The sequence below is a fragment of the Pseudomonas sp. KH_050 genome (assembly GCF_057838875.1).
In genome coordinates, this window is sequence record NZ_CM174478.1 from 55,977 (window position 1) to 286,662 (window position 230,686).

Here is a 230,686-nt window from a genome sequence, read left to right on the forward strand (position 1 = left end):
TTTTCCGCCAAGGGGATAAACAGGTCCGGGCTGGTCAAGGTCCCGTCCGGCCGACGCCAACGCAGCAATGCTTCAGCACCGACGCATTGCCGGTTGCGCAGATCGAAAATGGGTTGATACAAGACCTGTAACTCGCCACGACGCAAAGCACCTTGCAACTCGCCGCCCAGTGATTGACGCTGGCGAGCCAACTGCAGGACCAACCATCCGATCAACATCGCCAACAACAGACTTATCGGTAACAGCCAACGCCAGGCCCCGGACATTCCGACCTGCAGGCTGGTGCGCGGAGCAATAAGTACCAGTTGGTACTCCGGGTTGTTGGTTGGCATCTGGTAAATCAGATGATCCTGCGTCACCTGCAACGCCTCGCTATTACCCGGAGGCCAGGGCTCGGCCGGCGGCCAGGGTTGCGCGGAGCCCAGCACCGGGATTGCCCTCGTGCCATGGTCGAGCACTACCAGCAAGCTGCTGCCAGGTGGCAGGTCAACCATGTCGGTCAGATGACCACGGGAAGTCGCGACACGGAAGTTGCCGCGTCCAAGCATCAGCGCCGCCAGGTTTTCATTGGGCTCCATCGAGGTATTGAGCCAATAACTGTAGGTCGGTCCGGTAATGTCCGGGGCACGCGAGGCGGAAAGGCCGCCCTGGCGCGGGCGGTTCGAGCAGGACTGCCTGGCGTCGATGTAGGCTGCTTCATAAACAAAGCGGTAACTGAAGCTGATCTGCTGCAAGGCCGCAATCATTTCACCAGTGCAGCCACGCAGCGGTTGGCTTTCCAACTGATCAAGGCCTTCTCGCAATTGACCGAACAGTTGCTCCAGGCGCTCGAGAAAGCGCTCTCCTTGAGCATTCATCTGTTCACTTTCGCGTTGCTGAACCTGATGCAGCGCCACCCCCAGACTGGCCAAAAGTAGAAATGCAGCGCTCAGCACAGCAGCCAGCATCGCCAGCAACCAGGGGCGATAGAACCACGCGCGTAGGGCCTCTCGAGCGGCTGGCATCATTGAAGATCCGAATGAATACCAATGAGTTATAGCAACTGATTGAGAAATAGCCCGGACCGCCGGGCGGTGTCAATATTTTGTCTGGTTGAGCACCTGGAGGATCGCCGCACTTTGCGCATCCGGCATTCCGTCAAAACGTGCGGGGCGATAGTGCATCTGGAAGGCTGCCAGGACATTACGCGTGTCCTCATCGAGCTCTCCGGTCTGAGGCGTGGCATAACCCAGGCGGGCCAGCTGGCTCTGGAACCAACGGATGTTCGGCAACTGCGCCGCGAACAGTGTTTGCTGGCGAGCCACGGCCTGAGCGTCGGGCCAGATACCCAGTCCTTCGTCGGCCAGGCGCTTCCAGGGAAACAGCGGACCAGGGTCGAGTTTGCGCATGGGTGCGATGTCGCTATGCCCGATGATATGGCGTGGGTTCATGTTGTAACGCTTGCTGATGTCCTTGAGCAGAACGATCAACGACTCGATCTGGCCTTCGGTGTAGGGGTACCAGACACGACCGGTGGGGGTGTCGAGAAAACCCGGGTTGACGATTTCGATGCCGATGGAGCTGGAGTTCAACCAGGTCCGGCCTAACCATTCACTTTCCCCGGCATGCCAGGCCCGGAGGCTTTCATCCATTAGCCTGTAGATGGTCGGCGGCTTATCGCCAATCAGGTAATGACTGCTGACTTCGCCATGGGTCAGCAAAGCCAGCGAATCCTCCTGCGAGGCGGAGGTGTAATGCAGCACCACAAACTGAATGCGGCTATCGTGGTTGACCGAAACATGACTGGTGTCGATCCTCGGACCTTTGGCGCATCCGGCCAATACAAGAAGCGACAAGGCGAGAGCAAAAATTTTCATGAAAGAGCAGTACGCTGAAGACAGTAATGCAACAGTGTAACGTACAGCCTTTCGCAGAACCGGCAAAAGCTGTGTTTTAAACAAAATGGAACAATTGACGATCAGTCCAGTACCACGCTGTTACGGCCCGCACCTTTGGCGCGGTACAGCGCCTGATCGGCTCTTTTAAGCACCAGATCGCTGTGTTCACCGCGTTTGAATGCCGTCATGCCCATGGACACGGTTACTGTCACCCGCTCCCCTTTGAAGTGAAACGGGCACGCCTCGATGGCCGCTCTCAAACTTTCCGCCAGTTTTGCTCCGATCGACAATGGCGTGTCGGGAACCAACAGTACAAACTCCTCGCCGCCAAACCGGGCGATGAAGTCCGAGCCGCGCAGACGTTTGCGCAGGACGCCGGCAATGAGTTTCAACACTTTGTCGCCGGCCAGATGACCGTAGTTATCGTTAATGCGCTTGAAGTGATCGAGGTCGAGTATGGCCAACAGCAGCGGGTTGCCGTGCTGCTCCCATTGAGTGACCTCGTGGTCCAGTCGCTCGCTCCAGGCGGCGCGGTTCGGCAGGCCGGTCAGCGGGTCGATCAGCGCTTTTTGTCGCTGTTCTTCGAGGTGTTCACGATAGCCTTGGGCTTCCTGCTCCATACTGACCACGCGTTCGGCCAGCCCTTGTAGACGCTCGGCAATTTCCTGTTCACGCTGATCACGTTGTTTCTGGTGCTGATCCATAGTGCCGAGCAGGCCTTCCAGATGGTTCTCCAGCACATGCTTGAGCCCATCCAGGTCCGCCGCCTCTTGTACGCTGCTCTGCAGGCCATCGACCTGTTCGCGTATCTGGGTATCCATTTCACGCCCCGCTGAACGGCTGTCGGCGTGGCCGTCGCTGGCCGCTTGCAGGTTGCTCTGGAATGACTCGAGTCGTTCATTGAGCTGCTTGAGGTAAACCTCGAACTCATGTTGGCCGCTGTCGGTGATTGCCAGCATCAAGACTGCAAGATCATCGAGGATCGGCAGCAGTTCGTACCAATTCAAACCGTTTTGCAGGCGATGGCGCATCGCTTCGGCTTGGGGCTTGTGGCGCTCGGGCAGGCTGAGCTCGTCGAGCAGGCCGAGCAGGGTATCTTCGATGTGCCTGGCCACGGAACTGTAGGTCGGCTCCGGTGAGTCAGGCAAGGCGTAGAACGTATCGCCTTGAGGAGCCTCGGGATCAACAGCCACCACCGACTGCGCCATGAGCGACGCGCAAGGCAGGTTATCGGGCAACGCCGGTACTTCGCGCCCCGCCTCGTTGGCGGCAGGCGGCAGTTCATCAGGACTGCTGATCACCTGAACAACGTCAATGCTGGCCGTCGGGGGCTGCGGTGCTGCCGTGGAGTCGACCTGCGGCAGTTCCTGGACCGCTATCGGCACGCCAGTCTCAGGCGCTGGCGAATCCAGCACCGGCGGGACAAAAGCCAACAGCTCGGGTTGTAGCGCGCTGTAGTCCGACTCTGGAGCTGGCGCCGACTCGGCCACTGAAGTCAGCGTTATGCAGGGCTCTGCGGCCAGTGAGGCCACTGCCTGCGCAACGACCACTGCGGGGGGAGTAACAGCACTCGACTGAGAGAGCTCGCGTACAGGTTCGGCCTGCACCTGGGTCCGGACAAAGGGCTCTCGGAGCGCTTCCACGGGGTGGTGGCCATGCGGAGTCATCACGCCATTGCCGGTTTCGGTCAGATTTTCAGCCGCTTCCCTGCCTCCAAACAATCGTTGCAGCAAACCCGGACGACTGGGCTCTGCCGGATTTTCCAGCAGGCTCAGTGCCTGACCTTGCAAGCCGCTGAGTTCTCCGAGCAGCAAGGGGATTTCGCGGGCCTGGCCGACGCGGCTGTCCAGCCGCTTGGCAAAGCTCTTGAGCGGCCGACTCACTTCTCGAGGCAGCGGCAAGGCTTGCAGCTGAGAGACCAGGGCCGTTAGCGCGGACCCGATTTGATCGATGCGGGTTTCCCGGCGCTGCTCGGAGTCGAGCACGGCTTTTTCCAGGCGTGGCAGCAACGCTGCCAGACCTGCATCCATATCGTCGGTGCGAACGACTTCGCGCATTTCTTTCATGCACAGGTCAACGGCCCGGTCGGTGCCCTCTGCTGCCAGCGTGCTGCGGACCAGGCCACGGCGAAGCAAATCGAGACGGGCATCCCAGCGACGCTCGAGCTTTTCCTGTTGTTCGATGCTCTTGAGGTATTTTTCTTTCCAGCGCTGTGCTTCGTCGCTCATTCAAGGGATCCGCGAGGGGGCAGGACTCAAGGCGGGCAATGCATCGGCCGTGAGCGAACCCGGCAGACGAATCTCTACCGCGACCGGCAGGTGATCGGAAATGGGTTGGGCCAGCACCTCGACCCGTTCAAGCGTCAGGCTGGGGCTTAGCAGTATGTGGTCGAGGCAGCGTTGTGGGCGCCAGCTGGGGAACGTTGCCTCAAGCTGTGGCGCCAGCAGGCCGAGATCGCGCAAGGGAGAGCTTTGCAGCAAATCGCTGGCATGGGTGTTCATGTCGCCCATCAGCACCTGGTGCCGGTAGCCATCGATCAAGTCGCGGATATAGGCCAGTTGCAGGGTTCGGGCACGTGCGCCCAGCGCCAGATGCATCATGACCACGACCAGCGCCTCCGGTCCTTCGCCAAATCGCACCAGGATCGCCCCACGGCCTTTCGGACCCGGTAATGGATGATCTTCGATAGCCCAGGGACGCAAACGGCTGAGCACGCCATTGCTGTGCTGGCCCAGGCGACCGAGATTACGGTTGAGCTGTTGATACCAGTAAGGGAAGGCGCCCAGATGGGCCAGGTGTTCGACCTGATTGACGTAACCTGACCGCAGGCTGCCGCCATCGGCTTCCTGCAAGGCGACCAGATCGAAGTCGCCCAGCAGATTGCCGATTTTTTGCAGGTTGTCGGCACGCCCGGTGTGCGGCAGCAGATGCTGCCAGCCACGGGTCAGGTAGTGCCGATAGCGCTCGGTGCTGATGCCGACCTGAATATTGAAGCTGAGCAGGCGCAGGCGACTGTCTGCGGGGAGACCAGCCGATTGCAGATGATGCTCGTTGACCTGCGGTTCATGCAGGCCAACGATGCGTTCAGTACCCCAGCGGCGCATGGCGAGTGCTGCGCTTAGTTGGCAACAGCCTTGGGTGCGGCGCGTTCCTTGGCGATCAATTGATCGGCCACGTTCAACGCACCCTCAGGGCCGCCGGCAGTGCCGAGGTCGAAGCGGTATTTGCCGTTGACGACCATGGTCGGTACCCCCGTGATCTGATAGGCCTGGGCCTTTTTCTTGGCATCTTCGACCTTGCCTTTGACGGCGAAGGAATTGTAGGTGCTCAGGAATTTATCCTTGTCGACGCCTTCGGTTGCCAGGAATTCGGCCATTTCTTCAGGAGTCGCGAGCTTCTTGCCACCGTGGATGGCTTCGAACACGGCCTTGTGAACCTTGTGCTCCACGCCCATGGCTTCGAGGGTGATGAACAGCTGGCCGTGAACGTTCCAGATGCCGCCGAACATGGCCGGAATGCGTACGAAGTTCACATCGGCAGGCAGTTTTTCAACCCAGGGATTGATGGTTGGCTCGAACGCATAGCAATGCGGGCAGCCGTACCAGAACAGCTCCACCACTTCGATCTTGCCGGGTACGGCAATCGGCACGGTGCTGCTCAGCTCGACATAGTGTTTGCCGGCTTCAAGCGGCTCGCCGGCAGCGTGGGCGGTCATGCCGAACAGGCTGGCGCTGACGAGCGCGGCGCTGAGAATCAGATTACGCATGCTTTACTCCTGGACAAATTGGGTCGCCTCGCGTGCCTGAAAATGAGACAGGTCCGGACGGGCTTGAGTTCGCTAGTGTAACGGCAGCCGCCACAAAAAAGGGCAGCCTGAGCCACCCTTTTTATGTTCGCATCGACGGATTAATAGATCGTTAACGTTGCGAAAGATGTAGACCTTGCGCACCGCCGATCGAACAGACCTTAGTGCAGGCCTTGAATGTAGCTGGACACCGCTTCGATGTCTTTATTGCTCAGCTTGGCCGCGATGCTTTGCATGATCTTCGTGTCGCCGTCGTTGGTACGATTGCCTTCACGGAAGTCGGTCAATTGCTTGGCGATGTACTGAGCATGCTGGCCACCCAGGTGTGGGAAGCCTGCAGCCGCGAGACCGGCACCGTCAGGCGAGTGACAGCCGGTGCATGAAGGCATGCCTTGATCCAGCTTGCCACCACGGAACAACTCTTCACCGCGAGCCACAACCTTCGGATCGGCGGCGCCAACGCTGCCCTTCTGACTGGCGAAGTAGGCAGAGAGGTCGGCCAGGTCCTGATCACTCAGGTTGGTCAGCAGGCCCGTCATTTCCAGAACGGTGCGCTTGCCCGACTTGATGTCGAGCAATTGCTTGTTCAGGTAACGCTCACCCTGACCCGCCAGTTTTGGAAAGTTTGGCGCCATGCTGTTGCCATCCGGGCCATGACAGGCACCACATACTGCGGCTTTCGCCTGACCAGCAGTAGCATCGCCTGCAGCATGGGCTATGCCGGAGATCCCCAGGGTCAACAGCAGACTCACGATCAATTTGTTCATCAGCTAATCCAACTACGGCTAAGGGTTAAAGAGTTATGGGCCGGGATCACTCGCTCATCCACTGGATGATTGCTCGGTAATCCTCGGCACTGCAGTCCATGCACAAACCACGCGGCGGCATCGCCTTGAAACCCTGGGTCACGTGTTGCACCAGCGTCTCCATACCTTGCGCCAACCTCGGCGCCCAAGCTTCCTGATCGCCCTTTTTGGGCGCCATGGGCAGTTGGCCGGAATGACAAGCTCCACAAACACGGTTGTACACAGCTTCCGGATCCTGTGTAGCCTGAGCGCTGTAAAGCGGCATCAAGATACCGGCAGCTAGCAGCCATTTCGTCATAAAACGACCTTTTCAGGGTTGAGAGCATGCTGCGTTCTAATGCGCAATCAAGGTCAATCGCTCTCGTGAACTTCATCCTACGCTGGGACAAAGCGCACACAAAATCTGCGGCATTATATACTGGCGTTACTGAAACGGAAACGACACTGCTCGCCGCGTCCATTCTCGGCACCGCCCATATCGGAAATCCCATGCAACTCAAGAACCCCATTCTCGGTCTGTGCCAACAGTCCACCTTCATGCTCAGCGCCGCCAAAGTCGACCAATGTCCGGACGACGAAGGCTTTGAAGTGGCCTTCGCCGGGCGTTCCAATGCCGGCAAGTCCAGCGCCCTGAACACCCTGACTCACGCCAGCCTGGCCCGGACCTCGAAGACTCCGGGTCGCACGCAACTGCTGAACTTCTTCAAGCTAGACGATGATCGTCGTTTGGTCGACCTGCCGGGTTATGGCTACGCCAAAGTGCCGATCCCGCTGAAATTGCACTGGCAGCGCCACCTGGAAGCTTATCTGGGCGGTCGCGAGAGCCTGAAAGGCTTGATTTTGATGATGGACATCCGTCATCCAATGACTGATTTCGACCTGTTGATGCTCGACTGGGCCGTTGCCAGCGGCATGCCGATGCACATTCTGCTGACCAAGGCCGACAAACTGACCTACGGCGCAGCAAAAAACACCCTGCTCAAGGTGCAAGCGGACATTCGTAAAGGCTGGGGCGACGCCATTACCATTCAGCTGTTCTCGGCCCCCAAACGCATGGGCCTGGAAGACGCCTACACTGTATTGGCGGGCTGGATGGAGTTGGCGGATAAAGGCGCGGAAGCGGCCGAGTAAGGAATCGCAGGCAAAAAAAACCCCGGACTTCGTATGGGGAGGAGAAGTTCGGGGTCCAAGTTCCGGACCGCTAGGGCGGGGTCCAGATATCTGCCAACACTTAACACAACATAGGAGCATCGAAGGGCTTCACCACCCATTCAGTAAATCTGAGTGGCGGTTCACGGGTTTAGTTCCGCGGGATTAAGAAAACTATTGGCTATAAGCCTTGGAATTTCCTGAACCAACAGCTCTTTGTTAGCGCTTGCTGCGGCACTATGCCGCAGCAAGCGCCCCTTCAAGACGCCTTAATGAGCCTCGTCCCAGTTGTTTCCAACACCTACCTCGACCAAAAGCGGTACATCGAGCTTTGCTGCGGCACTCATATGGTCACGGATTTCCTCGCGCACCTGGTCGACCAGATCCTCGCGAACCTCAAGCACCAGTTCATCGTGCACTTGCAGGATGACTTTGGCGTCCAGACCGGATGATGTCAGCCAACTGTCCACTGTAATCATGGCTTTTTTGATGATGTCTGCTGCCGTGCCCTGCATCGGTGCGTTGATCGCGGTGCGTTCGGCGCCTTTGCGCAGGGCCGGGTTTTTCGCATTGATCTCGGGCAGGTACAGGCGCCGGCCAAAGATGGTTTCGACGAAACCTTGTTCGGCGGCCTGGGCGCGAGTGCGCTCCATGTACTCGAGCACGCCTGGGTAACGGGCAAAATAGCGGTCGATATAGGCTTGGGACTGCTTGCGGTCAACGCCGATCTGCTTGGCCAGGCCGAACGCGCTCATGCCATAGATCAGGCCGAAGTTGATCGCCTTTGCACTACGCCGCTGATCAGTAGTGACCTCGGTAAGCTCTACGCCGAACACCTCTGCGGCCGTTGCCCTGTGCACGTCCAGGTTGTGGCGGAAGGCATGTAACAATCCTTCGTCCTTGGCCAGGTGGGCCATGATGCGCAGTTCGATCTGCGAATAGTCGGCCGCCAGCAGCTTGTAGCCTTTGGGGGCAACGAACGCCTGGCGAATCCGCCGACCTTCGGCGGTACGGATTGGAATGTTCTGAAGGTTCGGATCACTGGAAGACAACCGCCCGGTCGCCGCCACTGCCTGATGGTAGGAGGTGTGAATGCGCCCGGTGCGTGGGTTGATCTGTTCCGGCAAGCGGTCGGTGTAGGTGCTTTTCAGTTTGCTCAGGGAGCGGTACTGCATCAGCACTTTGGGCAGCGGGAAATCCTGCTCGGCCAGTTCGGCGAGTACCGCTTCGGCGGTGGACGCCTGACCCTTGGCGGTCTTGCTGAGAATCGGCATGCCGAGCTTCTCATACAGAATCACCCCCAATTGCTTGGGCGAGCCGAGATTGAACTCTTCGCCGGCAATGGCAAAGGCTTCGCGCTCGAGGGCGACCAGCTTTTCGCCCAGTTCGACGCTCTGGATACCTAATAGATTGGCATCGACCAACGCGCCCTGGCGTTCGATCCTGGCCAACACCGGCACCAGCGGCATTTCGATTTCGTTCAGCACTTTGCCCAGGCTCGGAATCGCCGAGAGCTTTTCCTGCAAGGCCTGGTGCAAGCGCAAGGTCACGTCGGCATCTTCAGCGGCATAAGGACCGGCCTGTTCCAGAGAGATCTGGTCGAAGGTCAGTTGCTTGGCGCCTTTGCCGGCGATGTCCTGGAAACTGGTGGTGGTGTAATTCAGGTACTTGAGCGCCAGGCTGTCCATGTCGTGACGGGTTGCCGTCGAGTCCAGGACATAGGATTCGAGCATGGTGTCAAAGGCGATGCCTTGCACCGAAATGCCGCAAGCCTGATCGCCGCCGATGGCGCAGTTGGCCAGGATGTTCATGTCGAACTTGGCGTGCTGGCCGACCTTGAGTTTGTCCGGGTCTTCAAGAATGGGTTTCAGCGCCCGCAGAACGGTATCGCGGTCGAGTTGCTCCGGTACTCCCATGTAGGCGTGGGTGAGCGGGATGTAAGCCGCTTCGTTGGCTTGTACCGCGAAAGACAGGCCCACCAGTTGCGCCTGCTGCGCATCGATGCCGGTGGTTTCGGTGTCGAAGGCGATCAGCCTGGCATTGTTGAGCTTCTTCAGCCACAGGTCGAAGTCCGCCTGGGTGAGGATGGTGCTGTACTTGAGTTCGGTATCGACGGCGGCTTCTTCGGCGACCGGAGCGGCGACTTCCTGGCCGGAGCGCTTGGCATCGCGCTGGTTCTCTTCGAACCAGCTCTTGAATTCCAGCAGGGTGTAGAGTTCGGCAAGCTTGTCGTGATCCGGCGAGCCCATTTGCAAGTCATCGAGACCGATATCCAGTGGCACGTCGATCTTGATGGTCGCCAATTGATAGGAGAGGAAGGCCATCTCCTTGTGTTCTTCGAGCTTGGCCGGCAGGGTCTTGGCGCCGCGAATCGGCAGGGTTGGAATGATATCGAGCTGGGCATACAGCTCGATCAAGCCACCGTTCACACCTACCAGCAAGCCGGAAGCAGTCTTGGGTCCGATACCCGGTACGCCCGGAATGTTGTCGGACGAGTCGCCCATGAGGGCCAGATAATCGATGATCTGCTCGGGAGCGACGCCGAATTTCTCTTTCACGCCAGCCACATCCAGCGCGCTACCGGTCATGGTGTTGACCAAGGTAATGTGCCCATCGACCAGTTGCGCCATGTCCTTGTCGCCCGTGGAGATCACCACCGGGCGGTCGGCGGCCGCGCTGCTGCGGGCCAGCGTGCCGATTACATCGTCGGCCTCGACACCCTCGACGCACAGCAACGGGAAACCCAGGGCAATCACGCTCGCGTGCAGCGGTTCGATCTGCACCCGCATATCGTCGGGCATGCTTGGACGGTTGGCCTTGTATTCGGCGAACATCTCATCGCGAAATGTCCCGCCCTTGGCGTCGAAAACCACCGCGAACGGGCTGTCCGGGTACTGCTTGCGCAGACTCTTGAGCATGTTCAATACACCCTTGACCGCACCAGTCGGCAGGCCTTTGGAGGTGGTCAGCGGTGGTAGCGCATGAAAGGCGCGGTACAGGTAAGAAGAACCGTCCACCAGGACGAGGGGGGCTTGGCTCATGCAGGATCAACCTTTTCGGCGGGTCCGGCGCTAGAATAGCGGGACCGTTGACGACAAAGGGACAAGGTTATCATGCGCACACTAAATCGCTTGCTGCTGGCCAGCATGTTTGCAATCACTCCATTGGCAGTGATGGCGGCGGATGATGCGCCATCAGCAGACCCGGACGTCACCATCCGCACCGAAGGCGACAAGACCATTCAGGAGTACCGCCAAAACGGTTTCCTGTATGCCATCAAGATCACCCCGAAGGTCGGTAAACCGTACTTCCTGGTGCGCGCCGATGGCTCCGATGGCAACTTCATCCGCTCGGACCAGCCGGATATGCTGATTCCGTCGTGGAAAATCTTCGAGTGGTAAGTCGTTCCTAACTTTAATCGGCGCTGGCTGAATCGCGGTGCCCGTAATGGCAGTTTTTAACCATGTCTGTGTTCACCCCCCTGGCTCGGCCCGAGCTGGAAACCTTTCTCGCCCCTTATGGGCTCGGCCGCCTGATTGACTTCCAGGGGATTGCCGCTGGTAGCGAAAACACCAACTTCTTCATCAGCCTTGAGCAGGGTGAGTTCGTCCTGACTCTGGTTGAGCGGGGTCCGGTCCAGGAGATGCCGTTCTTCATCGAGTTGCTCGACGTACTGCATGGCGCCAATCTGCCGGTGCCTTATGCGCTGCGCACGACAGACGGAGAAGCCTTGCGCGAACTCGCCGGCAAACCGGCGCTGCTGCAACCGCGGCTCCCCGGCAAGCACATCAAAGAAGCAAACGCCCAACACTGTGTGCAGGTGGGTGAGTTGCTCGGTCATCTGCACCTGGCGACCCTGGGTAAAGTCCTCGAGCGCAAGACCGATCGTGGTCTGGACTGGATGCAGGACGAAGGTGCGCAGTTGATGCCGACGCTGAGTCCGGAACAACGCGGTCTATTGCAGGATGCTCTGGATGAGTTCGAGCGGTGCAAGGAAAAAATCCTCGCGCTGCCACGGGCCAATATCCACGCCGATCTGTTCCGTGATAACGCAATGTTCGAAGGCACGCACCTGACCGGCCTGATCGACTTCTACAACGCCTGTTCCGGACCGATGCTCTACGACGTGGCAATCGCCTTGAATGACTGGTGTTCGGACGAAGCCGGGCTGATCGACGGACCGCGTGCGCGGGCCTTGCTGGGGGCTTATGCAACATTGCGGCCCTTTACCGCGGCCGAAGCCGAGCTGTGGCCGACGATGTTGCGGGTGGCCTGTGTGCGGTTCTGGTTGTCACGACTGATCGCCGCCGAATCCTTTGCCGGGCAAGACGTGCTGATTCATGACCCGATGGAGTTTCAGCAGCGACTGGTGCAACGCCAGACCATCTGCACGCCATTGCCATTCGCGCTGTAACCGCCATTGTGGACAAGCCTCGCGCCAGCGACTGACCTGGTTGGTGCGAAGCTTGCCGATGAATGGATTGGATCAGCGCTGCAAAAACGCCTGATGCAACTCGTTCAGCGATTCGAAGTGGTAAGCCGGTTGCTCGGCGCTCAGCTCTTCCCGGCTGCCGAAGCCATAGCCCACCGCTGCCGCATCCAGCCCGTTGAGTCTGGCGCCGATCAGGTCGTGTTTGCGGTCGCCGATCATCAAGGTATTCCTCGGATCGAGGCCTTCTTCGGCCAGCAGATGGCGGATCAGCTCGACTTTATCGGTGCGGGTACCGTCCAGTTCGCTGCCGTAGATCACTTTGAAGTGCTTGGCGAAATCGAAGTGGCGGGCAATTTCCCGCGCAAACACCCAGGGTTTCGAGGTGGCGATGTATAGCTGCCGCCCTTGCCCACCGAGGGTTTCCAGCAGCGGTGTGACGCCGTCGAACACGCGGTTTTCATACAGCCCGGTCACCTTGAAACGCTCGCGATAGAAATTCACCGCTTCCCAGGCCCTGGTTTCGTCGAAGTCATAGAACTGCATGAAGGCTTGCAGCAATGGCGGGCCGATAAAGTGTTCAAGCCTGGTCAGGTCCGGCTCATCAATCCCCAGTTTGCTCAGCGCGAACTGGATTGAGCGGGTAATACCTTCGCGAGGGTCGGTCAGGGTGCCATCGAGGTCGAACAAAACACTTTGGTAATGCATGGTGATTCCTGAGTAATGGCGCAGCATTCAAGCCTGGTCGTAGCCTTCGGCCAGATGCAGATCCTTGAGCTTCACGTAATTGGCCGCACTATAGGTGAAAAAGGCCTGCTCCTTGTCAGTCAACGCCCGAATCTGTTTGACCGGGCTGCCCACATAGAGAAAACCGCTTTCCAGACGTTTGCCCGGTGGCACCAGACTGCCGGCGCCGATGATGACATCGTCCTCCACCACCGCGCCGTCCATGACAATGCTGCCCATGCCAATCAGGATTCGGCTGCCCACAGTGCAGCCGTGGAGCATCACTTTGTGGGCGATGGTCACGTCATTACCGATCAGCAGCGGGAAGCCGTTGGGGTTGAAGGGACCGGCGTGGGTGATATGCAACACACAGCCATCCTGCACACTGGTGCGCTCGCCGATGCGGATGCGGTGCATGTCGCCGCGGATCACCGTCAGCGGCCAGATCGAGCTGTCAGTGCCGATTTCAACGTCGCCGATGACCACCGCAGAGCTGTCGACAAAGGCCCGCTCGCCCAGTCTTGGGGTGTGGTTCTGGTAGGTGCGAATGGCCAAGCTGGATTCCTTCTGTGACATTTATTAATGGAGCTGATAGCTGCAGTGAGTGTCGATTGTAATTAAGATGCCTCAATGTTTCTTCCAGCCAAGGTGCCAAACCGTGAGCGTGAACAACCCTCTTCTGCAGCCCTACGACTTGCCGCCATTCTCGGCGATCCGTGCCGAGCACGTGCAACCGGCCATCGAACAGATCCTCGCGGACAACCGCGCCGCCATCGCGGAAATCCTCCAGCGTCAGGGCACACAGCCTGACTGGAAGGGTCTGGTGCTGGCCATGGATGAACTGAACGATCGCCTGGGCGCTGCCTGGAGCCCGGTCAGCCACCTGAATGCCGTGTGCAACAGTCCTGAACTGCGTGAGGCTTATGAGGCGTGCCTGCCGGCCTTGAGCGCCTACTCCACCGAGCTGGGCCAGAACCGCGATCTGTTCCAGGCCTTCGAAGCCTTGGCCAATAGCCCGGAATCCGCCGATTTCGAGGTCGCGCAGAAAACCATTCTGGAACACGCCCTGCGTGACTTCCGCCTGTCGGGTATCGATCTGCCCGAGGCGCAACAAAAGCGTTACGCCGAAGTGCAGAGCAAGCTCTCCGAACTGGGTAGCCGCTTCTCCAATCAATTGCTCGATGCCACCCAGGCCTGGACCAAACACGTCACCGACGAAGCGGCCCTGGCCGGTCTGACTGACTCCGCCAAGGCGCAAATGGCGGCGGCGGCCGAGGCCAAAGGCCTGGCTGGCTGGCTGATCAGCCTGGAATTCCCGAGCTATTTTGCCGTGATGACCTACGCCCAGGACCGTGCGCTGCGCGAAGAAGTCTACGCCGCCTACTGCACCCGTGCGTCGGACCAGGGCCCGAACGCCGGTCAGAACGACAACGGCCCGGTGATGGAAGAGATTCTCGACCTGCGTCAGGAGCTGGCTCGACTGTTGGGTTTCGCCAGTTTCTCGGAGCTGAGCCTGGCGACCAAAATGGCTGAGTCCAGCGATCAGGTGCTGAACTTCCTGCGTGATCTGGCCAAACACAGCAAACCGTTCGCCGCGCTCGACCTGGAACAACTCAAGGCCTACGCCGCCGAGCAAGGCTGCCCGGACCTGCAAAGCTGGGACAGCGGTTTTTACGGCGAGAAACTCCGCGAACAGCGTTACAGCGTGGCCCAGGAAGCACTGCGCGCCTACTTCCCGATCGACAAGGTGTTGAGCGGCTTGTTCGCTATCGTTCAGCGTCTGTATGGCATCGAGATTGCCGAGCAGAAAGGCTTCGACACTTGGCATCCGGATGTTCGCCTGTTCGAAATCAAGGAAAACGGCGAGCACGTCGGGCGCTTCTTCTTCGACCTGTATGCTCGCGCCAACAAGCGCGGTGGCGCCTGGATGGACGGCGCTCGCGATCGTCGGCGCACCGCCCAAGGCGTGCTGCAAAGTCCGGTGGCCAACCTGGTGTGCAACTTCACCCCGGCCGACAGCGGCAAACCTGCCTTGCTGACCCACGATGAAGTCACCACCCTGTTCCATGAGTTCGGCCACGGCCTGCATCACCTGCTGACCCGCGTCGAGTATGCCGGCGTGTCCGGTATCAACGGCGTGGCCTGGGATGCAGTGGAGTTGCCGAGCCAGTTCATGGAAAACTGGTGCTGGGAGCCCGAAGGCCTGGCGCTGATTTCCGGTCACTACGAAACCGGTGAACCGCTGCCCCAGGACCTGCTGGAAAAAATGCTCGCGGCGAAGAACTTCCAGTCCGGCCTGATGATGGTTCGTCAATTGGAGTTTTCTCTGTTCGACTTCGAACTGCACGCCACCCACGGTGATGGGCGTAGCGTGGCGCAGGTGCTCGAAGGTATACGTGACGAGGTCTCGGTCATGCGCCCGCCGGCTTACAACCGTTTCCCCAACAGCTTTGCGCACATCTTCGCGGGTGGTTACGCGGCGGGTTACTACAGCTACAAATGGGCTGAAGTGCTGTCGGCGGACGCTTTTTCGAAGTTCGAGGAAGAAGGCGTGCTCAACGCTGACACCGGTCGTGCGTTCCGTGAAGCCATTCTGGCCCGCGGTGGTTCTCAGGAGCCGATGGTGCTGTTCGTCGATTTTCGCGGACGTGCGCCTTCGATTGACGCACTCTTGCGCCATAGCGGCCTGAGTGAGGAGGCAGCAGCATGAGTGACGGGCCTGTGAGCAAAACCAAAAAACGCTTCATCGCCGGGGCAGTCTGCCCGGCGTGCAGTGAGCCGGACAAATTGATGATGTGGAGCGAAGGCGACGTACCGCACCGTGAGTGCGTGGCCTGCGGTTATTCCGACACGCTCAACGAGCAAGGCCTGTCGGTGCCCAAGGAATTGGGTACACGGGTCAATGTCTCGGCGTTGAAAGCGCCGGATGCAAAAGTCCAGGCGGTGCAGTTTTTTCCGAATCCGAAGCTGAAGAAAAAACCTGACGATCAGCACTGAGTTTCGAGCGCGCGAGTTGTCTTTCAAAATCGCCGACTATTCAGCGTCGGCGGTTTTGAACACGCTTTTCACCGAACAGATAGCGAACGGGCTGGTACTACATGCTCCGCTGAGCAGCGCGGTGCGCAGTTTTTCGACGTCGGCCTGCATCATGTAGCAAATACCATCCTTGAAGTGGGTGCTATCCCCGTAGCCGCCTTGGGTCATTTCGTTCAGGGCCTCCTCTTTAGTCCACCCCTGCACCACCACGGGGTACATCGCGGCCATCAGGCCGGTGCGATCCGATCCATGTTTGCAGTGCATCAATACCGGGCCTTTGCTTTCGGCGGTCTGTATCGCGCGTATCGCAGCCAGTACGTCAGCGTCGTCGACATGGTTGGTTCGATAAGGCAGTTGCACCTGGCGGATACCCTGCGTCGATAACCAGCTTGAATCCGGTTCCGGCAAGAAGTTGATCACGGTCCTGACCTTGAGCGTTTTCAGCAAGGGGATGGCGCGTTCATCGGGTAAAGCGCTGCGGTAGAGCGTCGGGGACATCTGGTACAGGTTGTACTGCACTTCGACGGGTTGCGCCCATTCAGCGGGGCGGGTCGGCGAAGCCTCGTCGGCTTGAACCTGGGCCGTCGCAATGAGCGCCATGAAAGAAAGACACAGACCAAGGATGATGCGGATTTTCGACATGCGTGAGGCGCCGTGAATAAGGGCGCTAATAGAGCGGAGTATTAGCCCCCGACCGGTTAAAGACTCAAGAGGTGCAGGTCAAGGAATTGTGAAGTCTGGGGAAACTGATTTACGTAGCGATGATATCTATCTGAAACTGACTGATGTGCTTTGGCAAAATAACGAAACATAATTTATGATTGTCTGGTCGATGTAAATAAATCCCCCGTGCGAAGAAACTTCGCACAGGGTTGATGCGTTTTTTATTTGGACTGAATGTATTATTGAAAATGCATTCAGTACTTATCAAGGGTTGACGATGTTGGAGTAAGCCACGGCCAGCGCGAGAAGCCTGGCCTTATCTTCGTCGTCAATAATACGGTTGCCGTCAACGTCCGGCGGGTTGGCGCGGATGCTGAAGGAGCGGCCTCCATCGCTGGAGACGGCAGTCACGAAGGTAGAGTCGACAAGGGTCTCGGTTTGCCTCTCGTTCACTGCATCCCACGCCAACTCTTTTCGCGCCAGTTGCATTGAAACTTGTGCTTCATTTGGGCTGACAATGCTGGGGACCATCAGTTGCATGAAGATACCGCGCTGATTGAAAAACGACATTACTTGATACCTGTATGTTTATTTAGTGATGTTGCGTTTGAGTAAAACTAACCATAGTTGGTATTGGGGGGCGTGCCGCACCAATATGTATCGTTGTTTTTCTGTGAAAGCTTTCGAGGACTCGGATATATAATTCTTCGAACACTCCTATAATCTGGAACACTCTGACGTGCCGAACGGCACTGGTCGGAATGAAGGCGCTCGGATACTGTATGCACATACAGCTTACGAGGCCCGTTCGATGTCCACTCCCTTGCCCCCTCGCGGACGCGGCACCGCCACCAACCCGCACAACCGCTTCGCACCGAACCGCTCGGTCGCCGAGGATGACGGCTGGTATCAGGAGGTGCCTGAAACCCAGGGCACTGAAGTGCGCATCGAGACGGCGAAAACCATCATCACTCGCAACACTTCGCCGGACCTGCCCTTCGATCGTTCGATCAATCCCTATCGTGGCTGTGAACACGGTTGTATCTACTGCTACGCACGGCCCAGTCATGCCTATTGGGACCTGTCGCCGGGGCTGGATTTCGAGACCAGGCTGATCGCCAAGACCAACGCTGCCGATGTGCTGGAGCAGCAACTGTCGAAACGCGGTTACACATGCGCACCGATCAACCTCGGGTCCAATACCGATCCTTATCAGCCGATCGAGCGCGAGCACAGAATCACTCGCCGAACCCTGGAAGTGCTGCTGCGCTATCGCCACCCCGTGACTATCATCACCAAGGGTTCGCTGATTCTTCGTGACCTGGACCTGTTGACCGAACTGGCGCAGCAAAATCTGGTGGCCGTGATGATCAGCCTGACCACGCTCGATGATGAACTCAAGCGTACTCTGGAGCCGCGGGCCGCGGCGCCAAAGGCCAGATTGCGAGCTATCCGGGTGATGGCTGAAGCTGGCATCCCGGTGGGCGTACTGTGTTCGCCGATGATTCCGATGATCAACGACAGCGAACTGGAAAGCTTGCTCAATGAAGCCCACGCCGCGGGAGCACAAAGCGCGGCCTACATGATGTTGCGCCTGCCACTGGAAGTCGCGCCGCTGTTCGAGGAGTGGCTGGCCGCCCACTACCCGCAGCGTGCAGCCCATGTGCTGAGTCTGATTCGCCAAAGCCGTGGTGGTGAGCTGTACGACAGTCGCTTCGGTGCACGCATGCGGGGTGAAGGGCCGTTTGCCGATTTGCTGGCGCAGCGCTTCGCCAAAGCCATCAAACGGCTTGGGTTGAATCGACGGGAGGGCTTCAATCTGGATTGCGAAGCTTTTTGCCCGCCGGGCGGCCAGATGTCGCTGCTTTAGGGGGAATTAGCCTATCGTTGAATGGTACCAATGAAGGGCCGATTGATACTCTGGTCACTTTTTTAATGACGCGGAACCAGCGTGCTAGAGCGTTTGATTCAGTTTGAGTTAAGTTTCGGCGGTTACCTTGTTCATCGAGTGACCGGTTGGTCGCGGTCGGCGAGCTGAGTGTTTTTCAACCTGCCACTGGCCGCATGCCGGATAAAACCGGAAAATTCCTTTAATCCGTCAAAGAGGATGAACCATGAGTGACAAGGATAAACAGCCGTTGGCTGCGTCGGCTTCAACCCTCCCGGAGGTCGAAAGCGCCGATGCAGCGCTGCAGCATATCGTTGACGGCTTTTTGCATTTCCATCACGAGATCTTTCCGCAACAGGAAGAGCTCTTCAAAAAACTCGCCACGGCTCAACAGCCAAGGGCGATGTTTATCGCCTGTGCCGATTCGCGCATCGTCCCTGAATTGATCACCCAAAGCGCCCCTGGCGATCTGTTCGTGACCCGCAATGTGGGTAACGTGGTGCCGCCTTACGGGCAAATGAACGGAGGTGTCTCCACCGCCATCGAGTACGCCGTGCTGGCGCTGGGCGTGCAGCACATCATCATTTGCGGACATTCCGATTGCGGTGCGATGCGCGCAGTGCTCAATCCACAAAGCCTCGAAAAGATGCCCACGGTCAAAGCATGGCTACGTCATGCGGAAGTGGCCAAGACAATGGTGCAGGACAACTGTGATTGTGCTGACGAAGAAGAAAGCATGCATGTGCTGACCGAAGAAAACGTCATCGCCCAGTTGCAGCATTTGCGTACGCACCCGTCGGTGGCGTCGCGCATGGCTAGCGGTCAGCTGTTTATCCATGGCTGGGTCTACAGCATCGAAACCAGTGAAATCAAAGCCTACGATGCGGACCAGGGCTGCTTCCTGCCGCTGGACGGCAGCCATCCGATTCCCGTTGCGACGCCCAAAGCGCGCTTCTAGATCTTCCTAATTACCCCGGTGTGGTTTGACCGTGGCTGCTGATTCAGCGGTCGGGCTTTGCCACGCCCGAAGAAAGCCTCGGGAGAGTCTTCATGCGTGCTGCGCAATTAAAAGCTGTTCTGCCACGGGAGCTGTTGGCTTCGGTGGTGGTGTTTCTCGTCGCCCTGCCCTTGTGCATGGGTATCGCTATTGCTTCTGGCATGCCGCCGGCCAAAGGCCTGATTACCGGGATTATCGGTGGTCTGGTGGTCGGTTGGCTGGCGGGCTCGCCGCTCCAGGTCAGCGGCCCGGCTGCAGGGTTGGCGGTGTTGGTGTTTGAACTGGTGCGTCAGCATGGAGTGGCCATGCTCGGGCCGATTTTGCTGCTGGCCGGTTTTCTGCAATTGGTCGCCGGACGTCTGCGTCTGGGGTGCTGGTTCAGGGTCACGGCACCGGCGGTGGTCTACGGGATGCTCGCCGGGATCGGCGTGTTGATTGTGTTGTCGCAGATCCATGTGATGCTCGATAGCGCACCCAAACCGTCCGGGATGGATAATCTGACGGGCTTCCCCGCTGCTCTGGCTCAGGCATTACCGACGCTCGGCGGCGGGTTTGGCTGGCAGGCCGGCCTGCTCGGGCTGTCGACGATTTTGGTGATGGGGTTGTGGGACAAGTGGCGGCCGCAGTCACTGCGCTTTGTTCCCGGCGCCCTGCTCGGTGTCGGTCTGGCGACAGTCGCGAGCCTGGTCCTCGCGCTGCAAGTGAAACGCGTTGAAGTGCCGGCCAATCTGGCAGAAGCGATTGATTGGCTACGGCCATCCGACCTGCTCAGTCTGGCCGATCCCAATCTGCTGATTGCCGCGTTTGCAGTGGCCTTTATCGCCAGTGCCGAAACGCTGTTGTCGGCCGCGGCGGTGGATCGCATGCACAACGGACTGCGTTCGGATTTTGATCGGGAACTGTCGGCGCAGGGTGTTGGCAACATGCTCTGCGGTCTGCTGGGGGCGCTGCCAATGACTGGGGTGATCGTGCGCAGCTCGGCGAATGTGCAGGCTGGCGCGACCACACGGCTCTCGGCAATATTCCATGGCGTATGGTTACTGGCTTTTGTTTTGCTGCTGTCGAGTGTGCTGCAAAGCATTCCGGTGGCCAGTCTGGCCGGGGTGTTGGTCTATACCGGGGTAAAACTGGTCGATCTCAAGGCTTTTCGCAAGCTTGGCCGTTATGGCCGGATGCCGATGCTGACCTACGCAGCCACAGCCATGGCGATCGTCTTCACAGACCTGCTGACCGGTGTGCTGATCGGTTTCGGTCTGACCTTGGCGAAACTTGCGTGGAAAGCATCGCGGCTGAAAATCAGCCTGATCGATCTGCCCCCCGAGGGCGAAATGGAGTTGCGCCTGGTGGGTGCGGCGACTTTTCTCAAGGTGCCTGCATTGACTCAGGTGCTGGCGACCATTCCCGCGGGTGTCACAGTGCACGTGCCATTGAGCAACCTGAGTTACATCGACCATTCCTGCCTTGAGCTGCTGGAGGAATGGGGCCGGGCCAACGCGGCCAAAGGCTCGAGGCTGGTGATTGAGGCGCGTGGCTTGAAGCGCCGATTGGAGGGGCGATTGCGCACGACGACAGGCATGGGGTCGGCCGGGATCTGACATCATCCCGAGTTTTTGGGTGACGGCAAGATCGCCAGGATCGCAGCCTGCGGCAGCATACCCTCGGATTATCAGGGGTACGCTAAATCTGTAGGCGCTGCCGCAGGCTGCGATCTTTTCAAGGCCAGATGCCCGCAAAAGGCTTTGGTCAGGCCGGTTTATCGAGCTCCAACCCCACGCCCAGTTGGCGCGACAGGCATGGCCAGCGCTTCCATGCAGCTCCGGTATCCGGGCTGTTGAGTTTGTCGCGGTAAGTCTCGACGGACTCCAGCGCGAAGCTCTCTTCGTTGAGCATTTCGTCTACGGCGTGATGCACCGCCTCATCCAGTTGGTTGGCAAATTCTTCGCCGATCAGCTGGTGGGTGATCAGGTTGGCGACGGTCATATCCAGCGGGATCAATGGCTGACCGAAATGCTTGATGTAGAGATCGTTGACTTCTTCGACCAGACGATGGGCCAGGTAGGCTTCGTCCAGCAGACTATCGAGGCCGGTATGGCCTTCCAGGATCGCCGGCGGCTGGATGAAGAACTGCTCGGCAATTTTCAGGACAGGTTTGATCTGATCTTCGATGCCGGCTTCACGCGCCACTTCGTTGGCCGCGTCGAGCAGATCCGGGACTTGTTCTATATAAGCTGTAACAAAACGAGTCAAAACACCCTTGGCATCGCCATCGGGTAGCTGGATGGCCGGGTGAAGGTGCGGCAGCTGGGTTTCCAGCTGACGCGTCAAATTGCCGGTTTCGGCTTCATCTTGATGGGCACGTTGAATCTGCTCGCGCAATGCGGCGGTGTTCATGAAAACTCCAGGAAACGAGGCAATGAAATAGGAAGACATAAGTTAGCTTGCGTGCAAAAACTGCTTAGACGCATTTGTCATAATTATTTCATGGTTATATGCCTACGTTATATCCATTTGCCACCTTTCGTCAGATATCCCTTTGCCACCATGGTCTCTGGTGCAACACCAACCTGTCTCAGCTGATTTACCCCATCGCGTTGCGAGGTCTCAGTCGCTGTCTATACTCGGGTCTGTATGGAGTTAGCCGATGATGCCCGACTGCACGTGCAGCCGAGGTTTGGCGGTTTGAGTTCGTAGTCTGGGGCAGCCGCTTCCTTGGCCGCTGGTGAAAGCCGGCGGGATAAAAAGAACGATAAGGGGAACCCGCAATGATGCGACATCCACAAGTCTGGGTGGGCCTTGTGTTGTGGTCAATATTCAGCCAGGCGCAAGCTGCCTGGACCGTGAATATGCCACCTGGGGCTACTGAGGTGAGCAACAAAGTATTCGACCTGCACATGACCATTTTCTGGATCTGTGTGGTGATTGGCATCGTGGTTTTCGGTGCCATGTTCTGGTCGATGATTGTCCACCGTCGTTCTACCGGTCAGGTGGCTGCCAAGTTTCATGAAAGTACGACGGTCGAAATCCTGTGGACCATCGTGCCTTTCCTGATTCTGGTGGCGATGGCCATCCCCGCGACCAAGACCCTCATTGAGATCTACGACAGCACGGAATCGGATGTGGATATCCAGGTCACCGGCTATCAGTGGAAGTGGCATTACAAATACCTGGGCCAGGACGTCGAGTTCTTCAGCAATATGGCCACGCCCGCCGAGCAAATCCATAACCAGGCCACCAAGGGTGAGCACTATCTATTGGAAGTCGACCAGCCGCTGGTGCTGCCGGTCGGTGCCAAGGTGCGCTTTCTGGTGACCGCCGCGGATGTGATCCACTCCTGGTGGGTTCCGGCCTTTGCGGTGAAGCGCGATGCGATTCCGGGATTCGTCAACGAAGCCTGGACCCGGGTCGAGAAGCCAGGCCTCTATCGCGGTCAATGCACCGAGCTGTGTGGCAAGGACCACGGCTTCATGCCGATCGTGGTCGAGGTCAAGTCCAGGGCCGATTACGACACCTGGCTGGCTGACCGCAAAGCCGAGGCCGGCAAACTCAAAGAGCTGACCTCCAAAGAGTGGACCCTCGAAGAGCTGGTGGCCCGCGGCGACAAGGTCTACCACACCTCGTGCGTGGCCTGTCACCAGGCTGAGGGCCAGGGCCTGCCGCCGATGTTCCCGGCGCTCAAGGGCTCGAAAATCGCCACTGGACCGAAGGAAGGTCACCTGAGCATTGTCTACCACGGCAAGCCAGGCACTTCCATGGCCGCCTTCGGCAAACAGCTTTCGGAAGTCGATATCGCCGCCGTTGTGACCTACGAGCGTAATGCCTGGGGCAACAACAAGGGCGACATGGTCACGCCCAAAGACGTGCTGGCTCTGAAACAGGCGGAAAGCAAATGACCCGGTCTATTGCGTGTTCCCGCAAGCGATCGGGGCTCATTGCCCTTGACCGCACCGTTCACCCGTTTGCAGGAGACAGGACATGAGTACTTTGACCGATGACCACGCTCAGGTAGCCCATGACCACGCCCATGGCCCGGCCAAAGGCTTGATGCGCTGGGTGCTGACCACCAACCACAAAGACATCGGGACCATGTACCTGTGGTTCAGTTTTGCGATGTTCCTGCTCGGTGGTTCGTTCGCCATGGTGATCCGCGCCGAGTTGTTCCAGCCGGGCCTGCAGATCGTCCAGCCGGAATTTTTCAACCAGATGACCACCATGCACGGGCTGATCATGGTCTTCGGTGCGGTGATGCCGGCGTTCGTCGGCCTTGCCAACTGGATGATCCCGTTGATGGTCGGTGCTCCGGACATGGCCCTGCCACGGATGAACAACTTCAGCTTCTGGTTGTTGCCGGCGGCGTTCCTGCTGTTGATCTCGACCCTGTTTTCACCCGGCGGCGGACCGGATTTCGGCTGGACCTTCTACGCCCCGTTGTCGACCACCTACGCGCCGGAAAGCGTGACCTTTTTCATCTTCGCCATTCATATGATGGGTATCAGTTCGATCATGGGCGCGATCAACGTGATCGCCACCATCCTCAACCTGCGTGCGCCCGGCATGACCTTGATGAAAATGCCGCTGTTTGTCTGGACCTGGCTGATCACCGCATTCCTGTTGATCGCGGTGATGCCGGTGCTGGCCGGTTGCGTGACCATGATGCTGATGGACATCCATTTCGGCACCAGCTTCTTCAGTGCTGCCGGTGGTGGTGATCCGGTGCTGTTCCAGCATGTGTTCTGGTTCTTCGGTCACCCCGAGGTGTACATCATGATCCTGCCGGCCTTCGGTGCCGTCAGCGCGATCATCCCGGCCTTCTCGCGCAAACCGTTGTTTGGCTACACTTCGATGGTCTACGCCACGGCGAGTATTGCCTTCCTGTCGTTCATCGTCTGGGCGCACCACATGTTCGTGGTGGGCATTCCGTTGGTGGGCGAGTTGTTCTTCATGTACGCCACGTTGCTGATCGCGGTGCCGACCGGGGTCAAAGTGTTCAATTGGGCCAGCACCATGTGGCAAGGCTCGTTGAGCTTCGAGACGCCGATGCTGTTCGCGGTGGCCTTCGTGATCCTGTTCACCATCGGTGGCTTCTCCGGGTTGATGCTGGCTATCGCTCCGGCGGACTTCCAGTACCACGACACCTACTTCGTGGTGGCGCACTTCCACTATGTGCTGGTGCCGGGAGCGATCTTCGGGATCTTCGCCTCAGCCTACTACTGGCTGCCGAAGTGGACCGGGCACATGTATGACGAAACCTTGGGCAAGCTGCACTTCTGGCTGTCCTTTATCGGCATGAACATGGCCTTCTTCCCGATGCACTTTGTCGGGCTGGCGGGGATGCCACGGCGTATTCCGGACTACAACCTGCAGTTCGCCGACTTCAATATGGTCTCCTCGATCGGTGCCTTTATGTTCGGCGCCACGCAGATCTTCTTCCTGTTCATCGTCATCAAGTGCATCCGCAGCGGCGAACCCGCACCGGCTAAACCTTGGGATGGCGCTGAAGGTCTGGAGTGGAGCATTCCATCGCCGGCTCCGTATCACACCTTCACCACGCCGCCGGAGGTGAAATGAATCTGCGAGCGGGCTTGCCCGCGAGGTGGACCGCGATAGCGAGCAAACCCGCTCCTGACGGCGGAAATCGCCATGGCTGACTCCGTACCGGTCAAGCGTCTGGTGACCCGCCTGCTGATTCTGGTGGTGGCGATGTTCGCCTTCGGTTTTGCCCTGGTGCCGATCTACGACGTGATGTGCAAGGCGTTCGGCATCAACGGCAAGACCGCCGGGCAGTACGAAGGCACACAGGCGATAGACCAGTCGCGCCAGGTACGCGTGCAGTTTCTCTCCACCAACTCCATCGACATGGTCTGGGATTTCTACTCCAAGTCTGACGAAATCCTGGTGTATCCCGGGGCGGTCAACGAGATGCTGTTCGTGGCCTACAACCCGACCGATCACCCCATGACTGCCCAGGCGATTCCGAGTATTTCTCCGTCCGAGGCGGCGATGTACTTCCATAAGACCGAGTGTTTCTGCTTTACCCAGCAGGTTTTGCAGCCGGGGCAGCGGATCGAGATGCCGGTGCGTTTCATCGTTGACCGCGACATGCCCAAGGATGTGAAACACCTGACGCTGGCTTACACGCTGTTCGATATCACCGCTCGCCATCCACCTGTGGCCACAAACTGATCCAGGTAGCCAGGCGTTGAAGCGTGCCCGATAAGGAGAACAATAAATGGCAACTCACGAGCACTACTACGTTCCCGCCCAGAGCAAATGGCCGATCATTGCCACCTTCGGCATGCTGATCACCATGTATGGTCTGGGCACCTGGTTCAATGACCTCAAGGCCGCACGACCGGAATCTCACGGGCCGCTGATCTTCTTCATCGGCAGCCTGCTGCTGGCCTACATGCTGTTCGGCTGGTTTGGCACAGTAATCAAGGAGAGCCGCTCCGGTTTGTACAGTGCGCAGATGGATCGCTCGTTTCGCTGGGGGATGAGCTGGTTCATCTTCTCCGAAGTGATGTTCTTCATCGCGTTCTTCGGTGCGCTGTTCTACGTGCGGAACATATCCGGACCGGCACTGGGTGGCGAGGGGGCCAAAGGTGTCGCGCACATGCTATGGCCGAACTTCGAGTTCATCTGGCCACTGCTGAACAACCCCGACCCGAAACTCTTTCCGGCACCCAAGGACATCATCAGCCCCTGGGGCTTGCCGTTGCTTAACACGGTGTTGCTGGTCAGCTCCAGCGTGACCGTGACCATCGCCCACCACGCCTTGAAAAAAGGTCATCGCGGCGCGCTGAAAATCTGGCTGGCGCTGACGGTGCTGCTGGGCTGCGGGTTCCTTGGCTTTCAGGCCGAAGAATATATCCACGCCTATCACGAGCTGGGCTTGACCCTGGGCTCGGGTGTCTACGGTGCGACCTTCTTCATGCTCACTGGCTTTCACGGCGCTCACGTGACCATTGGCACCATCATCCTGTTCGTGATGCTGATGCGGGTCATGCGTGGGCATTTCAATGCCGAGCATCAATTCGCTTTCGAAGCCGCCAGTTGGTATTGGCACTTCGTCGATGTGGTGTGGATTGGTTTGTTTGCCTTTGTGTACGTGCTCTGACGTTCCGCTTACCAGGGCGCGTGCGACACCAGCTGGCCGCTGAAGAAACCCCAGGCGATCAAGCCGACGGTGATAGCGGCCAGGCTGACACGAACAGTCAGGGCAATGACCAGTCGGTTCGAACTGCTTTCGTCCTTGACCAGAAAGAACAGGCCGCTGAACAGGCTGATCACCGTGGCTATCAGCATCAGGACGATTGCGGCTTTAAGCATGGAGATACTCCGGGGGGAAAGCGATGCGAGTCAGTATAGCCAGTCGAATTCCTGCATCTGCGGCGACACCATGAAAGGTTTTCGTCCGGGCGTTGTACCGACCCTTGTGGTGCTGGTGCTGCTGCCACTGATGATTTTCCTCGGCTTCTGGCAATTGGACCGAGGCGAACAGAAACGCCTGCTGCTCGAGAACTACGCCGAGCGCCGCACGGCGGAGCCGGTTGCCCTTGCGCAATTGCAGGATGCACAGGCCCCGGCGTTCCGGCGAGTGCGCCTGCATGGGCAGTTCGATGCCGAGCACAGCTTCCTGCTGGATAACCGCACCCGCGATGGCAAAGTCGGGGTCGAGTTGCTGCAAGCGTTTTTCGACCAGCCCAGTGGTCTGTGGTTATTGCTCAATCGCGGCTGGCTGCCGTGGCCGGATCGGCGCACTCCGCCGGTGTTCACCACCCCCGCACAAACAATGGATCTCGATGCCTGGGCCTATGTTGCCCCAGGCGCAACCTTTCAGCTGCATGCCGACCCGGCGGGCGCGAACTGGCCTCGGCTGGTGACCGCAGTGGCCCCGGCCAGTCTCTGGGCCGAGTTGGGGCGAAAGGGTTTTGCCTTTGAGCTGCGCGCAGAAAGTGGCCCTGCCACCTACCAGGCCGATTGGCCGGTCGTGGCCATGGGGCCGGAAAAACATCTCGGTTATGCCGTGCAGTGGTTCGCCATGGCGGTGGCACTGTTCGGCCTTTATCTCTATCTCGGTTGGCACAACGCAAGGGAGAAACACCATGGGAGCGGCCATGAATCCACCCAACATGTCTGAGGCGCGTAAGTCGCCAAGTCGTCGGCGCGGGCGCTGGCAGCTGATTCTGATTCTGCTGATGGTAATCGGCCCGATGATCCTTGCTACCGGCATGTACAAATGGCAGTTCTGGGTGCCGGAAAGCCGCAGCTATCACGGCGAACTGATCGGCAACGGCCAGACTCGCGCCGACCTTGGCGTGCAGGCTGACGAGAGTCGCTGGCAGATTCTGGTCAGCGCCCCGCAGGAGTGTTCCGTGGACTGCCAGCAGTTGGTTTATCTGGCGCGGCAGATCCAGATCGGCCTGGGCCGCGACGCCTCCCGCGCCAGTCATGCACTGGCTGTCGCCCAGCCGCTGAATGCCGAATACGACGCCAGGCTGCAACGCGAATACCCGCAGCTGCAACGCTATTCACTTGATCTGCCGACCTATACTCAAGGTGCCGGGGGCAAGGCCGCCCAAGGCCAGGGTGCGGCGCAACTATGGATCATCGATCCCCACGGCAACCTGGTGTTGCGCTATGACGCCAGGGTCAAGGGCAAGGATCTGCTCAACGACCTGCGCCATCTGCTGAAACTGTCCAACATCGGATAAGGGCATCGTCATGGCCAAGCCTGGATTTCGCCTCGCGTTGTTTGCCACTTTGCTGGCACTGATTGTGGTGTTGCTCGGTGCCTATACCCGGCTGACCCATGCCGGGCTGGGCTGCCCGGACTGGCCGGGCTGCTACGGGTTTATCAGTGTGCCGAAAGGCGAGGCCCAGCTGGCCCATGCCGAGCTGCATTTTCCCGAGGCACCGGTGGAGGCCCATAAGGGCTGGAACGAGATGGTCCACCGCTACTTCGCCGGGGTCCTGGGGTTGCTGATTGTAGTGCTGGCCGCACGGGCCTGGACCCATCGCCATCACCCGGGGCATCCGTTGAAGCTGCCGCTGTTTTTGCTGGCGGTGGTGTGCGCTCAAGCGGCGTTCGGTATGTGGACGGTGACCCTCAAGCTCTGGCCGCAAGTGGTCACCGGGCATTTGCTCGGCGGTTTTGCCACCTTGAGCCTGTTGTTTTTGCTGACGCTGCGCCTGTCCGGGGTGATGCCGGCGCTGACCGTACCGCGACGCCTGCATTATTGGGCGACTGCCGGGTTGTTGCTGGTGATCGGACAAATTGCCCTCGGTGGCTGGGTCAGCTCCAACTATGCGGCGGTGGCCTGTATCGATTTTCCTACCTGTCATGGGCAGTGGCTGCCGGCCGCCGACTTCGCCAATGGCTTTCACCTGACCCAGCACATCGGCCCGAATTACCTCGGCGGCCAGCTGGACAGCGATGCCCGCACCGCGATTCACCTGACCCACCGCATTGGCGCATTGGTGGTCACCCTGGTGCTGCTGGGGCTGGCGTGGCAATTGCGGGCGGTGGGTATGAGCCGCCTTGCCGGTCTGGTGCTGGTGGCACTGGCCGTACAGATCAGCCTGGGAGTGAGCAATGTGCTGTTTCATTTGCCGCTGCCAGTTGCGGTCGCCCATAACGCTGGCGGAGCGGCGTTGCTGCTGACGCTGGTACTGGTCAATTATCACGCGCGAACCAGCCTGGTTCGGGTCAAGCATCAGGTCCCTGTGCGTTGGCGGCTCACCCCGCGCAAACGATCAGGCGGCCCTATAACAATAAAAGGAGAGATGCCATGGCGACTCTGATCGGCGAACGTCACAGTCAGGCAATCTGGCGTGACTATCTGGAGCTGACCAAACCCAAGGTGGTGGTGTTGATGCTGATCACTTCCCTGGTCGGAATGTTTCTCGCTACGCGCGCCGGGGTGCCCTGGACGGTGCTGGTGTTCGGCAATCTGGGGATCGCGATGTGCGCGGGGGGCGCGGCGGCGGTCAATCATGTGGTGGACCGGCGGATCGATGCAGTCATGGCCCGGACCCATAAAAGACCATTGGCCGAAGGACGGGTTTCGCCGACGGCGGCGCTGACCTTTGCTTTTGCGTTGGCGCTGGCTGGCCAGGCGTTGTTGCTGACCTTCACCAATCCACTGACCGCCTGGCTGACCCTGGCCTCGTTGCTCGGCTATGCGGTGATCTACACCGGCTTCCTCAAGCGCGCCACACCGCAAAATATTGTCATCGGCGGGCTGGCCGGCGCCGCTCCACCGTTGCTCGGTTGGGTCGCGGTCACCGGGCATGTCGGTGCCGAGCCGCTGCTGCTGGTACTGATCATCTTCGCCTGGACCCCGCCGCACTTCTGGGCGCTGGCGATTCATCGCAAGGAGGAATATGCCAAGGCGGATATCCCGATGTTGCCGGTGACCCATGGCGAGCACTACACCAAGGTCCACATTCTGCTCTATACCTTCGCCCTGCTGGCAGTCAGCCTGTTGCCCTATGCGATTCATATGAGCGGCCCGCTTTACCTGCTTTGTGCCCTCGGTCTGGGCGCGAGGTTTCTGCAATGGGCCTTCGTGCTGTACCGTGGTACTCGGCCGCATGCGGCGATCAACACCTTCAAGTACTCTATTTACTACTTGTTCCTGCTGTTTATCGCGCTGCTCGTAGACCACTACCTATTGTTGAACCTATGACTCGAACTCAGAAAACCGTCTTTATTCTAGTGGCCCTGGTGGCTTTGATCCTGGGGCTTACTGTCAACAAAGTACTCAATGGCAGGAGCGAGGGTGATCCCACCGCGCTGATCGATGCCGGCGTCATCCTGTTGCCGCAAAGTCGTCAGTTGCCGGACCTGCAGATGATTGATGAGGATGGCCAGGCTGTGACGGTCAACGAGCTGAAAGACAAATGGAGCCTGCTGTTCTTTGGCTATACCTTCTGCCCCGACATTTGTCCGACCACCCTCGCCCAGCTGCGGCAGATCAAGAGCGAGCTGCCCAAGGAGGCGGTCGACAAGCTGCAGATCATCCTGGTCAGCGTCGACCCGGCCCGTGACAATCCCAAGCAGCTCAAGCAGTACCTGGGCTACTTCGATCCGGACTTCAAAGGCCTGACCGGCGCTACGGTAGAGGACGTGCAGAAGCTCGCCAATGCCGTGAGCATTCCGTTCATTCCCGCCGATACCAGCAAACCCAACTACACCGTCGACCACAGCGGCAACCTGGCAGTGATCGGTCCGGACGGCACCCAGCGTGGCTTCATTCGCGCACCGTTGAACAACCAGAAGCTGGTGGTTCAGTTGCCGGTGATGTTGCAGCGTAAGTAACCTTGCAGGCCCCAAAAGATCGCAGCCTGCGGCAGCCCCTACGCCAACCGCGTACACCCATGAATTCATGGGTGTACACAAATTCTGCAATCTTTTGATTTTGGGTTTTGTGGGAGGTAGTGCGAAGGGATTTGAAACGAAACGGGGGTGCAGCGATAGCACCCCTGCTTTACATCAGAACGCTGGCAATACCGCGCCTTTGTATTTTTCCAGAATGAATTGCTTCACTTCCGGGCTGTGCAAGGCGGTTACCAGTTTCTTCATGGCTTCGGAATCCTTGTCGTCCGGACGGGCAACCAGAATGTTCACATAAGGCGAGTCTTTGCCTTCGATGACCAGTGCGTCCTTGGCCGGATCGAGCTTGGCTTCCAGCGCGTAATTGGTGTTGATCAGCGCCAGGTCAACCTGGGTCAGCACGCGCGGGATGGTCGCGGCTTCCAGTTCACGGAACTTCAGGTCTTTGGCGTTCTCGGTAATGTCTTTGACCGTCGAGAGAATGTTGTTCGAATCCTTCAACTTGATCAGCCCGGCCTTATCCAGCAGCAGCAAGGCGCGGCCGCCGTTGGTGGCATCGTTGGGGATCACTACGTTGGAACCGCCAGGCAGTTCTGCAAGCGCTTTGTACTTGCTGGAGTAGGCACCCAGCGGCTCCAGATGCACACCGGTAACGCTCACCAGGTGGGTGCCCTTGGCCTTGTTGAACTCATCCAGGTACGGCTGGTGCTGGAAGAAGTTGGCGTCCAGACGCTTCTCGGCTACCTGTACGTTCGGCTGGATATAGTCGGTGAAGACCTTGACCTTGAGGTCGACGCCTTCTTTGGCCAGAGCCGGTTTAACGAATTCGAGGATTTCCGCGTGCGGCACCGGGCTTGCGGCCACAGTCAGGGTTTGTGCTTGAGCGGAAAACGCTGCAACGGCAGCGAAAGCGACGAGTAGTTTTTTCATCCAGCAAACTCCTTGTTAGGCGCCTGTTCAGGTGCCTGCCAGCCATGGCCGGCGATTACAGTTATTTTCGGGAAAAGTGCACCACCAGCTTATCGCCGACGGTTTGCAGAACTTGTACCAGCACCAGCAGCAACACCACCGTGACCACCATGACGTCGGTCTGGAAACGCTGGTAACCGAAACGAATCGCCAGGTCACCCAGACCACCCGCACCGACCACGCCGGCCATCGCGGTGTAGGACACCAGGGTAATCGCTGTCACCGTGATCGCCGCAAAAATGCCTGGCCGCGCTTCCGGCAGTAAGGCATTGATGATGATCTGTCGCGTCGTCGCGCCCATGGCCTGGGTCGCTTCGATAATGCCGCGATCCACTTCACGCAGCGCAGTTTCCACCAGTCGCGCGAAGAAAGGCGTCGCGCCCACTACCAGCGGCGGAATCGCACCGGCTACACCCAGCGAAGTTCCGGTGATCAGTACGGTAAAGGGGATCATCACGATCAACAGAATGATGAATGGCAACGAACGCAGGATGTTCACCACCAGCGACAGCAGCGCGTAAATGCCTTTGGCCTCGAGCAACTGACGCGGGCTGCAGAGGAACAGCAGAACACCCAGCGGCAGACCGAACAATACGGTGAACAGCAACGAACCACCGAGCATCAGCAGGGTGTCGCCGGTGGCCAGCCAGATTTCGAACCAGTCGATATTGGCGAAGAAACTCAACAGGGACTCCATTAGCGCAGCACCTCCATATGGACGTCCGCCGCGGTGAAGCGGGCGAACGCGGCTTCCATGTCACCGCCGGTGACGGCCAGGGTCAATTGCCCATAAGGGACGTCTTTGATGCGATCGATACGACCGGCAAGGATGCTGTAGTCCACACCTGTTTCGCGGGCGACGGTACCCAGCAATGGCGCGTAGGTCGCTTCACCCTGGAAGGTCAGACGCACTATGCGGCCAGGTACGTGGGCGAAATCATCGCGTTGTTCGCTTTCATCGATCTGCTCGTCTTCTTGCACAAAGCGCTTGGTGGTCGGGTGCTTGGGATGCAGGAACACCTCGGCCACAGAACCTTGCTCGACGATGACACCAGCATCCATCACCGCCACTTGATCGCAGACCCGGCGGATCACATCCATCTCATGGGTGATCAGCACGATGGTCAGGTTCAACTCGCGGTTGATCTCGGCCAGTAATTGCAGGACCGATGCAGTGGTTTGTGGGTCAAGGGCGCTGGTGGCTTCGTCGCAGAGCAGAATTTTCGGCTTGGTCGCCAGCGCGCGGGCGATGCCGACACGCTGCTTCTGACCACCGGACAACTGCGCCGGGTACTTTTTCGCGTGGTCGGCCAGGCCTACCCGTGCGAGCAACTCGGCCACTCGCCGGTCGATCTCGCTGCGGGACAACTCGCCGGCCAGGGTCAGTGGCAGCGCAACGTTGTCGGCAACGGTCTTGGACGCCAGCAAATTGAAGTGCTGGAAGATCATCCCGACCTGCTGACGGAAGCGCCGCAGGCCGTTGGCGTCGAGCGCGGTGACTTCTTCGTCATCGACGAAGATCTTGCCGCCGCTCGGGGCTTCCAGGCGGTTGATCAGGCGCAGCAGGGTACTTTTTCCCGCGCCGGAATGGCCGATCAGGCCGAATACCTGGCCGTCCTCGACACGCAGACTGGTCGGATGCAGGGCAGGAATATCCTTGCCGGCGACCCGGTAGGTTTTATGGACGTTTTGAAACTCGATCACGTAGCGAACCTTGTGGGCGCGTTAGAAAAGGGTCAGCGGTTAGCCGGGCGCGCATTTTAGCCTGTCCGTATAGAGGTTCTTAGCATTTATTTCGTAAACATCCTTTCATTTGGCAATAACGCGATCAAAGGTCATAAAAAAGGAACGGGGCAAATCGGTACCAGTCATTAGTTAAGCAACTCGAAAAACTCCCAGGCACGTGCTTGGAACTTTGCTCATGAATCCCGGGAGCGCCGGGAATCGCAAACAAGGAGTTCTTGTCTGATGAGTACTAAGAAGCCTGCCCCAGCGAAGAGCCAGCTGGCCGGAGCCACTGCAGACGGCAAGAGCCTGACGGTGGATGGCTCCATGGAAGGGCTGCCGTCAGTGGCGTTCGACGCGGTGTTTGTGTTGGGTGGCGCCAAGTCGGTGCAAGCCTTGAGCAGCGATGGCGTAGCGTTGCATTACTTGCTGGAGGCGTACAAACACCTGAAGGCAATTGCCTTGCACGGTGAGGGTGAAGACGGTATCTACACCGACCGCGTACCACCGTGAATTATCGGGCGTATGCAATTCTGTAGGAGCTGCCGCAGGCTGCGATCTTTTGACTTTTATCAAGGCTTGCGCGGACTCAGAACCATCTGCGCCGGAATGTGGCGCAGGATCTGGCGCTGGATCTGCAGATCAAAATCGGAGTCGAGCTTTTTCACCCGTTTGCTCAGCAGCGTAGCCAGCCACGGATAGTCCTGTGTGCGCGGCACTTGAATGCTCACATCGCATTGGTAATTCACCACGTCAGCGGCAATGGCATCAAGTTGCTTGCGCAGCTTGGTGATGTCGGTGAGGTTCAGGGCAACGGTGGTGCTTTCGGCGGTAGGGTCGATCACTTTGGCAACGGGTTTGGGGTCCGCAGCTTTCACGGCAGCTTCGGCTTTATCCAGCTCGGCTTTGCGGGCGTGGGTGATGGCGCTGTTGACGCCGCCGGTCAGCGCCGGGGCTTTGGGCATCAACGCCCGGGCGCGGCTCAGCGCGGTGGCTGCGGCGTTGACGTCGCCTTTTTGCAGGACGATCTGGCTGCGTTGCAAGTAAGCGTCGGCCAACTGCCGTTGATACTGCTCCAGCACCGGGTCATTGGGCGATTGGGCCTGCAAGGTGCTTAGTTGATCTTCGGCGGTGGCCAGTTCGCTGCTGGCGAGGTTTTGCTCCAGTTGCGCGATGGCCGCGGCCCGGCTATCCGGAACTTCGGTGGCCGCGGGCGGCGTGCTTTGGCAGGCGCCCAGCAGCAAGGAAAATGCGACAAGGAGCAGATAACGTGAGGCGAACGGCTTCATTCCTGCGACTCTCTAATTGCGCAAAAAGCGAGCAAGTCTACACCCCTCTCCGGGGCAGGACAAAACTCAGCAGAAACAGTGCGGCAGCAGTGACAACGATGGATGGGCCGGCCGGAGTGTCCTTGAACCAGGACAGCGCCAGCCCGCCACACACTGCGAGCATGCCCAGCAGGCTTGCGCCAAGCGCCATCTGCTCCGGCGACCGAGCGTGACGCTGAGCCGCGGCCGCGGGGATGATCAGCAACGAAGTAATCAGCAGAACACCGACGATTTTCATTGCGACCGCAATCACCACGGCAATCAACAGCATCAAGGTCAGGCGCAACGCCGCCACCGGCAGGCCTTCAACCGTGGCCAATTCTTCATGCACGGTGATTGCCAGCAGCGGCCGCCACAGTGACACCAGCAACAGCAACACCGCCGTGCTGCCGCCGAGGATCCACGCCAGATCACTCGGGCTGATCGCCAGCAGGTCGCCGAACAGATAGGCCATCAGGTCGATCCGCACTTCATGCATGAAGCTTAGTACCACCAGGCCTAAAGACAGGGTGCTCGGTGCGAGAATTCCCAACAAAGTGTCAGAGGCCAGCGGTTGGCGTTGCTGTAAGGTCACCAGCAACACTGCCAGCAGCAGGCAGCCTACGGTGACGGCCACGGTCGGGCTGACATCCAGCAGAAACCCGAGGGCAACCCCGAGCAAGGCCGCGTGGGAAAGGGTGTCGCCAAAGTAGGCCATGCGTCGCCAGACCACGAACGAGCCCAAGGGACCCGCGACCAGTGCCAGGGCCAGGCCTGCCAGCAAAGCGTAAAACAGAAAATCAGCCATGCTTGCAGCTATCTCCATGAACATGGACGTGGGCCGCCGGGGCCTCGCTGACCACCGCACCATGCAGGTCATGGGCGTGATCGTGATGGTGGTGATAGATCGCCAGGCTTTGCGCGTTCTTGCCAAACAGCTCGACGAATGCCGGATCGCCGCTGACCTGCTCGGGATGTCCGGAGCAGCAGACATGGCGATTGAGGCAGACCACTTGATCGGTAGTGCTCATGACCAGATGCAAGTCATGGGAAACCATCAGCACCCCGCAACCGTGACGGTCGCGCAGCCGGGTGATGAGGCTGTACAGCTCAGCCTGGCCAGCGACATCGACGCCTTGCACGGGCTCATCGAGCACCAGCAGTTCCGGTTCGCGCAGCAAGGCGCGGGCCAGCAGCACGCGCTGCATTTCGCCACCGGAGATGCTTTGCACCGGGTTATCGATCACCTGTTCAGCACCGACTTCGTTGAGCGCGGCCAAGGCTCGGGAGCGATCGACGCCCGGCACCAATCGTAAAAAGCGCAGGACGGACAAGGGCAACGTCGGGTCGACGTGCAGCTTCTGCGGCATATAACCGATCCGCAACTTCGGCTTGCGCCAGACGCTGCCGCTGTCCGGCTTGAGCAGGCCGAGCACGGCGCGTACCAAGGTAGTCTTGCCGGCACCATTGGGGCCGATCAAGGTGACGATTTGCCTTGGCTCGACGCTGAGCTGGATATTATCCAGCACGTTCTGCCCGGCAAAGGTTACCGCCACCTTGTCTAGACGGATCAACGCAGTGCTCATCAAGCCCCCTGGCAACCCGAGCAGAGACCGACGATTTCGACGGTTTGCCCTTCGACCACAAAACCGACCTCGCGAGCGCTGGTGACGATCGCATCGCTGATGGTTTTTTGCTCGAGCTCGATAGCAGCGTGGCATTCACGGCAGATCAGGAACTGGCCTTGATGGGCATGTTCCGGATGATTACAGCCGACGAAGGCGTTGAGGGACGAGATGCGATGCACCAGGCCGTTTTCCAGCAGGAAATCCAGCGCCCGGTAAACGGTCGGCGGCGCTGCGCGGCGACCATCCTGCTCGCTGAGTACCGCGAGGATGTCGTAGGCACCCAGGGGCTTGTGGCTTTGCCAGACCAGTTCCAGCACCCGCCGACGCAGTGCGGTCAGGCGCAAGCCTTGACGGGCACAGAGTGCATCGGCTTCTGACAGCGCGCTGTGCACGCAGTGAGAGTGATCATGGGGACGACTGGCCAGCGGTGTTTTAGGCATGAGCGGAGACGATATTTGTGAGAGACGTTATTATGTTACCCGTTCTCGCCTCTCCGAGTGGTCATCGTGTCCCGACTTTTTGCCCTTTTTGTCGCATTTACCGCCAGTTTGTTCGTGATCAGCTCTGCTCAGGCTGAGGTGAAGGTGCTCACCAGCATCAAACCCCTGCAGTTGATCGCCGCTGCGGTGCAGGATGGCGTCGGTGTTCCCGAAGTACTGCTGCCGCCGGGGTCGTCCCCGCATAACTATGCCTTGCGCCCTTCCGATGTGCGGCGCGTACAGTCGGTGGATCTGCTCTACTGGATCGGCCCGGACATGGAAGGTTTCCTGCCGCGGGTGCTCAAGGGGCGCAGCTTGCCATCTGTAGCCATGCAAGACCTGCCGGGCCTGAAATTGCGGCATTTCGGCGAAGATAGCCAACCCCATGTCGAAGAAGCAGAAGAAGCCGACGAGCATGATCACGATCATCGGCCCGGCAGCCTGGACGCCCACCTCTGGCTATCACCGCTCAATGCCCGGGTGATTGCGGCAAAGATGGCCGCGGACCTGAGTGCTGCCGACCCGGCCAACGCCGCTCGCTATCAACTCAACCGCAAAGCCTTCGATGATCGGCTGGATGCCCTGGATACACGCCTTAAAGCCCGATTGGCTGGTATCAAAGACAAACCCTACTTTGTCTTCCACGAGGCGTTTGATTATTTCGAACAAGCCTATGGCCTCAAGCACGCCGGTGTGTTCAGTGTGGCGACCGAAGTGCAGCCTGGCGCTCAGCATGTGGCGGCGATGCGTCAACGCTTGCAGGAAGTCGGCAAGACTTGCGTCTTCAGTGAACCCCCACTGCGTCCACGGTTGGCCGAAACGCTGGTCGCGGGTCTACCGGTGAAGCTGGCGGAACTGGATGCATTGGGCGGTTACACGCCCGCTACTGCCCAAGGGTATGAGCAGTTGCTGGAAAAGCTTGGCAATGATCTGGCGGGATGTCTGGAGCAGTTATAAGGCACGCAGAATGAGTGTCAGGGTTGTTGCCGGGAATCGCGCTGCTCGGCTCAAGCGACTGCATGGCCTGTTCGGCACTGCCGAACGTCTGCTTGTCTTGGTCGTTGAGCAAGCCATTGGCGTTGCTGGCTATTACACAGTCCTACGTAATACCACGATAGCGGTTACTTTACCTCGCTCGGCGCCTTGGTGTTTTGACCTGCGTCGGTGACCTTGAAGCGCAATACGCCGATCACCTGGCCGTCTTCGGTCAGCACCCGAACCTGCCAGCTGCCGACCGGATTGTCCGGGAAAACCTGTTTGTGGGTCCAGGCCCGGTAACCCTCCTTGCGCCCGCCGTGAATATCCAGGGCAATGCGGTCGACCTCTTTACCGTTGAACTTCCAGACGTGATAGATCCGTTCATTCAGCCCACGGGGTGCGTTGATCGCGGTGAAGGCATACAAACCGCTACTGCGGACCTGGCTGGCGCTGACTTCTTCCAGACTGTCGCCGGGGGTTCTGTCCTGCAATTGAGTAGTGATTGCCACCTCGGTCATCCACAGGGTCGCCGGTGGTACCCAGGAGCGCAGCAACCAGCCGGCGCCGCCGACCGCCAGGGTCACGCCCAGCAATGCCACCCCGCTGCGCCAGTTGCGGATCGGAAAGCTCGACGCCAGGCTCGGGAACGACAGCAGCATGGCAATGCCCAGTGCCAGCTTGAAGCTTTGCGCGGTGGTCAGGTGCAGGATGACCGGCAGCGCGGTCAGTAACGCGGCAAACAAGGTCAGCGTATGCAGCGCCAGAAACAGCCAGCGACGTGGCGCCAGCCATTTGTAATACAAGGGATCGATAATCGAAATCAGCGCCGCAGCGCCGAGCATTCCGGTGAAAAACAGTTGCCCACTGTTCCAGGTGGTGGTGATGAAGAAGAACGGCAGGACGAAAAACAGGCTTTCCTGGTGGATCATCTGCGTCGCGTAACGCAGCAACGTTTCGGGAATCTCGCGCTTGAAGATCTTGGTGAAGAGTTTGGTCAGGCTGTGTTCCAGCATCAACCAGATCCAGCTGACCAGCATGATGGCGGTGATCCAGGTCGCCAGGCCTTGCTGGCGATCCACCAGCATGAAGCTGCCGACTCCGGAAATAAAACCACCGAGCGCAATCACCCCTGGATAGCGCTTCATCAGTTCCATGATGCGCTGTATGTAAGATGTCCAGTTAGGCATTCGGCTATTCGCAGTCTTAGTAGGAAAAATCCCCGACACAATACCGGTGGGGTGCCCTTGTGGCGAGGGAGCAAGCTCCCTCGCCACAGGGTTATTGTTTTTTGCGATGAATTCGCCAACCCAGTAAAGCCAGTGTGAACAACCCCAGCAGGCCACCGATCAGCCAACTCAGCTGATCGTAAGTAAGCAGGGGCTTCTCGATCCGCAAGTAGCCGGGCTGGTCGAGCAGCTGACGCATGGCCTGGTTCGCTTGCTTCAGACTGACCGCTTGCAGGCGCTTGGCCGGATCGGCAAAACGGCCATTGTCATAATCGCCGAGGGCGCCCCAGTAGTAATCCGCCAAAGCGCTATTACCTTGCACGGCCCAGGCCTGACGGGCGACGGCGGCCTGTTGCAGGCGGGTAAAGGTGGCGGGATCCAGTCCGTCCTCGAGCAGCCTGGCCTTCATCTCATCGATCACCTGCTCGGCCTGTGGCAGGTCATCACGTTCCAGATCGGCGCTCAGACTGAGGAAACCGACGCCGCCAAACACCTGGCGCTCGCTCCAGGGGCCATAAGACAGCCCGTGGGCGAGGCGCAATTGGCGATACAGCGCCCAGTCCAGATAGTCCTTGAGCAAGTCGAAGGTTTCGTCGTGCTGCTGATCCATGACCGGCTCGGGAAACAGCCAGTGCAGCTTGGCACTGTCACCGAGCCAGCCGTGGATCAGGTTGCGTTTGAGTTCAGCGCTGGTCTTGATTCCCGGCAGCGGCGGATGCTCGCTGGGCTCCACCGGTTCCAGCTGACCATAGGTGCGCTCCAGATACGCGGGCAACAGGCGCTCGAGGTCACCGACAATGATCAGCGTCATGTTGTTGGGTGCGTACCAGCCTTTGCGTACCTGCTCCAGTTGTTCACGGGTCAGGCGGTCGACCTCGGCCCGCTCGGGGCATTTCAGACCGAGCTCCACCGCCAGCTGATTGCTGGCCTTATGGCCCAGGTCCTGACGATCCAGCCAACGCTGCAAGTGGGTGTAGTGACCGCCGTCCTCGCGCTGGACCACTTGCTTGGCGGTATGGATAGCGGTGTCGTCGATCCGGGTGCGGGTCAGCAGCGTGAGCAATAGATCGAGGACTTTGCGCTGGTTCTTCGCCGGCGCTTCGATGACGAACGTAGTGTCGGCGTTGCTGGTGTAGGCATTCCACTCGCCACCCAGTGCCTGCATGCGCTCTTCCAGCCCGCCTTCGCCGCTGGCGTCGGTGCCGCTGAATAGCAGATGTTCGAGCAGATGCGGCAGTTCCTTGTCGGCGCAGCTGAAATCATCCAGACCGACCCCGACCACCAGACGAATCGCCACATGGCCGCGCTCACCGCCGGGTTTGAGCAGCACCTGCAGACCGTTGGGCAGCATGTAGCCTTCAACCTGGAAGCGATCCAGGGCAAACGAAGGGATTGAACCGAGCAACAGCAATGCGAACAGCAGACAACGCATAACGAGCTTCCTGGCGGAGAATTAAAGGTCCATGTCGTCAGCCAGGCCGCGAATGATATTCAGCCGGGATCAATCTTACTGACTTGCGCTGACGCCAGACGTTCAAGGCGAATGGGTGATGTCAGCCATATCGTCCACCACCAATGCTCCGGTGTCGGAGGTCTCCAAGACTACGTAAGCACTGCTGCAGAACAGTGAATTCAAGCGCTTCATATCGGAGATCAACTCCAGATGCAGGGAACTGGTCTCGATACTTTGCACGATCTTGCGTTGCAGGCGGCTGACATGGGCGTGGGCCAGGCGCCGTTCCTGAGCGCGGAAACGGCGTTTTTCTCGCAGCAATTGCCGGGCGCTTTCCTTGTCGGCGCTGAGGAACACCGACAGGCCCAGGCGCAGATTGACGATCAGTTGACTGTGCAAGTCCGCCAGTTCTTCCAGGCCGATGTCAGAGAAGGAGCGGCGCTGAGAGGTTTTCTGCTGCTGAACCTTGCGCAACATGCGTTCGATCAGGTCGCTGGCGAGTTTGAGATTGATCGCCAGCTCGATGGTTTCCGCCCAGCGCCGGCTGTCCTGGTCGCTCAGATCCTCGCGCGGCATCTGCGCCAGATAGAGCTTGATCGCGCTGTAAAGGACCTCGACATCGTCACTCAAGCGTCGCATCTCCTGGGTGACGGCGGTTTGTTTGCCTCGCAGTACATTGAGCATCGCTTCGAGCATAGTGTCGATCAAGTCGCCGATGCGCAGGGTTTCCCGCGCCGCGTTGGCCAGCGCCAGGCTCGGGGTGACCAGTGCGGTCGGGTCCAGATGGCGTGGCCGAGCCAGGCCGTTGGTCTCCGGGCGCTCCGGCAGCAGCCAGGCGCATAGCCGCGCCATTGGTCCGACACTGGGCAGCAGCAACAGGCAACGGACGGTGTTGTAGAGCAGATGAAAACCGATCACCAGGCCTTGCGGACCGTAGTCGAGGGAGTCCATCCAATGCACCAGTGGATCGAGCACCGGGATGATCAGCAACAGGCCAATCAGTTTGTACAGCAGGCTGCCCAGCGCCACTTGCCGGCCGGCGGCGTTCTGCATGCTGGTGCTGAGGAAGGCCAATACACCACTGCCGATGTTTGCCCCGATCACCAGGCCGATGGCCACTGGCAGGCTGATGACCCCGGCGCTGGCCAGCGTCGCGGTGAGCAGGACGGCTGCCAGGCTGGAATAGGAAATCATCGCGAACAGCGCGCCGACCAGGGCGTCGAGCAGTATATCCCCGGTCAGGGAAGCAAATACCACCTTCACGCCTTGCGCCTGGGTGATCGGTGCCGCGGCTTCGACGATTAGCTGCAGTGCGAGGATGATCAGCCCCAGACCGATGCCGACCCGCCCCAATTGCCCGGCGCGGGTCTGTTTGCGCGAGAGAAAGAAAATCACCCCGAGGAAAATCAGCAGCGGCGATAGCCAGGACAGGTCGAGGGTCAGTACCCGGGCCATCAACGCGGTACCGACGTCGGCGCCGAGCATGGTTGCCAGTGCTGGCGTCAGCGCCATCAAGCCCTGGCCAACGAACGAGGTGACCAGCATGGCCGTGGCGTTGCTGCTCTGGACCATGGCGGTCACCAGAATTCCGGCGATAAACGCCAGCGGGCGCTTGGACATGTTCTGGCTAATCAAGTGGCGCAGATTCGAGCCGTAGACCCGCAGGATGCCGGTTCGGACGATGTGCGTGCCCCAAATCAACAAGGCCACGGCAGAGAGCAGATTGAGCAGGGTCAGCATACAGGGCCCCCTGGGATGAATAGCGCCCCATAGGGGCAAACGATGCTCTACGTTATTTACTTAAGCTGTAGTTGGCTAACGGGTCGGGCGCCAGCATCGCATAGCTAAAGCATCGATTGAAACAAAACTGTCATGAAATCAGCTTCTTTCGCGACTGTTTTTTACCAATGCGCAGACGTGAAAAAGGGGCTCGAAAGCCCCTTCTTCTTTAGCGCCGCCCCAGGTTATTGACCCGGGATGTCCTTGCGCAGTTTCACTGGGTCTTGTTGCTTGCGCTTTTTCGCCATCGTGGTGCGCATCTTGATGTTGATCGCTTCCACTGCCAGCGAGAATGCCATGGCGAAGTAGACGTAGCCTTTTGGCAGATGCACTTCGAAGGATTCGGCAATCAATACGGTACCGACCAGCAGCAGGAACGCCAGCGCGAGCATTTTCAGCGACGGGTGCTTGTCGATGAAGTCGCTGATGGTGCCTGCAGCCATCATCATCACCAGGACCGCGACAACGATCGCTGCGACCATGACCGGCACATGGGAAACCATGCCGACCGCGGTGATCACCGAGTCCAGGGAGAAGACGATGTCGATGATTGCGATCTGGATGATGGTGTAAAGGAAATTACCGCCCTTGGCCGTCGGCTCGTCGAGGGTTTCATCTTCGCCTTCGAGCGCGTGATACATCTCTTGCGAGCTTTTCCAGAGCAGGAACAGACCGCCAAAGAACAGGATCAGGTCACGTCCGGAAATACCCTGGCCGGCGACCGTGAACAGATCGGCGGTCAGACGCATGACCCAGGTGATCGACAGCAACAGCAAGATCCGGGTGATCATCGCCAGCGCCAGGCCGAAGATCCGCGTGCGGGCCTGCATATGCTTGGGCATACGGCTGACCAGGATCGAGATCATGATGATGTTGTCGATACCCAGGACGATCTCCAGGGCAGTCAGCGTAAAGAAGGCAACCCAGATTTCCGGGTTGGTCAGCCATTCCATGTGTATTCCTTTGAGCGAGTGTTGAACCGCAGCGGGCCAAACTTTGAAAATCGAAGTTTAGACCCGCCGTGGTGAGACTTGAGCTTATAGAGTGCTGAACAGCGGAAAAATCCCCAACAGCAAAGCGGCGAACATTATGCACAGGCAAACCAGTACTGCCCACTTCAAGGTGAAACGCTGGTGATCGCCGAAGTCGATCCCGGCCAGTGCCACCAGCAAATAGGTCGACGGCACCAGCGGGCTCAGCAAGTGGACGGGCTGACCGACGATCGAGGCACGGGCCATTTCCACCGCAGTGATGCCGTAGTGGCTGGCGGCTTCGGCGAGAACCGGTAACACGCCGTAATAAAAAGCATCGTTGGACATGAAGAAAGTGAACGGCATGCTCACCAGTGCAGTGATCACTGCCAGATACGGGCCGAGAGCATCCGGAATCACCGCCAGCAGGCTTTTCGACATCGCATCGACCATGCCCGTGCCGGACAGAATGCCGGTGAAGATACCGGCGGCGAAGATCAGCCCGACTACCGCCAGTACGCTACCAGCGTGGGCCGCAACCCGGTCCTTCTGCTGTTGCAGACATGGGTAGTTGACAATCATGGCGATACTGAAGGCCACCATGAACAATACGGGCAGTGGCAGCAGGCCTGCGACCAATGTACCCATCAACGCCAGGGTCAGAGCGCCGTTGAACCAGATCAGCTTCGGACGACGGGCATCCGGGAACTGCGACACGCTGATTTCGCTGTGGTCGATTTCGTCGCCTGTCAGGTGCAACTCACCCAGGCGTGCGCGCTCACGTTTGCCATACATATAGGCAATCGCCAGGATCGCTCCCACACCGGCAAGCATGGCCGGGATCATCGGTACAAAAATATCCGACGGGTCGATATGCAGGGCACTGGCTGCACGAGCGGTCGGGCCGCCCCAGGGGGTCATGTTCATCACGCCACCGGCGAGGATGATCAAACCGGCCATGATCCGCGGACTCATGCCGATACGGCTGTAGAGCGGCAACATGGCAGCCACGCAGATCATGTACGTGGTGGCGCCGTCACCGTCCATGGATACAATCAGCGCCAGCACCGCGGTACCGACCGAGATCTTCAGCGGGTCGCCCTTGACCAGTTTGAGGATCTTGCGCACCGCCGGGTCGAACAGCCCCGAGTCGATCATCAGGGCGAAATAGAGAATGGCGAACATCAGCATCACCCCGGTCGGGGCGAGTTTGGTGATGCCCTCGAGCATCATCGGGCCGATTTTCGGCGCGAAACCACCGAACAAGGCAAACAGGATCGGAATGATGATCAAGGCGATCAGCGCGGACAGGCGCTTGGTCATGATCAGGAACATGAACGTGAGGACCATGGCAAAGCCAAGGAAAGTCAGCATAGGAATACTCCAGACGTAGCGCGGCTAGGGAATGGCGAACCGGACAGGTCAGCGCAGAACGGGAAGCACGAGGCGTACGGGGAGAGTCGAGACGGACAGGCGGACAGTAGCAAACATCAGAATCACCATTGTTGTTGTTGATCGGGCCACAAGAGGTCGAAACACTTGCTTTGGCCAACCGGTCTATTGCCGGTAGTGAGGGCGATCCTAATCGCGCAAGCTTTCAGCCAGCTTTCGCTGATGAAACGACTGACGAGTTGCCTGTCGGAGGGATTGTGGATTTACAGTGTGGGAAATGCCGGGTGAGGCTCACATTCAAGGCCCCGCAAACATCCGAGGAGACATCGATATGACCGAACTCCACACCGGCGGCTGTCATTGCGGCAGGCTGCGTTACCAGTTCAGTGGGCCTCTACGCGATATTGCCCACTGTCATTGTTCAATTTGTCGAAGAGTAAGCGGCGGGCTGGTAACGACCTGGATCACCCTGCCCCGCAGCGCCTTCCAGTGGCTGGCCGGCACCCCGGCGCAGTACCATTCGTCGCCAGGCTGCGTGCGGTACTTCTGTCAGAATTGTGGCGCGCAGCTGGCCCTGATCACTCAGCTTAGCCCGCAGAGCATCGATGTCACCGTGGCGACCCTCGACCATCCAGAGCTGGCGCCCGCAGATCGGCATATCTGGACCGACAGCCGGCTGCCGTGGGTGCATCTGGATGAGCATTTGCCCGAGGAGGCGGAGGAAAATTTGTAGCAAGGCCTTGATACGACACGTTCACGTAGCAGCTGGCGAAGCCTGCGTTCGGCCGCGAAGCGGTCGTAAAAACTGCCAACTCAATTCAAGCCTTGAGATTGGGTTGTCTGAAATGCGACTGCTTCGCAGCCGAACGCAGGCTTCGCCAGCTGCTACGGCAACTCTAGCCCACCCGCGGCCTTGTGCAGCGCCCGCAAATGCTCGCCTACCTGCTTGACGTTGGCCTCATTCGCGGCAATCTCGGCCGCACGGCCTGGATCGAGCAACGCGCGGACTTCTTTATCCAAATCGCCCGTGAGGGCTTGCAGCTGTTTCTGCCGCAGGTTGCTTTCTGATTCCAGCCGCTGCCACTCGTTTGCCTGAGGCAAGCCATATCCACTGCTGCCCAGCAGTTCGGCCGGGCGGCTGAGGAAGCCGCTATTGGCCAGGATCTGTTGCAAGGTCTTGTTGGCTTTATCCATGCCACCGTTTTTCAGGTCGCGCGCGCCCAGGTAGCGCTGTTTGACTTCATCCTGAGCCAGCAGTAATTGCCGACGAAAACTGGCCTGTTCCAAGAGCAACAATGCGGCGCTGGTGCGCAGATCGGCCTGGCCGAACCATTGACGACGTTCAGCAGCGTCCAGCGACAACCAGTCTTCGACGCTGGCCTGCTTGATCGGCAGATGTTTCTTCAACACTTCGAACATCGCCTGATAACGGTCGCGGAACGAGTCAAAGCGATAGCCCAGTCGCAACGCCTCGCGCGGGTCGTCCAGCACGCTGGTGTCCGCCAGCCCACGAGCCTTGAGCACTTCCAGCAAACCGTTGGGGATAATGCTGTCCAGGCCGACCAGCTGTGGATTGTTGCTGCCACTGCGCAACAACTTGAGGCTTTCGACGGCGCAGTTGTTGGATATGAAAAAATAGTTGCCGTCGTAGCTCCAGTGCATCTCGGCGGCGTGCTCGACCACATCTTCGATTTCGCCGCGTGACAGGGTGAGCGGCACCGACGCCAGACTGCGCAGCTCGGTCTTGGTGTATTCATCGATCACCTGAGCCAGCGGCAGGACAAACAGTCGCGATGGATAAGCCCCCGTCAGGCCGTCCCAGCTCGACAGCTGCACATCACCGACAAAAGCGCGGTAGGACAACACCAGGTGCTGGTCCAGGTCCAGTCGGCAGTCTGGACCGCGCGGGCGGCCAGGCGCACAGATTACCAGCCGCAGCATGCTATGCCCCCAGCGACTGACCCAGTTCTGGTTGGCTTCGGCCAATAGGTAGTCGACGGCGTACACCCGTTCCGGGTCGACCTGCCCTAGTGGCTGTTTGGCAAAGTCATTGCCGGCGTTGAGGAAGGCGAATGACTTGGCGCAATTGTCCCTGGCAGCGGGTGCCCAGCCGAAATGCTCTTGGTAGTAACGGTACAGCGCGGGACGACGGCAGGCGTAGCTCGGGTCAAGGAGGAAGTACTCCATATTGACCGCGACGAACTCTTTGGGGCTGCTGGTCTCGTAGATATCCGGGCTGCGGGCAATCTGTCGGTTGTGTTGCTCGCGCTCGCCACGGCGGCCGACGTACTGCGGCCACCCGGCCAGGTCCAGCAGGCGCGGGTCGTCACTGAGGGTAAAGCGCCGCGCGGTCTGGCCGCGGCATTGGTCCGGGATACCGATCAGCCCCGAGCTGCTGTTTTGCCGCGTGCAGCGCTGGATCAGCGTGCGTTCGGCGTTTGGCCATAAACGCGAGCGATCGTAGATGTGGGTCAGTTCGTGCAGCACCGTAGCGAGCATTTCCCGGCGCACGGTAACGTGGGGGCGATGGGTTTTTTTCTTCGCCGCAGAGCCATCGGTGAGGCTGGCGAGCAATTTGCGATTGAGGTCGAGCTCGGAGACCAGCGACGCCTGGCCATAGGCGTTACTCGGCATGTTGCTGGTCCAGCCGACATCGATGCGCCGGTCCAGCTGCGCGATGAAGCGTGGTGGTAGCGCTCGCATCGCCTCATCCAGCAATGCCTGGCTGGCCTGTTGCTCGGCAGGGCTCAGCCCCTCGGTCTTGAGCCGTAGTTGCAGGTCAGCCTGGGCCGAGTTGCCCAGCAGCAGTACAACCCCGGCCAGCAGCCAGGCGATGAGCGACCTCACAGTGCGAGGATGGCTTCAGCGAGAACCTGATCACTGGCATCGCGCGCTTCGGGCACATGGCTACGCAGGGTATCGAAGGCCGCTTCCAGCTGTGCGCCGCGGATATCGCCTTCGCTGGCGACAAAACTGGCGGCGTCGTCGTGAGCTTCTCGCACGACTTTCGAGTCGCGAATGGAGGAGGTGGTGTCCGAGGTGAAATCAATCGAGCGCTCAAAGGCACGAATAATGATGTTACTGGTGGCCACCAGGGTTTGCGCCTGGGTCACATCGGCTAACAACAGCAGGCCAAGAGTGGCGACAATCAGCGGGCTACGCATGGTACGACTCCGAAAAGCAGGGATAACTATTGGACGAGAATTGCCTGTGCCAGTTCAAGGTCACTGGCACTAAGTTTTGATTGGGTATGACGCAGGGCATTCAGCGCGGATTCCAGCTGTGCTCCGCGCAGCCGGCCATCAGTCGCGATAAACGCTGCGGCGTCATCCTGGGCGGCCAGTATCAGTTTGTTTTCAAAGGGCGCGGAGATCACCTTGCTGGTGGCGTAACCGCTGACTACCAGGCCTTGTGTGCTGAGGTCGAAGGCCTGCGTCGGACCTGTCCAGCAGCCCATGCATAGGGCAATGATGAGCGTACGGGGCAGAAAACGCATGGGACTCGATAGCTGAAAACGAATGCCAAGGCTAGCGCAATGCCCTGGCTAGAGCCAGCATCGAAGGATTGGGGCACAGCAAGCATGCCCCGCTTTGCGTCTTGGGATCAGATTGCCAGGATTGCTTGTGCCAGCTGTGCGTCGCTTGCATTCAACTGCGGCGCCTGTTGGCGAATGTGGTCCAGGGCGCTTTCCAGTTTCACGCCACGGATGGTGCCTTCGGTGGCGACGAAGCTGGCGGCGTCGTCACGGGCCTCACGGACGATCTTGTCGTCGCGCAGGGATGAGGTCAGATCGGAGGTGACGTCCGAGGTGGCTTTGAGCGCACCGACCACAGCGTCCGTGGTAACGATGAAGCTGGTGGCATGCGCATTGGCGGCCACGACCAGCAGGGCTGCAGCACTGAGCAGACGAAGACGGGACATGGTGTAACTCCTGTGAAATAACAGATAAAAGTGGCACCGAGCAAAGCACCAGGCATCCACTGCGGTTTGCGGTGCCTTGGGATATCAGACGCGCGCTTTGCAGAGTTCGCCACGTTCCAGGTGGATATTAGGCTGCACTGCGGCTGTTCGAATAGCCTGTGACGTCAACTATAAGCAGTTAACGCCAGAATGGCTTGTCCAGCTCGGCTATGCGGTCGGCGCAACTGATGCCCAGATCGGCCAGTTGCTGATCGTTCAACTGCCCCAGTAAACGGCGGGTGCGGGCCCTCTCCCTGCTCCGGGCAATTGCTGCGAACAGGCGACCCAGGGCATGGGTAAGTGTCTGCTGGCGGGCTTTGGGTACAGCTACTTCCAGTAAGTGATTCATGGTGCGGTCCTCGCAGGGAAGCCAAAGTGCTGGCCTTGGAACACCATGTTGTTCGCGAGGAGAATGTGAATACAGATACACCAAAGCTAAATTGTACTGGTTCAATTTAATGAATGTGTGAACTGTACTTGTTGGTAGGTAGTGCTTCTGTACGGCCCGATTTTCAAACCCAGAAACGACAAAACCCATCGCAGTTACCCGCGACGGGTTTTGTTTGTGCAATTCAGGGTGCTGGCGGTGGACCCGGTGGGTCAGAGCCAGCGACGCTAATTTAGCGCCAGAACGGCTTGCTCAACTCTTCGTAACGTTGTGCTTCGCTAATCCCTGCGTCAGCCAGCAGACGCGAATCCAGGCGAGCCAGTTGGTGGCGGCTGGAGATGCGGCGCTGCCACAGCATCAGGTTGGCGAGAACACGAAGAGGCATGGAAGCCTGGGTGTTTACAGCTTTTTCTTCGAAGAACAGGTCGGAACTGAGTGTACGTTCCATGGTTGACATCCTTCCGCTTGTGGCGGGATTAGGTAGTGGTTTAACTGATGCCAATGATCCTCCTCTTGGGCAAGTCTCTGTAGATACAGTTCACCTGTATTGTGAGGGACCAGTTAACTGTTTATAGGTGCTGTACTGGTCAAAATCGAGGCAACTGTACCTATCTGCACGTTAATGGTGCAATTTAAGCCATATGACCCGGAAAGGTAGGAGGTTTCGGTAGGAAAAGACCGGTACAGAAGTACAGTTTTTGATCGAATATGCTGTAGCAACGAGCAGCTGACGAAATTGCATTTGCGTCAGCCGCTAACTGTACCAATTACACCGCGAGCATTTTCCCGGTTTCATCCAGGTTGATGTGCCAGCTCAGTGCTTCACGCAGGAGATGCGGGGTGTGTCCGCCCACGGCGCAAGCCGCTTTGAAGTAGTCATTCAAGGCTTCGCGATAGGCCGGATGCACGCAATTGTCGATGACCACCCTCGCCCGCTCCCGTGGCGCCAGGCCGCGCAAATCCGCAAGGCCGATCTCGGTGACGAGGATGTCGACGTCATGTTCGGTATGGTCAACGTGGCTGACCATAGGGACCACGCTGGAAATAGCCCCACCTTTGGCGATCGACTTGGTAACGAATATCGCCAAGTGTGCGTTACGCGCAAAATCACCCGAACCGCCAATACCGTTCATCATCCGTGTGCCGCAGACGTGAGTCGAGTTGACGTTGCCGTACAGGTCGAACTCCAGCGCGGTGTTGATGCCGATGATGCCCAGGCGGCGAATGACTTCCGGGTGGTTGGAGATCTCCTGCGGACGCAGTACCAGTTGCGGCTTGTAACGGCTCAGGTCGCTGAAGACTTCGGTGTGCTTTTTGGCCGACAGGGTCATGGAACTGCCCGAGGCAAAGCCCAGCTTACCGGCGTCGAACAGGTCGAAGGTAGAGTCCTGCAGCACTTCGGAGTACATGGTCATGTCGTGGAACGGCGAATCGATCAGACCGTGCATCACCGCGTTGGCGATGGTGCCGATACCCGCTTGCAGCGGCATCAGGCTATTGGTCAGGCGGTTCTCGCGCACTTCATTTTTGAAGAACTCCACCAGGTGATTGGCAATGGCCTGGGTTTCCAGGTCTGGCGGCAATATGGTGGACGGCGAGTCGGGCTGGTTGCTGATCACAATGCCGACGATTTTCGCCGGGTCGATCTGCACCGCATGGCTGCCGATGCGACTGTCAGCCTTGAGTACCGGAATCGGCAGGCGGGTCGGCCGATAGCTCGGTATATAGATGTCATGCAGACCTTCGAGCTCCAGCGGTTGGGCCAGGTTGATTTCTATGATCACCTCTTTGGCCAGGATGGCGAAGCTGGCCGAGTTGCCTACCGAGGTGCTCAGTACCAGGTGGCCTTCTTCAGTGATGGCGACGCATTCGATCACCGCCAGGTCTACTGCTTTGATCTGGCGGTTGCGCAGTTGCTCGACGGTGTCGGAGAGGTGCTGGTCGATAAACATCACCGTGCCATCGTTGATGGCCTTGCGCAGGGTGCTGTCGACCTGGAACGGCATGCGCCGCGAGAGTACGCCGGCTTCGGTGAGTTGTTTGTCGAGGTCGTTGCCCAGACTCGCGCCTGTCATCAGGCTGATTTTCAGCGGAGTCACTTTGGCGCGCTCGGCCAGTGCATGGGGCACGGCCTTAGCTTCGCCGGCGCGGGTAAAACCACTCATGCCGACGGTCATGCCGTCCTTGATCAAGGCGGCGGCATCAGCCGCGCTCATGACTTTACTTAACAGCGAAGGCAAGCGAATACGATCAGAGTACATGGACAGTTATCTCAAGCAACGAAAGCAAGATGTGCAGTTTAGTGATTTCAAAAAAATTCCTCCCGCTACCATGGTCGAATGCCGAGCCGTGATTTAGAGCCTTTGGTCGGTTTGCGGGCAATAAAAAACCCCAGCCTACTCGAGGCTGGGGTTTTCGGTATTGCGCTGGAGCAGTGTTTAATCGACGGCCTTGACCATGTCCTCGATGACCTTCTTGGCGTCACCGAAGACCATCATGGTCTTGTCCAGGTAGAACAGTTCGTTGTCCAGGCCGGCATAGCCGCTGGCCATCGAGCGCTTGTTGACGATGATGGTCTTGGCCTTGAACGCTTCCAGGATCGGCATGCCGGCGATCGGCGATTTCGGATCGTTCTTGGCGGCCGGGTTGACCACGTCGTTGGCGCCGAGCACCAGTACTACGTCGGTCTGACCGAATTCGGAATTGATGTCTTCCATCTCGAACACCTGCTCGTAAGGCACTTCGGCCTCGGCCAGCAGAACGTTCATGTGCCCCGGCATCCGCCCGGCAACCGGGTGAATGGCGAATTTTACGGTGACGCCAAGGTGGGTCAGCTTCTCCGCCAGCTCCATCAGCGAGTGCTGGGCACGCGCCACTGCCAGGCCATAGCCGGGCACGATGATCACGGTATCGGCGTTGGTCAGCAGGAACGCGGCGTCGTCGGACGAGCCGGACTTCACCGGGCGCGCTTCCTTGGAACCGGCAGGGCCGGCCACTTCGGCTGTGCCGCCGAAACCACCGAGCAACACGTTGAAGAACGAACGGTTCATCGCCTTGCACATGATGTACGAGAGGATCGCACCCGAGGAGCCCACCAGCGAACCGGCGATGATCAGCATCGAGTTGTTCAGCGAGAAACCGATACCGGCCGCCGCCCAACCCGAGTAGCTGTTAAGCATCGACACCACCACCGGCATGTCCGCGCCGCCGATCGGGATGATGATCAGCACGCCCAGCACGAAAGCCAGGGCCAGCATCAGGGCGAACGCCGTGAGGTCGCCGGTGAACGTGAACACCAGGCCCAGGCCTAGCGTGGCCAAGCCCAACACCAGGTTCAACTTGTGTTGGCCGCTGAACTGTACGGGTGCGCCCTGGAACAGACGGAACTTGTACTTGCCCGACAGCTTGCCGAAGGCAATCACCGAACCGGAGAAGGTGATGGCACCGATCGCCGCACCGAGGAACAGCTCCAGGCGGTTACCGGCTGGAATCGAATCGCCCAGTAGCTTGACGATACCCAGCGATTGCGGCTCGACCACGGCCGCGATTGCGATGAATACCGCGGCCATACCGATCATGCTGTGCATGAAGGCGACCAGTTCCGGCATTTTGGTCATTTCGACGCGCTTGGCCATGATCGAACCGGCTGTGCCGCCGACCAGCAGGCCGACGATCACGTAGCCGATACCGTCGGTTGCCAGCTCGGCCCCGAGTTTGTAGATCAAACCCACGGTGGTGATGATCGCCAGCGCCATGCCGAGCATGCCGTAAAGGTTGCCGCGACGCGACGTGGTCGGGTGCGACAGACCTTTAAGGGCCTGGATGAAGCAAACAGAGGCGATTAGATACAGGGTTGTAACCAGATTCATACTCATGAGTTATGAGCCCCTTGTCCTACTGGCAGTTCTTTAACCTTGGGCGCTTTTTTCTTGAACATCTCAAGCATGCGTCGAGTGACCAGGAAGCCACCGAACACGTTCACCGCGGCCAACGCCACGGCCAGGGTGCCCATGGTCTTGCCCAGTGGAGTGACGGTCAAAGCGGCAGCGAGCATGGCACCGACAATGACAATCGCCGAAATGGCGTTGGTCACTGCCATCAATGGCGTGTGCAGTGCGGGTGTAACGTTCCAGACCACGTGGTAACCGACATAAATCGCCAGCACAAAGATGATCAGGTTGTAGATACCGGGGGAGATAAACTCTTCCATCGTCTTGTCCTTAGGCGTTCTTGCGGATGACTTGGCCGTCGCGGCACATCAGGCACGCGGCGACGATGTCGTCTTCGAGGTTGATCTGGAATTGGCCTTCCGGGGTGAAAACCAGCTTCAGGAAGTCCAGCAGGTTGCGCGCATACAGTGCCGAGGCGTCTGCAGCGACCTGTGACGCCAGGTTGGTGTGGCCGACGATGGTCACGCCGTGAGCGACGATTACTTGATCGGCCACGGTCAGCGGGCAGTTGCCGCCTTGCGCTGCCGCGAGGTCGATCACCACCGAGCCGGGCTTCATTTGCGCGACGGTTTCAGCGCTGAGCAGCACCGGTGCCTTGCGACCCGGAATCAGTGCGGTGGTAATGACGATGTCTGCCTGCTTGGCGCGTTCGTGGACCGCCAGCGCCTGACGCTGCATCCAGCTGGCCGGCATCGGCCGCGCATAACCACCGACACCGACGGCGCATTCGCGCTCTTCATCGGTTTCGTAAGGCACGTCGACGAACTTGGCGCCCAGGGATTCGATCTGCTCCTTCACCGCCGGACGCACGTCCGAGGCCTCGATCACCGCGCCCAGGCGCTTGGCCGTGGCAATGGCCTGCAAACCGGCCACGCCGGCGCCGAGAATCAGCACCCGTGCAGCTTTCACGGTACCCGCAGCGGTCATCAGCATCGGCATGAAGCGCGGATAGTGATGAGCGGCCACCAACACGGCTTTATAGCCGGCAATGTTGGCCTGCGAGGACAGCACGTCCAGGCTCTGCGCGCGGGAGGTGCGCGGTGCGGCTTCGAGGGCAAAGGCAGTGATGCCACACTCAGCCAGCTTGGCAATGGTTTCGTTGCTGAACGGATTGAGCATGCCCACCACTACCGTGCCGCTCTTGATCAGAGCCAGCTCGCTGTCGCTGGGTGCGACAACCTTTAGAATCAGCTCCGCACCGAACGCATCGTTGGCGCTGCCAATGGTCGCACCTACTGCCATATAGGCACTGTCGACAACGCTGGCGTTAATGCCGGCGCCGCTTTGCACAGTGACTTTATGACCCTGGCCGATCAGCTTCTTGATGGTTTCAGGGGTTGCAGCAACCCGCGTTTCACCCGTTTGGGTTTCGAGAGGAACACCAATGTGCACGTCAAATCTCCTGCATGATCTTATTGCTTTTGATCTTTTTAAGAAGGCCAGCGCACTCCGGATGGTGCAGGCTGGGGCGGCCGATCAGCACGACCCCGCACTAAATAAAGGCGGGGCGCGGCATTTTGCAGGCGAACTTTGTGCCCTTACAAGGGGTTATGAGGTGTGACGGAAAATTAACTACAAGTCACCCTGTGACCGAATGTCGCAAGGCAAGGGATCAATCCCTTATAAACCGTGCCTTCCATGGATTTTGGCGAGGATTTGAGAATTTTCACATCGGCGTTGTGAATGAACCGATATTGGCTTGAAATCGCCGCTGGAAGCCGCGATTTCAGGCGCTTATTGGACGATTGTTCCTCTTCTAGATACAGTTTCCTTAAACGCGACATATAGTTATATCTGTAGTGCTTTTAATATTTTGACTACGAGGTCAGCTAATGCCTCTGAGCCCCTACCCATCGAGGCTGTAGCTCTGCGCCTGGTTCACCAGCCAGTCGCGGAATGCCCTCAAAGAGGCTGATTCGACCTTTCGGTCAGGAATCATCAGGTAATACGCCTTGATGCTTGACAGAGCCTGGGGATTGGCAATCACCAGGCGCTTCTCGGCCAATTCCCGCTGAATCAGAAACGGCGGGATTAAAGCGATACCCATATCGTGCATGGCGGCCTGAGCAAGCATGGAGAATAGCTCGTAACGCGGTCCTGTCATGTCTCGAGGGATATTAAGGTTTTGTGAACCGAACCACTGGCGCCAGGCATAAGGCCGGGTGGTTTGTTGCAGCAGTGGCAATTCGGCAATCCGTTCGGCGCTCAGATGACTTCCAGGCCCCATAAGCCGTGGGCTGCAGACCGGCATCGGGTTTTCGCCCATCAACCGGTGGGACTCGGTGCCCGACCAATCGGCATCACCAAAGTAAATCGCGGCATCGAAGTCGGTGTTGGCGAACAGGAATGGTCGGGTGCGGTTGGTCAGGTTGACCGTGACTTCCGGGTGCTGCTGCTGGAAATCCTTGAGGCGCGGCAACAGCCATTGCGTGCCAAAGGTGGGGACTACGGCCAGCTCGATGACGTTGGCGCCCTGCTGGCCCATCACCGACAGCGTATCGCGCTCTACGGCATCCAGTTGGGTGGCGACCCGGCGACTATAAGACAGCCCGGCTTCGGTCAGCTTCACCCCGCGTCGGGAGCGTCGGAACAGTTCGACACTCAAGAACTCCTCCAGGCTGGCGATCTGCCGACAAATGGCACCCTGGGTAAGGGAAAGTTCCTGCGCTGCCTTGGTGAAGCTCTCGTGGCGGGCTGCCGCTTCGAAGCTGATCAGTGCAGTAGTGCTGGGGATCTTCCTGCGCATATACGGCAATCTCACAAAAGAACGGCCAAAAAGCGGTTTTGAGCTATCACGGAGTGAGAAATTAACACAACAGTATGCAAAATCCTCGTTTGCCGTATTCGGTGGGTCGGCCTAGGATCAGTCCACGACATTTCACCTGATTCGTGAGGACACACCCATGGGCGGTAAAGCTAGCTTCAACTGGATCGATCCCCTGCTGCTGGATCAACAGCTCACCCAAGAAGAACGCATGATCCGGGATACTGCCCAGCAATTCGCTCAGCAGAAGCTCGCGCCGCGCGTTCTCGAAGCTTTCCGCCATGAAAAGACCGATCCGGCGATCTTCCGCGAGATGGGTGACGTGGGTCTGTTGGGTGCGACCATTCCTGAACAATACGGTGGCAGTGGCTTGAACTACGTCAGCTACGGTCTGATTGCGCGTGAGGTCGAGCGCGTCGACTCCGGCTATCGTTCGATGATGAGCGTGCAGTCCTCGCTGGTGATGGTGCCGATCAATGAATTCGGTACCGAAGCTCAAAAGCAGAAGTACCTGCCAAAACTGGCCTCGGGTGAATGGATCGGTTGCTTCGGTCTGACCGAGCCTGACCACGGTTCCGACCCGGGCTCGATGATCACTCGTGCGCGCAAAGTGGAAGGCGGCTACAGCCTGACGGGCAGCAAGATGTGGATCACCAACAGTCCGATCGCCGATGTGTTCGTGGTCTGGGGTAAGGACGATGCCGGCGACATTCGCGGTTTCGTGCTGGAAAAAGGCTGGAAAGGTCTGAGCGCTCCGGCGATTCACGGCAAGGTTGGCCTGCGCGCCTCCATCACCGGCGAGATCGTCATGGATAACGTGTTTGTGCCGGAAGAGAACATCTTCCCGGACGTCCGTGGCTTGAAAGGCCCCTTTACCTGCCTTAACTCCGCCCGTTATGGCATCTCCTGGGGTGCGCTGGGTGCTGCCGAGTTCTGCTGGCACACCGCTCGCCAATACACCCTGGACCGTCAGCAGTTTGGCCGCCCATTGGCCGCCACCCAGTTGATCCAGAAAAAACTGGCCGACATGCAGACTGAAATCACCATGGCCCTGCAAGGTTGCTTGCGCCTGGGCCGAATGAAGGACGAAGGCACCGCTGCCGTCGAGATCACCTCCATGATGAAGCGCAACTCGTGCGGCAAGTCCCTGGACATCGCTCGCATGGCCCGTGACATGTTGGGTGGCAATGGTATCTCCGACGAGTTCGGTGTGGCCCGTCATCTGGTCAACCTGGAAGTGGTGAACACCTATGAAGGCACTCACGACGTTCACGCGCTGATCCTTGGTCGTGCGCAGACAGGCATCCAGGCGTTCTATTAATAGGAGAACGACCATGGGCGCGCTTTCGCATCTGCGGGTATTGGATTTATCTCGAGTGCTGGCCGGTCCCTGGGCCGGGCAGATCCTCGCGGATCTCGGGGCCGAGGTCATCAAGGTCGAGCGCCCGGGCAATGGCGATGATACGCGCGCCTGGGGCCCGCCCTTCCTGAAAGACGCCTATGGCGAGAACACCAGCGAGGCGGCCTACTACCTGTCGGCCAATCGCAACAAGCAGTCGGTCACCATCGACTTCACGCGTCCGGAAGGTCAGCGCCTGGTGCGTGAGTTGGCGGCCAAGTCAGACATCCTGATCGAGAACTTCAAGGTGGGTGGTCTGGCGGCTTATGGCCTGGACTATGAGTCGCTCAAGGCGCTCAACCCTGAGCTGATCTATTGCTCGATCACCGGCTTTGGCCAGACCGGGCCGTATGCCAAACGTGCCGGTTATGACTTCATGATTCAGGGCCTGGGCGGTTTGATGAGCCTGACCGGCCGCCCGGAGGGCGATGAAGGTGCCGGGCCGGTGAAAGTTGGCGTTGCATTGACGGATATTCTGACCGGGCTCTACTCGACGGTCGCGATTCTTGCGGCGCTGGCGCATCGGGATCATGACGGCGGTGGCCAGCATATCGATATGGCGTTGCTGGATGTTCAGGTGGCTTGCCTGGGTAATCAGGCGATGAACTACCTCACCACCGGAGTCCCTCCCAAGCGGCTAGGTAATGCTCACCCGAACATCGTGCCGTACCAGGATTTTCCGACGGCCGATGGCAACTTCATTCTTACTGTTGGCAACGACGGGCAGTTCCGCAAGTTTGCTGAGGCGGCAGGGCAGCCACAATGGGCGGATGATCCGCGGTTTGTCACGAACAAGCTGCGGGTGGCCAACCGTGCGGTGCTGATTCCGCTGATTCGTCAGGCAACGGTCTTCAAGACTACTGCAGAGTGGGTGACGTTGCTGGAGCAGGCCGGTGTGCCGTGTGGGCCGATCAATGACCTGGCCCAGGTGTTTGCCGATCCGCAGGTCCAGGCCCGCGGCCTGGCAATCGAGCTGCCCCATGCCCTGGCAGGTCTGGTCCCCCAGGTGGCCAGTCCGATCCGTCTCTCCGAGACGCCGATTGAGTACCGCAATGCCCCTCCTCTATTGGGTGAGCATACCTTGCAGGTATTGCAGCGGGTATTGGGTATGGAGTCGTCAGCTGTCGCTGCTTTGCGAGAAGCTGGGGTGCTGTAAGTGTTCCCTTCTATATAGAGGCATAGAGGCGCTGATTGCGCTTCTATATAGAAGGGGCAAAAACCGGCGCTTTTCAGGCTTTTTCAGGCTTATCGATAGAAAGCCTTAATTAAGGGTTGACGGCAGATCCTGGAAGTCTATAATTCGCCCCACTTCCGGCGCAGTCGAAACGGAAAACTCCTTGGTAAACAAAGAGTTACGCGGTTTTCGGCAGCGAGTTGCTTCAGTTCATCGAAGCCCAGAAGGAGTTGCTAGAGTCGGTTTGTTTGGCCCTGGTAACGGTTCGATCCACTCGGTCGAAAGCGGTGTAAAACAGGTGTTGACAGCAGCGAGTAACGCTGTAGAATTCGCCTCCCGCCAACGAGTGATCGGAAGCGCCAAGTGGTTGAAGTTAAAAAGGAAACTTTGAAAACTTCTGAAAATAACCGCTTGACAGCAGCAGAGGAAAGCGTAGAATGCGCGCCTCGGTTGAGACGAAAGATCTTAACCAACCGCTCTTTAACAACTGAATCAAGCAATTCGTGTGGGTGCTTGTGGAGTCAGACTGATAGTCAACAAGATTATCAGCATCACAAGTTACTCCGCGAGAAATCAAAGATGTAACCAACGATTGCTGAGCCAAGTTTAGGGTTTCTTAAAAACCCAAAGATGTTTGAACTGAAGAGTTTGATCATGGCTCAGATTGAACGCTGGCGGCAGGCCTAACACATGCAAGTCGAGCGGCAGCACGGGTACTTGTACCTGGTGGCGAGCGGCGGACGGGTGAGTAATGCCTAGGAATCTGCCTGGTAGTGGGGGATAACGTTCGGAAACGGACGCTAATACCGCATACGTCCTACGGGAGAAAGCAGGGGACCTTCGGGCCTTGCGCTATCAGATGAGCCTAGGTCGGATTAGCTAGTTGGTGAGGTAATGGCTCACCAAGGCGACGATCCGTAACTGGTCTGAGAGGATGATCAGTCACACTGGAACTGAGACACGGTCCAGACTCCTACGGGAGGCAGCAGTGGGGAATATTGGACAATGGGCGAAAGCCTGATCCAGCCATGCCGCGTGTGTGAAGAAGGTCTTCGGATTGTAAAGCACTTTAAGTTGGGAGGAAGGGCAGTTACCTAATACGTGATTGTCTTGACGTTACCGACAGAATAAGCACCGGCTAACTCTGTGCCAGCAGCCGCGGTAATACAGAGGGTGCAAGCGTTAATCGGAATTACTGGGCGTAAAGCGCGCGTAGGTGGTTTGTTAAGTTGGATGTGAAATCCCCGGGCTCAACCTGGGAACTGCATTCAAAACTGACAAGCTAGAGTATGGTAGAGGGTGGTGGAATTTCCTGTGTAGCGGTGAAATGCGTAGATATAGGAAGGAACACCAGTGGCGAAGGCGACCACCTGGACTGATACTGACACTGAGGTGCGAAAGCGTGGGGAGCAAACAGGATTAGATACCCTGGTAGTCCACGCCGTAAACGATGTCAACTAGCCGTTGGGAGCCTTGAGCTCTTAGTGGCGCAGCTAACGCATTAAGTTGACCGCCTGGGGAGTACGGCCGCAAGGTTAAAACTCAAATGAATTGACGGGGGCCCGCACAAGCGGTGGAGCATGTGGTTTAATTCGAAGCAACGCGAAGAACCTTACCAGGCCTTGACATCCAATGAATCTGCTAGAGATAGCGGAGTGCCTTCGGGAGCATTGAGACAGGTGCTGCATGGCTGTCGTCAGCTCGTGTCGTGAGATGTTGGGTTAAGTCCCGTAACGAGCGCAACCCTTGTCCTTAGTTACCAGCACGTTATGGTGGGCACTCTAAGGAGACTGCCGGTGACAAACCGGAGGAAGGTGGGGATGACGTCAAGTCATCATGGCCCTTACGGCCTGGGCTACACACGTGCTACAATGGTCGGTACAGAGGGTTGCCAAGCCGCGAGGTGGAGCTAATCCCAGAAAACCGATCGTAGTCCGGATCGCAGTCTGCAACTCGACTGCGTGAAGTCGGAATCGCTAGTAATCGCGAATCAGAATGTCGCGGTGAATACGTTCCCGGGCCTTGTACACACCGCCCGTCACACCATGGGAGTGGGTTGCACCAGAAGTAGCTAGTCTAACCTTCGGGAGGACGGTTACCACGGTGTGATTCATGACTGGGGTGAAGTCGTAACAAGGTAGCCGTAGGGGAACCTGCGGCTGGATCACCTCCTTAATCGACGACATCAGCTGCTCCATAAGTTCCCACACGAATTGCTTGATTCATTGAAGAAGACGATAGAAGCAGCTTTAAGCTCCAGGCTGATAGCTCACGCTAACAGTTACAAGCTCGAAATTGGGTCTGTAGCTCAGTTGGTTAGAGCGCACCCCTGATAAGGGTGAGGTCGGCAGTTCGAATCTGCCCAGACCCACCAATTTTGTGTGGGAAACGCCTGTAGAAATACGGGGCCATAGCTCAGCTGGGAGAGCGCCTGCCTTGCACGCAGGAGGTCAACGGTTCGATCCCGTTTGGCTCCACCACTAACTGCTTCTGAATTGTAAAGCTTAGAAATGAGCATTCCATCAAACGATGGTGAATGTTGATTTCTGATCTTTTTGATTAGATCGTTCTTTAAAAATTTGGGTATGTGATAGAAAGATAGACTGAACGTTACTTTCACTGGTAACGGATCAGGCTAAGGTAAAATTTGTGAGTTGCTCTTTATGAGCAAGCATGCGAATTTTCGGCGAATGTCGTCTTCATAGTATAACCAGATTGCTTGGGGTTATATGGTCAAGTGAAGAAGCGCATACGGTGGATGCCTTGGCAGTCAGAGGCGATGAAAGACGTGGTAGCCTGCGAAAAGCTTCGGGGAGTCGGCAAACAGACTGTGATCCGGAGATGTCTGAATGGGGGAACCCACCTAACATAAGTTAGGTATCTTACGCTGAATACATAGGCGTAAGAAGCGAACCAGGGGAACTGAAACATCTAAGTACCCTGAGGAAAAGAAATCAACCGAGATTCCCTTAGTAGTGGCGAGCGAACGGGGACTAGCCCTTAAGTGGCTTTGAGATTAGCGGAACGCTCTGGAAAGTGCGGCCATAGTGGGTGATAGCCCTGTACGCGAAAATCTCTTGGTCATGAAATCGAGTAGGACGGGGCACGAGAAACCTTGTCTGAATATGGGGGGACCATCCTCCAAGGCTAAATACTACTGACTGACCGATAGTGAACTAGTACCGTGAGGGAAAGGCGAAAAGAACCCCGGAGAGGGGAGTGAAATAGATCCTGAAACCGTATGCGTACAAGCAGTGGGAGCCCACTTTGTTGGGTGACTGCGTACCTTTTGTATAATGGGTCAGCGACTTATTTTCAGTGGCGAGCTTAACCGAATAGGGGAGGCGTAGCGAAAGCGAGTCTTAATAGGGCGTCTAGTCGCTGGGAATAGACCCGAAACCGGGCGATCTATCCATGGGCAGGTTGAAGGTTGGGTAACACTAACTGGAGGACCGAACCGACTACCGTTGAAAAGTTAGCGGATGACCTGTGGATCGGAGTGAAAGGCTAATCAAGCTCGGAGATAGCTGGTTCTCCTCGAAAGCTATTTAGGTAGCGCCTCATGTATCACTGTAGGGGGTAGAGCACTGTTTCGGCTAGGGGGTCATCCCGACTTACCAAACCGATGCAAACTCCGAATACCTACAAGTGCCGAGCATGGGAGACACACGGCGGGTGCTAACGTCCGTCGTGAAAAGGGAAACAACCCAGACCGTCAGCTAAGGTCCCAAAGTTATGGTTAAGTGGGAAACGATGTGGGAAGGCTTAGACAGCTAGGAGGTTGGCTTAGAAGCAGCCACCCTTTAAAGAAAGCGTAATAGCTCACTAGTCGAGTCGGCCTGCGCGGAAGATGTAACGGGGCTCAAACCATACACCGAAGCTACGGGTATCACTTAGGTGATGCGGTAGAGGAGCGTTCTGTAAGCCTGTGAAGGTGAGTTGAGAAGCTTGCTGGAGGTATCAGAAGTGCGAATGCTGACATGAGTAACGATAATGGGTGTGAAAAACACCCACGCCGAAAGACCAAGGTTTCCTGCGCAACGTTAATCGACGCAGGGTTAGTCGGTCCCTAAGGCGAGGCTGAAAAGCGTAGTCGATGGAAAACAGGTTAATATTCCTGTACTTCTGGTTATTGCGATGGAGGGACGGAGAAGGCTAGGCCAGCTTGGCGTTGGTTGTCCAAGTTTAAGGTGGTAGGCTGAGATCTTAGGTAAATCCGGGATCTTAAGGCCGAGAGCTGATGACGAGCTAACTTTTAGTTAGCGAAGTGGTTGATGCCATGCTTCCAAGAAAAGCTTCTAAGCTTCAGGTAACCAGGAACCGTACCCCAAACCGACACAGGTGGTTGGGTAGAGAATACCAAGGCGCTTGAGAGAACTCGGGTGAAGGAACTAGGCAAAATGGCACCGTAACTTCGGGAGAAGGTGCGCCGGTGAGGGTGAAGGACTTGCTCCGTAAGCTCATGCCGGTCGAAGATACCAGGCCGCTGCGACTGTTTATTAAAAACACAGCACTCTGCAAACACGAAAGTGGACGTATAGGGTGTGACGCCTGCCCGGTGCCGGAAGGTTAATTGATGGGGTTAGCTAACGCGAAGCTCTTGATCGAAGCCCCGGTAAACGGCGGCCGTAACTATAACGGTCCTAAGGTAGCGAAATTCCTTGTCGGGTAAGTTCCGACCTGCACGAATGGCGTAACGATGGCGGCGCTGTCTCCACCCGAGACTCAGTGAAATTGAAATCGCTGTGAAGATGCAGTGTATCCGCGGCTAGACGGAAAGACCCCGTGAACCTTTACTATAGCTTTGCACTGGACTTTGAATTTGCTTGTGTAGGATAGGTGGGAGGCTTTGAAGCGTGGACGCCAGTCTGCGTGGAGCCAACCTTGAAATACCACCCTGGCAACTTTGAGGTTCTAACTCAGGTCCGTTATCCGGATCGAGGACAGTGTATGGTGGGTAGTTTGACTGGGGCGGTCTCCTCCTAAAGAGTAACGGAGGAGTACGAAGGTGCGCTCAGACCGGTCGGAAATCGGTCGTAGAGTATAAAGGCAAAAGCGCGCTTGACTGCGAGACAGACACGTCGAGCAGGTACGAAAGTAGGTCTTAGTGATCCGGTGGTTCTGTATGGAAGGGCCATCGCTCAACGGATAAAAGGTACTCCGGGGATAACAGGCTGATACCGCCCAAGAGTTCATATCGACGGCGGTGTTTGGCACCTCGATGTCGGCTCATCACATCCTGGGGCTGAAGCCGGTCCCAAGGGTATGGCTGTTCGCCATTTAAAGTGGTACGCGAGCTGGGTTTAGAACGTCGTGAGACAGTTCGGTCCCTATCTGCCGTGGACGTTTGAGATTTGAGAGGGGCTGCTCCTAGTACGAGAGGACCGGAGTGGACGAACCTCTGGTGTTCCGGTTGTCACGCCAGTGGCATTGCCGGGTAGCTATGTTCGGAATAGATAACCGCTGAAAGCATCTAAGCGGGAAACTAGCCTCAAGATGAGATCTCACTGGGACCTTGAGTCCCCTGAAGGGCCGTCGAAGACTACGACGTTGATAGGTTGGGTGTGTAAGCGCTGTGAGGCGTTGAGCTAACCAATACTAATTGCCCGTGAGGCTTGACCATATAACACCCAAGCAATTTGTTGATCCCTGAATTGGAAACAAAAAGGGGCGCCAGATTGCGGTGTGTGAAGACGCAACAGTCGAAAGTTTGCACCACTCACAAAAGCAGCACAAATCTATTACATACCCATTCGCTGGAGCGTGATCTCGCAAGAGAAGACGACCCGGCTACCGAATTTCTTGACGACCATAGAGCATTGGAACCACCTGATCCCATCCCGAACTCAGCAGTGAAACGATGCATCGCCGATGGTAGTGTGGGGTTTCCCCATGTGAGAGTAGGTCATCGTCAAGATTAAATTCCAAAACCCCTATCTGCATCTGCAGGTAGGGGTTTTGTTTTAGTAGAAGTCACCGATTTTTGCTGGCACGTTACTGCGGTAACGGGCCGGTCACAGAATTTCTTGACGACCATAGAGCATTGGAACCACCTGATCCCATCCCGAACTCAGCAGTGAAACGATGCATCGCCGATGGTAGTGTGGGGTTTCCCCATGTGAGAGTAGGTCATCGTCAAGATTGAATTCCGAAACCCCTGTCTGCTTACGCAGACAGGGGTTTTGTTTTTTAGGGCAGTTACAAGCTACAAGCGGTGAGCTGTCTACCACCCGTTCCTTCTCAAACGTCCCTCTAAGCTTTACGTGCCTTGCTACTTCTGCGAGCCAGCAACTTGCGCCACCAGATGTAGATTCCCGTCCCCGACAACACTGCAATCAAAACGCCTAGCAGCGCAATCATGATTTGCCCGGTGAAACCAATGATCCGTCCCCCGTGGATCGGCAGCTGCAGCCTATAGAAGCGCTCCCCCAGCGTGCCTTGCCCGGCTATTTCCTGTCCCAGCAAGCGCCCGTCAGTGCCATGGAAGAACAACCAGGACTTACCCTGAGCCTCGGTATCATGTTGCCCAAAACCCGCGCCAAAAAAGTTGTATTCAAAGCTGTAATACAGCTCGCCGATGGCCAGGTTCAAACCCAGTCGCTGACCTTCTTCCCAAGCCAATTCAAAAGCATCTTGATAACTGAGACGAGTAGTCCCCAGCTGCTCGGCGGGCATGCGCCCACGGGCTTCATAGACGCTCGGTTCAATCGGCGAGAACAATGAAACAGCAGGCTTGAAGACCTGGCTTGGAAGATTCATGGCTACGCTGCTGATGGCGATGGGCAGCAGTAGCAACCAAAGCCACAGCCCGCCAGCGCGATGGATGTCCATGTTCAGCCGGTAAGCATGCCCGCCTTTGATCTTCCAGGCAGTCGCCCACTTGTTCCAGAACGGCTTGCCCCGGGGAAAGGTCAGCCAGAGCGCGATGAAACAATCAATCACCCAGGCGATGGCAACCAGGCCCATCAACAACAAGCCCCAATTGCCGGGGAGGACGAGGTTGTGGTGGAGTTCGAGGATGAACGGGATGAAGTTCTCACGCTGGAAACAACAGGCTCCCCAAAAACGCTGCCCCGTTTGCTCACCGCTGACCGGATCGTAATAGAACACCTGATTGGACTCGGCAAACGGCTTGCCTGTCGCCGGATCGTTGCGTGGTACTGCGGCGAGCATTGCCGTGTGTCCCGCCTCGTTCGGGTACTCCATGTACCAGACCTGCAGTCTCGGATGCTCTGCCTGCAGCTTGTCCACCAATGCGCCAGGCGGGAGTGCCAGGCCTTGGGCACGAGCTTCGTAAAAGCCCGGATTGAGCCACTCATCCAGCTCGTGATTGAACGCCAGGATGCTGCCGGTCAGGCCTGCCATCAGTAGAAACAGCGCGGTAGCCAAACCGATATAGCGATGAAGTAAAACCAGAAATGCACGCATGAAATTTTCCCGTAGAGACGACAAAGCCAGCACCTGGTTTCAGGCGCTGGCTTTGTGGGAATGACCAATGATTAGAACTGGTAGCTCACCGTGGCGGCGACGTTACGTTCTTCACCCATGTAGCAGAAGTCCAGGCTCGCACAGGAGGCGATATAGGATTCGTCGGTCAGGTTGTTGGCATTGAGTCGAACATCAACACCTTTCAAGCCAACCTTGCCCAGGTCATATCCAATCGAGGCGTCGTACAGGGTGTAGGAGGGCACCTTCATGGTGTTTTCCGCATCGGCCCAGCTGTAGCCGACATAGCGCACACCACCGCCAACCCGCAGACCGTCCAGTGCTGCGCTGTCGAACTTGTAGTCGGCCCAGACCGAGGCCATATGCCGCGGTGCCTGAGTCGGTGAATTGCCCTTGTTCTCGATAACGTCGCTGGCGGTGCTCAGGGTGCTGATCATCGACTTCGAGAACTCGATGTCGGTGAAGGTGTAGCTGCCCAGTACCTTCAGGTTATCGGTCAACTGCATGTGCGCTTCCAGCTCCAGGCCCTGGGAGCGAACGGCCCCGATGCCGCGATAGAAGTTTTCCTGAGGCAGTTTGGTTGCCAGATTTTCCTGATCGATACGGAACAGCGACGCGGTAAACAGATTGTCGGTGCCCGGTGGCTGATACTTCAGGCCGACTTCCCATTGGGTGCCATCGGTAGGTGCCAGAGGATTGCCGGCGGCATCCGAATAGGAGTTCGGGTTGAAGGACTCGGAATAGCTGATGTAAGGCGCCACACCGTTATCGAACAGGTACAGCGCGCCGGCGCGTCCGGTCAGCTTGGTGCGGTTATCACTGATTTCAGTGCCCTCGGGCCGGTTGAATTCAGCCAGGCGATTCTCGTCAGAGGTTTCGACCCAATCCTGGCGCAGGCCCAGGGAGAAGCGCCATTTGTCCATTTCAATCAGGTCTTGCAGGTAAACACCGGTCTGTTCAAGACGCCGTAAATAGCTGGTCGGACTGTAGTAACTGATGTCCGAGTTGCCATACACCGGATTGAACGCATCGATCGGCGCCAGCCCACCGCTGGTCCAGTCGACCACCGTCTTGCGCCGTTGATAATCGGCCCCCATCAACACCGTATGCTTGGTTGCACCCGTGAAAAATTCGGCCTGCAACATGTTGTCGACGATGAAGGCATGAAGCTTTTCGTCACCGCCGGTGTAGTAGCGATTGAGTTCATTGCTGGTTGGCGTGGTCCAGCCATAGGCATAGACCTGATCGATCTTCACCTTGGAGTCCAGGTAGCGGAAGTTCTGCCGGGCAGTAAAGACATCGTTGAAGCGATGCTCGAACTGATAGCCCACCGACTGCTGATCACGTTTGAAACTATCCACCCCTGGCTCCCCTTCGAAGAAGTGTTCAGAGATGCGCTGGCCATTGCGCTTGTGCAGCGCGCCGTCGGCCGGCATGCCCCCGTGGTAACCGCCATCGGGATCGTGTTGCAGATAGGCTTGCAGGGTCAGGGAGGTGTCATCGGTGAAGTCGATGCTGACCGTCGGCGCCAGGGCGTAGCGTTTTTCCTCGGTGTGATCGAATTGGGTGTCGGATTGGTCCGCCAGACCGGTCAGGCGCCAGGCAATGCGCTTGTCATCATCTACAGGGCCGCTGAAGTCGAAACCCATGCCGCGTTGTCCCTGGGTGCCTACCGTGGCCTGGATCTGATGGTAGGGCTCATACAGCGGCTTCTTGCTGGTGAGGGCGACCAGGCCACCGGGTGAACTGCGGCCATAGAGCACCGAGGAGGGCCCCTTGAGGATATCGATCCTTTCGAGGAAGTACGGATCGACCTGCATGGTGCTGTAGGTACCGCTGTCGCCCATGGACTTCAAGCCGTCGAGGTAGATGTTGTCCACCGAGCCATCGTTGAAGCCGCGCATCGCCACGTAGTCGTAGCGATGGGTAGCGCCGTAGGGATTGGTCAAGACGCCGGGGGTGTAGCGCATGGCCTGGGATACGGTTTGCGAACCCTGGTCATCCATTTGCTCGCGGGTCACCACCGAGACGCTTTGCGAGGTTTCCAGCAGTGCGGTACTGGTCTTGGTGGCGACCTGGCTGTGGGTGGCGTTGTAGCCCGCCATGCTGCCCAGGGCATTACCCAGTGCAAAGCCCCTGATGTCGGTGGTTGGCAATGCCAGCGCCTCGCTCTCGAGTAACGGCCGCAGCACATAGCTGCTGCCATCCTGGCTGATGGCTTGCAAACCCGAACCGCTGAGCAAATGGCTCAAGGCCTGATCCGCTGAGTATTCGCCCTGCAATCCCGGTGACTGGCGACCCTGGGTTTGTTCAGGTGTCGTCGACAGGGTGATGCCGGCCTGGCGCGCGAACTGATTGAGCACATCGCTCAGCGAACCACTGGCAATGCTGTAGCTGCGGCTCGTGGCGAAGGCTTGGGTATCGGCAGCTTGCGCGAATGAGGGCAGGGCGCTGACGCTCAATGCGGTGGAAAGCAACGCGGCTCGGACGGCTTTGCCGAGCACCGTACACGAGGAAGCGTCCGGGGAGAAAACAAAAGGGCTCTGGCGGGTGGCGCGAACAGTCATTATGGGTTTCCGTGGAGGTCGCTGAAGGCAGATTGAAGTGCTTACAGACCAAGCCGGACTCACAGGGAAAACCCGCCAAAATAAATTGCCGGTGTAAAAGAAATCAGGACAAGCGCTCCAGCGACACCCACCAGCGAGTGCGGTAGCGCAGTTGTATCGGCAGGGTTTGTGGCAGAATGGCGAGCAGTTTGTCGGTGTCTTCCAGGCGGAAAACTCCAGACAGGCGCAAGTCGGCAATCTGCTCCGCGCAGCCCAGATAGCCGTGTCGATAACGTCCCACCTCCTTGAGAAAGTCGGCCAGGCGCATATTGCGCGTGACGATCAAACCCTCCGCCCAGGCCCCCACATCCATATCCAGTGGCGCGGCCAGCCTGGCTTGTGAATGGTCGATCAGATAGCTTTGCCCCGCGTGCACCTGCGCAGACAAGCCCTCGACCAAATGCGGCGAGTGAATGGCGACGCTACCGGTGGTGACGCTCAGCCGGGTGTAGTCGCGGTCCTGTCTGACCACAAAGCGCGCGTCGAGACCTTCGAAAAGCCCATGCCGGCTCTGGACCAACAGAGGGCGGCCATTCGCGGCCTGTCGATCGGTCCCGCAGCTCACCATGATTTCGCCGCGAGTGAGCTTGATCAGCCGCTGCTGCGCGGTGAAGTCCAGATCGGCCGCGCTATCGGTATTGAGCTCCAGGCGCGAGCCATCCGGGAGTTGAAAGCCGCGATGTTCGCCCGTGGCGGTGGCGAAGTCGGCGCTCCATTGTTGCCAGGCCGCCAGATCCTTGCCTACCCACGCAGCCGAGCCCATGAGCAGCGCTGCGGACAGCAGCTTCAAGGCCTGGCGTCGGCCTAAACGTTGTGCGCTGTTTTCCAGAGTATCCAGCGCCACATGCGCTCCCGGCACCGCGCGCAGGTTACTGCTCAGTTCGTGTTGCAGCGACTGCACCCTTTGCCAGGCCAGTTCGTGCTCATGATGCGCCGCGCGCCAGGTCTCGCATTGCTGGCGCAATCTCGGGTTGGCGACGTTATTGCGCAGCCGCAGCAGCCAATGGATGGCTTGTTTGACCACTTGGGGGTGAGGATTGCTCTGGACCCTCAGGTTCATCGAAGCGTTATCCACAGGCATCACGACTCATAACGCAGCAGGTAGCAGTGATAAAGCGCATCGGCGACATAACGCTCGACCGAGCGCAAGGACAGCCCCATATGCTCAGCGATTTGTTTGTGGGTCAGGCCTTCGCATTGCGCCAGCAGGAACGCCTTGCGCACCTTCGGTTTCAGCCCCTCGAGCATTCGCGCGATGCTTTCCAGCAGTTCCAGCACCAGCGCGCGGGATTCGACGCTTGGGGTTTGCGCTTCGGGCAGATGGGCGATGGTTTCCAGGTAGGCGCGCTCGATTTCCTCACGGCGCCAGTGATCGACCACCAGGCCCCGGGCAATCGTGCGCAAAAAGGCCCGCGGGGCTTTCAGCTCGAGTCGTTCGGTTCGTTGTAGCAAACGGACAAAGGTGTCCTGGGCCAGGTCCGCGGCATCGGCGGCATTGCCTAGTCGGCAGCGCAACCAGGTGTTCAGCCAGCCGTGATGATTGCTGTAAAGCGCCTGCACTGCAAAATCAGGAGAGGGCATGAATACGACTGCCTGAGTGGCATAAATGATAATTAGTCTCATTGTCATCAAGGGTCGTAGATTTTGCAACTACCGTTCGATCCGTCAGGCCGCGTTATCGTTCATCGCGAGCAAGCTCGCTCCCACATTTGATCTTCAGTGAGCACAGAATTTGTGTGCGACCGCGATCCAGTGTGGGAGCGAGCTTGCTCGCGATTGCGGTGTGTCTGTCACCGATGAACTGGTGCCCTACACAAACAGCTTGAGCACATTATTCATCGAGTCATCGGCAAAGCCCTGAACGAAGTCCTTGAACCCTGGCATCGCATCGGCACCGCCCTGAGTCGGTTCGGCGATGATGGTCCAGGTTGCCCGGGATTTGCCCGCGTCCAGCGGCTCAACGGTCATGGCGGCCCACAGGTTGGCGACCCCCAGGGTGTTGTAGATCGTCGTCCAGGTCATGCTCATGGCCTGATCGTTCCGTGAGTTGAGTTGCTCGACTACCAGATTGCCGTCCTTGAAGAACTTCTTGCGCAGCGAGGACACGCCTTCGCCGGTCATCTCGATGTGCGACAGGGCGGGGATGAATTGATCGAAACCGGCGAAGTTGCCGACCACCTCCCACACCCGCAGGGCATCGGCTGGAACGTCGACCGAGGCCACAACGTGGCAGCCATGGGGGTTTTTGATCAGGGTATCGGGTTGCAGAGTGGTCATGTTGTGCTCCAGTTTGGTCGGGTTTGATGAATCAAATGAAGTCGATTTCTTTCAGGTAATCGCAGCCCTTGCGCAGCAGCGACGGGGATTTGTGCGGGTAGTGCTCGCCCATCAACCGGACGCCGGCCTGGGCGTTGTCGTGGCCGATCATCGAGATGTCGCCGATGTCTTCCTCGAAGCCGTTGAGGTAGAAGCCCAGCACGCCGAACAGCGCGTTCTCGCTGTCGACCTGGCTCAGCTGCCGTTGCCAGTCAGCGACGCTGACCATGCGGAATTCCCGTCCGGTTTCACGAAAGGACGCCACGTAAGCGTCCCAGCTCAGCGGCTCGGGGTTATGCAGGTTGAACACCGCCTGTTCTGGCTGATAGCGGCTGGCGTGGAAGGCAATGAATCGGGCGAGAAAGTCCACCGGCATCAAGTCGAAGTTCAGGGCGAACGCCGGCACCTGGCCCAGTTGAATCGAGCCCTTGAGCATCAACATCAGGCGGTTCTTATGAGGTTGGCAGACCCCCGTGAGGCTATTGAAACTGATATTGCCCGGCCGATAGAGATTGACCTGAACCCCGCGTTCGCGAGCGCGCTCGAGAATCCGTTCGCCGACCCACTTGGACAGGTTGTAGCCGTTCTTGATGTAGATCGGCGGTGTCAGCGCGGCCGGTTGCTCGAGCACCCGGCCATCGGCGTCGACAGTGCTGGAGGCCGACAGGGTTGAGACGAAGTTGAAGACCTTCTTGCTGCGTCCTTCGCACAGGCGCAGGCATTCGAAAATCGGCTCGACGTTATCCCGAGCCAGCGAGGGGTAATCCATGACGTGATTGACGTTGGCGGCGTTGTGCACCAAGGCGCCGAACTCGCGGTCGAGTCGTTCGTAAACCTCAGGTGCAAGCCCCAGTTCAGGTCGGGTGATATCCGCCGGGTAAACCCGCACCCGACTCAGGTCCAGATGCTCCAGACGGTTCTCGCGTAAGGACTGAACAAAGCGCTCGGCAGCCGATTGCCCGGTACCGTCACGCACCAGGCACGCGACTTCGGTCGCGCCCCAGGCCAGCAATGCCTCGACGATGTGCACGCCGACAAAGCTGTTGGCACCGGTGACGATCACCTTGTGCACATCGCCCATCCGGCTGACCGGCAAGGCTTGTATATCCAGTTCACGCAAGGCGTCGGCCATGGCCGTGTCGCTGAGTACTTCCTCGCTGCTGCTGCCGCTGACCAGTGCCGCCAGCCTGATGATGGTCGGGACTTCGATGAAGCGATTGATCGAGATGCTGCGCCCGAATTGTTCACGTAAACCCAGGAGCAGCCGTGACAGGAGAATCGAGTGGCCGCCGAGATTGAAGAAACTTTCGTCGGTGGAAATATCGCTGGCCGGCAACTCCAGCAACTCGGACCACAGCTTCAGCAACTGCGCTTCATCAGCCGTTTCGGGTAATCGACGCGGGTGGTTTTCAAGGACGCTGACTGGCAGTTCCAGCAGCGCTTTGCGATCCACTTTGCCATTGCTGGCGTAAGGCATGCTCGCCAGTTCGGTCCAGGCGGTTGGTTGCATGTAGTCCGGCAGAAACTGCGCCGCATGCGCTGTCAAAGCTTCGCGGGCGCTGCCTGGCTGATTTTCCTGGGGCTGAGCGAGGAACGCCAGGATTCGTCGGTTGCTGTCGATGACCACCGCAATCTGGCGGAACAACTGACTGTCCCGAAGACAGCGCTCGATCTCCTCGGGTTCGACCCGGAAGCCGCGAATCTTGACCTGGTTGTCGCGCCGGCCGCAGAGCTCAATGCCGTCGGCCGTCCACTTCGCCATATCACCGGTGCGATAGGCGCGCAGGCTTTGGCCGTCGGGCAATGGCAAGTCCAGATAGCGTTCGGTGGTCTGCTGTGGGTTATTCAAATAGCCCAGACAAACCCCGGGCCCGACGATGTACAGCTCGCCAACGGTGTGCTCGGCAACCGGCTGGAAGGCTTCGTCGAGAATCAGTACCTGGCTGTTAGCGATCGGCGCACCCAGGGTACGGTTGCTGTCGCCGGCCTGCAGTCGCCGCGCGGTGATCAATACCGTGGCTTCCGTCGGGCCATAGAGATTGTACAGCTGGCATTGCCGGGCCAGGCGCTCGATCACGTAGGGTTCGCAGACGTCGCCACCGGTCATCACATGCTCGAGCCCCAACGGCTGGTCGAGAGGCAAAATGCTCAGCAGTGCGGGCGGCAAAAAACCATGGCTCAGACGCTGGCGGCGGATCAATGCCACCAGTTGCAGCGGGTCGCGGCGCTCGTCGTCGCTGGGGACGATCAGCTCGGCGCCCTGGATCAGCGTCGGGAAGATATCGATCAGCGATGAGTCAAAGCTCAGGGACGAAAACTGCAACACCCGGCTGTGCTCGGTCAGTTGCACATAGGCGGCGTACCAGGCGCTGAAGTGCGCCAGATTGTGCTGGCTGAGCAACACGCCTTTGGGGTGGCCGGTGGTGCCCGAGGTGTACAGCGCCATGCACGGCGCATCGCTGGCGGGGCGTTGACTCATCAGCGGTAACGAGAGATCCGCGGTGCAGGCGTCGATACGGCTGATGTCCAATCCGGGCATCGCGGTGCTGAGCGGGTGCAGGCCATCGTGAAGCAACAGCCGTGCTCCGGCATTTTCCAGGATGTATTGCTGACGTTGCAGCGGATGGCCCGGTTCAAGTGGCAGATACACCGCACCGCTGCCGAGAATCGCCAGAATACCTGCGTAAAGTGCGCTCGATTTCGGCAGGCAGATACCCACCACCAGTGGCCCGTCGACGGTCCTGTGGGGTTCCAGTAGCGGCAGCAATCGCTGCTGGATCGCCAGGCTTTGGACGTGCAAGTCGCCATAGCTGATGGACGTGTCGGCGATGTTCAGCGCTGGCCGGCTGGCGAATCCCTTGAGGCTCTGTTCGAGCCTTTCGATCATCGGAATGTGCGCCAGTCGCAACAGATCCGGTTGCTGGGTGAGATTGAACCGGTGCGCGTAGGCCAGTCGCTCCAGCAGTAACAGGTTTTCCCGATGCCTTGGGTGGCAAGGTTCGCCGGGGCCCGCCCGCAGGAAGTATTCGGCATCGCGGGAGAAGCGACTGACCATTATGGCAACAGCGTCCACCAACTCGGCAACTACCCGTATACGCAGCATCTGGCCGTTGCCTGAAGGTTCATCAGCCACCGGCAATCGGGCAATCAGCCGCTGCTCGGTGCCCAAGCCGTACTCGCAGAGTACTTCGAGTTGCGGTAAGCCGTATTCGCTTGATGGCCCTGCGCCCAAACGCAAACTTAGCCGTACACAGTCGCCAAAGTCCCGCAGGCGCTGCGCCGAGATCGTGAGGCTGCCGTCGTCGATCAGCAGGTCGGCGCGGCTGACGGGTTGCTCGTTCAGGGCCCGACCGTCCGTCAGGCGGGCAAGTGAGTGGCCATGTTGTTCCAATTCCTGCGCCAGGTCGTTCAAGGCCTGACTCTGGCCGATGAGCAGAATGTCGAGACGTCTCATGGTGTTCTCCTCGGTCAGACCAGGTAGGCGCTCAGGGTGTGCTGGACGCAGGGCGAATCCAGTAACGAACTGCTGCGCAAAAACCGCACGATGTTGGCGACCAGCGGGTGATGGCGATTGATCGGGAAGGCCAGCCCGGATACTTCGCTCTTGAGTGCCAGCCTTGCGGCGTCACTGAGCTGCAAGTGCTCGATCAATTGAAAGTCGAAGGCTTTCTGGATGTCGTTGGTCAGGTAGTGAGCGATGAACACCGGCAGAATCTGCGCGATGCTTTGCCGATCGGTTTCGCTTGCGCCATGCCAGTAGATGCGCACCAGCCTTGCCCAGAAAACCGAGTGTCGGCCCTCGTCCAGCAGGTGGTCGGCCATCAGTCCCTTGATCGATTGCTTGACCGTGTCGTCCTTGGCGAAGGCTGCGACATCGTTGGTCACGGTGTTCTCGGCAATCGCCACGCAAATAAGCTCCACGGCGGCGCGCAGAGGGTCCGGTGCCAGTGCCAGCGCAGCCGGAATTGCCCGGCTCAACTCGATTTCACGGGGCAGCTCGATCGGCGTGATGCCGGTCATGGCGATGGTCTGTTGCATGAAGTCCATGGCCACCAGCGCGTGGTAATCCTCATCCACCACCACGGTCATGGCGTCATAACGACAGGCGAACGGGAAAGGCACCGCGAAGCGATTCTTGGCGATGCTGCGTGCGGTCTTGTCGACTATTTCAGTTTCGAAGATCACCACGTCGTTGATGAATTTGTAGAGCGTCTGCACCAGGGCAAAATCCCGTTGCTCGGGGCACTCGCGCAAAAAACTTTCGCCCAGCACCAGGGGCTGGCGACTCAGGGGATAAATCAGCTTGTCATCGTTCTCGACCATGCGCCGCGGACGGGTGCGGATGGTTGCCCGGCTTTCCCAGGCTTCAGCGAAGGATTGGTAGTCGGCGGCGTTCATGCGCTTACCTCGGCGATCGTTTCAGCCATGCTCAGGCGCAAGCCGTCCCACAATGCGATGCGGCTTTGCACCGCAGCGATGGCGGCGGTGTAAACCTCTTCTTCGCGTTGCGGGTCGCCATCGACCAGTCGTGCGAGGAGTTTTTCCGCAGCCGGGCCGTGGTCTTCGGAGTCGACTTCGATATGCCGTTGCAGGTAGTAGCGAAAGGTCGGTGCCTGTTCGATGCCGATGCCCCAATCGTCGAGGATGCGCTGGAACATCTGCGGAATGACGCTTTCACGACCATGTAGAAATGCCGCGGCGACGCTATGGGCCGGAGCATGCAGTGCCGTGTGCAGGGTGTGCCTGACGAAGTTCGCCGTGGCCGGATCAACCTCCACGCTTTGCAGGGCGGTGTCATAGCTCACGCCTTCGCGTTGCAATGCCACGAAGCGTTCGACCACCGCGGTGCTGGCGCCGACTTCACGCATTGCATCCAGGTACAGCTCGTAGTGGCTGTAATGACCGTGATCGACTCGATTATCCGATTCTTCGCCCAGGACAATTTCATTGATCAGTCGAGCCGCTTGAGGGTCTTGCGGCGCAAGCCATGGCAACTGGACGCAGGTCAATTCCTGTTGCAGGCGTTTGGTTAGCGACATGAAGTCCCAGACGGCGAACACATGGCTTTCCATGAAACGCTGGAGTATCGGCAGCGAGTTTATTTCCGAAAAAATCGGGTGTGCGCTCAGTTCCGATTTTTTAAGTCGAAGCAGTTCTTTGTTTGAATTCATGGTGTGGCCTCTAACTTGTGGGGGTGAGTGGCAGGCGGTTTCATATGTAATTGAACGTCCGATTGGCTTTTTAACGGGCGAACAAGTGCCTCAAGTTGATATTGATAAAATTCTAATGTGGATCAAGGGTTGATAGCCTTGCGCGCCATGGCCTATAGGCCTGGCTGTCATTGCGCTTCAGCTTCCGTTGTCAGTGATTCAACTCCACTCAACATGAACTGGCTGGGCAAGTTCATGTCGGCGGAGAAAAATTAATACACGGGATAAGTGTCGGGCAAGTGTTTTTTATATTATTTATACCGTGTGGTTTTTCAAGCGCGACAAGTTACGATAAAACAATGAAGGCATGTTTTATTGGGGTGAAGTTGTTCCTTCCGGCTTAGATAAGTCAGAATTAAAGTAAATGAGTGAATGCCTCACTCGGAGCAACTTTCTGATGGGCGAGTTGAAGTGGATTGATAGTGTCGGAGGTGGGTCAGGGACATCCCGGTCCTACCTTCCAGTGGCAAGTCTCCTTCTGTGCGTCCAGTGCGCGAGGACTGTGCAGGTGCACGCCGCTCGATCATTTCCAGTTGGCAAACTCAAGAGTGAGCCCAAATGGATGACGCTGCTATCACTGGCGCAGGGTTGAAGGTGCCTTGAATACTGGAAGTGGGAGCTGGTGCTCAGGTTCTGGCGGTTGCAGAGGTCGGAAACGAGGCGCTTCCTGGAGGGGGAAAAGCAGGATTTGCAGGTAGATTACTCGCTGAGCAGTCCGGGGTGACGATTGACGATCAACCGGGCCCCGTGGGAATGCATCGCGCTCCCCACGTTTTTCACTTCGGTGTTTTCTTGCCCAGGGGATCAGTGTCGTTCAAATAGCGGGTAATCACTTCGACCCCACGGTTGAGATGATTCTCGAGGGCCTTTACACACTGTTCGATGTTCCGTTCTTCGGCCATGCGCAGCAGGTGCCGATGGTCGTCCTGGGAGATTTTTCCCAGGCCCATGGCCTCAAGGTTGAAGCGCAGAAAACGTTCTTCCTCGATCAGCCCGCTTTCTACCAGGCTCAACAACCTGCGGTTGGGGGCTTTGCCATACAGGGCCATATGGAACAGGCGGTTGAGCCTGCCCATCTCGGCGTAATCGGTTTCGGTTTCGAGGGCGTCGATGTAGTGGGCGGCCAGGGTTAAATCGGCGGCTTCAAGCAAGGGAATCGATAGGCGCAGGGCTTCGGTTTCCAGCAGGATGCGCAGGGCGTAAGTCTCTACGGCATCGCCCTCGATCAAGGGCGCGACGACGGCACCTTTGTGGGGGATCACGTGTAACAACGACTGCGCTTCGAGTTGTCGCAAGGCCTCACGAACAGGCATGCGGCTCACACCAAAGAGGTCCGCCAGATCTTGCTGGCGAAGGGCGGCCCCGCAAGGCAAGCGACCATCGAGGATCGCCGAGCGCAAGGTTTCTTCAATCACTGAGCGAGCAAGATGAGCGGGTATCGGTCCGCTGACCGGAATACTGCTCAAAGGGTTCGGCTTCTGTGTCACAACGACGCTACCCTGTTTCTGAAATGGATGGGCTTTATTGGATCCAAATGCACACTAGTGACTGCCTGGTCACTTGTCAAACCGCTTAAAAATGTTCCCATAACGGCAGTTTCTTGGCGGCAATGAGCCTGTAAAGATCGCAGCCTGCGGTAATTCCTTCCTCTTAGTTTAGCGCGTCCAATAAGCCGTGATTGCACGGTGCCATTGTCTTTTACCTATCGAACCTTCACCATCAATCGATTTCCCACAACCCCCTCGGACGACTCGCATTGGCGGTACGTTTAGCTCTCCCTCGGATCCTGCGCTGGCTATGTTCAGCGGTGCTTCTGGCCAGCGTCCTGCTGGGTGGCTTGCATGCCGATTGGGATTTTTCGCTGATCAGTCGTCGAGCCCAGGCATTGTACGGGCCTTTGGGTGAAGGGCAGCAGAGAATCGATGCCTGGCAGCGATTGTTGGTCACGCAAAACCAGGTCGGCGAGCTGGAACAGCTCAAACGGGTCAACCTGTTCTTCAACAAACACATGCGCTACGAAGAAGACATCGACCTGTGGCAACAGGTCGATTACTGGGAGACTCCGGTCGAAGCCTTATGGAAGGGCGCAGGTGATTGTGAGGACTACGCGATTGCCAAGTACTTCAGCCTGCGTCGTCTCGGGGTCTCCAGTGACAAACTGCGGATTACCTACGTTAAGGCCTTGCGCTTGAACCGCGCGCACATGGTGCTGACCTACTATTCGAGCCCGGACGCCATGCCGCTGGTCCTCGACAGCCTGATCGACGGGATCAAACCGGCCAGTCAACGAACCGACTTGCTGCCGGTCTACTCCTTCAATGCCGAAGGGTTATGGCTGCCGGGCGCCAAGGGCAACAAAAAAGTCGGTGATACCAAGCGTTTGTCGCGCTGGCAGGATGTACTGAAAAAAATGCAGGCCGAAGGTTTTCCAGTAGAGGCTAATGATGTCCCTGTTTAAACAACTGTTGATCGCTATCTGTCTGTTCCTGGTGGTCGCCTTCAGCGGCAGCTTCATGGTCAGCCTGGAAAGCTCGCGCGCTCAATACGTCAATCAGCTGCGCTCTCATGCGCAAGATGCCGCGACAGCGCTGGCGCTGTCCCTGACGCCGAATATCGACGACCCGGCGATGGTCGAATTGTTGGTCAGTTCGATTTTCGACAGCGGCTATTACGCGAGCATTCGGGTGGTGGACCTGGCGACCGACAAGGCCCTCGTCGAGCGTAGCGGCATTGCGCAGATCAATAGCGTGCCGGACTGGTTCGTCAAATTGATCGGCCTGGACCCCGCCGGTGGTGATGCGCTAGTCAGTCGTGGCTGGGAACAGGCAGCGCGGGTCGAAGTGATCAGCCATCCGATGTTTGCCTTGGCCAAGCTCTGGCAGAGCGCCCTCGGCAGCCTCGGTTGGCTGTTGATCTGTGGCGCGGCGAGCGCGGGGCTGGGGGCGCTGTTGCTGCGTCGGCAGTTGAAGCCGCTGGACTATATGGTCAAGCAATCCCACGCCATCGCCCGCCGCGAATTCCTCAGCCTGCCCGAGCTGCCGCGCACGCCGGAATTGCGGCGGGTAGTACAGGCCATGAACCAGATGGTCGAGAAGCTCAAGGCGCTGTTTCAGGAGCAGGCTGAACGCAGTGAAAAACTACGGGTCGAGTCCTACCAGGACAACCTGACGGGCCTGGCCAATCGGCGCTATTTCGAGATGCAACTCAATGCCCGGGTCACCAACCCGGAGCAGGCCAGTTCCGGTTATCTGTTGCTGTTGAGGGTCAAGGACCTGGCCGGTTTGAATCAGCGACTGGGCGGGCAGCGCACCGACCAGTTGTTGCAAGAGGTCGGTCAGCAACTTCTGCGCGAGTGCGCCAAATACCCGGAAACCCTGAACCTGGTGACGCGGATCCGTGGTGGCGAATTCGCCGTGCTGGCGCCGGGGCTGGTTCACGAGGAAGCGTTGCAACTGGCACAGAACCTGGAGAGCACCTTGCTCAGCCTGCAAGCGACCGGCGCCTCGGATGTGTCGCCGGTGGCCTATATCGGGCTGGCGCCGTTCGCCCATGGCGACTCCCCGCAAGCTTTGCTCGGCCTTGCCGATCAGGCGCTGGCCCAGGCTGAAACCCAGGGCCAGCCAAACTGGACCTGCCTCGATCACAGTGCCGCAGCCAGCTTCGGCGATGACCATCTAGCCTGGCGTACGCTGCTGGACCGTGCGTTGAGCGAGCAACGCTTTGAGCTGTACTTCCAGCCGGTGGTGGCCAGCCAGGACCCGCAGTTGGTGCTGCACTATAAAGCCCTTTCACGCTTGCTCGATGAGCAGGGCCAGACCATTGCCGCCGGGCGTTTCCTGCCGTGGCTGGAGCGCTTTGGCTGGACCGCGCGCCTGGACCGCCTGATGCTGGAGTTAGTCCTTGTGCAGATGGCCGACCATGAAGAGTCGCTGGCGCTGAACCTGTCCGCCGCGACCCTGGCTGACCCGCAGGCATTGAACAGGATTTTCGATCTGCTGCGTCAGCACTCCGATCTCGGGCCAAGGCTGACCCTGGAAATCGGTGAAGAGCAATTGCCGGAGCAAGCAGTGCTGGAGCAGTTGACCCAGCGTTTGCATGAGCTGGGTTTCTCCCTGAGCCTGCAACGTTTTGGTGGGCGATTCAGCATGATCGGCAACCTGGCGCGGCTGGGGCTGGCCTACCTGAAAATCGACGGCAGCTACATTCGTGCGATTGATCAGGAAAGTGATAAACGGCTGTTTATCGAAGCTATCCAGCGCGCCGCCCATAGCATCGACTTGCCGCTGATTGCCGAACGAGTGGAGACCGAAGGCGAGCTGCTGGTGATTCGCGAGATGGGCCTGTACGGCGTGCAAGGCCAGCTGTTCGGCGAGCCTGCGCCTTGGGAGTGAGGGCTTGATTCTTGCGTTGCCGTTGTAGAAGCGAGCTTGGCCGGGCGATCAACTGTGGCGAGGGAGCTTGCTCCCTCGCCACAGGAAAGCGCTGCCACTAGATCAACCCTGTTTCTTCATCATTGATCAAATGGCTCAACCCACCCAGGGCTTCACGGGCCTGGGTCCGGTCCATCAGCTTGGCCTGGGCTGCCGGCGGCAGGTCGGTGACGCGAATCACCCCTTTGCTGGTCAGCACCTGAATCAGGTCGTCGAGTACCCGGATCATGTCCAGGTCACTCTGCTTGAGTTGCTTGAGGCTGGTTTCCACCGCTTCGTTGGCGTACCAGGCCTGGATTTCATGGTGGTCGGCGGGGAGCGTTTCCGTCGCTTCGGCGTAGGCGGCGGCTTCCACGCGAACTAGCTGACCTTGAGCATCGCGTTGCACGTAGAACATTGAGAATCCCTCATGAATGGACCAGCGTCATGCTGTCAGCAGCATAGGCCAACTGGGTGCGAGTATGCGGTGCGCAGAGAAAATCGTCACGAGGCGCTCACCGGCTGCCCCTGATGGGTAGCCGGTGAAGCCGTGGATCAACTGTTGTTGTGATCGACCTTGATGGTCGGATCACCGCCGGAGATCAGCGAGTTGACGCTGACGCCCGTCCAGTTATTGCCTTCCAGCTTGATGGTCACGTCGGCATTGGCGATACCGCCGGCGGCATTGAGCTTGCCTTCGGAACTGACCTGCAGGGTCGACACGCCTTCAGCGGTGGTGATCTTCAGGAAGTTGTCGATAGTGCTGCCGGTCTCGCCCTGCAACAGATCACGCAGGTCGATACGATCGCCATCGCCGGACTTGAAGTCCTTGATCACGTCGTTACCGGTGTCGCCGGCCTTCCAGACGAAGGTGTCGGCGCCCGAATCACCACTCAGAATGTCATTGCCCTTACCGCCGAATAGCATGTCGTTGCCCGCGCCACCCAACAGCGTGTCAATGCCGCTACCGCCGAGCAGGATGTCATTGCCACTGCCACCATCGAGGAGGTCATTGCCACCCTGGCCGAAGATGATGTCATTGCCCGCACCGCCCAGCAGCGTATCGGCACCGTCATGGCTGCCAGACACGTCGAAAGCGTTGTAGTGCTCGGTAATGTACTGGTGCACATTGCTGGTAGTGACCTTGCTGACGTCCACGCCGTTCTGCTGGGCGACGAAGGCCTGCATGGCCTGGTAGCCCTCACTGGCGATACCGTTGAAGCTCACCAGATCACCGAACAGGATGTCGGCACCGTCGCCGCCGTTGACCTTGTCGGCGCCCGGGAGGGTCGCCTCGGTGTGGCCGACAATGGCGTTGGCCAGGTCCGTCGGATTGATGTAGGACTGCGGATTATTATCGGTGTCGTATGGTTTCAGGTCGTCGGGGCTGATGTCATAGTTCAGGCCGATGGCTTCCACCTGAGACAACTTGCTCAGTGCGGTGAAGCTGGCGTTCGATCCGTCGGCCGATTCGATGTAGTTCCACCAGTCCGCGTAACCGCTCCCGCCGAGTTTGGACAACTCGAAGGTGCCATCACCCTGGGCATGAACGACGCCTTGGTATTTATCGTCCCATTTTTTTTCGTCCTTGGTCGACAGCGTCAGTCTGCCATCGGTGTCGATGCTGAGTTTGTGCGTGGGGTCGATTTTCAAGCTGTAGGCCGTTCCCGGCTTGTAATTGCTGGCGAGCAGCACATCGTCGAGCGTCACATCGCCATACAGCGTCGGATTGGTCTCCTCGTCAGTCTGGTAATAGGTCGGTTTACCGTCGGTGATGAAATAGGTCAGGTTCGTGGCATTACTGTTGCCCAGGGCCTCGGCGCTTTTGAAGAAGTTGGCAGTGGCCTTGAACACGTCTTCGTAGTTGGTACCGCCTCCGGACTCCATCGATTTCAGTACCGACTTGAGCTCCTTCAGCGCGTCCGGGTCGTTCAGGTTGACCGAGACCGACCTGTTGACCTGATTGTCGAAGTCCGCAAGGAAGATGTTCACCGTGCCTGCGCCGGCGACACCCAGACTCTGCTTGAGGGTGTTGAACACCGAGGTCAGCGAGTTCTGGGCGGCTATGATCGCGTTGTCTTCCATGCTGCCCGAACTGTCGACCATGAATGCGATGTTGTAGTTCTTGCCCGGTACCACCGTCAGTCCACCGATGTCGGCAACCATAACGTCGTTGTTGCCTGTGCCGACGATAGTGTCATTCGCGGTGGTGCCGGTAACCGGGGTGTAGATTGCCTGGTTAATCGTGACCGGAATCTGCGTCGTACTAGTGGCCGAACCGCCCTGGCTCTCGGTCGAGACCGCCGTAACCGTCAGTGTGTCGGTACCGGTGGAATACGGCGCCGGGGTGTAGCTCAATTTGCTCACATCCCACCCGCTGAGGTCGGCGACCGCATTGCCGGTTGTGCCGGTAAAGGTGTGCGTGCCGTCGGTGAGCGTCGCACCCACCGGGATGCCGCCGATCTGGGTAATGACCTGGGTTTCGGACCCATCGGTGTCCAGCGAGGTTACCTTCAGGTCCAACGCTACACTGCTGTTTTCGGCCACCTGAGTAGTGGTGGCGGACACGATCGGTGCATCCGCGACCGCGGTCACGCTGATGTCCAGTGCGGTGCTTGAACCCGTGTTGGTGGTGTAGGTCACACTCGGAACCTTGCCGCTCCAATTGTCGACCGGGGTGAAGCTGTAGTCACCGTTGGCACCGAGGGTCAACTTGCCGACGTTTACCAGGGTGGCAGTACTACCTGCTGTGTACTCGATACCGCCAACAGTGAACTTGGCCACGCTCAGGACGTTATCCACATCGCGGTCGTTGCTCAGTACGTTACCGGTGGCGGCGATGTCTTCTGCGACGGTTTTGGTGTCAGCCGTCAGCACACTCAGGTCGTTGACCGGGGTGACGCTGATGTTCAGCGTGCTGGAGGAGCCGGTGTTGGTGGTGTAGGTCACCTGTGGAACGTTGCCATTCCAGTCGGCAGCCGGCTTGAAGCTGTAGTCGCCGTTGCTGGAGATGGTCAGAGTCCCGACATCGGTGATGGTCGCGGTCTGGCCCGAGGTGAAGCTGCCATTCACCCCGGTCACGCTGAAGCTGGTGACGCTCAGGGTGTTATCGATATCGTGATCGTTGGTCAGCACGTTGCCGGTCGCGTTGTGGTCTTCGTCGACGGTGATCTTGTCCGCCTGCAGCACGCTTGCATCATCGACGGCAGCGACGTGCACTACCAATGGAAGCGAGGTGCTGGCGCTCGGAACATCACCGTCTTTGGCGGTGGCCGTCACGGTCAGGGTAATGTCGCCATTGAAGTTCGTCGGCGGTGTCAGCTTGAGCGTGGACAGGTTCCAACCGGTGATGTCCACCGACGTCGAACCGTCGACAGCGTTGAAGGTGTGGGTGCCGTCGGTGAGTTTGGAGCCCGCCGGCAAGCCGCCCAGTGTGACGGTGAGTATTTCCGAGCCATCGACGTCGTTGGTGTGGGCCTGGATGGTTGACAGCAGGATCGCGTTGTCTTCAAGGCCCGAGTTGAGCATCTGGGTGACGTTGATGTTGTCCAGCAGGCCACCCAGGCTGTTGCTGTCCCCGGCGCGGAACTCGAGTTTCTGGTTGCCATCGGCAGTGACCGGAACGTCGAAACTGTAGTGCTGCATACCGGTGGTCGTGGTGTTCAGGGTGCCAATGAGTTGGCCACCCCAGTACACATTGATGAGCGAATTATCGACGCCGGCACGCGGTGCATAGTCGAACGACACGTTATAGGTGGTGCCGGCCTTCGCATCGATAGTGGTGTAGAGGTTGCTCGCATCGCCGGTGTTGCGCTCCAATTCGATGACCTGGTTATTGCCGCCGGCACCATAGACGCTGGCCTTGCCGATTTCGACCTTGCCACCGCTGTTGTCCGTGTGCCACACGCCATTGCCGAGCTTGCTGACATCGATATCGCTATGCGAGCCGTTCAGAGCGACTTCCTGGAAGTCGGTCGAGACGACCATGCCGCCGCCGCTCAGTGACAGGCTCGGGGTATCGGTGACTGGCGCGACGACAATGGTGCCGGTCGCCGAAGCCGCGCAAGGCATGCCTTGGTTGTCGGTCGAGCTGTAGGTGAAGCTGGTGGTGCCACTCCAGTCGCCGGTTGGCTTGAAGTAAACCGTTGCGCCGTTGGCGGTTGCGGTGATCACGCTGCTGGCGCTCAACGCGATGGTCCCGGCGGCATCAGCGTAAAACCCGCCATTGGCCGGCAGGCCGGTCAGGGTGAAGTGGCCGACAGTGCCGTCGAGGTCATTGCCGCCAAGTTGCACGGCGATCAGATGATCTTCATCACCGCTGGCCGAGGTGGTATTGACGGTCGGTGCGTCGTTGACCGAATTGAGCGTGAGGGCCAGCGTGCTGATGGAATGGGTGTTAGTGGTATAGCTGATCAGTGGAACGGTGCCATTCCAGTTTGCTGTCGGGGTGAAACTGTAGTCACCGTTTGCGGCGATGGTCACTGTGCCGACGCCGGCGATAGTCGCGACTTGGCCCGCGGTGAAACTGCCGGTGATGCCTTGTACGGTGAAGGTCGCGACACTCAAGGTGTTATCGACATCGCTGTCATTGCCCAGCACATTGCCGGTGGCCGTGACGTCTTCGGCGCTGGTTTGGCTGTCTGCTGCCAGCACGCTGGCGTCATCGACCGGGGTGACGCTGAGGTCGAGGGTGCTGCTGGCGCCGGTGTTGGTGGTGTAGCTGACTGGCGGCACGCTGCCGTTCCAGTTCGCCGCCGGGGTAAAGCTGTAGTCGCCGTTGGCGGCGAGGGTCAGGGTGCCGACGCCGCTGAGGGTCGCGACTTGACCCGCGGTAAAGCTGCCAGTCATACCGGCGACAGTGAAGCTGGCCACGCTCAGGGTGTTGTCGACATCGCTGTCGTTATTCAGCACATTGCCGGTGGCCACGGCGTCTTCGGCGCTGATTTGGGCATCGGCAGTCAGCACGCTGGCGTCGTCGACCGGGGTGACGCTGAGGTCGAGGGTGCTGTTGGCGTCGGTGTTGGTTGTGTAGCTGATCGGCGGCACGCTGCCGTTGTAGTGCGCCGCTGGGGTAAAGCTGTAGTCGCCGTTGGCGGCAATGGTCACGGTGCCGACGCCGACGATGGTTGCGACTTGACCGGCGGTGAAACTGCCGGTCATGCCTTGTACGGTGAAGCTCGCGACACTCAGGGTGTTATCGACATCGCTGTCGTTGCTCAGCACATTGCCGGTGGCCGTGGCGTCTTCGGCAATGGTTTGGGCATCGGCAGTCAGCACGCTGGCGTCGTCGACCGGGGTGACGTTGAGGTCGAGGGTGCTGCTGGCGCCAGTGTTGGTGGTGTAGCTGACCGGCGGCACGGCGCCGTTCCAGTTCGCCACCGGGGTGAAGCTGTAGTCGCCGTTGGCGGCGAGGGTCAGGGTACCGACGCCGCTGAGGGTCGCGACTTGACCCGCGGTGAAGCTGCCAGTCATACCGGCGACAGTGAAGCTGGCCACGCTCAGGGCATTGTCCACATCGCTGTCATTGCCCAGCACGTTGCCGGTCGCCGTGGCGTCTTCGGCGACGGTTTGGCGGTCAGCGGCCAGCACGCTGGCGTCGTCGACCGGGGTGACGCTGAGCTCCAGGGTGCTGCTGGCGCCGGTGTTGGTGGTGTAGCTGACCGGCGGCACGCTGCCGTTCCAGTTCGCCACCGGGGTGAAGCTGTAGTCGCCATTGGCAGCGAGGGTCAGGGTGCCGACGCCGACGAGGGTCGCGACTTGGCCGGCGGTGAAACTGCCGGTCATGCCTTGTACGGTGAAGCTGGCGACACTCAGGGTGTTGTCGACATCGCTGTCGTTGCCCAGCACGTTGCCGGTGGCAACGACGTCTTCGGCGACGGTTTGGCGGTCAGCGGCCAACACGCTGGCGTCGTCGACCGGGGTGACGCTGAGCTCCAGGGTGCTGGTCGAACCGGTGTTGGTGGTGTAGCTGACCGGCGGCACCGCGCCGTTCCAGTTCGCCGCCGGAGTGAAGCTGTAGTCGCCGTTGGCGGCAACGGTCAGGGTGCCGACGCCGCTGAGGGTCGCGACTTGACCCGCGGTAAAGGAACCGGTCATGCCTTGTACGGTGAAGCTGGCGACACTCAGGGTGTTATCGACATCGCTGTCATTGCCCAGCACGTTGCCGGTCGCCGTGGCGTCTTCGGCGACGGTTTGGCGGTCAGCGGCCAGCACGCTGGCGTCGTCGACCGGGGTGACGCTGAGGTCGAGGGTGCTGCTGGCGCCGGTATTGGTGGTGTAGCTGACCGGCGGCACCGCGCCGTTCCAGTTCGCCGCCGGGGTGAAGCTGTAGTCGCCGTTGGCGGCAACGGTCAGGGTGCCGACGCCGCTGATGGTCGCGATTTGGCCGGCGGTGAAACTGACGCCTTGTACGGTGAAGGTCGCCACGCTCAGGGTGTTATCGACATCGCTGTCATTGCCCAGCACGTTGCCGGTGGCGGTAGCGTCTTCGGCGCTGGTTTGGCGGTCAGCGGCCAGCACGCTGGCGTCGTCAACCGGGGTGACGTTGAGCTCCAGGGTGCTGCTGGCGCCGGTGTTGGTGGTGTAGCTGACCGGCGGCACGGCGCCGTTCCAGTTCGCCACCGGGGTGAAGCTGTAGTCGCCGTTGGCGGCAATAGTCAGGGTGCCGACGCCGCTGAGGGTCGCGACTTGACCCGCGGTAAAGGAACCGGTCACACCGGCGACGGTGAAGCTGGCCACGTTCAGGGTGTTGTCGACATCGCTGTCGTTGCCCAGCACATTGCCGGTCGCGGTAGCGTCTTCGGCGTTGGTTTGGGCATCGGCAGTCAGCACGCTGGCGTCGTCAACCGGGGTGACGTTGAGCTCCAGGGTGCTGCTGGCGCCAGTGTTGGTGGTGTAGCTGACGGACGGCACGGCACCGTTCCAGTTCGCCACCGGGGTGAAGCTGTAGTCGCCGTTGGCAGCAATAGTCACGGTGCCGACGCCGCTGAGGGTTGCGACTTGACCTGCGGTAAAGCTGCCAGTCATACCGGCGACAGTGAAGCTGGCCACGCTCAGGGTGTTGTCGACATCGCTGTCGTTGCCCAGCACATTGCCGGTGGCAACGACGTCTTCGGCGACGGTTCGGGCATCGGCAGTCAGCACGCTGGCGTCGTCAACCGGGGTGACGTTGAGCTCCAGGGTGCTGCTGGCGCCGGTGTTGGTGGTGTAGCTGACCGGCGGCACGCTGCCGTTCCAGTTCGCCACCGGGGTGAAGCTGTAGTCGCCGTTGGCGGCGAGGGTCAGGGTGCCGACGTTTTCGATGGTCGCGGTCTGGCCGGCGGCGAAACTGCCGGTCATGCCTTGTACGGTGAAGCTGGCGACACTCAGGGTGTTGTCGACATCGCTGTCATTGCCCAGCACATTGCCGGTCGCGGTAGCGTCTTCGGCGCTGGTTTGAGCATCGGCAGTCAACACGCTGGCGTCGTCGACCGGGGTGACGCTGAGCTCGAGGGTGCTGCTGGCGCCGGTGTTGGTGGTGTAGCTGACGGACGGCACGCTGCCGTTCCAGTTCGCCACCGGGGTAAAGCTGTAGTCGCCGTTGGCGGCAATAGTCAGGGTGCCAACGCCGCTGAGGGTCGCGACTTGGCCCGCAGTAAAGGAACCGGCGACGCCTTGTACGGTGAAGCTCGCCACACTCAGGGTGTTGTCGACATCGCTGTCGTTGCCCAGCACATTGCCGGTCGCGGTAGCGTCTTCGGCGTTGGTTTGGGCATCGGCAGTCAGCACGCTGGCGTCGTCGACCGGGGTGACCTTGAACTCCAGGGTGCTGCTGGCGCCGGTGTTGGTGGTGTAGCTGACCGGCGGCACGGCGCCGCTCCAGTTCGCCACCGGAGTGAAGCTGTAGTCGCCATTGGCGGCGAGGGTCAGCGTACCGACGCCGCTGAGGGTCGCGGTCTGGCCGGCGGTAAAGCTGCCAGTCATACCGGCGACAGTGAAGCTGGCCACGCTCAGGGCATTGTCGACATCGCTGTCATTGCCCAGCACATTGCCGGTCGCTGTAGCATCTTCGGCGCTGGTTTGGGCATCGGCAGTCAGCACGCTGGCGTCGTCGACCGGGGTGACGTTGAGCTCCAGGGTGCTGCTGGCGCCAGTGTTGGTGGTGTAGCTGACGGACGGCACGGCGCCGTTCCAGTTCGCCACCGGGGTGAAGCTGTAGTCGCCGTTGGCACCGATAGTCAACGTGCCGACGTTTTCAATGGTCGCGGTCTGGCCGGCGGTGAAGCTGCCGGTCACACCGGCGACGGTGAAGCTGGCCACGTTCAGGGTGTTGTCGACATCGCTGTCGTTGCCCAGCACATTGCCGGTCGCGGTAGCGTCTTCGGCGACGGTTTGGCGGTCTGCTGCCAACACACTGGCGTCATCGACCGGGGTGACGTTGAGCTCGAGGGTGCTGCTGGCGCCGGTGTTGGTGGTGTAGCTGACCGGCGGCACGCTGCCGTTCCAGTTCGCCACCGGGGTGAAGCTGTAGTCGCCATTGGCGGCGAGGGTCAGCGTGCCGACGTTTTCGATGGTCGCGGTCTGGCCGGCGGCGAAACTGCCGGTCATGCCTTGTACGGTGAAGCTCGCGACACTCAGGGTGTTGTCGACATCGCTGTCGTTGCCCAGCACGTTGCCGGTGGCAACGGCGTCTTCGGCGCTGGTTTGACTGTCTGCTGCCAGCACGCTGGCGTCGTCGACCGGGGTGACCTTGAGCTCGAGGGTGCTGCTGGCGCCGGTGTTGGTGGTGTAGCTGACCGGCGGCACGCTGCCGTTCCAGTTCGCCACCGGGGTGAAGCTGTAGTCGCCATTGGCAGCAATGGTCAGGGTGCCGACGCCGACGATGGTCGCGGTCTGGTCGGCGGTAAAGGAGCCAGTCACACCGGCGACAGTGAAGCTGGCGACACTCAGGGTGTTATCGACATCGCTGTCGTTGCCCAGCACATTGCCGGTGGCCGTGGCGTCTTCGGCGCTGGTTTGACTGTCTGCTGCCAGCACGCTGGCGTCATCGACCGGGGTGACGCTGAGCCCGAGGGTGCTGCTGGCGCCAGTGTTGGTGGTGTAGCTGACTGACGGCACCGCGCCGTTGTAGTGCGCGACCGGGGTAAAGCTGTAGTCGCCGTTGGCAGCAATAGTCAGGGTGCCGACGCCGCTGAGGGTCACGGTCTGGCCGGCGGTGAAACTGCCGGTCACACCGGCGACAGTGAAGCTGGCCACGCTCAGGGTGTTGTCGACATCGCTGTCATTGCCCAGCACATTGCCGGTGGCCGTGGCGTCTTCGGCGCTGGTTTGGGCATCGGCAGTCAGCACGCTGGCGTCGTCGACCGGGGTGACGCTGAGGACCAGGGTGGTGCTGGCGCCGGTGTTGGTGGTGTAGCTGACTGACGGCACCGCGCCGTTGTAGTGCGCCACCGGGGTGAAGCTGTAGTCGCCGTTGGCGGCAATGGTCAGGGTGCCGACGCCGCTGAGGGTCGCGGTCTGGCCGGCGGTGAAACTGCCGGTGACGCCTTGTACGGTGAAGCTGGCCACGTTCAGGGTGTTATCGACATCGCTGTCGTTGCCCAGCACGTTGCCGGTGGCGGTAGCGTCTTCGGCGCTGGTTTGGGCATCGGCAGTCAGCACGCTGGCGTCGTCGACCGGGGTGACGCTGAGCTCGAGGGTGCTGCTGGCGCCGGTGTTGGTGGTGTAGCTGACCGGCGGCACGCTGCCGTTCCAGTTCGCCACCGGGGTGAAGCTGTAGTCGCCATTGGCAGCAATGGTCAGGGTGCCGACGCCGACGATGGTCGCGGTCTGGCCGGCGGTAAAGGAGCCAGTCACACCGGCGACAGTGAAGCTGGCGACACTCAGGGTGTTATCGACATCGCTGTCGTTGCCCAGCACATTGCCGGTGGCCGTGGCGTCTTCGGCGCTGGTTTGACTGTCTGCTGCCAGCACGCTGGCGTCATCGACCGGGGTGACGCTGAGGTCCAGGGTGCTGCTGGCGCCGGTGTTGGTGGTGTAGCTGACCGGCGGCACGCTGCCGTTCCAGTTCGCCGCCGGGGTGAAGCTGTAGTCGCCGTTGGCGGCGAGGGTCAGGGTGCCGACGCCGGCGATAGTCGCGACTTGGCCTGCGGTGAAACTGCCGGTCATGCCTTGTACGGTGAAGCTCGCGACACTCAAGGTGTTATCGACATCGCTGTCATTGCCCAGCACATTGCCGGTGGTCGTGGCGTCTTCGGCGCTGGTTTGGACATCGGCGCTCAGCACGCTGGCGTCATCGACCGGGGTGACGCTGAGCTCGAGGGTGCTGCTGGCGCCGGTGTTGGTGGTGTAGCTGACCGGCGGCACGCTGCCGTTCCAGTTCGCCACCGGGGTGAAGCTGTAGTCGCCGTTGGCACCGATAGTCAGGGTGCCGACGTTTTCAATAGTCGCGGTCTGGCCGGCGGTAAAGCTGCCAGTCATACCGGCGACGGTGAAGCTGGCCACGCTCAGGGCATTATCGACATCGCTGTCGTTGCCCAACACGTTGCCGGTGGCCGCGGCGTCTTCGGCGCTGGTTTGACTGTCTGCTGCCAGCACGCTGGCGTCATCGACCGGGGTGACGCTGAGCTCCAGGGTGCTGCTGGCGCCGGTGTTGGTGGTGTAGCTGACCGGCGGCACGCTGCCGTTCCAGTTCGCCGCCGGGGTGAAGCTGTAGTCGCCGTTGGCGGCGAGGGTCAGGGTGCCGACGCCGGCGATAGTCGCGACTTGGCCTGCGGTGAAACTGCCGGTCATGCCTTGTACGGTGAAGCTCGCGACACTCAAGGTGTTATCGACATCGCTGTCATTGCCCAGCACATTGCCGGTGGTCGTGGCGTCTTCGGCGCTGGTTTGGACATCGGCGCTCAGCACGCTGGCGTCATCGACCGGGGTGACGCTGAGCTCCAGGGTGCTGCTGGCGCCGGTGTTGGTGGTGTAGCTGACTGACGGCACGCTGCCGTTCCAGTTCGCCACCGGCGTAAAGCTGTAGTCGCCGTTGGCGGCAATAGTCAGGGTGCCGACGCCGACGAGGGTCGCGACTTGACCCGCGGTAAAGGAGCCAGTCACACCGGCGACGGTGAAGGAGACCACGCTCAGGGTGTTATCGCCATCGCTATCGTTATTCAGCACATTGCCGGTCGCGACGGAGTCTTCAGCCAGTGCGCCGGCATCAGCGGTCAATACACTCGGAGTGTTGGCGACCGTGGCGCTCTGACTTCCGGTATCGGTCGTGGTGGTTGCGCCAGTGGAGGCAATGCCCGCAGTCGGAAAGCCAATGGTCGGATCGACCCTGCCCGCCGTTGCGTCGAGCACCACGAAACTGTCACCACCGCCTGCGGAACCACCTGCGCTCTCAGCGCTTGGGCCGGCAGCGGTGGCTTCGAGTTCGGTAGTCGGGTCGGCACCCGCGGCGATGGCTTGCTGCAATTCGTCTACCGACGGTGCAGCCTGCGCAGTCGTTTCAGCCAGATTGGTGCTGGAGTCCGGATCGCTGCCGCTCCATTGCGTGTCGCGACCCAGGTCGAGGATGCGGCCGTCAGCCAGTTCAAGGGTAACGGCCCCCGCCAGGCCGGTGTCTACCTGGTCGCCAACGAACAGGCGATCACCTTCAATGAGTACGCGTCGGATGCCTTCTGGGGAAACCACAAACACTTGACCAACAATGCTTTTGACGATGGCAACAACACTGCTCATTGAAGACTCTCCGGGGTACCGTTCAGTAGACTTCCATGGACCTGACGGGCAATCGCCTAATCAGTCTGGAGGTACTTTTATGTTCTATTGACGCTTTTTGTCGTCAAAATATTGGCTATAATTATTCGCTATTAACTTTATGCCAAACTATTGACCTTCTGCTGGCCATCCTAAACAATCGTCCCAGTAATGTCACATTGATATTTATGCGGCGATTCGTCCTAGAGCGCGTGACTGATTGCGCTTTTGGCGTTTCCGACATACGGTCATTCCGGTTGCCATTTTCCGATGCAGCGCCCGGATCTGCTGTGATTTGAGACAAGAAGTCCTAGGAATTTCTAACATGCGTCCGCATTTGTTGAAGGCTTTACCGTTCGTCCTCGCCGCCAGTTTTGTTCAAGCACAAACCCTGCCCGAAGCCATGCAACAAGCACTGGATGTCCATCCGGAAATCCAGGCAGGGGTAAACAGCCGAATTTCCGCGGATTATCAGTTAAAAGCAGCCAAAGGCGGATACCTGCCACGGGTCGATCTGCTCGGTGGTTATGGCCGAGAAGGCACTGATAGCGTCAGTACGCGCACCGGTCCTGGCAGCAACCACTGGGAGACCCTGAACCGCAGCGAGTCGAGCCTGCGCCTGTCGCAAATGGTTTTTGACGGTTTTGCGACGTCCAGCGAAGTGGGTCGTCAACAAGCCACCGTAAACTCCCGCGCCTACTCATTGCTGGGCTCTTCGGAGCGCACCGCGCTGACCGTTGCCCAGGTTTACCTGGATGTGCTGACCCGTCGCGACTTCGTGCAACTGGCCGAAGACAATCAGCGCAATCACGAGCGTATTTTTGACCAGATCAAGCTGCGTACCGAGCGTGGTGTCGGTCGTATGGCTGACCTTGATCAAGCCGAAGCGCGCCTGGCCCAGGCCCGCAACAACCTGATCACCGAACAAACCAACCTGGCCGATGCCGAAACCAACTTCCTCAGTGCCGTTGGCCAGATGCCCGACCAACTGGACCGTCCGGCGGGCTTCATCGCGTTGCTGCCGGCCGACCTGAACGAAGCTCGCCGGCAAATGCTCGAGAACAGCCCGATCCTGCGTTCGGCCGAGTCCGACATCGTCGCTGCCGAGCAATCGTACGAAGCCGCCAAATCGGCGTTCTACCCGCGTTTCGATGCCGAACTGGGGCGCAGTGCCGATAACGATATCGATGGGATGGACGGCCACAACAACGAATGGCAGGCCATGCTGCGCATGCGCTTCAACCTGTTCGCCGGTGGCAGCAACAAGGCCGACCTGGAATCCAGGTCCTATCAGTCCAGCGAGGCGCTGGATATTCGCAACAATGCCCTGCGGGTGTTGAACGAAGAGCTGGGCCTGGCCTGGAACGCCTTGAACAACGCCAACGCTCAAGTGCCGATCGCTCAGCAATACGTAGATCACAGCACCCGCGTGCGTACGGCGTATCAGAAGCAATTCAGCCTCGGCGAGCGCACTCTGCTCGACTTGCTCGACAGTGAAAACGAACTGTTTACTGCATCCCGTCGTTTGGCGGAGATCAAAAACATTCAGTTATTTACTCAATATCGAATCAAGGCGACCATGGGCGGATTGCTCAAGAGCCAGGGAGTGGTCGCACCCATGGCGTCCGTCGTGCAAAACGACGTAAAACCCAAGGTCCAACTGCCCGGGATGAATTGAGCCGACCCGCATAACCGTCCAATCGTCAGTCAAGAGTGCTCAGCGTGGAATCAGAAGTCAGTCGAGTTCATCTCAGTCATGATCCACGCACGCTGCACGACGATCCATTACTGGATGGCCTGCTAGCCCTGTGCACGCTGCACCAGAAACCTGCCAGCGCGGCGATGCTGACCACCGGCCTACCCTTGCCGGCACAGCGGCTGAGTGTCGAACTGCTGCCCCGCGCCGCGGCCCGCGCCGGTCTGCAAGGCCGGGTGCTGCAACGCAAGCTGGAGCAGATTCCGGCGATTGCCATGCCCGCCCTGCTGTTGCTCAAGGATGGCCGCAGTGCCGTCCTGCTCGGCTGGGAAGGCGAGGACCATGCGCGCTTGTTGCTCAGCGAAAGCGACGGCGGTGAAGTGAAGGTCAGCCGCGAACTGTTGGCGGACGACTACATCGGCCAGGTCTTCTTTGCCCAGCCTCAACACAAATTCGATGTGAACCACGGCACGTTGATCCCGCGTGCCCGCTCCTGGTTCCGCGACACCTTGAAGCGCTCTCGCTGGCTGTATGCCGACGCGATTGCCGCGAGTTTCCTGATCAACATCATCGCCATGGCCGCGCCGCTGTTCGTGATGAACGTCTACGACCGCGTCGTCCCGAACCAGGCCGCTGCCACGTTGTGGGTGCTGGCCATCGGCATCACCGGCGCCTACCTGTTCGACCTGATCCTCAAGAGTCTGCGCAGCCTGTGCCTGGATCTGGCCGGGAAAAAGACCGACCTGATCATCTCGGCGACGCTGTTCGAGCGAATCGTCGGCATGGCCATGAAATGCCGCCCGGCGCGGGTCGGCAGCTTTGCCCAGAATATTCATGAGTTCCAGAGCCTGCGGGACTTCCTCGCCTCTCTGACCCTCACCAGCCTGATCGACCTGCCGTTTACCCTGCTGATCTTCATGGTGATCGGCATCATCGGTGGGCATCTGGTGTGGATTCCGGTACTGGCGTTCCCGATTGCCCTGCTGATTGGCTATGCGTTGCAAAAGCCCTTGGTGGCGACCATGGAACGGACCATGGCGCTGGCCGCCGAGCGTCAGTCGAGCCTGATCGAAACCCTCGCCGGGCTCGATGCGGTCAAGGTCAACAACGCCGAAAGCGAGCGTCAGTACCAGTGGGAACAAACCATCGGTACCCTCAGCCGCCTCGAACTGCGGGTGAAAATGCTCTCCGGTCTGGCGATGAATATCACCCTGCTGATCCAGCAACTGGCCGGGGTGATCATGATCGTTTTCGGCGTATACCAGATCATCGACGGCAACCTCAGCATGGGCGGCCTGATCGCCTGTTACATGCTCAGCGGCCGTGCCCTCAGCCCGCTGGCGTCGTTGTCGGGCCTGCTGACCCGCTACCAGCAAGCGCGGGTGACCATGACCTCCGTCGACCAGATGATGGAGCTGGCGCAAGAGCGCAATTTCGAAGAGCGCCCGTTGAGCCGCAAGGTCCTGCAAGGCGCCATCGAGTGCCGTCAACTGAGCTTCACCTACCCGAACCAGCAAAATCCGGCACTGAAGAACATCAACCTGGTGATCAAGCCCGGGGAAAAAATCGGCATCATCGGCCGCAGCGGCTCGGGCAAAAGCTCGTTGGCCAAACTGTTGGTCGGGCTCTATCAGCCGGACGACGGTGCCTTGCTGGTCGATGGCGTCGACATTCGCCAGATCGACGTCAGCGAACTGCGTCACAACATTGGCTACGTGCCCCAGGACATCCAGCTGCTGGCCGGTACCCTGCGCGACAACCTGGTGTCCGGCGCGCGCTACGTAGAAGACGAGCTGGTCCTGCAAGCCGCCGAACTGGCCGGCGTGCATGAGTTCGTCCGGTTGCATCCACAAGGCTACGAACTGCAGGTCGGCGAGCGTGGCCAAAACCTGTCCGGCGGTCAGCGACAGAACGTCGCCCTGGCCCGCGCGCTGTTGCTCAACCCGCCGATCCTGCTGCTCGACGAACCCACCAGCGCCATGGACAACACCGGTGAAGAACGCTTGAAGCAACGCCTGCAAGCCGTGGTAGCCAACAAGACCGTGGTGCTGGTGACGCATCGGGCCTCGTTGCTCTCGCTGGTCGACCGGTTACTGGTGGTCGACCGTGGGCAGATTCTTGCTGATGGACCTAAAGCCGTGGTGATGGAAGCGTTGAAGAAGGGGCAGATCAGTGTTGCTTAAGTCTGGCGCTATCCGCCGTTACTTCAAAGGCTCCGACTCCCTGCAAGGGCAGCCGTTGCCCGAGGTCAACAAAGCCCTGATCGAAGACGCCCCGCGAGTGGTGCGACTGACTATCTGGGCGATCATCGGCTTCTTCGTGTTCCTGTTGTTGTGGGCCAACTTCGCGGTGATCGATGAAGTCACCCGTGGCGACGGCAAGGCAATCCCGTCGTCGAAACTGCAGAAAATCCAGAACCTGGAAGGGGGCATCGTCGCCGAACTGTTTGTCAGGGAAGGGCAGATCGTTGAAGCCGGTGCGCCGCTGATTCGGCTTGATGACACTCGTTTTGTGTCCAACGTCGGCGAAACCGAGGCGGATCGACTGTCCATGCTGTTGCGGGTGGAGCGCCTGAGCGCCGAAGTCGACGACCGCCCGCTCAACATTCCGGCTGATGTGCTCAAGGCCGTACCCGGTCAGGCGGCCAGCGAGCAATCGTTGTACGACAGCCGCCGTCAGCAACTGCTCGATGAGGTCGGTGGCCTGCAGGAGCAGTTGATCCAGCGTCAGCAAGAGCTGCGCGAGTTCACTTCCAAGCAGTCGCAATACCGCAACAGCCTGCAGCTGCTGCGCCAGGAAATCGGCATGTCCGAGCCGCTGGTGGCGCAGGGTGCGGTTTCTCCGGTGGAAGTGCTGCGCCTCAAGCGCGCGGAAGTGGAAACCCGTGGGCAGGTAGAAGCCACCACCCTGGCGATTCCACGTGCCGAATCGGCGATCAAGGAAGTCGCGCGCAAAATCGACGAGACCCGCGGCAGATTCCGCAGTGAAGCCCTGACCCAACTCAATGAGGCCCGCACCGACCTGAGCAAGGCCAGTGCCACTGGCAAGGCCCTCGAAGACCGCGTCAGCCGTACACTGGTGACGTCGCCGGTGCGCGGCATCATCAAGCAACTGCTGGTCAACACCATCGGCGGCGTGATCCAGCCGGGCAGCGACCTGGTAGAAATCGTTCCGCTGGATGACACGCTATTGGTCGAGGCGCGGATTCGTCCGCAAGACATCGCCTTCCTGCACCCGGGGCAAGAAGCCATCGTCAAGTTCACCGCCTACGACTACACCATCTATGGCGGCCTGAAAGCCAAGCTGGAGCAGATCGGTGCCGACACCATCACCGATGAAGACAAGAAGAACACCTACTACGTGATCACTCTGCGCACCGACCGCAGCCATCTGGGCACGGACCAAAAACCGTTGCTGATCATCCCCGGCATGGTCGCGTCGGTGGACATCATCACTGGCAAGAAAAGCATCCTCAGCTATTTGCTAAAACCCATCATCCGCGCCCGGGCCGAGGCGTTGCATGAGCGGTAATTATCCACCTGATGGTCGTTCCCATGCTGGACCGTGTTCTGCCTAAAAGATCGCAGCCTGCGCGGATTTGCGTACGACCTCGAATTTGCGGGTGTACCGGGACCCCGTAGGAGCTGCCGCAGGCTGCGATCTTTTGATCTTTGAATTAAGCCATATCGTTATTCCTTAACGATATTTAAAATTATTTTCTTATACCTATAAAGTCAAACCCCTGCGTACCTGCCGACCAATCGGCGCGCCGCACGACACGAACCAACACGGGACCTCCGTGAGTTTCTGATCGACGCGCGCGCCCTTGAGCGTGCCGTGCGTGGGAGTGATTTATGTCTGCAGCTACCGCTTTCCCAAGCGCCGCGAATATCGCGCCGCAAACGTTCGAAGTCCGCCCGTTCCGCGGCGCCGTGGGTGCCGAAATCATCGGCCTCGACCTGGCGTTGCCGATCAACGACCAGGACTTCTCCCGCATACACCGTGCGCATCTGGATCACCACGTGGTGGTGTTCCGCAACCAGCGCATAACCCCAGAACAGCACATCACCTTCAGCCGGCGCTTCGGCGTGTTGCAGATTCATGTGCTCAAGCAATTTCTGCTGACTGGCCACCCGGAAATCCTCATCGTCTCCAACATCATCGAGAACGGCCAATCCATCGGCCTGGGCGATGCCGGAAAATTCTGGCACTCCGACCTCTCCTACAAGGAGCTGCCGAGCCTGGGCTCGATGCTGCATGCCCAGGAGCTGCCTTGCGAAGGCGGCGACACCCTGTTCGCCGACATGCACAAAGCCTGGGACGGCCTGCCGCAAGCGCTGCGCAAGGCGATCGAAGGCCGCTCGGCCGCGCACTCCTACACCGCGCGCTACAGCGAAAACAAATTTGCAGGCAACTGGCGCCCAACCCTGACCCCGGAGCAACTCGCACAGGTCAACGAGGTGGTGCATCCGATTGTCCGCACCCATCCGGAAAACGGCCGCAAGGCACTGTTCGTCAGCGAAGGATTCACCACCCGCATCGTCGGTTTGCCCGAAGACGAAAGTCAGCAACTGCTGGCTGAGCTTTACGCCCACAGCGTGCTGCCGGAAAACATTTATCGCCACCAATGGCAGCCCCACGACCTGGTGTTCTGGGACAACCGTTCGCTGATCCACCTTGCCGCGGGTTGCCCAAGCCATCTGCGGCGCAAGCTCTATCGCACCACCATTCAGGGCGACGCCCCTTACTGATCGACCACGGCACTTCCTATAACCAGGAGCATCTCCATGTCCAACCCAATCAAATCCGTGGCCGCCAGTATCGGCCTGGGGTTCAGCTTGCTCGCCAGTAGCCTTGTCGCCCCGGGCACAGCTCATGCCGAAGGCGAGATCCGCATCGCCGAGCAGTTCGGCATTGTTTACCTGCTGCTCAATGTGGTGCGCGATCAAAACCTGATCGAAAAACACGGCAAGGAGGAGGGCATCGACATCAAGGTCGACTGGACCCAACTGTCCGGCGGCGCGGCAGTCAACGATGCGCTGCTCTCCGGCTCCATCGATATTGCCGGTGCCGGGGTCGGCCCGCTGCTGACCATCTGGGACCGTACCCATGGCAAGCAAAACGTCAAGGCCGTGGCTTCGCTGGGCAACTTTCCGTACTACCTGGTGAGCAACAATCCGCACGTCAAAACTATCGCCGATTTCACCGAGAAGGACCGCATCGCCGTGCCTGCAGTCGGCGTTTCCGTGCAGTCGCGCTTCCTGCAGTACGCCGCGGCCAAGCAATGGGGCGATAAGGATTTCAACCGCCTGGATAAGTACACCATCGCCGTCCCGCACCCGGACGCCACTGCTGCGTTGATCGCCGGTGGCACCGAGCTGACCGGGCATTTTTCCAACCCGCCGTTCCAGGATCAGGCGCTGAAAAACCCCAAGGTGCATGTGGTGCTCAATACCTACGACTTGCTCGGCCCGAACTCACCAACCGTGCTGTTCGCCACTGAGAAATTCCGCAATGAGAACCCGAAGACCTACAAAGCCTTCATCGAAGCCCTGACCGAAGCGGCCGAGTTTGCCCAGAACGACAAAGGCGCGGCCGCTGACACCTACATCCGCGTCACCAAAGCCAAAATCGACCGAGCCGATTTGCTGAAAATCATCGACAACCCGCAGTTCGAATTCAGCGTCACGCCGAAAAACACCTATCCGTTGGCGGAATTTCTCTACCGGGTCGGCGCGCTCAAAAACAAACCCGAATCATGGAAGGACTACTTCTTCCAGGATGCGAAACCGCTGCAAGGGAGCTGACAGAAATGAACGCGCCTGTGCAAGGCCACACGGCCAGCAAACTGATCACAGCAGCGCCAGCGCTGCTGTCGGTCGACCACGTCAGCCTCGAGTACCGCACCCCGCAGCGCGTCGTTCGGGCAACTCATCAGGTCAGCTTCGAGATTGACCCTGCCGACCGTTTCGTCCTGCTCGGTCCTTCAGGTTGTGGTAAATCGACGCTGCTCAAGGCGGTTGCCGGGTTTATCCAGCCCTGCGAAGGGCAGATCCGTCTGCAAGGGCAAACCGTCAGCGCGCCGGGGCCGGACCGGATCGTAGTGTTCCAGGAGTTCGACCAACTGCCGCCGTGGAAGACCGTCAAACAAAACGTCATGTTCCCGCTGCTCGCCTCAAAAACCCTCAAGCGCCGCGAAGCCGAGGAACGGGCGCTGCATTACCTGGAAAAGGTCGGTCTGGCGGGGTTTGCCGACGCCTATCCGCACACCTTGTCTGGTGGTATGAAAGCTCGCGTGGCGATCGCCCGGGCTTTGGCGATGCAGCCGAAGATCCTGCTGATGGACGAGCCCTTCGCCGCCCTCGATGCCCTGACCCGCCGCAAGATGCAGGAAGAATTGCTGCTGCTCTGGGAAGAGGTGCGCTTCACCTTGCTGTTTGTCACTCACTCCATTGAGGAGGCGCTGGTGGTCGGCAATCGCATTCTGTTGCTGTCGCCGCACCCGGGGCGCGTACGCGCAGAAATCCACAGCCATCAGTACGACTTGCACAGCCTCGGTGGCGCGGAATTTCAACAGTCGGCGCGGCGCATTCATCGGCTGCTGTTTGAAGAAAACCAGGCTCCGCAAGCCGAGCAAGAACTGAACTTCGCCGATATCCGTATCGCTTATTGAGCCATGGGAGGATTGCCCGATGAGCTATTCATCATCTGTACGCCAGGAATACGAAGTTGTATTGGAACCGCTGCTGACCGTCCCGCTGGAACGCGAACTACCCCTCGGGCAACGCCTCTGGCAACAAGGCTGGTTGCGCAAAAGCCTGATCCTGATTTTGCTCGCGGTGCTGTGGGAAGCCGTCGCCCGCTACCAGGACAACGACCTGCTGCTGCCCAGCTTCCTGCAAACCGGCAGCGCGCTGTATGACGGTCTGCTCAGCGGCGAGTTGCTGGGCAAAGTCGGCATTTCACTGGTGGTACTGCTCAAGGGTTACCTGATCGGCATCGTCCTGGCCTTCGCCCTGACCACCCTGGCGGTCTCGACCCAGTTCGGTCGCGACCTGCTGAGCACCCTGACCTCGATGTTCAACCCCTTACCGGCGATTGCCCTGTTGCCGCTGGCGTTGCTGTGGTTCGGCCTGGGGCAGAACAGCCTGATTTTCGTGCTGGTGCATTCGGTGCTCTGGGCCTTGGCCTTGAACACCTACGCCGGCTTTCTCGGCGTCTCGGAAACCCTGCGCATGGCCGGGCGCAACTATGGTCTGAAGGGCATTCGCTTTGTGCTATTCATCCTGATCCCGGCCGCGCTGCCGTCGATCCTCGCGGGCCTGAAAATTGGCTGGGCCTTTGCCTGGCGCACCCTGATCGCCGCCGAACTGGTATTCGGCGCCACCAGCGGCAAGGGCGGGTTGGGCTGGTACATCTTCCAGAACCGTAATGAGTTGTACACCGACAAGGTCTTTGCCGGCCTGGCGGTGGTGATTCTGATTGGGTTGCTGGTGGAGAATCTGGTGTTCGACACACTGGAACGGGTGACGGTGAAGCGTTGGGGGATGCAGCGTTGATTTTGCGGGTGTCATATATCGGCGCTTGCGGCTTGCTCGTTGAGACCATGCATGGCGAACTGCTGACGACTCAAGAACAACTGGTAGAGGCAGCGCGGTGGTGTCGAGCCTGTTTTACGACTGATGAGGCTGGTGATTGTGGATATTTATCAGAGCTCGAAATGTTCTGTTCACCAATAGTCGGGTTTGATCGCCGGTGCTTTACGGGTCGGCACGCGATCCGGGAATTGATGCGTCTGGAGCTCCTCTGGGGTGACGACACGCCGCATCCAATGTGAGAACTCTTTAAGAGAGCCAGGCGCAGGGCGTTTGAATTCGGGTCTATAGGGAAGAATGGTGCCCAAGGTCATCTCGGGGAAATTTTCCCGGATGGCTCTCAGGGCTGGAGTCATGTCGGTATCACCGGAAACCAGTACCAGTTGATCAATACGTTCGGTCTTTACAGAAAAGGCCTGCCTGGCTGCAGTACGGTACATGCTGATCGCGATGTGTACGTCCGTTTCCTTCTCTTCGAGCTTCCATATGTCGACCTTGTCTTGGCGCGAAGCTCTCGTCTTTTTATCAATGAAACGAGGGGCTTTGGCGGGCTCAAGCTGATGCCGGCCATAGTGGACGACAATATTGCTGGCCTTCAGGGCCCGGACATAAGTGTCCTGAGCTTCTTTGGAAACTCTGCCGCGAGTCGCGAGTTCTGGTTTAACAGAGGACGTGAAGTAATCGACAGAGGCCAGTAAGCTTTTTGGGTTCTCGACGTAAACGATATGAGCCAGCAATTTCGATAGATCGAGCCACTTGTATGGGGTACCAGCCAGTAGGCCGTAGAAGAGGTTGTAACCGTCGACAAAGAACGCGGTGCGCACAAATACTACCCTCAGAAACGAAAAAACCGGCCAGAGCCGGTTTTTTCACCCCAACTGCCAGCGAACTTAATCTCTGCGTACGGGGTTGAGTAGTGGAACCGATGCTAAGTGGAGTCGACACAGACGTCAACCGTTGCCTGACAAAGGGAACTACCCGGCTGGCGAACACGCCCGGCACCAGTGATGGATGTTTTTTGCATGTGTTGCGGGGCGGGTCAAGGCAACCCTACTTTGATTCTTTGAGCACTTATTACGGGCGTTGTCGAATTGTCAGAAAGCGTTAGGCGGGAGTGGTTGTAGAGGTTGAAGCTGTCTGGCCTGAAATAGATTAAATTGAGAACCGCGAGCATCCATATATTGCTCAACGCATCGCAGCGGTAACCAGCTATTCCAGCCCCTGATGGCTATTTGCTTGACGCTGATCGCTGCTGTCGTAGACTCCGCGCATCCGTCAGGGAGTTACGGTTATGCGGCGTTATTGTGGATTGGGCTTTGGATTGATCGGTCTGGCGTGCCTGGCACAAGCACAGACACCTGCGTCGGATGATCCGTTGTTGGATAACAGCTCGGCCAATGCGTCCACGTCGACTGCCAGCGAGGCCCGAGGGGTGTTGCGCGCGCGGGATCAGGCGATGCTGGCCAGTGAGCTTTCCGGGCGTATCGTCGAGTTGCCGTTCAGTGAGGGCGAGTCCTTCGACAAGGGCGATACCCTTGCCCGTTTCGATTGCTCGGCTTATCAGGCTCAGCTCAGTGCCGCTCAGGCCGCCAATCGCGGTGCCAATGAAGAGCTGGCGCACAACAAGCAGTTGGCTTCGCTGAATTCGGTCGGGCGTTTTGAAGTGGCGCGAGCCGAAGCCAAACTCGCCGAAACCCAGGCGCAATCCCAGGTTTATCAAGTTCAGGTCAAGCGCTGCAGCGTGGTTGCGCCGTATGCTGGCCAGGTTGTCGAGCGCAAGGTTCAACGCTACGAAAGCGTGGCCGCCGGTTCGCCGCTGCTGGAAATCGTCGACAACCGCACCCTGGAAATTCACTTGCTGGTGCCGTCACGCTGGATGGGCAAGCTCAAGCCCGGGCAAACCTTCAGCTTCGTGCCTGATGAGACCGGCCAGGCACTTAACGCCACGGTCAAGCGTCTTGGCGCAAGAATCGATGAGGGCAGCCAGACGCTGCTACTGGTAGCGACACTGCCCAGCGCCGGTGGTTTGCTGGCAGGCATGAGCGGCACGGCGCGTTTCGCGGAGTTCAAGTGAACGCCCCGGTGACAGGCACGGCCGAACGGGTGTTTGCCCAGTTTCTCGAACTGGAACGCCAGACCCGCGCCGCTCGCACCACCGAACAATTGGCCTACGGCCTGGTCAATGACGGCCAGGCGTTGTTCGGCTTTCGCCATGCGGCGTTGCTGATCGCCGGCAAAGTCCGGGCGGTGACTGGCGTCAGCAGCGTGGAACCGAATGCGCCATTTGTGGCGTTCGTCGAGCAAGCGGTGGGGCAATTGTTCAAGCTCGACCTGCTGAAACAGGCGCGGGTCATACCGGCTGGATCGTTGAATGCGCATATTCAGGCCGACTGGCATAGCCTGTGCGCGGCGCAGGTGTTCTGGTTGCCGCTGCTCGATCACCAGGGGCAGGTGTTCGGTGGCCTGTGGCTGGCCCGCGATACACCGTGGAACCCCTCCGAACACGTCTTGCTGTCGCAACTCGGCGATACCTACAGCCATGCCTGGCTGGCGTTGCAGCCGCGCCAACCCTGGCGTTTGCGCTGGACCCGCAAGCGTCAGGTGGCGTTGCTGGCGGTGGTGTTGCTCGGCTTATTGATTCCGGTACGTCAATCGGTGCTGGCGCCCGCGGAAGTGGTTCCCCTCGGCGGGCGAGTGGTCGCGGCGCCGCTGGATGGGGTGATCGCCGAGTTTCAGGTCAAGCCGAATCAGGCCGTGAAGACCGGCGACCTGCTGCTGCGTTTCGAAAGCACCACCCTCAACGCCCAGGCCGACGTGGCCGGCCGCGCCCTGGGTGTGGCTGAAGCCGAGTTGAAGGCCAATGCTCAACGCGCCTTCGCCGATGCCGAGTCGAGCTCGAAGATTGATCTATTGGCGGCTCGGGTCGAGCAAAAACGCGCCGAACGTGATTACGCCCGCGAGCTGCTCAAACGCAGTGAGGTGCGTGCCGAACGCGACGGTATCGCGGTGTTCGCCGACGCCGAACGCTGGATTGGCAAACCGGTGCAGACGGGCGAACGCTTGATGGAAATCGCCGACCCGACCCAGGCCGAATTGCGCATCGAACTGGCGGTCGGCGATGCGATCGCCCTGGAGCCCAATGCGCAGGTCGCACTGTTTCTCGACAGCGATCCGTTGCAGCGCCATCTGGCGACCCTCGAACGAGCCGCCTACGAGGCGCAACCCACTGCCGGCGGGCAGCTGGCCTATCGGCTGGACGCGCGCTTCGACGAGGCGCCACCGCGCATCGGTCTGCGTGGCACGGCGAAGGTTTTCGGTGAGCGTGCGCCGTTGGCGTTGTATCTGCTGCGCCGACCGTTGGCCGGCTTGCGCCAAAGTGTGGGCCTGTAGATGACATTGCCCAGCCTGCGCGCGGATTTGCAGCTGTCGGTGGCGGCCCCGGCACTGGATGGTTCACCACGCTGGACCCTCGCCGATCCGGTGCGCGGACGCTACTTCAAGCTAGGCACGGCAGCGATGCGCTTGCTGCGGCATTGGTCGTTGGCTGACGCCGAGGAGGTGTTGCACGCGGCCAATCGCGAGCCGGGTTTGCCACTGGGTACTCAGGAACTGGATGAGTTGCTGGGGTTTCTCCGGGCCCATGATTTGATCAGCTCACTCGACCCGCAACAACGTGCCAGCTATGGCCTCAAAGCTACCGCACAACGTCAGGGATTGTGGCAAATGCTCTTGCATCAATACCTGTTTTTCCGGATTCCATTATGGCGTCCGGACGCCTTTCTCAATCGCGTCTGGCCATGGCTGGAGCGCTTTGGCCCTGGCTTGTTGCGCTATGGCTTGCCCGCCACGCTGGGGCTCGGGGTGTTCCTGGTGTCGCGGGACTGGCAGCGTTTTCTGGCGACCTTCCCGCACCTGTTCAGCCTCGGTGGTGCGCTGGCATTTGCTGTCGCGCTGTTCTTCGCCAAGCTGTGCCACGAGTTGGGCCATGCCTTCATGGCCAAGCGAGCGGGGTGTCGGGTGCAGAGCATGGGCGTGGCGTTCATGGTCCTGCTGCCGCTGTTTTATACCGATGTCAGCGACGCATGGCGGGTCAATGATCGCCGCGCCCGCCTGTTGATCGGCGCCGGGGGCGTGTTGGCCGAATTGCTCCTGGCCAGCATTGCTTTGCTGGCATGGTCGTTGTTGCCGGACGGGCCGGCGCGTACGGCGGCCTTCATGTTGGCCAGCGCGACCTGGTTGACCACCCTGGTGGTCAACCTGAACCCCTTTATGCGCTTCGATGGTTACTTTCTGCTCAGCGATCTGTGGGAAGTCGACAACCTTCAGGGCCGGGCCTTTGCGTTGTGTCGCTGGCGCTTGCGTGAAGGGTTGTTCGGTTATGGCGAACCCGCGCCGGAGCCTTGGTCGCCAACGCTGCAGCGGCGGTTGCTGTGGTGGGGATATTGCTCGTGGATATGGCGCGCGGTGTTGTTTTTCGGCATCGCGCTGGCGGTTTATCACTTGTTTTTCAAACTGCTCGGGATCTTCCTGATGCTGGTGGAAGTGCTGTGGTTCATCTTCCTGCCGATCGTGCGCGAATGGCGGGTGTGGTGGGCTCGCCGCGAACAGGCTTATGCCCCGCGGGTGCTGTTCGGCAGCCTGGGTTTGCTGGCGCTGGTGTTGCTGCTGGCACTGCCGTGGCGTAGCGCGGTCGAGTTGCCGGCGATGCTCGAAGCCGGTCGGGTCAGCGCCTTGCATGCACCGGTGGCCGCGCGGGTAAAGCAGGTCAAGGTCACCGATGGTCAGACGGTCGCCCAGGGCGAAGTGCTGATCGAACTGGAATCGCCGGACCTGGATTCGCGCCAGGCCATTGTTCGCCGCGAAATCGAAATCCTCCAGCTGTTGATGCGTCGTCAGGCCGGGCGCAGTGAAACAGCGGCCGATGCCGGCATCATCGAGCAACGATTGGCCGAGACCGTCGCCGAATACCGTGGCCTGGCGGCCCAGCGTCAGCGTTTGCTGTTGCGTGCGCCCCAGGCCGGCAAAGTGCGCGATCTGCTACCGCAACTGAGCGTTGGTCGCTGGTTGTCGCCCACGCAACCCTTGGCCCGGGTGGTCGAGGAGGGCGTGCGGCTGCGCGGCTATCTGGCGGAAGCCGAGCTGTGGCGGGTCCTGCCGGGCGCCAAGGGGCGCTTTATTGCTGATGATCCGATGCATTCGTCGATCAAGGTCGAACTGATGGAAGTGGACACCAACGGTGCCGCGTATGTCGATCAGGAGGCGTTGACCTCTGACCATCACGGCCCGATTGCCGTACGCCGCGATGAAAACAATCGCCCGGAGCCGGTGCAAGCGCAATACGGCGCGCGGCTGAACATTCTCGATGACATGCCGACACCCACCCAGCCGTTGCGCGGCCTGGTGGTGTTGCAAGGGCGTGGCGAGTCGTTGCTGGGTACGGCCTGGCGGCGTCTGGCAGCATTGGGTGTCAGGGAAAGCGGATTCTGAAATGCGCCGAATGCACTGGATTGGTGCGCCTGGCCAGCATGCTCGCGGTCCATGGTTAATCACATTTTCCCTGTGAACTTGCTGCCAATTGATATCAAAACACCACTAGGCCGAATTCGCTCAATAGACTACTCTCTGTCCTACAAAAAGGACTTTCGATTACGGTGAAGGGATTGCACGATTTCCACTTTATCTCTGGGTTGCCGCGCTCAGGGTCTACCTTGCTGTCGGCCATTCTCCTGCAAAACCCGCGTTTTCATGCCGGCATGACTAGCCCGGTGGGCGCGTTGTGTTCCGGCATTCTCGAACAATGCAGTGCTGGCAGCGAGTTTGGCGCGGTGATCGACACCGATCTGCGCCGGCGCCTGCTACGTGGCGTGTTCGATTCCTTCTACGCCGACAAGGCCGATAAGCCGGTCATCTTCGATACCAATCGTCTCTGGTGCTCGCGCCTTCCCGCGCTGCATGACCTGTTCCCCAAGGCCAAAACCATCGCCTGCGTGCGCAACGTCGCCTGGGTCATGGACAGTATCGAGCGCCTGTACCGTGCCAATCCGTTCGAGAACACCAAACTGTTCAACGACGCGGTCGAGCGCAACACCGTCTACAGTCGCTGCGAAACCCTGGCCCAGCGCAACCGGCTTGTAGGGTTTGCCTGGGCGGCGCTCAAGGAAGCCTATTACGGCGAACATGCCGACGCCCTGTTGGTTGTCGATTATGACCTGCTGAGTCAGGCCCCCGAGCGAGTCATGCGCCTGGTGTATGACTTTATCGGCGAGCCCTGGTTCGAGCACGATTTCGACAACCTGGCCTACGACGCGCCGGAGTTCGATCAGGGGTTGGGTCTGTCCGGGTTGCACAAGGTCAAACGCAAAGTCTCGTTGGAGCCCCGGCGCACGATTCTGCCTCCGGATCTGTTCGAGCAATTTGCTCAGCTGTCCTTTTGGCAGGATGGATCAGCCAGCGCTGCCAATGTCATTCGTATGAAAACCGAAACCGCGATCAATTGATCGCGGTTTTTTTCATCTCGTTAACACGTTCGATTGCGGGTGAGCATCATGTGGTGGAGCAAAGGTAATTCGCGGGCAGTACAGCGGGCCTCCGGGAGTGCGAAAGCTCCGGTTTCGCCATTAATCATGTCCCTTGAGCCGCGCATGCTGTTCGACGGCGCGGTGGCGGCCACAGTGGCCGACACCGCCCAGGCCGACAGCCACGCGACTGCCGAAGCCGCCAAAGCACCGGCTACCGAAAGCGCTGCCGGCAGCGACAGCCATCCGCAGAGCGAGGCCGCACCGACGCCTGCGCCCGCCGCGGTACCGGGGCAGAGCGTGGTTTTTGTCGACTCGCGGATCAAGGACGCCAGCAGCCTGCTCACCGACGTGGCGCCCGGCGCTCAAGTGGTTCAACTTGATGCGGCCCAAGACGGCTTGCAGCAAATCGCCGATTACCTCGATCAGCATCAGGGCGTTAGCTCGGTGCAGATCATCGCCCACGGCAATACCGCAGACTTATGGCTGGGCAACAGCTACCTGTCGGCCGACAACGTAGCGGCCCGCAGTGCGGTGCTGGCTGAAATCGGCAAGGACATGAATGCGGGCGGCGATATCCTGATCTTCGGCTGCTACACCGCCGAGGGTGAGCGCGGCTTGAGTTTTGTCGATTCGCTGGCGCAACTGACCGGGCGTGATGTGGCGGCTTCGACCAACCGGACCGGGATTGGCGGCGACTGGGATCTGGAAATCGTCACCGGCAACATCGAAAGCGCCAACGTGCTCTCGACCAAGGCCATGAGCGAGTATCAGTGGGGGTTGGCGTCCTGGACCGCCACCAACAACGCGAACACCGGGGTCGGTTCGTTGCGTGCGGCGATTGCTTCGGCGCAGAACGGCGATACCGTCACCTTCAGTGCCGGCATGACGGTTCAGCTCACTTCCGAACTGCTGATCAACAAGAACATCACCCTCGATGGCGATATAAACAACGACGGCGCGGCGGATGTGATCCTGGACGGGCAATACAGGACCCGGGTCATTGAAATCACGGCGGGCAGCACCGTGACCCTCGATGGCCTGGTGATCACCAGAGGCCTGGTTTCAGGCACTGGTGGCAATGGTGGCTACGGCGCGACCGGCGCCATGGCCGGCGGGATTTTCAACGCCGGGATCCTGACCATGAGCAACGTCACCGTCACGTCTAACGCGGCTTCCGGCGGTGGTGGTGGCGGCGGTGTCACGGGAGCTTTCTATGGCGGTGGCGGCGGTGGCGGTGGCGGCCTTGGCGGTCAGGGCGGCGGCCACGGCGGTTCGGCCGGGCCGGGCACCGGCACCTTGGGCGGTCAGGCGGGCAGCGGTGGCGTCGGTGGTTACGGCGGCGGTTATGACGCCACCCACATGGGCGGTCGCGGCGGTACTACAACCGGTGGCTCGGGCGGCCTCGGCGTTTCCTACTACAGCAACGGCGGTAACGGTGCGACGGCCACCAACGGCACGATCTCCATCGGCGGCGGTGGCGGCGGTGCCGGTTGGGACAAGGTGGGTGGCGCTGGCGGCAAGGCGGTGGGCGGCATCTACAACGCCAGCACGGGCACCCTCACCATCGTCGGTACCTCGACCATTAGCAACAACATCGGTGCCGGTGGTGGTGGCGGCGGTGGTGGTGGTAACGGCAGCAACGCCAGCAGCGGCGGGATTGGCGGCCGGGGTGTCGGCGCGATCTGGAACAAAGGCACATTGCTGATCACCGCGGCCAACTTCGCCGCGCTGAGCGGCAATGCCGCTGCCAGTGGCGCGGGCGGCGTGGCGCTGGGTGGTGGCACGACGGGCACCTCGCCGACCTCGGTGGCGACGATCTACAACGACGGTGGCGTCCTCAACACCGCGTATTCGCCACCTCCCACCGTAACCATCGTGGTCGCCGACAATGCGCTGAAAATCGGTGAAACCTCGCTGGTGACCTTCACGTTTTCCGAGGCAGTGAGTGGTTTCACCAACGCCGACCTGACGATCGCCAACGGCACTCTCACGTCCGTCAGCAGCAGCGACGGCGGCATCACCTGGACCGCGACCTTCACCCCGACGTCGAGCATCAGCGACACCAGCAACGTCATTACCCTGGATAACACTGGAGTCCTGAACGGTCTCGGGACTGCCGGGGTCGGCACCACCAATTCGAACAACTACACCGTCGACACCGTGCGGCCGACCGCGACCATTGTGCTCGCCGATACCGCGCTGAAAGTCGGCGAAACCTCGCTGGTGACCATCACCTTCTCTGAAGCCGTGAGCGGTTTCACCAACGCCGACCTGACCATCGCCAACGGCACGCTGAGCGCGGTGAGCAGCAGCAACGGCGGCATCACCTGGACCGCGACGTTTACGCCCACCGTGAGCATCACCGACGCGACCAATCTGATCACCCTCGACAACACGGGCGTTACTGACCTGGTGGGCAATGCCGGGAGCGGTACCGCCGACTCAAATAACTATGTCATCGATACCGTACGGCCGACCGCGACTATCGTGGTTGCCGACAGCACGCTCAGCGCGGGTGAAACCAGTCTTGTAACCATCACCTTCTCGGAAGCCGTGAGCGGTTTCACCAATGCCGATCTGACCATTGCCAACGGCACGCTCGGTACAGTGAGCAGCAGCGACGGCGGGATCACCTGGACCGCGACCTTCACGCCAACCGGCGGCGTGAATGCCCCGAGCAACCTCATCACTCTGAACAATACCGGGGTTGCGGACCTGTCCGGCAACACGGGAACAGGCACCACCGACTCCGGCAATTATGTCATCAACACCGCGCTACCGACCGCCACCATTGTGGTCGCCGACAATTCGCTGAAGACTGGTGAAACCTCGCTGGTGACCATTACCTTCTCCGAGGCCGTGAGCGGTTTCACCAATGCCGATCTGACCATCGCCAACGGTACACTCAGTGCGGTGAGCAGCAGTGACGGTGGTATCACCTGGACCGCCACGTTCACCCCGACCGCCAGCATTACTGACGCGACCAATCTGATCATATTGGACAATAGCGGCGTGCAGGCTGCCGCCACCGGTAACGTGGGCAGCGGCACCAGCAATTCGAACAACTATGCGATCGACACCGTGCGTCCGACGGCGACCATCGTGATGGCCGACACCGCGCTGAGAATCGGCGAAACCTCGCTGGTGACTATCACCTTCTCGGAAGCCGTGAGCGGTTTGACCAACGCCGACCTGATGATTCCCAACGGCACTCTCACGTCTGTCAGCAGCAGCGATGGCGGCCTCACCTGGACGGCGACCTTTACCCCGTCGTCGAGCATCAGCGACACGACCAACCTGATCACCCTGGATAACACCGGGATCAGCGACCTGTCGGGCAACGCCGGGTCCGGCAGCACCGATTCGAACAACTACGCCATCGACACCGCACGTCCGACCGCGACCATCGTGCTCGCCGACAGCACGCTCAGCGCTGGCGAAACCTCGTTGGTGACCATCACCTTCTCGGAAGCCGTGAGCGGTTTCACCAACGCTGACCTGACCATCGCCAACGGCACGCTGAGCGCGGTGAGCAGCAGCGACGGCGGTCTCACCTGGACCGCGACCTTCACGCCAACTGGCGGCGTGAATGACTCGAGCAACGTTATCACTCTGAACAACACCGGTGTTGCGGACCTGTCCGGCAACACCGGCAGCGGCACCACCAGCTCCGGCAACTACACGATCGATACCGTACGGCCGACGGCGACCATCGTGGTCGCCGACAATGCGCTGAAAGTCGGTGAAACCTCGCTGGTGACTATCACCTTCAGCGAAGCGGTGAGCGGTTTCAGCAATGCTGACCTGACCATTGCCAATGGCAGCCTGAGCGCGGTCAGCAGCAGTGATGGCGGTGTCAGCTGGATCGCCACATTCACGCCGACCAGCAGTATTACCGACACCAGCAACCTCATCACGCTGGACAACACTGACGTGCAAAATGCCTCGGGCAACGCGGGCAGCGGCAGCACCGACTCCAACAATTACGCCATCGACACCGTGCGTCCGACCGCGACCATCGTGGTCGCCGACACCGCGCTGAAAATCGGCGAAACCTCGCTGGTGACCATCACCTTCTCGGAAGCCGTGAGCGGTTTGACCAACGCCGACCTGACGATTGCCAACGGCACGCTGAGTGCGGTCAGCAGCAGCGATGGTGGCGTCACCTGGACGGCGACTTTTACCCCGTCGTCGAGCATCACCGACACGACCAACCTGATCACCCTGAACAACACGGGCATCAGCGATCTGTCGGGCAATACCGGGTCCGGCAGCACCGATTCGAACAACTACGCTATCGACACCGCGCGTCCGACCGCCACTATCGTAGTGGCCGACAGCACGCTCAGTGCTGGCGAAACGTCGTTGGTAACCATCGTTTTCGACGAGGCGGTGAGCGGTTTCACCAATGCTGACCTGACCATCGCCAACGGCACCCTGAGCGCGGTCAGCAGCAGCGATGGTGGCATCACCTGGACCGCGACGTTTACCCCGACCGCCGGCATCGTCGATACCACCAACCTGATCAGCCTGGCCAATAGTGGCGTTACCGATGTGTCCGGCAACACCGGGACGGGTACCACCAACTCCAGTAATTACACGATCGACACGGTGCTACCGACCGCCGCCCTGGTGGTCGCGGACAACGCGCTGAAAATCGGTGAAACCTCACTGGTGTCCATCACCTTCAGCGAAGCGGTGAGCGGTTTCAGCAATGCCGACCTGACCATTGCCAACGGCACATTGAGTGCAGTCAGCAGCAGCGACGGTGGTGTCACCTGGATCGCCACCTTCACCCCGACCAGCGACATCGCGGATACCAGCAACCTGATCACCCTGGATAACAGCGGTGTGCAAAACGCTTCGGGCAACGCGGGCAGCGGCAGCACCGATTCGAACAACTACGCCATCGACACCGCACGTCCGACGGCGACCATCGTGCTCGCCGACAGCACGCTCGCAATCGGTGAATCCTCGCTGGTGACCATCACCTTCTCTGAGGCGGTGAGCGGTTTCAGCAACGCCGACCTGACCATCGCCAACGGCACACTCGGTACAGTCAGCAGCAGCGATGGCGGCCTGACCTGGACCGCGACCTTTACTCCGGCGTCGAGCATCACCGACGCGACCAATCTGATCACCCTGGACAACACGGGTGTCAGCGATGTGTCAGGCAATAGCGGGAGCGGCACCACCGATTCGAACAACTACGCCATCGACACCGTGCGGCCTACGGTGACTATTGTCGTGGCGGATACTGCACTTGAAGTCGGTGAGACCTCGCTGGTGACCATCACCTTCAGCGAAGCGGTGAGCGGTTTCAGCAATGCGGACCTGACGGTTGCCAACGGCACCCTCAGCGCGGTGAGCAGCGGCGACGGTGGCCTCACCTGGACCGCAACCTTTACCCCGACGTCGAGCATTACCGACGCGACCAACCTGGTCACCCTGGACAACACGGGTGTCAGCGATGTGTCCGGCAATAGCGGGAGCGGCAGCACCGATTCGAACAACTACGCCATCGACACCCTTCGTCCGACCGCCACCATCGTGGTCGCTGACGGCACGCTCAGCGCTGGCGAAACCTCGTTGGTCACCATCACCTTCAGCGAGGCGGTGAGCGGGTTCTCCAATGCCGACCTGATCATTGCCAACGGCACACTCAGTGCAGTCAGCAGCAGCGATGGCGGGATCACCTGGTCCGCCACATTCACGCCTTCAACCGGGGTCAACGACACCAGCAACCTGATCAGCCTGAGCAACAGCGGCGTCACCGATCTGGCCGGCAACACCGGCAGCGGCACTACCGACTCGAACAACTACAGCATCGATACCGTGCTGCCGACTGCCACTGTCGTGGTCGCGGACGATGCGCTGAAGATCGGTGAAACTTCGCTGGTGACCATTACGTTTTCGGAAGCGGTGAGCGGTTTCTCCAACGCCGACCTGATGGTTGTCAACGGCACACTCAGCGCGGTCAGCAGCAGCGATGGCGGCCTGACCTGGACCGCCACCGTCACCCCGACCAGCGCCATCACCGACACCAGCAATCTGATTACCCTGGATAACAGCGGTGTGCAAAACGCTTCGGGTAACACGGGCAGCGGCACGACCGATTCGAACAACTACAGCATCGATACCGTGCTGCCGACCGCTACTGTAGTGATCGCGGACGATGCGCTGAAGACCGGTGAAACTTCGCTGGTGACCATCACCTTTTCGGAAGCGGTAAGCGGTTTCTCCAACGCCGACCTGACGATTGCCAACGGCACCCTCAGTGCGGTCAGCAGCGGCGATGGCGGCCTGACCTGGACCGCCACCTTCACCCCGACCTCGAGCATCACCAACACGACCAACCTGATCGCCCTGGACAACACCGGAATCAGCGACCTGGCCGGCAACATCGGCGCCGGCAGCACCGACTCGAACAACTACAGCATCGATACCGTACTACCAACCGCCACTATCGTGGTCGCGGACGATACGTTGAAAATCGGTGAAACCTCGCTGGTGACCATCACCTTCAGTGAAGTGGTGAGTGGTTTCAGCAATGCGGACCTGACGGTTGCCAACGGCACCCTCAGCGCAGTCAGCAGCAGCGATGGCGGCATCACCTGGACGGCGACCTTTACTCCGACGTCGAGCATCACCGATACGACCAACCTGATCACTCTGGACAACTCGGGTGTCAGCGATGTGGCCGGCAATGCCGGGTCCGGCAGCACCGACTCGAACAACTACGCCATCGACACCGCACGTCCGACCGCCACTATCGTGGTCGCTGACAGCACGCTCGCAATCGGTGAAACCTCGCTGGTGACCATCACCTTCAACGAGGCGGTGAGTGATTTCTCAAATGCCGACCTGACGGTTGCAAACGGCACCCTCAGCGCGGTGAGCAGCAGCGACGGCGGTCTGACCTGGACTGCGACCCTCACCCCATCGACCGCGATTTTCGATGCCAGCAACGTGATCACCCTGGACAGTACCGGGGTTTCCGATCTGGGCGGCAACAATGGATCGGGCACTGCCGATTCGGGCAACTACATCGTCGACACCGTGCGTCCGACGGCGACCATTGTGGTGGCCGACACCGCGCTGAAGATCGGTGAAACTTCGCTGGTGACCATCACTTTCAGTGAGGCAGTGAGCGGTTTCAGCAATGCCGACCTGACCATTGCCAATGGCTCCTTGAGCGCAGTCGGCAGCAGCGATGGCGGCCTCACCTGGACCGCCTCTTTCACCCCGGCCGGCGCCATTAACGACAGTAGCAACCTGATCACCCTGGACAACAGCGGCGTGCAAAGTGCCGTGGGCAATACGGGGGGCGGCACCACCGACTCCAACAACTACGCCATCGACACCGTGCGGCCTATGGCGACTATTGTCGTGGCGGATACCACACTTGAAATCGGTGAGACCTCGCTGGTGACCATCACCTTCAGCGAAGCGGTCAGCGGTTTCAGCAATGCGGACCTGACGGTTGCCAACGGTACATTGAGTGCGGTGAGCAGCGGCGACGGTGGCCTCACCTGGACCGCCACCTTTACCCCGACCTCGAGCATTACCGACGCGACCAACCTGGTTACCCTCGACAACACGGGCATCAGCGATGTGTCCGGCAATACCGGCACCGGCGCCACCGATTCGAACAACTACGCCATCGATACTGCGCGCCCGACCGCCACTATCGTGGTTAGCGACAGCATCCTCAGCGCGGGCGAAACCTCCCTGGTGACGGTCACCTTCAGCGAAGCGGTGAGTGGTTTCAGCAACGCCGACCTGACCATTGCCAACGGCACGCTCAGCGTGGTGAGCAGCAGCGACGGCGGTATCACCTGGACGGCCATGTTCACGCCCTCAACCGGGGTCAACGACACCACCAACCTGATCAGCCTGAGCAACAGCGGCGTTACCGATGTGTCCGGCAACACCGGCAGCGGCACCACTGACTCGAACAACTACAGCATCGATACTGTGCTGCCGACCGCCACCATTCTAGTCTCGGACAGCGCGCTGAAAGTCGGTGAAACCTCGCTGGTGACCATTACGTTCTCGGAAGCGGTGAGCGGTTTCACCAACGCCGACCTGACCATCGCCAACGGCACCCTCAGCGCGGTCAGCAGCAGCGATGGCGGCCTGACCTGGACCGCCACCTTCACCCCGACCAGCGCCATCACCGACACCAGCAACCTGGTCACCCTGGACAACAGCGGTGTGCAGAATGCCTCGGGTAACGCTGGCGTCGGCACGACCGATTCGAACAACTACAGCATTGATACTCAGCGGCCAACGGCGACCATCGTGGTCAGCGATTCGGCACTGGGTATCGGTCAGACCACGCTGGTGACCATCACCTTCTCCGAGGCGGTGAGCGGTTTCGACAACAGTGACCTGACCATCGATAACGCCACGCTAAGTGCCGTCAGCAGCAATGATGGTGGAGTCACCTGGACGGCGACCTTGACCCCGGCGGCAAGCATTACCGACACCAGCAGCCTCATTCAACTGAACAATGCGACCGTCACTGACCTGGCCGGCAATACGGGCACCGGCACTACCCACTCCAACAACTATGCTATCGACAGCCAGCGCCCGACCGCCACTATTGTGTTGGCTGATTCGGCACTGAAAGCCGGCGAAACTTCGCTGGTGACCATCACCTTCAGCGAGTCGGTCAGCGGGTTCACGAACGATGATCTGAGCGTCCCAAGCGGCACGCTCAGCGCCGTCAGCAGCAGCGATGGCGGCATTACCTGGACCGCAACGTTCACCCCGGCGACCGAGATCACCGATGTCAGCAACTTCATTACCCTGACCAGCAGCGGCGTCAGTGATCAGGCGGGCAATGCCGGTGTGGGTACCACCCATTCGGGCAACTACACGGTTGAAACAGTGATTCCGACCGCCAGCATCGTGATCGCCAATCCGATGCTGGCAGCGGGCGATACTTCGCAGGTGATCATCACCTTCAGCGAGGCGGTGAACGGTTTCAACAACGCCGACCTGACCATCGCCAATGGCACATTGAGCGCAGTCAGTAGCAGCGATGGCGGCGTCACCTGGACGGCGACCTTCACCCCGAACGTCAATATCAGCGACGCCAGCAATCTCATCACGCTGAATAACGGCGCGGTGAGCGATGCTGCGGGTAACGCCGGTGCGGGGACGACTGACTCCAATAATTACGTTATTGATACCCTGCGTCCGAGCGCAACCATCGTAGTCGCCGACAGCTCCCTCAAGGCGGGCGAGAGCACCGGCGTCACCATCACCTTCTCCGAAGCGGTCAGCGGCTTTACCAACGCCGACCTGAGCGTCGCCAACGGTACGCTGAGCGCCCTGAGCAGCGGCGACGGCGGCGTCACCTGGACGGCGACGCTGACGCCAGCCGGCAATGTCAGCGATACCAGCAATCTGATAACCCTCAACAATGCGGGGGTGAGCGATTTGCTCGGCAACGCCGGGAGTGGCACCACCGATTCGAACAATTACACTGTCGATACCACGCGTCCGACGGCGACCATCGTAGTCGCCAACCCTATTCTGGCGGTGGGCGACTCCTCGACAGTGATCATCACCTTCAGCGAAGCGGTGAGCGGTTTCGACAACAGCGATCTGACCGTGGCCAACGGCAGCTTGAGCGCCGTCAGCAGCAGCGATGGTGGCGTCACTTGGACGGCGACCTTCACGCCGACCCACGGTATTACCGATCCGAGCAATCTGATCACGCTCAACAACACCGCTATCAGTGACCTTGCCGGCAACATCGGGAATGGGAGCAGCGACTCGAACAATTTCTTCATCGACACTCAGCGTCCGACGGCGACTATTGTTCTGGGCGATAGCGCCCTGGGCATCGGCCAGACCACCCGCGTGACCATCACCTTCTCCGAGGCGATCAGCGGCTTTACCAACGCCGATCTGAGCGTCGCCAACGGTACGCTGAGCGCACTGAGCAGCAGCGATGGCGGTAAAACCTGGACGGCGACCCTGACAACAACCGGTAATATCGCCAGCACCGACAACCTGATCACCTTGAACAACGCCGGCGTGATCGACTCGACAGGCAATACCGGCAGTGGCACCACCCCATCCAACAGCTACGCCATCGACACCACGCGTCCCGGCGTCATCAGTATCGTGGTGGCGAACCCGGCGCTGACGGCGAATCAGACCTCGCTGGTGACCATTACTTTCAGCGAAGCCGTCAGCGGCTTCGATCTGGCTGACCTGAGCGCGACCAACGGCAGCTTGTCCAACCTTTCCAGCAGCGATGGCGGTAAAACCTGGACCGCGACCCTGACACCAACGGCCAACATCACCAACACCAGCAATCTGATCAGCCTCAACAACAGCGGTGTGACTGACCTGGCCGGCAACTCGGGCGTCGGCAGCAGCGATTCCAATGCTTACGCGATCAACACCATCACCACCGGCGGCGACCCGCAATTCCGGGTTGATCCTCCTGTGGTGCTTACGCAAGCGCCTGACACCCCCCTGCAACCCATCGTATTCACTCCACCGACAGGCGATCTTGGTGCGCCGCTGGCCTTTACGCCGCTGTTCGAATCGCCCAGCTCGGGCGGTGGCTTGCCGCCGGTGGGCAACATTTTCGTCAATAACGGCGCCTTGGCAGCGAGTTTTATCGCACAGGTATTCAGCAGCAGCGATAGCACAGGCCAAGGTGGCCTCGGCTTCAGTGGAAGCGATAGCGGGGTGTTCAGCAGCAGCACGCTGTCGAGCCTGTTCAGTCAGAATTCGGGCTCGGACAGCCATTCGCTCAATACCTTCGGCAACCCATCAATCACCGGCGGCGATGCCTCTCAAGGCTTGCGCGGGGTGTTCGGCGCGCCGACGCTGGGCCAGCAAATACAGCAAATAAAAGACACCGAGCAACGGCAGATCCTCGATCTGGCCGCGGCTTTGCAACAGGTCGGTCTCAGCGAAATTCAGGCCTGAAAAAATACTTAAAGCAGTGCGGGACCCAGGGGCAAGCCACGGATGAGAAAAAGTCATAAGTTGTTCGGCGTCAGTCTGCTGGCCTTGGTGGTCAGCGGTTGTGCAATCAAAAGTGAACCGATTGAACGCAGTGTCAGTGAGCAACGCGCCAGAAGCGACTTGCTGAATATGTACAAGGATCAGGAACCCCTCAGCGGTCCGTTGACGTTGCATCAGGCCATGGCCCGTGCGGTGAAATACAACCTCGAAGGCCGGTTGAAGATCATGGAAGAGGCCCTGGCCAAGCGCCAACTGGACCTCGCCAGTTTTGACATGCTGCCACGCATGGCCCTGGATGCCGGTTATGCCGGGCGTAGTAACGTCAGCGCCGCCAGCAGCCAGAGCGTGGAGACCGGCACTCAATCCCTCGAGCCGTCGACTTCTCAGGATCGCGATCGGCGCGTGGCGGATTTGACCATGGTCTGGAACGTGCTCGACTTTGGCGTTAGCTACATCAGTGCCAAACAGCAGGGCGATCAACGCCTGATCGTCCAGGAACGGCGGCGCAAAGTGATCAATACCATCGTTCAGGATGTGCGCTCCGCCTATTGGCGTGCGGTGGCCGCCGAACGTCTGCTCAGCCAGATCGACAGCCTGATGGCACGGGTCGACAAGGCTCAGGTCGACAGCCAGAGCATGAGCGAACAGCGCATCGGTGATCCGGTACAGGCCCTGGGTTACCAGCGTTCGCTGATCGAAGCCACGCGTCAGTTGGAGGAGCAGCGGCGGGCACTGTCCCTGGCCAAGACCGAACTGGCGACCCTGATCAACCTGCCAATGGGCACCCCCCTCACTCTGGCAACCCCGGAGGATTACGCCATTCCGGAGTTGAAAGTCGATCTGCAGAGCCTGGAGCAGGAAGCGTTGACCAGCCGCCCCGAGCTGCGTGAGCAGGACTACCAGACGCGCATCAGTGCCGCGGAAACCCGCAAGGCCATGCTGCGCCTGCTGCCGGGGCTGGAGTTCTCCGCTGGCGGGCATTACGACAGCAACTCGTTTCTGGTGGAGCAAGGCTGGGCCGATTACGGGGTGAAGGTCACCTGGAACCTGTTCAACGCGATTTCCGCACCGGCGGCCATCAATGTTGCCAAGGCCGGCGAAGAAGTCGCCACGGCGCGCCGTCAGGCGATGTCGATTGCCGTGCTGGCTCAGCTGTATGTGGCCAACGCCAATTACCGCGAAGCGCTGCGTCAGTTCAAGACCAGTCAACAACTGGCCAGCATCGACGAGCAAATTGTCGGCCAATTGCGCAATCGCCATGAAGCCGCCGGGCTGGGTGAGCTGGACCTGATCCAGGGCGAGCTGAACACCTTGCAGGCTGACCTGCGACGTGACCTGTCTTACGCCGACCTGCGCAACGCCTATGGGCAGATTTTCGCCAGTGCCGGGCTCGATCCGCTGCCGGACGAAGTCCAGTCGACAAAGGTCGGGTCCATCGCCAATGCCCTGGCCAGCCGCGAAGCTGCCTGGGCGGCGGGGGATATCGCGGTACCTGTGGTGGCCCATGCCGAAGGACAATAATCTGCTCGCGCCACACCTGAGCGTTAGCCGCGCTCAGCGGGAAACCCGCAACGGCCATCGCGGCGCGGCGATACTGTTGACCGGTTTGCCCGCTGCGGGTAAATCGACCCTGGCCCAGGCACTACAGGCCGAGTTGTTCGAGCGCGGCCTGCAAAGCGTGGTGCTCGATGGCGACTCACTGCGTGGTGGGCTCAATCGCGATCTGGGATTTGCCGAAAGCGATCGGCAGGAAAACATCCGTCGGGCCAGCGAACTGGCGGCATTGTTGGTGGAAAACGGTCAAATCGTCATCCTCGCCATGATCGCGCCACTGGTCGAGTTACGTGGGCAGTTTGCAAGGCGTCTGGGAGAGGATTATCGCGAAGTCTGGTGCAACGCTTCGCTCAAGGTCTGCGAGCAACGCGACCCAAAGGGCCATTACGCCCGCGCCCGACGTGGCGAGCTGACGAGCTTCACCGGGGTTTCCGCGCCTTACGAGCCACCACAATCCGCGGCGCTGGTGCTCGATACCGGCGGGCAGTCGATCGAGGTCTGTATCCAGCGACTGTTGGCCTGGCTCAGCGAGTGTGCGGTGTTGTCGGCCCGTTGAGCGGGCTTGGGGGAGGGAGCCCCAAAAGATCGCAGCCTGCGCCAGCTTCTACACGATGAGCGGGCCTGCGGCCCGTTCATGTCTTCGGCGACAACTCTGCCATGCCCTTCAACAACTCGATCGGTAACGGAAAGACGATGGTCGAGGTCTTGTCACCGGCAATCGCCCCCAGGGTCTGCATGTAGCGCAGCTGCATCGCGCCCGGCTGGCGGCCAAGCATTTCGGCGGCTTGCATGAGTTTTTCCGAGGCCTGCAGTTCGCCTTCGGCATGGATCACCTTGGCCCGGCGTTCCCGTTCGGCTTCGGCTTGTTTGGCGATGGCGCGAATCATCGATTCGTTGAGGTCGACATGCTTGATCTCGACGTTGGCCACCTTGATTCCCCAGGCGTCGGTCTGGGCATCCAGCACTTGCTGGATATCAGTGTTCAGGCGTTCGCGTTCGGCAAGCAATTCGTCCAGTTCATGTTTGCCCAGCACTGCCCGCAAGGTGGTTTGCGCCAATTGGCTGGTGGCCATGAGGAAGTCCTCGACCTGGATGATTGCCCTTTGCGGGTCGAGCACCCGGAAATACAGCACGGCATTGACCTTCACTGACACGTTATCGCGGGTGATCACGTCTTGCGGTGGCACATCGAGCACCACCGTGCGCAGGTCCACCCGAACCATTTGCTGCACCACCGGAATCAACAGAATCAGTCCAGGACCCTTGACCTGCCAGAAGCGTCCGAGCTGGAACACCACCCCGCGCTCGTATTCACGCAGGATACGAAACGCTGACGCTATCAACGCAATCAAGAGCGCCAGCAGCGCGCCAAAACCCAGTTCCAGACCCATGATCATCCTCCTCGTGGTGTCACCTGTGCCGCAGTCACTTCCAATAGCAGGCCCTTGCGCGCCACTACCTGCACCTGTTGCCCGGGTCGCAGTGGCATCGGGCTCGACACCTGCCAGTTTTCCCCTTGCAGCTGAACCCAGCCGTTGCAAGGGTTGTCGGGTTGCACGGAGATCACTGGCGTGATGCTGCCCACCAGTCCTGCATCACCGCTGACCAGTCGTCGCCGTCGCGCCCTCATCGCCATGCTCCCCAGCGCCACCAACAACAGGGCACTGCCCACGGCCAGGGTGATGATCAAGGGCAGCGGAATGCCATAACCCGGCACATCGGTGTCCATCAGAATCACTGCACCGGCAACAAAAGCCGCAATCCCGCCGAACCCGATCACCCCGAACGTCGGTAAAAACGCCTCGGCGACCATGAAGGAGATGCCCAGCAGAATCAGCGCCACGCCCGCGTAGTTCACCGGCAGCAGTTGCAGGGCATACAGCCCCAGCAGCAGGCAGATCCCGCCCAGCACGCCGCCAGCACCGGTACCCGGGTACATGAACTCGAAGAACAGGCCGTACACGCCAATCATCATCAGGATCAACGCCACGCTGGGATGGGTAATCACCGACAGCAGCTTGGTGCGCCAGTCCGGGTCATGGCTGATCAGCGCCGCGCCGGCGGTCTGTAGTCGCACCTCCTGTCCGGCGACATTCAGGGTCTTGCCGTCGAGCTGCTTGAGCAGGCCGTTCACATCGTCCGCCACGTAATCGACCACCTTGAGTTTCAGCGCTTCCTGAGCCGACAGGCTGACCGCTTCACGCACCGCCTGCTCGGCCCATTCGACGTTGCGCCCACGCAGTTGCGCCAGACCACGGATATACGCGGCGGCGTCGTTGATCTGTTTGTGGGTCAGGGTGTCTTTGGTGGTATCGGGCTCTGGCTCCTTGTCGGAGCGTGGCGCCGCCGGCGGGTTTGGTTGCCCGGGCATACCGATTTGTACGGGGGTCGCCGCGCCCAGGTTGGTGCCCGGCGCCATGGCGGCGACGTGGCTGGCATAGAGGATGTAAGTTCCGGCGCTGGCGGCACGGGCACCGCTGGGGGCGACAAAGCTGGCCACTGGCACGGGACTGGCAAGGATCGCCTTGATGATCGCCCGCATCGACGTGTCCAGCCCGCCCGGGGTATCGATGGTCAGCACCACCAGTTGTGCGTGCTCGTCGGCGGCCTTGCTCATGCCTCGAACGATGTAGTCGGCGCTGGCCGGGCTGATCACATCGTTCACCGTCAGCACCACTACCGGATCCACGGCCCACGCCTGCCCGGTCGGTAACCCGATCAGCAACCACAACAACACTGCCCGCCATCCACCTCTGTACATATGACCCTCCTGGAGAGTCATGGGCCTACCGGCCGTCTGCCATTCGCTGGCCCTGAACTGGAGTTTAGTTGAGCAACGGGCTGAACGAATTCTGATCAGTTGTTTGCTAAACCGATCAGCAGTTTGTGGTGGTCGGTACCCGAGGCACGGCCTAGACTCTTTAAGGGGGAAATATTTGTTAACCCATCGTCCTGCAGCCGTTACGCAGGACACCGAGGTGCATCATGCGTATGGCAAGAACCGTGCATCTGAGCCTGGAGCAGGCCAAGTGCGAATACGACGTCGTGACTCATCCTCACTCGGCGAGCAGCCTGGAAACCGCCCGGGTAGCGGGCATCCCCGCTGAACGCGTGGCGAAATCAGTGATCCTCGACGACCACCACGGGCACTACTTGATGGCCGTCCTGCCAGCCAGCCGGCATCTGGACCTGAGTAAAGTCCGTGGTAGCGGCGAATGGCAAATCACCCGCGAAAGCACGTTGGCCCAGCTGTTCAACGACTGCGAACGCGGCGCCGTGCCCGCTCTGGGAGAATCCTATGGCATGAAGATGGTCATCGATCCGCTGCTGACCCGTCAGGATGACATTTACCTGGAGGCCGGCAACCACAACAACCTCGTGCATCTGAGCATGGACCAGTACCTGAAAATGGTGCCCCATGCAGAAGTTTGCGAGGTGAGTTATTCATGACGATATGCAGTGATTTTTCAGCCTCTTCGCGAGCAAACCCGCTGCACATTTCCATTGTGTGAGCGGGGCTTGCCCGCGATCGCTGAATCACTGACACACCGATCCATCATCCAGGAGTTTCCCATGGAATCACCTACCCACAGCCTCCCATCCCTGTTCAAGCAACTCGGTCTGCCTGATGACCCGGAGAACATCGACAAATTCATCGCCACCCACTCGCCGCTCAAACCCGGGCTGCACCTGGCGGATGCCTTCTTCTGGACCAAGAGCCAGGCGGATTTCTTGCGCGACGAGATTCTCGATGATGCCGATTGGGCCGAGGTGGTGGATCAACTGGATGTGCTGCTGAGGAAGGGGCGGGGGGGGTAAAAAAATTGAGGGGAATAGAATTGAAGGAAGCGGCTAAACATTCCACTGCTTAGCCCGCTCCCTACTTTAAACCACGTCAGCCAACAGGCTCTCGTATGGAATCCTTAAACCGTCATGCAAACGCTTGATCATACGCAAGCTCAGCGGGCGTTTGCGGTTCAAGACTTCAGAAACGCGCCCACTGGGACCGATAAAAGCTTCCAGGTCGCGAGCCGTAAGGCCTTGCTGATCCATGCGAAATTTGATCGCTTCAATGGGATCCGACGGCTGGATGGGGAAATGCTCGTCTTCATACTTCTCGACCAGCAACGCCAATATTTCCAGTTCATCGCCTTCGGGCGAACCGATGGCTGCTCCCCACAGTTGCTCGATACGCGCAAAAGCGAGTGTTAGATCCTCATCATTTCGAATGGGCTTGATGTTCATTACACAGTCTCCGCATTGATCTGATCGTATTGAGCATGGGTGCCGACAAAACGCACAAAGCCCAATTGCCGTTCGTAGTCAATTGCCAGAATCACTCGATACTTATTGCCGGCAATATTGAATACCACTCGTCCACCTTTCAGAACGCTGGCTGTCCTCAGCTCGGCTTTTACTTCCTGGGGTGTGCGATATAACGACTTTTCCATGTGTCGATACCACTCTGAGAGAGGTGTCATAGCATCGGCATAAGCCGGGCTGCTCTCCCAGAAAATCTTCAAAGTCCCTTTTGCAATTATTCGCACGACGCAAGAATCTCCCGTTTTGGGAGATGTTAGGCGCGAATCTTGAGATAAGCAAATGGACGGTGATGATTGATCAGTGGTGGATCAACTGGATGTGCTGCTGAGGAGGGTGTAAAAATTGGATGATTTGTAAGCTGAGTTCGGTCGCAACAGACGGGTGTTAAAACCGATGGCTGTATGAATAGGCCAAAAAACGCTAAGAAAAGTCAGCAGTCCGCCTGTTTGGTTGCAGACCCTGAACCATCCCCCCTATAGTTCGCCCTGTCACCGCATATCGGCGATAGGATTTGGCGATCCTAGTCACGACCCTGCGCTTCAGCGCCTAGAACTCCCTTGATTCCATTTTTTGGTATTGGCGAGATGCTTTATGGCGGCTGTGCGTGGGAGACCTTCGGGTCTGCCGGGTTGGGTTGTGACCGGTTCGCCAACCTGCGTACAGCTGCCACCCTTTTTCGTTTGGCGACGATCATTGGTGGCTCAAAACACTCCCTTTGAGATATGCCCCGTGTCTCGATCCAATTCGTAAACCAGGCGATAGCTCTGATGCGGTATCAGTTCACGAGTACCGGCAACGATTCCGATGGGGCCGATTTCCGGATGTTGAGATAGAAGAGCGAGCGAGTCGCTGAATCGCTTGTCCATTTCTATTGCTGCCTTTGGGTTTACGGCAGAGATGTAGTCCCATATGTCTGCACGATCCTGTGCCGCTTCAGGCGTCCAAATTATCTTCATTCTTGAATGGTTGCTCGAGAGCGTCTGGCAGCGAACTCAGCTTCCATATCCTCGTTGGATAGGCCATTGCCCGCGCGCATTGAGGCGCGAGCACCTTCGACTTTTCGTTGCAAAAAGTCTTCGTATTCGCGCGACGCTCGTTGTGTTTGAACGAACTGGCGCATCATTTCTCGAACAATTTGTGAGGCCGGGCGATGGGATGCTTCGGCTTCGGCCATGAATTGGTCACGCAACTCGGGTTCGAGTTTCATTGTAAAAACGGCTTGTTTTGACATGGATTCGTTCTCCGAGCACTGATGCTGACGAAGTATATACACCTTCATTACCAAATCATTACTGAGCATATGTTACCGCGACTGACGGTCAGAGAATCCCCCGCGAATGGTCTGAAGCGGGCGATGATTTGGAAAGCGGACGAACGCAAGGTTCTGAGCACACGAAACCCTGAGGCCGTTGCTATGCTTTGAACAGTTGGGTGGACGCGCGGCGGTTTGCGTTTGTCCATGAATCAAGGTTCGCGATGGTCATGGGGATTCGAATAATGAAAAACCCTTATGCTCCCGGTTTCTGGTGCGCCATCGTTGCGGTGGTGTTGCTCTCTGCCACCTATTTCTACGGCATCATGCTGGCTCACCAGGTCGACAAGGCGCTGCTTTTCCTCGACAGCGCGGTGGCGCTGATCGCCGCGCTGTCGATGGTGATGTTCGCCTGGGCTTCGTTTCAGGGTCAGAAAATCAAGAAAAAACAGCTCGAACAAGGCAAGACCCTGGTGATGATCTGGGACACCAAGGTCGCGCTACGCCGTGTCGAAACGGTATTTGATCGCTATTTCTGGGGCAGTTACTGGCAGCCGGGGCGCACCTTCCAGGAAGTCATGGGCGAACTCACTGGCACCCCCCTGGAAAAAAGCCTGGAAGCCTTGAAACGCCAGTGCCTGGCCCTCGACAAACAAGTGGCCGACGGTCGGCATTGGTTCAATAACGCCCGTGAACTTTGCGACGTTGCCAGCGCCATGGCCCGGGAACGCTATCAGCTGGATTTCCATGACACGCGCACGGAGTCGCTGGGCGGGACGGTGATCAGCCGGGATTTTGAAGTGCTGGTGTACACCTGGACCGCGCGGCTGAAGAGTTTTGATCATCAACTTGATGAAATGGAAGTGGAGTATTCCTGATCTGCAGCACTTGTGTGGGCTGTGCCGGCACTGTCGAAGAAGACGGCTGAAGGGTCAACGAAGAGGTTGGCCAGATTTCCTCGTTATTAACCCGCAACTCAAATTTCCTCGGGTCATAACCGAATACATAATCAGCGACCTTTCCCCTTCAAAGGTTGGGTTGCACAGTGTCGCAAATGCTAATCTCCCAGCACTTTCAGCGGAGTCGAGCCGCAGCCCTTCAAGGGTTCAGGGAAGACCGCCACACTCAACAACGGATATTGATCGGGTAAAGCATGAATAAATCAGCAGGCGTACTGTTAGCAATTGTTGTCGCGGTAGGTGCAATCAGCGCCGGTGGCGCCTGGTACACCGGCACCAAACTGGAAGGGGTGCTGCAAACTTCGATCGCCGATGCCAATAATGAGCTGCAGGCCGCCCTGGTGGGTTCCAAGGGCAATGCCACCCTGGAGCTGGTCTCGCTGGACCGCCGGTTATTCAGCAGTACCGCGCACTATCGCCTCAAAGGTCAGGGCGACATGTTCAGCGACCGCCCTGAAGGCGTCGAATTGCTGTTCGTCGACCATATCGAACACGGTCCGCTGCCATTCTCGCGTCTGGTTACGCTCAAGTGGTTGCCGGTCCTGGCGACTAGTCACTACGAGCTGGAAAAGACCCCGCTCACCGAAAAATGGTTCGCTGCCACCCAGGGAGCTGCTCCAGTCAAGGGTGTGGTCAACATCGGTTATGACAGCTCCACCGACAGCAAGCTTGAGCTGCTGCCGCTTGAGGTGGCGCTGGATGAAAAATCCAATCTGAAGTTTTCCGGACTGAACCTCGATGTTGACGCCAGTGCCAAAGCGCAGCAGGTCAAAGCCAAGGGCTACATGGACAGTCTCGCTCTGTCGACGGTCGCCGAGGACCAGACGCCAGTACTGATCGAACTCAATGGCCTGACCATGGCCAGCAATCTCAGCAAAAGCAGCTATGGCTATTACCTGGGGCAAAACACGCTCGAGTTGACCAGCACCAAGACCACTTTTGGTGAGAAGCAGGCGGTAGTGACCTTCAAAAACGCCGAGCTGAAGAGCTCCACCCAGGAGTCCGGGACTAATGCAGCGGGGCGTGCCGACTACAAGGTGGGTGAAGTTATCTACAACGGCAAGGCTGTCGGCGCGGCGAATATGGCCTGGAGCATGAAAAACATCGATATTCCGGCCACCCTGTCGCTGGTGCAGGTTTACCAGAACAAGCTTCAGCCCTACGAGGCTGCCGCCGCCGCAGCTGCTGCTGCCGGGGAGCCGGCGCCAGAGTTGATCCTGAGCGAAGCCGAGCAGGCTCAGGTCAAGGCTGATCTGGAAAAGCTGCTGGATGCCAAACCGCAGATCGCCATGGAAAATCTGTCGTTCAAGACCGCTAACGGTGAAAGCCGTATAAGCCTGGTGGTCGATCTGGCCAAACCGCAATCGATGGACCTGCCGCCCGTTGAAGTGGGCAAGCAGCTGATTGCGCTATTGGACTTCAATCTGCTGATGTCCAAGCCGATGATCGCCGATATCGCCAGCGTGCAGGCACAGATTGAAGGTCAGACCGATGCCAAGGTAATTGCCGAACAAGCGACCATGGCCAGTGACATGGTCAGCAGCATGGCGGTGGGGACTCAACTGGCGACACTGGACGGCAACAACATCGTCTCCAAACTGCGTTACGCCAATAATCAGGTGGATTTCAACGGCCAGAAGATGACCGTCGAGCAGTTTGTCGGCTTCGTGATGAACACACTGGGTGGCGCTGGCGCCGTGCAGTAAGCCGATTCCCGGGTTAGCTGAAACAGCTTTAGTCGCAAGTTCCAGCCGAACGCCCAGCCTCCGCATCAGCGGGTCGGCTGGGCGTTTTGTTTTGCGGGCGAATCCACGTCAAGATCCTGCTCTGAAGAAGATCAAAGGCCATGTGCTGCGCAATAGCAGCGTGGTGCGGCGTTACCAGCGCTGAAAATATTCTTCGGGACTTAACCCGAATCGCCAGGGCTGTCCGTCTCAGAGGATGAATGGATCATTTCCTCCCGAGGTCAGCCACATGTCACTTCCTCTGCATTTTCTTCGCCCGGCCGCGCAGGGTTTCGCAACCGGGTTGCTGCTGGCGATTGTCGGCTGTGGTGTGTCATCCAAACCCGACACCGCCACCCCCCAGCCGCCGGCACAAGGTGCGCTGTATAGCGAGGCGCTGATGGCGGATGCGACTCTGGCCAAGCGCAGCCTGGGAGCGATGCCCGCGCCTGCCACGATGTACGCGCCAATAGCGGTCGGTGAAACCTCTGCGCCGGGTTATCGGGATGAGCAACGCGAGCAGTATCAGGCCTTGGCGGAAAACCCGATCCAGAGCGTCGCCCAAGCGCCGGTATCGACCTTCAGTGTCGACGTCGACACCGGCAGCTATGCCAATGTGCGGCGCTTGCTCAATCAGGGCCGCCTGCCGCCGGAAGGCGCGGTGCGCCTGGAGGAAATGGTCAATTACTTTCCCTACGATTACGCCCTGCCCAACGACGGCACGCCCTTTGGCGTGACCAACGAGCTGGCGCCGTCGCCGTGGAATCCACACACCCGCCTGCTACGCATTGGCATCAAGGCTTCGGATCGCGCAGTGGCTGAACTGGCACCGGCGAATCTGGTGTTTCTGGTGGACGTGTCCGGCTCCATGGATCGCCGCGAAGGCTTGCCGCTGGTCAAAAGCACACTGAAGCTATTGGTCGATCAGTTGCGTGAGCAGGATCGAGTGTCGTTGGTGGTCTATGCCGGTGAATCACGGGTAGTCCTGGAGCCGACCTCCGGGGGCGACAAGGCGAAGATCCGCACGGCCATCGAGCAGTTGACTGCAGGTGGCTCGACCGCCGGTGCCTCGGGTATCGAGCTGGCGTATCAGATGGCCCGGCAAGGGTTTATCGCCAAAGGCATCAATCGCATCCTGCTGGCCACCGATGGCGACTTCAACGTTGGCGTCAGCGATTTCGACAGCCTGAAAAAAATGGCTGTGGATAAACGCAAAACCGGCGTCTCCCTGACCACCTTGGGTTTCGGTGTGGACAACTACAATGAACAGCTGATGGAGCAACTGGCCGATGCTGGCGATGGTAACTACGCCTACATCGACAACCTGAGGGAGGCGCGCAAGGTGCTGGTCGATCAGCTCGGCTCGACCCTCGCGGTGGTGGCGAAAAACGTCAAGTTGCAACTGGAGTTCAACCCTGCACAGATCAGTGAATACCGGCTGCTCGGCTACGAAAATCGCGCATTGAAACGCGAAGATTTCAGCAACGACAAGGTCGATGCGGGCGAGATCGGTGCCGGGCATACGATCACCGCGCTGTACGAAATCGTGCCAAAAGACGAAAAAGGCTGGCTGGAACCGCTGCGTTACACCAGTGGGCAAGCCGCTCCGCAAGCAGGAAAATCCGATGAGTTGGCAATGCTACGAGTGCGCTATCAACTACCGGAGGGTGGTGCCAGCCGCTTGATCGAACGGCCGATCGTTCAGGGCGAGCAGCCAGGCAAATTAGCCCAGGCCAGCGACGATCTGCGTTTCGCTGCGGCGGTGGCGGCGTTTTCCCAGCAGCTTAAAGACGGGCGCTACACCGGCTCCTTTGGCTTGAGCGACACCGTGGCACTGGCCCGCGCCGCACGGGGCGATGACCGGTTTGGCTTGCGTGGCGAGTTTGTGCAATTGGTCGAGTTGGCGCAAAGCCTGCAAACCCCGGCAGCGACAGTCAGTCAGCGGCCCAATAACGCCGACGCTAGCCGTGTCGAGTAACGCTATCCTGAGCAGAGCCAAGGAGTCCCTTACTGACATGTCTGCCGCGAATGCGTCATCCACCGACTCCGCCGGCAGCGATGAAACGCTGCTGGCACGCTATCGCACCGGCGATGCGGCGGCGTTTGAGGTTTTGTATGCGCGTCATCGCCAGGGCCTGTACCGTTTCCTCCTGGGCCTGAGCGGCAAGACCGAACTGGCCGAAGAGGTTTACCAGGAAACCTGGCTGAGCCTGATCCGCAGCACCAGCCAACCCCAAGGACGGGCGAACTTTCGCACCTGGCTTTATCAGATCGCCCGCAACCGGCTGATCGACCACTGGCGCAAACAGGGTATCCGAACCCCCCTGCACGACAGCTACGACGAACAGGCACACGGGCTGATCGATGACACTGCCGGGCCGGAGCAGCTGCTGAGCCTGAGCCGCAACAGCCTGCGCCTGGAGGCGGCGCTGCAGGAGTTGCCCGCCGATCAGCGTGAGGTCTTCCTGTTGCGGGTCCACGGCGACCTCGAGTTGCCACAGATCGCGACCCTGACCGAGACGCCGCTGGAAACGGTGAAAAGCCGTTTTCGTTATGCACAGCAAAAACTGCGTCGGCTGCTGGCCGAGGAGGTACTCACATGACTGACGCCCGACTGCCGCCGGATTCAGCGCAAGACGATCTGCTCCAGCATTTTCGCCAACAAGCGACGGGTGAGCCGCCGGCCCGACTGGATTCGCTGATCCTCGCCGCCGCTCGCCACGAAGCCCCTGCGCCGAAGCCCAATCTTTGGCAGCGCTGGCTGCAGGCCTGCCAGAAACCCCGTTGGCAAGTGGCTTTTGCAAGCCTGGTCGGCGTCGCGCTGATGCTGGCGTTGGTGCAGCGTACGCCGGAGCAACAGCCCAAGTATGATGTTGCCCCTGAACCGAAACTGTCCGCGCCGAGCAGCGCCAAACGGCAAGCTGCACCCGCGTCGGCTGAACTCGCCGAATCTATGCCGCAACCCATTCAGAACGCACCTGCTGGTGGCCTGTCAGCCCCCGCCCCAGCGGCTCCAATGGCCAGTTTCGTTATGCCGGCGCAAGTCGAGTCGTTCAGTGCAGAGCCCCAGCCAAAAGCCAGCAAGCCTATGGCGGATGAGGCAAAAGCCAAGGTCAGCAAGCGTGCCGCGGCGCCGGCCAAAACACTCGATGAGGAACTGCGAGAGGTCTTGCGCCTGCGCGGCCTGGGTCAGATAAAAGCCGCGGACGCCCAGCTGGCGGCATTGCACAAGCGTTTCCCGGAGGACGATCTCACGGCTCGACTAAAGAAATTGCAGGCGCAGTGAAGTCAATAGCGGTCATGGGTTGGCGTCGATAATTGAAAGGGCGCACTATCACGCCAATTGCTGATGCGTTGGAGAGTAGCCGTGACGCAACGAATCGACCGCATTGCCCAGCTCAAGAATTGCCCGGTCATGGGTGAGGACATACGCCGGGCAATCACTGAGAGTCGCAAAGATCCACTCCCGACTTCGGAAGAGGATGATGATTTTGAGGAATTGGATGTGACAATTGAGCCAGTCGAAGCGCCTGCGGGTGGCAAGTCCAAAAAAAGATCTTGAGTCAACGCCCATAAAAAAGCCCCAGGCCATAAGACCTGGGGCTTTTTCGTTCGTAGCTGGTGCACCAGGCGGGATTCGAACCCACGACCACTGCCTTCGGAGGGCAGTACTCTATCCAGCTGAGCTACTGGTGCAATGCGGGCGCCATGATACTCATAAGCGTGGCGGGCGTCCATGCTGCTGAATCGACTGATGTTTTGCGGCCTCCAGGGGCGGTTTGCTACGTTGATCAGATAATTTCAGCAAAAGCGCCATTTTTGTTCTTTTTTTCGAACAGCCTATTGTCCTTTACCCCCTTTGATCCTAGGATTCGTTTGAGATTTCAAACGCTCTTGTCTGGGTGCTGAACCGCACGAGTTACTTTATGTGCGTTATTTATGTGCTTCGGCCCGGTGAATGAATTTCCTGACGGCAGCCCTTGAGGCGCCTTTCTACAATTAATAATTTGCTCCGCGCCTGCGCGGTGCTGTTAAGGAAAAGCCCACATGCAGCTCAAAGACACCCAATTGTTCCGCCAGCAAGCCTATATCGATGGCGCTTGGGTCGATGCGGACAATGGTCAGACGATCAAGGTCAACAACCCGGCAACGGGCGAAATTCTGGGCACAGTGCCGAAAATGGGCGCTGCCGAAACCCGTCGTGCTATCGAAGCTGCTGACAAAGCCCTGCCGGCCTGGCGTTCACTGACTGCCAAAGAGCGTGCGAACAAGCTGCGTCGCTGGTTCGAGCTGTTGATTGAAAACCAGGACGACCTCGGTCGCCTGATGACCCTGGAGCAAGGTAAGCCATTGGCCGAAGCCAAGGGCGAAATCGTTTACGCCGCTTCCTTTATCGAGTGGTTCGCCGAAGAAGCCAAGCGCATCTACGGTGACGTGATTCCTGGTCACCAGCCGGACAAGCGCCTGATCGTGCTCAAGCAACCGATTGGTGTGACCGCCGCGATCACCCCGTGGAACTTCCCGGCCGCGATGATCACCCGTAAAGCCGGCCCGGCTCTGGCCGCCGGTTGCACCATGGTGATCAAGCCTGCTTCGCAAACCCCGTTCTCGGCCCTGGCCCTGGTTGAGCTGGCACACCGTGCCGGTATCCCGAAAGGCGTGCTGAGCGTAGTTACCGGCAGCGCCGGCGACATCGGCGGCGAGCTGACCAGCAACCCGATCGTGCGCAAATTGTCCTTCACCGGCTCGACTGAAATCGGTCGTCAGCTGATGGCTGAGTGCGCCAAGGACATCAAGAAAGTTTCCCTGGAGCTGGGCGGCAACGCTCCGTTCATCGTGTTTGACGATGCCGATCTGGATAAGGCTGTCGAAGGCGCGATCATTTCCAAGTACCGCAACAACGGCCAGACCTGCGTCTGCGCCAACCGCCTGTACATTCAGGATTCGGTCTACGACGCGTTCGCCGAAAAACTGAAAGTGGCCGTGGCCAAACTCAAGATCGGTAACGGTCTGGAAGACGGCACCACTACTGGTCCGCTGATCGACGAAAAAGCCGTGGCCAAGGTTCAGGAGCACATTGCCGACGCCCTCAGCAAAGGCGCGACCCTGCTTTCTGGCGGCAAGAGCATGGAAGGCAACTTCTTCGAGCCGACCATTCTGACTAACGTGCCGAACAATGCCGCGGTGGCCAAGGAAGAAACCTTCGGTCCATTGGCTCCACTGTTCCGCTTCAAAGACGAAGCCGACGTGATCGCGATGTCCAACGACACCGAGTTCGGTCTGGCCTCGTACTTCTACGCTCGCGACCTGGGCCGTGTATTCCGTGTGGCTGAAGCCCTGGAATACGGCATGGTCGGCGTCAACACCGGGTTGATCTCCAACGAAGTCGCGCCATTCGGCGGCATCAAGGCCTCGGGCCTGGGCCGTGAAGGCTCCAAGTACGGCATCGAAGATTACCTGGAAATCAAATACCTCTGCCTGGGCATCTAACCCCGGCAAGGCATTGAGCGGAGAGGGGCACGAGAGCGCTGTCCCCTTTCTGCGCGTCAAACGATTTTTCTTTGTGGCCGGGAAAGCTGTGGCAGTCGATCATCGCATGCTGCCATAGTTGCCTCCCGCCACGTATTCCTTGAGCTACGCCGACCGATGAGCGGCGAATGAGGACACTATGAGCAAGACTAACGCATCCCTGATGAAACGCCGTGAAGCCGCTGTACCGCGCGGCGTTGGCCAGATTCACCCGATCTTCGCCGATTCGGCGAAGAACGCCACTGTGACCGACGTTGAAGGTCGCGAGTTCATCGACTTCGCCGGCGGTATCGCCGTGCTGAACACCGGTCACCTGCACCCGAAAGTCATCGCGGCCGTGACTGCGCAACTGAACAAGCTGACCCACACCTGCTTCCAGGTTCTGGCGTACGAGCCTTATGTAGAGCTGTGCGAAAAGATCAACGCCAAGGTTCCGGGCGACTTCGCCAAGAAAACCCTGCTGATCACCACCGGTTCCGAAGCTGTAGAAAACTCCATCAAGATCGCGCGTGCCGCCACTGGCCGTGCCGGCGTGATCGCCTTCACCGGCGCTTACCACGGTCGTACCATGATGACCCTGGGCCTGACCGGTAAAGTCGTGCCTTACTCGGCCGGCATGGGCCTGATGCCAGGCGGCATCTTCCGCGCGCTGTACCCGAACGAACTGCATGGCGTGAGCATCGATGATTCGATCGCCAGCATCGAGCGCATCTTCAAGAACGACGCCGAGCCGCGTGACATCGCTGCAATCATCATCGAGCCGGTTCAGGGCGAAGGTGGTTTCTACGTCGCACCGAAAGAATTCATGAAGCGTCTGCGTGCTCTGTGCGACCAGCACGGCATTCTGTTGATCGCTGACGAAGTGCAAACCGGCGCTGGCCGTACCGGCACTTTCTTCGCCATGGAGCAGATGGGCGTTGCTGCCGACCTGACCACCTTCGCCAAATCCATCGCTGGCGGCTTCCCGGTGGCTGGTGTGTGCGGCAAGGCCGAATACATGGACGCCATCGCTCCAGGCGGCCTGGGCGGCACTTACGCCGGTAGCCCGATCGCTTGCGCAGCTGCGCTGGCGGTGATGGAAGTGTTCGAAGAAGAGCACCTGCTGGACCGCTGCAAAGCAGTCGGCGAGCGTCTAGTCACTGGCTTGAAAGCCATTCAGGCCAAGTACCCGGTAATCGGCGAAGTCCGTGCCCTGGGCGCGATGATCGCCGTCGAGCTGTTCGAAAACGGCGACAGCCACAAGCCGAACCCCGCTGCTGTGGCCAAGGTTGTGGCCAAGGCTCGCGACAAGGGCCTGATCCTGCTGTCGTGCGGTACTTACGGCAACGTGTTGCGCGTACTGGTGCCGCTGACTGCGCCGGACGAGCAACTGGACAAAGGTCTGGCAATCATCGAAGAGTGTTTCTCCGAGCTCTGATTGCTGAGTGTGACCTGATCGACAAAAGAACCCGCTTCGGCGGGTTTTTTTATGGGGTTGTCGGTAGATCCGGGTTTTCCCCTGTATCGGACTGCCGGCATTGATTAAGGTGCACGCATGCCTTATGGAGCGTGCCGATGATTGCGGTTGAGTTACCTGCTGTACCACGAGTGTTGATTGCCGAGGAGGACCCTTGGGCTCGTGACCTGCTCAAGCAGGTGTTATTGAACGTGCGTTGCGACGCACGAGTGGATGTGTGTGCCGATGGCCAGGAAGCATTGCTGTTGTTGGCCGAGAACCCCTATGACCTGGTGATCGCCAATTGGGAACTGCCGGGCGTCGATGGGTTGGGTTTGCTGCGTAGTGTGCGTCAGCGCAAGCGTAATCCGGTGCTGCCGTTTATCCTCATGACCAGCCGCAATGACAGTGCCAGCGTGCGCGAAGTCTTGCCGCTGGCACCCACGGCTTACCTGACCAAACCCCTGAACATGGAAAGCCTGACTCTGCGTTTGCAGGGGCTGCTGTTGGCCGCGGGTCAGTCCGTTTCGTGCGAGGCTCCGGTATTGGCGCCGGGCATGACCTTATCGGTTTTTCTCGAGCGTCGACGGGAAGTCGCCGATGGCGCGCCGTTGCTGGCCGACGTGCAGCTGGCGGTCAAACGCAGCCTCAACGCCTACGGGCTGGATTTGATCCTGCTGGAACAGGAAATCCGCGCTGACCCGCAGATTACCGCAGTGCTGATCGCCGCAGCCAACAGCGCCGCTCATCACCGTGGCGACTCTGTGCAGACCCTGTCCCAGGCCTTGCACCGGCTGGGCACCGTACAAAGCATGAACCTGATTCTTGGCCTGGCCCTCAAGCGCAGCGCCAAATTGAGCGATCCGGCGTTGGGCGATTACGCCGAACGGTATTGGGAGTTGTCACTGCACACCGCGGAATACGGCCGTACGTTGGCGCGCTTGCTGGATCTGGATCAGGAACGCTGCTATTGCGCTGGCATGTTGCATCGCCTTGGGGATCTGGCGTTGCTGCGTTGCCTGCAGGAATGGAAGCAGGCCGGCGGCGAGCTGGATGATCAGCAAGAGATCGGTAACGCGTTGGTCGATTTTGGCGCCGCCTACGGTTCGGCCCTGCGCACGCGCTGGCGCTTGCCACTGGAGTTGCGTGAGCTGATCGCTGCGGTCTACCAGCTCGGTGGTGGGGTTTACTGCCGTGAAGCGTTAGTGATGAATATCGCCGCACAACTGGCCCGTCTGAGGCCTTCAGAAGGCGTTGAGGCAATTGCCAAAAGCAAGGCAGCGCGCCTGCTCAAGATAGGCTTGCCGGAGCTGATGCGGTTGCGCAAAGGCTAGGTTGAGCATCATTCCTGAAATTTACCGCCGCGCATTATCAGGTAAACATCGCCGCCGGTTTTGCGACCGCTTCGCCCGAGCGCGGACCGGGCCGCGGGAGCAAGCTCCCCCGCCACAGTTGATCGCGTATACCTGTCGTGCTCGTTCCAGACCTCACCCCGAAACAATCCGGTTCTTGCCCTGGCGCTTGGCCTCGTACATCGCGGCGTCGGCGCGAGCGAACAGTCTGTCCAGGCTTTGGTCTTCGGCGGTGAGGCTGGTCAAACCCTGGCTCACCGTGATGCCGAAGGACCGTCCTTCGTGGTTGAAGCTCAGGCGCTGAATTTCTCGTTGCAGACGTTCCGCGACTTGCATCGCCATTTCGGGCGCGCAACCAGGGAAGACCGCCGCGAACTCCTCACCTCCGATGCGTCCGAACAGGTCACCGCGACGCAGTGCCGCTCGGCCGCTTTCGGCGATGCGTTGCAACACCAGGTCGCCTTCCGGGTGGCCATAGGTGTCGTTGACGAGCTTGAAGTCGTCGATGTCCAGCAACAGAAAAGACAGCGGTGAGCCTTGCAGACGAGCCTTTTCGAATTCGCGATGGGCGCATTCGAAAAAGTGTCGACGATTACTGCTTTGGGTCAGGACGTCGGTGGTGGCCAGGCGTTGCAGTTCGGTTTCGAGCAGCTTTTTTTCGGTGATGTCTTCGGCAATGCCGACCACGATCAACGGCTGGCCGGGCTCGGCCTGGCGGTTGATGAAGCATTTATCGCTGATCCAGCGAATCTGGCCGTCGGCCGCGATAATGCGGTACTCGCGATCCTCGACGGCGCCTTTGCGAAAAACCTCGGCCAGGCTGCGTTCGGCGTACTCGAGGTCGTCCGGGTAAATGCTGTTGCGCCATTCGTTGTAGTCGGCCAGCAGCAGGCCTGCGGAACGCCCGAAGATGCGCTCATAGGCCGGGCTGACATACAGCACTTTTCGAGCTTCCCAGTCGAAAGCCCAAAGTACCGCGTTGACGCTTACCAGCAAGGAGCTGAACAGTTGCTCACGCTCGGCCAGACGCGCGACTTCGCCTTGGGCATGCATCAAGGCAAGCAGCGTTTGCGCAGCGTCGGGCCACGCTTGAGAGGATGGAATGTGTAGATCTTTATGGACCATCGGCACAGATCTCGAAGGGCGTGCCACTCAAGTTGCGAAAGCGGCCACAGCAAAGCCCGCCTGGATGGCGAATTGCTCTTTGAGATAAGGGATTTGCAGCTAAGTTCCCGTTTTTGTGGCGAGGGTGCTTGCTCCCGCCGGGCGGTCAAGCCGCCCCGAAACGTGCGACTGCGTTTTGTCGTTAAAGCGCGTGCAGATTTTAGGGCCGCTGCGCCCGAGCGAGGACCGGCCCGTGGGCGCAAGCCCCCTCACCACAGGTAAGCCCCTCACCATAGTGTCAGGCGGTAGCGGGGCGCAGCGAGTAGGTTTTCAACTGATGGGCAAAGTCGCGCAGCGATTGAATACCGCTGGCCTCGGCTTCGTGAACCCACTCCTTGATCGCTGCCAGCATGTCATGACCGTTGGTGCTGGTCTTGAGCCAGATCTGCTGCAGAGCGAGGCGTTTTTCGTAAATGACCTTCAACGCCTGACTGTGCTCGAGCATGGTCTGGATACGCAGGTGGTGCTTGTCATCCAGCAGGCTGGTTTCCCGCGAGAGCAGACGCTTGGCCCGATGGAATTGGTGACGAACCGAATGATCGACCTTTTCCAGCTCCTGCTTGACCAGTGGCGCAATGACCAATTTTCGGTACTGGGCCATGATCTGGAAACGGTTGTTGAGGATCGCCATGGCGGTGTCCATGTCCAGGTTGCCCTTGCCTTCGACCCGGTGGGCGATCGGCGCGACTCGCTGAACCTTGGCCAGACGCAGGAAGCTGAAGACCTTGATCCATGCCCAGCCGAGATCGAACTCCCATTTCTTCACCGACAGCTTGGCCGAATTGGGGTAGGTGTGGTGGTTGTTGTGCAGCTCTTCGCCGCCGACCAGGATGCCCCAGGGCACCAGATTGGTCGCTGCATCGCGGCATTCGAAGTTGCGGTAGCCGACGGCATGGCCCAGACCATTGATGACGCCGGCGGCCCAGAACGGAATCCACATCATCTGGATCGCCCAGATGGTGATGCCGATGGTGCCGAACAGCAGCAGGTCGATGACGCCCATGATCCCGACACCCAGCAATGGGTAGCGGGTGTATAGGTTGCGTTCGATCCAGTCGTCCGGGCAGTTCTTGCCGTAGATGCGCAGGGTCTCGGGGTTTTCTGCTTCGGCGCGGTACAACTCGGCGCCTTTGCGCAGGACCGTGGAAAGACCTTTGATCACCGGGCTGTGCGGGTCATCGACGGTTTCGCATTTGGCGTGATGCTTGCGGTGGATAGCGGTCCACTCGCGGGTGTTCTGCGCCGTGGTCAGCCACAGCCAGAAGCGGAAGAAATGTTTCAGGCCGGCATTGAGCTCCAGGGAGCGATGGGCTGAATAACGGTGCAGATAGACTGTGACGCCAACGATGGTCACATGGGTCATCAACAGGGTGACTGCCACCAGTTGCCAGGGCGACAAGTCGAGAAAACCGTTGTACCACATAGGTTGTATGGTCCTCGAAAAAATGAAATACAGCCTGCGCATTATCACTCAGCCCGCAGATAAAACCAGTCGGCCTTTCAGATAAGAGTGGCGGGATGTGTCTTTCCTCTATAATTCCAAGTTTTTCGTAGGGACATTGTTGCCTTATGTCGGTTTCTTATCGCGCTGCGCTGCGTGCGTCGCTGCTTTACCTGCTGTTGTCAGTTTTCTGGCTGCAACTCAGTGGTCATTTATTGAGCAGTTTCTTCGATGAGTCGACTGATCTGGTCCGCTGGCAACTCATCAATGACTATGTCTGGGCCCTGTTCAGTGCCGGTCTGATCTTCATCGCCCGCGCACGATTAATAGGTTTTCTCGGCTTCGGCGCAACATTGCGTCACCAGCGTGAAGACCGCGAGCGTTTGCGTCAGGCAGCCGCGGTGTTCGATTGCACCCGCGAAGGAGTACTGGTCAGCGACCGGCGTGGGTTGATCGTCCATGTGAACCGGGCGTTCATGGAAATTACCGGCTATCAGCGTGAAGAAGTACTCGGTCGTCAGCCGAACATGTTCAAGTCCGGCCATCATCCACCGACGTTCTATGTCGCCATGTTTGAGTCCCTGAAAAGCACCGGAGAGTGGAGCGGTGAAATCTGGAACCGGCGAAAGGGCGGTGAGATTTATCCGCAGTGGCAGACCATTCGGGTCATAGAGGATGACCAGGGTGAGCTCAGCCATTATGTCGCGGTGTTTTCCGACATCAGCGCGATCAAGGATTCGCAGCATGAACTGGCTCACCTGGCGCACCACGACCCGCTGACCGACTTGCCCAACCGCTTGCTCTTCACCGACCGGGCCGAGCAGGCGCTAGCCTCGGCGCAGATCCACAAGCGTGGCTGTGCCTTGCTGCTGATCGATCTGGATCACTTCAAAATCATCAACGACAGCCTCGGCCACAATGTCGGCGATCAGTTGCTCAAGGCGGTGGCCGAGCGTTTGCGAGGGATGTTCGGCCCCGGGGTCACTGTGGCGCGGCTGGGTGGCGACGAATTTGCCGTGCTGGCCGAAAGTTGCCCACAACTGATGCAGGCGGCAGCGCTGGCGCAGCGGATTATCGACGGCTTGAAAGAACCGTTCAGGTTCAGCGGGCACCAACTTTTCATCAATGCCAGCATCGGTATCAGCCTGTTCCCCAGCGATGCGTTGAGTGCCGAACAACTATTGCGCAATGCCGATTCGGCGCTGTTCAAGGCCAAAAGTGCCGGGCGTGAAGGGTATGCCCTGTACACCGAAGAACTCACCGCTCACGCTCAGCACCGGGTAGAAATCGCCAATGAGCTGCGCCGCGCACTCGAACAGCAGGAATTGCGGGTGTACTACCAACCGGTGCACCAATTGCAGACCAGTCGCTTGATCGGCGTCGAGGCCTTGGTGCGCTGGGAGCACCCCGAGCGTGGCATGGTGTCGCCGGCCGAGTTTATTCCGATTGCCGAGCGCACCGGATTGATTGCCGAGATCGATGCCTGGATCCTGCAGCAAGCCTGTCAGCAGATGTGCCAATGGCTGAAGGCGGGAGTGGTGTTGTCGTTCGTCGCGGTGAATGTCTCCAGTCGTCTGTTCGCCCGTCGCGAGCTTTATCAGCAGGTCGCCCAGGTGTTGCACGACACCGGGCTGGATCCGGCCTTTCTGGAGCTGGAAGTCACTGAAAGCGCGGTGATGGAGGATCCCGAAGTGGCGCTGGAGCAAATGCACCGGCTGCGGGAATTGGGCTTGCGCCTGGCCATCGATGATTTCGGTACCGGCTATTCATCGCTGCTGCGGCTCAAACGCTTGCCGGTGCAGAAACTCAAGATCGATCAGGGTTTTGTCGCCGGGTTGCCTTTGGATGACGACGATGCAGCCATCGTGCGGGTGATTATCGCCCTGGCACAAAGCATGGGCATGCAGGTTCACGCCGAAGGCATCGAACAGATCGAGCAGGCGGGTTTCCTGCTTGAGCATGCCTGTGACCTGGGCCAGGGCTACTGGTTTGGGCGGCCAATGCCGGCTCAGGAGCTGGACTGGGCGAGGGCGCCGGCGATTCGGTTGTAGGCGCTGCCGCAGGCTGCGATCTTTTGATCTTGACGCCCCCACTCCTACGTAACTCCCCGTCCCAGCAAATAATTTATTCTGGTTATATAAACATTCTTAAATAGTATTTTTAAGAATATCTGCGCCTATCTACTATTGCTCTCAAGCCGCAAGCAGTGTCGCCACTGCCAGGCACATCTTATTGAGGAGCAACACCATGAGCGCATCTCTACGTAGCGTTGACGGTCAGGACGAAGCAACCATTTTGCGCGAGATCCAGAGCGCATTGCGCGACCTGCGCTTTGGGGCAGTGGAAATCACCGTGCACAACGCTCAAGTGGTACAGATCGAACGCAAAGAGAAATTCCGCTTGCAGAACCCGGGTAACAAACCGAGCTGATTACACAGCCAACGTCAAAAGATCTCAGGCCCTACAGGTGTACTCAAATCCCCCGTAGGAGCTGCCGCAGGCTGCGATCTTTTCCCGAGGCGACCCGATTTCAACCCATAAGAAAAGCCAACACCCCAAGAATTTCAGGAGCTTTCACTATGTCGTCGATTCGCCGTTACGCCCTGGCCGCTCTCGCCAGCGCCATTTTTGCTGGTTCCGCGGTTGCCAAGGATTACGAGTTGCTCAACGTGTCATACGACCCGACCCGTGAGCTGTATCAGGATTTCAACGCTGAGTTCGTCAATTTCTGGAAGAAAGACCACGCTGGCGACAACGTGAAAATCCAGCAATCCCACGGTGGCTCGGGCAAACAGGGCCGGGCGGTGATTGATGGCCTGCGGGCGGATGTAGTGACACTGGCATTGGCCGGTGACATTGACGAAATCGCCAAGCTCGGCAAGTCCCTGCCGGCGGATTGGCAAAAACGCTTGCCTGAGGCCAGTACGCCTTACACCTCGACCATCGTGTTCCTGGTGCGCAAAGGCAATCCCAAAGGCATCAAGGACTGGGGCGATCTGACCAAGAACGGTGTTGAGGTGATCACCCCGAACCCGAAAACCAGCGGCGGCGCGCGCTGGAACTTCCTTGCCGCCTGGGCCTATGGACTGAAAGCCGGCGGTAGCGAAGCCAAGGCTCAGGAATACGTCAAAGAGCTGTTCAAGCACGTTCCAGTACTGGACACCGGTGCTCGCGGTTCGACCATCACCTTCGTCAACAACGGTCAGGGTGACGTGTTGCTGGCCTGGGAAAACGAAGCGTTCCTGGCGCTGAAAGAAGACGGTGGTGCGGACAAGTTCGACATTGTGGTGCCGTCGTTGTCGATCCTCGCCGAGCCGCCAGTGGCAGTGGTGGATAAAAACGCCGAGAAGAAGGGCAATACCGAAATCGCCGAAGCCTACCTCAAGCACCTGTACAGCCCGGCCGGCCAGGAAATCGCCGCGAAGAATTTCTACCGTCCGCGTGACAAGGACGTGGCGGCCAAGTACGCCAAGCAGTTCCCGAAACTGGATCTGGTGACTATCGACAAAGACTTCGGCGGCTGGAAAACTGCCCAACCGAAATTCTTCAATGACGGTGGTGTATTCGACCAGATTTACACCGCGCAATAATGCCGTGAAGCGGATTGCTCAGTAGCTAGCAAAGAGCCCCGGATTGCGATTCGGGGCTTCGCGCGTTCAACCAAGGACTTTTATGTCGCGTCGTATCTCCCCCGTCATACCCGGCTTCGGGCTGACGCTGGGTTACACCTTGGTGTACCTCAGCCTGATTGTGCTCATACCCCTGGCAGCGATGTTCGTGCATGCCGCTCAACTTACCTGGGATCAGTTCTGGGCAATCATCTCCGCACCCCGCGTGCTGGCGGCGTTGAAGCTGAGTTTCGGCACCGCGCTGTATGCCGCGATCATCAATGGCATTATCGGTACGTTGCTGGCTTGGGTGCTGGTGCGCTACACCTTCCCCGGACGCAAGATCATCGACGCGATGATCGACCTGCCGTTCGCGCTGCCCACTGCCGTGGCCGGTATTGCGCTGACGGCCCTGTACGCGCCGAATGGACTGGTCGGGCAGTTCGCTGCTGATCTGGGCTTCAAGATCGCCTACACCCCGCTGGGTATCACTCTGGCGCTGACCTTTGTCACCTTGCCGTTTGTGGTGCGTACAGTGCAGCCAGTGCTCGCCGATATCCCTCGTGAAGTCGAAGAAGCTGCTGCCTGCCTGGGGGCCAAGCCGTTGCAGGTGTTTCGTTACATCCTGGTACCGGCGTTGCTGCCCGCCTGGCTGACCGGCTTCGCCCTGGCCTTCGCCCGTGGTGTTGGCGAGTATGGTTCGGTGATCTTCATCGCCGGCAATATGCCGATGAAGACCGAGATCCTGCCGCTGCTGATCATGGTCAAGCTCGACCAATACGACTACACCGGCGCCACCTCCATCGGCGTGCTGATGCTGGTGGTTTCCTTCGTCCTGTTGCTGCTGATCAACTTGTTGCAGCGGCGCATCGAAACCCCATAAGGAGGCCCGGAATATGTCCAGTTCAACGCTTACCGCCGCTTCCTCGGCCAACGCCGCCCGTCGTGGCAGCGCTGTTTCACGACGCATTCTGATCGGCCTCGGCTGGCTGATCTTTGCCCTCTTCCTGTTGTTGCCGCTGCTTATCGTGGTGTCGCAGGGGCTGAAACTCGGCCTCGGTGCATTTTTCACCGCGATCTTCGAGCCGGATGCGCTATCGGCCCTGAAGTTGACAGTGATCGCGGTGCTGATTTCGGTGCCGCTCAACCTGGTGTTCGGCGTCAGCGCCGCCTGGTGCGTGAGTAAGTACTCGTTCCGCGGCAAGAGCATGCTGGTGACTTTGATCGACTTGCCGTTCTCGGTTTCGCCGGTGATCGCCGGTCTGGTCTATGTGCTGATGTTCGGCGCCCAGGGCTTTTTCGGGCCATGGCTGCAGGACCACGACATCCAGATCGTCTTTGCGCTGCCGGGCATCGTGCTGGCGACTATCTTCGTCACCGTGCCGTTCGTGGCCCGGGAACTGATCCCGCTGATGCAGGAGCAGGGTACCCAGGAAGAAGAAGCCGCGCGGTTGCTCGGTGCCAATGGCTGGCAGATGTTCTGGCATGTCACTGTGCCGAATATCAAGTGGGGTCTGATCTACGGCGTGGTGCTCTGTACCGCGCGGGCAATGGGTGAGTTCGGCGCGGTTTCGGTGGTGTCCGGGCACATCCGCGGGGTGACAAACACCTTGCCGCTGCATGTCGAGATTCTCTACAACGAGTACAACCACGTCGCGGCGTTTGCCGTGGCGAGTCTGTTGCTGATCCTGGCGCTCTTCATCCTGCTGCTCAAGCAGTGGAGCGAGAACCGTATTAACCGCCTGCGCGCCAGTGCGGCGGAGGAATAAATCATGTCGATCGAAGTCCGTAATGTCAGCAAGAACTTCCACGCCTTCAAGGCCCTGGACCGCATCAATCTGGACATCCAGAGCGGTGAACTGGTGGCGCTGCTCGGCCCGTCGGGCTGCGGCAAGACCACTTTGCTGCGGATCATCGCCGGCCTCGAAACTCCGGATGACGGCAGCATTGTGTTCCACGGTGAAGACGTCTCCGGCCACGACGTGCGCGATCGCAACGTCGGATTCGTGTTCCAGCACTATGCGTTGTTCCGCCACATGACCGTGTTCGACAACGTCGCGTTCGGTCTGCGCATGAAACCGAAAAACCAGCGCCCGACGCAAAGCCAGATCGCGGTCAAAGTCCACGAACTGCTGAACATGGTGCAACTGGACTGGCTCTCCGACCGCTACCCGGAACAGCTTTCCGGTGGCCAGCGTCAACGTATTGCCCTGGCCCGTGCCCTGGCAGTGGAACCAAAAGTCCTGCTGCTGGACGAACCCTTCGGCGCGCTGGATGCCAAGGTTCGTAAAGAACTGCGTCGCTGGTTGGCGCGGTTGCACGAAGACATCAACCTGACCTCGGTGTTTGTGACCCACGACCAGGAAGAGGCCATGGAGGTGGCCGACCGTATCGTGGTGATGAACAAGGGCGTGATCGAGCAGATCGGTTCGCCGGGTGAAGTCTACGAAAACCCGGCCAGCGATTTCGTCTATCACTTCCTGGGCGACTCCAACCGTCTGCACTTGGGTGAAGACAAGCATGTGCTGTTTCGCCCGCACGAGGTGTCGCTGTCGCGCCATGAACTGGAAGACCACCACGCGGCTGAAGTGCGCGATATCCGCCCACTGGGCGCGACTACCCGGGTGACGTTGAAAGTCGAAGGGCAGAGTGAGCTGATCGAGGCGGAAGTGGTCAAGGATCACGACAGCCTGATCGGTCTGGCGCGCGGTGAGACGTTGTTCTTCAAGCCAAAGGTCTGGCAGAAAGTGGCGAACATCTAAAAAAGCAAAAGATCGCAGCCTGCGGCAGCTCCTACGGGTGTACCCCTGTAGATACCGTCTTAACCCTCACCGGGCAAGCGCAAGTTTCGGGTCAAATGGTTGGCCCGATTTGATCACTCCAAAGATGATGTGCAGCAGCTTGCGCATCGCTGCACAGATGATCTGCTTGGGGGCCTTGCCGTTGGCTTTCAATCGCTCTTTGAGCGCGATAATCGCTTCGTTATGCTGCATCGCCACCAGACCTGGCATGTAGAGCCCGGTGCGGAGTCGCGCTGATCCGATTTTCGAGATAAAGGTGCGGCCCTTAAGCTGGCCAGACTCTTCCAGCTTTGGATTTAAGCCCGCCGCCGCCACCATTTGTCGAGGATTCGAATACTTTCGCAGGTCGCCCAGCTCGGCAAAAAGCATCTGCGCCGATTTGTCGGCAATGCCATCAATGGTCACCACCAAGTCGCGCATTTGGCGCATGTCCGGGTCGTCATCAATGTGTTTCTTCAGCGCCTTTTTGGTTTCGGCAATCTCTTTCTGGATGTGGTTGATGACGGAATTGATCGAAACCTTGACGCTGTCGTCGGACACGTCCAGACGATTACGTTCCATTTGCAGCATTTCCTGAAGGTCATTCAGGCGACGAACCATGGCCTTCACCTGTCGATACTTCAGTGGCTCCGGCGCCCACAGCGTTAGCTTTTCATGCTTTTCCTTGGCGAAATCGGCGATTAGCTTGGCGTCGGTCTTGTCTGTTTTGACCCGTTGCAAATCACTCCTGGCATGGGCTTTGGTCTGCGCAGGATTGACGACACAGACCCGATAGCCCTTGTTGTACAAGAACTCGGCCAGCGCTTCGTGGTAGATGCCGGTGGCTTCCATCACGATTAAGGCTGAAGGCTCGACGTGCTTCTGCAGCCAGGCGTGGAACTCCTCGAACCCCTTGATTGCATTGGGCAATTTTGCTTTGGTTTTATGTTTGCCGTTAGGCAGGTATTTGGCGATGTCAAAGGTGTGTTTAGCGGCGTCGACGCCAACATAATCGGACATGATCGTCTCCCAATTGAATCAATTGTGATCATCACTGCACTCTGTCCAACCTTGCGAATGCGGGCTCTCGCCAGAGACGGGCCCAAGATACCGTTCGAACTATATGAGTGAGTGTGGAGGGTTGGAGCACGATCTACGTCGCAGGCTCTAGGCCTAAGGAGCTGCACGGCTTCCAAATCCCTCCCTCGATGATCAGTCGAGAACTATCGCTCCTGGCGGAGCGATAGTCGAGATACAAGGAGCTGCCGTAGGCTGCGATCTTTTAACGGTTCTTAAACCGCCGCATTTTTCCGATTGATCCGCACCCCGCCGACTCGCGCCTCGATCTGCTCTTTGAGGTCCTGCCGCAACCCCAGCATGAACGCCAGTTCAGCCACGACAAACAGCGGCCCGACGATCAATCCCGTCACATCATCGACAAACGCCGGTTTGCGCCCTTCGTAGTGATGGCCGACAAACTGGATTGCCCAGCCGATGACAAACATGCCGATTCCGCTGCCGAGCCAGACGAGCGTGCTCTGTTGCGCGAGCGCATGACCTAGCCAAACGGACAGGCCAAGCAATACGCTCATCAGCATTCCCAGACGCAACTCCAGGCGCAAATAGAACCATGCCGCGGCCAATGCCAACAGCACCGCTGGCGACACCCAGAGCCCGGCCAGCGGCCATTGCGGCCGTGACAGCAACACCGCAACAGCGACCACGATCAGTGGTATGCCAATAAAGTGGCTGGCGATATTTCGCGGGTCGCGATGGTAGGCGGCGTATTGACTGAGATGGTCAACGAGGTTTTTCATTGTTATTTGCTCCTGTGGGGAGTTCGATCATGCCCTGCGCTCAATCTTCGCTCTGTCAGCCAGGCGACAATCATCTGGAGATCTAATGGATATGCAGGCCTGGCGTCCGCGTTTGTCGTGCGGGCAGTGGTTCACTCACTTACCTGCCTTGTTACAGGATAGTCTGCTGGCTGCCGCCAGGGTGCGGCGCCTGGCGCCCGGGCAACGGTTGTTCAAGCGCGGCGATCCGCCTTGTGGCTTGTATGCGGTGCTTGAAGGCGCGGTGCGCATTGGCGCGGTCAGCGAGCAGGGCAAGGAGGCGTTGCTCAGCGTGGTCGAACCGCCGCACTGGTTCGGTGAAATCTGCCTGTTCGATGGCCAGCCACGAACCCACGACGCCTACGGTATCGGCCGCTGTATTCTGCTGCAGGTGACTCAGACCGCGTTGCTCGACCTGCTGGAAGAGCATCCGCAATTCTGGCGCCAACTGGCGTTGTTGATGAGCCATAAATTGCGCCTGACATTCATCAATCTCGAACAGTTGAGCCTGATGCCCGCGGCGACGCGTGTGGCCCACCGGCTGCTGCTGATTGCCGAAGGTTATGGCGAGACCGAGTCCTCGAGGCGCGTCCTGCAGTTGCCTCAGGAGCAGTTGGCATTGATGCTTTCGCTCTCCCGGCAGACCACTAACCAGATCCTCAAGGACCTGCAGAACCAGGGCATCGTGCAGTTGAGTTATGGCGAAATTGAAGTGCTGGACCTGGAGAAGTTACGAGGCGCGGCGCAGTCCTGAATCAGTCGGCGCATCTGAAATAACCGTTAGTGATGGGCAATGGTCACCAAGGCGCCTAGCCTGTATCTACGACAATCGAGGTGCACCATGCGTTTGCTGTTAGTAGAAGACGAACCCAAGACTGCAAAGCTCTTGGCCAAGGGCCTGGGCGAAGCGAGCTATGCGGTGGATGTGGCGGTGGACGGGATGCAGGGGCGACGCTTGATCGAAGAGCAGCCCGAATACGATCTGATCATCCTCGACGTGATGTTGCCGGGGCTCAACGCCTGGCTATTGCTCCAGCAGATTCGTCAGCGCGGCGCGACGCCGGTGTTGTTCCTGACCACCAAGGACGGGATTGAAGACCGGCTGCGTGGGCTTGAATTGCATGACGATGATTACCTGCTCAAACCGTTTGCCACGAGTGAGCTGGTGGCACGGGTGCGCACGTTGTTGAGGCGCGCTCGGGGGCGTTGATTGATGGTGTCTGGGCTAATGCCATCGGGGCCGGCGCAGGCAACACAAATCTCATTGCTCACCGCAACCCATCCCGAAACTGCCCCGGGGTCATCCCCGTCCAGCGCTTGAAGGCGCGGCTGAAGCTGCTGGTGTCGGGAAAACCCAGTAAATAACTGATCTCGCTCAATGAGCACTGCGGGTCACGCAGGTGCAGCAGCGCCAGGTTCTCCCGACATTCATTGAGCAAGGTATCAAAGCGACAACCTTCATCCGCCAAATGCCGTTGCAGGCTGCGCAGGCTAAGGTGCAACGCCTGGGCGATGCGTTCGGCGGAAGGTTCGCCTTCCGGCAATTGGGCTTCAATGGCGGAGCGGACCTTGCGCTCCCAGGTCAATGGTTTCAATTGCGTCAGGGTGCGCTCAAGCGCTGTTTCGTTGTGTTCGGCCAGTTCCGGGTTGGCGTCATCCAGATGACTGTCGAAATCGCTGACGGCAAACTCCAGACGGTCCTCGTCGGCCGCAAAGAAGATCGGCGCGCGGAACACTGTGTGCCAGTGTTTGGGATCAGCCGGTGCGGGCCGGCGCAGGTACACCGCCAGCGGTGCATAGTCCCGGCCCAGACGGTTGCGGCAGGTACGCACATAGATCGCCGCAAACGCATCGATGGCTTCGAACGCCGGTGCCGGGCTGCTCTGAGGCACCTTCAGATGAAAGCAATAGCGGTCGCCATGCAGGTTCAACTCCAGCTCCAGAGCGTCGCTGACCACCTGGTGATAACGCACGATCCGCTCAAAGACTTCGCGCAAGCTGCCGCTGGCTACCAGCGCATAGCCCAGGGCGTGAAAGGTGGTCGGGCTGACGAAACGCGAGACCCGCAAGCCGATCGCCGGGTCGCCGCTGGCCCTGACCGCCACTTCCCACAGGCGCGTGGTGGCGGACAGCGGATAACGGGCGTTCGGGTCGTCCATCAGTTGTGGGTCGAGTCCGGCTTCGCGGCACAGCGCGTCGCTGTCGAGGCCAAGAGCGTCGAGTTGTTTGCGCAGGGCGCGGGTCCAGCTGGCGAGGGAGGTAGGTTCAATCATGATGATTGGCGCTTCCGGTCAACAGGTTGGCGTTCACGGCTAGCACTCTGCTCGATGACGCAGGGCAGGATGCGAACATCAATAACAAGAGGATGGAATCATGCAGGGTATTTCTGCAAGTCCCACGCGCCTGAATGCACAACTTCGCCGGCAAGCCTGTGGGTCGGGCTCAGGATGTGGCGCCCAGGTGCGGCCTTGCCTGCGAAGACGATGGTTAAATTCTTTTATTCGTTTTTGATCTATTTAAATCTTAAAAAATTACTTTGAGATATAAGTTTTTGAGGTCAATGATTCGTCCCTCGGCGTGAACTACGGCGAAATCTACTGAATCAACGATTTTCGGGGCCGTCTCCTTGGCAGGGTGCGGCCTTTTTTTATTTTCCGAGGCGCCACAACAGTATGGTCAATCACCTTGGTGGCGAGGGAGCTTGCTCTCGCTCTGCATATTCATTTATGGAATTAATAAATAGCTTCTTATTCCTTAACGAATATAACTCTCCTCCCTATACTGGATCCCGAACAGACCAGCAGCCGGAGGGCTCCCCATGCGCAACGAATCAATTCGCTATCTGATCGTGCCGGGCTGGCAAGGATCGTCAGAAGATCATTGGCAAAGCCATTGGCAGAGCAGTTTGCCGAACAGCGCGCGCGTGGAGCAGGCCGACTGGTTAACACCTCGTCGCGAAGATTGGGTTGCCGCGTTGGCCGAGGCCATAACCGCCGACAGCACGCCGGTGATCCTGATCGCCCACAGCCTGGGGTGCATCACCGTTGCTCATTGGGCGGCACAGGCCCCTCTCGGTTTTTTGCGTCAGGTCCGCGGCGCCTTGCTGGTCGCACCCGCGGATGTCGAACGCCCTGCCTGCGCACCGGCCTTGCGCAACTTCGCACCGATCCCGACGCACCTGTTACCGTTCCCAAGCCAGGTCGTCAGCTCGGACAACGACAGTGCCGTCAGCGCCACTCGTGCCCTTGAGCTGGCCCGCAATTGGGGCGCCGAAGCCGGGATTCTGGCCGGTGCCGGGCACATCAATGTGAAGTCCGGGCACCACCGCTGGGAGCAGGGCTTCGCCTACCTCTACCGTCTGCAAAACCGCATGGAACAGCACTCCCTGCGCCGTGCTTGAGTCCTTTATTTTTTAACGCCTCCCGTCTCCCGGCGGATTTGGGCGGGAGTCTGCCATGAGCTTGCATGAAACCTTCGGTCAGCCGCTGCTGACCTTTCCCGATGCGGAAAAAAGCCCGCTGAGTATTCGCGCCAAAGCGCTGGTATTCGTTGACCCTCGTTCACGACAGCTGCGTCACGAGCTCGAACAACTGGCACCCCGCTCGATATCCGTGCTGATCCGCGGTGAAACCGGTAGCGGTAAAGAACTGCTGGCGCGACATATCCATCGGGGCAGCGACCGTGGTGGTTTGTTCGTGTCGGTCAACTGCGGCGCGATCAGTCCGACCTACGCCGATGCCGAGTTGTTCGGCTATGCCGCCGGCAGTTACAGCGGCTCGGCCAGCAGCCGCGCCGGCTGGTTCGGTTCAGCCAACGGCGGCACCCTGTACCTGGATGAAATCGGCGATTTGCCGCTGCCGATCCAGATCAAGCTGCTCGCGGCGCTGGAGAACCACGAAGTCACCCGTGTCGGAGCTCAACAGCCGAGCCCGGTGGACGTGCGGCTGGTGGCGGCTACCAGTATCGACCTGGCACAAGCGGTGGCTGCCGGTAAATTCCATGAGCGGCTCTTTCTCTACTTGAGCGAAGGCCAGCTGGACCTGCCGGCATTGCGCGAACGGGTCGGCGATATCCTTTCACTGGCCGAGTACTTCCTCGGTATCTACAGCCAGCGGCTGGACCTGCCGGTGCCATTGATCAGCGAAGCGGCGCAGCAACTGCTGGAACATCACAGCTGGCCGGGCAATACCCGCGAGCTGGAGAACGTCATTCACTTTGCGCTGCTGGTTAGCAGTGGCGACGAAATTTTGCCCGAACACTTGAATCTGCCGGAAAACCTGGCGCCGTTACCCTTGATCGAACAACAGGTCGAGCGAATCGGCAGCAGTGGTTCTGTTGGCGAACGGGCTGCACTGAAAAGCCTTCTCGAACGACTTGCGCGGTCCTTGTAGGTCGCGGCCTGAGCGGGTGGCGTCAATATGAATAAAATGGAATATGAAAGTGAATAAAAGATATTGTTCGGGAATAAAAAATCCCGGTATTGTCCGCATCACGCCAGAGATAGCACTTCACTGGCACCTCACTTGAAGCCGTCGTCGATGATGACGAATAAGGACACTGCATGAAAAAGGTTCTGTTGTTCACCGCACTGGCGGCTGCCCTGGCTGCAGGCATTGCCCAGGCTGGCGAGAAACTGGTGGTTGCCGCAACGCCGGTGCCGCATGCCGAGATCCTCGAGCTGATCAAGCCGGCCCTCGCCAAAGAAGGCGTGGATCTGGAAATCAAGGTTTTCACCGACTACGTACAACCGAACGTGCAGGTCGATCAAAAGCGTCTGGACGCGAACTATTTCCAGACCCTGCCGTACCTGAAAAGCTTTAATGATGGCAAAGGCACTAACCTGGTGACCGTGATCGGCGTTCACGTTGAACCTTTCGGCGGCTACTCGAAGAAAGTCAAAACCCTGGCCGAGCTCAAAGACGGCGCGACCATTGCCATCCCGAACGAAGGCAGCAACAGCGGCCGGGCGTTGATCCTGCTGCAGAAGGCCGGTCTGATTGAATTGAAAGACCCGAAAAACGCCCTGGCGACCCCGAAAGACATCGCCAAGAACCCGCATAACTTCAAGTTCAAAGAGCTTGAATCGGCCATGCTGCCGCGTGTGTTGGATCAGGTTGACCTGGACATGATCAACACCAACTATGCGCTGGAAGCCGGTCTGAACCCGGCCAAGGACGCACTGGTTATCGAAGGTGCCGATTCGCCCTACGTGAACTTCCTGGTGGCTCGTCCGGACAACAAGGACAGCGCCGCCATCCAGAAACTCGCCAAGGCACTGACCAGCCCGGAAGTGAAAGCATTCATCGCGAAAAAATACAGCGGCGCAGTACTGCCGGCGTTCTGATTCGCGGCGCTTTGTAGCGCACCAAACCTTTCAAGGTTTCAACGTCGGCGGCTGGTAGAGCGTCGGCGTTTTTTATTGGGCGCGGGAAAGTCAAAAGATCGCAGCCTATCGCAGCGTCTACAGGAATTGCGTATACCCGTGAAATCAAGGGTGCCCGCGGTGTAGGAGCTGCCGATAGGCTGCGATCTTTTCAAGCCCAACGCAGTTCACCGATCAATCCGGCCAATGCCACGCCGGTTCATCGAGCATCCCCTGGCCAACGATGGATCTGTTATCGACGAAGAACTCCGTGGGAGCGAGCTTGCTCGCGATGACGTCCGAACTGTCTACACCGGTTTACGCCAAACACTCGCCAACCAAGGCTGCTGCTCTCGCGGCAATCCCGCCGGTCGATAGTAGTGCTCCAGCTCGACAAACCCGGCTTCAGTCAATATCCCGCGCCACGACTCCAGATTGTGATACACCCCATAACGCGGGCCATTCCAGCCTTCCTGGTTATCGCCTCGAGGATTGGAGCTGAACAGCACCCCGCCTGGCTTGAGGGTCGCACGCAGTTGCTTCAAAACCCTAGGCAACTCCTGCCCTGGAACGTGAAACAGCACTGCATTGGCGAAGATTCCGTCGAAGTGCTCGGCAGGCAGGTCGAGTTTGAGAAAGTCCTGCTGCCAGACCTCGCAGCCGCTGTCTTCGCGAGCCATTTGCGCAAGGCGTTCCGAGCCGTCGAGGCCCACCGCGATATGACCCATGCGCGTGAAGGTTTGCAGATCGCGCCCCGGACCGCAGCCGAAGTCGAGAATAGTGAACGGCGCCTGGCCTTGAATATGCCGCAGCAACGCATCGATGTTTTGACTGACGTCGTGGTCGCGGGTGCCCTCACGAAAACTCTCGGCCACCTGGTTGTAATGGCCCAGGGTGGTGGAGGTGATCTGCTCGAGGTCGGCGGGAGTCTGTTTCATGGTCGGCTGCGCAGGCAAAGGAGATGCGCCGACTATAAGCGCTTCATCACCTGAGTGGGAGCAACTGTCTTGATGGCTTTTATTTTGAAGGCCTATCAAAAGACAGCTGCACTCACACCGCTTCAGGCCACCTGTTACTTCTTACAGTATCCGTCAGGTGGAAAAACGGTCAGTCTTCACTTCACCGCAGCGAAGGATCGTTATGCCGTGAATGCTCACCGCGATACTGCCACACCGACCTTGTCGGTCATGGACCCGCGTTCGCTGGCGATCCGCAGCGTGGGCTACTGTCGCCACCCGGACAAACCGGTGATCGAGCCACGCATCACCCGGCAGATTTACGACGCTGCGGGGCGGCTATCTCAGTCGTGGGACCCACGTTTGTGGAGCACCGCGCCGAAGCCGAACCTCGCCACAATCCACGGTTTGAACGGCCAGCCTTTACTGATGGACAGCGTCGATGCCGGTTGGCAGCTGAACCTGACGGATCAGGCAGGCTCGTTGTGTTCGTTCTGGGATGGTCGAGGCAGTCAGCGGCACACCGAATATGACAATCAACAGCGTCCGGTCATGGTCATGGAACAGGCCGCTGGAGAAGCGCCTCGCGTGGTTGAACGGTTGACCTACGGTGGCTCCGATCCGGCGTTTGCCGGACACAACCAGTGCGGGCAGCCGATCCGCCATGACGACCCGGCAGGTACCCAGGTCGTCAGCGAGTATGGTCTGTCAGGTGCCGTGTTGGTTGAAGCCCGACGTTTCCTCTCCAGCCTTGAAATCCCCGACTGGCCATCTGAGCCAGGCGCGCGCGACGCTTTGCTGGAAGATCAATCGTTCATCACCCGCCACACCTTCAATCCCACCGGCGAGATTCAGCGTCAGACCGACGCCATGGGCCATGTCCGAACCTTTGGTTACGACGTGACGGGAAAACTGCGTGAGACTTGGCTGCTCTTGGCCGGGGACGGCAAACAACCGCAATGTCTGGTCAGTGACATTCGTTACAACGCCCATGACCAGATCGAAAGCGAAACGGCCGGCAATGGCGTGGTGACCTGTGCCGACTATGCTGCCGAGGACGGTCGTTTGATCAGGTTGCTGGCGGCGGTCGGGAAACAAAAACCGTTGCAGGACCTGAACTACGTCTACGACCCGGTGGGTAATATCGTCGAGCTGGAAGACAAGGCTCAATCCGTTATCCATTTCAACAATCAGCGTATCGAACCGGTCAATCGCTACCGCTATGACAGCCTGTATCGACTCGTCGAAGCCAAGGGTTGGGAAGTCAGCACGCCGAGCCATGGGCCCGCACTGCCGGAGTTGCTGCCCACCCCGCTGGACCCCAACCAAAGGCGCAATTACACCCAACAATTCGATTACGACCCGGCGGGCAATCTGATCACCCGTCACCACAGCGGTGCGCCGGGGTTTTCAATGTTTACCTCCGCCAGCAGCAACCGGAGCCTGGCTCAACGGGACGATGGTTCATTGCCGGGCGAACCTGAAATCGATTCGGGCTTCGATGCCTGCGGCAACCAACGGGAGCTGCAACGCGGGTTGGCCATGGATTGGGACATTCGCAACCAGCCAAGTCGGGTGACCTTGGTCAAACGCGAGGGCGAGACTGACGATTACGAATGTTATGTCTATGCCCACCCCGGTCATCGGTTACGCAAGGTGCATTTCAGCCAGGCCGGTAGTCGGACCCTGCGCACGGAAGTCCGCTATCTCCCTGGTCTTGAAGTCCATCGCGAAGCCAATGGTGTAGCACGACATGTCATCAGCGTCGAGGCGGGACGCAACAATGTGCGAGCGCTGCATTGGCCTGCAGGTGGCCATGACGATCAGTTGCGCTACAGCCTCGGCGATCACTTGAACTCCAGTAGTCTGGAGCTGGATCACGAGGCGGGCGTACTGACTCAGGAACACTATTACGCCTTCGGCGGAACGGCGTGCTGGGCAGGTAGAAGTGCGTTGGTGGCGAATTACAAAACCATTCGGTATTCGGGCAAAGAGCGGGATGCGACGGGGCTTTATTTTTATGGATATCGGTATTACGCGCCATGGTTACAGCGGTGGCTGAGTGCCGATCCGGCGGGCCCTGTTAATGGTCTGAATATTTTTCTATTTGTTTCGAATCATCCAATAAATCTAAAGGATGTGGATGGCCGAATTTATGAGGGTAAACATGATCAGTATGAGCGGCAACCTGCGTCGGGTGTAATTGTTGCGCGTGGATTAGACGCGTTTCCATTGGAACAACAAACCATTATCAGGGCGGGATTTCACGAGGTAGAGCATATATATGCGGGTGCAGAAACTGCTATGAGTTCGGAGTTTGTGGATCATGCAAAAATTTTGCGCATCTTCTTTGGTCCAGCGTACGAAAGTGTTAGAGGCAAGGTATTAGATTCTTTTGTACGAGGAAAGGAGTTGGCAAGAGAATATCAAGGGCCCAGGGGGGGAGATAAAATTGTAGGGGTTGATTCTGTCCCCGGGAATGCCAAAGCCTTTGTTTATCAAGGCGATATCCATGGACGGATATTTATCAATGTTAGCGATATTGACGCAGGTACTATAGCCAGGCGTCTTGGTCATGAAATTACGCATTTAAGAAACGTAAATGGATTTGTCACGGGGTCCGCCACGAAGGATTATTTCTATTTGAGAGCTAACTCGTCGCGGTCTCATTCAGAACATGCTATGCGAGGGAAGTTGCCTGTGAAATTTTTGATTCCTCCTGGGGAGCGAATCGCGAATACTCGTAGGGCTTTTATCGAAGCGGTTGCGGAATATGAGGGTCGTCAGGCCTCAACGTTGGATATTGATGCTGCGGGTTCTTTATTTAATCAAAATCCAGGCATGAGGGCGAAAATCGGGTCTGAAAATGCGGACACCATTATATCCGCAGCAACAGAGTTGAGTCATCGACTTGCCGATAGCCTGGAATTTCATAGGTTGCTTAATAGTTGAGCCGGATAAGCGATTTTGTGCGCGCTCGAGATGCGCTGCTACTCGCGACCGATAATCGGTACAGTCGATTCACCTTTTGTTCAACCCTCGAGCCAACCGATCCCCACCCACCTGAATCGCCGCCACCAGAATCACCAGCAACACGATCACCGTGAGCATGATCTGGCTATCAAACCGTTGATACCCATACCGGTAAGCGATATCACCCAACCCGCCCGCACCAATCGCGCCGGCCATGGCCGAGGAGTTGATCATGGTCACCAGGGTGATGGTGAAACCGCCGACGATTCCCGGCAGCGCTTCCGGCAACAGCACATGCCAGACGATATGCCCGCGCCGGCAGCCCATGGCCTGGGCGGCTTCGATCAGGCCGTGGTCGACCTCGCGCAGGCTGACTTCGGCGATGCGCGCAAAGAACGGTGTGGCGGCGATGGTCAGCGGGACCACGGCCGCCCACACGCCATAGGTGGTGCCGACGATCAGCCGGGTGAAGGGAATCAGCGCGACCATCAGAATCAGAAACGGGATCGAACGGAACAGATTGACGAAGGCCCCGAGTACCCGATTCAACGCCGGGGCTTCATAGATCCCGCCCTTGGAGCTGGTGACCAGAATCACCGCCAGTGGAATACCCGCCAATAGCGCGATCAGCGATGACACGCCGACCATCAGGAAGGTGTCGATCACACCCTGGAGTAATCGATCAAACCACATAGCCCAGTACCTCCGCGTGTTGTGCCCATTGCCTTGCGCGCTGGCGTAATTCTTCCGCGCCGTGAGGCGAGCCCGTCACCGCCAGCAGCAGCTGTCCCAGGGCGTGTCCCTGAATCCGTTCGACTCCGCCCTGCAACAGGCGCACACGACCGCCGAGGGCGCTGAACAGTGCGGCCAGATCCGGTTCGTCAGCAGCGCTGCCGGTGAACTGCAGGCGCAGTACTACGGTGGCCCGCGCCGACTGCGGTTGCGCTTGCAGGCGACTTTGCAGTTCATCCGGCAAGCCATGTTGCAACGGTGCGAGCAAGGTTTTGCTGACCTCGTGCTGTGGGTTGCCAAAGACTTCCCAGACCGGCCCTTGCTCGACGATTCTTCCATGTTCGAGCACCACCACCCGATCACAAATATCGCGGATCACCGCCATTTCATGGGTGATCAAAATGACGGTCAGGCCCAGTCGCCGGTTGATCTCGCGCAGCAGGCCAAGAATCGATTGCGTGGTCTCCGGATCGAGCGCCGAAGTGGCTTCGTCGCACAGCAGGATTGCCGGGTCATGGACCAGCGCCCGGGCAATCCCGACGCGCTGCTTTTGCCCACCGGAAAGTTGTGCCGGATAGGCCTGGTGCTTGTCTTGCAGGCCCACCAGTTCCAGCAGTTCACGGACTTTGTTTTCGCGCTGCTCCCTGGACACCCCGGCGACCTTGAGCGGCAATTCGACGTTCTGCCAAACCGTCTTGGCCGACATCAGATTGAAGTGCTGGAAGATCATGCCGATGCGTCGGCGCAGCGCCACCAGTCGATCTTCATCGAACTCGCCGATGTCGACATGATCGATCAGCACCCGGCCGCTGCTCGGTTGCTCCAGGCGGTTGATGGTGCGGATCAGCGACGACTTGCCGGCGCCGCTGCGGCCGATGATGCCGAATACTTCACCACGCTGGATTGCCAGGTCGATACCGTGCAAGGCATTCACCGGGCCTTGTCGGCCCTCGTAGGTCTTGCCCAGGCCGATAAAGCGCACGTGGGCGCGATTCAGCTGGGGATGCAGGTCGGTCTGCTCGGCGTTCTGCGCGGGCGGGTTGTCCAGCCTGCGTTGGGCGGTCGCTGCACTCATGTTTAACCTTCCCAGCCGGCTTGGTAGAGCTTGCCGTGCGCTTTATCCAGCGCCGCGCGAACGGCAGGGGAATGCTGGTAGATGTCGACGAACTTGATCAGCCGTGGGTCGGTTTTGCTCTTGGGCTGGATCACGAACTGGATCACGTATTCCTTGTGATCAAGCCCGTCGAACAGCAAGGCAGACTCGGCATCGAAGGTTTTCGCCAAACGGATATAGGCCGGGTAACCCTGCACCAGATCGGCGTCATCGTAGGTACGCACCAGTTGCACAGCCTCGACCTGGAGGATTTTCAGCTGCTTCGGGTTGGCGATGATGTCGTCTTCGGTGGCCTTGTAGCCGACCCCGGGTTTCAGGGTGATCAGCCCGGCCTTGGCCAGCAGTTGCAAGCCGCGTCCGCTGTTGATCGGGTCGTTGGCGATAGCCACGCTGGCGCCTTGGGGCAGTTCGTCGAAGCTTTTGTACTTTTTCGAGTAGAGCCCGACGTTGTTGATGATCCCCGGGGCAAACGGCACCAGCTCAAAACCACCAGCGGCCTTGGCGTTTTCCAGGAACGGAATGTGCTGGAAGTAGTTCACGTCGATATCGCCCGCGGCGAGGCTGACGTTGGGCGCGATCCAGTCGCTGAACTCCACCAGGTCGACTTTCAGGCCTTGTTTTTTGGCCTCTTCGACGGCCGCTTCCAGTGGAATGGCAAAAGCGGCGGTGGTGCCGATTTTCAGTGGGGCGTCTGCAGCGTGAGCGACGGCGCTGAACAGTCCGAGGGCAAGGGCCAGTGCTTTGACTGGTTGGGTGAAGAGTTTTTTGGTCATGATGGTTTTCCAGTCAGTAGTCAGTTTTTGAATTCGTGGTGCTCTAATGTTTTGCGACTGCTGCGCAGCCGAGCGGGGGCAAGCCCCCTCACCACAGAGGGTTAGTGTCGGTAGCTGGCGCCGGTGTGTTGCGGTGGTAAATGCGCCGCTGCGTGAAACAGCTTTTCCCGCAGGCTGCCATTGTCGTAAGTGGTCTTGTATGAGCCTCTGCGCTGCAACTCGGGGATCACCAGGTCGATGAAGTCGACATAGCTTTCCGGGGTGACAATGCGGGTCAGGTTGAAGCCGTCCAGACCGGTTTCGGCGATCCAGGATTCCAGTTCATCGGCGACCTGTTCGGGTGAACCGACCAAGGTGATGTAACGTCCGCCCAAGGCGTGTTGTTCGAGCAATTTGCGCCGGGTCCAGTCGTTGTTTTGCAGGGTCTTGGTGGCAGACTGGATGGCGTTGCTTTTCACGTACTGGATCGGTTCGTCCAGCGGGTATTCGGCGAAGTCGATGCCGGTAGAGCTGGAGAAATGTGCAACGCCGGCTTCAGCGCTGGCATAGCTCAGGTACTCGGCATGCTTGGCCCAGGCCAGCTCTTCGGTGGCCCCAACGATCACGTTCAAGCCCATGAATACCTTGATGTCCTCGGGATTGCGCCCCGCCTCGACGGCGCTGGCGCGGACCTTGTCCACCTGCGCTTTGGTCGCTGCCTTGTTCTGTCCGCTGATGAACACGCACTCGGCATGCCGCCCGGCGAACTGCAAACCGCGATCCGAACTGCCGGCCTGGAACAGCACCGGCGTGCGCTGAGGGGACGGCTCGCAAAGGTGATAGCCCTCGACCTGGTAAAACTCGCCATGGTGGTGAACCTTGTGGACCTTGTCCGGCTGCGCGTAGATCCGCTGTTGCGGATCATTGAGCACCGCGTCGTTTTCCCAACTGCCTTCCCAGAGTTTGTAGAGCACCTCCAGGTATTCATCGGCCTGCTCGTATCGCCGGTCATGTTCGACCTGCTGGCTCAGGCCCATGGCCTTGGCGGCGCTGTCGAGGTAGCCGGTGACGATATTCCAGCCGACCCGGCCGCCGCTCAGATGATCGAGTGTCGACATGCGTCGGGCGAACAGATAGGGCGGTTCGTAGGTCAGGTTGGCGGTCAGGCCGAAACCAAGGTTTTTTGTCACTGCGGCCATGGCCGATACCAGCAGCAACGGATCGTTGACCGGCAACTGAATCGACTCTTTGAGCGGTACGTCCACGGAGTGTTGATAGACGTCGTAGACGCCGACGATGTCGGCAATGAACAACCCGTCGAACAGCCCGCGCTCTAGCAGTTGCGCCAGTTCGGTCCAGTATTCGACGGTCTTGTATTGAGTCGAATTGTCCCGCGGGTGAGTCCACAGGCCATGGTTGATATGCCCGATGCAGTTCATGTTGAAGGCATTGAGCAGGATTTTTTTTCTGCTCATCAAATGGTCCCCCGCAGCGGCGGATTTTCATCATTGAGGTAATAGTTGCCGACCGCGTGGTACTTCCAGCGCACCGGGTCGTGCAGGGTGTGCACCCGGGCGTTGCGCCAGTGACGGTCCAGACCGTGCTCGGCCAGGGTGGCCTGGCTGCCGGCCAGTTCGAACAAGGTGCTGCCGGCCGCCAGGGAAATTTCGGTGCTGATGGCACGGGCTTCGGCAACAGCGATAGATGCGGCGGCGACGGTCTCGGCGTTAGTTTCAGCCTGGGCCTGGTCGAGAAATTCACCGGCGCGCTCGAGCAGTGCTTCGGCGGCGTGCAGGCGAATACTCAAATAGCCGAAACTCTTCAGGGTCAATGGGTCTTCAGTGGCTTTGTCGTTGCCGGAATCGATCCACGGGCGGGTCTTGGTTCTGACAAAATGCAGCACGTCTTCATAGGCGGCGCGGGCAATTCCGGTGTCGATGGCCGCATGGAGGATCTGCGCCAGCGGGCCGACCGGCGTCGGGCGCTCGAAGGCGCTTTGAAACGGGATCACGTCTTCGGCCGCCACATACACGTTGTCGAACACCACCGAGCCACTGCCGGTGGTGCGCTGGCCGAAGCCGCTCCAGTCGTCGATCACCGTCAGCCCCTGGCTGTCGCGCGGCACAAAAGCCAGTTGCTGCACGCCGTGTTCATCCACCACGGAGGTCGGAATCCGCTGGGCGTAGAGGGCACCGGTTGAATAGAACTTGCGACCGTTGATGCGATAACCCTCGCCGTCGCGGTTAAGGCTGGTGACGCGGTCGTGGGCGGTTTTGGTGCCCAGTTCGGCCAGGGCATTACCGAATCGCTGGCCGGCCAGTACTTCGGCATAGAGACGTTTTTGCTGCTCAGGGCTGCCGTTTACCCGCAGTACTTCGAGGGCATAAAAATGGTTCTGCGGGATTTGCCCCAGGGAGGCGTCGGCCTGGGCGATCAATGCAATGACTTTGGCCAGGGTGACATTGGAAACGCCTGCACCGCCGTAGGCTTTCGGCACGCTGATGCCCCATAGGCCGGAGCGCGAAAACACTTCCAGCTCCGGGAGTGGCAGGCGGCGCTCGCGATCACGCAAGGCGCTGTCGCGTTTGAAGTCTTCGGCCAGGTCGTTGGCGACGATCAGGGCTTGTTCGTCGCTGGTTATAACCGCGACATTTTGAGAAAGCGTCATGTGTTTCTCCAGAGATCTGGTCAAAGTGTTCTGGTCGTCAGATCCAGGAATGCCGGGCCGGCAGGGTGCCATTCAGGTGATAGGCGCCCACTGCGTGATATTTCCAGCGCACCGGGTCGTGAAGGGTGTGGACCCGAGCGTTGCGCCAGTGGCGGTCGAGATTGAATTCGGCGAGGGTTGCGCGGCTGCCGGCCAGTTCGAACAGCTTTTCGCTGGCCAGCAGCGAGATCTCGGTGGTCAGTACTTTGGCTTCGGCCACGGCGATCGAGGCGCGAGCGGCGGACTCGGCTGTCACCGGTGCGGCGCTGACCTGATCGAGCACTTGCCCGGCCTTGCGCAGCAGAGCCTCGGCGGCATGCAGTTCGATTTTCAGTTTGCCGATGTCGGCGATCACGTAGAGGTCATCACTGGCACGCTCGACCTTGGCGTCGATCCACGGTCGTGAACGTTCGCGGACAAAGCTGATGCTGTCGTCGATCGCGCCACGGGCGATCCCGGCGTCAATGGCGGCCTGGATCAATTGCGATACGGCCCCCTGAGTATTCGCAACTTCGCTCAACCGCCAGTTATCCACAACCAGTTCGGCTTCGACCGGTACATTGTCGAGCAGTACGGTTCCGCTTGCGGTGGTCCGTTGGCCAAAGCCTGACCAGTCATCGACGATGCGCAGACCGGGCGTGCCGCGGCGGACGAATGCCATGACCTGCTTGCCTTCATCATTCAGCGCCTTGACGGTAATCCAGTGGGCGAACAAGGCGCCGGTCGAGTAAAACTTCTGGCCGTTGATGACGAAACCCTCACCTTCGGCGGTGATCCGGGCTTTGAGTTCGAGGGTGTTTTTGGTGCCGCGCTCGGGGCCTGCATTACCGATCCTCCAGCCTTCGAGCACGCTTTGGAACAGCTGTTTTTTTTGCCGTTCGGTAGCACTGTTCAACAGCACATTGAGAATGCCGAACTGGTTTTGCGGGATCTGCCCCAGGGCCGGATCAGCCGCGGAAATGATCGCGAACACTTCGGCAAGGGTGACGAATGAGATGTGCGGACCACCGAATTCACGGGGAATGGAAATACTGCCGAGGCCGCTGCGAGTGAACTGCTCGATCTCCGACCACGGCAACTTGCGCTGCCGGTCGCGCCGTGAGGCTTGCAGGCGAGCGACTTCAGCGAGTTCATGGGCGGCTTTGAGGGCTTCTGCGTCATTGCGCAAAACCCGTGCGGGCAACAACAGCGGGGCGATGTCCAGATCACTCTGGACGGATACATCTGCCAGATTAGACATCAGCGCCGCTCCTTGGCTGCACGCAATGCCCTGGCGATCTGCACTTGGGTGATTGTGTTCCGGACCATACCTACCTCACATCTCATGGAAATGCCGCGAAAACTGCGGCCAGATCAAAAACAAGAATGTCCGGAGGTCCGGTCTATATACCCTAATCGTGTATAAATAATTAATAAACTAACTTATAGGAATAAGCATAGAAGGTCTGTTGTCAGGATCTCCGCTCCGGAGCTCTCAGGCCCGGAGCGGGAGTGGAGGAGGGCTCAGTGGCGCCGCGTTTCGGCGGCGCGAAGTACCGTTCTCACGGGGGTTTTGTTGTAAGGGTTGGCAGCCCCGATCTTCAGCTTGCGCGCCGGCGCCCAGCGCGAGCTGTTGCCTACGCGGTCGAGGATGCAGTAGGTGATTTCCAATTGATTGTCTTCCCCCGCCTCCAGAATCACCGCCGGTGGAACCCAGACATTGATCGGCTTGCCGACTTCGTCGGCTTTGACTTTAGGCAGGTCCATGCGCACGTCGCCCCAGCGCAGGGTGATCTCATCCTCGGCGGCCATGTTCAGGTAAGGCGCTATGGTCAGCGGCACGCCGCGATTGACCTGATTTGGGTTGACGCCCTGGCGACGTATCGTTTCAGGGATCCCCAGGGGCTCAAGGCCCTGGTTTTCGTCGCCGCAGAGTTCCAACGGTTGCCCGCCGGGGCAATCGAGCTTGACCTGGACCCGTCTGGCGGCCGATAGCGCTGGACCCTGCCCGATTTGCATGACTCGATAGTGGATACGCGAAGTGCCATTGTGAACAAAGCTCTCCGGCACTCGCAAGCTGACAGGCTGGCCGACGTCGGCGGCGGTGAGCAGTCTGGACGCAACGTAACAGTTGTCCCAGAACAGCTCGATGAGATCACCTTCGTCCATACCGGCATAAGGTGGGACATCAATCAGCAAATGCGCGGCGATGGAAATGCTGATGTTCTGTTTGTTGGATTGAGGCATTGAGGGAGCAGGAAGCTCGGATTTACTCGAGGTGCGCGTCATGGTGTTCTCCTTGAAACATTACAGCGAAATCCGTGTCGGAAAGACCAAAGGTGGTGAGTGTCGGGTAACACGGATCGCCAATGTCTCGTCATGAGTAAGTGTGCAGTTGTTGGTTCTAAACGGGAGCGTTAATGGCGTGAAGCCGACTTTCAACTAGATAGGGCTGTGTTTGATTTGGTGTCAATAGGTGGTGGGGATGAACTCGGGGATGTTGGGTTATTCAGAAAAATCCTACTCATTGAAAGTATTAATGCATATGCCTTGATCGAACTTTACCTGGGTGGGTCGATTTTCAGTCATCGCACTTTCACCATTGGCTGTCACATTGCTGGGGGGCTCACAGGTTGGTATTTTAAGCAAATATGTTGCAGGAGGTATATATATAGTCCCCGGAAGGCTACGGATGCGTGTTGAGCTTTAATTGGAATAACAGTTATAGGTTTGATTGCGGCGGGTAAGGGCGTGTTCAGTTTATTGAAGGAGTGGATCGCACTGCGAGTCAGTGAAACGATTTATTGCTGGTGGCTTGCTTTGATAATGACTTATATCAGGCAATATTATTATTTCGGTGCATGTCGCTTCCATCCATGGAAGCGAATAACTATTGAGTCTCTGAATTAACTGTTGGAACTTCCTCCGTTAAGGAATTTGCTGAGAAACTGTCGAGTTCGCTCTTCTTTCGGGTTGGCAAACAACGCTTTGGCTTCTCCTTGTTCGACGATTACACCTTTGTCAAAAAACACCACCCGGTTGGCCACATCCCGGGCAAAGCCCATTTCGTGGGTAACAATTACCATGGTGCGTTTCTCTTCAGCGAGGCTGCGAATAGTCGCCAATACTTCGCCAACCAACTCCGGGTCGAGGGCTGAAGTGGGTTCATCGAACAGAATCACCTCTGGCTCCATCGCCAGCGCACGGGCAATTGCTACGCGCTGTTGCTGCCCACCGGAGAGCCGGCGTGGATAAGCATCCTCCTTGCCGGCCAAGCCAACCTTGGCCATCAGCGCACGGCCCAGGACCTGCGCTTTGTCTTTGGGCATCTTTTTAACCACCAGCGGGCCTTCGATCACGTTTTCCAGCGCCGTTCGATGGGGAAACAGGTTGAAGCTCTGGAATACGAAACCCACGTGCTGGCGCAACCGGCGCACCAGCCCCTGCTGCTGGATCAATGGTCGGCTGCCATCGATCTCGATATCACCGACCTTGATTCGGCCACTGGTGGGTTCTTCGAGAAAGTTCAGGCAGCGCAGGAAGGTCGTTTTGCCCGAGCCGCTGGGCCCGATGATTGCAATTACCTCACCTTCCTCGACCCGCAGATCGATGCCGTTGAGGACCGTCTGACCTTTGAATTGCTTCGTCAGTTTTTCAACCACAATCATGCGTTCAAGACTCCAGGTCGTGCCGATTGACGCGCTCTTCCAGACGGTTCTGCAGGTGCGCGAGCACGCTGGCCAGAATCCAGTAAATCAGTGCGGCGGCAAGATACATGGTGAAAATTTCGAAGGTTCGAGCGGTGATCAGCTGCGCCTGACGGAACAATTCGGGGACCTGAATGGTGGCAGCCAGCGCGGTGTCCTTGACCAGCGAAATAAAGCTGTTGCCCAGCGGCGGCAGGGCGGTACGCGCCGCTTGCGGCAGGATCGCCCGACGCAAGGTTTGCGCGCGCGTCATGCCGATACTGGCGGCAGCCTCCCACTGGCCGCGTTCGATCGAGCTGATCGCGGCACGGAGGATTTCGCAGGCATAGGCGGCCATGTTCAACGAGAAACCGATCAGCGCCGCCGGCAGCGGATCAAGTTCGATACCCAATTGCGGCAAGCCGTAATAGATCACGAACAACTGCACAAGTAGCGGTGTGCCGCGAAAGAACGACACGTAGACGCGGGCAATCCAGCTCACCAGTTTGAAGCGCGAAAGGCGCATCAGCGCCAGGCCGAAGCCAAGCAACAGGCCGAAGAACATCCCGCCCAGGCTGAGGAACACCGTGTAATACGCGCCCTTGATCAGAAAGGGCGCGGAGTCCAGCGCCAGCTGCAGTGCTGCCTGAAGCTGCGGGAAGTGCAGTGCTTCCATTATTGAGTGACGTCAGCGTTGAAGTATTTTTCCGAGATTTTCTTCAGCGTGCCGTCGGCGCGCAGTTTCTCGATGGCTTTGTTGATGGCTTCCAGCAATTCAGGCTCGCCTTTGCGTAGCGCGACACCGGCTTCCTGGCGGGAGAAGGGTTCGCCGGAGACCGCGGTGTCCTTGGCTTTGCCCACCAGTTCGAGGGCCGCCAGGCGGTCCACCAGAATGGCGTCGATGCGTCCTACGCGCAGGTCCTGATACTTGGTTGGATCATCGTCGTAAGTCTTGATGATGGCTTGCGGGACGTTTTCCTTGAGCCACTGCTCATAGTTGGTGCCAAGGCCCACACCCACCTTCTTGCCGGCCAGATCGGCGGCGGTCTTGATGGTGCCTTCGTTCTTTTTCAGGGTCAGCGCCTGAATCCCGGAGATGGTGTAGGGCGTAGAGAAATCGTACTTCTTCTTGCGCTCTTCGGAGATGGTCACCTGGTTGATCACCGCGTCCAGACGCTTGGACTCCAGGGCTGCGAGGATGCCATCCCATTTAGTTGGCTGCAGTTTGACTTTCACGCCCAGCTCTTTGGCCAGGGCTTCCGAGAGCTCGACTTCGAAGCCGGACAGTTTGCCGCTTTCATCGACGAAGCTGAACGGAGGATAGGTGCCTTCCAGACCGACGTTAATCACGCCAGCCGCCTTGATTTTTTGCAGTTGCTCACCAGCAACCGCTTGCCCCAGCAGACCGGCACCGAGTGCCAGACCCAGCGAGCCGATAAGCAGATTTCGACGTAGTGCGGAAAAATTCATGAAAAGCCCCTATGTTTTCTTATGAAAATGCATTTGGAAAAGAAGGCGAATCTCTGGATCTGGACGACTGCAACATCCTGCCTTATAGCAGCCTTTGCGTCTCGCGGCATATTCGCCTACGTGGCGACTACATGACGACGTCTTTAGATTAGAAAATAATATAAAAATACATTCTTATTCGATTTAAGAATAATATTTTTTCGCATTCGAAAAGATCGCAGCCTGCGGCAGCTCCTACGGGACCGGTTATCAATCTGCCTTTGTAGGAGCTGCCGCAGGCTGCGATCTTTTGCTTTTAAAACACTCCCGCATACGCAAACAACGCCGGCGCCCCGCCGGTGTGCAGGAAGATGATCGGACCGTCATCGAAACGATTGCGGCCGATGCCATCGAGCAAGCCGGCCATGGCCTTGCCGGTGTACACCGGATCGAGCAACAAACCTTCGTGACTTGCCACCAGTTTGATCGCCGCCAGGGTTCCGGCATTCGGCTCGCCATAACGGGGGGCGAAATATTCGTCCCACAGCTCAACCTTGAAATTCGCCGGCATGCTCATGCCGAGCAGTTGCGCGGTGCTCTCGGCCAGACTCTGGACCTTCGGTCGCTGGGCTTCATCTGTGCGCGAAACCGTGACACCCACCACCGGCAAATCCGGCAGCACTTCGCTCAGGGCCAAGGCCAGACCGCTATGAGTCCCGGCGCTGCCGGAGGCCAACACGACGGCGGCGAACTTCAGGCCGCTGTCCTCGATCTGCGCGGCCAGTTCCAGACCGGCTCGTACATAACCCAATGCACCCAAGGCGTTGGAGCCGCCAATCGGCACCAGATAGGGTTTCTTGCCACTGGACCGCAGGCGTTCGGCAAGGGCGTGCAGCTGATCGTCGGCGTTGTCGAGGTTCTCCACCAGCTCGACCTTGGCGTCGAACAAATCCAGCAGGAGGCGGTTGCCGTTGGCCAGGTAGTTGCTGTCGCTGGTGCCGATGGGGTTTTCCAGCAATGCGACACAGCCCAGCCCGAGCTTGGCGGCCAATGCCGCGGTCTGGCGTACATGGTTGGACTGAATGGCACCTGCGGTGATCAAGGTATCGGCACCGGCCGCCAGTGCATCGGCCGCCAGGTATTCGAGTTTGCGCAGCTTGTTGCCGCCCAGGGCCAGTGGCGTGGTGTCATCGCGTTTGACATAAATATCGCGCCCCAGCCAGGCCGACAGGCGCTCGAGTTTCTCCAGCGCGGTAGCGGTGCCGAGGAGGTCCAGACGATTAAAGCGAGCGAGCTGTTGTTTGATCATGGGTCCGTACTGGTTGTAGGAGGTGTCTGGACTATAGGCAGGCCTTTTTACTGGAGCAACCGTCAATCGCTTATATCCAAATGTGCTTACCTCCACACAATTCGTTCTTAATTCAGGTTCGGGCGTGTACCGTAAAGTGGAGCCGTTTCCGCAGCCAGACAGTCCGGCTGCATGAATGAGGAGTCTTTACCGTGAGCGAGCGTTCCAGCCATTGGCAGTTGCAGACCATCGTCGAGCAACTGCGCGAAGCCCGAGATCAGTGGCGTACTCAGAACGGCCGCATCAGCGGCGAGCAAGGCGGGCGCGAACTGCCCTCGCGAGCGGCCATGGCCGAGATTCTCGAGGCGCTGTGCGGTGCACTGTTCCCTATGCGCCTTGGGCCGGTGGACCTGCGCGAGGAGAGTGAAGACTTCTACGTCGGCCATACCCTGGATGTGGCGCTCAATGCCCTGTTGGCCCAGGCGCGGCTTGAACTGCGTTATGTGGCGCGACAAAGCGCCCGGGTCGACAACGAAGTCGAGGTCAAGGCGATCCGGCTGATCCAGGATTTCGCCCTTGCGTTGCCGGGCTTGCGCAGCCTGCTCGATACCGACGTGCTGGCCGCCTTCCACGGTGACCCGGCGGCGCGCAGCGTGGATGAAGTGCTGTTGTGCTACCCGGGGATGCTTGCGGTGATTCATCATCGCTTGGCGCATCACCTGTATCGCGCTGGTTTGCCACTATTGGCGCGGATCAGTTCGGAGATCGCCCACTCGGCAACGGGTATCGATATCCATCCCGGCGCGCAGATCGGCGCCAGCTTCTTTATCGATCACGGGACGGGTGTGGTGATCGGCGAGACAGCGATCATTGGTGAGCGGGTGCGCATCTATCAGGCGGTGACCCTTGGCGCGAAACGTTTCCCTGCCGACGAAGACGGCCAACTGCAAAAGGGCCATCCGCGTCACCCGATAGTCGAAGACGATGTGGTGATCTATGCAGGCGCGACCATCCTCGGACGGATCACCATCGGCAAGGGCTCGACCATCGGCGGCAATGTCTGGCTGACTCGCAGCGTGCCGGCCGGCTGCAACCTGACTCAGGCCAATCTGCAGCATGATGACGGGACGCAGAAGTAGCGACGCAGATTATCCCCCTCGCCACATACCCCCTCCTTGAGCTAGTGTCTGAAAAGTACCGCCTGGCCTTGCGATTAGTCCTGAAACACCTTTCCATGTTTAACTTGAACGTTCGTTCAAGTTAAACCGGTGGTTCGCTGCCCGCTCACAACAGGAGGCTTACCTTTGCTGAGTCCGTTTTATCCAGCCACATTTCCCCCCCTTGAGGTGCAGCTTTCATGAGTGCATCGTCCACCCCTCCAAGCAGTCAGATCCGCATGAATCCGCCGGTGTTCTACTTCTCGGCGAGTTTCATTCTGTTGTTCGGCCTGGTGGTCATCGCCATGCCGGCACAGGCCGGCGCCTGGCTACTGGCCGCACAAAACTGGGCGGCCAATACGGTCGGCTGGTACTACATGCTGGCGATGACCCTGTATCTGGTCTTCGTGGTGGTCACCGCCTTGTCCGGCTACGGCAAGATCAAGCTCGGTGCCGACCACGACGAACCCGAATTCAGTTACCTGTCCTGGGCGGGCATGCTGTTCGCCGCCGGGATCAGCATCACGCTGTTTTTCTTCTGTGTTTCCGAGCCGCTGACCCACATGCTGCAGCCGCCCCAGGGCGAAGCCGGCACTGCGGACGCCGCGCGCCAGGCCATGCAGATTCTATTTCTGCACTGGGGCCTGCACGGCTGGGGCGTGTTCGCTTTCGTCGGCATGGCGCTGGCCTACTTCGCCTATCGGCATAACCTGCCGCTGGCTTTGCGCTCGGCGCTGTACCCGTTGATCGGCAAGCGCATCAACGGTCCGATCGGCTACGCAGTAGATGGCTTCGGTATCATCGCCACGGTGTTCGGGCTCGGTGCCGACATGGGCTTTGGTGTGTTGCACCTCAACTCCGGTCTCGACTTCCTGTTTGGTATCGCTCACACCCAGTGGATTCAGGTCGGCCTGATCACCCTGATGATGGGCGCGGCGATCCTCGTTGCCGTCTCCGGGGTCGACAAGGGCGTACGGGTAATGTCCGATATCAACATGCTGCTGGCTTGTGCGCTACTGCTGTTCGTGTTGTTCGCCGGGCCCACCCAGCACCTGCTAAACACCCTGATACAGAACATCGGCGATTACCTCGGCGCCTTGCCGATGAAGAGTTTCGATCTCTACGCCTATGACAAACCCAGCGACTGGCTGGGCGGCTGGACGGTGTTCTATTGGGCCTGGTGGATCGCATGGTCACCGTTCGTGGGGTTGTTCATCGCACGGATTTCACGCGGCCGGACCATCCGCGAATTCGTCTTCGGCGTGCTGCTGATTCCCTTGGGCTTCACCCTGGCGTGGATGTCGATCTTCGGCAACAGCGCCATTGATCAAGTGTTCAACCACGGCATGAGCGCAATGGGTATGTCGGCCCTTGAAAACCCGTCGATGACCCTGTACCTGCTGCTGGAAACCTACCCGTGGGGCAAGACCGTCATCGCAGTCACTGTGTTTATCAGCTTCGTGTTCTTTGTCACCTCCGCAGACTCCGGCACCGTGGTGCTCTCGACGCTTTCGGCCCGTGGCGGCAATCCCGATGAAGACGGACCGAAATGGCTGCGGGTGTTCTGGGGCGCGATGACCGCGCTGATCACCAGTGCGTTGCTATTCGCCGGCAGCATCGACTCGCTGAAATCAGCGGTGGTGCTCACTTCGCTGCCGTTCTCGTTGATCTTGCTGCTGATGATGTGGGGGCTGCACAAGGCGTTCTACCTCGAATCGCAGAAGCAGATCGCGCAAATGCACTCGCTGGCACCGGTGTCCGGATCGCGACGCGGCGGTTGGCGTCAGCGCCTGAGCCAAGCCGTGCATTTCCCGTCACGGGACGAGGTGTACCGCTTTCTCGACTCCACGGTGCGCCCGGCGATCGAAGAAGTGACGGCGGTGTTCGTCGAAAAAGGCCTCAACGTGGTCGCCCAGCCGGATCCGGCCAATGACAGCGTCAGCCTGGAAATCGGCCATGGCGAGCAGCATCCCTTCATCTATCAGGTGCAAATGCGCGGCTATTTCACGCCGTCCTTCGCCCGTGGCGGGATGGGCTCCAAAGAGCTCAACAACCGTCGCTATTACCGCGCTGAAGTGCATCTGAGCGAAGGCAGCCAGGACTACGATCTGGTGGGGTACACCAAGGAACAGATCATCAACGACATCCTCGACCAGTACGAACGGCACCTGCAGTTCCTGCACCTGGTGCGTTGATCAAGGACCCGTGGCCGCTCAGGCTTTGTTCAACGTCATGAACAGCACCAGAGCGGCCACCGGTACAGCGAACACCACACTGGCGACCATCAGTTCAGAGACCAGCGATTGTCCGGCAGTGACCATGCCCATGGCGCCGTTGATCGCGGTCAGTGCCAGCCACAGGACGATGAAGCTGTAGGTGACGGTCTGCTGGCTGAAGCCGAGTTTCTGGCCGATGAACAGCATCAGGGCCAGAAGGACCAGGCCCAAGGTGATGATGATGGTGGTATGCATGGGGTGTCCTCCTTTGAAATATTTGGCGGCTGCCTGTCAGTCTTTGCGGGCAAGTCGGATCGCCGCCCCCACACTTCCAACACTCCTTCATAACGAGCATAGGCGTTGAGCGCCTTGACGACTCAAACCAGCCCGCCGTTGGCCCGCAGGATTTGCCCGTTGATCCAGCTGGCAGCCGGGCTGACTAGAAAGGAGATGACCTTGGCAATGTCTTCTGGCTGACCGAGGCGTTCCAGTGGCGGCATCTTGGCGAAGGTCTGGATCTGCTCTTCGCTTTTGCCGTGCAGGAACAGTTCAGTGGCGACCGGACCGGGAGCGACCGCGTTGACGGTGATGTTGCGACCGCGCAGTTCCTTGGCGAACACCTGGGTAAGGGATTCAACCGCCGCTTTGCTGGCGATGTACACGGCGTAGCCCGGCAGGTTCAGGCCGACAGTGCTGCTGGAGAAATTGATGATCCGCCCGTCGGCATTCAGCCGGGTCGCGGCTTCGCGCAGGGTGTTGAAGGTGCCGCGAGTGTTGATGGCGAAGGTCTGTTCGAACAATTCATCGCTGTGCTGGGCCAGCGGCAGGACTTTGAGAATCCCGGCGTTGTTCACCAGCACATCGACCTTGCCCAATTGCGTTTCGGTCTCATCGAACATCCGGCTGACGTCGGCGCAATTGGCCACGTCGGCCTTGATCGCTATGGCCTGATGGCCGGCCTGGCGCAGTTCTACGACCAGGGCCGAGGCTTCGTTGGCGCTGCTGGCGTAGTTGATGGCGACCGCGAAGCCTTCGCTTGCGAGTTGCCTGACGATGACTGCGCCGATGCCGCGGGAGGCGCCGGTAACGAGGGCGACCCTGGAAGTTTGGTTAGTCATGGCGATGTTTCCTTGGGGGCGAGTGAGTTGCTGGTGTGCGAGCAAGATTCACATGTTTACCAAGGGCGATAAATGCAGCAGAGTTGCCTTGACTGTTCAATAATCGCCAACAATCGAGCGCCAGGAGCCCCACGTGGACCAAGTCAAAGCGATGAAGGTTTTCGTGCGAATCTACGAGCGCAGCAGCTTCACCCTGGCCGCCGATGACCTGAATCTGCCCCGCGCCACCCTGACCCACACCCTCAATCAATTCGAAGCCTGGCTCGGCACTCGGTTGCTGGAGCGCAGCACGCGGCGAGTGCGTCCGACCCTCGATGGCGAGGCGTACTACCAGCGCTGCGTGCAGTTACTGGCGGAACTGGAGGAGGCTGAACTGGCGTTTCGATCAGTGGCGCCGAAAGGGCGGCTGCGGGTCGATTTGCATGGCACTTTGGCCAAGTACTTCGTGATCCCGGCGCTGCCACAATTCATGGAGCGCTACCCGGAGATAGAACTGTCCATCAGCGAAACGGACCGCTTTGTCGACCTGATCAGCGAAGGCGTCGACTGCGTATTGCGCGCCGGCACTCTGGTCGATTCGTCGCTGATTGGCCGCCGCGTCGCGACCCTGCGTCAGGTGACCTGCGCCAGCCCGGCCTACCTGCGCAAATACGGTGAACCGAAAAGCCTCGCCGACCTGACACAACACCGCGCGGTGAACTATGTATCGCGTACCACCGCCAAACTGTTCCCGTTCGAATTCATGGTCGATGGCGAGCTGAAAGAAATCGCCATCAATGGCGCACTGTCAGTGTTCGGCGCGGAAATCTACGCCGCCTCGGCAGTCGCCGGGCTGGGCATAATTCAGTGCCCGCACTACCGCATGGCGACGCAGATCTCCCAAGGGCTGGTGCAAGAAATCCTCACCGATACACCGCCCCCGCCGATGCCAGTCTCGGTGCTCTATCCGCAGAACCGCCATATGTCGCCGAGGGTACGGGTTTTTGTCGATTGGTTGGGTGAGGTGTTTGCCGAGGCTCAGTAACCGTAAGTCGGCGCGAAACCGGGCGTCGGTTTTGTAGACTAATGTTTAACTGAGTGTGTATGGTGTGTATAGATTTCTCCCTTTGCTGCGTACAGTGCGCTACAGGTGCTGTCGAAAAGTGCGAGGGTGATGCGAAGTCGGGAAATGATCAAAGCGATCGAGGAGGATGGGTGGTATCTGGTGGCGGTGAAAGGCAGCCACCATCAATACAAGCATCCTGGCAAGCCGGGTAGGGTCACCATCAAACACCCGGACTCCGATCTTCCGAAAGGTACGATCAACAGCATACTGAAACAGGCCGGACTGAAATGAGCTCGGTAACCGGGTACGAGAACCCTCATGGGGCCGCATTGAAGATAATCCGCTCTCCAACAAAACCGGAAATAGAGGAAGGGTCCACCAACATGAAATTCCCAGTCGTTCTGCACAAGGATGCCGACTCAGACTATGGAGTGATTGTCCCTGACGTGCCGGGTTGCTTCTCCGCGGGTAGCACTGTGTCGCAGGCATTCGAAAACGTGAAAGAAGCATTGTCCCTGCATTACGAAGGACTGGTCGCCGACGGCGATCCACTTCCACAAGTGCACGAGATTGATGATCACCTTGATAATCCTGACTATGCCGGTGGTGTATGGGGTGTGGTCGAGTTTGACGTGACGCCTTACTTCGGGAAGTCGGTACGCTTCAATGCCACGCTTCCCGAGCAGTTACTCGAACGTATCGATCAAACCGTAAAACGGGATCGTCGCTACAGCTCTCGGTCCGGATTTCTGGCTGCGGCGGCACTGCGAGAATTGTCGGCGTGAAGCAGATGATCGTTCCCTCGCGCACATGTGGGGGAACAATCATGCGGTACCGGTGCCGTACCAAATAGATGAAAAACCTCGCCCACTAAAGGTCGCAACGATCTTTAGAGTTCAAAAAAACACTGTTGCCCCCACACAAGTAGAGGATTCAATGACCTATATCGCTGCTGCTGATCGCTACGACTCCATTCCCTACCGCCGCGTCGGACGCAGCGGTCTGGTGCTGCCGGCATTGTCACTGGGCCTGTGGCACAACTTTGGCGACAGCACGCCGATCGATACCCAGCGCTCGTTGCTGCGTACCGCTTTTGACCTGGGCATCAACCACTTCGACCTGGCCAACAACTATGGCCCGCCCTACGGCAGTGCCGAGATCAACTTCGGCCGTTTGCTGCGCGAAGACTTCAAGCACTACCGCGATGAGCTGATCATCTCCAGCAAAGCCGGTTGGGACATGTGGCCGGGCCCGTATGGCCAGGGCGGCGGTTCGCGTAAATACGTGCTGGTCAGCCTCGACCAAAGCCTGCAGCGCATGGGCCTCGACTATGTGGATATCTTCTATTCGCACCGCTTCGACCCGGATACTCCACTGGAAGAAACCGCCAGCGCACTGGCCACTGCGGTGCAGCAAGGCAAGGCATTGTACATCGGCATTTCATCGTATTCCGGAGCCAAAACCCGGGAGATCGCCGCCTTCCTCAAAGAGTGGAAAGTTCCGCTGCTGATTCACCAGCCAGCCTACAACCTGCTTAACCGCTGGGTAGAAAAAGACCTGCTGGATACCACCGATGAACTCGGTACCGGGGTGATCGCCTTCACTCCGTTGGCCCAGGGCCTGCTGACCGACAAATACCTCAACGGTGTGCCCAAGGATGCGCGGATTAACCGTCCGGGCGGCGCTTCGCTGCAAGCCTCGCACCTGTCGCAAGCGAACATCGCCCAGGTGCGTGCGCTCAACGAAATCGCCCAGCGTCGCGGCCAAAGCCTCGCGCAACTGGCCCTGGCCTGGACCCTGCGCGATCCACGGGTGACCTCCGCGCTGATCGGCGCCAGCCGCCCGGAGCAGATCATCGAAAACGTCGGGGCGTTGAAGAATTTGAGCTTCAGTGCTGAAGAACTGGCGGAGATTGACCGGTTTGCCCAGGAAGGCGGGATTAACTTGTGGGAGAAACCGTCGACGGCGGAGTAAGTCTTTAATCCAGTGTGTTGCCGAAAAGATCGCAGCCTGCGGCAGCTCCTACAAAGGCGGGTTGATAACCGGTCCCGTAGGAGCTGCCGCAGGCTGCGATCTTTTGATCTTAAAACGGCACATCCCCCAAAATCGTCGCCCGATGCATCACGCGCCGTTGCGGGCGGTAGTCGTCGACGGCGAAGTGTTGGGTCACGCGATTGTCCCAGAACGCTACGTCGTTCTCTTCCCAGCGCCAGCGGATAGTGAACTCCGGACGGGTGGCGTGGGCGAACAACAGTTTCAGGATTGCTTCGCTTTCAGTTTCTGACAGTTCGTTGATGCGGGTGGTGAAGCCTTCATTGATGAACAGCGACTTGCGTCCGCTGACCGGGTGAGTGCGAATCACCGGGTGCGACAGAGGCGGGTTCTTCTTGCGCGCCTCTTCCCAGCGCGCCAGGTCTTCGGCGGTGGTGCCGAAGCGCTCCAGCGGGAAGGACTTGGTAAAGTCGTGGGTTGCGCTCAGCCCTTGCAGCAACCGTTGCAGGGGGGCCGACAACGCCTCGTACGCTGCAATGCCGCTGGCCCATAGGGTGTCGCCACCAAACGCCGGCAACAGCCTGGCGCTGAGCACCGCGCCCATGGCCGGGGTCGGCAGGAAGGTCACGTCGGTATGCCAGACGGCATTGTCACGCACATCGGTCTGCGCCGTGTCGAGGATCAGCACCTCAGGTTGTTCCGGGACATTCGGGTAGATCGGATGAATGTGCAGGTCGCCGAAGTTGGCGGCGAACCGCGCCTGTTGCTGTGGGTTCAATGGCTGCTCACGAAAAAACAGGACGTGATGCTTGAGCAGCGCCTGCTCGATCGCGTCGCGCTGCTCGACGTTCAGCGGTTGAGTGATGTCGATGTCGCTGACTCGGGCGCCAAGGGCGCAGCTAAGGGGCGTAATGCTCAGGCTCATGATTGTTCTCGAATTCGGTGTCGAAGTGTCGGCGTAGTCAGTTCTGTTCAATGAGCCTGGCCGTGCCACGGCACCAGCTTGCGTTGCAGGGCACGCAGGCCCATTTCCATGGTGAAGGCGATCAGCGCGATTACCAGAATCCCCAGCACCACCACATCGGTGACCAGAAACTGCGCAGCCGACTGGACCATAAAGCCCAGGCCACTGGTGGCGGCGATCAATTCGGCGGCGACCAGAGTCGACCAGCCGACACCCAGGCCAATCCGCACACCGGTGAGAATGTCCGGCAGGGCGCTGGGCAGGATCACATGGCGAATCAGCTGCGCTCGCGTCGCGCCCAAGGATTGCGCGGCACGGAGTTTGGTCGGGTCGACGGTGCGCACGCCCGTGGCGGTGGCGATGGCAATCGGGGCGAAGATCGCCAGGTAAATCAGCAGCACTTTGGAGAGCTCGCCAATCCCGCACCAGATGACGATCAGCGGCAGATAGGCCAGCGGTGGAATAGGACGGTAGAACTCGATCAGCGGATCGAGAATGCCGCGGGCGATGCGGTTGTGGCCGATGGCGATCCCCACCGGGATGGCGCTCAGCACGGCGAATCCCAAGGCCAGGCCGATACGGCTGAGGCTGGCGCCCAGATGCTGCCACAAGGTCGAATCCATATAACCGCTGGTCGCCAGCAACCAGCCTTTTTGCAGGACCGCCGAGGGTGGAGGCAGGAACAGCGGTTCAATCAATCCGCTGGCGGTCACGGCCCACCAGAGGGCGAGCAGCGTAATCAACGTCAGTACGCTGATCCAGCGGGTACCGAGGCTGCGACGAACAGTCATCACACTGGACGAACTGGCGGTGGTTTTCGTGGCCGTGGCCGGTAATCCGTAGCTGCTCATGCGCGCTCCTGGCGCTGGACGGCGCTGCGTTGGGAGAACACTCGAGCGAGCACGTGTTCGCGGGTTTCGATAAAACGCGGGTCGGACTTGATCGCCCGGGCCGACTCACCGGCGGCATAGCGCTGGCCGAAGTCCAGGCTCAGACGCTCGACGATTTGCCCCGGATTGGGCGCCAGTAAAATCAGCTCGGTGGCGAGGAACACCGCTTCTTCGATGTCGTGGGTAATCAGGAACACCGGTTTGGCGGTGCGCTTCCAGACCTGCAGCAGCAGTTCCTGCATCTGCTCGCGGGTGAAGGCGTCAAGGGCGCCGAAGGGTTCATCCATCAGCAGCACACGCGGGTCAGCGGCAAGGGCGCGGGCCAGGCCGACACGCTGTTTCTGGCCGCCGGACAGCTGCCAGATGCGACGCTGATCGAAGCCGGCGAGGTCCACCAGCGCGAGCATTTCCCGCGCGCGGATTTCCCGTTGCGGCTTGTGGATACCCGCCAGTTCCAGGCCGAAACCGACGTTAGCCAATACATCCTGCCACGGCAGCAGCGCATCATCCTGAAACACCACGCCGCGCTCGGCGTTCGGGCCTCTGACTGGCACTCCGTCGAGGGTGATGCGCCCGGCGCTCGGTTCGACGAAGCCGGCGATCAGGTTCAACAGCGAGGTCTTGCCACTGCCGGAAGGACCGAGGGCGACCAGCAACTGCTGTGGCCCCAGGCTCAGTGAAATATCCGCCAGCACCGGCTCGGCCGCGCCGGGGTACTGTGCGCTGATGCGCTCCAGTTCTAACAAGGCCATCGCTGTTTGCTCCCGATCAGTTGGTAATGAACTTGGCGCTGACGTACGGAGCGTAGTCCGGCAGTACGGCTTCGACCTTGCCTTGCTCCTTGAGGAACGTGGCGGTGTCGGTGATGGCTTTGGTGGTCGGTGCGCCGAGGGTGATCACCTGGTCAGCCGCCAGCGGGTAGACGTTGCCTTGCAGCAGTAACGGGATGTCGCTGGCTTTGGCGCCGGAGAGTTTCACCAGTTTGTCGACGTTGCCTTGGTCTGCCAGCCAGGCTTGGGGGTCTTTGCGGTAATCGGCGTAGGCGTCGAGGGTGACTTTGGCGAAGGCGGTGACAATTTCCGGGTGCTTCTCGGCGAAGTCTTTACGCACGATCCAGGCATCGAAGGTCGGCGCGCCGAACCTGGCCAGTTCGCCCGAGGTAATCAGTACCTTGCCGTTTTCCTTGGCCACGCCCAGCGCCGGGTCCCAGACGTAGGTCGCATCGATGTCGCCGCGTTTCCATGCGGCAACGATCGCTGGCGGTGCGAGATTGAGGATCTGTACTTTCGACGGGTCGATCTTCCAGTGCTTGAGTGCCGCCAGCAGGCTGTAGTGGCCGGTCGAAACGAAGGGCACGGCGATTTTCTTGCCGATCAGGTCCTGTGGGGTTTTGATCCCGGAACCGTCGCGGGCCACCAGGGCTTCGGCGGCGCCGATCTGGGTAGCGATGAGGAAGGTCTGCACCGGGACTTTGCGGGTAATCGCCGCCGTCAGCGGGCTGGAGCCGAGGTAGCCAATCTGCACATCGCCCGAGGCAATGGCGGCAATGATATCGGCACCGTTGTCGAATTTGCGCCAGTCGATTTTTGCGTGAGTGGCTTTTTCATAAGCGCCGTCGGCCTGGGCTACTTTTGCCGGGTCAACGGTGGTCTGGTAGGCAACGGTAACGTCAGCCGCCTGGGCAAAGAAGCTCGCCGCAGCCAGGGACGCGGCCGCCAGGAGACGAAGGGGAAAGTACGTTTTCATTGAGAAGCTCCTTGTTCAAGCGGCCGGAGGATCGGCTGACAAGGAGACTAAATGATCTAAGAATCAGAAAATAAATAACTTTTTAGAATTAGCATATGAGCGGAAAATTCTAAGGATCAAAAGATCGCAGCCTGCGGCAGCTCCTACAAAGGCGGGTTGATAACCGGTCCCGTAGGAGCTGCCGCAGGCTGCGATCTTTTTACAGGCGCCGCTTAATTACTGATCGCCAGAATACTCGCTTGATACGAGGCGACAAACACGTCGAAATCGCCAACTTCGTTCTGCTCCAACTCTTCCTGTTGCGCCAGCGAACTGCGCGCCAGCTCCTCGAAGCGAGCCTGGTCTTCGGCACCCAATGGCTCGCTGCGGAAGTACTCGGCATGGGCCCGGCTCTGGCGCAGAGAGAACCGGGTGAAGCCCTCTTTATGCGCTTGCATGGCGGCCAACACCTGCGCGGACGGAGTCAGGGACGGATCCTTGACCTTCGCCAGTTGCGCGTCCAGGGCTTTGCTGTGGGCATCGCCGCCGTGGCTCTGGTCGAGCAGCGCGGCCAATGGCGCAATCTTCTCCAGCAATTCGCCGGCCCACTCTTTGAGGTCAATCGGCTGGCCTTGGCGTTGCAACCGCAGGCCCGGACGGCGACCTTCCTTGACCACGGTGAGGAAGTTCGAGGTGCAGTTGCCGCACTCATTGTTTTCGAGCCGCGGGCTTTCATTCAACGCGCAATACAGCAGGAAGGCGTCGAGGAAACGTGCCTCCTGTAGATCGATGCCCATTGGCAGGAACGGGTTGATGTCCAGGCAACGCACTTCGACGTACTGAACGCCACGAGCCACCAGTGCCTGGATCGGCCGCTCGCCGGTGTAGGTCACACGTTTCGGGCGGATGTTGGAGTAGTACTCGTTTTCGATCTGCAGGATGTTGGTGTTGAGCTGAATCCACTCACCATCCTTATGGGTGCCGATCTCGACGTAGGGCGCATAGGGCGTGGCCACTGCCTTGCGTAGGCTGTGGGTGTAGCTTTCCAGATCGTTGTAGCACGGCGTCAGCCCGGCCTGAGCGTTACTCTGGTAACCCAGGTCGCTCATGCGCAGGCTGGTGGCGTAAGGCAGGTACAGCGTGTCTGCATCAAACTGTTCAAGCTGATGGGAGCGACCGCGCAAAAAACCCGCATCGAGTGTCGGCGAGGAGCCGAACAGGTACATCAACAGCCAGCTGTAGCGGCGGAAGTTACGGATCAAGGCGATATAGGCCGCCGACTGATAGTCGCGGTCGCTACCGACAAAGCCTTCGTCCTGCTTGAGCAGCGGCCAGAGTTTCTCCGGCAGGGAGAAGTTGTAGTGAATCCCGGCAATGCATTGCATGGTCTTGCCGTAACGCAGGGCCAGACCCTTGCGGTACACGTACTTGAGCTTGCCGATGTTGGACGTGCCGTAATAGGCAATCGGGATATCTTCCTCGGCCGGCAACGGGCACGGCATCGATGGACTCCACAGGTACTCGTTGCCGAGCTTGCTGTAGGCAAAACGGTGGATCTTGTCGAGGCTGCTCAGCGTGTCTGCCGGATCAGCCAGGGCCGGCGTGATGAACTCCAGCAGCGACTCGGAATAGTCGGTAGTGATTTGCTCGTGGGTCAGTGTCGAGCCCAGTTCTTCAGGGTGCGGCGTCTGCGCCAGACGGCCGGTATCGGTGACGCGCAGGCATTCGCGCTCGATACCATGCAGGCACTGCTCGAGCAGAGAGAGGTTAGCGCGCTCGCCGAGCAGAGCCAGGCGGCGGTTGAGAAGTTCGCTCAAGTTGGATTCCTTCACGCGTCAGTCGCCCCAATATGGGGGTGGGCAAGACGGTCTACAAGGGTGAAGTTGAAACTGGCGTGGTCGCCTGGTTCTCGAGCCGTAAAGACCCACTTTGAAAATACCGGCTTCATCCCTGAATCTGGCGCGGGACGAAGAAAATTTCGACGCCGCATTCGTTGCGCCGAAATTAACTCAAATTGATGGCCGGGAGCTATAGGACAGCGAAGGTGCCTTGCGCTTTTGCGACCAGCTTGTCGCCTTGCATCACATCCGCTTCGACCACCAGGGTGCGGCGGCCTGGGTGGATAACCCGCGCCGTGCATAGCACTTCGCCTTCGGAAACGGCGCGAATGTAGTTGATCTTGCACTCGATGGTCGCGCTCTGCTGGTCGAAACCATGGGTGCTGGAACAGGCCAGCCCCATGGCGATATCCACCAGACTGAACAAGGCCCCGCCGTGCAGCTTGCCGCCGCGATTGCGCAATTGCGGCTCGAGGCCAAGAGTGACTTGCGCCACCCCGACCTCAAGACTGTGCAAACGGCAACCAAGCAGCTTGAAGAAAGCGCTTTCGGTCCGTCCGGCAGGGATTTCCATCAGCGTTTCTTCAACTGCTTGGCATTGGCGAACAACGAAGCCATGGCGTTGTTGGCCGGAGCCGCCGCCGTGGTTTCTTTACGCGGTGCAGTGTTTTGCGACTGACGTGGAGCCGAGCCGGGGCGCGCGCCACGGGCACCGTCGATTTTCTCGCCCGGGGTGTCGCTCATGCGCATCGACAGGCCGACGCGTTTGCGCGGGATGTCGACTTCCATGACCTTGACCTTGACCACATCACCGGCTTTCACCGCTTCACGCGGATCCTTGATGAATTTCTCCGACAAGGCGGAAATGTGCACCAGACCATCCTGATGCACGCCGATATCGACGAAAGCACCGAAGTTGGTCACATTGGTGACCACGCCTTCGAGGATCATCCCCAGTTCCAGATCCTTGAGGTCTTCGACGCCGTCCTGGAACTCGGCGGTCTTGAACCCTGGACGCGGGTCGCGGCCGGGTTTTTCCAGCTCTTGAAGAATGTCGGTCACTGTCGGCAGGCCGAAGGTTTCGTCGGTGTACTTCTTCGGATCAAGACGTTTGAGGAAGCTGGCGTCGCCGATGAGCGAGCGGATGTCGCGGTCGGTTTCGGCCGCGATGCGCTGTACCAACGGGTAGGCTTCCGGGTGAACCGCGGATGAATCCAGTGGGTTGTCGCCGTTCATTACCCGCAGGAAGCCGGCGGCCTGTTCGAAGGTTTTTTCGCCCAGGCGCGCGACTTTCTTCAACGCCGCGCGGGTCTTGAACGCGCCGTTTTCATCACGGTGAGTGACGATGTTCTGCGCCAGCGTCGCGTTGAGCCCGGAAATCCGTGCCAGCAGCGCCACCGAAGCGGTGTTCACGTCGACGCCGACAGCGTTCACGCAATCCTCGACCACCGCATCCAGACCGCGCGCCAGTTTCAGCTGCGACACATCGTGCTGGTACTGACCGACTCCGATGGATTTCGGATCGATTTTCACCAGTTCGGCCAGTGGATCCTGCAGGCGACGGGCAATCGACACCGCGCCACGGATCGACACGTCGAGGTCCGGGAATTCCCTGGAAGCCAGTTCCGAAGCCGAGTACACCGAAGCGCCAGCCTCGGAGACCATGACTTTGGTCATCTTCATGCCTGGGTATTTCTTGATCAGCTCGGCGGCCAGCTTGTCGGTTTCGCGGCTGGCGGTGCCGTTACCAATGGCAATCAAGTCCACCGAGTGCTTGGCGCACAGGGCGGCCAGCACGGCGATAGTCTGGTCCCACTGGTTTTTCGGTACGTGGGGGTAAACGGTGGCGTAGTCCAGCAGCTTGCCGGTGGCATCGACCACCGCGACTTTGCAACCGGTGCGCAGGCCTGGGTCCAGGCCCAGGGTTGCACGTGGTCCGGCTGGTGCGGCCAGCAGCAAGTCGTGCAGGTTGTGGGCGAACACGTTGATCGCCTCGGTTTCGGCGCCGTCGCGCAACTCGCCCAGCAAATCGGTTTCCAGGTGGGTGTAGAGCTTGACCTTCCAGGTCCAGCGCACCACTTCGCTCAGCCATTTATCGGCTGGGCGATTCTGGTTTTGCACGCCGAAACGCTCGCCGATCATGATTTCGCACGGGTGCATGGCGCCCGGCAGCTCTTCGCCGACTTTCAGCGAGGAGCTGAGAATGCCTTCGTTGCGACCACGGAAAATCGCCAGCGCCCGGTGCGACGGCATGCTTTTCAGCGGTTCGTCGTGTTCGAAATAATCGCGGAACTTGGCGCCTTCCTCTTCCTTGCCGGCGATCACGCGGGCACTGAGGGTGGCTTCTTGCTTGAGGTAGCTGCGCAGCTTGTCCAGCAAGCTGGCGTCTTCGGCGAAGCGCTCCATGAGGATGTACTTGGCGCCTTCGAGGGCAGCCTTGACATCGGCAACGCCTTTTTCGGCATCGACGAAACGCACGGCTTCGGATTCCGGAGTCAGCGTCGGGTCATTGAACAGGCCGTCGGCCAACTCGCCGAGGCCGGCCTCCAGGGCGATCTGGCCCTTGGTGCGGCGCTTCTGTTTGTACGGCAGGTATAAATCTTCAAGGCGGGTCTTGGTGTCGGCGAGTTTGATGTCGCGGGCCAGCTCCGGGGTCAACTTGCCTTGCTCTTCGATGCTGGCGAGGATGCTCAGGCGCCGTTCGTCGAGTTCTCGCAGGTAGCGCAGGCGCTCTTCCAGGTGCCGCAATTGGATGTCATCGAGGCTGCCGGTCACTTCTTTCCGGTAACGGGCGATGAAGGGCACCGTGGAGCCTTCATCCAGTAGAGCGACGGCCGCTTCGACCTGTTGCGGGCGTACACCGAGTTCCTCGGCGATGCGGCTGTTGATGCTGTCCATAAAACCACCTGACAAATTGTGAAAGCAGGCTCGCAGGCGCGGGGTTCGGGCTTGGCGAGTCTGGTTGAGCGGCCTGGCCGGCGCCGCTACCTGGATCAAAAGGCAGCCCTGTTGACCCGTGAAATCGAAAAATTACTGCGCAGCCATGGAAAATGAAGAGTGGCCACCCACAGTAACGATCAGACGTTGCCCTGCACAAAAGGCGGCGCATTATAACCAGCGTTCGGCCCTTGGGGGATATCGTGCCATGTAGGCAAAATGGCCGGTTCACTGGCGATCGAGGAAAAATCTGCTAACAATGCACACGGTGCGTATAACGGCAGCTACGCCATAATGCGTGCCGAGATCATAGGAGCATCCAATGAGCAGCACTGCACAAACTGCTGAAGGCGAAAAAATTCTCATCGTTGATGACGATCCGGGGTTGAGCAGCCTGCTGGAACGTTTTTTCGTCAGCAAGGGCTTTCGCGCCCGGGCCGTGCCGAACACCGAACAAATGGATCGTCTGCTGGGGCGCGAGGTTTTCCACTTGGTGGTACTCGACCTGATGATGCCCGGTGAAGATGGCTTGAGCGCGCTGAAACGCCTGCGCATGGCGAAAAACCAGATACCGATTATCATGCTGACTGCCAAGGGCGACGAGCTGAGCCGCATCAAAGGCCTCGAAGATGGCGCCGATGATTACCTGGCCAAACCGTTCAACCCGGACGAGCTGCTGGCCCGTGTCAAAGCGGTCCTGCGGCGTCAGTCGGCGCCGGTGCCTGGCGCACCGGGTAGCGAAGACGAAAGCGTGACCTTCGGCGACTACGAGCTGTCCCTGGCCACCCGTGAACTCAAGCGTGGCGAGGAAGTACACATGCTCACCACCGGTGAGTTCGCGGTACTCAAGGCACTGGTGATGAATGCTCGCCAGCCGCTGACCCGTGACAAACTGATGAATCTGGCCCGTGGCCGCGAGTGGGATGCCCTGGAGCGCTCCATCGATGTACAGATCTCCCGTCTGCGTCGGATGATCGAGCCCGATCCGTCCAAACCGCGTTATATCCAGACCGTCTGGGGTGTGGGGTATGTGTTTGTACCGGATGGCACCGCGACCAAGTGACCGGTGATTTGTAGGAGCGGGTTCTCGGGCGATCTGTCACATGACGGCGAGCCGGGCGGCTCGCAATCCGCAATTCTGCGAGCACCGCTCGCTCCTGCAAAGTGTGTAGTTGCTGTCTATGAAGACCCCCGTGTGGTTCCCTCAAAGTTTCTTCTCTCGCACCCTGTGGCTGGTGCTGATCGTCGTGCTGTTTTCCAAGGCGCTGACCCTGGTTTATCTGCTGATGAACGAAGACGTGCTGGTAGATCGCCAATACAGCCATGGTGTCGCGCTGACCTTGCGCTCTTATTGGGCTGCGGACGAAGCGAACCGCGAGAAAATCGCCGAAGCCGCCACGCTGATTCGAGTGGTCGGTGCAGGTGTGCCAGAAGGTGAACAGCACTGGCCGTACAGCGAGATCTACCAGAGACAGATGCAGGCCGAACTGGGGGCCGACACCGAAGTACGCTTGCGCATGCATGCACCACCGGCTCTTTGGGTGCGCGCGCCGAGCCTCGGTGATGGCTGGCTGAAAGTGCCGTTGTATCCACACCCGTTGCGTGGCCAGAAAATCTGGAGCGTGCTGGGCTGGTTCCTGGCGATCGGTCTGTTATCCACAGCCTCGGCCTGGATTTTCGTCAGCCAGCTCAACCAGCCCCTAAAGCGTCTGGTGTATGCCGCCCGCCAATTAGGTCAGGGGCGTAGCGTGCGTCTGCCGATCAGCGATACCCCGAGTGAAATGGCCGAGGTGTATCGCGCCTTCAACCAGATGGCCGAGGACGTCGAACAGGCCGGGCGTGAGCGCGAGCTGATGCTGGCTGGCGTGTCCCATGACCTGCGCACTCCGCTGACCCGCTTGCGGCTGTCCCTGGAGTTGATGGGCGACCATAGCGACCTCACCGACGCCATGGTGCGCGACATTGAAGACATGGACGCAATTCTCGATCAGTTCCTGGCGTTTATTCGCGATGGTCGCGACGAGACGGTCGAAGAAGTCGACCTTACCGATCTGGTGCGTGAAGTCGCGGCGCCTTACAACCAGAACGAGGAGCGGGTTCGCCTGCGCCTGGAACCGATCCAGCCGTTCCCGTTGCGCCGGGTTTCGATGAAGCGCCTGTTGAACAACCTGATTGGCAACGCCTTGCATCACGCCGGTACCGGGGTCGAAGTGGCCGCCCATGTGTCAGGCGACACCAACGCACCCTACGTGGTGTTGAGCGTGATGGATCGTGGGGCCGGTATCGATCAGTCAGAGCTTGAAGCGATCTTCAACCCCTTCACCCGCGGCGACCGCGCCCGAGGCGGCAAAGGCACCGGGCTGGGCCTGGCTATCGTCAAACGGATCGCCTCGATGCACGGCGGCAATGTAGAACTGCGCAACCGCGCAGGCGGTGGGCTCGAAGCGCGAGTGCGCTTGCCGTTGGGGCTGATGTTGCCGAGGGATGCGGTGTAGCAGGTCTCCAGACCTGCCTGGCCTCAGCCCTTGCCCTTGGTCCTTGTCATATTCGGCCCGCTATTTTTCTCCAGATGCTCAATGATGATTCCCGCCACGTTCTTGCAGGTGGTGGTCTCAATCCCTTCCAGGCCGGGTGAGGAATTAACCTCCATCACCAACGGCCCGTGGTTGGAACGCAGGATATCCACGCCCGCCACGCTCAGGCCCATGACCTTGGCCGCGCGCAGGGCAGTCATGCGCTCTTCGGGGGTGATCTTGATCAGGCTGGCGCTGCCACCCCGGTGCAGGTTGGAGCGGAACTCGCCGGGCTTGGCCTGACGTTTCATCGCCGCGATCACCTTGTCGCCCACCACGAAGCAGCGGATATCCGCACCGCCGGCTTCCTTGATGTACTCCTGGACCATGATGTTCTGCTTGAGGCCCATGAACGCCTCGATCACCGACTCCGCCGCGGTGGCGGTCTCACACATCACCACGCCGATACCCTGGGTGCCTTCCAGTACCTTGATCACCAGCGGTGCGCCGTTGACCATCGCGATCAAGTCGGGAATATCGTCCGGGGAGTGGGCAAAACCGGTGACCGGCAAGCCGATGCCCCGACGCGAAAGCAATTGCAGCGAGCGCAGTTTGTCCCGGGAGCGTGCGATGGCCACGGACTCGTTGAGCGGGAACACGCCCATCATTTCGAACTGGCGCAGTACTGCGCAACCATAAAACGTAACCGAAGCGCCGATCCGCGGGATCACCGCATCGAAGCCTTCCAATGGCCTGCCACGGTAGTGGATCTGCGGCTTATGACTGGCAATGTTCATATAGGCGCGCAGGGTATCGACCACTACCATTTCATGGCCACGCTCGGTGCCGGCCTCGACCAGACGACGAGTGGAATACAGACGCGGGTTACGCGACAGCACAGCGATCTTCATGCAACACCTGTGGCAAGGGTAGTGGATGCCGGGAATGCCGGCTTGTCTTGAACGTATTTGATTCCCGGATTGACCACCAACTGGCCGTCGATCAGGGCTTTGGAACCGAGTAACAAGCGATAGCGCATGGACTTGCGGCAGGCCAGGGTGAATTCCACCCGCCAGACCCGATCGCCCAGCGCGAGTGTAGTGCTGATCACGTAACGCACCTGCGCCTGGCCGTTGGAGCTTTTAATGGTCTTCATTGCCACCAGTGGCGCTTCACAGTGCCGGTGGCGCAATTGCACCACAGTGCCCAGGTGCGCATTGAAGCGTACCCACTTTTCCCCGTCGCGCTCGAACGGCTCGATCTCGGTGGCATGCAGGCTCGAGGTACTGGCGCCGGTGTCGATTTTCGCCCGCAGGCCCGCCACTCCCAAATCCGGGAGCGCTATCCACTCGCGCAGACCAACAACGGTCAAATGGTCAAATGTCTTCAATGTTCATAACCGGTGAGAAACCGCTCGTACCGCCAGGCGGCCGAATTCGCGGTATTCACGCAGAATAATGGGTAAAAGGCGACAGATATCTACGGCCCGGATTTCCTGTGCTCAAGAGAGGTCAGGAGAGGTATGCATTCTAAACTGAGTCGGTGTAATTCATCGCACGAGAGAAACGGTAGTACAGTTCGGAAATATTTCAGGATGAGGAAATCCCATGGCACAAAAAAACCAGGATGATGACAAAGTCCGCCTGGACAAGTGGTTGTGGGCCGCGCGCTTCTACAAAACCCGTGCGCTGGCCAAAGCGGCAATTGAAAGCGGTAAAGTGCATTGCCGGGGTGAGCGCTGCAAACCGGGCAAAGAGCCAAGAGTCGGCGATGAGTTTCAGATTCGTGCCGGTTTCGATGAGCGCACGGTGGTGGTCCTGGGGTTGTCGGTGGTGCGCCGTGGCGCGCCGGAAGCTCAGGCCTTGTACGCCGAAACCGAAGCCAGTATAGCCAAGCGCGAAAACGCTGCGGCAATGCGCAAGGCCGGTTCCGTGGGCGTCAGCACTGAGGGCAAGCCGACCAAGAAACAGCGGCGCGATCTGTTCAAGTTCCATGGCGGGAATAGTGACGACTAAGCGTTATCACCTATGGCGAGGGGCTTGCTCCCGCCGACCGGTTCACGTTCGGGCGAAGCAGTCGTAAAAATTGCTGATTTCAAAGTTGCTACACGCACTATGCTTCTCCCTCAATAGGCTTTTGCCGCTCCTTGCTTGGAACAAACCCGGATTATTCATAAAATGCCTCCCAAGGCTGAATATGCGTGCACCAAAAATGTTGCCGAGACGCTAGTTCGACCCCTGTAATCCTTTAGTCATCACTTCAGATACCCAGACCTATGACCGATCTACCGGATACCGACTACACCCAACGCTTCATCTTCGATGACAGCGACGCCCGCGGCGAGCTGGTTGCGTTGGAGCGTAGCTACGCCGAAGTACTCGCCAAACACCCCTATCCGGAGCCGGTCGCACAACTGCTCGGCGAGCTGATGGCGGCGGCGTCGCTGCTGGTTGGCACTTTGAAGTTCGATGGCTTGCTGATTCTCCAGGCGCGTTCCGAAGGCCCGGTACCCTTGTTGATGATCGAGTGCTCCAGCGAACGCGAAATCCGTGGCCTGGCCCGTTATCACGCCGAGCAGATCGCCGCGGATGCGACCCTCGCCGACCTGATGCCGCAGGGTGTATTGGCACTGACTGTCGATCCCACCCATGGCCAGCGTTACCAGGGAATCGTCGACCTCGACGGCGCCGACCTGTCGGAATGCTTCACCAATTATTTCGTCATGTCCCAGCAAGTCGGCACGCGTTTCTGGCTCAACGCTGACGGCCGTCGCGCCCGTGGCCTGCTGCTGCAGCAACTGCCGGCCGATCGCATCAAGGACGACGAAGAACGCGCCGCCAGCTGGCAGCACATCACGACTCTGGCCGGCACCCTGACCGCAGATGAACTGCTCAGCCTGGATAACGAAACCGTGCTGCACCGCCTCTACCACGACGAAGCAGTACGCCTGTTCGATGTGCAGTCATTGCGCTTTCGCTGCAGCTGCTCGCGAGATCGTTCGGGCAATGCGCTGGTCAGTCTGGGACAGGAAGACGCGCAACAATTGGTCATCGAAAACGGCGGTAGCGTCGAGATCGATTGCCAGTTCTGCAACCAGCGCTACCTGTTTGACGCTGCCGATATCGCTCAATTGTTCGCTGGAGCGGGTGTCGATACGCCGTCAGATACTCGTCACTAAAACGATTCAGCGCAGGTAAATCACCTGTTGAACGCCGGAATAACGCCGGTCTGACGGGAGGGCCCTACTATTTTTGGGCATTTCTGGCATAATCCGGCCCACTTTTTTCGCGGTAGTAGTGCACAACTTTCTACTACAAAACGTTTGGAGCACTCGGCCACTGGCCGACGGGGAACCTCATGACGCAAGCCAATAACGCCGTGTACACCGATCTGAGTGTTGACGATCTGGTTAAAGAAGCCCTGAACCGCGGTGAAGGCGAGCTGTCCGATACCGGCGCTCTGGTAGTACGCACCGGTCACCGTACCGGTCGCTCGCCAGTCGACCGTTTCATCGTCGAAGAGCCTTCCACCCAGGACGCCATCGCCTGGGGCCCGATCAACCGCAAGTTCCCGGCCGACAAGTTCGATGCCCTGTGGGCTCGCGTCGAGGCGTTCAACAACGCGCAAGAGCATTTCGTTTCCCACGTGCATGTAGGCGCGGCCGAAGATCACTACCTGGCCGTGAAAATGACCACACAGACTGCCTGGCAGAACCTGTTCGGTCGTTGCCTGTTCATCAATCCGGCCCAGTACAACCCGGCTGGCCGTGAAGAGTGGCAGGTTCTCAACGTCGCCAACTTCGAATGCGTTCCAGAGCGTGACGGCACCAACTCCGATGGTTGCGTGATCCTCAATTTCGCACAGAAGAAAGTGCTGATCGCCGGTATGCGCTACGCCGGTGAAATGAAAAAAGCCATGTTCTCGGTGCAGAACTTCCTGCTGCCGGCCGCCGACGTGCTGCCAATGCACTGCGCTGCCAACATCGGTGAAGCGGGCGACGTGACCCTGTTCTTCGGTCTGTCCGGCACCGGTAAAACCACCCTGTCCGCCGACGAAAGCCGTTACCTGATCGGTGACGACGAACACGGCTGGGGCGAAGGCGTGGTGTTCAACATCGAAGGCGGTTGCTATGCCAAGTGCATCGACCTGTCCGAGAAGAACGAGCCGGTCATCTGGAAAGCCATCAAGCACGGCGCAGTCCTGGAAAACGTCGTCATCGATGACGCCAAGCACGCCGACTACGCCGATGTCAGCCTGACCCAGAACAGCCGCGCGGCCTACCCGCTGGAGCACGTAGCCAAGCGTTCCGAGAAAAACCTCGGTGGCGAGCCAAACGCTGTGATCTTCCTGACCTGCGACCTGACCGGCGTACTGCCGCCAGTCTCGATCCTCAGCGAAGAACAAGCGGCCTACCACTTCCTGTCCGGCTACACCGCTCTGGTGGGCTCGACCGAAATGGGTTCCGGCAGCGGCATCAAGTCGACCTTCTCCACCTGCTTCGGCGCACCGTTCTTCCCGCGTCCGGCCGGCGAATACGCTGAACTGCTGATCAAACGCATCCGCGGCTTCGGCTCCAAGGTCTACCTGGTCAACACCGGCTGGACCGGCGGCGGCTACGGCGTCGGCAAGCGCTTCAACATCCCGACCACCCGTGGCGTGATTGCAGCGATCCAGAGCGGCGCGTTGATCGGCGTCGAAACCGAACACCTGGACACCATCAACCTCGACGTGCCAGTGGCCGTACCGGGCGTTGAGACTGGCCTGTTGAACCCACGCAACACCTGGGCCGACAAGGCTGCCTACGACGAAGCGGCCAAAGCATTGGCTGGCCTGTTCGTCGAGAACTTCAAGAAGTTCGACGTAAGCGACGCGATCAAGGCTGCCGGCCCGAAGTTGTAATTATCGGGTAGTGGCTTGAGGTAAAAAAACCGCCCTTTGGGGCGGTTTTTTTATATTCTGAGTTCTTTGAATTTAGTTAGCTTTACATGCTCCACTTCTTTTAAAATGGTGAGCTTTATTTTGCTTTTTTCTCGAGGGTTTTTAGTATCCTCGAAAATAATGGTTTTGATTTTTACTTCTAGTTCTGCGTCAGTCGACTTTTTAAGTATGTAGTCGGGAAAACTAAATGACATAACACAGTTTCCGTCGTGACCTGCAGTGCTGAAATGGAAGTTGCAATCTAATCTGTGGAGTATTAGGCAGCCCCGTACATCTTCATCGAAGAAAAGTGTTTCGTCTAATTTACTTCCGGTTAAATTAAGATTTCTAATTTTCTCTTTGATCCATTCTATTCTAGGATGTGGAGTGGCTTTACTGTCGGGTGAAATTCCTGCATCCACTATTTCTTCAAAATTTAAGCATGTTTTTTTAAGAAATTTTGAGAGTGCAAGTAAATAGTCGAAACGTTTGGTGTTATCAAAGTTGCTAAATAATATGCGGCTGATTACAGCGTCTTTAGGGGTTTGCCCTTGCGCTTTGAAGTGCTCGACAAGATGGCTGGTTATTTTGTTTGTGACTTCTCGCGTTTCTGGCGCAGTATATGTATTTGTAATTACTAGCTCGTTAGAAGAAGGGTCCTTTATTATTTCAATAGAACCTTTAAAGGTTTTGGCGTGTTCTGCCCAGCTGGTCGATTGATCTATGCGTTCTAGTTCGAACTCGAAAATTATTTGATTGAGATTTGATCCGATAGGCCTGAAGTAAGGTGTTCCAGTGACTTTATAGTTTTTGAAATCTAAATCTATTACTTGATTTACATCTAGTTCGTCGGGAATGCTTTCGATAAGGTTTTCGCTGTGGAACCACTCAATGGTTTGTGAAACAACTTTTGGATTTTCCTCTTTGCTAGAATAACTAAGGCGAAGTGTCTCTAGCTCTGATGGCGTTATTAAGTTTGTGGTTAAAGCAGGGATTGAGTACTCTTTCTCGGAGTTAGAATTGAATACGCCGCGCTTTCGTAACAGACTTTTAAGATCTCCCTTGCTTACAAAAGGCTGGTTTAGAAAGGGCCTGAGCACTTCACCGTGCGGTAAGAACGTTTCAAAATTCTGATTGTGTTCGCTCATAATTGACTGCCTCGGAAACTGTCTTTTATGTTCTTAACAGTGATTTTTTCTATAAAATTCACATCAGGGAATGCGGACTTTGCTCCCTCAAGTATTTCCTTGTGCTTTAGGGAGTTGAAGTCAGGCAAACATATAAGGACCTTTCCGGGGAAGTCATATGCTATTCCTTGGGTTAGACCGATCAATCGCTTTAGAGTAGGTCCGTCAGTTTTGTCCATGCAGCTAATTGCAAGAATTGTTTCCCCTGATGATGTGATAATGCTCAGTGGTATAATTCCGGAGTTTAAAAATTCTACTGGCATTACTGTGCCAGACGATAGTCTGTCTGCGGCGCTATTGTTACTTCCGTTGGCCATGTATAGGAATTTTACTGATGCGATTTTTGGATCGTTACGTAATGATACTATCGTGTCATACACAAATGCAGCGCGCATGTTGTCAAGTACATATATTGTACTGTAGTCAATGTCGTCGATATTCTTGACGCTATGTATTTTTTCTAATAAGTCGAAGCTCTCGCTCTCTTCATTGCTAAGCCAAAAAAGAAGGCCAAAACATTTGTCGCGATTTGCAGTGAAAGCACTTGAGTTTTCTTTGCGAATGGGTGATTTTTTAAAGCACTCGATATCTTTAGCTAAGCTTAAAAAATATGATTTAAATAGTTCGGTTGGGTTGTTTGGGTATTTTTCTGCTGTGAACTTTGATGATACTACTGCGTGACAGACAGTTCTCTCTTCCAATTCAGATTTATAGGAGAATACGAAATCAATGCCATGAGTTTTTCTTGGGTTGCTACCAGATTTGTGTTTTTCCGGTTTAGTGCAGCTTATATCGATGTTGGCGCGGTTATTACCCCAGCCGATTATTTCAAGGATCGTAGCCACGATCTCTTCCCCATGTTCACCTACTAGTTTTGACCACTCACCCATAAATTACTCGCCTTTTAGTTAGTTTAATTTATACGTTTTAACGTTTAACGTTTAACGTTGAATGAGTAGGCTCTAAGTCGGCAGGTGGAAGCGTAGAAATTAGTAATGGGAATGCTTCTCAAAATAGGTTCTGCAAAACTAACTTTCTCATTGTCGAGGCTGGAAATAATTTTGTATTTGTGGTCCTTAGGCATCATTTTTATTCATCCTTGTAAGGTTTCACACTGCAAAGATATGCGCATACTTTTCCGAGGATAGACCGAAATGGTATTATTTTGCCAGTATTGGATGACAGCTTTTAAATTAGGTACGTAGGAATGATGGATGAGCCGTCTATTTGAGGTGCTGGCATGGAGTCAATTCAGTTTCGATAATGTCATTTGCCTCTGCGCGGCTGACCCGAAAGTACTCGGCAACCTCGCGAGCGAGTTCAAGATCAGCGCGTTGTCGGAGTCGGTGATTTTGAGTTTCAATCCACCGATGTGTACCACCGGGTTCATATCGTAGGCTTCGGACAGACGCCATCCCCGGCCAAGATCAAGGATGCACTCCCCGACAAGTTTGGCATAGGCACGGGACGCGTCCTTCGAAATGCATCCGTTTCATGTCCCAATACGAGCAATACGCACGTTACAGTCCTTCCAGCTCCAGAGTGTCCCAGCGTTGCGCCTTGATAGCTCCGTAGAGCATGCCGATGGTCAGCGGGAGTTTGTCGCCGCGGCCCTTGGCCCTGCGTTTGAGGAACACATCGTAGCCTTCGGGCTGGAAGTATCGATAGGCATCGTAGTCGATGAAGTCGACGGCGAACTGCTCGGTCAATGCTTCCATCAACTGTTTTGCATCGGCGCCGTCGCACCCCAGGTCGAAGTTGATCGAAGTTTGCAGATTGATGGTTTTGCGTTCAGGCAGGCCGAGCTCTTCGTGCAGCAGCTGCATGAGGAGTCGCATCGCTTGATCGTCGGGGAAACCGATGGCGAGTTTCATGGTTGACAGTCCGGTGGGGGGTGGCTGAGATGGCCGCGAGTGTAAGGCCAAACCATCACTATCTAGCGCGGGAGTTTTGCGATACAGCGTTTGAATATGGCCTCCAGGCCTTGGTAGTCGCAGGCTACGGCGTCAACATTGGCGGGAACCCAATCGGCAGTGTCGACCAGCCACCAGTCGACGGTAAAACCGGCATTGATGATGATGTGCTCGAACAGGATTCGTTGGGCCCGACCATTGCCATCCCGGAAAGGGTGAATGACGTTAAGGTCGCCATACGCCTCGGCAACCTTGATCACCAGATCGGCTTTGGATACACCGGTGAACCACGAAGCTTTTTCCATGGCGCGAAATATTTTTTCGGCCTCGGGGACAATTCGTTCTGCAGTGCAGAACAGGGTTTCGTCCTTCTGGATATTGATTGTTCTCAGCTCGCCGGCCCATTCGTAGAGGTCCGAAAACAGGGTTTTATGAATGAGCTGGAAGAAGCCCAGATCGTAGGGCGCAGAGTGTAGACGAAGTGTGCTGGCGGCAATTTCGGAGAACTCTCGTTCGGCTTGCTGAAGAAGGGCCTCGTCATGAATGTTGAGCAGGTTGCGCAGCACTCCGCTATCCGGATAGCAATAAGGATCCAGGTTGCCCCCATATTGACCGGGCATCAGCTTGGGCTCTTGAGGTATTTGCGCAGTACCGCTTCCCGGCTGGAGAGCGGTTTGTCCGCGTCGGCGCGTGTGGAGTCGAAACCTTCCAGGCGCAGACTCGCCAGGTAGTTTGACCGGCGGACGCTTTCGTAATGGTCCTGTTTTTGCTCAAACGTCAGTTTGCTCATCACGTTTTCCTCGCGCTGCAAGAGCCAATTGTAGTCCAAGCGATCTGGACTGGTTTTGAGGGGGTGGTAGCGTTCGGAAAACGAGGCCGATGTTTCGCGCAGGCATTGGGTGATGTCGCGTCGAACACTGAGGGGGGTTCCCACGCTCGCGTGGGAACTTGCCGATTACTCGACCATCTGTTCAGGTGTCAGGCGCGAGGCGGCTTCAAGGTCTAATAGCCCGCGTCCATAGGCTTCGCTATTGGCGTAGATACCAGTGCGGTTGGCGCTGCTGAGCAACAACTCGCGCACTTGCTGCGGGCTGAGTTTCGGGTAACGGCTTTGCAGGGCTGCAAGGGCGCCGCTGACCATCGCGGCAGCAGGCGAGGTGCCGGCGGTTTGCACATAGGTGCCGTCGTTGCCTGTAGTCAGCAGGCCGGCTCCGCCGTCACCACCTGGCACAGCGATACACCATTGCGCCGCCAGACCACAGTAGTTGGACTTGAGGTTGATGGCGCTGCCGTCACTCTTCAGGGCCATGACCGCGATCCAGCCCTTTTCCAGTTCGGGCACCAGGGCCGGCAGGCCAGGTTCGGCCAAGGGTTCACGCTTGACTTCATTGCCGGTGGAGAACACGAATACCGCACCTTGATCCACCAGTTTTTTGGCCACTTCGAGAGAGTCGCCCATCAACCGTTCATAGATCACGGTTTCATTGGTGTTGGCTTCTATCGGGTTTGCCCAGGAGTTACTGATGATGCGAGCTCCCTTGTCGAATCCGGTCTGCCAGGACCTGGCGATTTCACTGTCGAAATAGAAGGGCTCCTTGTCGTCACCGAACCGCATGGGGATAAGCTGGGCATTGAAGGCCATGCCGTGCATGCCTTGATCGTTCTTGTTCGCGGCGAGAATACCGGCCATTTGCGTGCCGTGGCCCTTAGGGTCAATGGTGCCGGGCAGGTTGCGCACAAAATCGTAGCCCGGGTCGGCCAGGCGTCCCTGAAACGCTGGCAGGCTAGCGTTCAAGCCTGAGTCGATCAGGGCAACGCTCACGCCCTGGCCGGTGCCGCCACGGGCGTAAAGCGTCGAGGCCTTGATCACGGCCAAGCCTTTTTGCGCCTGATACTCGGGTGTTTCGAAGGCTTCTGCGCCTGGCTCTATTATGGGTTTTTCCGGAACGGTAAGGCATCCGGCCAGTAACATTGGCAAGGTCAGCAGGCCGGTGCGCGACAACACTGAAAACATAAACTGCATGGTGCGATCCTTCATGTAGGATCCGCGGGCATCAGGCTTCCTGCCGTGATGAGGGACCCGCGGACGGTGGATTTTTCTACAGGCGAGAAGTCTGGACGGTGTGTTGACCTGACATTTTTCGGCGCCCGGTTTTTTTGGTCACGCCAGGTGAATCCGGGCATGAGCGATGAACCTTATCGGTTGAAGGCGCGGGGCCGTGAGGTAATTAGTTGTGCCGTTTGTATCAACCTGTAGTGTTTTACCCTCGGCCTTTTCTCGATCCGCTGAGCTTGTCGCGCTAGGCTTCAGGCATCTCAGCGGTCAACGGAGTGACAGCTTGTGCACAACACCCTTGAACAGGTCTTTGGTTATCCACAGTTCCGGCCCGGCCAGGAGGTAGCGGTCAGTGCGGTGTTGGCTGGACGTTCGGCGGCGGCGATTTTTCCTACCGGGTCTGGCAAGTCGTTGTGTTATCAACTGCCGGCCTTGCTGCTGCCGCACCTGACGCTGGTGGTCTCACCGTTGCTGGCGTTGATGCAGGATCAGCTGGCATTCCTGGCGCGTCATGGCATTGCGGCGGCGAGTATCGATTCTGTACAAAGCAGAGATGACGCCAACGAGGTCATGGCGCGGGCCCGGTCCGGCGAGTTGAAAATTTTGATGGTCTCCGTGGAACGCCTGAAGAACGAACGCTTCCGCAATTTTTTGCAGCAGGTCCCGATCTCGCTGCTGGTGGTCGATGAAGCGCACTGTATCTCGGAGTGGGGGCATAACTTCCGTCCGGACTATTTGAAGCTGCCGGACTATCAGCGCCAGTTCAACATCCCCCAGGCCTTGCTGCTGACGGCCACCGCCACGCCGAAAGTGATCGCCGACATGCAGGCGAAATTCGCCATCGCGGCGGATGATGTGGTGACCACCGGTTTCTACCGGCCCAACCTCAACCTGTTGGTGGAACCGGTGCGTGGCCAGGACAAACGTCGACGGTTGGTCGAGTGGCTAGGCCAGCGCACCGGGCAACCAAGCATTGTCTACGTCACCTTGCAGAAAACCGCCGAGCAGATCGCTCAGCACCTCAGCCGCCATGGCATTGCGGCCGAGGGGTATCACGCCGGTCTACCCAATGAAACGCGCGAGGCGATCCAGCGGCGGTTCATGGGTGGGCAGTGTAATTGCATCGTCGCCACCATCGCCTTCGGCATGGGAATCGACAAGAGCGACATCCGCAACGTGGTGCATTTCGACTTGCCGAAATCCATCGAGAACTACAGCCAGGAAATCGGCCGTGCCGGGCGTGACGGGCAGCCATCCGACTGCCTGGTGCTGGCCAACCGAGACAGTCTCAATGTGCTGGAGAGTTTCGTTTACGGTGACACGCCGGAGCTGAGCGGGATCCGCTGTGTGCTGGACGAACTGCAAGCGGCCAGCCCCGAAGGGCAGTGGGAATTTCTGCTCGGGCCCTTGGCAGATCAGAGCAACATCCGCCAATTGCCGCTCAAGACCTTACTGGTGCAATTGGAGCTGCGTGGTTTGATCGCGCCACGCTATGCCTATTTTGCCGACTACCGCTTCAAGTATCTGGTCGAGCCTGAGGCCTTGCTGGCACGTTTCGAGGGTGAGCGGCGGGACTTTGTCTCGGCGATCATCCAGACCTCGAGCCGCGCCCGAACCTGGGCCACGGTCAATTTCGACGCGCTGTATCAGCAGCATCAAGCCGAACGAAACAGGGTGGTGAAGGCCCTGGATTATTTCCAGGAGAAGGGCTGGGTGGAGCTGGAAAGCAAGCACATGACCGAGGTCTACAGCGTGCTGATGACGGATTTCGATGCACAGCTGCTGAGCGTTGAATTGCATGCTTGTTTCACCCGGCATGAACGCACCGAGATCGCGCGGATTCACGCCATGCTCGATTTATTCGCCACCGAGCATTGCCTCGGTTATCGATTGGCACGGTATTTTGGCGACGAAAACGCGCCGCAGCAGTGTGGGCATTGTTCGGTGTGCCATGGTCAGGTTGCTCGCCTGCCGGAACCTCCCGTGTTGCCGGCGCTTGTGGATAAAAACTTCCAGGCACTGTGCGGCGACTTTATCCACAGGCATGAGCAGTACAGCGGCAGTCTGCCGGGTGCCGAGCGACTGACGCGATTCCTGTGCGGGCTCAGCGTGCCGCTATTCACCAAACTCAAGGCGCGGGCGATTCCAGGATTTGCTGCGTTGGAGGATTATCCGTATGCCGAGGTGAGACAGTGGGCGGAGGCCAACCTTTAGCCATGGATTCACGGGCAAGCGGCTTTTGTGGGCTTGCCTGAATTCTTGATCGGCTGTCATGAAGTCAAATGACCCGGAGCCCGTCGGTGACGGTCACAGCGATACACTGCCTGCCCCATTATCCAAGAGACCACTCAATGACCGACCAGATGCCGCAACGTACGGATTACCGCCACTTCCAGCCGATCATCACCCGGTGGCACGACAATGATGTCTACGGTCATGTGAATAACGTCACCTACTACAGTTTCTTCGATACAGCAGTGAACACCTACCTGATCGAGGAGGGTGGGCTGGATATTCACGATGGAGAGGTGGTCGGTTTTGTGGTGAGTTCAGCGTGCGACTACTTCGCCTCGATTGCCTTTCCCGAGCGTATCGAGATCGGATTGCGGGTGGGCAAGCTGGGCAATAGTTCGGTGCAGTACGAGCTGGCGGTGTTCAAGGCGGGGGAAGAGGATGCCTGCGCGGCGGGGCGGTTCGTGCATGTGTTTGTGGATCGGGCGTCGAATCAGCCGGTGGCGATTCCTGCCGTGTTGCGCGGGGCATTGGAGCAGTTGGTGGTGTGAACAAAAAAATCGCAGCCTGTCGGCAGCTTCTGTAGGAGCTGCCGCAGGCTGCGATCTTTTAGAAAGGTCGAGCGCGAAACACTTCAAGCCTTAACGGTGACGAGAGTGTCTGTGATGCTTGCGATGCCCATAGGCATGACCGCGGCCGGGGTGGCCATCACGGTAGTAGCGACGATCATCATCATAACCGCGACGGCTGTGGCGATGGCCACGGTCATCATCGTCATCGCTCTTGTTGCCCATGTAGTTACCCAGCGCGCCACCGGCACCGCCGCCCGCGGCAGAACCGATCAGGCTGCCGGTGGTGCCGCCCATGCTGCGGCCGACCACGTTACCGCCGGCTGCGCCCAGCGCACCGCCGATGGCTGCTTCGCCACGGCTACGTTTGTCGGCACCGACCGCACTACCGCCTGCGCCACCCAGGGCCGCACCGATAGTAGAACCGGTGCTGCCGCCTAACGATTGACCGACCACCGAGCCTAGAACCCCGCCCAATGCGCCGCCCACGCCTGCTTCGGTGGTGCCTCCGGCAGAAGCGATGCCACTGGCCAGGCTAAGGGACAACAAGAGAATCGAGGAGAGCTTCATACGAAAAACCTCAAGGGGATGACGGCGCGATCCTGAGGCTGAGTGATGGGCGTTACAATCGAAATCCGACGAGTAACACGACTTCAACACATTTCTATAAGTTACTGTTTTTTAGGCGGAACTTAACTGTTTTTCGCCGGTCTTTTACTACTGGTGACAGGCCGTTTTCATAGGAAAACGGCCTTTTTTGTGGGTGTTTGGAAAGTTGCTGATCTGCGCCGCCTTTAAAAGATCGCAGCCTGCGGCAGCTCCTACGCGCACACGATATTTGTAGGAGCTGCCGCAGGCTGCGATCTTTTGATCTTGCTTTTACGCAGACTTCGCCATGATCAATCCATTGTCACTCGCCACTTCAAGGCGGATCGCGACAAACTTTGATGTCGGTGTGTGGCTGCCGTCGCCAGTGCTTTCCAGCGGCACCAGCGGGTTCACCTCAGGGTAGTAGGCGGCAGCTTGCCCCGCGGGGATATCGAAGGCCAGCAAGGTGAAGCCCTTGACCCGCCGTTCGCGGCCATCGTCCCAGATCGCCACGATGTCAGCTTTCTGACCGGGTTTGAAGCCCAGGCGGATGATGTCGGCTTCGTTGACGAACAGGACGTCACGCTGACCCTTGACGCCGCGATAGCGGTCATCGAGGCCGTAGATGGTGGTGTTGTACTGATCGTGGGAGCGCATCGACTGCATGATCAAGTCTGGCAGTACGCCAGTGGCGCGGGTGCGCTCATGCACCAGATCGACCGGCAATATGTTCGGGCGAAAATTCGCCCGGCCCGATGCGGTATTCCAGCGCCTTTCGCCAGCGCTGCTGCCCAGGTAGAAACCGCCCGGATTTTCCAGGCGCTGGTTAAAGTCCTTGAAGCCGGGAATGGTGTCGGCGATCAGCTCGCGTATGCGCCGGTAATCGGCGACGAGCCAGTTCCAGTCCACCGGGTGCGTACCCAATGTCGCGGCAGCGATACCGGCAATGATCGACGGTTCTGAGCGCATCAGTTTGGAGATGGGCTGCAACTGCCCGTTGGAGGCGTGGACCATGCTGAAAGAGTCTTCCACGGTGACCGCTTGCGGACCCTCGGACTGCAGGTCGATATCGGTACGGCCAAAGCATGGCAGGATCAGTGCTTCTTTTCCGTGGGCCAGATGGCTGCGGTTGAGCTTGGTGCTGATCTGCACGGTGAGGTCGCAGTTGCTCAGGGCCTGGAAGGTCCGCGTGCTGTCCGGGGTCGCCTGGGCGAAGTTGCCGCCCAGGCCGATAAAGACTTTCGAGCGCCCGTCGAGCATCGCATGGATGGCCTCGACGACGTTGTGACCGCTTTCACGCGGCACCTTGAACTGGAAGCGTCGTTCCAGTGCATCGAGGAAGAACGCCGGTGGGCGCTCATTGATGCCCATGGTGCGGTCGCCCTGCACGTTACTGTGGCCGCGTACCGGACACAGGCCGGCGCCCGGGCGCCCGAGGTTGCCGCGCAGCAGCATCAGGTTGGTGATTTCCTGGATCGTCGGTACCGAATGGCGATGCTGGGTGATGCCCATTGCCCAGCACATGATCACGTTTTTGCTCTTGGCATACAGGCGTGCGGCTTGTTCGATATCGGTCAGGGGCAGCCCGGACTGCTCGACGATCTGTTCCCATGGGGTTTTGTCGACGGCGGCCAGGTAATCGAGCACACCACCGGTGTGTTCGTTGAGGAAGTCGTGGTCAAACACCGCTGGCTCATACGTCAGTTGCGCTTCGCGCTCCCATTGCAGCAGGAACTTGGCCATGCCCCGCAGCAACGCCATGTCGCCGCCCAGCGCCGGACGGAAAAAGGCGGTATTGGTCGGACGGTCGCCGTTGGTGAGCATCTCGAAAGGCTGTTGCGGGTGTTGGAAACGTTCCAGCCCGCGCTCTTTGAGCGGATTGACGCAGACCACTTGAGCGCCGCGTTTCACTGCTTCGCGCAGCGGTTCGAGCATCCGCGGGTGGTTGGTGCCGGGGTTCTGCCCCAAAACAAAGATCGCATCGGCGTGTTCGAAGTCATCGAAGGTCACTGTGCCTTTGCCGACTCCGATGCTCTGCGCCATGGCTACACCGCTGGCTTCGTGGCACATGTTCGAGCAGTCGGGGAAATTGTTGGTACCAAAGGCGCGTACGAACAGCTGATAAAGGTACGCCGCTTCGTTGCTGGCCCGACCCGAGGTGTAGAACTCGGCCTGATTGGGACTGGCGAGGTTATGCAGGTGCTTGCCGATCAGGGTGAAGGCCGCTTGCCAGGTGATGGGAGTGTAACGGTCGGTTTCAGCATCGTAGCTCATCGGCTCGGTGAGGCGACCCTGGTATTCGAGCCAGTAATCACTCTGTTCGAGCAACGAGCTGACGCTGTGTTTGGCGAAGAAGGCGCCATCGACACGGCGCTTGGTGGCTTCCCAGTTGACTGCCTTGGCGCCGTTTTCACAGAACTTGACCATACCGCTTTCTGGCGAGTCGCCCCAGGCGCAACCCGGGCAGTCAAGGCCGCCGTTCTGGTTGGTCTTGAGCATCATGCGGATGTTTTTCAGTGCGTTGTCGCTGGTCAACCAGGCTTGAGCGACGCTGATCAGTGCGCCCCAACCGCCGGCCGGGCCTTTGTAGGGCTTGTAGCGCGGGGTTGGTTTTTGGAGGGCTTGATGATGAGTGCTCACGCTTTTGGATTCTCCATCGCAGGGCTATAGACCCGCGGCGCACTTTTTTGCGGCAGGTGAATGAGATTGAGGTTGTGCCGGCGCGCCCATTGCAGGGCCAGACCGGTGGGCGACGACAGGCTGACCAAGGTCTGAATGCCTGCGCGCAAGACTTTCTGGATCAATTCCAGGCTGCAACGGCTGGTGACAATCGCCAGCCCGCCGGCAGTGGGGATGTTCTGTCGAATCAGCGCGCCGATCAGCTTGTCGAGGGCGTTGTGTCGGCCAATGTCTTCGCGACCCAGCAGCAGTTCGCCCCGGTTGTTCATGAACACTGCCGCATGCACTGCCCCGCTGTACTGTCCCAAGGGCTGAAAAGCGCTGATGCGCTGACGCAACCCGTCGAGCCACTCGGCTGGCGGCAAGGGCGCGCCGGGCAAGACATTCAGTTCGGGCAATGCCTGCTCAACCGCTTCTACCCCGCAGAGCCCGCAACCGCTGGTACCGGCCAGTTGGCGGCGTTGCTGCTTGAGGTTCCAGAAGGCGCGGCTGGCGATTTGCACGTGCGCGTACTGCGCCGAGCCCGAACCGCTGAGTTTCATGTCGTAGATTTCGCAAACGTCGCTAATGATCCCGCTGCCGATACTGAAGCCGACAATGAAGTCTTCAAGGTCGCTGGGGGTGACCAGCATCACCGCCTGACTGATGCCGTTATAGGCGATCGCCAGCGCGACTTCTTCAGCGAGCGCGGTGCTGGCTGATTCGGTGTGTTCCAGGTTGCAGTATTGATAGCTCTGACTGGCGGCGGGTGCGGGAATTTCCAGGGCAGGCGCCGCGCGAGCCGGGCGCTTAGCGTTCATGAGGCAGTACCGGCGGTGTATTCACCTTTAAGACTAGGCGCGTCAAAGTGTCACGTCTAATCGCTAGTACTGATGTGCCGATAGAAGCCGTCGATCAAGACCCGTTTGGCGATTTCTGATAAAGCGCGAAACAGGCTTCAGCCAGCGCCGAACGTGGCGCATTGCGGCGCATGATCAGCCCCAGGCGGGCGACGGTTTGGGCATTCTCGATCGGTTGCAGGCGCAGGTCGTCGGTCAACGCTTCAAGGCCGCCTTCCAGCGGCATTACCGCGCAGCACAAGCCGCCATGCACCGCCTGTAGCAGCTGATGCACCGCGTCGGTCTGCAATAGCGGTTGCGGGTTGAGGCCGCGACTGTGGAAGTTGTGGTCGATGGACTGGCGAAAGTGCATGCCGCTGGTGAGCATGCCCAGTGGCAATTCGATCAGCGCCTCCCAACTCAGAGGCTTCTCACCGAAGCTGAAGAAGCGTTGGTCGTAGAGCAGGCCCATGCGTGTTTCGCTCAGGGACAGCGAGTCAAAACGTTCGTTGTCCAGCCGTTCCAGGTACGAAACGCCGAGGTCCAGGCGATTGCTCGCCAGTTGCTCGAGTATCTGCTCGGAACTCAACGCAGACAGTTCGAAGCGCAGGCTCGGGTGTTCTTTGTGCAGGCGGTGCAGCAGCGGTAGCGGGTCGAAATTCGATAGTGGCACCACGCCCAGGCGCAGGGTCCCGACCAGGTTGCCGCGACAGGCGGCGGCCTCGGCTTGAAGGCCGTCGTAGGCCGCCAGCACCGTACGGGCCCAAGCCAGCACCCGCTCCCCCGGGGCAGTAAAGCTTTCGAAACGCTGCCCGCGATTGACCAGCGGCAGATCGAGTTCTTCCTCGAGGCTGCGCAGGCGCATGGATAAGGTCGGCTGGGTGATGTGGCAGCGGGCGGCGGCTTGGCCGAAGTGACGCGTTTCGTCGAGGGCGATGAGGAATTTCAGCTGTTTGATGTCCATCTTCGCTCCGGGGCGCTGGCTAGGCTCGGGATTCTAGCGCTTGCACAGGGTGAGGTCATTGGTCGGCCTGGAATCACTCCCTGCCGGGTTGGTCTAGTCTTTCGCGTCTGGATCCATAAATAACCAAGGAGTGTGCGCCATGAGTATTTTTAGCTTTGTGAAGGAAGCAGGTGAAAAGCTTATCGATCTGCTGACGCCTGGCAACGCCAATGCCGGCGAGCAGTTGAAGGAACACATCGCCAAGGTCGGCCTGGGTCATCCGAATGTACAGGCTACGGTGGATGGCGACAAAGTCACGCTCACCGGTGAGGTCGCCAGTCAGGAGGAGAAAGAGAAGATTCTGCTGGCCGTGGGCAACATTGCCGGAGTCGGTAGCGTTGATGATCAGATTACCGTGACAGGCCCTGTCGCTCAGGCGGCGCGTTTCGTCACCGTGAAAAAAGGCGATACCCTCAGCGCGATTGCCAAGGCTGAGTACGGCGACGCCAACAAGTACAACAAAATCTTCGAGGCCAACAAGCCGATGCTGTCGCACCCGGACAAAATCTACCCGGGGCAGACGCTGCGGATTCCTGAATAACGGTAGGAGCTGCCGGTAGGAGCTGCCGAAGGCTGCGATCTTTTGATCTTCCGGCGATTCATCAGTCAAAAAAGATCAAAAGATCGCAGGCTGCGCCAGCTCCTACAAGATTAGAGCCCTTCGATCAACTCCCGATAATCCCTCACCGCTGCAAACTCCGCGGTGTCCTTGGGCTCTTTACGGCTGTCCGGTTGGCTGACGGCCAATAGATGCCCGACGCCGAAGTCGCGGGCGCTGCGCAGGATCGGCAAAGTGTCGTCGATAAACAGGCTGCGGGCCGGATCAAAACCGATGTCGGCTTGCAGGGCATCCCAGAACTGTGGATTTTCCTTGGCGAAGCCGTAATCGTGGGAGCTGATCAACCGCTCGAAATACGGCGCCAGCTCAACTTTTTCCAGCTTCAAGGACAGCGAATCGCGGTGCGCATTGGTGATCAGCACGACCCGCTTGCCGGCCTGTTTGATCGCCGCCAGAAAGGTGTCGGCGTCGGGCCGCAGGGCAATCAGATGGGCGGTTTCCAGCTTGAGTTCGCGCACTGACAGTTTCAGCTCGGCGCTCCAGAAATCCAGGCAATACCACTGCAACTGACCGGCATTGCGCTCGAACAACGGCTGCAATTCCAGCTCCGCCATGGCCCGGCTGACCCCATGCAACTCGGCGTAGCGCTGAGGCAGGTGCTCCAGCCAGAAATGGTTATCGTAGTGCAGGTCCAGCAGCGTGCCGTCCATATCCAGAAGAACGGTATCGATGTCGCGCCAGGGCAATGAGGGCATGGAAAACTTCTCGAACGGTAGAAAGATATCCGACACAAACAATCGGGTAAGCCGGGGTATAGTACCGCGTTCACCTCAAGGAGCCGCCATGCGCCAGAAACCCATCATAATTGCCCGCGAGATAGTCGCCACCACCCGTTTGTTCTGCGTCGAAGAGCTGCAGTTGCGCTTCTCCAATGGCGTCGAACGCACCTATGAGCGATTGGTCAGCAAAGGTGTCGGTTATGGCGCGGTGATGATCGTGGCGATGATCGATGACGATCATGCGGTATTGATTGAAGAGTATTGCGGCGGCACCAATGAATACGAATTGTCTTTGCCCAAGGGGCTGATCGAGCCTGGCGAAGATGTGTTGGCGGCAGCCGAGCGCGAGCTTAAGGAAGAGGCCGGTTTTGGTGCTCGCCAGCTTGAACATTTGACGGAACTGTCGTTGTCGCCCGGCTATATGAGCCAGAAGATTCAGGTGGTGCTGGCGACCGAACTGTATGAGGATCGCCTTGAGGGCGACGAACCTGAGCCAATGCGTGTGGATCGGGTCAATCTGCGCGAATTGTCTGCCTTGGCGCAGAATCCGCAATTCACCGAAGGCCGTGCCTTGGCGGCCCTTTACCTGGCCCGGGATGTGCTGACCGAGCGTGGGATGTTTCAGCCATGAGCCAGTCTTCCATGGGCTTGCCCCACCCATTGTTGGCTCCGGTCATCGAACTCGCCCTTCAGGCCGGTGAAGCGATTCTGCCATTCTGGCGTGCCAATGTGGCGGTCACCGCCAAGCTTGACGACTCACCGGTGACCGCGGCTGACATGGCCGCTCATCATCTGATCCTCGCTGGCCTGACGGCACTGGACCCGAGCATCCCGGTGCTTTCGGAGGAAGATGCCGATATCCCGCTGAGCGTGCGCGCCGGCTGGCAGCGCTGGTGGTTGGTGGACCCGCTGGATGGCACCAAGGAATTCATTTCCGGCAGTGAAGAATTCACCGTCAACATCGCCTTGATCGAGCAGGGGCGGGTGGTCTTCGGCGTGGTGTCGATGCCGACCAATGGCCGCTGCTATTTCGGCGGTGCTGGCCTGGGCGCCTGGCGCGCCGACAAAGACGCCGAGCCCATGCCTATTCATGTACGGGACGTTCCGCCCCCGGGTGAAGCGTTTACCGTGGTCGCCAGCCGTCGGCATTCAAGCCCCGAGCAGGAGCGGTTACTGGCGGGGCTGAGTGACAGTCTGGGTGAGCTGCAATTGGCAAATATCGGCAGCTCGCTGAAGTTCTGCCTATTGGCAGAAGGTGCTGCCGATTGTTATCCAAGGCTGGCACCGACTTCGCAGTGGGACACCGCTGCCGCGCAAGGCGTGCTGGAAGGCGCGGGTGGTGAGGTACTGGATTTGAGCGGTGCGCCGTTCAGTTATCCGGCGCGGGAATCGCTATTGAATTCGTACTTCCTGGCGTTGCCGGCCAAAGCTGCATGGCGGGAGAAGTTGTTGGCGTTGGCGAGGGGCTGAAGATCAAAAGATCGCAGCCTGCGGCAGCTCCTACAGGGGTTTGTGTACACCCAGCCCATCGCGGGTGTACCCGGTCGGCGCGTAGGAGCTGCCGCCAGGCTGCGATCTTTTCGGGGGCGCCGCAAAGGCAGGATCAAAAGATCGCAGCCTGCGCCAGCTCCTACAGGGGGTTGTGTACACCCAGCCCATTGCGGGTGTACCCGGTCGGCGCGTAGGAGCTGCCGCCAGGCTGCGATCTTTTCGGGGGCACCGCCAATGCCGGATCAAAAGATCGCAGCCTGCGCCAGCTCCTACCGGTGCAACACATATTGCCCGGTAAAGACCACGGCATCCTCATCACTGCCGGTATTGACGATGCGTGAATGCAGCGTCAGCCGGGCCCGTCCGTAACGCTGGTACATCGCCAGGAATTTTTTCCACACCGCGTCACTCGGCGCGTCGCAAATTGCGCTGGCATCGGTGGTGACGGGCAATGGATAGCTGATCTTGCCTTCCTGAATCACGATGTGCCCGTCTTCGATGCCCTCTTCACGCAGGCGCAAAAGCAGCCAGCCCCAGCCGGCCAATACCGCGCCACAGTACAGGCTGCCGCCGAACATGGTGCTTTTGTGGTTGACGTTGGCCTCCAGCGGCAGATGCAGGCGCAGTTGTCGGGCTTTCCAGTCGAGCACCTTGAGGCCCATGTCCCGCGTGAGGGGGATGTCGTGATGGAGGAGCGATTCCAGGTAACGACTGTCGGGGTTCATGCACGGGCCTCTTTTTCAGAATGCTGGTGTGAAGATTGATCGGTGGCTCAATCGAGTTCGTCGGCGTTGCTGCCGGCAGCGCTATCGGCGAAATTCAGACCGTGTTTGCGCAGTTTGTCGTGCAGGGTCTTGCGTGGAATGCCCAGTGCTTCGGCGAGGCTGCGCAGCGAGCTGTGGGAGCGGGCCAGTTCGGCGGCGATCAAGGATTTCTCGAAGTTTTCCACTTGCTCGCTCAGACCACCGCTGAGGTTGGCGGTGATGGGTGCGCCGCTGCTGTCCGCGGCGCTGTTATCCAGGGCCAGTTCGAGACCGAGGGCGAAACGTTCAGCGGCGTTCTGCAGTTCGCGTACATTGCCCGGCCAGCTATGGCGGAGCAGCAAGGCTCGTTGCCCCGGTTGCAGTTCGTGGGGCGGCAGACCGTGGCGGGCGCTGGCCTCGTCGGCGAAGTACTGGAACAGCACCAGCGCGTCTTCGCCGCGCTCGCGAAGCGGCGGAATACGCAGCGGCGCGACGTTCAGCCGATAATACAAGTCGGCGCGGAAACGCCCCTGGTCCGCCGCCTGGCGCAGGTCTTCCTTGGTCGCGGCGATGATCCGGATATCCAGCGGGATCAATTGGTTGCCACCCAGGCGCTCGACCACCCGCTCTTGCAGCAAACGCAGCATTTTGACCTGCACATCCAGACTCATGCTTTCGATTTCATCGAGGAACAGCGTGCCGCCGTTGGCGAATTCGAATTTGCCGATGCGACGCTTTTGCGCACCGGTGAACGCCCCTGGTTCGTGGCCGAATAATTCGCTCTCGACCACTGATTCGGCCAAGGCCCCGGCGTTGATCGCGACAAACGGACCGTTGCGACGGCTCGACAGGTCGTGCAGCGCGCGGGCCACCACTTCCTTGCCGGCGCCGGTCTCGCCGAGGATCAGCACGTCGGCTTTGGTCGCGGCCAGTGCACCGATCTGTTCGCGCAGGCGCAGCATTGGCGCGGAGTGGCCCACCAGCCGCGCACTGAGTTCATGCCGGTCGCTGAGGGCCAGGCGCAGGCTGCGGTTGTCCAGCACCAGTTGGCGCAAGGCCAGGGCGCGGCGCACGCTATCGAGCAGGGCGTCGCTGGCGAAGGGTTTTTCCAGGAAGTCATAGGCCCCGGCACGCATGGCCTGCACCGCCAGTGGTACGTCGCCATGACCGGTGATCAGCAGCACCGGCAGGTCCGGGTCTTGTGCGTGCAGTTCGTTCAGCAACTCAATGCCGTCCATGCCGGGCATGCGGATGTCACTGACCACCACCCCCGGCCAGTCGCGTCCAAGACGCCCGGCCAGGCCCTTGGCTTCAGCCAGCGGGAGGATTTTCAGCCCGGCGAGGTCGAGGGTCTGGCTCAGGGCCTGGCGCAAATGGGGATCGTCGTCGATCAACACCACCTGGATGCGGCTGTCGATAGCATTGCTCATGCACTGCGGTCCTCGGATGGTTGCAAATTGACTCCTGGCGCACCGGCGCGCAGTCGCAGGGTTAGCAGGGCGCCACCTTCGCGATGGTTGGCAAACGACAGTTCACCGCCGAAGTTACGCATCAGGGTGTCGCAAATCGCCAAGCCCAGCCCGAGCCCTTGGGTGCGGGTCTTGGTGGTGTAGAAAGGTTCACTGGCGCGGCCAAGGGCCTCCATGCAAAAGCCTGGTCCGTTGTCGCGAATGTACAGGTTCACGCCATTGGCGGTGGCTTCGGCACTCAGCCAGAGTTTGCGCGGCGGACCTTTTTCGGTCAGTGCGTCGAGGGCATTGGCCAGCAGGTTGCCGAGCACCTGGCGCAGGCGGGTTTCGCCGGCCTCGACCCACAGCGTGGCGGCCGGCAGGTCGCGGATCAGTTCGACTTCCATGGCGCGCCTGCGTTTGGCCAGCAAGGCCAGTGCATCATCCAGCGCCGGTTGCAGGGCAACGCTTTCCGGCGCGTGGCGGTCGCGGCGGGCGAAGGCCCGCAGATGCGCGATGATCGAGGCCATGCGTCCGGTCAGCTCGCTGATCAGTTTCAGGTTGCCGCGAGCGTCCTCTGTGCGTTGGTGATCGAGCAGCACTTCGGCGTTTTCCGCGTAGCTGCGAATCGCTGCCAGCGGTTGATTGAGTTCATGGCTGATGCTCGCCGACATGGTGCCCAGCGCCGACAGTTTGCCGGCCTGCACCAGATCATCCTGAGCGCGGACCAGCTCTTGCTGGGCATGCTCGCGCTCCAGCACTTCCTGCTTGAGGCGACGGTTGAGACCTTCGAGGTCGCTGGTACGTTCGGCGACGCGCATTTCCAGCTCGCGGCGGCCCTTGGCTTCGAAGGCAATGCGGTCCAGGTAGTGGCGGCGGCGCTGCATCATCAGACCGAGCAACAGCATCAGCACCAACAGCGTTGCACCACCTACCGCGACCACGGTGCGGACCGGGCGGTCGATCAGGGTGCGCGGGGCGAGGATGCTGACACTCCAGCCGGTTTCCTCGATTTGCCGGGTCTGGGTCAGCCAGGCATTGGGACTGAAGTTCAGCGGTTGTGGGTTGAGGGTCGGGTAGGGCTGGACCGCGGCAATCGCCCCACGCTCCTGGTCGGTCAGCGGACGGGTCGCGCGAAAGCGCCATTCCGGTCTCGAGGTAAGGATCACCACGTCATTGTGATCGGTCACCAGCAGTTGTTCGGGGGTTTTGCCCCAGAGGCTTTCGGTATGATCAAGGTCGACCTTGACCACCAGCACGCCAATGATCCGCTCGCCGTCGCGTACCGGGGCGGCAAAGAAGTAACCGCGCTTGGCCGAGGTGGTGCCCAGGCCGAAGAAACGCCCCAGGCGCCCGGCCATGGCCTCAATGAAATACGGCCGGAAGGAGAAGTTGCGTCCGACAAAGCTGTCTTTTTTGTCCCAGTTGGACGCCGCCAGGGTCTTGCCGGTGGAGTCCATCAGGTACATGACCTCGGCGCCGGTCTGGGCGCAGATGTCCTTGAGCAAACGGTTGGCGTTGTCCTGGCTTACACCCTGTTCCGGTGCGGCGAGGGTGGCACGCAAGGCTGGCAGGTCACCGAGAATTTGCGGCAGCACTTCGTAACGATGCAGCGTGCCCAGCAGGTTGGCGACGTAGAGGTCGAGAGTCTGCCGGTTCTGCCCCGCCAGCTCGCTGCGGTAATAACGCTCGGCCAGGTGCTCCAGCGGCCACAGCAACGGCGCCAGGCATAGCGCGAGCAGTGCCAGGCTACGCCATCGGGGTCTGCGGGGAAGGGTGGGAGTCATGGGTGTCGAGCGCCTGTGGGTACAGACGCATTATGCCTAGCCTTGCTGCGCAAGACACTCGTGTAAAGCACTGCGCCAGTCCGGTTGGGTGATGCCCCATTGTTGTTGCAATCGGCTGCAATCCAGACGCGAGTTCAACGGTCGGCTGGCTGGCGTCGGGTAGGCGCTGGACGGAATCGGCTCGAGGGTCGCGCATGGCTTGCCCAAGACTTGCAGTTGCTCACTGATCGCCTGGGCAAAACCGAACCAGGAAGTTTCGCCCCGGGCGGTCAGGTGGTAGGTGCCCCAGGCCCCGACCTGGCCTGTTTGCCAGCGCTCGATCAGCAGGCGAGTGCTGTTGGCGATGGTCCCGGCCCAAGTGGGGGCGCCGATCTGGTCCGCGACGATCCGCAGCTGCGGTTTTTCTTGCAGCAGACGTTGCATGGTCAACAGGAAGTTACGGCCATGGGTCGAGTAGACCCAACTGGTGCGCAGAATCAAATGCTCACCGCCGACCGTGCGGATTGCCTGCTCACCGGCGAGTTTGCTTTTGCCATAGACGCTCAACGGGTTGGGTTGATCATCCTCGGTGTATGGCGTGGTTTTGTTGCCGTCGAACACGTAGTCGGTGGAGTAGTGAATCAGCGGGATGCCCAGCTCAAAGGCTTGCTCGGCGAAGAGCCCCGGCGCCGTGGCATTGATCGCGAACGCCAGATCAGGTTCGCTTTCGGCCTGATCGACCGCCGTATGTGCGGCGGCATTGATGACCAGATCCGGGCGCAAGCTGCGCAGCTGCTGGCGGATCTGCTCGGGCTTGGTCAGGTCGAGCCGGTCGCGTCCCGGCACGATCAGCTCGCCGAGGTCCTTGAGGCGCAGTTGCAGCTCGCGGGAAACCTGCCCGTGCTGGCCACTGATGAGGATCTTCAGAGGGGGGCTCATGGGAACACATCAGCCTCTTGCAGCAGCTTGCCAGCCTGGTCCTTGGCCGAGAGGCGTGGCGCTTCAGCGAGCTGCCAGTCGATAGCCAGGGTCGGATCGTCCCAGCGAATACAGCGCTCGGCCGATGGGGTGTAGTAATCGGTGGTTTTGTAGAGGCATTCGGCGAAGTCGCTCAGCACCAGGAAACCGTGGGCAAAACCTTCCGGGACCCAGAGTTGACGATGGTTTTCGGCTGACAAATGCACTGCAACCGAGCGACCGAAATCGGGCGAGCTGCGGCGGATGTCCACCGCGACGTCGAGTATTTCACCGGCGGTAACCCGCACCAGCTTTCCCTGAGTGTTTTCCAGCTGGTAGTGCAACCCGCGCAGCACACCTTTTTGCGAGCGGGAATGATTGTCCTGAACAAATTGGGTAGTCAGGCCGGTCGCCTCCTCGAAAGCCCTGGCATTGAAGCTTTCGTAGAAGAAGCCGCGCTCGTCACCCCATACCTTGGGTTCGATGATCAGAACACCGGGCAGGTCGGTGGTGACTATTTTCATTGGTTTTCCCCGGCGAGGGTGAACAGGTATTGGCCGTATCCGGTTTTACCAAAATAATGGGCGTGCTTGAGCAGATGTTCGTGGTCGATCCAGCCTTGGTTGTAGGCGATCTCTTCGAGGCAGGCGACTTTCAGGCCCTGTCGATGCTCGATGGTCTGCACGTATTGTGAGGCTTCCAGCAGGCTGTCGTGGGTGCCAGTGTCGAGCCAGGCAAAGCCTCGACCGAAGCGCTCGACGCGCAAGTCGCCACGTTGCAGGTAAGCATTGTTGACGTCAGTGATTTCCAGTTCGCCACGGGCTGAAGGTTTGACGGCTTTGGCGATGTTTACCACCGAATTGTCATAAAAATACAAGCCTGTGACGGCATAACTCGATTTCGGGTGTTGAGGTTTTTCCTCGATCGATATTGCATGGCCCTGGCTGTCGAAATCGATCACCCCAAAACGCTGAGGGTCTTTGACCCAGTAGCCGAATATCGTCGCCCCCGCGGGCTGTTCGGCGGCGCGTAGCAGTTTCTCGGTGAAGTGCTGCCCGTGGAAGATGTTATCCCCGAGAATCAAGCATACCGAGTCGTCACCGATAAACGATTCACCTATCAGAAATGCCTGGGCCAGCCCGTCCGGGGACGGCTGTTCGGCATAGGTGAAGCGCACTCCGAACTGACTGCCGTCACCCAGCAGGTTGCGGTATTGCGGCAGGTCCTGAGGGGTGGAAATCAGCAGGATGTCCCTGATGCCGGCCAGCATCAGTACCGAGATCGGATAATAGATCATCGGTTTGTCGTAAACCGGCAGCAGTTGTTTCGACACACCCAGGGTAATCGGGTGCAGGCGTGTACCTGTGCCGCCCGCCAGAACAATGCCTTTCATCATGCGATCAGATCCTTGAAATCACTGTTGCCCAGTCGTTGGCCTTGATAGCTACCGTCCTGAACACGGCGGCACCAGTCGAGATTATTCAGGTACCACTGCACAGTTTTGCGCAACCCGCTTTCGAAGGTTTCTTCGGGAACCCAGCCGAGCTCGCGCTCGATTTTGCTGGCATCGATAGCGTAACGCAGGTCGTGGCCCGGACGGTCCCTGACGAAGGTGATCAGCTCGGAATATTGCCCGACACCGCCAGGCAGCTGCGGCGCCAGCTCTTGCAACAGGCTGCAAATGCTCCGCACCACGTCGATGTTCCGTTGCTCGTTATGGCCGCCGATGTTGTAGGTCTCGCCGACCACCCCTTTGGTCAGCACCTTGAGCAGTGCCCGGGCGTGATCGTCGACGAACAGCCAGTCGCGTACCTGCAGGCCGTCGCCGTATACCGGCAGCGGCTTGCCGGCCAGCGCGTTGAGGATCACCAGCGGAATCAGCTTCTCGGGGAAATGGAACGGCCCGTAATTGTTCGAACAGTTGCTCAACAGCACCGGTAAACCGTAGGTGCGCTGCCAGGCACGCACCAGGTGGTCGGACGCGGCTTTGCTGGCCGAATACGGAGAGCTTGGGGCGTATGGCGTGGTCTCGGTGAACAACTCATCGACGCCATGCAGGTCGCCGTAGACCTCGTCGGTGGAGATATGGTGGAACCGGAAGGCGCTTTTCTCGGGTTCGGCCAAGGTCTGCCAGTAGGCGCGAGCGGCCTCCAGCAGGCTGTAGGTGCCGACGATATTGGTCTGGATGAAATCCGCCGGGCCGTCGATGGAGCGGTCGACATGGGACTCGGCCGCCAAATGCATGATGGCTTGCGGTTCGAACCGTGCCAGCACCGCGCTGACGGCAGCCTGATCGACGATGTCGGCCTGCACAAACTCATAGCGGGTGTCGGTTGCGATGCTGGTCAGCGACTCCAGATTGCCGGCGTAGGTCAGCTTGTCCAGGTTGAGCACTTCGTGTTCGGTGTGCTGAATCAGATGGCGGATCAAGGCCGAACCAATAAAGCCGGCGCCGCCGGTAATGAGAATGCGCATGTCGGAAGTCTTCTCCTCAAGACGGGCGTAGAGCCAGTCGATCATAGCGTGTCGGCAGACGAGGGGGATTCAATAGGGCGTTGGTCGGGTCAGGATTGTCCGGAATGACGTTTTCGCGGGCAAGCGCCCATAGTTCAGCTTATTAGCATCGGCAAAAACTGAACATTCCTGCCGCTCTGCGCATTGTGTAGGAAAAATCCTTGATTGACTGACGGGATTAAACATTTATCAGCCGCCGATAACTGACCTGCATCAGGGGGGTTGCGTATCGGCGGTCGCAGTGGCGATATAGGCGGCTGATAATAAAATCCAGAGGTCCGTTGTATGTCGCTCGCCACGTTGATTCATCGCGCCAGTCTGCCGAGCCCACAGGTCACTGAGCAGCAAGCGCTGGAGCTGCTGCAGGTGCATTACGGCCTGAGCGGGACGCTGCAGTCGCTGGGCAGTCAGCAGGATCTCAACTACCGGCTCGACAGTGACCAGGGCCGCTTCGTCCTGAAAATCTGTCGCGGCGACTACGCGGGCATCGAGCTTGAAGCCCAGCACGCGGCCCTCAAGCATCTGAGTGCGCATCCCGAGCTGCAGGTGCCTCGGGTGATCCCGGCGATCAACGGTCAGGACCTGCTCACTCTGGAACTGGCCGGGCAACTGCTGCACGTACGTTTGCTCGATTACATCGAAGGCCAGTCGCTGACTCATCTCAAGCATCTGGGCCATGAACTGGTGTGTGGTCTGGGGCGACTCTGCGGCGAGATGGATCTGGCCTTGGCCGAGTTCCGGCACCCGGGGCTGGAACGCGCGCTGCAATGGGATGCGCGGCACGCCAATGGATTGATCAATCACCTGTTGCCGGTGATCACTGATGATCGTCAGCGCGGGTTGATCGCCGCCGCCGCGTTTGATGCTGAACGTCGTTTGCAACCGCTGGTGGCGGACCTGCCGGTGCAGGCGATCCATATGGACATCACCGATGACAACGTGGTCTGGCTGCGCGATTCACGGCGTCAATGGCAGCAGCAGGGGGTTATCGATTTCGGCGACCTGATTCGCACCTGGCGCATTACCGATCTGTCGGTAACCTGCGCGGCCTTGCTGCATCATGCCGAGGGTGATCCGTTCGGCATTCTGCCGGCGATCCGCGCCTACCACGCGGTCAATCCGTTGCAACACCAGGAGCTGCTGGCGCTCTGGCCGCTGATCGTCGCGCGCGCGGCGGTGTTGGTGCTCAGTGGCGAGCAACAGGTCAGCATCGATCCAGAGAATCAATACAGCCGCGACAATCTCACCCATGAATGGGAGATCTTTCGCGTCGCCACCTCAGTGTCTTTTGACTTGATGGAAGCGGCGATTCTCACGGCAGTGGGGCATTCGTTGCCGCCGATTGCCAGTGAAGGCTTCGCGCCGTTGCTGCCGAGCCTGGTGGGTCGTGAGTTCGCCTTGATTGACCTGGGCGTGCTCAGCCCGCATTTCGAGGCCGGCAACTGGGAGCAGGAGGGGATTGATGAGCGTTTGCTGATTGAAGCCGCCGCCACTCATGGTTTGGCGGCCAGCCGTTATGGACAATACCGCTTGTCCAGGACCCGCCCGGACAGTCCCGTTGAACCGGACACTTACCCGCTGCATGTGCAGTTGCAGGTGCCCCTTGGCGCTGCGGTCGAGGCGCCATTTGCGGGCGTAGTGCAGGTCGCGGCCGATGGCGCCCTGCAGCTCGACAGCGCGCAGTTACGCGTGCGTCTGTGGGGCGTCAAACCTTCGTTGCATTCGGGCGCCGCACTGGTCAAAGGCCAGGTCCTGGGCGAGGTCAGTGGTCTGTTGCGAGTGCAGTTGTGCCGCGGTCTCGAGTTCAGCCCGCCACTGTTCTGCAGCCCTTCCCGCGCTCCCGCCTGGCAGGCGTTGTGCCCTTCACCGGCAGCGCTGTTGGGACTGGCCTGCGACGCTGAACCCGAGCTCGACCCGCAAGCCCTGTTGGCCCGCCGCGACGCCAGTTTCGCCCGCTCGCAGAAACACTATTACCTCGACCCGCCACGCATCGAACGTGGCTGGCGCAACCACCTGATCGACATGCAGGGGCGCTCCTACCTGGACATGCTCAATAATGTCGCGGTGCTCGGTCACGGTCATCCGCGCATGGCCGCCGAAGCCAGTCGCCAATGGTCGCTGCTCAACACCAACTCGCGTTTCCACTATGCGGCGATTGCCGAGTTCTCCGAACGTTTGCTGGCACTGGCGCCGGATTCCATGGACCGGGTGTTCCTGGTCAACAGCGGCACCGAGGCCAATGACCTGGCGATCCGGCTGGCCTGGGCCTACAGCGGCGGTCGGGACATGCTCAGTGTGCTCGAGGCTTATCACGGCTGGTCGGTGGCCACCGATGCGATTTCCACCTCGATCGCCGATAACCCGAAGGCCCTCAGCACCCGTCCGGACTGGGTGCACCCGGTGACCGCGCCGAACACTTATCGCGGCGAGTTCCGCGGCCTCGACAGCGCGCCGGATTACGTGCGCAGCGTCGAGCACAACCTGGCCAGGCTGGCTGAACAGAATCGCCAGCTGGCCGGCTTTATCTGCGAACCGGTATACGGCAATGCCGGCGGTATTTCGCTGCCGCCGGGCTATCTGCAACAGGTCTATGCACGGGTCCGCGCCCAGGGCGGTGTGTGCATCGCCGACGAAGTGCAGGTCGGTTATGGCCGGATGGGCAAGTTCTTCTGGGGCTTTGAAGAGCAGGGCGTGGTGCCGGACATCATCACCATGGCCAAAGGCATGGGCAACGGTCAGCCGCTGGGCGCGGTCATCACTCGCCGGGAAATTGCCGAGGCGCTGGAAGCCGAGGGTTACTTCTTCTCGTCAGCCGGCGGCAGCCCGGTCAGTTGCCGGATCGGCATGGCGGTACTGGACGTGATGGAGGAAGAGAAACTCTGTGAAAACGCGCAAATCGTTGGTGGGTATTTCAAGGAGCGACTTGAGGCACTGATCGACCGCCATCCACTGGTCGGCGCGGTGCATGGTTCCGGCTTCTATCTGGGGGTGGAGTTGATCCGCAACCGCGAAACCCTGGAACCGGCCACCGAAGAAACCACCGCGCTGTGCGATCGCTTGCGCGAACTGGGGATTTTCATGCAGCCGACTGGCGACTACCTGAACATCCTCAAGATCAAGCCGCCGATGGTCACCACCCGACAAAGCGTGGATTTCTTTGTCGATACCTTGTCGAAGGTGCTGGATGAGGGGCTCTAAACGCGGATGACAACCGGTAGGAGCTGCCGCAGGCTGCGATCTTTTGATCCTGCTCTGGATTTTCGGGGCATTAACCACCGTCAAAGATCGCAGCCTGCGGCAGCTCCTACACATTAACTCGATTGTTATCGGTAATATTTGACATTATTTCGATGGGTGGAGATTTAAATGCTTTTAAAGCCGATTTTTATCGGCTATAAAGTCGCCATACCTCAGGGCGGTGGATAACCACGCCCTTGCGGTTCCCATTTCTGTCATCCGTCGATGCCAAAATCGACCCTCTGTACTCGCCCAGGAGATGATTCATGAGCCGTATCGTTACCGTCGCCGCTACCCAGATGGCCTGTTCCTGGGACCTTGAAGCCAACATCGAGACCGCCGAGAAGCTGGTCCGTGAGGCCGCGGCCAAAGGCGCGCAGATCATCCTGATCCAGGAGCTGTTCGAGGCCCCGTACTTCTGCCAGAAGCCGAACCCGGACTACCTGCAACTGGCCACGACGGTTGAAGACAACGTCGCCATCAAGCACTTCCAGAAAGTCGCCAAAGAACTGCAAGTGGTGCTGCCGATCAGCTTCTTTGAACTGGCTGGCCGCGCCCGTTTCAACAGCATCGCGATTATCGATGCAGATGGCAGCAACCTCGGGGTTTATCGTAAAAGCCACATCCCGGATGGTCCTGGCTACCACGAAAAGTACTACTTCAACCCGGGCGATACCGGCTTCAAAGTCTGGAACACCCGTTACGCGAAAATCGGCGTGGGCATCTGCTGGGACCAGTGGTTCCCGGAATGCGCCCGCAGCATGGCGTTGCAAGGCGCGCAAATCCTGCTTTACCCAACCGCCATCGGCAGCGAGCCGCACGACAAGACCATCTCGTCCCGCGACCACTGGCAGCGCGTGCAGCAAGGCCATGCCGGCGCCAACCTGATGCCGTTGATCGCCAGCAACCGTATCGGCAATGAAGAGCAGGATGGCTACGACATTACCTTCTACGGTTCGTCGTTCATCGCCAATCAGTTCGGCGAGAAAGTCCAGGAGCTCAACGAAACCGAAGAAGGCGTATTGGTCCACAGCTTCGACCTTGACGAACTGGAGCACACCCGCAGTGCCTGGGGTTCGTTCCGTGATCGTCGGCCGAACCTGTACGGTGCGATCAAGACCCTCGACGGTTCACTGGAGTCCTGATCGCCATGACCACTTTGCATAGCACACCTCGCGCCGACGGTTTTTACATGCCGGCTGAATGGGCAACCCAGACGCAGGCCTGGATGATCTGGCCCGAACGTCCGGATAATTGGCGTCTGGGCGGCAAGCCGGCGCAGGCCGCACATGTGGCGGTAGCCAAGGCCATCGCCCGGTTCGAGCCGGTGACCGTCGCGGTTTCCGCCGGGCAATACGAGAACGCCCGGGCGCGTCTCGACGTGCCGAATATCCGCCTTGTGGAGATGTCCAGCGACGACGCCTGGGTCCGGGATACCGGCCCGACCTTTGTCATCAATAACACTGGCGAAGTTCGGGGTGTCGATTGGGACTTCAACGCCTGGGGCGGTTTCGAGGGCGGTCTGTATTCCCCGTGGAACCGTGACGAGCAGGTCGCCGGCAAGGTGCTGGAGATCGAACGTTGCCAGCGCTACCGCACCAAGGGCTTCGTGCTCGAAGGCGGTTCGATCCATGTCGACGGCGAAGGCACGTTGATCACCACTGAAGAGTGCCTGCTCAACCACAATCGCAACCCGCACATGAATCGTGCCGAGATCGAAGCGCTACTCAGCGCGCAGCTGGCTGTGGATAAGATCATCTGGTTGCCGGACGGCTTGTTCAACGACGAAACCGACGGACATGTGGATAACTTCTGCTGCTACGTGCGCCCGGGTGAAGTGTTGCTGGCCTGGACCGATGACCCGCAAGACCCGAACTACCCGCGCTGCCAGGCGGCAATGAAGGTGCTGGAAAGCAGCCGCGATGCCAAAGGCCGCACTTTTACCGTGCATAAAATGCCGATTCCGGGGCCGCTGTATGCGACCGAAGAAGAGTGTGCTGGCGTTGATCCAGTGGACGGTACTCAGGAGCGTAATCCTTCGGTGCGGTTGGCGGGTTCTTACGTCAACTTCCTGATCGTCAACGGCGGTATCATCGCGCCGAGCTTCGACGATCCGCTGGATAACCGGGCCAGGGAAATTCTCCAGAGCCTGTTCCCGCAGCACGAAGTGGTGATGGTTCCCGGCCGCGAACTGTTACTGGGCGGTGGCAATATCCATTGCCTTACCCAACAGCAGCCCGCGCCGCACAAAGGTTGAGTGCAGTTGTAACAGCCGTTGTCGGCTGAAAGTCGACAACACTTGCAGGATCCAATGGCTCTACCCGTACCAAGCCCGCAGCCCGACTGGACTGCGGGCTTTTTTGTGGGTGCAGACCTTCAAAACGCAATATTGGCACAGCTCTTGTATCTCTCCGGGGGTAAATCTAGGACGTGTGGAACTGCGATGTTCTGTCATAAACCTTGGATAAGTTAGCCGCTCACAAACCAGGAGAGAGCGCTGAAATGAACGCCGAAGTGAACACGGTCAGCGAGCGGACATCGCATCCCTTGGCGATGAATAGCGAATCGCTCCAGGTTCTGGCGCACTGGTTGAAGTCCAATGGAAAGCGTCAGATCAGAGACTCTGATCCGCGCCGGATGATGATCGAGCGCTACCCCGCTGGTTTTTTCAGCGAAGCGGAACTGGAAGCGTTGTGGGATGTAATGGAAGGATAAGAAAACAACGGATTGGTAAAAGCGCTGCACGGATGGCAGCGCTTTTTTTTGTCAAAAATTGCGGCAGGCGTACTGCTGCGCGATCATTCGGCGGTTTTCGATTCGGCGCCGCCAAATTGCCGCCATTCTGGCCGCCGAATAACTGGCCGGGCGAGGTCTTGAGTTGTCGGGGCGTTTGCAAAGCTGCCTGGCTGGGCCAAACGGTAGGCACTGCGGGCGAATCTTCGTCGAGCACCCTGGCTTGTGGCCTGAATGGTTGTGAGACTGAATCCTCTAATGCTACGGAATTCGTCGATAGCCATCCGGGCGAGTGAGTTCTTAGACGATTTTCGCCTATTCTCAGACGATTCACGAAATTGACATATCCTTGAAGGCGCGGATAGGATTCGATCCAACGCCTGTGGCCATCAGCCACGACTTCAAAATAATAAAAAGGCCCGCCGCGATCAGTCGTGGGCGGGCCTTTTTTTTTTGGTTGAGAAAAGAGCGTCGAAAGCGCCACTTCAGCCTGCAGTCGCGGGGCGTATCAACCGGTAATAAGGAATAACAATATGTTGAACAAACGGATCAGCCTGATCGCATTGGGGATGTTGAGCGCGAGTCAGGCAATGGCTAATGACCAAGCCGATTCCAAAGGTTTTGTTGAAGACAGCAGCCTGAAAGTGCTGCTGCGCAACGCCTACATGAACCGTGACTTCAAGGACGGTAATCCGGACAAAGCTGAATGGGGCCAGGCCGCCATCGGCACCTTCTCCTCGGGCTTCACCCAAGGCACCGTCGGCGTCGGTGTCGATGCATTCGGTCTGTACGCGTTGCGTCTGGACGGCGGCAAGGGTCGCAGTGGTGCCGGCGGGATCGACTTCTTCAAGCAGGGTGACAGCGGCAGTGCTGCCCACGACCTGTCCAAGGCCGGCGCGGCGGTCAAGTTCCGTGTTTCCAGCACCGTGCTCACCCACGGCGATCAGATGCCTGCCTTGCCGGTCCTGAGCTATGACAACGGGCGTCTGCTGCCAGAAAGCTACACCGGCACCCTGATCACCTCCAAGGAGATCAAAGGCCTGGAGCTGAACGCCGGTCGCTTCACCGCCGAATCGCGCAAGAGCGCTGAAGGCCGTGACAGCGGTGGCCTGAAAAGCATCAACGTACTGGGTGGTAGCTACCAGTTCACCGACAACTTCAAGGCCGGGTTGTACGCTTCCGACGTCGAAGACGTGTTGAAGAAGCAGTACATCAACGCCAACTACGTGTTCCCGCTGGCCAGCGACCAATCGCTGACCCTGGACTTGAACGGCTACCGCACCAAGCTGGAAGACTCCTACGTCCGTTCCACCGGCGCGACCGGTGATGACAACAAGATCTGGAGCCTGGCAGCCATTTTCGCCACCGGCCCGCACTCGTTTACCCTCGCGCACCAGCGCAGCACCGGCGATAGCAACCTAGGCTACGCGTACGGCGGCTACCAGAAAGACCAAAATCGCGTGGGTGACGGTGGCAACACCATCTACCTGGCCAACTCCTACTGGTCCGACTTCAACGCCGAAGACGAACGCTCCTGGCAGCTGGGCTACGGCCTCGACTTCAGCACCTTCGGCGTTCCAGGCCTGAGCTACAACGTGGCCTACGTGCGTGGCGACAACATCACCACCTCCACCAGCACCGGCGGCACCGAGCGGGAAATCTTCAACCAGTTCAAGTACGTGGTGCAGAGCGGCCCGGCCAAAGACCTGAGCGTGAAGCTGCGCAGCTCGATCCTGCGCGTATCGCAGAAATCCAGCGAATACAACGTCAGCGGCAACGAAGTGCGGGTGTTCGTCGATTACCCGATCAACATTTTCTGACGATCGGTTGCGTCACCCCAGCCTGATTTCAGGCTGAACAAAACAAGCCCCGACTGGTTCGGGGCTTTTTGTCAGGTTCGCAAAGGCTCTAATCCGCGACAAAGAGGGGCATCAGCAGCCTGCCACGCCAGGTTCTCCAGCGCGAATGATCGAAACGATCATTCAAAATGATTGGTTTGCGCAATTAAAGGCAATGACCTAAGATGAATTTGACTGAATTAATCATTAAATGATCGATTCAGTCAGTTTCGAGGTGATAGACGTCTTACCAAACAATTATAAAAGGAGACCCTCGTGGCCCAAATTCCTATCAAGCGCACCATTGAACGCATACCTGGCGGCATGATGATCGTACCGCTGCTTATCGGTTCGCTGGTGGCGACATTCCTTCCAGATACGCCGAAGTTTTTTGGCTCCTTCACCAATGCACTGTTCACCGGGGCGTTACCCATCCTCGCGGTGTTCTACGTCTGCATGGGCGCGAGCATCAATATCAAGGCCACGCCTTACCTGCTGAAGAAGGGCGGTACGCTGCTCGCGACGAAAGTCGGCATCGCCGTCCTCATAGGTATTGTGCTTGGGCACTTCCTGGGCGAGCAGCCGATTTCGTCCGGTCTCTTCGCCGGTATCTCGACGCTGGCGGTGGTCGCGGCGATGAACGATACCAACGGCGGCTTGTACATGGCGTTGATGGGGCAGTACGGTCGCTCCGAGGATGTCGGTGCTTACTCGGTCATGTCGCTGGAGTCCGGGCCTTTTCTGACCATGGTCACCTTGGGTATCGCCGGCCTGTCGGCATTCCCCTGGCCGACACTGGTGGGCAGCATCCTGCCGCTGGCCCTCGGCATGCTGCTGGGCAATCTCGACCGCGAAATGCGCGACTTCCTGGCCAAGGCCGTCCCGGTCATGATCCCGTTCTTCGCCCTTGCGCTCGGTGCCAGCCTGGATTTGCATAACGTCTGGCAAGCCGGCTTGCTGGGTCTCGGCCTTGGCGTTGCGGTAGTGGTCCTCACCGGTATTCCGCTGTTCTTCGCCGATCGTGCGACAGGTGGCACTGGAGTCGCCGGCGTCGCAGCGGCCACCACCGCCGGGAATGCCGCGGCTGTTCCCGCGCTGATTGCGGCGGCGAATCCGGTTTATGCAGAGGCGGCCAAGAGCGCGACCTTGTTGGTGGCCGCCTGCGTCGTGGTGACCGCGATCCTCGCGCCGCTGCTCACCGCCGCGGTCGCCAAACGAGTGCAGCAGCGGCGCCCCGCGGCTACCCCGGAGCTCGAACCTCAGGAGCCGGAGGCCTTGCGATGAGCATTCTGATCATCGCCGACGACCTGTCGGGCGCGGCGGATTGCGCCATCGGCTTTGCGAGTATGGGGCTGCAAACCCTGGTGACGCTCGATCCGTTGAATGACAAGGCTGACGCTTTGGTGATTGCCGCCGATACGGATACTCGGCGCCTCTCACCGACCGAAGCCGCCGAGCGCACGGTCGCCGCGTTCAACGCGCTGCATACGCCGGGGCGACGGCTGTACAAGAAAATCGATTCGACCTTGCGCGGCAACTGGGCGGCCGAAGTCGCCGCCCTGCAACCGTTGGCTGGCCTGGCAATCGTTGCTCCGGCGTTTCCGGCGACCGGGCGTACCTTGCGCGGCGGTCGGGTGTTCGTGAACGGCATGCCGTTGGAAACAACCGATACCTGGAAACTCGAAAATTTCGACCGCCCAGCCGATGTCGAGGCGATGCTGGTCGCTGCGGGCCTGACCACCGCGAAGCTCGATCTCGACACCTTGCACGGCAACGAAGATGCGCTCGCCCACCATATTGCAGAGATTGCCCGGAGCGGCATCCAAGCGTTGATCGTCGACGCACAAACCGAAGATGACCTGCTGACCCTCGCCCGGCTGACCGCGCCCATGGACCAGGCACTGTTCTGGATCGGCTCGGGTGGCCTGGCGAGGGAAATAGCCAAACTGCCTGGTTTTTTCCAGGCGCCCCCCCAGGGACGCGCGGCCATCGGGCCAGAGGTCGGGGGAAAAAACCAGGCGCCGATCCTGATCCTCGTCGGCAGTCTCTCGGGCGTCTGCGAGCGACAGTGCGCGCTGCTCAAAGAGCGCGGCGGGGTCAGCGAATTGACCGTGCCGCCGGCGGTCCTTCGCCAAGGCCCGGATCATGCGGACTGGGCCAGCTGGCAAGTGCGTATCGGTGAGCATCTGGACGGCCGGAGTGACTTGTTGCTGCGCATTGGCCGCGATGAGGCGTTCGATCCCCTCGAGGGCGCGCATCTATCGAGCATGCTGGCCGCGCTGGTAGAACCGCACTTCGCCAGGGTCGGCGGCCTGATCGCCACGGGCGGCGAGACGGCACGGGCCATCCTGACCACGGTCGGCATCGATAGCCTGCAACTGCTGGCGGAAATCGAAGCCGGTGTCGCCTTCAGTCGCCCGATCGCCTCCCGGCATGGCCATCGTCCCGGAATCATTACCAAGGCCGGCGCGTTCGGCAGCGATCACGCGTTGTACGCAGCATGGCGATACCTGAGCGATATCGCAGAACCGAACCCCACCCATCGTTCGCTGCCCAATCGCACACGAACCCAAGGACTCGAATAAGCCTTATGAGTAACTATCTCCCCATCATTGGCATCACCATGGGCGACGCCACGGGCGTCGGCCCGGAAATCATCGTCAAGAGCCTGACTCATGACATCGTCTACCAACAATGCCGGCCGCTGGTGATCGGCGATGCCCGGCGACTCGAGCAAGCGAATGTCATTGTCGGCGGCAACGCCAAGGTGCGGCGTATCGAGGATGCATCCCAGGCGCTGTACGAGGCCGGCACCATCGACTGCATCGACCTCGACCTGATTCCCGAGGACTTGCCGTTCGGCGAGCTTTCGCCCATCGCCGGTGACGCCGCCTACCAATACATCGCCCGTGCCGTAGAGCTGGCGCAGGCCAGGCAGATTGACGCGATCTGTACCGCACCGCTGAACAAAGAGGCGCTGCACGCCGGTGGCCACAAGTATCCCGGCCATACCGAAATGCTCGCGCACCTGACCCACGTCGACGAAGTCTCAATGATGCTGGTCGCGCCGCAACTGCGGGTGATCCACGTCACCACGCACATCGGCATCATCGACGCGATCCGCAAGATTGAGCCGGGCCTGGTCCAGCGCACCATCGAGCGGGGTAACGCGACGCTGATCAAAGCCGGCATCGCCAGGCCGCGTATCGGCGTGTGCGGGATCAATCCCCATGCCGGCGAAAACGGTTTGTTCGGCTATGGCGAAGAGGAAGAAAAAATCATTCCTGCGGTGAAGCTGTTGCAGGAGCGTGGCCTCGACGTGACCGGACCGCTGCCCGCCGACACGCTGTTTTTCCGTGCGGGACGCGGCGACTTCGATCTGGTGGTGGCGATGTATCACGACCAGGGCCACGGCCCGGTAAAAGTGCTCGGGCTGGAAGCCGGTGTGAACGTGACGGTCGGCCTGGACGTCATCCGCACCTCGGTCGACCACGGCACCGCATTCGATATCGCCGGCAAGGGCATTGCCGATGAACGCAGCCTGCTCGAAGCGCTGCGCCAGGGTGCGGAGCTTGCCACGCGACGGGGATGAGACGCAGGGACGCGGTCGTGTAAGATCGACCACCGACCTAATTGCGAGACCAGCCATGAAAGCGTCCGAACGCCACCGCGCCATCCTCGATCTCGTGCGTATTGGCGATGCCAACGTCGAGCAATTGAGTGCGGCGCTCGGGGTCTCGGAGGCGACGGTGCGGCGCGACCTGACCATGCTCGCCAAGCAGCGGCACCTGGTGCGGACCTACGGTGGCGCGACCGCGGTGGTCGGCGTCCATGAGCCAGAAGCCTCGCTGGAAGAACGCAAGACCAGCCAGTGGGAGCAGAAGGACGCGATCGCCCAGGCCGCCGCGGCTCACGTCCAGGACGGCGATACCGTACTGCTCGACGGCGGCACCACCTGCGCCGCGCTGGCCCATCATTTGTGCTCGCGACAAGACGTGCATGTGGTGACCAACAACTTGCTGGCGGTGATGACCCTGGCCAATGCGCCCGGCATACGCCTGACCCTGATTGGCGGCGATCTGCGCGGCTCGAGCATGAGCACCCTGGGACCGCTGGCGGAGCTGACATTGAGTCGTCTGAGCGTCGACAAGGCCTTCCTCGGCGCGGACGGTGTGGTCGCGGAATTCGGTTTATGCGAAGCAAGTGCGCAGCAGGCGTACCTCAAGGAATGCATCATCAAGCGGGCAGCGCAAATCGTCGTCCTCGCCGACACCGACAAACTGGGCCGGGCCCGACAACAACACTGGACGCCGATCGAGCGCGAATGGCGGCTGATCACCTGCGCCACGGCAAATGACGCGGATCTCGCACCGTTTCGCGCACTCAAGCAAATCACCGTGGAAACCGTGACAGTCGATAACGCTTAAGCGGAGGCGGCACTTTCAGGCTACAAGCGAAAGCCCCGACTTGGTTCGGGGCTTTTGCTTGAGTGCTCCCGGGAAGGGCGTCAGCTCATAGATCGCGAAATGGGCGAAAGCCCATATTCTTATGTCGAAAAATAAAACTTCCCCATGCCCGGCCGAGCAGGCGCTTAGCGGTTTTTGTCCTAAGCTGTGTGCAGTGCCACCATTAAGCTATGACGTAAGTGTACTTGTGGAGTTCCAGACAGTGCTTTGAAAAGTTAAATACAAGGGAGTTTGTATGCAAAAAGAACATAGATTTCAGGCGCTGGATAGTTTCAGGGGGCTCTGTGCATTGGCTGTGGTGGTCTACCATCTGCGTGTGGTGGGGAGTTTTACCGAACTTGAATTCTTTCGGAACTCCGCCGCTTTAGTGGCGTTCTTTTTTGTCCTCAGTGGCTTTGTGCTGGCCCATGCTTATGGCGCGAAAATGACTGTCGATGTCAGAAGCTTCTTTATCTCCCGGACTTTCAGGCTGTTTCCCCTGCATATATTCATGCTGGGGGTTTTTATCCTGCTGGAAGTTGGCAGGTACATTGCCCATCAAAAGGGCATGGAATTTAATAATGTGCCCTTCACCGGGAAGTTCGCACCCTCTGAGATAATCCCTAACTTGTTCCTGGTGCAGTCATGGACCAGCCTGACGAATGCACTTTCTTTCAACTACCCGTCATGGAGTATCAGTATTGAATACTACACCTACATGATTTTCGCCGTGACCTTGGGCATCGCCCTGGTCGGCCGCAAGCTGTCGTGGGCGGTTATCTCCGTGCTGGCGTTCGTGCTTATTTATCAAGATAACGCTTTTTTCACCCAGGAATCACTGCGAGGCCTGTCGTGCTTTTTTGCCGGCTGCTTAACCTACGTAGCGTTTATCTCCCTCACTAAAGTCATCAAGCCCGGCTTTTGGTTACTGACGGTTCTGGAAGGCGTGTCATTGATCTGCGCTGCGACGTTGATGATGGCTGACATAGAGCAAAAAGCGACCGTGGTGAGCCTGATGTTCTGCCTGGTTATCGTGATCTTCGCCTTTGATGGCGGGGCCTTCTCCAGGTTGTTGAACGTAGGTTTCTTCAGGTTTCTCGGGAAGCTGTCCTACTCCATCTACCTGACCCATGCAGCCATTCTGTTTTGTGCGGTGTCGGTATTCATGGTGGCCAGCAAAGTATTGGGAATCGACTTCACCACAAACATTGACGGGGACAGGTACCTGGATATCGGGAACGTCTGGATAAACAATACCGTGGCAATGCTGATCGTGTCGTCGGTGGTTGTGCTGTCGATGTTCACCTACAAATACATCGAGATGAAAGGTCAGGCGTACGGAAGGACCTTGATCAACAAGAAGCCTGCAGAGGCCGAGAAGGTGGCGGTTTAGGCGGCTGTGTTGCCACGTGCTGACCGGTATTCCGTGAAGAACCTTATTTTTGCGGAGTGCCGGGCACCTTCATCAGATCATCGATGAGCCATCTCCTGTAAATAATGTAATAGCCAGACATAGCGATCCGTATTTCGCGTCATCACATTAGTCGAGTCGCGACATGGAGCAGGTTGTTTCCGCCATGGGGCGTTGACAGGAATCGGCCGAGAGTGGACTCACCGCTTCAACCATAAATTTGTACCCCTTCCTCGTGAACCTTGTGTTGAGGCCTGCAGTCTTAGCCCAGCCTTGAAGGTCACTTGCCAGCAAGCGAAGCGCTTTCTTCGGTCCCCTTTACCCTAGTGATTCCATCCAGAGCCGTTCGCCGAATGCGCCAATCCGTCCGCTCCTCCCGATTTTTCTCGTTCTGCCTTATTTCTTTGCTGCCCCTGTTCGCCAGTTCCGCTCATTCCCGCGGGGAAAGGCAACTGGTGGAGGCAATCAACGACTACCGCGACCAGCCCCAGCGCTGCGAAGGGCGTGCGGTCAAAGCTTTGGAGCCGCTGGCCCTGAAGTCGAGCCTGGCCTTGCCGATCGGTTATCGCGGCGGTTTATGGGAGAGGTTGAAGGCTTCCGGTTATCAAGCGGTGACGGTGCGAACCATCCGTCTGACGGGAGCAGAAGACGCCGAAGCGGTCTTTGTTATGCTCCGCAGCCGCTACTGCGGGGCTCTGCTCGATACCCGGTTCGCCGATATCGGCGTCAGTCGCGACGAGAGTGAATGGCGAGTGGTGCTGGCGCAGCCTTTGCTCAAAGGCAATGGGGGCGATTTGAGAGAGGCGGGCAAGACGCTGCTGGCACAGGTCAACGCGGCACGGGCAAAGCCGCGCCTGTGTGGTCGTCAGCGCTTCGCCGCCGCACGGCCGCTGACCTGGAATGCCGACTTGGGAGAAGCGGCGCAGCGACACAGTCGGTCGATGGCCAGCGACAACTACTTCGCGCACCGGGACCCCGACGGTGATTTGCCGGCGGACCGGGCGAGAGCCGCCGGCTACCGTGGCCGGCAGATCGGCGAGAACATCGCCGCCGGGCAAAACTCGCCGAGCAAGGCGATGGCTGGCTGGCTAGCCAGCCCGGGGCATTGCGCCAACCTGATGAGCCCACTGTTTACCCAGGTTGGCGCGGCCTATGCCGCGGACTCGCGGAGTGACTCGGGCGTGTATTGGACGATGCTGTTCGGCGCCCCCTGATAAAAATGAGCGCCGCTGTTTTTCCTGAACAAGGGTCGAACTGCCAAACCTGCGGGGGGCATAAAAAAGGCGCCCTGCAGGGCGCCTTCGATGATTCGTGAGGAGTAGTCGCAGCGATTCTTTAGCACCGGTCAACCGACCTTGGGTTCAGGATCCGATGAGCGGACTCATCGTCACTACTTCAGAGAGAGCCAGTTTCTCTGCTGCCGAAATTCTGGGGGAGCGTTACTGGAGCCCATATCCAGAGATGCGCAATTGCAGTCCTCAGTGATTATTTTCGACCTGGATGGGGAGAGTGTCAATCACCCAAATACTCCGCCCACACTCATTACACCACGTCACAAATGATGTTCTTTTCCCTGTCTTTATCCCTCCAGAACAACGTCCTACATTGACCTCCACTCGCCTACCCATCATGTCGAAGGGAAGGTCACTGGAGAGTCGTCATGCCTTTTGTCAGCGT

The 230,686-nt window shown here is 59.1% G+C and carries 188 protein-coding genes, 3 tRNA genes, 4 rRNA genes and 5 pseudogenes (2 of these 200 only partly in view); 95 read left to right on the forward strand and 105 right to left on the reverse strand.

The genetic code is table 11. The features are described 5' to 3' along the window. The 7 genes from AC3IUA_RS00280 to AC3IUA_RS00310 form a co-directional block, all read right to left on the reverse strand. Nucleotides 1-1,007: the 5' portion of an EAL domain-containing protein gene (locus AC3IUA_RS00280; RefSeq protein ID WP_489358542.1), read on the reverse strand. Its footprint begins 616 nt before the window's first position; 1,007 of the gene's 1,623 nt are visible here — the first part of the coding sequence; the start codon lies at nucleotides 1,005-1,007; its stop codon lies beyond the left edge, outside the window. A gap of 69 nt (nucleotides 1,008-1,076) precedes the next feature. Then, the gene (locus AC3IUA_RS00285; RefSeq protein WP_489358543.1) at nucleotides 1,077-1,856 is read right to left on the reverse strand and encodes an N-acetylmuramoyl-L-alanine amidase; all 780 of its coding nucleotides are present in this window, start codon (nucleotides 1,854-1,856) and stop codon (nucleotides 1,077-1,079) included. Nucleotides 1,857-1,957: 101 nt separating this feature from the next. After that, on the reverse strand, nucleotides 1,958-4,105 hold the full coding sequence (locus AC3IUA_RS00290; protein ID WP_489358544.1) for a GGDEF domain-containing protein: 2,148 nt from the start codon (nucleotides 4,103-4,105) through the stop codon (nucleotides 1,958-1,960). Next, nucleotides 4,106-4,981 carry an endonuclease/exonuclease/phosphatase family protein gene (locus tag AC3IUA_RS00295; protein WP_489358545.1) on the reverse strand — a complete coding sequence of 292 codons (876 nt, stop codon included), beginning with the start codon at nucleotides 4,979-4,981 and terminating at the stop codon, nucleotides 4,106-4,108. A 14-nt stretch (nucleotides 4,982-4,995) separates the two neighbouring features. After that, complete coding sequence (locus AC3IUA_RS00300) at nucleotides 4,996-5,643, reverse strand: thiol:disulfide interchange protein DsbA/DsbL (protein ID WP_489358546.1); 648 nt, start codon at nucleotides 5,641-5,643, stop codon at nucleotides 4,996-4,998. Between the two features lie 200 nt (nucleotides 5,644-5,843). Further along, the gene (locus tag AC3IUA_RS00305; RefSeq protein ID WP_489358547.1) at nucleotides 5,844-6,449 is read right to left on the reverse strand and encodes a c-type cytochrome; all 606 of its coding nucleotides are present in this window, start codon (nucleotides 6,447-6,449) and stop codon (nucleotides 5,844-5,846) included. Nucleotides 6,450-6,495: 46 nt separating this feature from the next. Further along, nucleotides 6,496-6,786, reverse strand: coding sequence for a c-type cytochrome (locus AC3IUA_RS00310; protein ID WP_489358548.1), 291 nt, complete (start codon nucleotides 6,784-6,786; stop codon nucleotides 6,496-6,498). 191 nt (nucleotides 6,787-6,977) lie between these two features. Between AC3IUA_RS00310 and yihA the strand changes: the two genes are divergently transcribed. Next, entirely contained in the window at nucleotides 6,978-7,619 is a 642-nt protein-coding gene (yihA, locus tag AC3IUA_RS00315; protein ID WP_489358549.1) for a ribosome biogenesis GTP-binding protein YihA/YsxC, read from the forward strand. Between the two features lie 287 nt (nucleotides 7,620-7,906). Here the strand turns inward: yihA and polA are convergent, their stop codons facing one another. After that, complete coding sequence (polA, locus tag AC3IUA_RS00320) at nucleotides 7,907-10,678, reverse strand: DNA polymerase I (protein ID WP_489358550.1); 2,772 nt, start codon at nucleotides 10,676-10,678, stop codon at nucleotides 7,907-7,909. A 72-nt stretch (nucleotides 10,679-10,750) separates the two neighbouring features. Here polA and AC3IUA_RS00325 point away from each other — a divergent pair, with 72 nt between their 5' ends. Continuing rightward, nucleotides 10,751-11,038 carry a DUF2782 domain-containing protein gene (locus AC3IUA_RS00325; protein WP_489358551.1) on the forward strand — a complete coding sequence of 96 codons (288 nt, stop codon included), beginning with the start codon at nucleotides 10,751-10,753 and terminating at the stop codon, nucleotides 11,036-11,038. 62 nt (nucleotides 11,039-11,100) lie between these two features. Continuing rightward, nucleotides 11,101-12,051 (forward strand): homoserine kinase, encoded by a 951-nt coding sequence (locus tag AC3IUA_RS00330; RefSeq protein ID WP_489358552.1) that lies wholly within the window; start codon nucleotides 11,101-11,103, stop codon nucleotides 12,049-12,051. Between the two features lie 72 nt (nucleotides 12,052-12,123). Here AC3IUA_RS00330 and AC3IUA_RS00335 read toward each other — a convergent pair whose 3' ends face one another. Together AC3IUA_RS00335 and AC3IUA_RS00340 are read right to left on the reverse strand one after the other, a co-directional pair. After that, complete coding sequence (locus tag AC3IUA_RS00335) at nucleotides 12,124-12,774, reverse strand: HAD family hydrolase (protein WP_489358553.1); 651 nt, start codon at nucleotides 12,772-12,774, stop codon at nucleotides 12,124-12,126. A 27-nt stretch (nucleotides 12,775-12,801) separates the two neighbouring features. Next, on the reverse strand, nucleotides 12,802-13,347 hold the full coding sequence (locus AC3IUA_RS00340) for a gamma carbonic anhydrase family protein (protein ID WP_489358555.1): 546 nt from the start codon (nucleotides 13,345-13,347) through the stop codon (nucleotides 12,802-12,804). Nucleotides 13,348-13,414: 67 nt separating this feature from the next. Between AC3IUA_RS00340 and prlC the strand changes: the two genes are divergently transcribed. Both prlC and AC3IUA_RS00350 read left to right on the forward strand, forming a co-directional pair. Next, nucleotides 13,415-15,502, forward strand: a complete 2,088-nt coding sequence (gene prlC / locus AC3IUA_RS00345) for an oligopeptidase A (RefSeq protein ID WP_489358556.1) — start codon at nucleotides 13,415-13,417, stop codon at nucleotides 15,500-15,502. Beyond that, on the forward strand, nucleotides 15,499-15,789 hold the full coding sequence (locus AC3IUA_RS00350; protein ID WP_489358558.1) for a YheV family putative zinc ribbon protein: 291 nt from the start codon (nucleotides 15,499-15,501) through the stop codon (nucleotides 15,787-15,789). The genes prlC and AC3IUA_RS00350 overlap by 4 nt, the downstream gene beginning before the upstream one ends. 36 nt (nucleotides 15,790-15,825) lie before the next feature. Here the strand turns inward: AC3IUA_RS00350 and AC3IUA_RS00355 are convergent, their stop codons facing one another. Both AC3IUA_RS00355 and AC3IUA_RS00360 read right to left on the reverse strand, forming a co-directional pair. Beyond that, the gene (locus AC3IUA_RS00355) at nucleotides 15,826-16,470 is read right to left on the reverse strand and encodes a phosphatase domain-containing protein (protein WP_489358559.1); all 645 of its coding nucleotides are present in this window, start codon (nucleotides 16,468-16,470) and stop codon (nucleotides 15,826-15,828) included. Between the two features lie 285 nt (nucleotides 16,471-16,755). Beyond that, nucleotides 16,756-17,061: a hypothetical protein gene (locus AC3IUA_RS00360; protein ID WP_489358560.1), complete on the reverse strand. Its 306-nt coding sequence runs from the start codon at nucleotides 17,059-17,061 to the stop codon at nucleotides 16,756-16,758. 241 nt (nucleotides 17,062-17,302) lie between these two features. Between AC3IUA_RS00360 and AC3IUA_RS00365 the strand changes: the two genes are divergently transcribed. The 3 genes from AC3IUA_RS00365 (at nucleotide 17,303) to AC3IUA_RS00375 (ending at nucleotide 20,971) form a co-directional block, all read left to right on the forward strand. After that, entirely contained in the window at nucleotides 17,303-18,361 is a 1,059-nt protein-coding gene (locus AC3IUA_RS00365; protein WP_489358561.1) for a PA0069 family radical SAM protein, read from the forward strand. A gap of 244 nt (nucleotides 18,362-18,605) precedes the next feature. Further along, on the forward strand, nucleotides 18,606-19,337 hold the full coding sequence (locus tag AC3IUA_RS00370; protein ID WP_489358562.1) for a carbonic anhydrase: 732 nt from the start codon (nucleotides 18,606-18,608) through the stop codon (nucleotides 19,335-19,337). Between the two features lie 92 nt (nucleotides 19,338-19,429). Further along, complete coding sequence (locus AC3IUA_RS00375; RefSeq protein ID WP_489358563.1) at nucleotides 19,430-20,971, forward strand: SulP family inorganic anion transporter; 1,542 nt, start codon at nucleotides 19,430-19,432, stop codon at nucleotides 20,969-20,971. A gap of 148 nt (nucleotides 20,972-21,119) precedes the next feature. Here the strand turns inward: AC3IUA_RS00375 and AC3IUA_RS00380 are convergent, their stop codons facing one another. Continuing rightward, nucleotides 21,120-21,767: a hypothetical protein gene (locus tag AC3IUA_RS00380; RefSeq protein ID WP_489358564.1), complete on the reverse strand. Its 648-nt coding sequence runs from the start codon at nucleotides 21,765-21,767 to the stop codon at nucleotides 21,120-21,122. A gap of 371 nt (nucleotides 21,768-22,138) precedes the next feature. Between AC3IUA_RS00380 and coxB the strand changes: the two genes are divergently transcribed. The 4 genes from coxB to AC3IUA_RS00400 all read left to right on the forward strand — a co-directional run bounded on the left by coxB (nucleotide 22,139) and on the right by AC3IUA_RS00400 (nucleotide 26,490). Next, nucleotides 22,139-23,266 carry a cytochrome c oxidase subunit II gene (gene coxB / locus AC3IUA_RS00385; protein WP_489358565.1) on the forward strand — a complete coding sequence of 376 codons (1,128 nt, stop codon included), beginning with the start codon at nucleotides 22,139-22,141 and terminating at the stop codon, nucleotides 23,264-23,266. Nucleotides 23,267-23,348: 82 nt separating this feature from the next. Next, nucleotides 23,349-24,941: a cytochrome c oxidase subunit I gene (ctaD, locus tag AC3IUA_RS00390; protein WP_489358566.1), complete on the forward strand. Its 1,593-nt coding sequence runs from the start codon at nucleotides 23,349-23,351 to the stop codon at nucleotides 24,939-24,941. A 72-nt stretch (nucleotides 24,942-25,013) separates the two neighbouring features. Continuing rightward, entirely contained in the window at nucleotides 25,014-25,556 is a 543-nt protein-coding gene (locus tag AC3IUA_RS00395; protein WP_489358567.1) for a cytochrome c oxidase assembly protein, read from the forward strand. Between the two features lie 46 nt (nucleotides 25,557-25,602). Next, on the forward strand, nucleotides 25,603-26,490 hold the full coding sequence (locus AC3IUA_RS00400; RefSeq protein ID WP_489358568.1) for a cytochrome c oxidase subunit 3: 888 nt from the start codon (nucleotides 25,603-25,605) through the stop codon (nucleotides 26,488-26,490). A gap of 8 nt (nucleotides 26,491-26,498) precedes the next feature. Here AC3IUA_RS00400 and AC3IUA_RS00405 read toward each other — a convergent pair whose 3' ends face one another. Then, nucleotides 26,499-26,702 carry a twin transmembrane helix small protein gene (locus AC3IUA_RS00405; protein WP_489358569.1) on the reverse strand — a complete coding sequence of 68 codons (204 nt, stop codon included), beginning with the start codon at nucleotides 26,700-26,702 and terminating at the stop codon, nucleotides 26,499-26,501. 70 nt (nucleotides 26,703-26,772) lie between these two features. On the opposite strand from AC3IUA_RS00405, the gene AC3IUA_RS00410 reads away from it, so the two are divergent. Genes AC3IUA_RS00410 through AC3IUA_RS00430 form a run of 5 tightly spaced genes read left to right on the forward strand, consistent with a single transcriptional unit; the run spans nucleotide 26,773 to nucleotide 30,696 of the window. Beyond that, nucleotides 26,773-27,513 carry an SURF1 family protein gene (locus AC3IUA_RS00410; protein WP_489358570.1) on the forward strand — a complete coding sequence of 247 codons (741 nt, stop codon included), beginning with the start codon at nucleotides 26,773-26,775 and terminating at the stop codon, nucleotides 27,511-27,513. Next, entirely contained in the window at nucleotides 27,479-28,087 is a 609-nt protein-coding gene (locus AC3IUA_RS00415; RefSeq protein WP_489358571.1) for a hypothetical protein, read from the forward strand. Before AC3IUA_RS00410 ends, AC3IUA_RS00415 begins: the two co-directional genes overlap by 35 nt. 10 nt (nucleotides 28,088-28,097) lie before the next feature. Further along, nucleotides 28,098-29,177, forward strand: coding sequence for a COX15/CtaA family protein (locus tag AC3IUA_RS00420; RefSeq protein ID WP_489358572.1), 1,080 nt, complete (start codon nucleotides 28,098-28,100; stop codon nucleotides 29,175-29,177). Continuing rightward, entirely contained in the window at nucleotides 29,165-30,064 is a 900-nt protein-coding gene (gene cyoE, locus AC3IUA_RS00425) for a heme o synthase (protein WP_489358573.1), read from the forward strand. The genes AC3IUA_RS00420 and cyoE overlap by 13 nt, the downstream gene beginning before the upstream one ends. After that, a complete protein-coding gene (locus AC3IUA_RS00430; RefSeq protein ID WP_489358574.1) occupies nucleotides 30,061-30,696 on the forward strand; it encodes an SCO family protein in 636 nt (211 codons plus the stop codon). Before cyoE ends, AC3IUA_RS00430 begins: the two co-directional genes overlap by 4 nt. 174 nt (nucleotides 30,697-30,870) lie before the next feature. Here AC3IUA_RS00430 and AC3IUA_RS00435 read toward each other — a convergent pair whose 3' ends face one another. The 3 genes from AC3IUA_RS00435 to AC3IUA_RS00445 all read right to left on the reverse strand — a co-directional run bounded on the left by AC3IUA_RS00435 (nucleotide 30,871) and on the right by AC3IUA_RS00445 (nucleotide 33,384). Further along, nucleotides 30,871-31,641 carry a MetQ/NlpA family ABC transporter substrate-binding protein gene (locus tag AC3IUA_RS00435; RefSeq protein ID WP_489358575.1) on the reverse strand — a complete coding sequence of 257 codons (771 nt, stop codon included), beginning with the start codon at nucleotides 31,639-31,641 and terminating at the stop codon, nucleotides 30,871-30,873. 61 nt (nucleotides 31,642-31,702) lie between these two features. Continuing rightward, nucleotides 31,703-32,377 (reverse strand): methionine ABC transporter permease, encoded by a 675-nt coding sequence (locus AC3IUA_RS00440; RefSeq protein WP_489358576.1) that lies wholly within the window; start codon nucleotides 32,375-32,377, stop codon nucleotides 31,703-31,705. Beyond that, nucleotides 32,377-33,384 carry a methionine ABC transporter ATP-binding protein gene (locus AC3IUA_RS00445; RefSeq protein WP_489358577.1) on the reverse strand — a complete coding sequence of 336 codons (1,008 nt, stop codon included), beginning with the start codon at nucleotides 33,382-33,384 and terminating at the stop codon, nucleotides 32,377-32,379. Before AC3IUA_RS00445 ends, AC3IUA_RS00440 begins: the two co-directional genes overlap by 1 nt. Nucleotides 33,385-33,696: 312 nt before the next feature. Between AC3IUA_RS00445 and AC3IUA_RS00450 the strand changes: the two are divergent. Beyond that, nucleotides 33,697-33,885 (forward strand): annotated as a pseudogene (locus AC3IUA_RS00450) (hypothetical protein); the annotation flags it as partial. 92 nt (nucleotides 33,886-33,977) lie between these two features. Here AC3IUA_RS00450 and AC3IUA_RS00455 read toward each other — a convergent pair. The 4 genes from AC3IUA_RS00455 to zur are packed head-to-tail and all read right to left on the reverse strand — an operon-like array spanning nucleotide 33,978 to nucleotide 36,780. Continuing rightward, a complete protein-coding gene (locus tag AC3IUA_RS00455) occupies nucleotides 33,978-34,694 on the reverse strand; it encodes a PA5502 family lipoprotein (protein ID WP_489358578.1) in 717 nt (238 codons plus the stop codon). Between the two features lie 37 nt (nucleotides 34,695-34,731). Beyond that, nucleotides 34,732-35,520, reverse strand: a complete 789-nt coding sequence (znuB, locus tag AC3IUA_RS00460; RefSeq protein WP_489358579.1) for a zinc ABC transporter permease subunit ZnuB — start codon at nucleotides 35,518-35,520, stop codon at nucleotides 34,732-34,734. Beyond that, nucleotides 35,513-36,298, reverse strand: a complete 786-nt coding sequence (gene znuC, locus AC3IUA_RS00465) for a zinc ABC transporter ATP-binding protein ZnuC (protein ID WP_489358580.1) — start codon at nucleotides 36,296-36,298, stop codon at nucleotides 35,513-35,515. The genes znuB and znuC overlap by 8 nt, the downstream gene beginning before the upstream one ends. Further along, complete coding sequence (gene zur, locus AC3IUA_RS00470) at nucleotides 36,298-36,780, reverse strand: zinc uptake transcriptional repressor Zur (protein WP_489358581.1); 483 nt, start codon at nucleotides 36,778-36,780, stop codon at nucleotides 36,298-36,300. Before zur ends, znuC begins: the two co-directional genes overlap by 1 nt. A 66-nt stretch (nucleotides 36,781-36,846) precedes the next feature. Between zur and AC3IUA_RS00475 the strand changes: the two genes are divergently transcribed. Continuing rightward, nucleotides 36,847-37,776 carry a zinc ABC transporter substrate-binding protein gene (locus AC3IUA_RS00475; RefSeq protein ID WP_489358582.1) on the forward strand — a complete coding sequence of 310 codons (930 nt, stop codon included), beginning with the start codon at nucleotides 36,847-36,849 and terminating at the stop codon, nucleotides 37,774-37,776. Between the two features lie 164 nt (nucleotides 37,777-37,940). On the opposite strand, the gene AC3IUA_RS00480 is transcribed toward AC3IUA_RS00475, so the two are convergent. From AC3IUA_RS00480 to AC3IUA_RS00500, 5 genes are all read right to left on the reverse strand, one after another. Further along, nucleotides 37,941-38,984: a DUF5924 family protein gene (locus tag AC3IUA_RS00480; protein WP_489358583.1), complete on the reverse strand. Its 1,044-nt coding sequence runs from the start codon at nucleotides 38,982-38,984 to the stop codon at nucleotides 37,941-37,943. Nucleotides 38,985-39,075: 91 nt separating this feature from the next. Further along, entirely contained in the window at nucleotides 39,076-40,455 is a 1,380-nt protein-coding gene (locus tag AC3IUA_RS00485) for a M16 family metallopeptidase (protein ID WP_489358584.1), read from the reverse strand. A gap of 102 nt (nucleotides 40,456-40,557) precedes the next feature. Continuing rightward, entirely contained in the window at nucleotides 40,558-42,216 is a 1,659-nt protein-coding gene (locus tag AC3IUA_RS00490; protein WP_489358585.1) for a Na/Pi cotransporter family protein, read from the reverse strand. A 224-nt stretch (nucleotides 42,217-42,440) separates the two neighbouring features. Continuing rightward, a complete protein-coding gene (locus AC3IUA_RS00495) occupies nucleotides 42,441-43,208 on the reverse strand; it encodes a TerC family protein (RefSeq protein WP_489358586.1) in 768 nt (255 codons plus the stop codon). Nucleotides 43,209-43,292: 84 nt separating this feature from the next. Beyond that, complete coding sequence (locus tag AC3IUA_RS00500; protein ID WP_489358587.1) at nucleotides 43,293-44,600, reverse strand: CitMHS family transporter; 1,308 nt, start codon at nucleotides 44,598-44,600, stop codon at nucleotides 43,293-43,295. A 349-nt stretch (nucleotides 44,601-44,949) separates the two neighbouring features. Between AC3IUA_RS00500 and AC3IUA_RS00505 the strand changes: the two genes are divergently transcribed. Continuing rightward, nucleotides 44,950-45,351 carry a GFA family protein gene (locus AC3IUA_RS00505; RefSeq protein ID WP_489358588.1) on the forward strand — a complete coding sequence of 134 codons (402 nt, stop codon included), beginning with the start codon at nucleotides 44,950-44,952 and terminating at the stop codon, nucleotides 45,349-45,351. A gap of 152 nt (nucleotides 45,352-45,503) precedes the next feature. Here the strand turns inward: AC3IUA_RS00505 and AC3IUA_RS00510 are convergent, their stop codons facing one another. From AC3IUA_RS00510 to AC3IUA_RS00560, 11 genes are all read right to left on the reverse strand, one after another. After that, the gene (locus AC3IUA_RS00510) at nucleotides 45,504-47,465 is read right to left on the reverse strand and encodes a DUF7844 domain-containing protein (protein WP_489358589.1); all 1,962 of its coding nucleotides are present in this window, start codon (nucleotides 47,463-47,465) and stop codon (nucleotides 45,504-45,506) included. Further along, nucleotides 47,462-47,782 carry a DUF2388 domain-containing protein gene (locus AC3IUA_RS00515; RefSeq protein WP_489358590.1) on the reverse strand — a complete coding sequence of 107 codons (321 nt, stop codon included), beginning with the start codon at nucleotides 47,780-47,782 and terminating at the stop codon, nucleotides 47,462-47,464. The genes AC3IUA_RS00510 and AC3IUA_RS00515 overlap by 4 nt, the downstream gene beginning before the upstream one ends. Nucleotides 47,783-47,808: 26 nt before the next feature. Next, on the reverse strand, nucleotides 47,809-48,114 hold the full coding sequence (locus AC3IUA_RS00520) for a DUF2388 domain-containing protein (protein WP_489358591.1): 306 nt from the start codon (nucleotides 48,112-48,114) through the stop codon (nucleotides 47,809-47,811). Nucleotides 48,115-48,221: 107 nt separating this feature from the next. Next, nucleotides 48,222-48,539 carry a DUF2388 domain-containing protein gene (locus AC3IUA_RS00525; protein WP_489358592.1) on the reverse strand — a complete coding sequence of 106 codons (318 nt, stop codon included), beginning with the start codon at nucleotides 48,537-48,539 and terminating at the stop codon, nucleotides 48,222-48,224. A gap of 178 nt (nucleotides 48,540-48,717) precedes the next feature. After that, nucleotides 48,718-48,927: a DUF1127 domain-containing protein gene (locus AC3IUA_RS00530; protein ID WP_489358593.1), complete on the reverse strand. Its 210-nt coding sequence runs from the start codon at nucleotides 48,925-48,927 to the stop codon at nucleotides 48,718-48,720. Between the two features lie 271 nt (nucleotides 48,928-49,198). Further along, entirely contained in the window at nucleotides 49,199-49,414 is a 216-nt protein-coding gene (locus AC3IUA_RS00535) for a DUF1127 domain-containing protein (RefSeq protein WP_048721398.1), read from the reverse strand. Nucleotides 49,415-49,733: 319 nt separating this feature from the next. Further along, nucleotides 49,734-51,227 carry a succinyl-CoA:acetate CoA-transferase ScpC gene (gene scpC / locus AC3IUA_RS00540; protein WP_489358595.1) on the reverse strand — a complete coding sequence of 498 codons (1,494 nt, stop codon included), beginning with the start codon at nucleotides 51,225-51,227 and terminating at the stop codon, nucleotides 49,734-49,736. A 177-nt stretch (nucleotides 51,228-51,404) separates the two neighbouring features. After that, nucleotides 51,405-52,841, reverse strand: a complete 1,437-nt coding sequence (locus AC3IUA_RS00545; RefSeq protein WP_489358597.1) for an NAD(P)(+) transhydrogenase (Re/Si-specific) subunit beta — start codon at nucleotides 52,839-52,841, stop codon at nucleotides 51,405-51,407. Beyond that, complete coding sequence (locus tag AC3IUA_RS00550; RefSeq protein ID WP_489358599.1) at nucleotides 52,838-53,176, reverse strand: NAD(P) transhydrogenase subunit alpha part 2; 339 nt, start codon at nucleotides 53,174-53,176, stop codon at nucleotides 52,838-52,840. Before AC3IUA_RS00550 ends, AC3IUA_RS00545 begins: the two co-directional genes overlap by 4 nt. 10 nt (nucleotides 53,177-53,186) lie before the next feature. Beyond that, a complete protein-coding gene (locus AC3IUA_RS00555) occupies nucleotides 53,187-54,308 on the reverse strand; it encodes a Re/Si-specific NAD(P)(+) transhydrogenase subunit alpha (protein WP_489358600.1) in 1,122 nt (373 codons plus the stop codon). Nucleotides 54,309-54,762: 454 nt separating this feature from the next. Next, entirely contained in the window at nucleotides 54,763-55,662 is a 900-nt protein-coding gene (locus AC3IUA_RS00560; protein WP_489358601.1) for a LysR family transcriptional regulator, read from the reverse strand. 157 nt (nucleotides 55,663-55,819) lie between these two features. On the opposite strand from AC3IUA_RS00560, the gene AC3IUA_RS00565 reads away from it, so the two are divergent. From AC3IUA_RS00565 to rrf (AC3IUA_RS00600), 8 genes are all read left to right on the forward strand, one after another. Further along, nucleotides 55,820-57,001, forward strand: a complete 1,182-nt coding sequence (locus AC3IUA_RS00565; protein WP_489358602.1) for an acyl-CoA dehydrogenase — start codon at nucleotides 55,820-55,822, stop codon at nucleotides 56,999-57,001. 13 nt (nucleotides 57,002-57,014) lie between these two features. Next, nucleotides 57,015-58,235 (forward strand): CaiB/BaiF CoA transferase family protein, encoded by a 1,221-nt coding sequence (locus tag AC3IUA_RS00570; RefSeq protein WP_489358603.1) that lies wholly within the window; start codon nucleotides 57,015-57,017, stop codon nucleotides 58,233-58,235. Nucleotides 58,236-58,889: 654 nt separating this feature from the next. Continuing rightward, nucleotides 58,890-60,428 (forward strand): 16S ribosomal RNA (locus AC3IUA_RS00575). Between the two features lie 122 nt (nucleotides 60,429-60,550). Then, nucleotides 60,551-60,627: transfer RNA gene (locus AC3IUA_RS00580), tRNA-Ile, on the forward strand. A 30-nt stretch (nucleotides 60,628-60,657) separates the two neighbouring features. Next, nucleotides 60,658-60,733: transfer RNA gene (locus tag AC3IUA_RS00585), tRNA-Ala, on the forward strand. 251 nt (nucleotides 60,734-60,984) lie between these two features. Next, nucleotides 60,985-63,876, forward strand: a 23S ribosomal RNA gene (locus AC3IUA_RS00590). 178 nt (nucleotides 63,877-64,054) lie between these two features. Beyond that, nucleotides 64,055-64,170: ribosomal RNA gene (rrf, locus tag AC3IUA_RS00595) — 5S ribosomal RNA — on the forward strand. Between the two features lie 108 nt (nucleotides 64,171-64,278). Further along, nucleotides 64,279-64,394, forward strand: a 5S ribosomal RNA gene (rrf, locus tag AC3IUA_RS00600). Together the 16S, 23S and 5S rRNA genes with 2 tRNA genes alongside form the textbook arrangement of a ribosomal RNA operon. A gap of 111 nt (nucleotides 64,395-64,505) precedes the next feature. Here the strand turns inward: rrf (AC3IUA_RS00600) and AC3IUA_RS00605 are convergent. From AC3IUA_RS00605 to AC3IUA_RS00645, 9 genes are all read right to left on the reverse strand, one after another. Beyond that, nucleotides 64,506-65,681 (reverse strand): PepSY-associated TM helix domain-containing protein, encoded by a 1,176-nt coding sequence (locus tag AC3IUA_RS00605; protein WP_489358604.1) that lies wholly within the window; start codon nucleotides 65,679-65,681, stop codon nucleotides 64,506-64,508. Nucleotides 65,682-65,752: 71 nt separating this feature from the next. Continuing rightward, nucleotides 65,753-68,266: a TonB-dependent siderophore receptor gene (locus tag AC3IUA_RS00610; protein WP_489358605.1), complete on the reverse strand. Its 2,514-nt coding sequence runs from the start codon at nucleotides 68,264-68,266 to the stop codon at nucleotides 65,753-65,755. 103 nt (nucleotides 68,267-68,369) lie between these two features. Then, a complete protein-coding gene (locus AC3IUA_RS00615; protein ID WP_489358606.1) occupies nucleotides 68,370-69,386 on the reverse strand; it encodes a FecR domain-containing protein in 1,017 nt (338 codons plus the stop codon). Then, on the reverse strand, nucleotides 69,386-69,886 hold the full coding sequence (locus tag AC3IUA_RS00620; RefSeq protein WP_489358607.1) for a sigma-70 family RNA polymerase sigma factor: 501 nt from the start codon (nucleotides 69,884-69,886) through the stop codon (nucleotides 69,386-69,388). The genes AC3IUA_RS00615 and AC3IUA_RS00620 overlap by 1 nt, the downstream gene beginning before the upstream one ends. Nucleotides 69,887-70,114: 228 nt before the next feature. Beyond that, nucleotides 70,115-70,582, reverse strand: a complete 468-nt coding sequence (locus AC3IUA_RS00625) for an SRPBCC family protein (RefSeq protein ID WP_489358608.1) — start codon at nucleotides 70,580-70,582, stop codon at nucleotides 70,115-70,117. Nucleotides 70,583-70,613: 31 nt separating this feature from the next. Further along, entirely contained in the window at nucleotides 70,614-74,075 is a 3,462-nt protein-coding gene (locus AC3IUA_RS00630) for an amino acid adenylation domain-containing protein (RefSeq protein ID WP_489358609.1), read from the reverse strand. Between the two features lie 14 nt (nucleotides 74,076-74,089). After that, nucleotides 74,090-75,019, reverse strand: coding sequence for a diiron oxygenase (locus tag AC3IUA_RS00635; RefSeq protein WP_489358610.1), 930 nt, complete (start codon nucleotides 75,017-75,019; stop codon nucleotides 74,090-74,092). Continuing rightward, nucleotides 75,016-75,792 carry a DUF3050 domain-containing protein gene (locus AC3IUA_RS00640; RefSeq protein ID WP_489358611.1) on the reverse strand — a complete coding sequence of 259 codons (777 nt, stop codon included), beginning with the start codon at nucleotides 75,790-75,792 and terminating at the stop codon, nucleotides 75,016-75,018. Before AC3IUA_RS00640 ends, AC3IUA_RS00635 begins: the two co-directional genes overlap by 4 nt. Nucleotides 75,793-76,607: 815 nt before the next feature. Further along, on the reverse strand, nucleotides 76,608-77,318 hold the full coding sequence (locus AC3IUA_RS00645) for a GntR family transcriptional regulator (RefSeq protein WP_489358612.1): 711 nt from the start codon (nucleotides 77,316-77,318) through the stop codon (nucleotides 76,608-76,610). Nucleotides 77,319-77,587: 269 nt separating this feature from the next. On the opposite strand from AC3IUA_RS00645, the gene lapG reads away from it, so the two are divergent. Both lapG and lapD read left to right on the forward strand, forming a co-directional pair. Then, nucleotides 77,588-78,289 carry a cysteine protease LapG gene (lapG, locus tag AC3IUA_RS00650; protein WP_489358613.1) on the forward strand — a complete coding sequence of 234 codons (702 nt, stop codon included), beginning with the start codon at nucleotides 77,588-77,590 and terminating at the stop codon, nucleotides 78,287-78,289. Continuing rightward, the gene (lapD, locus tag AC3IUA_RS00655) at nucleotides 78,276-80,222 is read left to right on the forward strand and encodes a cyclic di-GMP receptor LapD (RefSeq protein ID WP_489358614.1); all 1,947 of its coding nucleotides are present in this window, start codon (nucleotides 78,276-78,278) and stop codon (nucleotides 80,220-80,222) included. The genes lapG and lapD overlap by 14 nt, the downstream gene beginning before the upstream one ends. 97 nt (nucleotides 80,223-80,319) lie before the next feature. Here the strand turns inward: lapD and AC3IUA_RS00660 are convergent, their stop codons facing one another. The 4 genes and pseudogenes from AC3IUA_RS00660 to AC3IUA_RS00675 form a co-directional block, all read right to left on the reverse strand. Then, complete coding sequence (locus tag AC3IUA_RS00660; RefSeq protein WP_489358615.1) at nucleotides 80,320-80,658, reverse strand: tryptophan synthase subunit beta; 339 nt, start codon at nucleotides 80,656-80,658, stop codon at nucleotides 80,320-80,322. 137 nt (nucleotides 80,659-80,795) lie between these two features. Next, complete coding sequence (locus tag AC3IUA_RS00665; RefSeq protein ID WP_489362186.1) at nucleotides 80,796-84,311, reverse strand: type I secretion C-terminal target domain-containing protein; 3,516 nt, start codon at nucleotides 84,309-84,311, stop codon at nucleotides 80,796-80,798. Beyond that, nucleotides 84,288-91,439: pseudogene (locus AC3IUA_RS00670) on the reverse strand (Ig-like domain-containing protein); the annotation flags it as partial. The gene AC3IUA_RS00665 and the pseudogene AC3IUA_RS00670, both read right to left, overlap by 24 nt. A 9-nt stretch (nucleotides 91,440-91,448) precedes the next feature. Further along, nucleotides 91,449-91,949, reverse strand: a pseudogene (locus AC3IUA_RS00675) (retention module-containing protein); the annotation flags it as partial. 343 nt (nucleotides 91,950-92,292) lie between these two features. On the opposite strand from AC3IUA_RS00675, the gene AC3IUA_RS00680 reads away from it, so the two are divergent. From AC3IUA_RS00680 to AC3IUA_RS00710, 7 genes are all read left to right on the forward strand, one after another. Beyond that, nucleotides 92,293-93,645, forward strand: coding sequence for a TolC family outer membrane protein (locus AC3IUA_RS00680; RefSeq protein ID WP_489358616.1), 1,353 nt, complete (start codon nucleotides 92,293-92,295; stop codon nucleotides 93,643-93,645). Nucleotides 93,646-93,689: 44 nt separating this feature from the next. Next, nucleotides 93,690-95,846 (forward strand): type I secretion system permease/ATPase, encoded by a 2,157-nt coding sequence (locus AC3IUA_RS00685; RefSeq protein ID WP_489358617.1) that lies wholly within the window; start codon nucleotides 93,690-93,692, stop codon nucleotides 95,844-95,846. Continuing rightward, entirely contained in the window at nucleotides 95,836-97,194 is a 1,359-nt protein-coding gene (locus AC3IUA_RS00690) for an HlyD family type I secretion periplasmic adaptor subunit (RefSeq protein WP_489358618.1), read from the forward strand. Before AC3IUA_RS00685 ends, AC3IUA_RS00690 begins: the two co-directional genes overlap by 11 nt. 323 nt (nucleotides 97,195-97,517) lie before the next feature. Beyond that, on the forward strand, nucleotides 97,518-98,414 hold the full coding sequence (locus tag AC3IUA_RS00695) for a TauD/TfdA dioxygenase family protein (protein ID WP_489358619.1): 897 nt from the start codon (nucleotides 97,518-97,520) through the stop codon (nucleotides 98,412-98,414). Nucleotides 98,415-98,450: 36 nt separating this feature from the next. Further along, nucleotides 98,451-99,470: an ABC transporter substrate-binding protein gene (locus tag AC3IUA_RS00700; protein WP_489358620.1), complete on the forward strand. Its 1,020-nt coding sequence runs from the start codon at nucleotides 98,451-98,453 to the stop codon at nucleotides 99,468-99,470. A 5-nt stretch (nucleotides 99,471-99,475) separates the two neighbouring features. Then, nucleotides 99,476-100,336 carry an ABC transporter ATP-binding protein gene (locus tag AC3IUA_RS00705; RefSeq protein ID WP_489358621.1) on the forward strand — a complete coding sequence of 287 codons (861 nt, stop codon included), beginning with the start codon at nucleotides 99,476-99,478 and terminating at the stop codon, nucleotides 100,334-100,336. A 19-nt stretch (nucleotides 100,337-100,355) separates the two neighbouring features. Continuing rightward, a complete protein-coding gene (locus tag AC3IUA_RS00710) occupies nucleotides 100,356-101,222 on the forward strand; it encodes an ABC transporter permease (RefSeq protein ID WP_489358622.1) in 867 nt (288 codons plus the stop codon). A gap of 170 nt (nucleotides 101,223-101,392) precedes the next feature. Here the strand turns inward: AC3IUA_RS00710 and AC3IUA_RS00715 are convergent, their stop codons facing one another. After that, nucleotides 101,393-102,082, reverse strand: coding sequence for an NYN domain-containing protein (locus tag AC3IUA_RS00715; RefSeq protein WP_489358623.1), 690 nt, complete (start codon nucleotides 102,080-102,082; stop codon nucleotides 101,393-101,395). Between the two features lie 467 nt (nucleotides 102,083-102,549). Between AC3IUA_RS00715 and AC3IUA_RS00720 the strand changes: the two genes are divergently transcribed. The 7 genes from AC3IUA_RS00720 to cysC all read left to right on the forward strand — a co-directional run bounded on the left by AC3IUA_RS00720 (nucleotide 102,550) and on the right by cysC (nucleotide 120,887). Next, entirely contained in the window at nucleotides 102,550-103,332 is a 783-nt protein-coding gene (locus AC3IUA_RS00720) for an efflux RND transporter periplasmic adaptor subunit (RefSeq protein WP_489358624.1), read from the forward strand. Next, nucleotides 103,329-104,648, forward strand: a complete 1,320-nt coding sequence (locus AC3IUA_RS00725; RefSeq protein ID WP_489358625.1) for an efflux RND transporter periplasmic adaptor subunit — start codon at nucleotides 103,329-103,331, stop codon at nucleotides 104,646-104,648. The genes AC3IUA_RS00720 and AC3IUA_RS00725 overlap by 4 nt, the downstream gene beginning before the upstream one ends. Continuing rightward, nucleotides 104,649-106,745, forward strand: a complete 2,097-nt coding sequence (locus tag AC3IUA_RS00730) for an efflux RND transporter periplasmic adaptor subunit (protein ID WP_489358626.1) — start codon at nucleotides 104,649-104,651, stop codon at nucleotides 106,743-106,745. Between the two features lie 164 nt (nucleotides 106,746-106,909). Next, nucleotides 106,910-107,755, forward strand: a complete 846-nt coding sequence (locus AC3IUA_RS00735) for a sulfotransferase family protein (protein WP_489358627.1) — start codon at nucleotides 106,910-106,912, stop codon at nucleotides 107,753-107,755. A 144-nt stretch (nucleotides 107,756-107,899) separates the two neighbouring features. Next, on the forward strand, nucleotides 107,900-118,738 hold the full coding sequence (locus tag AC3IUA_RS00740) for an Ig-like domain-containing protein (RefSeq protein WP_489362188.1): 10,839 nt from the start codon (nucleotides 107,900-107,902) through the stop codon (nucleotides 118,736-118,738). A gap of 42 nt (nucleotides 118,739-118,780) precedes the next feature. Continuing rightward, nucleotides 118,781-120,298 carry a TolC family protein gene (locus AC3IUA_RS00745; protein WP_489358629.1) on the forward strand — a complete coding sequence of 506 codons (1,518 nt, stop codon included), beginning with the start codon at nucleotides 118,781-118,783 and terminating at the stop codon, nucleotides 120,296-120,298. Beyond that, the gene (gene cysC, locus AC3IUA_RS00750; RefSeq protein ID WP_489358630.1) at nucleotides 120,282-120,887 is read left to right on the forward strand and encodes an adenylyl-sulfate kinase; all 606 of its coding nucleotides are present in this window, start codon (nucleotides 120,282-120,284) and stop codon (nucleotides 120,885-120,887) included. Before AC3IUA_RS00745 ends, cysC begins: the two co-directional genes overlap by 17 nt. Nucleotides 120,888-120,935: 48 nt before the next feature. Here cysC and AC3IUA_RS00755 read toward each other — a convergent pair. Both AC3IUA_RS00755 and AC3IUA_RS00760 read right to left on the reverse strand, forming a co-directional pair. Continuing rightward, nucleotides 120,936-121,725, reverse strand: a pseudogene (locus tag AC3IUA_RS00755) (slipin family protein). Continuing rightward, on the reverse strand, nucleotides 121,725-123,092 hold the full coding sequence (locus AC3IUA_RS00760) for an NfeD family protein (protein WP_489358631.1): 1,368 nt from the start codon (nucleotides 123,090-123,092) through the stop codon (nucleotides 121,725-121,727). The pseudogene AC3IUA_RS00755 and the gene AC3IUA_RS00760 overlap by 1 nt, the downstream one beginning before the upstream one ends. Before the next feature lie 224 nt (nucleotides 123,093-123,316). On the opposite strand from AC3IUA_RS00760, the gene AC3IUA_RS00765 reads away from it, so the two are divergent. After that, a complete protein-coding gene (locus AC3IUA_RS00765; RefSeq protein ID WP_489358632.1) occupies nucleotides 123,317-123,781 on the forward strand; it encodes an aminoacyl-tRNA deacylase in 465 nt (154 codons plus the stop codon). Between the two features lie 123 nt (nucleotides 123,782-123,904). After that, complete coding sequence (locus AC3IUA_RS00770; RefSeq protein WP_489358633.1) at nucleotides 123,905-124,150, forward strand: DUF2789 domain-containing protein; 246 nt, start codon at nucleotides 123,905-123,907, stop codon at nucleotides 124,148-124,150. A gap of 66 nt (nucleotides 124,151-124,216) precedes the next feature. On the opposite strand, the gene AC3IUA_RS00775 is transcribed toward AC3IUA_RS00770, so the two are convergent. From AC3IUA_RS00775 to AC3IUA_RS00790, 4 genes are all read right to left on the reverse strand, one after another. Then, nucleotides 124,217-124,576 carry a helix-turn-helix domain-containing protein gene (locus tag AC3IUA_RS00775; protein WP_489358634.1) on the reverse strand — a complete coding sequence of 120 codons (360 nt, stop codon included), beginning with the start codon at nucleotides 124,574-124,576 and terminating at the stop codon, nucleotides 124,217-124,219. After that, complete coding sequence (locus tag AC3IUA_RS00780; protein WP_489358635.1) at nucleotides 124,576-124,878, reverse strand: type II toxin-antitoxin system HigB family toxin; 303 nt, start codon at nucleotides 124,876-124,878, stop codon at nucleotides 124,576-124,578. Before AC3IUA_RS00780 ends, AC3IUA_RS00775 begins: the two co-directional genes overlap by 1 nt. A gap of 477 nt (nucleotides 124,879-125,355) precedes the next feature. Further along, nucleotides 125,356-125,610, reverse strand: coding sequence for a type II toxin-antitoxin system RelE/ParE family toxin (locus AC3IUA_RS00785; RefSeq protein ID WP_489358636.1), 255 nt, complete (start codon nucleotides 125,608-125,610; stop codon nucleotides 125,356-125,358). Continuing rightward, the gene (locus tag AC3IUA_RS00790) at nucleotides 125,607-125,885 is read right to left on the reverse strand and encodes an antitoxin of toxin-antitoxin stability system (RefSeq protein ID WP_489358637.1); all 279 of its coding nucleotides are present in this window, start codon (nucleotides 125,883-125,885) and stop codon (nucleotides 125,607-125,609) included. Before AC3IUA_RS00790 ends, AC3IUA_RS00785 begins: the two co-directional genes overlap by 4 nt. Nucleotides 125,886-126,151: 266 nt before the next feature. Between AC3IUA_RS00790 and AC3IUA_RS00795 the strand changes: the two genes are divergently transcribed. From AC3IUA_RS00795 to AC3IUA_RS00820, 6 genes are all read left to right on the forward strand, one after another. Further along, nucleotides 126,152-126,784: an NADH:ubiquinone oxidoreductase subunit N gene (locus AC3IUA_RS00795; protein WP_489358638.1), complete on the forward strand. Its 633-nt coding sequence runs from the start codon at nucleotides 126,152-126,154 to the stop codon at nucleotides 126,782-126,784. Between the two features lie 275 nt (nucleotides 126,785-127,059). Further along, a complete protein-coding gene (locus AC3IUA_RS00800; RefSeq protein ID WP_489358639.1) occupies nucleotides 127,060-128,571 on the forward strand; it encodes a YdgA family protein in 1,512 nt (503 codons plus the stop codon). A 268-nt stretch (nucleotides 128,572-128,839) separates the two neighbouring features. Further along, nucleotides 128,840-130,567, forward strand: a complete 1,728-nt coding sequence (locus AC3IUA_RS00805) for a vWA domain-containing protein (protein ID WP_489358640.1) — start codon at nucleotides 128,840-128,842, stop codon at nucleotides 130,565-130,567. 37 nt (nucleotides 130,568-130,604) lie between these two features. Then, nucleotides 130,605-131,192: an RNA polymerase sigma factor gene (locus AC3IUA_RS00810; RefSeq protein ID WP_489358641.1), complete on the forward strand. Its 588-nt coding sequence runs from the start codon at nucleotides 130,605-130,607 to the stop codon at nucleotides 131,190-131,192. After that, entirely contained in the window at nucleotides 131,189-131,875 is a 687-nt protein-coding gene (locus AC3IUA_RS00815) for a hypothetical protein (protein WP_489358642.1), read from the forward strand. Before AC3IUA_RS00810 ends, AC3IUA_RS00815 begins: the two co-directional genes overlap by 4 nt. An 81-nt stretch (nucleotides 131,876-131,956) precedes the next feature. After that, complete coding sequence (locus AC3IUA_RS00820; protein WP_489358643.1) at nucleotides 131,957-132,151, forward strand: hypothetical protein; 195 nt, start codon at nucleotides 131,957-131,959, stop codon at nucleotides 132,149-132,151. A 57-nt stretch (nucleotides 132,152-132,208) separates the two neighbouring features. Here AC3IUA_RS00820 and AC3IUA_RS00825 read toward each other — a convergent pair. Next, nucleotides 132,209-132,285: transfer RNA gene (locus AC3IUA_RS00825), tRNA-Arg, on the reverse strand. A 351-nt stretch (nucleotides 132,286-132,636) separates the two neighbouring features. Here AC3IUA_RS00825 and gabD point away from each other — a divergent pair. The 3 genes from gabD (at nucleotide 132,637) to AC3IUA_RS00840 (ending at nucleotide 136,887) form a co-directional block, all read left to right on the forward strand. Further along, entirely contained in the window at nucleotides 132,637-134,079 is a 1,443-nt protein-coding gene (gabD, locus tag AC3IUA_RS00830) for an NADP-dependent succinate-semialdehyde dehydrogenase (protein WP_489358644.1), read from the forward strand. 178 nt (nucleotides 134,080-134,257) lie between these two features. Continuing rightward, nucleotides 134,258-135,535, forward strand: coding sequence for a 4-aminobutyrate--2-oxoglutarate transaminase (gene gabT / locus AC3IUA_RS00835; RefSeq protein WP_489358645.1), 1,278 nt, complete (start codon nucleotides 134,258-134,260; stop codon nucleotides 135,533-135,535). Between the two features lie 137 nt (nucleotides 135,536-135,672). Further along, nucleotides 135,673-136,887 (forward strand): HDOD domain-containing protein, encoded by a 1,215-nt coding sequence (locus tag AC3IUA_RS00840; RefSeq protein ID WP_489358646.1) that lies wholly within the window; start codon nucleotides 135,673-135,675, stop codon nucleotides 136,885-136,887. Nucleotides 136,888-137,040: 153 nt separating this feature from the next. Here AC3IUA_RS00840 and AC3IUA_RS00845 read toward each other — a convergent pair whose 3' ends face one another. Both AC3IUA_RS00845 and desA read right to left on the reverse strand, forming a co-directional pair. Continuing rightward, nucleotides 137,041-138,030 carry a GGDEF domain-containing protein gene (locus AC3IUA_RS00845; RefSeq protein ID WP_489358647.1) on the reverse strand — a complete coding sequence of 330 codons (990 nt, stop codon included), beginning with the start codon at nucleotides 138,028-138,030 and terminating at the stop codon, nucleotides 137,041-137,043. A 277-nt stretch (nucleotides 138,031-138,307) separates the two neighbouring features. Further along, nucleotides 138,308-139,492, reverse strand: coding sequence for a delta-9 fatty acid desaturase DesA (desA, locus tag AC3IUA_RS00850; RefSeq protein WP_489358648.1), 1,185 nt, complete (start codon nucleotides 139,490-139,492; stop codon nucleotides 138,308-138,310). A gap of 146 nt (nucleotides 139,493-139,638) precedes the next feature. Between desA and dibA the strand changes: the two genes are divergently transcribed. The 6 genes from dibA (at nucleotide 139,639) to AC3IUA_RS00880 (ending at nucleotide 145,880) form a co-directional block, all read left to right on the forward strand. Beyond that, on the forward strand, nucleotides 139,639-141,561 hold the full coding sequence (gene dibA, locus AC3IUA_RS00855; RefSeq protein WP_489358649.1) for a phosphodiesterase DibA: 1,923 nt from the start codon (nucleotides 139,639-139,641) through the stop codon (nucleotides 141,559-141,561). A 196-nt stretch (nucleotides 141,562-141,757) separates the two neighbouring features. Then, nucleotides 141,758-141,940 carry a sulfur starvation response protein OscA gene (gene oscA, locus AC3IUA_RS00860; RefSeq protein ID WP_007941032.1) on the forward strand — a complete coding sequence of 61 codons (183 nt, stop codon included), beginning with the start codon at nucleotides 141,758-141,760 and terminating at the stop codon, nucleotides 141,938-141,940. 149 nt (nucleotides 141,941-142,089) lie between these two features. Then, entirely contained in the window at nucleotides 142,090-143,100 is a 1,011-nt protein-coding gene (locus AC3IUA_RS00865) for a sulfate ABC transporter substrate-binding protein (protein ID WP_489358651.1), read from the forward strand. An 82-nt stretch (nucleotides 143,101-143,182) separates the two neighbouring features. After that, nucleotides 143,183-144,001 (forward strand): sulfate ABC transporter permease subunit CysT, encoded by an 819-nt coding sequence (gene cysT, locus AC3IUA_RS00870; protein WP_489358652.1) that lies wholly within the window; start codon nucleotides 143,183-143,185, stop codon nucleotides 143,999-144,001. 13 nt (nucleotides 144,002-144,014) lie between these two features. Continuing rightward, nucleotides 144,015-144,887, forward strand: coding sequence for a sulfate ABC transporter permease subunit CysW (gene cysW / locus AC3IUA_RS00875; protein ID WP_489358653.1), 873 nt, complete (start codon nucleotides 144,015-144,017; stop codon nucleotides 144,885-144,887). A 3-nt stretch (nucleotides 144,888-144,890) separates the two neighbouring features. After that, a complete protein-coding gene (locus AC3IUA_RS00880; RefSeq protein WP_489358654.1) occupies nucleotides 144,891-145,880 on the forward strand; it encodes a sulfate/molybdate ABC transporter ATP-binding protein in 990 nt (329 codons plus the stop codon). Between the two features lie 66 nt (nucleotides 145,881-145,946). Here the strand turns inward: AC3IUA_RS00880 and AC3IUA_RS00885 are convergent, their stop codons facing one another. Both AC3IUA_RS00885 and AC3IUA_RS00890 read right to left on the reverse strand, forming a co-directional pair. Next, nucleotides 145,947-146,918, reverse strand: a complete 972-nt coding sequence (locus AC3IUA_RS00885; RefSeq protein ID WP_489355766.1) for an IS110 family RNA-guided transposase — start codon at nucleotides 146,916-146,918, stop codon at nucleotides 145,947-145,949. 272 nt (nucleotides 146,919-147,190) lie between these two features. Further along, complete coding sequence (locus AC3IUA_RS00890) at nucleotides 147,191-147,715, reverse strand: Mpo1 family 2-hydroxy fatty acid dioxygenase (protein WP_489358655.1); 525 nt, start codon at nucleotides 147,713-147,715, stop codon at nucleotides 147,191-147,193. 85 nt (nucleotides 147,716-147,800) lie between these two features. Between AC3IUA_RS00890 and AC3IUA_RS00895 the strand changes: the two genes are divergently transcribed. Both AC3IUA_RS00895 and AC3IUA_RS00900 read left to right on the forward strand, forming a co-directional pair. Then, complete coding sequence (locus AC3IUA_RS00895) at nucleotides 147,801-148,487, forward strand: Crp/Fnr family transcriptional regulator (protein ID WP_489358656.1); 687 nt, start codon at nucleotides 147,801-147,803, stop codon at nucleotides 148,485-148,487. Nucleotides 148,488-148,574: 87 nt separating this feature from the next. After that, the gene (locus AC3IUA_RS00900; protein ID WP_489358657.1) at nucleotides 148,575-148,943 is read left to right on the forward strand and encodes a response regulator; all 369 of its coding nucleotides are present in this window, start codon (nucleotides 148,575-148,577) and stop codon (nucleotides 148,941-148,943) included. A gap of 58 nt (nucleotides 148,944-149,001) precedes the next feature. On the opposite strand, the gene AC3IUA_RS00905 is transcribed toward AC3IUA_RS00900, so the two are convergent. Continuing rightward, nucleotides 149,002-150,006: an AraC family transcriptional regulator gene (locus AC3IUA_RS00905; protein WP_489358658.1), complete on the reverse strand. Its 1,005-nt coding sequence runs from the start codon at nucleotides 150,004-150,006 to the stop codon at nucleotides 149,002-149,004. 545 nt (nucleotides 150,007-150,551) lie between these two features. Between AC3IUA_RS00905 and AC3IUA_RS00910 the strand changes: the two genes are divergently transcribed. The 3 genes from AC3IUA_RS00910 to AC3IUA_RS00920 all read left to right on the forward strand — a co-directional run bounded on the left by AC3IUA_RS00910 (nucleotide 150,552) and on the right by AC3IUA_RS00920 (nucleotide 153,077). After that, nucleotides 150,552-151,133 carry an alpha/beta hydrolase gene (locus AC3IUA_RS00910; RefSeq protein WP_489358659.1) on the forward strand — a complete coding sequence of 194 codons (582 nt, stop codon included), beginning with the start codon at nucleotides 150,552-150,554 and terminating at the stop codon, nucleotides 151,131-151,133. A gap of 55 nt (nucleotides 151,134-151,188) precedes the next feature. Beyond that, nucleotides 151,189-152,124: a sigma 54-interacting transcriptional regulator gene (locus tag AC3IUA_RS00915; protein ID WP_489358660.1), complete on the forward strand. Its 936-nt coding sequence runs from the start codon at nucleotides 151,189-151,191 to the stop codon at nucleotides 152,122-152,124. Between the two features lie 170 nt (nucleotides 152,125-152,294). Then, entirely contained in the window at nucleotides 152,295-153,077 is a 783-nt protein-coding gene (locus tag AC3IUA_RS00920; protein WP_489358661.1) for a MetQ/NlpA family ABC transporter substrate-binding protein, read from the forward strand. 326 nt (nucleotides 153,078-153,403) lie between these two features. On the opposite strand, the gene AC3IUA_RS00925 is transcribed toward AC3IUA_RS00920, so the two are convergent. Then, on the reverse strand, nucleotides 153,404-154,033 hold the full coding sequence (locus AC3IUA_RS00925) for a class I SAM-dependent methyltransferase (RefSeq protein ID WP_489358662.1): 630 nt from the start codon (nucleotides 154,031-154,033) through the stop codon (nucleotides 153,404-153,406). 72 nt (nucleotides 154,034-154,105) lie between these two features. On the opposite strand from AC3IUA_RS00925, the gene AC3IUA_RS00930 reads away from it, so the two are divergent. Further along, on the forward strand, nucleotides 154,106-157,003 hold the full coding sequence (locus AC3IUA_RS00930) for an RHS repeat domain-containing protein (protein WP_489358663.1): 2,898 nt from the start codon (nucleotides 154,106-154,108) through the stop codon (nucleotides 157,001-157,003). A gap of 69 nt (nucleotides 157,004-157,072) precedes the next feature. Here the strand turns inward: AC3IUA_RS00930 and AC3IUA_RS00935 are convergent, their stop codons facing one another. From AC3IUA_RS00935 to AC3IUA_RS00985, 11 genes are all read right to left on the reverse strand, one after another. Continuing rightward, complete coding sequence (locus tag AC3IUA_RS00935; protein WP_489358664.1) at nucleotides 157,073-157,717, reverse strand: methionine ABC transporter permease; 645 nt, start codon at nucleotides 157,715-157,717, stop codon at nucleotides 157,073-157,075. After that, the gene (locus tag AC3IUA_RS00940) at nucleotides 157,707-158,831 is read right to left on the reverse strand and encodes a methionine ABC transporter ATP-binding protein (RefSeq protein WP_489358665.1); all 1,125 of its coding nucleotides are present in this window, start codon (nucleotides 158,829-158,831) and stop codon (nucleotides 157,707-157,709) included. Before AC3IUA_RS00940 ends, AC3IUA_RS00935 begins: the two co-directional genes overlap by 11 nt. Before the next feature lie 2 nt (nucleotides 158,832-158,833). Then, nucleotides 158,834-159,643 carry a MetQ/NlpA family ABC transporter substrate-binding protein gene (locus tag AC3IUA_RS00945; RefSeq protein WP_489358666.1) on the reverse strand — a complete coding sequence of 270 codons (810 nt, stop codon included), beginning with the start codon at nucleotides 159,641-159,643 and terminating at the stop codon, nucleotides 158,834-158,836. Nucleotides 159,644-159,744: 101 nt separating this feature from the next. Then, the gene (locus AC3IUA_RS00950) at nucleotides 159,745-161,097 is read right to left on the reverse strand and encodes an LLM class flavin-dependent oxidoreductase (protein ID WP_489358667.1); all 1,353 of its coding nucleotides are present in this window, start codon (nucleotides 161,095-161,097) and stop codon (nucleotides 159,745-159,747) included. Further along, nucleotides 161,097-162,290 (reverse strand): SfnB family sulfur acquisition oxidoreductase, encoded by a 1,194-nt coding sequence (locus AC3IUA_RS00955; protein WP_489358669.1) that lies wholly within the window; start codon nucleotides 162,288-162,290, stop codon nucleotides 161,097-161,099. Before AC3IUA_RS00955 ends, AC3IUA_RS00950 begins: the two co-directional genes overlap by 1 nt. 37 nt (nucleotides 162,291-162,327) lie before the next feature. Next, entirely contained in the window at nucleotides 162,328-163,569 is a 1,242-nt protein-coding gene (locus AC3IUA_RS00960; RefSeq protein ID WP_489358670.1) for an SfnB family sulfur acquisition oxidoreductase, read from the reverse strand. A gap of 263 nt (nucleotides 163,570-163,832) precedes the next feature. Beyond that, nucleotides 163,833-164,597, reverse strand: coding sequence for a hypothetical protein (locus tag AC3IUA_RS00965; protein WP_489358671.1), 765 nt, complete (start codon nucleotides 164,595-164,597; stop codon nucleotides 163,833-163,835). Between the two features lie 617 nt (nucleotides 164,598-165,214). Further along, nucleotides 165,215-165,976 carry an L-cystine ABC transporter ATP-binding protein TcyN gene (gene tcyN / locus AC3IUA_RS00970; RefSeq protein ID WP_489358672.1) on the reverse strand — a complete coding sequence of 254 codons (762 nt, stop codon included), beginning with the start codon at nucleotides 165,974-165,976 and terminating at the stop codon, nucleotides 165,215-165,217. A gap of 4 nt (nucleotides 165,977-165,980) precedes the next feature. After that, a complete protein-coding gene (gene tcyL / locus AC3IUA_RS00975) occupies nucleotides 165,981-166,670 on the reverse strand; it encodes a cystine ABC transporter permease (protein WP_489358673.1) in 690 nt (229 codons plus the stop codon). Next, nucleotides 166,670-167,464, reverse strand: coding sequence for a cystine ABC transporter substrate-binding protein (gene tcyJ / locus AC3IUA_RS00980; protein ID WP_489358674.1), 795 nt, complete (start codon nucleotides 167,462-167,464; stop codon nucleotides 166,670-166,672). Before tcyJ ends, tcyL begins: the two co-directional genes overlap by 1 nt. Nucleotides 167,465-167,759: 295 nt before the next feature. Continuing rightward, nucleotides 167,760-168,752, reverse strand: coding sequence for a D-cysteine desulfhydrase (locus AC3IUA_RS00985; RefSeq protein WP_489358675.1), 993 nt, complete (start codon nucleotides 168,750-168,752; stop codon nucleotides 167,760-167,762). Nucleotides 168,753-168,943: 191 nt separating this feature from the next. Between AC3IUA_RS00985 and epsC the strand changes: the two genes are divergently transcribed. Continuing rightward, complete coding sequence (gene epsC, locus AC3IUA_RS00990; RefSeq protein ID WP_489358676.1) at nucleotides 168,944-169,870, forward strand: serine O-acetyltransferase EpsC; 927 nt, start codon at nucleotides 168,944-168,946, stop codon at nucleotides 169,868-169,870. A 257-nt stretch (nucleotides 169,871-170,127) separates the two neighbouring features. Continuing rightward, entirely contained in the window at nucleotides 170,128-172,083 is a 1,956-nt protein-coding gene (betT, locus tag AC3IUA_RS00995; RefSeq protein WP_489362190.1) for a choline transporter BetT, read from the forward strand. 18 nt (nucleotides 172,084-172,101) lie between these two features. On the opposite strand, the gene AC3IUA_RS01000 is transcribed toward betT, so the two are convergent. Together AC3IUA_RS01000 and AC3IUA_RS01005 are read right to left on the reverse strand one after the other, a co-directional pair. Further along, nucleotides 172,102-172,359, reverse strand: coding sequence for a hypothetical protein (locus AC3IUA_RS01000; protein ID WP_489358677.1), 258 nt, complete (start codon nucleotides 172,357-172,359; stop codon nucleotides 172,102-172,104). Between the two features lie 122 nt (nucleotides 172,360-172,481). After that, nucleotides 172,482-173,222 (reverse strand): SDR family oxidoreductase, encoded by a 741-nt coding sequence (locus tag AC3IUA_RS01005; RefSeq protein WP_489358678.1) that lies wholly within the window; start codon nucleotides 173,220-173,222, stop codon nucleotides 172,482-172,484. Nucleotides 173,223-173,355: 133 nt separating this feature from the next. On the opposite strand from AC3IUA_RS01005, the gene AC3IUA_RS01010 reads away from it, so the two are divergent. From AC3IUA_RS01010 to mgrA, 4 genes are all read left to right on the forward strand, one after another. Continuing rightward, a complete protein-coding gene (locus AC3IUA_RS01010; protein WP_489358679.1) occupies nucleotides 173,356-174,246 on the forward strand; it encodes a LysR family transcriptional regulator in 891 nt (296 codons plus the stop codon). A gap of 129 nt (nucleotides 174,247-174,375) precedes the next feature. Then, entirely contained in the window at nucleotides 174,376-174,558 is a 183-nt protein-coding gene (locus tag AC3IUA_RS01015; protein WP_489362192.1) for a type II toxin-antitoxin system HicA family toxin, read from the forward strand. Nucleotides 174,559-174,650: 92 nt separating this feature from the next. Beyond that, nucleotides 174,651-175,052, forward strand: a complete 402-nt coding sequence (locus AC3IUA_RS01020; protein WP_150641424.1) for a type II toxin-antitoxin system HicB family antitoxin — start codon at nucleotides 174,651-174,653, stop codon at nucleotides 175,050-175,052. Nucleotides 175,053-175,203: 151 nt separating this feature from the next. Beyond that, a complete protein-coding gene (gene mgrA, locus AC3IUA_RS01025) occupies nucleotides 175,204-176,241 on the forward strand; it encodes an L-glyceraldehyde 3-phosphate reductase (RefSeq protein WP_489358680.1) in 1,038 nt (345 codons plus the stop codon). A gap of 109 nt (nucleotides 176,242-176,350) precedes the next feature. Here mgrA and tauD read toward each other — a convergent pair whose 3' ends face one another. From tauD to AC3IUA_RS01060, 7 genes are all read right to left on the reverse strand, one after another. Continuing rightward, a complete protein-coding gene (gene tauD, locus AC3IUA_RS01030; protein WP_489358681.1) occupies nucleotides 176,351-177,184 on the reverse strand; it encodes a taurine dioxygenase in 834 nt (277 codons plus the stop codon). A gap of 47 nt (nucleotides 177,185-177,231) precedes the next feature. After that, nucleotides 177,232-178,074: a taurine ABC transporter permease TauC gene (gene tauC, locus AC3IUA_RS01035; RefSeq protein WP_489358682.1), complete on the reverse strand. Its 843-nt coding sequence runs from the start codon at nucleotides 178,072-178,074 to the stop codon at nucleotides 177,232-177,234. Then, on the reverse strand, nucleotides 178,071-178,865 hold the full coding sequence (gene tauB / locus AC3IUA_RS01040) for a taurine ABC transporter ATP-binding subunit (RefSeq protein WP_489358683.1): 795 nt from the start codon (nucleotides 178,863-178,865) through the stop codon (nucleotides 178,071-178,073). The genes tauC and tauB overlap by 4 nt, the downstream gene beginning before the upstream one ends. A 16-nt stretch (nucleotides 178,866-178,881) precedes the next feature. Beyond that, a complete protein-coding gene (gene tauA, locus AC3IUA_RS01045) occupies nucleotides 178,882-179,859 on the reverse strand; it encodes a taurine ABC transporter substrate-binding protein (RefSeq protein WP_489358684.1) in 978 nt (325 codons plus the stop codon). 212 nt (nucleotides 179,860-180,071) lie between these two features. Next, nucleotides 180,072-181,655, reverse strand: coding sequence for a glutamate--cysteine ligase (gene gshA / locus AC3IUA_RS01050; protein WP_489358685.1), 1,584 nt, complete (start codon nucleotides 181,653-181,655; stop codon nucleotides 180,072-180,074). 211 nt (nucleotides 181,656-181,866) lie between these two features. Then, entirely contained in the window at nucleotides 181,867-182,250 is a 384-nt protein-coding gene (locus tag AC3IUA_RS01055) for a PaaI family thioesterase (protein WP_489358686.1), read from the reverse strand. After that, nucleotides 182,250-184,574, reverse strand: a complete 2,325-nt coding sequence (locus AC3IUA_RS01060; protein ID WP_489358687.1) for a Tex family protein — start codon at nucleotides 184,572-184,574, stop codon at nucleotides 182,250-182,252. The genes AC3IUA_RS01055 and AC3IUA_RS01060 overlap by 1 nt, the downstream gene beginning before the upstream one ends. A gap of 361 nt (nucleotides 184,575-184,935) precedes the next feature. On the opposite strand from AC3IUA_RS01060, the gene ompR reads away from it, so the two are divergent. After that, nucleotides 184,936-185,676 (forward strand): osmolarity response regulator transcription factor OmpR, encoded by a 741-nt coding sequence (ompR, locus tag AC3IUA_RS01065; RefSeq protein ID WP_489358688.1) that lies wholly within the window; start codon nucleotides 184,936-184,938, stop codon nucleotides 185,674-185,676. Nucleotides 185,677-185,794: 118 nt separating this feature from the next. Continuing rightward, entirely contained in the window at nucleotides 185,795-187,108 is a 1,314-nt protein-coding gene (locus tag AC3IUA_RS01070; RefSeq protein WP_489358689.1) for an ATP-binding protein, read from the forward strand. A gap of 23 nt (nucleotides 187,109-187,131) precedes the next feature. Here AC3IUA_RS01070 and rimK read toward each other — a convergent pair whose 3' ends face one another. Both rimK and rimB read right to left on the reverse strand, forming a co-directional pair. Next, complete coding sequence (gene rimK, locus AC3IUA_RS01075; RefSeq protein ID WP_489358690.1) at nucleotides 187,132-188,037, reverse strand: 30S ribosomal protein S6--L-glutamate ligase; 906 nt, start codon at nucleotides 188,035-188,037, stop codon at nucleotides 187,132-187,134. Continuing rightward, a complete protein-coding gene (rimB, locus tag AC3IUA_RS01080; protein WP_150641436.1) occupies nucleotides 188,034-188,516 on the reverse strand; it encodes a retropepsin-like aspartic endopeptidase RimB in 483 nt (160 codons plus the stop codon). The genes rimK and rimB overlap by 4 nt, the downstream gene beginning before the upstream one ends. A 217-nt stretch (nucleotides 188,517-188,733) precedes the next feature. On the opposite strand from rimB, the gene AC3IUA_RS01085 reads away from it, so the two are divergent. The 3 genes from AC3IUA_RS01085 (at nucleotide 188,734) to AC3IUA_RS01095 (ending at nucleotide 192,025) form a co-directional block, all read left to right on the forward strand. Next, nucleotides 188,734-189,141 carry an RNA-binding S4 domain-containing protein gene (locus AC3IUA_RS01085; protein WP_489358692.1) on the forward strand — a complete coding sequence of 136 codons (408 nt, stop codon included), beginning with the start codon at nucleotides 188,734-188,736 and terminating at the stop codon, nucleotides 189,139-189,141. A 260-nt stretch (nucleotides 189,142-189,401) separates the two neighbouring features. After that, entirely contained in the window at nucleotides 189,402-190,304 is a 903-nt protein-coding gene (gene hslO / locus AC3IUA_RS01090; RefSeq protein WP_489358693.1) for an Hsp33 family molecular chaperone HslO, read from the forward strand. A gap of 179 nt (nucleotides 190,305-190,483) precedes the next feature. Then, nucleotides 190,484-192,025, forward strand: a complete 1,542-nt coding sequence (locus AC3IUA_RS01095) for a phosphoenolpyruvate carboxykinase (protein ID WP_489358695.1) — start codon at nucleotides 190,484-190,486, stop codon at nucleotides 192,023-192,025. Between the two features lie 50 nt (nucleotides 192,026-192,075). On the opposite strand, the gene gapS4b is transcribed toward AC3IUA_RS01095, so the two are convergent. From gapS4b to AC3IUA_RS01130, 7 genes and pseudogenes are all read right to left on the reverse strand, one after another. Further along, on the reverse strand, nucleotides 192,076-193,191 hold the full coding sequence (gene gapS4b / locus AC3IUA_RS01100; protein ID WP_489358697.1) for a GapS4b family protein: 1,116 nt from the start codon (nucleotides 193,189-193,191) through the stop codon (nucleotides 192,076-192,078). Beyond that, nucleotides 193,188-194,120, reverse strand: coding sequence for a GapS4a family protein (gapS4a, locus tag AC3IUA_RS01105; RefSeq protein ID WP_489358698.1), 933 nt, complete (start codon nucleotides 194,118-194,120; stop codon nucleotides 193,188-193,190). The genes gapS4b and gapS4a overlap by 4 nt, the downstream gene beginning before the upstream one ends. A gap of 366 nt (nucleotides 194,121-194,486) precedes the next feature. Then, nucleotides 194,487-194,665: pseudogene (locus tag AC3IUA_RS01110) on the reverse strand (type II toxin-antitoxin system HipA family toxin); the annotation flags it as partial. An 85-nt stretch (nucleotides 194,666-194,750) separates the two neighbouring features. Next, complete coding sequence (locus tag AC3IUA_RS01115; RefSeq protein WP_489358699.1) at nucleotides 194,751-195,104, reverse strand: DUF1493 family protein; 354 nt, start codon at nucleotides 195,102-195,104, stop codon at nucleotides 194,751-194,753. 62 nt (nucleotides 195,105-195,166) lie between these two features. Further along, on the reverse strand, nucleotides 195,167-195,763 hold the full coding sequence (locus AC3IUA_RS01120; RefSeq protein ID WP_489358700.1) for a Fic/DOC family protein: 597 nt from the start codon (nucleotides 195,761-195,763) through the stop codon (nucleotides 195,167-195,169). After that, entirely contained in the window at nucleotides 195,763-195,933 is a 171-nt protein-coding gene (locus AC3IUA_RS01125) for a YhfG family protein (RefSeq protein ID WP_489358701.1), read from the reverse strand. The genes AC3IUA_RS01120 and AC3IUA_RS01125 overlap by 1 nt, the downstream gene beginning before the upstream one ends. Before the next feature lie 165 nt (nucleotides 195,934-196,098). Then, nucleotides 196,099-197,166: a S8 family peptidase gene (locus AC3IUA_RS01130; protein ID WP_489358702.1), complete on the reverse strand. Its 1,068-nt coding sequence runs from the start codon at nucleotides 197,164-197,166 to the stop codon at nucleotides 196,099-196,101. A 318-nt stretch (nucleotides 197,167-197,484) separates the two neighbouring features. Here AC3IUA_RS01130 and AC3IUA_RS01135 point away from each other — a divergent pair, with 318 nt between their 5' ends. Both AC3IUA_RS01135 and AC3IUA_RS01140 read left to right on the forward strand, forming a co-directional pair. Next, the gene (locus AC3IUA_RS01135) at nucleotides 197,485-199,413 is read left to right on the forward strand and encodes a RecQ family ATP-dependent DNA helicase (RefSeq protein ID WP_489358703.1); all 1,929 of its coding nucleotides are present in this window, start codon (nucleotides 197,485-197,487) and stop codon (nucleotides 199,411-199,413) included. A gap of 137 nt (nucleotides 199,414-199,550) precedes the next feature. Next, entirely contained in the window at nucleotides 199,551-199,982 is a 432-nt protein-coding gene (locus AC3IUA_RS01140) for an acyl-CoA thioesterase (protein ID WP_489358704.1), read from the forward strand. A 90-nt stretch (nucleotides 199,983-200,072) separates the two neighbouring features. On the opposite strand, the gene AC3IUA_RS01145 is transcribed toward AC3IUA_RS01140, so the two are convergent. From AC3IUA_RS01145 to AC3IUA_RS01160, 4 genes are all read right to left on the reverse strand, one after another. Then, nucleotides 200,073-200,570 carry a glycine zipper domain-containing protein gene (locus AC3IUA_RS01145; RefSeq protein WP_489358705.1) on the reverse strand — a complete coding sequence of 166 codons (498 nt, stop codon included), beginning with the start codon at nucleotides 200,568-200,570 and terminating at the stop codon, nucleotides 200,073-200,075. Between the two features lie 309 nt (nucleotides 200,571-200,879). Next, nucleotides 200,880-203,228, reverse strand: a complete 2,349-nt coding sequence (locus AC3IUA_RS01150) for an FdhF/YdeP family oxidoreductase (protein ID WP_489358706.1) — start codon at nucleotides 203,226-203,228, stop codon at nucleotides 200,880-200,882. Beyond that, on the reverse strand, nucleotides 203,225-204,067 hold the full coding sequence (gene fdhD, locus AC3IUA_RS01155) for a formate dehydrogenase accessory sulfurtransferase FdhD (protein ID WP_489358707.1): 843 nt from the start codon (nucleotides 204,065-204,067) through the stop codon (nucleotides 203,225-203,227). The genes AC3IUA_RS01150 and fdhD overlap by 4 nt, the downstream gene beginning before the upstream one ends. A 94-nt stretch (nucleotides 204,068-204,161) precedes the next feature. After that, a complete protein-coding gene (locus AC3IUA_RS01160; RefSeq protein WP_489358708.1) occupies nucleotides 204,162-205,049 on the reverse strand; it encodes a LysR family transcriptional regulator in 888 nt (295 codons plus the stop codon). 139 nt (nucleotides 205,050-205,188) lie between these two features. Between AC3IUA_RS01160 and lysM the strand changes: the two genes are divergently transcribed. Continuing rightward, entirely contained in the window at nucleotides 205,189-205,629 is a 441-nt protein-coding gene (gene lysM / locus AC3IUA_RS01165) for a peptidoglycan-binding protein LysM (RefSeq protein ID WP_489358709.1), read from the forward strand. 110 nt (nucleotides 205,630-205,739) lie between these two features. On the opposite strand, the gene yrfG is transcribed toward lysM, so the two are convergent. Beyond that, complete coding sequence (gene yrfG, locus AC3IUA_RS01170; protein WP_489358710.1) at nucleotides 205,740-206,402, reverse strand: GMP/IMP nucleotidase; 663 nt, start codon at nucleotides 206,400-206,402, stop codon at nucleotides 205,740-205,742. Between the two features lie 88 nt (nucleotides 206,403-206,490). On the opposite strand from yrfG, the gene nudE reads away from it, so the two are divergent. Next, the gene (gene nudE, locus AC3IUA_RS01175; protein WP_489358711.1) at nucleotides 206,491-207,057 is read left to right on the forward strand and encodes an ADP compounds hydrolase NudE; all 567 of its coding nucleotides are present in this window, start codon (nucleotides 206,491-206,493) and stop codon (nucleotides 207,055-207,057) included. 11 nt (nucleotides 207,058-207,068) lie between these two features. Then, nucleotides 207,069-207,896 carry a 3'(2'),5'-bisphosphate nucleotidase CysQ gene (cysQ, locus tag AC3IUA_RS01180; RefSeq protein ID WP_489362194.1) on the forward strand — a complete coding sequence of 276 codons (828 nt, stop codon included), beginning with the start codon at nucleotides 207,069-207,071 and terminating at the stop codon, nucleotides 207,894-207,896. Nucleotides 207,897-208,186: 290 nt separating this feature from the next. On the opposite strand, the gene AC3IUA_RS01185 is transcribed toward cysQ, so the two are convergent. Genes AC3IUA_RS01185 through rfbB form a run of 7 tightly spaced genes read right to left on the reverse strand, consistent with a single transcriptional unit; the run spans nucleotide 208,187 to nucleotide 215,306 of the window. Next, nucleotides 208,187-208,642, reverse strand: coding sequence for a thioesterase domain-containing protein (locus AC3IUA_RS01185; protein WP_489358712.1), 456 nt, complete (start codon nucleotides 208,640-208,642; stop codon nucleotides 208,187-208,189). 47 nt (nucleotides 208,643-208,689) lie between these two features. Continuing rightward, nucleotides 208,690-210,090, reverse strand: a complete 1,401-nt coding sequence (locus tag AC3IUA_RS01190) for a sigma-54-dependent transcriptional regulator (protein WP_489358713.1) — start codon at nucleotides 210,088-210,090, stop codon at nucleotides 208,690-208,692. Continuing rightward, the gene (locus AC3IUA_RS01195; protein ID WP_489358714.1) at nucleotides 210,087-211,895 is read right to left on the reverse strand and encodes a sensor histidine kinase; all 1,809 of its coding nucleotides are present in this window, start codon (nucleotides 211,893-211,895) and stop codon (nucleotides 210,087-210,089) included. Before AC3IUA_RS01195 ends, AC3IUA_RS01190 begins: the two co-directional genes overlap by 4 nt. 36 nt (nucleotides 211,896-211,931) lie before the next feature. Further along, a complete protein-coding gene (gene rfbD, locus AC3IUA_RS01200; protein ID WP_489358715.1) occupies nucleotides 211,932-212,813 on the reverse strand; it encodes a dTDP-4-dehydrorhamnose reductase in 882 nt (293 codons plus the stop codon). Next, nucleotides 212,810-213,355 (reverse strand): dTDP-4-dehydrorhamnose 3,5-epimerase, encoded by a 546-nt coding sequence (rfbC, locus tag AC3IUA_RS01205; protein ID WP_489358716.1) that lies wholly within the window; start codon nucleotides 213,353-213,355, stop codon nucleotides 212,810-212,812. The genes rfbD and rfbC overlap by 4 nt, the downstream gene beginning before the upstream one ends. After that, nucleotides 213,352-214,227, reverse strand: a complete 876-nt coding sequence (rfbA, locus tag AC3IUA_RS01210) for a glucose-1-phosphate thymidylyltransferase RfbA (protein WP_489358717.1) — start codon at nucleotides 214,225-214,227, stop codon at nucleotides 213,352-213,354. Before rfbA ends, rfbC begins: the two co-directional genes overlap by 4 nt. Then, nucleotides 214,224-215,306 carry a dTDP-glucose 4,6-dehydratase gene (gene rfbB, locus AC3IUA_RS01215; RefSeq protein ID WP_489362196.1) on the reverse strand — a complete coding sequence of 361 codons (1,083 nt, stop codon included), beginning with the start codon at nucleotides 215,304-215,306 and terminating at the stop codon, nucleotides 214,224-214,226. Before rfbB ends, rfbA begins: the two co-directional genes overlap by 4 nt. 324 nt (nucleotides 215,307-215,630) lie before the next feature. Between rfbB and AC3IUA_RS01220 the strand changes: the two genes are divergently transcribed. The 12 genes from AC3IUA_RS01220 to AC3IUA_RS01275 all read left to right on the forward strand — a co-directional run. Next, nucleotides 215,631-218,543 (forward strand): aminotransferase, encoded by a 2,913-nt coding sequence (locus tag AC3IUA_RS01220; RefSeq protein ID WP_489358718.1) that lies wholly within the window; start codon nucleotides 215,631-215,633, stop codon nucleotides 218,541-218,543. A gap of 305 nt (nucleotides 218,544-218,848) precedes the next feature. Continuing rightward, nucleotides 218,849-219,727 (forward strand): N-carbamoylputrescine amidase, encoded by an 879-nt coding sequence (aguB, locus tag AC3IUA_RS01225; protein WP_489358719.1) that lies wholly within the window; start codon nucleotides 218,849-218,851, stop codon nucleotides 219,725-219,727. 5 nt (nucleotides 219,728-219,732) lie between these two features. Then, entirely contained in the window at nucleotides 219,733-220,839 is a 1,107-nt protein-coding gene (gene aguA, locus AC3IUA_RS01230; protein WP_489358720.1) for an agmatine deiminase, read from the forward strand. A gap of 245 nt (nucleotides 220,840-221,084) precedes the next feature. Further along, on the forward strand, nucleotides 221,085-221,297 hold the full coding sequence (locus AC3IUA_RS01235; RefSeq protein WP_489358721.1) for a hypothetical protein: 213 nt from the start codon (nucleotides 221,085-221,087) through the stop codon (nucleotides 221,295-221,297). A 551-nt stretch (nucleotides 221,298-221,848) separates the two neighbouring features. Then, entirely contained in the window at nucleotides 221,849-223,135 is a 1,287-nt protein-coding gene (locus tag AC3IUA_RS01240) for an OprD family porin (RefSeq protein ID WP_489358722.1), read from the forward strand. Between the two features lie 294 nt (nucleotides 223,136-223,429). Next, nucleotides 223,430-224,437, forward strand: a complete 1,008-nt coding sequence (locus AC3IUA_RS01245; RefSeq protein ID WP_489358723.1) for a 2-keto-3-deoxygluconate permease — start codon at nucleotides 223,430-223,432, stop codon at nucleotides 224,435-224,437. Further along, nucleotides 224,434-225,738: a four-carbon acid sugar kinase family protein gene (locus AC3IUA_RS01250; RefSeq protein WP_489358724.1), complete on the forward strand. Its 1,305-nt coding sequence runs from the start codon at nucleotides 224,434-224,436 to the stop codon at nucleotides 225,736-225,738. The genes AC3IUA_RS01245 and AC3IUA_RS01250 overlap by 4 nt, the downstream gene beginning before the upstream one ends. Before the next feature lie 5 nt (nucleotides 225,739-225,743). Beyond that, a complete protein-coding gene (gene pdxA, locus AC3IUA_RS01255; protein ID WP_489358725.1) occupies nucleotides 225,744-226,745 on the forward strand; it encodes a 4-hydroxythreonine-4-phosphate dehydrogenase PdxA in 1,002 nt (333 codons plus the stop codon). Between the two features lie 55 nt (nucleotides 226,746-226,800). Continuing rightward, nucleotides 226,801-227,580: a DeoR/GlpR family DNA-binding transcription regulator gene (locus AC3IUA_RS01260; RefSeq protein WP_489358726.1), complete on the forward strand. Its 780-nt coding sequence runs from the start codon at nucleotides 226,801-226,803 to the stop codon at nucleotides 227,578-227,580. Nucleotides 227,581-227,854: 274 nt separating this feature from the next. Beyond that, entirely contained in the window at nucleotides 227,855-228,991 is a 1,137-nt protein-coding gene (locus AC3IUA_RS01265; RefSeq protein ID WP_489358727.1) for an acyltransferase family protein, read from the forward strand. A 371-nt stretch (nucleotides 228,992-229,362) separates the two neighbouring features. Next, on the forward strand, nucleotides 229,363-230,223 hold the full coding sequence (locus AC3IUA_RS01270; RefSeq protein WP_489358728.1) for a CAP domain-containing protein: 861 nt from the start codon (nucleotides 229,363-229,365) through the stop codon (nucleotides 230,221-230,223). A gap of 446 nt (nucleotides 230,224-230,669) precedes the next feature. Beyond that, a protein-coding gene (locus AC3IUA_RS01275; protein ID WP_489358729.1) for a tautomerase family protein crosses the window boundary here: on the forward strand, nucleotides 230,670-230,686 show its beginning. It continues 199 nt past the right edge of the window; 17 of the gene's 216 nt are visible here — the first part of the coding sequence; it begins with the start codon at nucleotides 230,670-230,672; its stop codon lies beyond the right edge, outside the window.

Excerpts from the sequence above, each read along its gene's own strand:
- AC3IUA_RS00530 (WP_489358593.1), bottom strand. The coding sequence starts at position 48,927 with ATGAATCACTTACTGGAAGTAGCTGTACCCAAAGCCCGCCAGCAGACA.
- AC3IUA_RS00495 (WP_489358586.1), bottom strand. The coding sequence starts at position 43,208 with ATGGAATGGCTGACCAACCCGGAAATCTGGGTTGCCTTCTTTACGCTG.
- AC3IUA_RS01085 (WP_489358692.1), top strand. The coding sequence starts at position 188,734 with ATGGCACAAAAAAACCAGGATGATGACAAAGTCCGCCTGGACAAGTGG.
- tauA (WP_489358684.1), bottom strand. The coding sequence starts at position 179,859 with ATGAAAACGTACTTTCCCCTTCGTCTCCTGGCGGCCGCGTCCCTGGCT.
- AC3IUA_RS00330 (WP_489358552.1), top strand. The coding sequence starts at position 11,101 with ATGTCTGTGTTCACCCCCCTGGCTCGGCCCGAGCTGGAAACCTTTCTC.
- AC3IUA_RS00705 (WP_489358621.1), top strand. The coding sequence starts at position 99,476 with ATGAACGCGCCTGTGCAAGGCCACACGGCCAGCAAACTGATCACAGCA.
- AC3IUA_RS01235 (WP_489358721.1), top strand. The coding sequence starts at position 221,085 with ATGAACGCCGAAGTGAACACGGTCAGCGAGCGGACATCGCATCCCTTG.
- AC3IUA_RS00630 (WP_489358609.1), bottom strand. The coding sequence starts at position 74,075 with ATGAGACGTCTCGACATTCTGCTCATCGGCCAGAGTCAGGCCTTGAAC.
- AC3IUA_RS00640 (WP_489358611.1), bottom strand. The coding sequence starts at position 75,792 with ATGAATTCAAACAAAGAACTGCTTCGACTTAAAAAATCGGAACTGAGC.
- AC3IUA_RS00800 (WP_489358639.1), top strand. The coding sequence starts at position 127,060 with ATGAATAAATCAGCAGGCGTACTGTTAGCAATTGTTGTCGCGGTAGGT.
- AC3IUA_RS01020 (WP_150641424.1), top strand. The coding sequence starts at position 174,651 with ATGAAATTCCCAGTCGTTCTGCACAAGGATGCCGACTCAGACTATGGA.
- AC3IUA_RS00905 (WP_489358658.1), bottom strand. The coding sequence starts at position 150,006 with ATGATTGAACCTACCTCCCTCGCCAGCTGGACCCGCGCCCTGCGCAAA.
- AC3IUA_RS01055 (WP_489358686.1), bottom strand. The coding sequence starts at position 182,250 with ATGGAAATCCCTGCCGGACGGACCGAAAGCGCTTTCTTCAAGCTGCTT.
- AC3IUA_RS00520 (WP_489358591.1), bottom strand. The coding sequence starts at position 48,114 with ATGCGTTTTCTGCCCCGTACGCTCATCATTGCCCTATGCATGGGCTGC.
- AC3IUA_RS00525 (WP_489358592.1), bottom strand. The coding sequence starts at position 48,539 with ATGTCCCGTCTTCGTCTGCTCAGTGCTGCAGCCCTGCTGGTCGTGGCC.
- AC3IUA_RS00500 (WP_489358587.1), bottom strand. The coding sequence starts at position 44,600 with ATGCTGACTTTCCTTGGCTTTGCCATGGTCCTCACGTTCATGTTCCTG.
- AC3IUA_RS00890 (WP_489358655.1), bottom strand. The coding sequence starts at position 147,715 with ATGAAAAACCTCGTTGACCATCTCAGTCAATACGCCGCCTACCATCGC.
- tcyJ (WP_489358674.1), bottom strand. The coding sequence starts at position 167,464 with ATGAATTTTTCCGCACTACGTCGAAATCTGCTTATCGGCTCGCTGGGT.
- AC3IUA_RS00770 (WP_489358633.1), top strand. The coding sequence starts at position 123,905 with ATGGAATCACCTACCCACAGCCTCCCATCCCTGTTCAAGCAACTCGGT.
- AC3IUA_RS00730 (WP_489358626.1), top strand. The coding sequence starts at position 104,649 with ATGACATTGCCCAGCCTGCGCGCGGATTTGCAGCTGTCGGTGGCGGCC.
- AC3IUA_RS00920 (WP_489358661.1), top strand. The coding sequence starts at position 152,295 with ATGAAAAAGGTTCTGTTGTTCACCGCACTGGCGGCTGCCCTGGCTGCA.
- AC3IUA_RS00420 (WP_489358572.1), top strand. The coding sequence starts at position 28,098 with ATGGCCAAGCCTGGATTTCGCCTCGCGTTGTTTGCCACTTTGCTGGCA.
- AC3IUA_RS00485 (WP_489358584.1), bottom strand. The coding sequence starts at position 40,455 with ATGCGTTGTCTGCTGTTCGCATTGCTGTTGCTCGGTTCAATCCCTTCG.
- AC3IUA_RS00290 (WP_489358544.1), bottom strand. The coding sequence starts at position 4,105 with ATGAGCGACGAAGCACAGCGCTGGAAAGAAAAATACCTCAAGAGCATC.
- AC3IUA_RS01185 (WP_489358712.1), bottom strand. The coding sequence starts at position 208,642 with ATGAACCCCGACAGTCGTTACCTGGAATCGCTCCTCCATCACGACATC.
- AC3IUA_RS00930 (WP_489358663.1), top strand. The coding sequence starts at position 154,106 with ATGGCTTTTATTTTGAAGGCCTATCAAAAGACAGCTGCACTCACACCG.
- AC3IUA_RS00845 (WP_489358647.1), bottom strand. The coding sequence starts at position 138,030 with ATGGTCCATAAAGATCTACACATTCCATCCTCTCAAGCGTGGCCCGAC.
- AC3IUA_RS00610 (WP_489358605.1), bottom strand. The coding sequence starts at position 68,266 with ATGACTGTTCGCGCCACCCGCCAGAGCCCTTTTGTTTTCTCCCCGGAC.
- AC3IUA_RS00900 (WP_489358657.1), top strand. The coding sequence starts at position 148,575 with ATGCGTTTGCTGTTAGTAGAAGACGAACCCAAGACTGCAAAGCTCTTG.
- AC3IUA_RS01015 (WP_489362192.1), top strand. The coding sequence starts at position 174,376 with ATGCGAAGTCGGGAAATGATCAAAGCGATCGAGGAGGATGGGTGGTAT.
- AC3IUA_RS00410 (WP_489358570.1), top strand. The coding sequence starts at position 26,773 with ATGAAAGGTTTTCGTCCGGGCGTTGTACCGACCCTTGTGGTGCTGGTG.
- tauD (WP_489358681.1), bottom strand. The coding sequence starts at position 177,184 with ATGAGCCTGAGCATTACGCCCCTTAGCTGCGCCCTTGGCGCCCGAGTC.
- AC3IUA_RS00395 (WP_489358567.1), top strand. The coding sequence starts at position 25,014 with ATGGCTGACTCCGTACCGGTCAAGCGTCTGGTGACCCGCCTGCTGATT.
- AC3IUA_RS00720 (WP_489358624.1), top strand. The coding sequence starts at position 102,550 with ATGCGGCGTTATTGTGGATTGGGCTTTGGATTGATCGGTCTGGCGTGC.
- rfbA (WP_489358717.1), bottom strand. The coding sequence starts at position 214,227 with ATGATGAAAGGCATTGTTCTGGCGGGCGGCACAGGTACACGCCTGCAC.
- AC3IUA_RS00455 (WP_489358578.1), bottom strand. The coding sequence starts at position 34,694 with ATGAAGCCGTTCGCCTCACGTTATCTGCTCCTTGTCGCATTTTCCTTG.
- AC3IUA_RS00400 (WP_489358568.1), top strand. The coding sequence starts at position 25,603 with ATGGCAACTCACGAGCACTACTACGTTCCCGCCCAGAGCAAATGGCCG.
- AC3IUA_RS00350 (WP_489358558.1), top strand. The coding sequence starts at position 15,499 with ATGAGTGACGGGCCTGTGAGCAAAACCAAAAAACGCTTCATCGCCGGG.
- AC3IUA_RS00365 (WP_489358561.1), top strand. The coding sequence starts at position 17,303 with ATGTCCACTCCCTTGCCCCCTCGCGGACGCGGCACCGCCACCAACCCG.
- ctaD (WP_489358566.1), top strand. The coding sequence starts at position 23,349 with ATGAGTACTTTGACCGATGACCACGCTCAGGTAGCCCATGACCACGCC.
- AC3IUA_RS00865 (WP_489358651.1), top strand. The coding sequence starts at position 142,090 with ATGTCGTCGATTCGCCGTTACGCCCTGGCCGCTCTCGCCAGCGCCATT.
- AC3IUA_RS00815 (WP_489358642.1), top strand. The coding sequence starts at position 131,189 with ATGACTGACGCCCGACTGCCGCCGGATTCAGCGCAAGACGATCTGCTC.
- AC3IUA_RS00305 (WP_489358547.1), bottom strand. The coding sequence starts at position 6,449 with ATGAACAAATTGATCGTGAGTCTGCTGTTGACCCTGGGGATCTCCGGC.
- AC3IUA_RS00985 (WP_489358675.1), bottom strand. The coding sequence starts at position 168,752 with ATGATCAAACAACAGCTCGCTCGCTTTAATCGTCTGGACCTCCTCGGC.
- AC3IUA_RS00405 (WP_489358569.1), bottom strand. The coding sequence starts at position 26,702 with ATGCTTAAAGCCGCAATCGTCCTGATGCTGATAGCCACGGTGATCAGC.
- AC3IUA_RS00910 (WP_489358659.1), top strand. The coding sequence starts at position 150,552 with ATGCGCAACGAATCAATTCGCTATCTGATCGTGCCGGGCTGGCAAGGA.
- AC3IUA_RS00710 (WP_489358622.1), top strand. The coding sequence starts at position 100,356 with ATGAGCTATTCATCATCTGTACGCCAGGAATACGAAGTTGTATTGGAA.
- AC3IUA_RS00895 (WP_489358656.1), top strand. The coding sequence starts at position 147,801 with ATGGATATGCAGGCCTGGCGTCCGCGTTTGTCGTGCGGGCAGTGGTTC.
- AC3IUA_RS00570 (WP_489358603.1), top strand. The coding sequence starts at position 57,015 with ATGGGCGCGCTTTCGCATCTGCGGGTATTGGATTTATCTCGAGTGCTG.
- AC3IUA_RS00360 (WP_489358560.1), bottom strand. The coding sequence starts at position 17,061 with ATGTCGTTTTTCAATCAGCGCGGTATCTTCATGCAACTGATGGTCCCC.
- AC3IUA_RS00295 (WP_489358545.1), bottom strand. The coding sequence starts at position 4,981 with ATGCGCCGCTGGGGTACTGAACGCATCGTTGGCCTGCATGAACCGCAG.
- AC3IUA_RS00440 (WP_489358576.1), bottom strand. The coding sequence starts at position 32,377 with ATGGAGTCCCTGTTGAGTTTCTTCGCCAATATCGACTGGTTCGAAATC.
- AC3IUA_RS00550 (WP_489358599.1), bottom strand. The coding sequence starts at position 53,176 with ATGGAAGAGTTTATCTCCCCCGGTATCTACAACCTGATCATCTTTGTG.
- AC3IUA_RS01005 (WP_489358678.1), bottom strand. The coding sequence starts at position 173,222 with ATGACTAACCAAACTTCCAGGGTCGCCCTCGTTACCGGCGCCTCCCGC.
- scpC (WP_489358595.1), bottom strand. The coding sequence starts at position 51,227 with ATGTACTCTGATCGTATTCGCTTGCCTTCGCTGTTAAGTAAAGTCATG.
- hslO (WP_489358693.1), top strand. The coding sequence starts at position 189,402 with ATGACCGATCTACCGGATACCGACTACACCCAACGCTTCATCTTCGAT.
- AC3IUA_RS00765 (WP_489358632.1), top strand. The coding sequence starts at position 123,317 with ATGCGTATGGCAAGAACCGTGCATCTGAGCCTGGAGCAGGCCAAGTGC.
- coxB (WP_489358565.1), top strand. The coding sequence starts at position 22,139 with ATGATGCGACATCCACAAGTCTGGGTGGGCCTTGTGTTGTGGTCAATA.
- AC3IUA_RS00785 (WP_489358636.1), bottom strand. The coding sequence starts at position 125,610 with ATGAAGATAATTTGGACGCCTGAAGCGGCACAGGATCGTGCAGACATA.
- gapS4b (WP_489358697.1), bottom strand. The coding sequence starts at position 193,191 with ATGAGCGAACACAATCAGAATTTTGAAACGTTCTTACCGCACGGTGAA.
- AC3IUA_RS00335 (WP_489358553.1), bottom strand. The coding sequence starts at position 12,774 with ATGCATTACCAAAGTGTTTTGTTCGACCTCGATGGCACCCTGACCGAC.
- AC3IUA_RS00545 (WP_489358597.1), bottom strand. The coding sequence starts at position 52,841 with ATGAGTATGAATCTGGTTACAACCCTGTATCTAATCGCCTCTGTTTGC.
- AC3IUA_RS01125 (WP_489358701.1), bottom strand. The coding sequence starts at position 195,933 with ATGAGCAAACTGACGTTTGAGCAAAAACAGGACCATTACGAAAGCGTC.
- pdxA (WP_489358725.1), top strand. The coding sequence starts at position 225,744 with ATGAGTAACTATCTCCCCATCATTGGCATCACCATGGGCGACGCCACG.
- AC3IUA_RS01000 (WP_489358677.1), bottom strand. The coding sequence starts at position 172,359 with ATGCATACCACCATCATCATCACCTTGGGCCTGGTCCTTCTGGCCCTG.
- oscA (WP_007941032.1), top strand. The coding sequence starts at position 141,758 with ATGAGCGCATCTCTACGTAGCGTTGACGGTCAGGACGAAGCAACCATT.
- AC3IUA_RS01095 (WP_489358695.1), top strand. The coding sequence starts at position 190,484 with ATGACGCAAGCCAATAACGCCGTGTACACCGATCTGAGTGTTGACGAT.
- yihA (WP_489358549.1), top strand. The coding sequence starts at position 6,978 with ATGCAACTCAAGAACCCCATTCTCGGTCTGTGCCAACAGTCCACCTTC.
- AC3IUA_RS00940 (WP_489358665.1), bottom strand. The coding sequence starts at position 158,831 with ATGAGTGCAGCGACCGCCCAACGCAGGCTGGACAACCCGCCCGCGCAG.
- rfbD (WP_489358715.1), bottom strand. The coding sequence starts at position 212,813 with ATGAGCCCCCCTCTGAAGATCCTCATCAGTGGCCAGCACGGGCAGGTT.
- AC3IUA_RS00535 (WP_048721398.1), bottom strand. The coding sequence starts at position 49,414 with ATGGAACGTACACTCAGTTCCGACCTGTTCTTCGAAGAAAAAGCTGTA.
- cysC (WP_489358630.1), top strand. The coding sequence starts at position 120,282 with ATGCCGAAGGACAATAATCTGCTCGCGCCACACCTGAGCGTTAGCCGC.
- AC3IUA_RS01130 (WP_489358702.1), bottom strand. The coding sequence starts at position 197,166 with ATGCAGTTTATGTTTTCAGTGTTGTCGCGCACCGGCCTGCTGACCTTG.
- AC3IUA_RS00380 (WP_489358564.1), bottom strand. The coding sequence starts at position 21,767 with ATGAACACCGCCGCATTGCGCGAGCAGATTCAACGTGCCCATCAAGAT.
- AC3IUA_RS01145 (WP_489358705.1), bottom strand. The coding sequence starts at position 200,570 with ATGAAGCTCTCCTCGATTCTCTTGTTGTCCCTTAGCCTGGCCAGTGGC.
- cysW (WP_489358653.1), top strand. The coding sequence starts at position 144,015 with ATGTCCAGTTCAACGCTTACCGCCGCTTCCTCGGCCAACGCCGCCCGT.
- AC3IUA_RS00375 (WP_489358563.1), top strand. The coding sequence starts at position 19,430 with ATGCGTGCTGCGCAATTAAAAGCTGTTCTGCCACGGGAGCTGTTGGCT.
- AC3IUA_RS00760 (WP_489358631.1), bottom strand. The coding sequence starts at position 123,092 with ATGTACAGAGGTGGATGGCGGGCAGTGTTGTTGTGGTTGCTGATCGGG.
- AC3IUA_RS00795 (WP_489358638.1), top strand. The coding sequence starts at position 126,152 with ATGAAAAACCCTTATGCTCCCGGTTTCTGGTGCGCCATCGTTGCGGTG.
- AC3IUA_RS00775 (WP_489358634.1), bottom strand. The coding sequence starts at position 124,576 with ATGAACATCAAGCCCATTCGAAATGATGAGGATCTAACACTCGCTTTT.
- AC3IUA_RS01070 (WP_489358689.1), top strand. The coding sequence starts at position 185,795 with ATGAAGACCCCCGTGTGGTTCCCTCAAAGTTTCTTCTCTCGCACCCTG.
- AC3IUA_RS00560 (WP_489358601.1), bottom strand. The coding sequence starts at position 55,662 with ATGCGCAGGAAGATCCCCAGCACTACTGCACTGATCAGCTTCGAAGCG.
- AC3IUA_RS00680 (WP_489358616.1), top strand. The coding sequence starts at position 92,293 with ATGCGTCCGCATTTGTTGAAGGCTTTACCGTTCGTCCTCGCCGCCAGT.
- AC3IUA_RS00885 (WP_489355766.1), bottom strand. The coding sequence starts at position 146,918 with ATGTCCGATTATGTTGGCGTCGACGCCGCTAAACACACCTTTGACATC.
- AC3IUA_RS00805 (WP_489358640.1), top strand. The coding sequence starts at position 128,840 with ATGTCACTTCCTCTGCATTTTCTTCGCCCGGCCGCGCAGGGTTTCGCA.
- desA (WP_489358648.1), bottom strand. The coding sequence starts at position 139,492 with ATGTGGTACAACGGTTTTCTCGACTTGTCGCCCTGGCAACTGGTGGCA.
- AC3IUA_RS00490 (WP_489358585.1), bottom strand. The coding sequence starts at position 42,216 with ATGCTGACCCTGCTCAATCTGCTCTCTGCCGTGGCCTTGTTGATTTGG.
- gabT (WP_489358645.1), top strand. The coding sequence starts at position 134,258 with ATGAGCAAGACTAACGCATCCCTGATGAAACGCCGTGAAGCCGCTGTA.
- tauC (WP_489358682.1), bottom strand. The coding sequence starts at position 178,074 with ATGAGCAGCTACGGATTACCGGCCACGGCCACGAAAACCACCGCCAGT.
- AC3IUA_RS00310 (WP_489358548.1), bottom strand. The coding sequence starts at position 6,786 with ATGACGAAATGGCTGCTAGCTGCCGGTATCTTGATGCCGCTTTACAGC.
- AC3IUA_RS00965 (WP_489358671.1), bottom strand. The coding sequence starts at position 164,597 with ATGACGCGCACCTCGAGTAAATCCGAGCTTCCTGCTCCCTCAATGCCT.
- tcyL (WP_489358673.1), bottom strand. The coding sequence starts at position 166,670 with ATGGAAGCACTGCACTTCCCGCAGCTTCAGGCAGCACTGCAGCTGGCG.
- AC3IUA_RS00515 (WP_489358590.1), bottom strand. The coding sequence starts at position 47,782 with ATGCGTAGCCCGCTGATTGTCGCCACTCTTGGCCTGCTGTTGTTAGCC.
- AC3IUA_RS01265 (WP_489358727.1), top strand. The coding sequence starts at position 227,855 with ATGCAAAAAGAACATAGATTTCAGGCGCTGGATAGTTTCAGGGGGCTC.
- dibA (WP_489358649.1), top strand. The coding sequence starts at position 139,639 with ATGTCGGTTTCTTATCGCGCTGCGCTGCGTGCGTCGCTGCTTTACCTG.
- AC3IUA_RS01120 (WP_489358700.1), bottom strand. The coding sequence starts at position 195,763 with ATGCCCGGTCAATATGGGGGCAACCTGGATCCTTATTGCTATCCGGAT.
- polA (WP_489358550.1), bottom strand. The coding sequence starts at position 10,678 with ATGAGCCAAGCCCCCCTCGTCCTGGTGGACGGTTCTTCTTACCTGTAC.
- tauB (WP_489358683.1), bottom strand. The coding sequence starts at position 178,865 with ATGGCCTTGTTAGAACTGGAGCGCATCAGCGCACAGTACCCCGGCGCG.
- gabD (WP_489358644.1), top strand. The coding sequence starts at position 132,637 with ATGCAGCTCAAAGACACCCAATTGTTCCGCCAGCAAGCCTATATCGAT.
- prlC (WP_489358556.1), top strand. The coding sequence starts at position 13,415 with ATGCCTCAATGTTTCTTCCAGCCAAGGTGCCAAACCGTGAGCGTGAAC.
- nudE (WP_489358711.1), top strand. The coding sequence starts at position 206,491 with ATGCGCCAGAAACCCATCATAATTGCCCGCGAGATAGTCGCCACCACC.
- AC3IUA_RS00660 (WP_489358615.1), bottom strand. The coding sequence starts at position 80,658 with ATGTTCTACGTGCAACGCGATGCTCAAGGTCAGCTAGTTCGCGTGGAA.
- zur (WP_489358581.1), bottom strand. The coding sequence starts at position 36,780 with ATGCCTAAAACACCGCTGGCCAGTCGTCCCCATGATCACTCTCACTGC.
- AC3IUA_RS00945 (WP_489358666.1), bottom strand. The coding sequence starts at position 159,643 with ATGACCAAAAAACTCTTCACCCAACCAGTCAAAGCACTGGCCCTTGCC.
- AC3IUA_RS00635 (WP_489358610.1), bottom strand. The coding sequence starts at position 75,019 with ATGAACGCCGCCGACTACCAATCCTTCGCTGAAGCCTGGGAAAGCCGG.
- AC3IUA_RS00625 (WP_489358608.1), bottom strand. The coding sequence starts at position 70,582 with ATGACCACTCTGCAACCCGATACCCTGATCAAAAACCCCCATGGCTGC.
- AC3IUA_RS01160 (WP_489358708.1), bottom strand. The coding sequence starts at position 205,049 with ATGGACATCAAACAGCTGAAATTCCTCATCGCCCTCGACGAAACGCGT.
- AC3IUA_RS00745 (WP_489358629.1), top strand. The coding sequence starts at position 118,781 with ATGAGAAAAAGTCATAAGTTGTTCGGCGTCAGTCTGCTGGCCTTGGTG.
- AC3IUA_RS00700 (WP_489358620.1), top strand. The coding sequence starts at position 98,451 with ATGTCCAACCCAATCAAATCCGTGGCCGCCAGTATCGGCCTGGGGTTC.
- rfbB (WP_489362196.1), bottom strand. The coding sequence starts at position 215,306 with ATGCGCATTCTCATTACCGGCGGCGCCGGCTTTATTGGTTCGGCCTTG.
- cysT (WP_489358652.1), top strand. The coding sequence starts at position 143,183 with ATGTCGCGTCGTATCTCCCCCGTCATACCCGGCTTCGGGCTGACGCTG.
- rimK (WP_489358690.1), bottom strand. The coding sequence starts at position 188,037 with ATGAAGATCGCTGTGCTGTCGCGTAACCCGCGTCTGTATTCCACTCGT.
- AC3IUA_RS00480 (WP_489358583.1), bottom strand. The coding sequence starts at position 38,984 with ATGCCTAACTGGACATCTTACATACAGCGCATCATGGAACTGATGAAG.
- AC3IUA_RS00300 (WP_489358546.1), bottom strand. The coding sequence starts at position 5,643 with ATGCGTAATCTGATTCTCAGCGCCGCGCTCGTCAGCGCCAGCCTGTTC.
- AC3IUA_RS00925 (WP_489358662.1), bottom strand. The coding sequence starts at position 154,033 with ATGAAACAGACTCCCGCCGACCTCGAGCAGATCACCTCCACCACCCTG.
- znuB (WP_489358579.1), bottom strand. The coding sequence starts at position 35,520 with ATGGCTGATTTTCTGTTTTACGCTTTGCTGGCAGGCCTGGCCCTGGCA.
- aguB (WP_489358719.1), top strand. The coding sequence starts at position 218,849 with ATGAGCCGTATCGTTACCGTCGCCGCTACCCAGATGGCCTGTTCCTGG.
- AC3IUA_RS00740 (WP_489362188.1), top strand. The coding sequence starts at position 107,900 with ATGCTGTTCGACGGCGCGGTGGCGGCCACAGTGGCCGACACCGCCCAG.
- AC3IUA_RS00435 (WP_489358575.1), bottom strand. The coding sequence starts at position 31,641 with ATGAAAAAACTACTCGTCGCTTTCGCTGCCGTTGCAGCGTTTTCCGCT.
- lysM (WP_489358709.1), top strand. The coding sequence starts at position 205,189 with ATGAGTATTTTTAGCTTTGTGAAGGAAGCAGGTGAAAAGCTTATCGAT.
- betT (WP_489362190.1), top strand. The coding sequence starts at position 170,128 with ATGAATCCGCCGGTGTTCTACTTCTCGGCGAGTTTCATTCTGTTGTTC.
- AC3IUA_RS00285 (WP_489358543.1), bottom strand. The coding sequence starts at position 1,856 with ATGAAAATTTTTGCTCTCGCCTTGTCGCTTCTTGTATTGGCCGGATGC.
- AC3IUA_RS01220 (WP_489358718.1), top strand. The coding sequence starts at position 215,631 with ATGTCGCTCGCCACGTTGATTCATCGCGCCAGTCTGCCGAGCCCACAG.
- AC3IUA_RS00325 (WP_489358551.1), top strand. The coding sequence starts at position 10,751 with ATGCGCACACTAAATCGCTTGCTGCTGGCCAGCATGTTTGCAATCACT.
- AC3IUA_RS00620 (WP_489358607.1), bottom strand. The coding sequence starts at position 69,886 with ATGCCCTCTCCTGATTTTGCAGTGCAGGCGCTTTACAGCAATCATCAC.
- AC3IUA_RS00950 (WP_489358667.1), bottom strand. The coding sequence starts at position 161,097 with ATGAGCAGAAAAAAAATCCTGCTCAATGCCTTCAACATGAACTGCATC.
- AC3IUA_RS01240 (WP_489358722.1), top strand. The coding sequence starts at position 221,849 with ATGTTGAACAAACGGATCAGCCTGATCGCATTGGGGATGTTGAGCGCG.
- cysQ (WP_489362194.1), top strand. The coding sequence starts at position 207,069 with ATGGGCTTGCCCCACCCATTGTTGGCTCCGGTCATCGAACTCGCCCTT.
- AC3IUA_RS00695 (WP_489358619.1), top strand. The coding sequence starts at position 97,518 with ATGTCTGCAGCTACCGCTTTCCCAAGCGCCGCGAATATCGCGCCGCAA.
- mgrA (WP_489358680.1), top strand. The coding sequence starts at position 175,204 with ATGACCTATATCGCTGCTGCTGATCGCTACGACTCCATTCCCTACCGC.
- AC3IUA_RS01270 (WP_489358728.1), top strand. The coding sequence starts at position 229,363 with ATGCGCCAATCCGTCCGCTCCTCCCGATTTTTCTCGTTCTGCCTTATT.
- znuC (WP_489358580.1), bottom strand. The coding sequence starts at position 36,298 with ATGAGCACTGCGTTGATCCGTCTAGACAAGGTGGCGGTAACCTTTGCC.
- fdhD (WP_489358707.1), bottom strand. The coding sequence starts at position 204,067 with ATGAACGCTAAGCGCCCGGCTCGCGCGGCGCCTGCCCTGGAAATTCCC.
- AC3IUA_RS01115 (WP_489358699.1), bottom strand. The coding sequence starts at position 195,104 with ATGAAACTCGCCATCGGTTTCCCCGACGATCAAGCGATGCGACTCCTC.
- AC3IUA_RS00505 (WP_489358588.1), top strand. The coding sequence starts at position 44,950 with ATGACCGAACTCCACACCGGCGGCTGTCATTGCGGCAGGCTGCGTTAC.
- AC3IUA_RS01260 (WP_489358726.1), top strand. The coding sequence starts at position 226,801 with ATGAAAGCGTCCGAACGCCACCGCGCCATCCTCGATCTCGTGCGTATT.
- gapS4a (WP_489358698.1), bottom strand. The coding sequence starts at position 194,120 with ATGGGTGAGTGGTCAAAACTAGTAGGTGAACATGGGGAAGAGATCGTG.
- ompR (WP_489358688.1), top strand. The coding sequence starts at position 184,936 with ATGAGCAGCACTGCACAAACTGCTGAAGGCGAAAAAATTCTCATCGTT.
- lapD (WP_489358614.1), top strand. The coding sequence starts at position 78,276 with ATGTCCCTGTTTAAACAACTGTTGATCGCTATCTGTCTGTTCCTGGTG.
- rfbC (WP_489358716.1), bottom strand. The coding sequence starts at position 213,355 with ATGAAAATAGTCACCACCGACCTGCCCGGTGTTCTGATCATCGAACCC.
- AC3IUA_RS00915 (WP_489358660.1), top strand. The coding sequence starts at position 151,189 with ATGAGCTTGCATGAAACCTTCGGTCAGCCGCTGCTGACCTTTCCCGAT.
- AC3IUA_RS01250 (WP_489358724.1), top strand. The coding sequence starts at position 224,434 with ATGAGCATTCTGATCATCGCCGACGACCTGTCGGGCGCGGCGGATTGC.
- AC3IUA_RS00615 (WP_489358606.1), bottom strand. The coding sequence starts at position 69,386 with ATGCCTGTGGATAACGCTTCGATGAACCTGAGGGTCCAGAGCAATCCT.
- AC3IUA_RS00790 (WP_489358637.1), bottom strand. The coding sequence starts at position 125,885 with ATGTCAAAACAAGCCGTTTTTACAATGAAACTCGAACCCGAGTTGCGT.
- AC3IUA_RS01195 (WP_489358714.1), bottom strand. The coding sequence starts at position 211,895 with ATGACTCCCACCCTTCCCCGCAGACCCCGATGGCGTAGCCTGGCACTG.
- AC3IUA_RS00565 (WP_489358602.1), top strand. The coding sequence starts at position 55,820 with ATGGGCGGTAAAGCTAGCTTCAACTGGATCGATCCCCTGCTGCTGGAT.
- AC3IUA_RS00355 (WP_489358559.1), bottom strand. The coding sequence starts at position 16,470 with ATGTCGAAAATCCGCATCATCCTTGGTCTGTGTCTTTCTTTCATGGCG.
- AC3IUA_RS01140 (WP_489358704.1), top strand. The coding sequence starts at position 199,551 with ATGACCGACCAGATGCCGCAACGTACGGATTACCGCCACTTCCAGCCG.
- AC3IUA_RS00840 (WP_489358646.1), top strand. The coding sequence starts at position 135,673 with ATGATTGCGGTTGAGTTACCTGCTGTACCACGAGTGTTGATTGCCGAG.
- AC3IUA_RS00955 (WP_489358669.1), bottom strand. The coding sequence starts at position 162,290 with ATGACGCTTTCTCAAAATGTCGCGGTTATAACCAGCGACGAACAAGCC.
- aguA (WP_489358720.1), top strand. The coding sequence starts at position 219,733 with ATGACCACTTTGCATAGCACACCTCGCGCCGACGGTTTTTACATGCCG.
- AC3IUA_RS00810 (WP_489358641.1), top strand. The coding sequence starts at position 130,605 with ATGTCTGCCGCGAATGCGTCATCCACCGACTCCGCCGGCAGCGATGAA.
- AC3IUA_RS00960 (WP_489358670.1), bottom strand. The coding sequence starts at position 163,569 with ATGTCTAATCTGGCAGATGTATCCGTCCAGAGTGATCTGGACATCGCC.
- cyoE (WP_489358573.1), top strand. The coding sequence starts at position 29,165 with ATGGCGACTCTGATCGGCGAACGTCACAGTCAGGCAATCTGGCGTGAC.
- AC3IUA_RS00370 (WP_489358562.1), top strand. The coding sequence starts at position 18,606 with ATGAGTGACAAGGATAAACAGCCGTTGGCTGCGTCGGCTTCAACCCTC.
- tcyN (WP_489358672.1), bottom strand. The coding sequence starts at position 165,976 with ATGATTGTGGTTGAAAAACTGACGAAGCAATTCAAAGGTCAGACGGTC.
- AC3IUA_RS00430 (WP_489358574.1), top strand. The coding sequence starts at position 30,061 with ATGACTCGAACTCAGAAAACCGTCTTTATTCTAGTGGCCCTGGTGGCT.
- AC3IUA_RS00605 (WP_489358604.1), bottom strand. The coding sequence starts at position 65,681 with ATGCGTGCATTTCTGGTTTTACTTCATCGCTATATCGGTTTGGCTACC.
- AC3IUA_RS01060 (WP_489358687.1), bottom strand. The coding sequence starts at position 184,574 with ATGGACAGCATCAACAGCCGCATCGCCGAGGAACTCGGTGTACGCCCG.
- AC3IUA_RS00415 (WP_489358571.1), top strand. The coding sequence starts at position 27,479 with ATGGGAGCGGCCATGAATCCACCCAACATGTCTGAGGCGCGTAAGTCG.
- AC3IUA_RS00665 (WP_489362186.1), bottom strand. The coding sequence starts at position 84,311 with ATGCCTTGCGCGGCTTCGGCGACCGGCACCATTGTCGTCGCGCCAGTC.
- AC3IUA_RS01190 (WP_489358713.1), bottom strand. The coding sequence starts at position 210,090 with ATGAGCAATGCTATCGACAGCCGCATCCAGGTGGTGTTGATCGACGAC.
- AC3IUA_RS00935 (WP_489358664.1), bottom strand. The coding sequence starts at position 157,717 with ATGTGGTTTGATCGATTACTCCAGGGTGTGATCGACACCTTCCTGATG.
- AC3IUA_RS00880 (WP_489358654.1), top strand. The coding sequence starts at position 144,891 with ATGTCGATCGAAGTCCGTAATGTCAGCAAGAACTTCCACGCCTTCAAG.
- yrfG (WP_489358710.1), bottom strand. The coding sequence starts at position 206,402 with ATGCCCTCATTGCCCTGGCGCGACATCGATACCGTTCTTCTGGATATG.